The 230,686-nt window shown below is 43.8% G+C and carries 221 protein-coding genes and 7 tRNA genes (2 of these 228 cut by a window edge); 127 read left to right on the top strand and 101 right to left on the bottom strand.

Annotation, left to right across the window (positions count from 1 at the left end; genetic code table 11):
- Positions 1-3,054 carry the 3' portion of a DNA polymerase III subunit alpha gene (gene dnaE, locus ACXAGR_RS12360; RefSeq protein ID WP_474850658.1) on the top strand. 684 nt of this gene lie to the left of the window's left edge, so only the last 3,054 of its 3,738 coding nucleotides appear in the window; its start codon lies beyond the left edge, outside the window; it ends in the stop codon at positions 3,052-3,054.
- A 17-nt stretch (positions 3,055-3,071) separates the two neighbouring features.
- Here dnaE and ACXAGR_RS12355 read toward each other — a convergent pair whose 3' ends face one another.
- The 5 genes from ACXAGR_RS12355 to ACXAGR_RS12335 all read right to left on the bottom strand — a co-directional run bounded on the left by ACXAGR_RS12355 (position 3,072) and on the right by ACXAGR_RS12335 (position 8,548).
- Entirely contained in the window at positions 3,072-3,719 is a 648-nt protein-coding gene (locus tag ACXAGR_RS12355) for a hypothetical protein (protein WP_474850656.1), read from the bottom strand.
- Between the two features lie 106 nt (positions 3,720-3,825).
- On the bottom strand, positions 3,826-4,968 hold the full coding sequence (locus ACXAGR_RS12350) for a PD-(D/E)XK nuclease family protein (protein ID WP_474850654.1): 1,143 nt from the start codon (positions 4,966-4,968) through the stop codon (positions 3,826-3,828).
- A 548-nt stretch (positions 4,969-5,516) separates the two neighbouring features.
- Positions 5,517-7,739: a helicase-related protein gene (locus ACXAGR_RS12345; RefSeq protein ID WP_474850652.1), complete on the bottom strand. Its 2,223-nt coding sequence runs from the start codon at positions 7,737-7,739 to the stop codon at positions 5,517-5,519.
- Between the two features lie 21 nt (positions 7,740-7,760).
- On the bottom strand, positions 7,761-8,099 hold the full coding sequence (locus ACXAGR_RS12340; RefSeq protein ID WP_474850650.1) for a hypothetical protein: 339 nt from the start codon (positions 8,097-8,099) through the stop codon (positions 7,761-7,763).
- Positions 8,084-8,548, bottom strand: a complete 465-nt coding sequence (locus ACXAGR_RS12335) for a hypothetical protein (RefSeq protein ID WP_474850648.1) — start codon at positions 8,546-8,548, stop codon at positions 8,084-8,086. Before ACXAGR_RS12335 ends, ACXAGR_RS12340 begins: the two co-directional genes overlap by 16 nt.
- 86 nt (positions 8,549-8,634) lie before the next feature.
- Between ACXAGR_RS12335 and ACXAGR_RS12330 the strand changes: the two genes are divergently transcribed.
- From ACXAGR_RS12330 to ACXAGR_RS12315, 4 genes are all read left to right on the top strand, one after another.
- Positions 8,635-9,183: a hypothetical protein gene (locus ACXAGR_RS12330; protein ID WP_474850646.1), complete on the top strand. Its 549-nt coding sequence runs from the start codon at positions 8,635-8,637 to the stop codon at positions 9,181-9,183.
- Positions 9,184-9,191: 8 nt separating this feature from the next.
- Positions 9,192-10,400 carry a hypothetical protein gene (locus tag ACXAGR_RS12325; protein ID WP_474850644.1) on the top strand — a complete coding sequence of 403 codons (1,209 nt, stop codon included), beginning with the start codon at positions 9,192-9,194 and terminating at the stop codon, positions 10,398-10,400.
- Complete coding sequence (locus ACXAGR_RS12320) at positions 10,375-11,427, top strand: hypothetical protein (protein ID WP_474850642.1); 1,053 nt, start codon at positions 10,375-10,377, stop codon at positions 11,425-11,427. Before ACXAGR_RS12325 ends, ACXAGR_RS12320 begins: the two co-directional genes overlap by 26 nt.
- Before the next feature lie 73 nt (positions 11,428-11,500).
- A complete protein-coding gene (locus ACXAGR_RS12315) occupies positions 11,501-12,850 on the top strand; it encodes a hypothetical protein (protein WP_474850640.1) in 1,350 nt (449 codons plus the stop codon).
- Between the two features lie 57 nt (positions 12,851-12,907).
- On the opposite strand, the gene ACXAGR_RS12310 is transcribed toward ACXAGR_RS12315, so the two are convergent.
- From ACXAGR_RS12310 to ACXAGR_RS12295, 4 genes are read right to left on the bottom strand one after another with little or no spacing between them, the layout of a single operon-like run.
- Entirely contained in the window at positions 12,908-13,663 is a 756-nt protein-coding gene (locus tag ACXAGR_RS12310) for a hypothetical protein (RefSeq protein ID WP_474850638.1), read from the bottom strand.
- Position 13,664: 1 nt separating this feature from the next.
- Entirely contained in the window at positions 13,665-15,527 is a 1,863-nt protein-coding gene (locus tag ACXAGR_RS12305; RefSeq protein ID WP_474850636.1) for an AAA family ATPase, read from the bottom strand.
- The gene (locus ACXAGR_RS12300) at positions 15,496-16,131 is read right to left on the bottom strand and encodes a hypothetical protein (protein WP_474850634.1); all 636 of its coding nucleotides are present in this window, start codon (positions 16,129-16,131) and stop codon (positions 15,496-15,498) included. Before ACXAGR_RS12300 ends, ACXAGR_RS12305 begins: the two co-directional genes overlap by 32 nt.
- Positions 16,079-18,196 (bottom strand): ATP-dependent helicase, encoded by a 2,118-nt coding sequence (locus ACXAGR_RS12295; RefSeq protein WP_474850633.1) that lies wholly within the window; start codon positions 18,194-18,196, stop codon positions 16,079-16,081. The genes ACXAGR_RS12300 and ACXAGR_RS12295 overlap by 53 nt, the downstream gene beginning before the upstream one ends.
- Positions 18,197-18,289: 93 nt before the next feature.
- Here ACXAGR_RS12295 and ACXAGR_RS12290 point away from each other — a divergent pair, with 93 nt between their 5' ends.
- The 4 genes from ACXAGR_RS12290 (at position 18,290) to ACXAGR_RS12275 (ending at position 23,023) form a co-directional block, all read left to right on the top strand.
- A complete protein-coding gene (locus ACXAGR_RS12290) occupies positions 18,290-18,745 on the top strand; it encodes a lytic transglycosylase domain-containing protein (RefSeq protein WP_474850631.1) in 456 nt (151 codons plus the stop codon).
- The gene (locus tag ACXAGR_RS12285; protein ID WP_474850629.1) at positions 18,742-21,333 is read left to right on the top strand and encodes a DNA topoisomerase; all 2,592 of its coding nucleotides are present in this window, start codon (positions 18,742-18,744) and stop codon (positions 21,331-21,333) included. Before ACXAGR_RS12290 ends, ACXAGR_RS12285 begins: the two co-directional genes overlap by 4 nt.
- 15 nt (positions 21,334-21,348) lie before the next feature.
- Positions 21,349-21,954, top strand: a complete 606-nt coding sequence (locus ACXAGR_RS12280) for a hypothetical protein (protein WP_474850627.1) — start codon at positions 21,349-21,351, stop codon at positions 21,952-21,954.
- Between the two features lie 523 nt (positions 21,955-22,477).
- The gene (locus ACXAGR_RS12275; RefSeq protein WP_474850625.1) at positions 22,478-23,023 is read left to right on the top strand and encodes a hypothetical protein; all 546 of its coding nucleotides are present in this window, start codon (positions 22,478-22,480) and stop codon (positions 23,021-23,023) included.
- A gap of 45 nt (positions 23,024-23,068) precedes the next feature.
- Here ACXAGR_RS12275 and ACXAGR_RS12270 read toward each other — a convergent pair whose 3' ends face one another.
- The 3 genes from ACXAGR_RS12270 to ACXAGR_RS12260 form a co-directional block, all read right to left on the bottom strand.
- Complete coding sequence (locus ACXAGR_RS12270) at positions 23,069-23,365, bottom strand: DUF1653 domain-containing protein (RefSeq protein WP_474850623.1); 297 nt, start codon at positions 23,363-23,365, stop codon at positions 23,069-23,071.
- Positions 23,355-24,383, bottom strand: a complete 1,029-nt coding sequence (locus ACXAGR_RS12265; RefSeq protein ID WP_474850621.1) for a hypothetical protein — start codon at positions 24,381-24,383, stop codon at positions 23,355-23,357. The genes ACXAGR_RS12270 and ACXAGR_RS12265 overlap by 11 nt, the downstream gene beginning before the upstream one ends.
- A gap of 74 nt (positions 24,384-24,457) precedes the next feature.
- Positions 24,458-24,991, bottom strand: a complete 534-nt coding sequence (locus tag ACXAGR_RS12260) for a hypothetical protein (RefSeq protein ID WP_474850619.1) — start codon at positions 24,989-24,991, stop codon at positions 24,458-24,460.
- Between the two features lie 175 nt (positions 24,992-25,166).
- Between ACXAGR_RS12260 and ACXAGR_RS12255 the strand changes: the two genes are divergently transcribed.
- Entirely contained in the window at positions 25,167-26,159 is a 993-nt protein-coding gene (locus ACXAGR_RS12255) for a DUF2333 family protein (RefSeq protein WP_474850617.1), read from the top strand.
- Between the two features lie 101 nt (positions 26,160-26,260).
- The gene (locus ACXAGR_RS12250) at positions 26,261-28,705 is read left to right on the top strand and encodes a DNA polymerase (RefSeq protein ID WP_474850615.1); all 2,445 of its coding nucleotides are present in this window, start codon (positions 26,261-26,263) and stop codon (positions 28,703-28,705) included.
- Between the two features lie 13 nt (positions 28,706-28,718).
- Here ACXAGR_RS12250 and ACXAGR_RS12245 read toward each other — a convergent pair whose 3' ends face one another.
- Complete coding sequence (locus ACXAGR_RS12245) at positions 28,719-29,393, bottom strand: hypothetical protein (RefSeq protein WP_474850613.1); 675 nt, start codon at positions 29,391-29,393, stop codon at positions 28,719-28,721.
- A gap of 168 nt (positions 29,394-29,561) precedes the next feature.
- On the opposite strand from ACXAGR_RS12245, the gene ACXAGR_RS12240 reads away from it, so the two are divergent.
- The 4 genes from ACXAGR_RS12240 to ACXAGR_RS12225 are packed head-to-tail and all read left to right on the top strand — an operon-like array spanning position 29,562 to position 32,253.
- Positions 29,562-30,197 (top strand): hypothetical protein, encoded by a 636-nt coding sequence (locus ACXAGR_RS12240; protein WP_474850612.1) that lies wholly within the window; start codon positions 29,562-29,564, stop codon positions 30,195-30,197.
- Positions 30,190-31,047 carry a hypothetical protein gene (locus ACXAGR_RS12235; RefSeq protein WP_474850610.1) on the top strand — a complete coding sequence of 286 codons (858 nt, stop codon included), beginning with the start codon at positions 30,190-30,192 and terminating at the stop codon, positions 31,045-31,047. The genes ACXAGR_RS12240 and ACXAGR_RS12235 overlap by 8 nt, the downstream gene beginning before the upstream one ends.
- A 10-nt stretch (positions 31,048-31,057) precedes the next feature.
- The gene (locus tag ACXAGR_RS12230) at positions 31,058-31,975 is read left to right on the top strand and encodes a recombination-associated protein RdgC (protein WP_474850608.1); all 918 of its coding nucleotides are present in this window, start codon (positions 31,058-31,060) and stop codon (positions 31,973-31,975) included.
- A gap of 2 nt (positions 31,976-31,977) precedes the next feature.
- Entirely contained in the window at positions 31,978-32,253 is a 276-nt protein-coding gene (locus tag ACXAGR_RS12225) for a hypothetical protein (protein ID WP_474850606.1), read from the top strand.
- Positions 32,254-32,287: 34 nt separating this feature from the next.
- Here ACXAGR_RS12225 and ACXAGR_RS12220 read toward each other — a convergent pair whose 3' ends face one another.
- Positions 32,288-32,932, bottom strand: coding sequence for a hypothetical protein (locus ACXAGR_RS12220; RefSeq protein WP_474850604.1), 645 nt, complete (start codon positions 32,930-32,932; stop codon positions 32,288-32,290).
- 146 nt (positions 32,933-33,078) lie between these two features.
- The gene (locus tag ACXAGR_RS12215) at positions 33,079-35,079 is read right to left on the bottom strand and encodes a RecQ family ATP-dependent DNA helicase (protein WP_474850603.1); all 2,001 of its coding nucleotides are present in this window, start codon (positions 35,077-35,079) and stop codon (positions 33,079-33,081) included.
- A 71-nt stretch (positions 35,080-35,150) separates the two neighbouring features.
- Between ACXAGR_RS12215 and ACXAGR_RS12210 the strand changes: the two genes are divergently transcribed.
- Positions 35,151-36,326: a hypothetical protein gene (locus tag ACXAGR_RS12210; RefSeq protein WP_474850601.1), complete on the top strand. Its 1,176-nt coding sequence runs from the start codon at positions 35,151-35,153 to the stop codon at positions 36,324-36,326.
- Positions 36,327-36,351: 25 nt separating this feature from the next.
- Here ACXAGR_RS12210 and ACXAGR_RS12205 read toward each other — a convergent pair whose 3' ends face one another.
- Positions 36,352-39,048: an ATP-dependent DNA helicase gene (locus tag ACXAGR_RS12205; protein ID WP_474850599.1), complete on the bottom strand. Its 2,697-nt coding sequence runs from the start codon at positions 39,046-39,048 to the stop codon at positions 36,352-36,354.
- Positions 39,049-39,139: 91 nt separating this feature from the next.
- On the opposite strand from ACXAGR_RS12205, the gene ACXAGR_RS12200 reads away from it, so the two are divergent.
- Genes ACXAGR_RS12200 through ACXAGR_RS12185 form a run of 4 tightly spaced genes read left to right on the top strand, consistent with a single transcriptional unit; the run spans position 39,140 to position 43,021 of the window.
- Positions 39,140-39,712, top strand: coding sequence for a hypothetical protein (locus ACXAGR_RS12200; RefSeq protein WP_474850597.1), 573 nt, complete (start codon positions 39,140-39,142; stop codon positions 39,710-39,712).
- Between the two features lie 38 nt (positions 39,713-39,750).
- Positions 39,751-41,643 (top strand): single-stranded-DNA-specific exonuclease RecJ, encoded by a 1,893-nt coding sequence (gene recJ / locus ACXAGR_RS12195; protein ID WP_474850595.1) that lies wholly within the window; start codon positions 39,751-39,753, stop codon positions 41,641-41,643.
- 23 nt (positions 41,644-41,666) lie between these two features.
- Entirely contained in the window at positions 41,667-42,230 is a 564-nt protein-coding gene (locus ACXAGR_RS12190) for a hypothetical protein (protein WP_474850593.1), read from the top strand.
- A 14-nt stretch (positions 42,231-42,244) separates the two neighbouring features.
- Positions 42,245-43,021: a tetratricopeptide repeat protein gene (locus tag ACXAGR_RS12185; RefSeq protein WP_474850591.1), complete on the top strand. Its 777-nt coding sequence runs from the start codon at positions 42,245-42,247 to the stop codon at positions 43,019-43,021.
- A gap of 79 nt (positions 43,022-43,100) precedes the next feature.
- Here ACXAGR_RS12185 and ACXAGR_RS12180 read toward each other — a convergent pair whose 3' ends face one another.
- Positions 43,101-44,705, bottom strand: a complete 1,605-nt coding sequence (locus ACXAGR_RS12180; RefSeq protein ID WP_474850589.1) for a hypothetical protein — start codon at positions 44,703-44,705, stop codon at positions 43,101-43,103.
- A gap of 89 nt (positions 44,706-44,794) precedes the next feature.
- On the opposite strand from ACXAGR_RS12180, the gene ACXAGR_RS12175 reads away from it, so the two are divergent.
- Positions 44,795-45,430 (top strand): hypothetical protein, encoded by a 636-nt coding sequence (locus ACXAGR_RS12175; protein ID WP_474850587.1) that lies wholly within the window; start codon positions 44,795-44,797, stop codon positions 45,428-45,430.
- A 58-nt stretch (positions 45,431-45,488) separates the two neighbouring features.
- Positions 45,489-46,070 (top strand): hypothetical protein, encoded by a 582-nt coding sequence (locus tag ACXAGR_RS12170; protein WP_474850585.1) that lies wholly within the window; start codon positions 45,489-45,491, stop codon positions 46,068-46,070.
- Here the strand turns inward: ACXAGR_RS12170 and ACXAGR_RS12165 are convergent.
- Positions 46,056-46,838 carry an ADP-ribosylglycohydrolase family protein gene (locus ACXAGR_RS12165; RefSeq protein WP_474850583.1) on the bottom strand — a complete coding sequence of 261 codons (783 nt, stop codon included), beginning with the start codon at positions 46,836-46,838 and terminating at the stop codon, positions 46,056-46,058. The two genes, ACXAGR_RS12170 and ACXAGR_RS12165, sit on opposite strands and share 15 nt — an antisense overlap.
- Before the next feature lie 167 nt (positions 46,839-47,005).
- Here ACXAGR_RS12165 and ACXAGR_RS12160 point away from each other — a divergent pair, with 167 nt between their 5' ends.
- On the top strand, positions 47,006-48,292 hold the full coding sequence (locus tag ACXAGR_RS12160; protein ID WP_474850581.1) for a hypothetical protein: 1,287 nt from the start codon (positions 47,006-47,008) through the stop codon (positions 48,290-48,292).
- A 37-nt stretch (positions 48,293-48,329) separates the two neighbouring features.
- On the opposite strand, the gene ACXAGR_RS12155 is transcribed toward ACXAGR_RS12160, so the two are convergent.
- On the bottom strand, positions 48,330-49,790 hold the full coding sequence (locus ACXAGR_RS12155) for an adenylate/guanylate cyclase domain-containing protein (RefSeq protein ID WP_474850579.1): 1,461 nt from the start codon (positions 49,788-49,790) through the stop codon (positions 48,330-48,332).
- A 79-nt stretch (positions 49,791-49,869) separates the two neighbouring features.
- On the bottom strand, positions 49,870-50,208 hold the full coding sequence (locus ACXAGR_RS12150; RefSeq protein WP_474850577.1) for a hypothetical protein: 339 nt from the start codon (positions 50,206-50,208) through the stop codon (positions 49,870-49,872).
- Positions 50,209-50,303: 95 nt separating this feature from the next.
- On the opposite strand from ACXAGR_RS12150, the gene ACXAGR_RS12145 reads away from it, so the two are divergent.
- The 4 genes from ACXAGR_RS12145 to ACXAGR_RS12130 all read left to right on the top strand — a co-directional run bounded on the left by ACXAGR_RS12145 (position 50,304) and on the right by ACXAGR_RS12130 (position 55,466).
- Positions 50,304-52,538, top strand: coding sequence for a preprotein translocase subunit SecA (locus ACXAGR_RS12145; protein WP_474850575.1), 2,235 nt, complete (start codon positions 50,304-50,306; stop codon positions 52,536-52,538).
- Between the two features lie 61 nt (positions 52,539-52,599).
- The gene (locus ACXAGR_RS12140; protein WP_474850573.1) at positions 52,600-53,292 is read left to right on the top strand and encodes a glucosaminidase domain-containing protein; all 693 of its coding nucleotides are present in this window, start codon (positions 52,600-52,602) and stop codon (positions 53,290-53,292) included.
- A 190-nt stretch (positions 53,293-53,482) separates the two neighbouring features.
- Positions 53,483-55,087 carry a GGDEF domain-containing protein gene (locus tag ACXAGR_RS12135; RefSeq protein ID WP_474850571.1) on the top strand — a complete coding sequence of 535 codons (1,605 nt, stop codon included), beginning with the start codon at positions 53,483-53,485 and terminating at the stop codon, positions 55,085-55,087.
- Positions 55,088-55,100: 13 nt separating this feature from the next.
- Complete coding sequence (locus ACXAGR_RS12130; RefSeq protein ID WP_474850569.1) at positions 55,101-55,466, top strand: hypothetical protein; 366 nt, start codon at positions 55,101-55,103, stop codon at positions 55,464-55,466.
- 2 nt (positions 55,467-55,468) lie between these two features.
- Here ACXAGR_RS12130 and ACXAGR_RS12125 read toward each other — a convergent pair whose 3' ends face one another.
- Complete coding sequence (locus ACXAGR_RS12125) at positions 55,469-56,047, bottom strand: hypothetical protein (RefSeq protein WP_474850567.1); 579 nt, start codon at positions 56,045-56,047, stop codon at positions 55,469-55,471.
- Between the two features lie 72 nt (positions 56,048-56,119).
- On the opposite strand from ACXAGR_RS12125, the gene ACXAGR_RS12120 reads away from it, so the two are divergent.
- The 3 genes from ACXAGR_RS12120 to ACXAGR_RS12110 all read left to right on the top strand — a co-directional run bounded on the left by ACXAGR_RS12120 (position 56,120) and on the right by ACXAGR_RS12110 (position 58,217).
- Positions 56,120-56,611 (top strand): hypothetical protein, encoded by a 492-nt coding sequence (locus tag ACXAGR_RS12120; protein ID WP_474850565.1) that lies wholly within the window; start codon positions 56,120-56,122, stop codon positions 56,609-56,611.
- Between the two features lie 23 nt (positions 56,612-56,634).
- Positions 56,635-57,183: a hypothetical protein gene (locus tag ACXAGR_RS12115; protein ID WP_474850563.1), complete on the top strand. Its 549-nt coding sequence runs from the start codon at positions 56,635-56,637 to the stop codon at positions 57,181-57,183.
- A gap of 290 nt (positions 57,184-57,473) precedes the next feature.
- Positions 57,474-58,217, top strand: a complete 744-nt coding sequence (locus tag ACXAGR_RS12110; protein ID WP_474850561.1) for a hypothetical protein — start codon at positions 57,474-57,476, stop codon at positions 58,215-58,217.
- 50 nt (positions 58,218-58,267) lie between these two features.
- On the opposite strand, the gene ACXAGR_RS12105 is transcribed toward ACXAGR_RS12110, so the two are convergent.
- Positions 58,268-58,921 (bottom strand): Crp/Fnr family transcriptional regulator, encoded by a 654-nt coding sequence (locus ACXAGR_RS12105; RefSeq protein WP_474850559.1) that lies wholly within the window; start codon positions 58,919-58,921, stop codon positions 58,268-58,270.
- A gap of 224 nt (positions 58,922-59,145) precedes the next feature.
- Between ACXAGR_RS12105 and mfd the strand changes: the two genes are divergently transcribed.
- The 4 genes from mfd to ACXAGR_RS12085 all read left to right on the top strand — a co-directional run bounded on the left by mfd (position 59,146) and on the right by ACXAGR_RS12085 (position 64,489).
- Positions 59,146-62,451, top strand: a complete 3,306-nt coding sequence (gene mfd / locus ACXAGR_RS12100) for a transcription-repair coupling factor (RefSeq protein ID WP_474850557.1) — start codon at positions 59,146-59,148, stop codon at positions 62,449-62,451.
- A 102-nt stretch (positions 62,452-62,553) separates the two neighbouring features.
- Complete coding sequence (locus tag ACXAGR_RS12095; protein ID WP_474850555.1) at positions 62,554-63,423, top strand: thioredoxin fold domain-containing protein; 870 nt, start codon at positions 62,554-62,556, stop codon at positions 63,421-63,423.
- 94 nt (positions 63,424-63,517) lie between these two features.
- Positions 63,518-63,871: a DUF3592 domain-containing protein gene (locus ACXAGR_RS12090; protein WP_474850553.1), complete on the top strand. Its 354-nt coding sequence runs from the start codon at positions 63,518-63,520 to the stop codon at positions 63,869-63,871.
- Between the two features lie 96 nt (positions 63,872-63,967).
- Complete coding sequence (locus ACXAGR_RS12085; RefSeq protein WP_474850551.1) at positions 63,968-64,489, top strand: hypothetical protein; 522 nt, start codon at positions 63,968-63,970, stop codon at positions 64,487-64,489.
- Between the two features lie 544 nt (positions 64,490-65,033).
- Here the strand turns inward: ACXAGR_RS12085 and parC are convergent.
- From parC to ACXAGR_RS12070, 3 genes are all read right to left on the bottom strand, one after another.
- Entirely contained in the window at positions 65,034-67,274 is a 2,241-nt protein-coding gene (gene parC, locus ACXAGR_RS12080; protein WP_474850549.1) for a DNA topoisomerase IV subunit A, read from the bottom strand.
- Complete coding sequence (gene parE, locus ACXAGR_RS12075) at positions 67,267-69,162, bottom strand: DNA topoisomerase IV subunit B (protein ID WP_474850547.1); 1,896 nt, start codon at positions 69,160-69,162, stop codon at positions 67,267-67,269. The genes parC and parE overlap by 8 nt, the downstream gene beginning before the upstream one ends.
- A 74-nt stretch (positions 69,163-69,236) precedes the next feature.
- Positions 69,237-70,031 carry a fibrinogen-like YCDxxxxGGGW domain-containing protein gene (locus ACXAGR_RS12070; protein ID WP_474850837.1) on the bottom strand — a complete coding sequence of 265 codons (795 nt, stop codon included), beginning with the start codon at positions 70,029-70,031 and terminating at the stop codon, positions 69,237-69,239.
- A 126-nt stretch (positions 70,032-70,157) separates the two neighbouring features.
- Between ACXAGR_RS12070 and ACXAGR_RS12065 the strand changes: the two genes are divergently transcribed.
- A complete protein-coding gene (locus ACXAGR_RS12065) occupies positions 70,158-70,577 on the top strand; it encodes a hypothetical protein (protein WP_474850545.1) in 420 nt (139 codons plus the stop codon).
- A complete protein-coding gene (locus tag ACXAGR_RS12060) occupies positions 70,574-71,377 on the top strand; it encodes a hypothetical protein (protein ID WP_474850543.1) in 804 nt (267 codons plus the stop codon). The genes ACXAGR_RS12065 and ACXAGR_RS12060 overlap by 4 nt, the downstream gene beginning before the upstream one ends.
- On the opposite strand, the gene ACXAGR_RS12055 is transcribed toward ACXAGR_RS12060, so the two are convergent.
- A complete protein-coding gene (locus ACXAGR_RS12055) occupies positions 71,374-74,301 on the bottom strand; it encodes a DEAD/DEAH box helicase (RefSeq protein WP_474850541.1) in 2,928 nt (975 codons plus the stop codon). The two genes, ACXAGR_RS12060 and ACXAGR_RS12055, sit on opposite strands and share 4 nt — an antisense overlap.
- Before the next feature lie 165 nt (positions 74,302-74,466).
- On the opposite strand from ACXAGR_RS12055, the gene ACXAGR_RS12050 reads away from it, so the two are divergent.
- On the top strand, positions 74,467-74,862 hold the full coding sequence (locus tag ACXAGR_RS12050) for a TraR/DksA C4-type zinc finger protein (RefSeq protein ID WP_474850539.1): 396 nt from the start codon (positions 74,467-74,469) through the stop codon (positions 74,860-74,862).
- Between the two features lie 7 nt (positions 74,863-74,869).
- Entirely contained in the window at positions 74,870-75,811 is a 942-nt protein-coding gene (locus tag ACXAGR_RS12045) for a hypothetical protein (RefSeq protein ID WP_474850537.1), read from the top strand.
- On the opposite strand, the gene ACXAGR_RS12040 is transcribed toward ACXAGR_RS12045, so the two are convergent.
- Together ACXAGR_RS12040 and ACXAGR_RS12035 are read right to left on the bottom strand one after the other, a co-directional pair.
- Positions 75,804-76,172: a hypothetical protein gene (locus ACXAGR_RS12040; protein WP_474850535.1), complete on the bottom strand. Its 369-nt coding sequence runs from the start codon at positions 76,170-76,172 to the stop codon at positions 75,804-75,806. The two genes, ACXAGR_RS12045 and ACXAGR_RS12040, sit on opposite strands and share 8 nt — an antisense overlap.
- Positions 76,173-76,280: 108 nt before the next feature.
- Positions 76,281-76,658 (bottom strand): hypothetical protein, encoded by a 378-nt coding sequence (locus ACXAGR_RS12035; RefSeq protein ID WP_474850533.1) that lies wholly within the window; start codon positions 76,656-76,658, stop codon positions 76,281-76,283.
- 151 nt (positions 76,659-76,809) lie between these two features.
- On the opposite strand from ACXAGR_RS12035, the gene ACXAGR_RS12030 reads away from it, so the two are divergent.
- From ACXAGR_RS12030 to ACXAGR_RS12010, 5 genes are all read left to right on the top strand, one after another.
- Positions 76,810-77,451, top strand: a complete 642-nt coding sequence (locus tag ACXAGR_RS12030) for a hypothetical protein (protein ID WP_474850531.1) — start codon at positions 76,810-76,812, stop codon at positions 77,449-77,451.
- A gap of 4 nt (positions 77,452-77,455) precedes the next feature.
- Positions 77,456-79,738 (top strand): ATP-dependent helicase, encoded by a 2,283-nt coding sequence (locus ACXAGR_RS12025; RefSeq protein ID WP_474850529.1) that lies wholly within the window; start codon positions 77,456-77,458, stop codon positions 79,736-79,738.
- Between the two features lie 111 nt (positions 79,739-79,849).
- Positions 79,850-80,701: a hypothetical protein gene (locus tag ACXAGR_RS12020; RefSeq protein WP_474850527.1), complete on the top strand. Its 852-nt coding sequence runs from the start codon at positions 79,850-79,852 to the stop codon at positions 80,699-80,701.
- 9 nt (positions 80,702-80,710) lie between these two features.
- Entirely contained in the window at positions 80,711-81,676 is a 966-nt protein-coding gene (locus tag ACXAGR_RS12015; protein WP_474850525.1) for a hypothetical protein, read from the top strand.
- Between the two features lie 15 nt (positions 81,677-81,691).
- Positions 81,692-82,690: a hypothetical protein gene (locus ACXAGR_RS12010; RefSeq protein WP_474850523.1), complete on the top strand. Its 999-nt coding sequence runs from the start codon at positions 81,692-81,694 to the stop codon at positions 82,688-82,690.
- Here ACXAGR_RS12010 and ACXAGR_RS12005 read toward each other — a convergent pair.
- Positions 82,683-83,186 (bottom strand): DUF1064 domain-containing protein, encoded by a 504-nt coding sequence (locus ACXAGR_RS12005; RefSeq protein WP_474850521.1) that lies wholly within the window; start codon positions 83,184-83,186, stop codon positions 82,683-82,685. The two genes, ACXAGR_RS12010 and ACXAGR_RS12005, sit on opposite strands and share 8 nt — an antisense overlap.
- Before the next feature lie 152 nt (positions 83,187-83,338).
- On the opposite strand from ACXAGR_RS12005, the gene ACXAGR_RS12000 reads away from it, so the two are divergent.
- A complete protein-coding gene (locus ACXAGR_RS12000) occupies positions 83,339-84,127 on the top strand; it encodes a hypothetical protein (protein WP_474850519.1) in 789 nt (262 codons plus the stop codon).
- Here the strand turns inward: ACXAGR_RS12000 and ACXAGR_RS11995 are convergent.
- Positions 84,113-85,069 carry a hypothetical protein gene (locus ACXAGR_RS11995; protein WP_474850517.1) on the bottom strand — a complete coding sequence of 319 codons (957 nt, stop codon included), beginning with the start codon at positions 85,067-85,069 and terminating at the stop codon, positions 84,113-84,115. The two genes, ACXAGR_RS12000 and ACXAGR_RS11995, sit on opposite strands and share 15 nt — an antisense overlap.
- A gap of 327 nt (positions 85,070-85,396) precedes the next feature.
- Between ACXAGR_RS11995 and ACXAGR_RS11990 the strand changes: the two genes are divergently transcribed.
- A complete protein-coding gene (locus tag ACXAGR_RS11990; protein ID WP_474850515.1) occupies positions 85,397-86,620 on the top strand; it encodes a tyrosine-type recombinase/integrase in 1,224 nt (407 codons plus the stop codon).
- Positions 86,621-86,669: 49 nt separating this feature from the next.
- Here ACXAGR_RS11990 and ACXAGR_RS11985 read toward each other — a convergent pair whose 3' ends face one another.
- The 5 genes from ACXAGR_RS11985 to ACXAGR_RS11965 form a co-directional block, all read right to left on the bottom strand.
- Positions 86,670-87,188: a hypothetical protein gene (locus ACXAGR_RS11985; protein WP_474850513.1), complete on the bottom strand. Its 519-nt coding sequence runs from the start codon at positions 87,186-87,188 to the stop codon at positions 86,670-86,672.
- 203 nt (positions 87,189-87,391) lie between these two features.
- On the bottom strand, positions 87,392-87,949 hold the full coding sequence (locus tag ACXAGR_RS11980) for a hypothetical protein (protein WP_474850511.1): 558 nt from the start codon (positions 87,947-87,949) through the stop codon (positions 87,392-87,394).
- Positions 87,946-89,007, bottom strand: coding sequence for a hypothetical protein (locus tag ACXAGR_RS11975; protein WP_474850509.1), 1,062 nt, complete (start codon positions 89,005-89,007; stop codon positions 87,946-87,948). Before ACXAGR_RS11975 ends, ACXAGR_RS11980 begins: the two co-directional genes overlap by 4 nt.
- A gap of 65 nt (positions 89,008-89,072) precedes the next feature.
- Entirely contained in the window at positions 89,073-89,564 is a 492-nt protein-coding gene (locus ACXAGR_RS11970; protein ID WP_474850507.1) for a helix-turn-helix domain-containing protein, read from the bottom strand.
- An 81-nt stretch (positions 89,565-89,645) separates the two neighbouring features.
- Positions 89,646-90,149 (bottom strand): restriction endonuclease, encoded by a 504-nt coding sequence (locus ACXAGR_RS11965; protein WP_474850505.1) that lies wholly within the window; start codon positions 90,147-90,149, stop codon positions 89,646-89,648.
- 38 nt (positions 90,150-90,187) lie between these two features.
- On the opposite strand from ACXAGR_RS11965, the gene ACXAGR_RS11960 reads away from it, so the two are divergent.
- Positions 90,188-90,610, top strand: a complete 423-nt coding sequence (locus ACXAGR_RS11960; RefSeq protein WP_474850503.1) for a hypothetical protein — start codon at positions 90,188-90,190, stop codon at positions 90,608-90,610.
- On the top strand, positions 90,607-91,182 hold the full coding sequence (locus ACXAGR_RS11955; protein WP_474850501.1) for a ProQ/FINO family protein: 576 nt from the start codon (positions 90,607-90,609) through the stop codon (positions 91,180-91,182). The genes ACXAGR_RS11960 and ACXAGR_RS11955 overlap by 4 nt, the downstream gene beginning before the upstream one ends.
- A 134-nt stretch (positions 91,183-91,316) precedes the next feature.
- Here the strand turns inward: ACXAGR_RS11955 and ACXAGR_RS11950 are convergent, their stop codons facing one another.
- Together ACXAGR_RS11950 and ACXAGR_RS11945 are read right to left on the bottom strand one after the other, a co-directional pair.
- A complete protein-coding gene (locus tag ACXAGR_RS11950) occupies positions 91,317-91,985 on the bottom strand; it encodes a thioredoxin domain-containing protein (RefSeq protein ID WP_474850499.1) in 669 nt (222 codons plus the stop codon).
- A 1-nt stretch (position 91,986) separates the two neighbouring features.
- Positions 91,987-92,445 (bottom strand): hypothetical protein, encoded by a 459-nt coding sequence (locus tag ACXAGR_RS11945; RefSeq protein ID WP_474850497.1) that lies wholly within the window; start codon positions 92,443-92,445, stop codon positions 91,987-91,989.
- 118 nt (positions 92,446-92,563) lie between these two features.
- Between ACXAGR_RS11945 and ACXAGR_RS11940 the strand changes: the two genes are divergently transcribed.
- The 6 genes from ACXAGR_RS11940 to ACXAGR_RS11915 all read left to right on the top strand — a co-directional run bounded on the left by ACXAGR_RS11940 (position 92,564) and on the right by ACXAGR_RS11915 (position 98,407).
- Complete coding sequence (locus ACXAGR_RS11940; RefSeq protein ID WP_474850495.1) at positions 92,564-92,824, top strand: hypothetical protein; 261 nt, start codon at positions 92,564-92,566, stop codon at positions 92,822-92,824.
- Entirely contained in the window at positions 92,821-93,795 is a 975-nt protein-coding gene (locus tag ACXAGR_RS11935) for a Dam family site-specific DNA-(adenine-N6)-methyltransferase (RefSeq protein ID WP_474850493.1), read from the top strand. The genes ACXAGR_RS11940 and ACXAGR_RS11935 overlap by 4 nt, the downstream gene beginning before the upstream one ends.
- A gap of 12 nt (positions 93,796-93,807) precedes the next feature.
- The gene (locus ACXAGR_RS11930) at positions 93,808-94,113 is read left to right on the top strand and encodes a 2Fe-2S iron-sulfur cluster-binding protein (RefSeq protein WP_474850491.1); all 306 of its coding nucleotides are present in this window, start codon (positions 93,808-93,810) and stop codon (positions 94,111-94,113) included.
- Positions 94,114-94,250: 137 nt separating this feature from the next.
- Entirely contained in the window at positions 94,251-96,755 is a 2,505-nt protein-coding gene (locus ACXAGR_RS11925; protein ID WP_474850490.1) for a putative bifunctional diguanylate cyclase/phosphodiesterase, read from the top strand.
- Positions 96,756-96,878: 123 nt separating this feature from the next.
- A complete protein-coding gene (locus ACXAGR_RS11920; RefSeq protein ID WP_474850488.1) occupies positions 96,879-97,196 on the top strand; it encodes a hypothetical protein in 318 nt (105 codons plus the stop codon).
- 80 nt (positions 97,197-97,276) lie between these two features.
- Positions 97,277-98,407 carry a PRTRC system protein D gene (locus tag ACXAGR_RS11915; protein WP_474850486.1) on the top strand — a complete coding sequence of 377 codons (1,131 nt, stop codon included), beginning with the start codon at positions 97,277-97,279 and terminating at the stop codon, positions 98,405-98,407.
- 48 nt (positions 98,408-98,455) lie between these two features.
- On the opposite strand, the gene ACXAGR_RS11910 is transcribed toward ACXAGR_RS11915, so the two are convergent.
- Entirely contained in the window at positions 98,456-98,974 is a 519-nt protein-coding gene (locus tag ACXAGR_RS11910) for a hypothetical protein (protein ID WP_474850484.1), read from the bottom strand.
- 125 nt (positions 98,975-99,099) lie between these two features.
- Here ACXAGR_RS11910 and ACXAGR_RS11905 point away from each other — a divergent pair, with 125 nt between their 5' ends.
- On the top strand, positions 99,100-99,846 hold the full coding sequence (locus tag ACXAGR_RS11905) for an MBL fold metallo-hydrolase (RefSeq protein WP_474850482.1): 747 nt from the start codon (positions 99,100-99,102) through the stop codon (positions 99,844-99,846).
- A 39-nt stretch (positions 99,847-99,885) separates the two neighbouring features.
- On the opposite strand, the gene ACXAGR_RS11900 is transcribed toward ACXAGR_RS11905, so the two are convergent.
- The 3 genes from ACXAGR_RS11900 to ACXAGR_RS11890 all read right to left on the bottom strand — a co-directional run bounded on the left by ACXAGR_RS11900 (position 99,886) and on the right by ACXAGR_RS11890 (position 104,255).
- The gene (locus tag ACXAGR_RS11900; protein WP_474850480.1) at positions 99,886-101,001 is read right to left on the bottom strand and encodes a zincin-like metallopeptidase domain-containing protein; all 1,116 of its coding nucleotides are present in this window, start codon (positions 100,999-101,001) and stop codon (positions 99,886-99,888) included.
- Positions 101,002-101,202: 201 nt separating this feature from the next.
- Positions 101,203-101,838, bottom strand: a complete 636-nt coding sequence (locus ACXAGR_RS11895; RefSeq protein WP_474850478.1) for a hypothetical protein — start codon at positions 101,836-101,838, stop codon at positions 101,203-101,205.
- Between the two features lie 2 nt (positions 101,839-101,840).
- A complete protein-coding gene (locus tag ACXAGR_RS11890) occupies positions 101,841-104,255 on the bottom strand; it encodes a PilZ domain-containing protein (protein ID WP_474850476.1) in 2,415 nt (804 codons plus the stop codon).
- A gap of 203 nt (positions 104,256-104,458) precedes the next feature.
- Here ACXAGR_RS11890 and ACXAGR_RS11885 point away from each other — a divergent pair, with 203 nt between their 5' ends.
- A complete protein-coding gene (locus ACXAGR_RS11885; RefSeq protein ID WP_474850474.1) occupies positions 104,459-105,487 on the top strand; it encodes a hypothetical protein in 1,029 nt (342 codons plus the stop codon).
- A 27-nt stretch (positions 105,488-105,514) separates the two neighbouring features.
- On the opposite strand, the gene ACXAGR_RS11880 is transcribed toward ACXAGR_RS11885, so the two are convergent.
- Positions 105,515-105,781, bottom strand: a complete 267-nt coding sequence (locus ACXAGR_RS11880) for an HU family DNA-binding protein (RefSeq protein WP_474850472.1) — start codon at positions 105,779-105,781, stop codon at positions 105,515-105,517.
- Positions 105,782-105,881: 100 nt separating this feature from the next.
- On the bottom strand, positions 105,882-106,427 hold the full coding sequence (locus ACXAGR_RS11875) for a hypothetical protein (RefSeq protein ID WP_474850470.1): 546 nt from the start codon (positions 106,425-106,427) through the stop codon (positions 105,882-105,884).
- A gap of 654 nt (positions 106,428-107,081) precedes the next feature.
- Here ACXAGR_RS11875 and ACXAGR_RS11870 point away from each other — a divergent pair.
- The 8 genes from ACXAGR_RS11870 to ACXAGR_RS11835 all read left to right on the top strand — a co-directional run bounded on the left by ACXAGR_RS11870 (position 107,082) and on the right by ACXAGR_RS11835 (position 107,913).
- Positions 107,082-107,157 (top strand) — tRNA-Met (locus ACXAGR_RS11870).
- A gap of 20 nt (positions 107,158-107,177) precedes the next feature.
- Positions 107,178-107,252, top strand: a tRNA-Gln gene (locus ACXAGR_RS11865).
- A 5-nt stretch (positions 107,253-107,257) separates the two neighbouring features.
- Positions 107,258-107,331: transfer RNA gene (locus ACXAGR_RS11860), tRNA-Cys, on the top strand.
- Positions 107,332-107,337: 6 nt separating this feature from the next.
- Positions 107,338-107,414: transfer RNA gene (locus ACXAGR_RS11855), tRNA-Trp, on the top strand.
- Between the two features lie 5 nt (positions 107,415-107,419).
- A tRNA-Pro gene (locus ACXAGR_RS11850) sits at positions 107,420-107,496 on the top strand.
- 92 nt (positions 107,497-107,588) lie between these two features.
- Positions 107,589-107,744 carry a hypothetical protein gene (locus tag ACXAGR_RS11845; protein ID WP_474850468.1) on the top strand — a complete coding sequence of 52 codons (156 nt, stop codon included), beginning with the start codon at positions 107,589-107,591 and terminating at the stop codon, positions 107,742-107,744.
- Positions 107,745-107,747: 3 nt separating this feature from the next.
- A tRNA-Phe gene (locus ACXAGR_RS11840) sits at positions 107,748-107,822 on the top strand.
- A 14-nt stretch (positions 107,823-107,836) separates the two neighbouring features.
- Positions 107,837-107,913, top strand: a tRNA-Asp gene (locus ACXAGR_RS11835).
- Between the two features lie 15 nt (positions 107,914-107,928).
- Here ACXAGR_RS11835 and ACXAGR_RS11830 read toward each other — a convergent pair.
- Entirely contained in the window at positions 107,929-108,357 is a 429-nt protein-coding gene (locus tag ACXAGR_RS11830) for a hypothetical protein (RefSeq protein ID WP_474850466.1), read from the bottom strand.
- Between the two features lie 104 nt (positions 108,358-108,461).
- Between ACXAGR_RS11830 and ACXAGR_RS11825 the strand changes: the two genes are divergently transcribed.
- Positions 108,462-110,288, top strand: a complete 1,827-nt coding sequence (locus ACXAGR_RS11825; RefSeq protein ID WP_474850464.1) for a 1-acyl-sn-glycerol-3-phosphate acyltransferase — start codon at positions 108,462-108,464, stop codon at positions 110,286-110,288.
- Positions 110,289-110,364: 76 nt separating this feature from the next.
- Here ACXAGR_RS11825 and ACXAGR_RS11820 read toward each other — a convergent pair whose 3' ends face one another.
- From ACXAGR_RS11820 to ACXAGR_RS11795, 6 genes are all read right to left on the bottom strand, one after another.
- Positions 110,365-111,642 (bottom strand): DUF6638 family protein, encoded by a 1,278-nt coding sequence (locus tag ACXAGR_RS11820; protein WP_474850462.1) that lies wholly within the window; start codon positions 111,640-111,642, stop codon positions 110,365-110,367.
- A complete protein-coding gene (locus ACXAGR_RS11815; protein WP_474850460.1) occupies positions 111,635-113,533 on the bottom strand; it encodes an ATP-binding protein in 1,899 nt (632 codons plus the stop codon). Before ACXAGR_RS11815 ends, ACXAGR_RS11820 begins: the two co-directional genes overlap by 8 nt.
- A 31-nt stretch (positions 113,534-113,564) precedes the next feature.
- Positions 113,565-114,653: a hypothetical protein gene (locus ACXAGR_RS11810; protein WP_474850458.1), complete on the bottom strand. Its 1,089-nt coding sequence runs from the start codon at positions 114,651-114,653 to the stop codon at positions 113,565-113,567.
- Positions 114,654-114,726: 73 nt separating this feature from the next.
- On the bottom strand, positions 114,727-115,830 hold the full coding sequence (locus ACXAGR_RS11805; RefSeq protein ID WP_474850456.1) for a hypothetical protein: 1,104 nt from the start codon (positions 115,828-115,830) through the stop codon (positions 114,727-114,729).
- A gap of 86 nt (positions 115,831-115,916) precedes the next feature.
- Positions 115,917-117,191 carry a cation:proton antiporter domain-containing protein gene (locus tag ACXAGR_RS11800; protein ID WP_474850454.1) on the bottom strand — a complete coding sequence of 425 codons (1,275 nt, stop codon included), beginning with the start codon at positions 117,189-117,191 and terminating at the stop codon, positions 115,917-115,919.
- A 73-nt stretch (positions 117,192-117,264) separates the two neighbouring features.
- Positions 117,265-117,570 carry a hypothetical protein gene (locus tag ACXAGR_RS11795; RefSeq protein WP_474850452.1) on the bottom strand — a complete coding sequence of 102 codons (306 nt, stop codon included), beginning with the start codon at positions 117,568-117,570 and terminating at the stop codon, positions 117,265-117,267.
- A gap of 147 nt (positions 117,571-117,717) precedes the next feature.
- On the opposite strand from ACXAGR_RS11795, the gene ACXAGR_RS11790 reads away from it, so the two are divergent.
- The 9 genes from ACXAGR_RS11790 (at position 117,718) to ACXAGR_RS11750 (ending at position 125,106) form a co-directional block, all read left to right on the top strand.
- A complete protein-coding gene (locus tag ACXAGR_RS11790) occupies positions 117,718-118,164 on the top strand; it encodes a PilZ domain-containing protein (RefSeq protein WP_474850450.1) in 447 nt (148 codons plus the stop codon).
- Positions 118,158-118,949, top strand: coding sequence for a hypothetical protein (locus ACXAGR_RS11785; protein WP_474850448.1), 792 nt, complete (start codon positions 118,158-118,160; stop codon positions 118,947-118,949). Before ACXAGR_RS11790 ends, ACXAGR_RS11785 begins: the two co-directional genes overlap by 7 nt.
- 96 nt (positions 118,950-119,045) lie before the next feature.
- Entirely contained in the window at positions 119,046-119,681 is a 636-nt protein-coding gene (locus tag ACXAGR_RS11780; protein ID WP_474850446.1) for a hypothetical protein, read from the top strand.
- Entirely contained in the window at positions 119,678-120,349 is a 672-nt protein-coding gene (locus ACXAGR_RS11775) for a hypothetical protein (RefSeq protein WP_474850444.1), read from the top strand. The genes ACXAGR_RS11780 and ACXAGR_RS11775 overlap by 4 nt, the downstream gene beginning before the upstream one ends.
- Positions 120,342-121,511: a hypothetical protein gene (locus ACXAGR_RS11770; RefSeq protein WP_474850442.1), complete on the top strand. Its 1,170-nt coding sequence runs from the start codon at positions 120,342-120,344 to the stop codon at positions 121,509-121,511. Before ACXAGR_RS11775 ends, ACXAGR_RS11770 begins: the two co-directional genes overlap by 8 nt.
- Before the next feature lie 158 nt (positions 121,512-121,669).
- Positions 121,670-122,446: a hypothetical protein gene (locus ACXAGR_RS11765; RefSeq protein ID WP_474850440.1), complete on the top strand. Its 777-nt coding sequence runs from the start codon at positions 121,670-121,672 to the stop codon at positions 122,444-122,446.
- A 214-nt stretch (positions 122,447-122,660) separates the two neighbouring features.
- On the top strand, positions 122,661-124,133 hold the full coding sequence (locus ACXAGR_RS11760) for a hypothetical protein (protein ID WP_474850438.1): 1,473 nt from the start codon (positions 122,661-122,663) through the stop codon (positions 124,131-124,133).
- Between the two features lie 99 nt (positions 124,134-124,232).
- The gene (locus ACXAGR_RS11755) at positions 124,233-124,868 is read left to right on the top strand and encodes a transglycosylase SLT domain-containing protein (RefSeq protein ID WP_474850436.1); all 636 of its coding nucleotides are present in this window, start codon (positions 124,233-124,235) and stop codon (positions 124,866-124,868) included.
- A 13-nt stretch (positions 124,869-124,881) separates the two neighbouring features.
- The gene (locus tag ACXAGR_RS11750; RefSeq protein ID WP_474850434.1) at positions 124,882-125,106 is read left to right on the top strand and encodes a hypothetical protein; all 225 of its coding nucleotides are present in this window, start codon (positions 124,882-124,884) and stop codon (positions 125,104-125,106) included.
- Here ACXAGR_RS11750 and ACXAGR_RS11745 read toward each other — a convergent pair.
- Positions 125,103-125,747 (bottom strand): hypothetical protein, encoded by a 645-nt coding sequence (locus ACXAGR_RS11745; protein ID WP_474850432.1) that lies wholly within the window; start codon positions 125,745-125,747, stop codon positions 125,103-125,105. The two genes, ACXAGR_RS11750 and ACXAGR_RS11745, sit on opposite strands and share 4 nt — an antisense overlap.
- Before the next feature lie 196 nt (positions 125,748-125,943).
- Between ACXAGR_RS11745 and ACXAGR_RS11740 the strand changes: the two genes are divergently transcribed.
- The 3 genes from ACXAGR_RS11740 to ACXAGR_RS11730 are packed head-to-tail and all read left to right on the top strand — an operon-like array spanning position 125,944 to position 128,606.
- Positions 125,944-127,233 carry an EAL and HDOD domain-containing protein gene (locus tag ACXAGR_RS11740; protein WP_474850430.1) on the top strand — a complete coding sequence of 430 codons (1,290 nt, stop codon included), beginning with the start codon at positions 125,944-125,946 and terminating at the stop codon, positions 127,231-127,233.
- Between the two features lie 45 nt (positions 127,234-127,278).
- A complete protein-coding gene (locus ACXAGR_RS11735; protein ID WP_474850428.1) occupies positions 127,279-128,052 on the top strand; it encodes an outer membrane protein in 774 nt (257 codons plus the stop codon).
- A 53-nt stretch (positions 128,053-128,105) separates the two neighbouring features.
- Positions 128,106-128,606, top strand: a complete 501-nt coding sequence (locus ACXAGR_RS11730) for a hypothetical protein (RefSeq protein WP_474850426.1) — start codon at positions 128,106-128,108, stop codon at positions 128,604-128,606.
- A 2-nt stretch (positions 128,607-128,608) separates the two neighbouring features.
- Here ACXAGR_RS11730 and ACXAGR_RS11725 read toward each other — a convergent pair whose 3' ends face one another.
- Positions 128,609-131,086: a hypothetical protein gene (locus ACXAGR_RS11725; RefSeq protein ID WP_474850424.1), complete on the bottom strand. Its 2,478-nt coding sequence runs from the start codon at positions 131,084-131,086 to the stop codon at positions 128,609-128,611.
- 348 nt (positions 131,087-131,434) lie between these two features.
- Between ACXAGR_RS11725 and ACXAGR_RS11720 the strand changes: the two genes are divergently transcribed.
- Both ACXAGR_RS11720 and ACXAGR_RS11715 read left to right on the top strand, forming a co-directional pair.
- On the top strand, positions 131,435-132,001 hold the full coding sequence (locus tag ACXAGR_RS11720; RefSeq protein ID WP_474850422.1) for a hypothetical protein: 567 nt from the start codon (positions 131,435-131,437) through the stop codon (positions 131,999-132,001).
- Positions 131,998-132,270 (top strand): hypothetical protein, encoded by a 273-nt coding sequence (locus ACXAGR_RS11715; protein WP_474850420.1) that lies wholly within the window; start codon positions 131,998-132,000, stop codon positions 132,268-132,270. The genes ACXAGR_RS11720 and ACXAGR_RS11715 overlap by 4 nt, the downstream gene beginning before the upstream one ends.
- Here ACXAGR_RS11715 and ACXAGR_RS11710 read toward each other — a convergent pair.
- The 13 genes from ACXAGR_RS11710 to ACXAGR_RS11650 form a co-directional block, all read right to left on the bottom strand.
- Positions 132,246-132,989: a DNA replication terminus site-binding protein gene (locus tag ACXAGR_RS11710; RefSeq protein ID WP_474850418.1), complete on the bottom strand. Its 744-nt coding sequence runs from the start codon at positions 132,987-132,989 to the stop codon at positions 132,246-132,248. The genes ACXAGR_RS11715 and ACXAGR_RS11710 overlap by 25 nt on opposite strands.
- Before the next feature lie 261 nt (positions 132,990-133,250).
- Positions 133,251-133,400 carry a hypothetical protein gene (locus ACXAGR_RS11705; RefSeq protein WP_474850416.1) on the bottom strand — a complete coding sequence of 50 codons (150 nt, stop codon included), beginning with the start codon at positions 133,398-133,400 and terminating at the stop codon, positions 133,251-133,253.
- A 14-nt stretch (positions 133,401-133,414) separates the two neighbouring features.
- Positions 133,415-133,591, bottom strand: coding sequence for a hypothetical protein (locus ACXAGR_RS11700; protein ID WP_474850414.1), 177 nt, complete (start codon positions 133,589-133,591; stop codon positions 133,415-133,417).
- A gap of 100 nt (positions 133,592-133,691) precedes the next feature.
- Positions 133,692-134,384 (bottom strand): hypothetical protein, encoded by a 693-nt coding sequence (locus ACXAGR_RS11695; RefSeq protein ID WP_474850413.1) that lies wholly within the window; start codon positions 134,382-134,384, stop codon positions 133,692-133,694.
- Between the two features lie 277 nt (positions 134,385-134,661).
- Positions 134,662-134,925, bottom strand: coding sequence for a hypothetical protein (locus tag ACXAGR_RS11690; RefSeq protein WP_474850411.1), 264 nt, complete (start codon positions 134,923-134,925; stop codon positions 134,662-134,664).
- Positions 134,918-135,562: a hypothetical protein gene (locus ACXAGR_RS11685; RefSeq protein WP_474850409.1), complete on the bottom strand. Its 645-nt coding sequence runs from the start codon at positions 135,560-135,562 to the stop codon at positions 134,918-134,920. Before ACXAGR_RS11685 ends, ACXAGR_RS11690 begins: the two co-directional genes overlap by 8 nt.
- Complete coding sequence (locus ACXAGR_RS11680) at positions 135,562-136,128, bottom strand: hypothetical protein (RefSeq protein WP_474850407.1); 567 nt, start codon at positions 136,126-136,128, stop codon at positions 135,562-135,564. Before ACXAGR_RS11680 ends, ACXAGR_RS11685 begins: the two co-directional genes overlap by 1 nt.
- A gap of 126 nt (positions 136,129-136,254) precedes the next feature.
- On the bottom strand, positions 136,255-136,764 hold the full coding sequence (locus ACXAGR_RS11675) for a hypothetical protein (protein WP_474850405.1): 510 nt from the start codon (positions 136,762-136,764) through the stop codon (positions 136,255-136,257).
- 55 nt (positions 136,765-136,819) lie between these two features.
- A complete protein-coding gene (locus ACXAGR_RS11670; protein WP_474850403.1) occupies positions 136,820-137,437 on the bottom strand; it encodes a hypothetical protein in 618 nt (205 codons plus the stop codon).
- An 8-nt stretch (positions 137,438-137,445) separates the two neighbouring features.
- Positions 137,446-138,087 carry a hypothetical protein gene (locus ACXAGR_RS11665; protein WP_474850401.1) on the bottom strand — a complete coding sequence of 214 codons (642 nt, stop codon included), beginning with the start codon at positions 138,085-138,087 and terminating at the stop codon, positions 137,446-137,448.
- A 128-nt stretch (positions 138,088-138,215) separates the two neighbouring features.
- Positions 138,216-138,704, bottom strand: coding sequence for a hypothetical protein (locus tag ACXAGR_RS11660; protein ID WP_474850399.1), 489 nt, complete (start codon positions 138,702-138,704; stop codon positions 138,216-138,218).
- Positions 138,705-138,776: 72 nt separating this feature from the next.
- Entirely contained in the window at positions 138,777-139,775 is a 999-nt protein-coding gene (locus tag ACXAGR_RS11655; protein ID WP_474850397.1) for a hypothetical protein, read from the bottom strand.
- Positions 139,776-139,806: 31 nt separating this feature from the next.
- Complete coding sequence (locus ACXAGR_RS11650; RefSeq protein WP_474850395.1) at positions 139,807-140,130, bottom strand: hypothetical protein; 324 nt, start codon at positions 140,128-140,130, stop codon at positions 139,807-139,809.
- A gap of 172 nt (positions 140,131-140,302) precedes the next feature.
- Here ACXAGR_RS11650 and ACXAGR_RS11645 point away from each other — a divergent pair, with 172 nt between their 5' ends.
- From ACXAGR_RS11645 to ACXAGR_RS11615, 7 genes are all read left to right on the top strand, one after another.
- Positions 140,303-141,349: a hypothetical protein gene (locus tag ACXAGR_RS11645; RefSeq protein ID WP_474850394.1), complete on the top strand. Its 1,047-nt coding sequence runs from the start codon at positions 140,303-140,305 to the stop codon at positions 141,347-141,349.
- Between the two features lies 1 nt (position 141,350).
- Positions 141,351-142,145: a hypothetical protein gene (locus ACXAGR_RS11640; RefSeq protein WP_474850392.1), complete on the top strand. Its 795-nt coding sequence runs from the start codon at positions 141,351-141,353 to the stop codon at positions 142,143-142,145.
- A gap of 67 nt (positions 142,146-142,212) precedes the next feature.
- Positions 142,213-142,461, top strand: coding sequence for a hypothetical protein (locus ACXAGR_RS11635; RefSeq protein ID WP_474850390.1), 249 nt, complete (start codon positions 142,213-142,215; stop codon positions 142,459-142,461).
- A 117-nt stretch (positions 142,462-142,578) separates the two neighbouring features.
- Complete coding sequence (locus ACXAGR_RS11630; protein ID WP_474850388.1) at positions 142,579-142,818, top strand: hypothetical protein; 240 nt, start codon at positions 142,579-142,581, stop codon at positions 142,816-142,818.
- Between the two features lie 37 nt (positions 142,819-142,855).
- A complete protein-coding gene (locus ACXAGR_RS11625; RefSeq protein ID WP_474850386.1) occupies positions 142,856-143,764 on the top strand; it encodes a hypothetical protein in 909 nt (302 codons plus the stop codon).
- Positions 143,764-144,633 (top strand): hypothetical protein, encoded by an 870-nt coding sequence (locus ACXAGR_RS11620; protein WP_474850384.1) that lies wholly within the window; start codon positions 143,764-143,766, stop codon positions 144,631-144,633. Before ACXAGR_RS11625 ends, ACXAGR_RS11620 begins: the two co-directional genes overlap by 1 nt.
- A gap of 1 nt (position 144,634) precedes the next feature.
- Positions 144,635-144,916, top strand: coding sequence for a hypothetical protein (locus ACXAGR_RS11615; protein WP_474850382.1), 282 nt, complete (start codon positions 144,635-144,637; stop codon positions 144,914-144,916).
- Between the two features lie 157 nt (positions 144,917-145,073).
- Here the strand turns inward: ACXAGR_RS11615 and ACXAGR_RS11610 are convergent, their stop codons facing one another.
- Entirely contained in the window at positions 145,074-145,379 is a 306-nt protein-coding gene (locus ACXAGR_RS11610) for a hypothetical protein (protein ID WP_474850380.1), read from the bottom strand.
- Positions 145,380-145,718: 339 nt separating this feature from the next.
- Positions 145,719-145,910, bottom strand: a complete 192-nt coding sequence (locus ACXAGR_RS11605) for a hypothetical protein (protein WP_474850378.1) — start codon at positions 145,908-145,910, stop codon at positions 145,719-145,721.
- Positions 145,911-146,721: 811 nt separating this feature from the next.
- Between ACXAGR_RS11605 and ACXAGR_RS11600 the strand changes: the two genes are divergently transcribed.
- From ACXAGR_RS11600 to ACXAGR_RS11535, 14 genes are all read left to right on the top strand, one after another.
- Positions 146,722-147,360: a hypothetical protein gene (locus ACXAGR_RS11600; protein ID WP_474850376.1), complete on the top strand. Its 639-nt coding sequence runs from the start codon at positions 146,722-146,724 to the stop codon at positions 147,358-147,360.
- A gap of 15 nt (positions 147,361-147,375) precedes the next feature.
- Positions 147,376-147,993, top strand: coding sequence for a hypothetical protein (locus tag ACXAGR_RS11595; protein ID WP_474850374.1), 618 nt, complete (start codon positions 147,376-147,378; stop codon positions 147,991-147,993).
- Positions 147,990-148,475 (top strand): hypothetical protein, encoded by a 486-nt coding sequence (locus ACXAGR_RS11590; protein WP_474850372.1) that lies wholly within the window; start codon positions 147,990-147,992, stop codon positions 148,473-148,475. Before ACXAGR_RS11595 ends, ACXAGR_RS11590 begins: the two co-directional genes overlap by 4 nt.
- Positions 148,472-148,768, top strand: coding sequence for a hypothetical protein (locus ACXAGR_RS11585; RefSeq protein WP_474850370.1), 297 nt, complete (start codon positions 148,472-148,474; stop codon positions 148,766-148,768). The genes ACXAGR_RS11590 and ACXAGR_RS11585 overlap by 4 nt, the downstream gene beginning before the upstream one ends.
- 74 nt (positions 148,769-148,842) lie before the next feature.
- A complete protein-coding gene (locus tag ACXAGR_RS11580; RefSeq protein WP_474850368.1) occupies positions 148,843-149,433 on the top strand; it encodes a hypothetical protein in 591 nt (196 codons plus the stop codon).
- A complete protein-coding gene (locus ACXAGR_RS11575; protein WP_474850366.1) occupies positions 149,430-149,999 on the top strand; it encodes a hypothetical protein in 570 nt (189 codons plus the stop codon). The genes ACXAGR_RS11580 and ACXAGR_RS11575 overlap by 4 nt, the downstream gene beginning before the upstream one ends.
- A 318-nt stretch (positions 150,000-150,317) precedes the next feature.
- Positions 150,318-150,893 carry a hypothetical protein gene (locus ACXAGR_RS11570; protein ID WP_474850364.1) on the top strand — a complete coding sequence of 192 codons (576 nt, stop codon included), beginning with the start codon at positions 150,318-150,320 and terminating at the stop codon, positions 150,891-150,893.
- Entirely contained in the window at positions 150,890-151,447 is a 558-nt protein-coding gene (locus ACXAGR_RS11565; protein ID WP_474850362.1) for a hypothetical protein, read from the top strand. Before ACXAGR_RS11570 ends, ACXAGR_RS11565 begins: the two co-directional genes overlap by 4 nt.
- A 78-nt stretch (positions 151,448-151,525) precedes the next feature.
- On the top strand, positions 151,526-151,870 hold the full coding sequence (locus ACXAGR_RS11560) for a hypothetical protein (RefSeq protein ID WP_474850360.1): 345 nt from the start codon (positions 151,526-151,528) through the stop codon (positions 151,868-151,870).
- Positions 151,871-151,872: 2 nt separating this feature from the next.
- The gene (locus ACXAGR_RS11555) at positions 151,873-152,670 is read left to right on the top strand and encodes a hypothetical protein (RefSeq protein WP_474850358.1); all 798 of its coding nucleotides are present in this window, start codon (positions 151,873-151,875) and stop codon (positions 152,668-152,670) included.
- A 95-nt stretch (positions 152,671-152,765) separates the two neighbouring features.
- Positions 152,766-153,386: a hypothetical protein gene (locus tag ACXAGR_RS11550; protein WP_474850356.1), complete on the top strand. Its 621-nt coding sequence runs from the start codon at positions 152,766-152,768 to the stop codon at positions 153,384-153,386.
- A complete protein-coding gene (locus tag ACXAGR_RS11545; RefSeq protein WP_474850354.1) occupies positions 153,373-153,975 on the top strand; it encodes a hypothetical protein in 603 nt (200 codons plus the stop codon). The genes ACXAGR_RS11550 and ACXAGR_RS11545 overlap by 14 nt, the downstream gene beginning before the upstream one ends.
- A 29-nt stretch (positions 153,976-154,004) precedes the next feature.
- A complete protein-coding gene (locus ACXAGR_RS11540; RefSeq protein ID WP_474850352.1) occupies positions 154,005-155,744 on the top strand; it encodes a hypothetical protein in 1,740 nt (579 codons plus the stop codon).
- Positions 155,745-155,771: 27 nt separating this feature from the next.
- The gene (locus ACXAGR_RS11535; protein WP_474850350.1) at positions 155,772-157,433 is read left to right on the top strand and encodes a hypothetical protein; all 1,662 of its coding nucleotides are present in this window, start codon (positions 155,772-155,774) and stop codon (positions 157,431-157,433) included.
- A 39-nt stretch (positions 157,434-157,472) separates the two neighbouring features.
- Here ACXAGR_RS11535 and ACXAGR_RS11530 read toward each other — a convergent pair whose 3' ends face one another.
- From ACXAGR_RS11530 to ACXAGR_RS11485, 10 genes are all read right to left on the bottom strand, one after another.
- On the bottom strand, positions 157,473-159,161 hold the full coding sequence (locus tag ACXAGR_RS11530; RefSeq protein WP_474850348.1) for a hypothetical protein: 1,689 nt from the start codon (positions 159,159-159,161) through the stop codon (positions 157,473-157,475).
- A gap of 154 nt (positions 159,162-159,315) precedes the next feature.
- A complete protein-coding gene (locus tag ACXAGR_RS11525) occupies positions 159,316-160,182 on the bottom strand; it encodes a hypothetical protein (protein WP_474850346.1) in 867 nt (288 codons plus the stop codon).
- A 113-nt stretch (positions 160,183-160,295) separates the two neighbouring features.
- The gene (locus tag ACXAGR_RS11520) at positions 160,296-162,065 is read right to left on the bottom strand and encodes a zinc metalloprotease (RefSeq protein ID WP_474850344.1); all 1,770 of its coding nucleotides are present in this window, start codon (positions 162,063-162,065) and stop codon (positions 160,296-160,298) included.
- A gap of 184 nt (positions 162,066-162,249) precedes the next feature.
- Positions 162,250-162,888, bottom strand: a complete 639-nt coding sequence (locus ACXAGR_RS11515; RefSeq protein WP_474850342.1) for a hypothetical protein — start codon at positions 162,886-162,888, stop codon at positions 162,250-162,252.
- Between the two features lie 27 nt (positions 162,889-162,915).
- A complete protein-coding gene (locus ACXAGR_RS11510) occupies positions 162,916-163,764 on the bottom strand; it encodes a hypothetical protein (RefSeq protein WP_474850340.1) in 849 nt (282 codons plus the stop codon).
- The gene (locus ACXAGR_RS11505) at positions 163,761-164,816 is read right to left on the bottom strand and encodes a hypothetical protein (RefSeq protein WP_474850338.1); all 1,056 of its coding nucleotides are present in this window, start codon (positions 164,814-164,816) and stop codon (positions 163,761-163,763) included. Before ACXAGR_RS11505 ends, ACXAGR_RS11510 begins: the two co-directional genes overlap by 4 nt.
- Before the next feature lie 75 nt (positions 164,817-164,891).
- Complete coding sequence (locus ACXAGR_RS11500; RefSeq protein WP_474850336.1) at positions 164,892-165,701, bottom strand: hypothetical protein; 810 nt, start codon at positions 165,699-165,701, stop codon at positions 164,892-164,894.
- Between the two features lie 116 nt (positions 165,702-165,817).
- Complete coding sequence (locus ACXAGR_RS11495; RefSeq protein ID WP_474850334.1) at positions 165,818-166,693, bottom strand: hypothetical protein; 876 nt, start codon at positions 166,691-166,693, stop codon at positions 165,818-165,820.
- Positions 166,686-167,840: a hypothetical protein gene (locus ACXAGR_RS11490; RefSeq protein WP_474850332.1), complete on the bottom strand. Its 1,155-nt coding sequence runs from the start codon at positions 167,838-167,840 to the stop codon at positions 166,686-166,688. The genes ACXAGR_RS11495 and ACXAGR_RS11490 overlap by 8 nt, the downstream gene beginning before the upstream one ends.
- A gap of 65 nt (positions 167,841-167,905) precedes the next feature.
- The gene (locus ACXAGR_RS11485) at positions 167,906-168,235 is read right to left on the bottom strand and encodes a hypothetical protein (RefSeq protein ID WP_474850330.1); all 330 of its coding nucleotides are present in this window, start codon (positions 168,233-168,235) and stop codon (positions 167,906-167,908) included.
- A gap of 135 nt (positions 168,236-168,370) precedes the next feature.
- Between ACXAGR_RS11485 and ACXAGR_RS11480 the strand changes: the two genes are divergently transcribed.
- A complete protein-coding gene (locus tag ACXAGR_RS11480) occupies positions 168,371-168,745 on the top strand; it encodes a TraR/DksA family transcriptional regulator (protein WP_474850328.1) in 375 nt (124 codons plus the stop codon).
- Positions 168,746-169,389: 644 nt separating this feature from the next.
- Positions 169,390-170,010 (top strand): hypothetical protein, encoded by a 621-nt coding sequence (locus tag ACXAGR_RS11475; RefSeq protein ID WP_474850326.1) that lies wholly within the window; start codon positions 169,390-169,392, stop codon positions 170,008-170,010.
- Between the two features lie 498 nt (positions 170,011-170,508).
- On the opposite strand, the gene ACXAGR_RS11470 is transcribed toward ACXAGR_RS11475, so the two are convergent.
- From ACXAGR_RS11470 to ACXAGR_RS11460, 3 genes are all read right to left on the bottom strand, one after another.
- Entirely contained in the window at positions 170,509-171,861 is a 1,353-nt protein-coding gene (locus tag ACXAGR_RS11470) for a hypothetical protein (protein ID WP_474850324.1), read from the bottom strand.
- Positions 171,862-172,510: 649 nt separating this feature from the next.
- A complete protein-coding gene (locus tag ACXAGR_RS11465; RefSeq protein WP_474850322.1) occupies positions 172,511-174,439 on the bottom strand; it encodes a S41 family peptidase in 1,929 nt (642 codons plus the stop codon).
- Positions 174,439-174,993, bottom strand: a complete 555-nt coding sequence (locus ACXAGR_RS11460) for a hypothetical protein (protein ID WP_474850320.1) — start codon at positions 174,991-174,993, stop codon at positions 174,439-174,441. The genes ACXAGR_RS11465 and ACXAGR_RS11460 overlap by 1 nt, the downstream gene beginning before the upstream one ends.
- A 280-nt stretch (positions 174,994-175,273) precedes the next feature.
- Between ACXAGR_RS11460 and ACXAGR_RS11455 the strand changes: the two genes are divergently transcribed.
- The 3 genes from ACXAGR_RS11455 to ACXAGR_RS11445 all read left to right on the top strand — a co-directional run bounded on the left by ACXAGR_RS11455 (position 175,274) and on the right by ACXAGR_RS11445 (position 178,362).
- The gene (locus ACXAGR_RS11455) at positions 175,274-176,629 is read left to right on the top strand and encodes a hypothetical protein (RefSeq protein WP_474850318.1); all 1,356 of its coding nucleotides are present in this window, start codon (positions 175,274-175,276) and stop codon (positions 176,627-176,629) included.
- Positions 176,630-176,702: 73 nt separating this feature from the next.
- On the top strand, positions 176,703-177,458 hold the full coding sequence (locus tag ACXAGR_RS11450; RefSeq protein WP_474850316.1) for a DNA/RNA non-specific endonuclease: 756 nt from the start codon (positions 176,703-176,705) through the stop codon (positions 177,456-177,458).
- Positions 177,459-177,552: 94 nt separating this feature from the next.
- Positions 177,553-178,362: a hypothetical protein gene (locus ACXAGR_RS11445; RefSeq protein ID WP_474850314.1), complete on the top strand. Its 810-nt coding sequence runs from the start codon at positions 177,553-177,555 to the stop codon at positions 178,360-178,362.
- A 33-nt stretch (positions 178,363-178,395) separates the two neighbouring features.
- Here ACXAGR_RS11445 and ACXAGR_RS11440 read toward each other — a convergent pair whose 3' ends face one another.
- Positions 178,396-179,103 carry a hypothetical protein gene (locus ACXAGR_RS11440; RefSeq protein WP_474850312.1) on the bottom strand — a complete coding sequence of 236 codons (708 nt, stop codon included), beginning with the start codon at positions 179,101-179,103 and terminating at the stop codon, positions 178,396-178,398.
- Positions 179,104-179,299: 196 nt separating this feature from the next.
- On the opposite strand from ACXAGR_RS11440, the gene ACXAGR_RS11435 reads away from it, so the two are divergent.
- Positions 179,300-180,307: a hypothetical protein gene (locus ACXAGR_RS11435; protein WP_474850310.1), complete on the top strand. Its 1,008-nt coding sequence runs from the start codon at positions 179,300-179,302 to the stop codon at positions 180,305-180,307.
- A gap of 109 nt (positions 180,308-180,416) precedes the next feature.
- Here the strand turns inward: ACXAGR_RS11435 and ACXAGR_RS11430 are convergent, their stop codons facing one another.
- A complete protein-coding gene (locus tag ACXAGR_RS11430) occupies positions 180,417-181,172 on the bottom strand; it encodes a hypothetical protein (protein WP_474850308.1) in 756 nt (251 codons plus the stop codon).
- Complete coding sequence (locus ACXAGR_RS11425; protein ID WP_474850306.1) at positions 181,169-181,321, bottom strand: hypothetical protein; 153 nt, start codon at positions 181,319-181,321, stop codon at positions 181,169-181,171. Before ACXAGR_RS11425 ends, ACXAGR_RS11430 begins: the two co-directional genes overlap by 4 nt.
- A 123-nt stretch (positions 181,322-181,444) precedes the next feature.
- Between ACXAGR_RS11425 and ACXAGR_RS11420 the strand changes: the two genes are divergently transcribed.
- On the top strand, positions 181,445-182,251 hold the full coding sequence (locus ACXAGR_RS11420; RefSeq protein WP_474850304.1) for a hypothetical protein: 807 nt from the start codon (positions 181,445-181,447) through the stop codon (positions 182,249-182,251).
- 33 nt (positions 182,252-182,284) lie between these two features.
- Here the strand turns inward: ACXAGR_RS11420 and ACXAGR_RS11415 are convergent, their stop codons facing one another.
- From ACXAGR_RS11415 to ACXAGR_RS11400, 4 genes are all read right to left on the bottom strand, one after another.
- Positions 182,285-183,169 (bottom strand): hypothetical protein, encoded by an 885-nt coding sequence (locus ACXAGR_RS11415; protein WP_474850302.1) that lies wholly within the window; start codon positions 183,167-183,169, stop codon positions 182,285-182,287.
- Between the two features lie 91 nt (positions 183,170-183,260).
- Positions 183,261-183,617, bottom strand: a complete 357-nt coding sequence (locus tag ACXAGR_RS11410) for a hypothetical protein (protein WP_474850300.1) — start codon at positions 183,615-183,617, stop codon at positions 183,261-183,263.
- A 15-nt stretch (positions 183,618-183,632) separates the two neighbouring features.
- Positions 183,633-186,287 (bottom strand): DNA polymerase I, encoded by a 2,655-nt coding sequence (gene polA, locus ACXAGR_RS11405; protein ID WP_474850298.1) that lies wholly within the window; start codon positions 186,285-186,287, stop codon positions 183,633-183,635.
- 58 nt (positions 186,288-186,345) lie between these two features.
- A complete protein-coding gene (locus ACXAGR_RS11400) occupies positions 186,346-187,059 on the bottom strand; it encodes a hypothetical protein (RefSeq protein ID WP_474850296.1) in 714 nt (237 codons plus the stop codon).
- Between the two features lie 136 nt (positions 187,060-187,195).
- Between ACXAGR_RS11400 and ACXAGR_RS11395 the strand changes: the two genes are divergently transcribed.
- Positions 187,196-188,455 carry a hypothetical protein gene (locus ACXAGR_RS11395; protein ID WP_474850294.1) on the top strand — a complete coding sequence of 420 codons (1,260 nt, stop codon included), beginning with the start codon at positions 187,196-187,198 and terminating at the stop codon, positions 188,453-188,455.
- 12 nt (positions 188,456-188,467) lie between these two features.
- Here ACXAGR_RS11395 and ACXAGR_RS11390 read toward each other — a convergent pair whose 3' ends face one another.
- The 3 genes from ACXAGR_RS11390 to ACXAGR_RS11380 all read right to left on the bottom strand — a co-directional run bounded on the left by ACXAGR_RS11390 (position 188,468) and on the right by ACXAGR_RS11380 (position 192,410).
- Entirely contained in the window at positions 188,468-188,842 is a 375-nt protein-coding gene (locus tag ACXAGR_RS11390) for a hypothetical protein (RefSeq protein ID WP_474850292.1), read from the bottom strand.
- Between the two features lie 83 nt (positions 188,843-188,925).
- Positions 188,926-190,269 carry a methyl-accepting chemotaxis protein gene (locus ACXAGR_RS11385; protein ID WP_474850290.1) on the bottom strand — a complete coding sequence of 448 codons (1,344 nt, stop codon included), beginning with the start codon at positions 190,267-190,269 and terminating at the stop codon, positions 188,926-188,928.
- A 152-nt stretch (positions 190,270-190,421) separates the two neighbouring features.
- Positions 190,422-192,410, bottom strand: a complete 1,989-nt coding sequence (locus ACXAGR_RS11380; protein ID WP_474850288.1) for an RNB domain-containing ribonuclease — start codon at positions 192,408-192,410, stop codon at positions 190,422-190,424.
- Between the two features lie 192 nt (positions 192,411-192,602).
- On the opposite strand from ACXAGR_RS11380, the gene ACXAGR_RS11375 reads away from it, so the two are divergent.
- From ACXAGR_RS11375 to ACXAGR_RS11365, 3 genes are all read left to right on the top strand, one after another.
- On the top strand, positions 192,603-192,869 hold the full coding sequence (locus tag ACXAGR_RS11375) for a hypothetical protein (protein ID WP_474850286.1): 267 nt from the start codon (positions 192,603-192,605) through the stop codon (positions 192,867-192,869).
- Positions 192,870-193,015: 146 nt separating this feature from the next.
- Positions 193,016-194,428: a PhoH family protein gene (locus ACXAGR_RS11370; protein ID WP_474850284.1), complete on the top strand. Its 1,413-nt coding sequence runs from the start codon at positions 193,016-193,018 to the stop codon at positions 194,426-194,428.
- Positions 194,429-194,521: 93 nt separating this feature from the next.
- The gene (locus tag ACXAGR_RS11365) at positions 194,522-194,842 is read left to right on the top strand and encodes a hypothetical protein (protein WP_474850282.1); all 321 of its coding nucleotides are present in this window, start codon (positions 194,522-194,524) and stop codon (positions 194,840-194,842) included.
- Here ACXAGR_RS11365 and ACXAGR_RS11360 read toward each other — a convergent pair whose 3' ends face one another.
- The 4 genes from ACXAGR_RS11360 to ACXAGR_RS11345 all read right to left on the bottom strand — a co-directional run bounded on the left by ACXAGR_RS11360 (position 194,843) and on the right by ACXAGR_RS11345 (position 199,806).
- On the bottom strand, positions 194,843-195,400 hold the full coding sequence (locus ACXAGR_RS11360) for a hypothetical protein (RefSeq protein WP_474850280.1): 558 nt from the start codon (positions 195,398-195,400) through the stop codon (positions 194,843-194,845).
- An 89-nt stretch (positions 195,401-195,489) separates the two neighbouring features.
- Complete coding sequence (locus ACXAGR_RS11355; protein ID WP_474850278.1) at positions 195,490-198,603, bottom strand: hypothetical protein; 3,114 nt, start codon at positions 198,601-198,603, stop codon at positions 195,490-195,492.
- Between the two features lie 244 nt (positions 198,604-198,847).
- Positions 198,848-199,651 (bottom strand): hypothetical protein, encoded by an 804-nt coding sequence (locus tag ACXAGR_RS11350; RefSeq protein ID WP_474850276.1) that lies wholly within the window; start codon positions 199,649-199,651, stop codon positions 198,848-198,850.
- Positions 199,651-199,806 carry a hypothetical protein gene (locus tag ACXAGR_RS11345; protein WP_474850274.1) on the bottom strand — a complete coding sequence of 52 codons (156 nt, stop codon included), beginning with the start codon at positions 199,804-199,806 and terminating at the stop codon, positions 199,651-199,653. The genes ACXAGR_RS11350 and ACXAGR_RS11345 overlap by 1 nt, the downstream gene beginning before the upstream one ends.
- A 157-nt stretch (positions 199,807-199,963) precedes the next feature.
- Between ACXAGR_RS11345 and ACXAGR_RS11340 the strand changes: the two genes are divergently transcribed.
- The 8 genes from ACXAGR_RS11340 to ACXAGR_RS11305 all read left to right on the top strand — a co-directional run bounded on the left by ACXAGR_RS11340 (position 199,964) and on the right by ACXAGR_RS11305 (position 207,948).
- Positions 199,964-200,983, top strand: a complete 1,020-nt coding sequence (locus ACXAGR_RS11340; protein ID WP_474850272.1) for a hypothetical protein — start codon at positions 199,964-199,966, stop codon at positions 200,981-200,983.
- An 86-nt stretch (positions 200,984-201,069) separates the two neighbouring features.
- Complete coding sequence (locus ACXAGR_RS11335) at positions 201,070-202,035, top strand: hypothetical protein (RefSeq protein WP_474850270.1); 966 nt, start codon at positions 201,070-201,072, stop codon at positions 202,033-202,035.
- Positions 202,036-202,651: 616 nt separating this feature from the next.
- The gene (locus ACXAGR_RS11330) at positions 202,652-202,834 is read left to right on the top strand and encodes a hypothetical protein (protein WP_474850268.1); all 183 of its coding nucleotides are present in this window, start codon (positions 202,652-202,654) and stop codon (positions 202,832-202,834) included.
- On the top strand, positions 202,834-203,670 hold the full coding sequence (locus ACXAGR_RS11325; RefSeq protein WP_474850266.1) for a hypothetical protein: 837 nt from the start codon (positions 202,834-202,836) through the stop codon (positions 203,668-203,670). The genes ACXAGR_RS11330 and ACXAGR_RS11325 overlap by 1 nt, the downstream gene beginning before the upstream one ends.
- Before the next feature lie 88 nt (positions 203,671-203,758).
- Entirely contained in the window at positions 203,759-205,777 is a 2,019-nt protein-coding gene (locus tag ACXAGR_RS11320) for a helix-hairpin-helix domain-containing protein (protein ID WP_474850264.1), read from the top strand.
- Positions 205,778-205,963: 186 nt separating this feature from the next.
- Positions 205,964-207,271, top strand: coding sequence for a mechanosensitive ion channel family protein (locus ACXAGR_RS11315; RefSeq protein WP_474850262.1), 1,308 nt, complete (start codon positions 205,964-205,966; stop codon positions 207,269-207,271).
- An 11-nt stretch (positions 207,272-207,282) separates the two neighbouring features.
- On the top strand, positions 207,283-207,660 hold the full coding sequence (locus ACXAGR_RS11310) for a hypothetical protein (protein WP_474850260.1): 378 nt from the start codon (positions 207,283-207,285) through the stop codon (positions 207,658-207,660).
- Positions 207,661-207,705: 45 nt separating this feature from the next.
- Positions 207,706-207,948: a hypothetical protein gene (locus tag ACXAGR_RS11305; RefSeq protein ID WP_474850258.1), complete on the top strand. Its 243-nt coding sequence runs from the start codon at positions 207,706-207,708 to the stop codon at positions 207,946-207,948.
- Positions 207,949-208,005: 57 nt separating this feature from the next.
- Here the strand turns inward: ACXAGR_RS11305 and ACXAGR_RS11300 are convergent, their stop codons facing one another.
- The 6 genes from ACXAGR_RS11300 to ACXAGR_RS11275 form a co-directional block, all read right to left on the bottom strand.
- Positions 208,006-210,678 carry a hypothetical protein gene (locus tag ACXAGR_RS11300; RefSeq protein ID WP_474850256.1) on the bottom strand — a complete coding sequence of 891 codons (2,673 nt, stop codon included), beginning with the start codon at positions 210,676-210,678 and terminating at the stop codon, positions 208,006-208,008.
- 199 nt (positions 210,679-210,877) lie between these two features.
- Complete coding sequence (locus ACXAGR_RS11295) at positions 210,878-213,991, bottom strand: RHS repeat domain-containing protein (protein WP_474850254.1); 3,114 nt, start codon at positions 213,989-213,991, stop codon at positions 210,878-210,880.
- A gap of 262 nt (positions 213,992-214,253) precedes the next feature.
- Entirely contained in the window at positions 214,254-215,339 is a 1,086-nt protein-coding gene (locus ACXAGR_RS11290; protein WP_474850252.1) for a hypothetical protein, read from the bottom strand.
- 144 nt (positions 215,340-215,483) lie between these two features.
- On the bottom strand, positions 215,484-216,761 hold the full coding sequence (locus ACXAGR_RS11285) for a hypothetical protein (RefSeq protein WP_474850250.1): 1,278 nt from the start codon (positions 216,759-216,761) through the stop codon (positions 215,484-215,486).
- 61 nt (positions 216,762-216,822) lie between these two features.
- A complete protein-coding gene (locus ACXAGR_RS11280; protein ID WP_474850248.1) occupies positions 216,823-217,881 on the bottom strand; it encodes a hypothetical protein in 1,059 nt (352 codons plus the stop codon).
- A 126-nt stretch (positions 217,882-218,007) separates the two neighbouring features.
- Positions 218,008-218,286: a hypothetical protein gene (locus tag ACXAGR_RS11275; RefSeq protein ID WP_474850246.1), complete on the bottom strand. Its 279-nt coding sequence runs from the start codon at positions 218,284-218,286 to the stop codon at positions 218,008-218,010.
- 144 nt (positions 218,287-218,430) lie between these two features.
- Here ACXAGR_RS11275 and ACXAGR_RS11270 point away from each other — a divergent pair, with 144 nt between their 5' ends.
- From ACXAGR_RS11270 to ACXAGR_RS11235, 8 genes are all read left to right on the top strand, one after another.
- Complete coding sequence (locus ACXAGR_RS11270; protein WP_474850244.1) at positions 218,431-219,168, top strand: hypothetical protein; 738 nt, start codon at positions 218,431-218,433, stop codon at positions 219,166-219,168.
- 2 nt (positions 219,169-219,170) lie between these two features.
- A complete protein-coding gene (locus tag ACXAGR_RS11265) occupies positions 219,171-220,433 on the top strand; it encodes a hypothetical protein (RefSeq protein ID WP_474850242.1) in 1,263 nt (420 codons plus the stop codon).
- 55 nt (positions 220,434-220,488) lie between these two features.
- The gene (locus ACXAGR_RS11260; RefSeq protein ID WP_474850240.1) at positions 220,489-220,866 is read left to right on the top strand and encodes a hypothetical protein; all 378 of its coding nucleotides are present in this window, start codon (positions 220,489-220,491) and stop codon (positions 220,864-220,866) included.
- A 3-nt stretch (positions 220,867-220,869) separates the two neighbouring features.
- Positions 220,870-223,104: a hypothetical protein gene (locus ACXAGR_RS11255; protein ID WP_474850238.1), complete on the top strand. Its 2,235-nt coding sequence runs from the start codon at positions 220,870-220,872 to the stop codon at positions 223,102-223,104.
- A gap of 128 nt (positions 223,105-223,232) precedes the next feature.
- The gene (locus ACXAGR_RS11250) at positions 223,233-224,264 is read left to right on the top strand and encodes a hypothetical protein (RefSeq protein ID WP_474850237.1); all 1,032 of its coding nucleotides are present in this window, start codon (positions 223,233-223,235) and stop codon (positions 224,262-224,264) included.
- A gap of 9 nt (positions 224,265-224,273) precedes the next feature.
- The gene (locus tag ACXAGR_RS11245; protein ID WP_474850235.1) at positions 224,274-225,896 is read left to right on the top strand and encodes a S8 family serine peptidase; all 1,623 of its coding nucleotides are present in this window, start codon (positions 224,274-224,276) and stop codon (positions 225,894-225,896) included.
- A 138-nt stretch (positions 225,897-226,034) separates the two neighbouring features.
- Positions 226,035-226,619, top strand: a complete 585-nt coding sequence (locus ACXAGR_RS11240; RefSeq protein WP_474850233.1) for a hypothetical protein — start codon at positions 226,035-226,037, stop codon at positions 226,617-226,619.
- A gap of 149 nt (positions 226,620-226,768) precedes the next feature.
- A complete protein-coding gene (locus ACXAGR_RS11235; protein ID WP_474850231.1) occupies positions 226,769-228,064 on the top strand; it encodes a hypothetical protein in 1,296 nt (431 codons plus the stop codon).
- A gap of 54 nt (positions 228,065-228,118) precedes the next feature.
- Here ACXAGR_RS11235 and ACXAGR_RS11230 read toward each other — a convergent pair whose 3' ends face one another.
- Entirely contained in the window at positions 228,119-229,480 is a 1,362-nt protein-coding gene (locus tag ACXAGR_RS11230) for a fused MFS/spermidine synthase (RefSeq protein ID WP_474850229.1), read from the bottom strand.
- A gap of 615 nt (positions 229,481-230,095) precedes the next feature.
- Here ACXAGR_RS11230 and ACXAGR_RS11225 point away from each other — a divergent pair.
- On the top strand, positions 230,096-230,686 hold the 5' end (the start) of the coding sequence (locus ACXAGR_RS11225) for a DUF2201 family putative metallopeptidase (RefSeq protein ID WP_474850227.1). Its footprint extends 975 nt past the window's final position; the window shows 591 of its 1,566 coding nt (coding positions 1-591); its start codon is at positions 230,096-230,098; the stop codon falls past the right edge of the window.

Here is a 230,686-nt window from a genome sequence, read left to right as displayed (position 1 = left end):
GAAGATTATGAATCGCACGAAATACGCACTGCTATCATGTTAAAGCAAACCCTTAGAAGCTTGCGCCAGTCTCCTGCGATGTACTCACCAGAACAATACATGAAAACACCCGCTGAGATGGAAGAGCTTTTTGCTGATATTCCCAGCGCCATTGCCAATTCGGAAATTATTGCCAAACGATGCAACATGGAAATTGGCCTCTATAATATCGACCTCCCCCCATTCCCCGTGGAAGAAGGCCACGATGAAAAGTCTTATCTCGTCAAAATGGCAAAACAGGGGTTCGAAGAGAGACTGGTTCAACTCTTCCCAGAGAAATCAGTCCGCGATTCAAAAAGGGGGGAGTATGAGGATAGACTCAATGTAGAGCTGGAAGTCATAAACAATATGGGGTTTGCGGGTTATTTTCTTATCGTTATGGAGTTTATCCAGTGGAGTAAAGCCAATAACATTCCAGTAGGGCCGGGACGTGGTTCTGGCGCAGGCTCTTTAGTAGCTTATGCGCTTAAGATTACGGATCTTGACCCGTTAGAGTATGACCTCCTATTTGAGCGATTCTTAAATCCTGAGCGAGTCTCTATGCCCGACTTCGATATCGATTTTTGCCAAACTAATCGCGACAAAGTAATTGCACACGTAGCAGAGCTATACGGCAAAGAGGCTGTGTCTCAAATCATTACATTCGGGACTATGGCAGCAAAATCTGCCGTAAAGGACGTGTGTCGCGTTATGGGGCATTCTTTTCATCTCGGACAGAGAATCACCAAACTTATTCCTGAAACCCCCGGAATTAAGCTCAGGGACGCGATTCAGCAGGTTCCTGCACTAGAGATATTAATGCAGGAGGATAAAGACATTCGTGAAATCATGAATCACGCGATGAAGTTAGAAGGGGTGACAAAGCAAGTAGGAAAACATGCTGGCGGCGTACTCATATCACCTACCAAAATAAGTAACTACGCTGGAATTTACAAAGAACATAAAGACGCTCCGCCTGTTGCAGGGCATGACAAAGACGATATTGAAAAAGCTGGTCTGGTAAAATTTGACTTTCTTGGACTTCAAACACTCTCAGTCGTGCAAATGGCTGTAGACCTTTGGAACGAAAGAAATCCCGACAAGATGATTAAAGCAGAAGATTTTCCGCTCAATGATCCAGAGACATATAAGACCATTGCTAAAGGTAATACAACCGGTGTCTTTCAGCTTGAATCTTCGGGCATGAAGAACCTATGTCAGCGCCTGAATCCGGAACACTTCGAAGAGATTGTTGCACTAGTTGCACTTTTCCGGCCCGGCCCCCTGCAAGCCGGAATGGTAGACACTTTTATTAACTGCAAGAAAGGTATCGAAAAAATTGTCTACCCGCACCCAAGCTTGGAGCAGATCCTTGATGTCACTAACGGGGTGTTTGTGTATCAGGAGCAAGTTATGCAGGGAGCGCAAATCATGGCCGGATATAGCCTCGGACAGGCCGACTTACTGCGAAGAGCAATGGGCAAAAAGAAAATAGAAGAGATGATCAAGCAGCGCGATATGTTTACTGAAGGGGCAGTTAAAAACGGCGTATCAGAGCATGATGCTAAAGTTGTTTTCGATCAGATGGAGACATTTGCTGGCTATGGATTCAACAAATCTCACAGCGCAGCATATGCAGTCGAAACTGTTCACACTGCTTATCTAAAAAGTCACTTTAAGCCCGAATTCTACGCATCGATTATGTCATTTGATAAAGACGACCTCGACAAAATAGTAAAATATATGCATGACGCCAAAGAAAACGGTGTCGTGATTTTACCCCCGAGTATTAATAGAAGTAGAACGAACTACAGCGTGACTAACGAAGGTGAAGTCCTCTATGGCTTAGAAGGTATTAAATCAGTTGGCGAGGGAATCGTTAAAAAAATAATCGAAGACCGTGAGGCAAATGGGCCATACAAAAATATGATGGACGTCATGATAAGAACACGGCCATCAATTACTGTACTCAAAGCTTTGATTTACTCCGGTGCATTGGACGAGCTAGGGGATTCAAGGAACGAGATGCACACTTACTACCTGCATGCCCATAAGGCTTTTGGCAAGTATAAGGACAGAATAAAGGCGATAGAAAAGAAAGAATCAGAAGCTCTTCAAGCCAACCAGACTGGCGACCTTCTTCAGGGTAATGACAAGCAGGATGCATACTTGGAAGCAATGAGTGAATTTGAGGCTATCAGAGCAAATCCTGATATTGATAACGCAAGCACCGACATGGAGCTACTTAAGCTTGAAAGACAATATCTTGGTACATACATGTCAGGTCACCCTAATCAGTACTATCAGCCAGAGATCAAGTCAACCAAATCGATATCAATCTCTGAACTGACGGATATCAGCGGAGAAGATATTCTTGCTAATGAGCGTGAAGACAACGGGAAAAATGCTACTACCGTTACGGGGGCCGTTATCGACAAGTTTGTTAAAAATAATAAAAAAGGACAAACCGCAGAGGTCACTATAGACGATGGCACTGGTCAGGTTAAATTCAGGCTTAACAATAAGCTCTACAATGAAATATACCACTTAGTTGAAAAAGACGAAGTGTTGAGCATTACCAGCATCTCATCTTTCAACCCACAAAGCGGCAGAGTATGGAGAAAAGCTATCGGGGTCAAAGATATTGAGATGGTAAGGCAACAAAACATGCACTCTCTTATTATCAATATAGACCTGAGCAATGAAGTAAAGAAAAATGCCATGCGGGAGCTTTTAAGCACAACGCAAAAAGGCACTTATAAAATAGGTATCCGCGACACATCGAAACCGGATGGTGAAATTTTGCCTGTAGGGCAGGGGAGAAATATTAATGATGCTTTTATGAAGAAAGTATCGCTTATCTCTGATATTAATGAGCCATACGAGATGGTCTTCAAGGATAATTCCGACAGCAAGAAAATGGGCGGTGGAGCAATAAAGTTCGACAAAGCAGACGAAGAACTGGTCTCAATGGAACTAAAAAGAGCAATCACTGCAATCAGGGAAGCTCAGGAAACTCTCGGACTTACACTATAGAGTGGGCAAAGCCCACTCTATTGAAAATACTTCATTTTTAAGTCGTCTAATAAATCCAGTACTTTTGTCTTCAGTGATAGTTTGGGGGGTGTATTGTCATGCACCTTTGCGTAATAAATATCAAACTGACGTATCGCCTTCTTAACCGCCCAGCGATGAATGACCTCTTCGTTAATAGGCTTTCTTTTGTGAATAGGAATGTGTGCAATATGAACAGTGATATTGGCAAGGTCGATGTCCACATTTGACGGTAACGCAGTGTCAATAAAATCAATCTCATCCTTATTGAGATAGGCCGATCCAATAGAGAGCTTTATAAATAGTGCAGGGTATCTGTATCCATCTTCCATTTGCTGATAGTGAACACCCACTACTGGCATGGAGTCTACTATAGAAGCCTTCATCGACTCATAGGAGATACCTTCTTTGTTTCTTATGAATCGACTTCTTTCGGACTCTTTTAAAAGTCCTCTTGCCAGATCTTCATATTTGTCTTTCCCTCTAAAACGCTTGCTCTTTTGGTCATCAAGGAAAACCTTCAGAAGCCTTTCGTTGTAGTCGAGCTTAAATGGACTGAGATAGGAATTTTCATCCTTATGCAGGCAGTAAAAATCAAACAAGTTTTTCCACTTTCCGCGCAGCAATTTGTACTGCATGTAATTCATATATAGATACTCCGTAATTAGATAGCTATGATACTACCGAGCAAAAAAAGAGCAAGAAAAAAGGGGGCCAAGCCCCCTTTCGATTTTCAGTTCAAAGCTTTCTCAATCAGTACACTGGGAATTCCATATCATCCATGATATCCACTGTAGAAGACTGCTCAGCTTGCGTGTCAACTTCTTTAGCATTAGTTTCTGACAGAACCTCATCAACTGATTTGTCAACAGTCACGGTGGCAGCCTCAAGCATAGGAACGACACGACTCATAAGTTGCTTGTCAGAGATATTACCATCTTCACGAGACTTCATAGCACGCTCTAGTTTCTCAAGACGCTTATTAACGTCCTTTAAGAGCTTCTTATCACCATTTGCCTTTGCATAACGACGTTCGCGTTCAAGAACACGCTTGTGACGCATCCCAAACTCTAAAGGCGACAGCTCAGATTCAATCTTAGCGATAGCATCAACAATTCCTGCAATCTGATCACGCTTCTCTTGTAAGCGAACAGCTTTCGGGCGCTTACGCTTGCCTCGACCTTTCTGAACAACATTATCAGGCTCATTTTCGATATCTTCGATCATCGCAAGAGTGCTGCGTTTTTTGCGCTCTAGCTCTTCGATTTCTGCCACTGGGCCATCCAATGACTTACGTCCCGCGTTTACAACTAGCTCTTTCTCTTCCGCGAGGATAGAATCAATTGTCGAAAGTTTTGCTCCACTTTGCGAAAATTCAGCCTCTTTACGCTCTTCCGCATTAACAATTGCGATTTGCATATTAAGCTCTGAGCGGTTTTGAGCATAACGCTCTTCAGCGGTGATTTTCGGGTGACCAACACCTTTTTGTTTAAATTCAGCTGGCAGCGCTTCCCATCCTGCAAAAGATTCACCTAAGTCAGGCAGGTCGTTAAGTTCAGTGATAAGAGCACTGATCTTAACCTTACTGGACTTAAAGGACTTAACCTGCGAAGGGGTGGCAGAACCACTATCAATCAGCGTACTGAGTGAACGTCGAGTTGTTTTTTCCTGAACCAACTGAGCAGCCAATTCATAGCGCTTCTCAGTTACTTCGTGAATTCTTTCAAGATCAGGGTCATCTCTGAATAACTCTGGAGTAATATCAGACCATTCTGCCGGTGCATACGGATAATCCAAATATGTGGAGAGTTCCGCAGCAATAGCATCACGTTGATGCGCAAGTCGGATAACTTGACGTTTTGCCTTTACTAATTTCGAGTCTGCTCTGCGGGTCATAACGGCCTCCTTCGGCCTATTTAAATACATACTAAAAATACAATTAATAGTTTATGCAATAGAGTAAAAGTACATCCGCTGTGTGATGTTCTGTTGTGTATGTAGCTATAATAATACTTCACAAAAAAAAATCAAATAAATGGCCAATTTTATCCAATTTATACCTAAGTCAGAAAATGTGTTTTTAATCATAGGCTTGGGCCTGCTTTTCTTTGCTAGCATCCTAAATGCAGCCCAAATATAAGCATAAAGTATAAATAAAAAACGCCTAACGATAAAAATATGACCCGAATTTTGCTCAAAAGTGTCCTGTTAATTGTAATTATGCACTAAAAAGAGGAAGTAAAAAGCAGGGATCTCCATTTATAGGTATAAATAGGTATACAATACCATGAAGGTAGATTGAGAAACCTTCTGAAAATCATAGAGAAAGGACGATCAACTTGCCCCTTACGGTTAATTGATCGTCTATGTAGAGAACTAATGTAGATCGTTTTTTAATTAGAATTTATAAGAAGTATTCTAAAGTACTGATATCTCGCTACAAACTAGCCGAGTTTTTCTTTTATGAAGCCAAAGATGTCTTCTGGAAGGAGTTTGATTCCTTTAAATAGTGACTTAAGATGCCCAGATTGAGATACACCAACGTTTGAAACATCTCCAAAGCCTCTGATTAGCATATCCTGTTCGGCCAACTCACTTCCCTTTTTAAACTTTTCAATGGCACGCAGTCGAATAATGGCATCCTCATCGACTTCATGTCTCAAAGCCTTAAGGAGCATAACAAACTTACCATATCCCCCAAGACGTGCCAGACGACCTCTTATCTGATGCAGAGTTGAAATTCCCATATTCTCAGGATCAACTACAACCAACAGCGTGAGATTCGGTATTGTTATGCCAACCTCAATGATCGAAGACGCTATAATAATGGACTTGTCGCTTGACTTTGCAGCTCTGATAGCAGACACCTTATCATCATTCGAAAGACCACCATGCAGCATTACCACCTTATCCGGATAAATCTTTGACCATTCATCAAAAGCTGTAGATACATCAGAAGCCGTGTCTTTTACATAATTCTGCACATTCATATTAGCCAGAAAGTTACGGAGAGAGTCAATGGCCTGTTGGTCTCGCTTGATGACAATCGTTTCTATAGGAATCGGGTTGAAAGAGTCAGAATCCTTAGAAATACGGGCTATAGTTGCGAACTCTCGCTTTGTTTCATATACAAACTCTACCTTCTTAATCTGATTTCGTAAGTTAAATTTTGAGAGAGAGTGCCAACAGAAACCTATACTCTGAATCTTGATAGTAACCTCATTAGCCTGTTCTCTGAGTGGATAAAGGAAGCATACTTTATTGCCTTTCTTTACCTCTTCTTTGACGTCATTAAAAATCTGACGTCGAGAATCTGCAAAGGAAACTACAGACTCGATGTCTTTTTCAACAGGAGGATTTTCAATTTTTGAAACACTTTTCTTGCCGAGCATTGCTAACATAAGTGTTCTGGGAAGAGCTGTGGCAGTAGCTTCTATAATATTCAAGCTATCATGCAACACTAAGTCTTTCTGAGAAGTTCCCGTTTTTTGCTGCTCATCTATGATAAAAAGATCTGGCTGATAACCCTTATTCTTCTTTATCCAGTTTAGAAGAGCCGATGTTCCTATCAGAATAGGGTTCCGCTTATTTACGTCAAATGCTAAGTCCGAACCCTTTTCAACGAACTCAACATCTGCATTATCAAAAGTTCCTGATATCTCATCCTTTACCTGAGTAGCCAGAGGGAGATTCGGTATCATAATAGCCACATTTTTCCCCACCATCTGAGATGCAACAGCTATGACCGCATAAACTATTGTCTTACCACACCCCACATCACCAGAAAGGAGGTGATCACAAGGGTAGGGAGAGGCCAACTTCTCCATTATTTGCCAAATAGCCCTCTTCTGTTCAATATTAAGGCTAAATGGAGGCTTCTTAACCAGACCTGCGACAACATCAACAGGTATATTGATAACACTCTGCTCTGACGGATAAAGAGCACGACTTTCAGACGCATCAGAAATAACCTTGAGCGCGTGAATTGCAGTTATGGCCTTGGTAGCCTTCGAGACCTCTTCATTATTCTTTGGAAAATGCAGATATCTAAAAAACTCCTTCAGAGAAGGTATATCTACACCAGTTTTTTCGATGATATCTGATTCAAGAAGGCCAACGTAATTACAAAGCTCCATGCACGCCTTGGTCAGGGATGACGTAAAAAAAGCACCTATGTAATAATGAATCTGGTCTGACGATAAATCATACTGTTTTCCACCTACTTTAACCTTTTTAATTCGGTACTGTGGAACAATGCCGTTAGTTTTGTGAGAGGGTACATATTTTGCTGACTTCACAGTCACCCTACCCTCCCATAAAGATACCTTCCCCATCGCAAAGATATCTTTACCAACTTCAAGATCCTTCCAGTCCCAGATGTCACCAAATACATTGATAGTAAAGTCTTCATAACCATCATTCGCATACACACAAACACTGGCTACGCGGTTCTGTTGGCTGCGCGGCTTCACTTTGGAAGGTCGGGTTATTCTGGCGCGAAAAAACACGGCATCATCAACATCCAACCCATCGCGAGTACGCGAGACTGTTTTGGTGAAGTCAAAATACCGAATAGGAAGGTAAAACAAAAGCTCGTGAAGCTCGGAAAGGCCGAGTTGCTTAAGCTCTTCTTTTACTTTTAGTATATCTAAATTATCCGTAGTCATTAGGTTATTATAGCGCCGCACTCAGGACATGCAATATTCTATCGACTTTTTTGCAAATCTATTTATTTTCATGTGCTTATAAACTTCTTTGCGAGACTTTGCCGACACACTTTGAGACTGAGTGTCTTTATACATGATATAATTAAACATAGCATAAACAGCTGTTCTCTCATCATCTGTCGATTTCTTTAAACACGCCAGTATTATCTCATCATCCTGATACTCATTCAGGCCAGACTTTACAAAGGCCACAACCTTACTCTCTGCGATACCGGACTCTTTTGCAAGACCATCCATACTTGAAGCACACGCGACCGACAGCGGCAAGATTAATGATATAAAGATCAGTAGTCTTCCCATACCAATTTCCTCTCAGGCCTGATATCAAGAGTAAATGCATCGTCTCTTGAACGAAGGCTAAAATCATTATCACCAAGCATTTTGACAATATGTACCCGATTAAATTTTTCGAGAAGCTTTACCCTTTCTTTCCTAACGTAGATGCGAAAGGCTAGGGGATGCGCAGTATGAATGTCATCTCCCATATCAACAACAATAAAAAGTGCTGAGTGATTCTTGATGTAAGTTATGCCAAAAAAGCGAATCTCACGCATTAGATTAAACAACACCGGATGAAACCCAAGGCAGATCTTGTCACCAAAAACTTCCATACCTACCGTAGCACTAAAATATGGCTCCAGTAGATACGTGTACTTAAGCTTGCCTCGACCAAGCCCTACAATATATGGCGATAGCTCATGCATGAGAGCAACTACATATTTGTCTTTAGATGCAACAACTTGCTTCATAGTGTATATACCTCTTAGAATGGCGTTTATTTTAGATGTATTTTGATTTAAAATAAAGCAACTATTATATAGACAGGTATTTATCGATGAACAATGAGATTCAAGAGGCTCAGGACAGCTTTCAGCAGTCCATGAAATGCCTCGGACTTGATAAGCTCAAAATAATGGATGATGGTCAGGTAATCGAAGGCGTGAACGCACTCGCCATGGCTTTACCAGACATGTGGCTCCCAAGACTGATGATGCGGGCAGATAATGTGTCACGTCTTCTTGATGGAAAAAGGATGTATACCTGTGGTTTTGCTGTAGATGAAAAGACTTTGACTGGCGTTAAAGCTGCCAATATGACACCTGAACAAATGAAAGAATACGGCTACCCTGAAATAGAAGTTCTCAAGGGAAGCTTGGCCAAGCAGATCTATCAGTATGTAACCAGCACCAGCATACTGAACAAGAACGGATTCGCTCAACTAAGGCAATTTAATGAATTCAGTCTTACCGAACCAGAGGACGAGTTTGTCAGATGGATGCCAAATGAACTTCTTGTAGCATCAGCACTAAAAGACTTCTCTGAAAGTGCAGGCATAACACTTGATCGCATTCTTGAGCATAATCAGCAGCTCGAAATAAACTGAGTCAAAATATGGGAACAGATGTAGAGTTGGACTTAGAAGAGGAGTTTGATTGGGTCGATACAGATATTATCGACTCATTGAATGAAAGTGATGCTAAGAATCCAAGCAGCCAGAAGCCAGAAGAGGAAAGGCAAAGCGATATACAGCTATATCGTTTCATCGCCTCTTTGCAGCAAATAGAGCACTCTTTTTACATAAAGGGGATGACACCTTCTGATCTTCCTTTTGTATCAGAGCGACTGACTGACAACCTTTCACTGACAAGAAAGCTGGCAACAAAACTTGACTACAATCTCAAAAACCTGACTCACCTGTATTACTTTAATGTTATGCTGAGACAGGTCTCAATTATTGCAACAGCATCACATAATTATGGAAAGCCAATTCATGACATTAACGATGACCCTGAGCTTTTTGAAAATTTGCTTGAAACTAATCTTGATGGCGTTGTGGTTTTAGAGGATGAATTTTCATCCCCAGAAGTCGCCATGCATATCAAGAGCGTACTATTTCCTTACACTCTGTACTTTAACCACACAATAAGTGCTGAATTTAACGGTATTTCTGTAGAAAGCTATCTCAGCATAGTGATAGAGATGACAAAAACACTAGCCACACGTTGGAACAAGTCCATCAACATAAACAAGAGACATGTGTTGTTTACAAGCGCCCTCGATACTGTTGCCCGATTTGTAATGCACAATTTGTTTGAATACACCCAAAAAAACTTAGATAGCAAAATGAGAGATCTCAACCTGTCCAGTGGCACCATTTGGGACAGAATGGAGAAATATGATCTGGGCTTCAATGATTACCCAAGAAAAAAAGATAGTCTTCTTGAAAAAATAGAGTCACTAATCAGTGCGGAAATTGACGCGATCTTTAAAAAGAACAGGACGTTGCGAGTGCTAATCTCAGCAGAGAGGGCAAGACTCTTTATCATGGAGAGACTAGGCAGAACATGGCTTGAGTTTCATGACACCGTTGTTGCCGAATATAAAGCAATGGATGAGGAAAAAAAAGCATTCTACCTAAAAACAAATAGTAATTTACCTGATACTAGGTTGCTCTTCGAGATGCTGCCTGATGCAGTAGAAAAGGCTTTTAATGAAGTTTCTACCATCACATTTGATCAGGCTGAATTCACGAAGAACTGTAAAATCAACATGAGCATTCTCTGGGGCGTTTCTGATGCAGTATGCAAAACAAAGATTTAAGCTAAAACTAGGCGTAGTGGCCTTTAGCTTATTAGCTTCTATGCCTTCACAAGCGTGGTACACCTACTTCATGGTAGACCCTTTAAACTTAACTGAAAATCTGGCAGGTGACTATGCAGATATTCAGAATAGAATCACGGAAGAATTGAGGAACGAGGCATTAAGAATGCTTAAAAAGGAACTGCAAGAGGCAACCGGTGTTGCAAAAATGGCAGAAAGTGCCAGTAAACAAATAAGCAACGAGAGACTGGAAAAGTCTATTCGGGATCATGAAGTGGCCGAGCAAAACTCACCACTCCCATCTATTTGCCAAAGCGCCACCGTTCTACAGGCAGACGGCACGCAAAAAACTTACCCAAGTAAGAATTCAGTGCTTTCTTTTTCGATTAATCATCGCAATCTCTGCGACATAACTGAAGCGATTACTCGCGCCACCGGCGAAGATGCCCTACAAGCATCCATGACATCCACTACTTCACGAAAGGAGGATAATTACATTACGCTTATCGAGAGGGAGACCGATGAAGCTAATGGCATTACATTCTCTGACTTCTCCCCTGTAGAGAGGATACTAGTCGGAAACAAGGGTACGTCTGGCTTGTCAGAAGAAGAGTATAATCAGACCCTGACAGATCTGTCTGTAATATTTCCATACGACGGGATGGAGGACAGAAAAGATTACAACCCAGACTCTCTTATCAATGACCCAAAGGTCATCTCAAAGACTATGCACTCAAGCATTCCCTATCAAGCAATGGCAAATCAGCTTTCTTATAAGCTCAAAGCTGAAGATACGGCCTACTCAGAACTCGAAAACATGGAGCTGGTTTCCGATGATTTTTACAACGAAGACAATATCCAGAGATATGCACACAAAAATATGTTGACACCCTCACAAATAACTCGGGAAAAAGCTCTGATGAAAGCGTTCCTCGTCCATCAAGCTGTTGAAAAATTTAAAACCAGCCTTCATCAGGAGACGGTTCTAGCTTCAAGATTACAAAACAAGATAGAAAACAAACATTAGATGCTGCCACACCTCAAATAATATGTGGTATAATTAATTATTAATTATATGTTGTATTTATTTGGGGTGTATTATGTCTGCTAAAAATGAAACTCAAGCTGTTGATGCAATGTCAATTGAAGCGCAAGGAATCGTTGTAAGCACAATTGAGCGTTTTGTTCCGCAAGAAACCAAAATGTCTGCTACTGAAATCATGACCTACATGGTAAATGAGCTGGATAAGCATGCAGACGAAAATCCTGTCTTATTATACCTTGCTGCTAACCAAGAAAAGTCTTTTGATGCCAATGACATGAAAAAGATAGCGGCTAACCATGGTGTTCAAGAGTTAGAAGCTTTCAAAGAGGTCAAAAATGAGGCAGATCAAGAAAAGAGTGCAAAACCAGAAGTTACGGCAACGGAGACTGTCAGTAAACCTGCGGAAGGAACAAAATCCACAGAGCAAAATATGGACACACCCGCTAAAGAAGGAGGTGGCTCAGTCGAATTAAGCCCAGAGGAAAAGGCTGTTCTGGCATCCTTAAGCGACGATGAAGTCAGAATGCTTAACGACCTGAAAAAGCAGTTTTCTACGCAGAACCAAAAAGAACTCAAAAATATTGACCCCAATCAACGCGAGGTGCTTGCAACCAAGGCAGCCCTAATGTCTATGCAGATTGCCAAGCAGAAGCAGGTTGAAAAGGCTGCTGAAAATCTCAACCAGAAGGGCGGCACGGTTCGCCGAGGCGCTTTTGAAACTCTCGCAAAAGGCGCGTCTGACGTGATGGGCGGAATTGGCAGGCAGGTAGCTAAGGTTACTTCCGATTCTCTGGGAGGCGCTAAATTAGCCGGAGGCTCAGCGGTTACCGGACTTGGCATGGCTGCGAAAGGCCTCGGCAAAGCAAGCAAAACAATAGGGCTGGCAGGCAAGAATCTTAAAAATGCTGCAAAATCTGCAACAGAGTCGAATTATCAGACAAAGATTTTAAATAGTAGCGCTGCTCGACTCGACGCAGAAACAGCTCAGCTTGCCAAAGATATTAAGACTTTCAACTATAAGCGCGAGACCAATTCTCATGCGGGCTACGATTCAATGGAGGCTATGGAGAAGGCGAGCCTTGAGGGTATAGCTAAGCGGACAAAGAGTGTCCAAGAGTTGGCCAATACCGTGAAAAATGATTCACGTCGAGAGGGCGTACAGGAAAAGGCTAAGTTTAAAGCTATAGAGTCCCTTGAGAGGACAAAAGCGGTAGCTGGGAGGGTCTCAGACAGCTTGGATGCTGAAGGCTCTGAGCATGAAAAGAGAGCGAAAGAGATGGCTGATGCACTTGTGAACAGTATCAAGCGAATCCTGACAATGCTTAAAAATTTGTTCGGGAAGAAAAAAGAAAAGGAAGGCCCGAAAAAGCCAGAGCCACAAGACGAACCAACATTGGGGATGTAACCATGAAAAAAAATGGATTTACAGGCGCATAAATAAGGGGGGCTAAGCCCCCCTTATTTAAATACTCAAGTCTGATTTTAAATAAAGTTCATGCACAAATCCTGACACCCTGTCATCAAGGTTTTTTTCCCGACAGGCTTCCGACAGAACTCCCTCAAGACCACTTTCCTCATTGTCTTTAGATGAAAATTCCACCATTCTTTCCACAAACTCACTTGATTCAAAATCAGCAACATAAGCATCCGCTACGAAGACACCTTCATCTTCCAGTACGAATCTTACCTCATTAATATCACTGTTAGAAACTGATACAAAACCCACAGGGCAAGCATCCTCAGACTTATTTTCCCTGTAAATCCTGCCAAGTTTAAATTCAATAACACCCCTTGCTGACGCTGATGCATATACACCTGCTTGCTTCCTGTTACACAGTACGCTGCATGAATAATCACTATCTGAAGCGACTGATTGGTCTGCTCTAATGTGTATCAGCTTTTGAGTCTGATTAAACTCATCAGCGGAAAGCGTTCTTGCGGAACAAAGTTTAGACAGAAGGCGTACCCTAAAGTCGTCCCCAACAAACAGCGATTTAGAGGCAATATGATGACTGAATACCTCATCGTACACTGCGTTAAGCATGGACATATTAGAAGCATTTGTAAAAACACCATCCAAGAATACCGGTACAAGATGATTTTTAGCGCAGTAATCAAAGAAAAAATTTACCTTTCTGGCAATGACCTTGAAGGCATCATCCATACGAGCATTATTTGACTTCTGACTGAACCCTATAGAGCCAATTATCGCGTACATGCTATAGAAATCCTCTTTTACACGTCGGACAGCTGCCGATCTCGTTTTTTAAAAAATTAGACATATCCGCCACAACTGAGTTTGCCTGCGCCTCTAGGCTTTCAGCTTCAGTTTGTAGCTGAATTTCTTTCTCAGAAGATTGCTGGAGGGAAGTTGATAAATGACATAACTGTGCTAAATCAAATGTATTAATTCCTTCCGATAATGCTCCGTGAATGGCATTAAGCTGCTCCTTTACTCTATCTAGCTTTAAGGACGTATTGATAAATGAACTTAATGTTTCAAGCGTAGCGAGATCTACACTCCCGTATTCATCCGGCAATACCTCTACCATCTGTAGGGCATTAATTTCGCGATCAATACCTTCCAGCGACTGGGATTTTGACAGTAAGGCACCAAAAGACTTCAATAATCGAGAAGGAAAAGTAATTTTCTCATGACTATCGACCAGAGACATGACATCTGCAATCTTACCCTCCAGACGTTCTGACTGACGAAATTGCTGCATAATATCAGCAGCGATTTGCTCATTAGCAATCACCTTTGAAGTTAATGCTGTCAAAGAAGAAACATCATCAGCCAGATTGATATATGGTAATAATGACTTAACCTTTTCACTGATTTCTTCAACGTCTGCCTTTCTTGATCTGATTACGCCCTGATAGTGCTTAACCTGCTTCGTGTGATTTGCCACCATCATTGCAAGTACACGTAAATCCTTACTGAAGGCCATTACCTCCGCTCTCTTCTGACCAGAAACATCGTCACCAATTAGAAAGTGAGATTTAAACTGCTGCGAAACATGAATATTCACACCAGCCACAGGCTTCATAAACAAAAAGTCATGCCACCAGTCTGGCATCCCTCTCCCTTGATGCTCACTAATGACGTCTCCAGCACTGTCCGCAACAACATACTGGTAGCCACCTTTAACATCCTTATCATTAACCCACTCAAAGGAAAAGCCACTGCTATCCTTGACCTCAACAGACTGCATTCTCATATCATCACGTAGAGTGGAAGCGATTGTTTTACCTTCCATCAAAGCCATGACAGCCTCTACAATCGTACTTTTGCCGATATCGTGCTCTCCGGTAACAACATTCATATAGGGACAAAGATGCATAATACTGTCTTTATGCGTCCTGAAATTCCTAATCCTCAAAGAAGTAAAAAATTCTTTAGGCGTAGATGAATAAGCAAAATCACTTTTCAGATTAGGAGAAGCAACATTCCCATCACCCATCTTCAATTCAAAGACACGAGAAGCCCCCTCAAAGCAAGAGGCGGAGTGATGACTGATATACAGAACTTGAATAGAGAGGGCTTGCGCCAGCTCATTCAAAAGCCGAACAAATTTCGAGACATATTCTGTCTTTACAGCATGATCAGATTCATCAAACACCACGAATCGGCGATTTTTTGAACGCGACAGTGTAATCAATCTGAGACCAGCGGAAATGATATTCTGAATACTGCCACCCTTATCAAGGAAGACATTTCTGTCTTTGCCGTCTTCCGAGATGAGAAAAATATCCAGCGATAATCTGTTGTTCTCTGCCTTTGTTTTTACCTTAACTTTGTCTTTGTTGTTCGGTATTACATCATTAACAAGGGATGTTAGCACCAGCTCTATGGCTTCGATATCACTTTTCTGAACCCGCGCCTGAGCTAAGTGGATTGTCTCAAGAATAATATCTTTGGATTCCAGATAAGCATTTGCCTCTGCGATCTCGGAAACAAAATTGATTTTCTGAGAAATTAAAGCTTCATATGCGCCAGTAGACTCTGCTACCAGCCGCTCAACTTTTCTAAGGGCAGAATGAAAGTCGTTACTCAGTGATGGCAGTGTTTCTTTTAACATAGTTCAGTTTTCTCTCTGCATAACCAATGTCCATATTCATCTTCTTTATCATGTCAGCGTAGGCATCTCTCGCCTCTTCGATATTAGCAACGCCTAGACGGGATGAAATACCTTCTTGAATACTTCGCTTTTGCTCTTGCAAGGCGGAGTACGTACCCTGTAAGTGAGAAAGATACTGCTTCAGGTTGCCGACAAACTGATCGAGATCTCTTCCATATGCGACAAGAGAGTTGTTGTCAAAACCCTCTATATTGCAGTAAAAGAAATCTCTACGAGGGAGATCACGAAAAACCGTGGACTGAGATAGTGCATCGAGAACAGGATAAATCTGCTCACGACATTTATTTATATGCCCTATTAAATTTACGCGCTCTTGATTAACTCTTTGAGAAAGCTCTGATGCATTGCTAATCCCCCAGCTTTGAAGGGTATTCACCAGCTCTTGCTTTTGCTCTTTTAAAGCCGTTAACCGAATCTTGGCATTTTCAGCCTCAACCCGCTTCGCCTTAGCGTCACGCTGCAATTCAGCGTAACGACGCTTCAAAGCTGCCTTATCTTGAGTATGCTGGTGACTGATAGTCTCGTTTGAAGTTTGATTTGACATGTATTTCCTGCATTATCGAAGTTCTGTCTCGAATCTCCTGAATAAACGGAGATACCTCGGTGACTATAGGCTGGCCAAATTGCAGTCTCTGCTCTGCGTAAGACATTACCAAGTTCTTCTTACAACGGGTGATACCTGTATATACAAGTCGGCGAGACTCTTCAATTTCATCACGGTCAAGTTCAGAAAAGTCTTTTCCCGGCAGGGTTTGTTTATCCATACCTACCAGATAGACATTTTCGAACTCAAGACCTTTACTGGCGTGAATGGTAAGCAGCTGAACTTTTGCAGAACGTTCTTTGTCCATCTCCGGATTTGCTTCGACACGCAGTATGATGTCATCTAATACCTTATCTATATCACCACTTTCTTGATAGCTTTCTGCGAACTGCTCAAAAATCTGGCTAACATTCTCTATCTTACCATCGAGATTAGCCGCTGCATCTTTTTTGGCACTTTTTTTCGCAACACCCTGCATTTTAGGCTTCAAAAACGTGTCCCACGTCATTCCCAGCAGCTCTTTTATAGAAGAAGGGTTGGCTCCAATCTCCTGCGCCCTCTTGACACTATCAATAACCCGTAAAAATGCCGTGCATTTCTTCGCCACTGCATTTGGCGCTCCCGAGGACAGCTTGGACTCTGCTTTTTTACAGAGAAAGCGATATACGGGCATTTTATCAGACTTCATAGCATCGCGAGCCGCCTTGGAAGATACGCCAAAATTCGTACTATTCAAAACACGCAATCCTGCCATTGAATCCCAAGGACGAAATATAAAGCGAAGCATCGCCACTGCATCACGAATCTCCGCCCTCTGGTAAAACGAGGTATCACCGACAAGGGTATACGGAACCTGAGCTTTAACAAGATTCTTTTCAATCTCCGCATTAAGTGCGCGGTTTCGATAAATTACGGCAATCTCCTTGCCCGGAACGCCGTTACGCAGGTCGCGCATGATAGACTTCACAATATTATATGCTTCAGTCTTATCATCCTCAAAAGTAATCATTTTTACCGGCGAGTTCTCCAGCTTTGCTGACGCCACCAGCTGACCATCTGTAAGCCTTTGACCCATTGCATCAGCAACAGCATTACCCACTGTGATGACATTCTCACAGGAGCGATAATTCTGCGCCATATTGATTTTTTTGACGTTCGGATACCGGCGCTCCATGCCGAGTATTACATTGATATCTGACCCCCTGAAGCCATAGATTGACTGCTTTTCATCTCCTACGGTACAGATGTTTTTGTGAATCATTGCCAAGGCATCCGTCGCAGACATTTGAACAGGGTTAGTATCCTGATATTCGTCAATCATCAGGTATTTAAACTTTGAAGCCAACTCAATGGCTATTTTTTTATCAGATTGAAGCAATTTTTTAGTATGCAGCAACATGTCATCGAAATCCATGCCATTCAGATCTGCACTCATTTCCTGATAGCTTTTCCAGAGAAGTGTCGCGCCCTGCTTCATCTGAAAGCCTTTATCCTTTGGCGCTATAGTTCTCATGTAGTCATTAAGATCAAGGCCTTTAGCCTTAGCTGCCGAAATCTCAGACGTCATTGAGGCAACATTAAAAGTACCCCCATCAACGAGGTCTCGGATACTAAGAGGTAGAGTTTCATAGGCGTCTTTATAAATCCTTTCACTATCTTTGTCATCGAAGATAACAAAGCTATCCATATCGAGACCTTGTTCGGCAAAATACGAATGATCCTTGTATTTCAGCAAAATATGTTCTTTAAACACACTGTGAAATGTCCCTACCGTGATGTAGTCCGCTCTCTCACCAACACTCACGCGAAGACGATCTTTAATCTCAGTCGCACTCTTATTGGTGAAGGTAATCAACATAATAGAAGATGGGGAAATCCCCATCTCAAGCATATTGGCTGTTCTGTTAATAAGAACCGTCGTCTTCCCCGAACCAGCGCCAGCAATAATCATAACTGGGCCTTCTACGGTAGATATACCTTGCTGTTGGGCGGGGTTTTTACCCTCAAGAAGCTCTGCAAGCTTCTGCTCATAACCTTCTGGCAACTCTTTCTTAGACGATTCCATTAATACACCTTATTTAAAAAACCGCATCAGCGCTTGGCTAATTAATACTTTAAGTTTATTATATCATGGTAATTTACGGAGTATATAAAAAGCGTGATTGATTTACCCCCAGACTTTCCCGACAGCTATCCAGTGGATACCATTGTTGAAGAGCGTTGCATTGCCTTTAATGCTGCGCATTTTGGCCTACCCAAGATAGCCCTTCAGGCTATTCGAAGGGTTGAAGACGGTAATGCTTGTACAGTTTCTCTTAACACCAATGACACAGCTGACTTGGGGCCAATGCAGATAAACACAATTCACTTGGAAGATATCCAAAGAGAATATCCTGACATTACTTTTGAAGATGTGGCATGCAAGCCGTGCCTGAACATCACAATCTCTGCATGGATTCTTAGCAAGCGTATCAACGAGGTGGATGGAAATGTTTGGTTGGGAGTCGGAAACTACCACTCCAAAACACCCGAAGTTAGACAGGTTTATCTCGAAAAGATAGAAAACGCGCTGTCCAATATTAATAACGAGAAAAGAAAAGGTGCCTCTAAATGAAGTTTTATTATGCTGTCACCGAAAAAGGCGACCAAATGCGTAAAGCCGCTGAGTATTACAGCCTGAAAAAGGTTGGTGCTGGCTTCGAGGGTAGTTATAAGGATGGAAGAATAAGAATAGATTGTGCTTCCGGTCACCTGCTTAAGCTTAAAACACCTGATCAAATTAATACTGACCTTGCTTGGAGCGATCCTCCAACCTCCTACATGCCAATTCCGCGAGATTATGAACTTATCACCGGAGATGAAGGCGACGGGCGAGTCAACGGCATGCTGGGAACTATCCAGCGGTATATCCATAAGGCTGATTGCTTTATCATCGCAACTGACTCAGACAGGGAAGGGGAGGCAATTGGCCACAACATAATTCAGCACTTCAATTACCGTGGTGAGGTAAAACGAGCTTGGCTTGCAGCTGGGCTGGATAGAAAAAGTCTCACCGATGCATTCAACAACCTCCGTGATGCCAACGAAACGAAAGCATACTGGCGCTCCTCTGAGGCCAGATCTGTTACTGACAGACTGTATACATTCTTAACGCGATCATACACATTTTATGCAAAATACGGAAAGTTCGGCAATACGCTAGGCCAAGGAAAGGGTAAGGCCGGAACCATGTCGGTAGGTCGTCTGCAAACAGTGATTGTGGCGATGATTGTGGACAGAGAAGAAGAAATAAAAAACTTCGTTGCCAAGGACTATTTTACAATACGAGCTGACTTCGAGTTTAAAGGTGTGACAATCGAAGGTGAGTACTCGCCTGTGGTCACAGAGGACATTATTGCCAGCAGACCAGACGGTGTGGAATGGGAGCCTCAAAAACCTAAGGGCGACAATATTCCTTTAGACAAACCACTTTTCGTTGATAAAAAGAATGTCAATCAATTCATACAACTTTTGCGTGATAATGCTGACAGTGCATTTATTAAAAACGCTGCTACAACCACTGAAAAGCAATCGCCGCCAAAAACCTTCGAGCTTACCGAGGCACAGGTTGTCATTGGTAAACAAATAGGTATCGGAAGTGATTTGGTACAAACAATACTTGAAGATCTGTATGAACAGGGTTATCTGAGTTATGCACGTACAAGCAAGGCGGAGTTACCCCGAAATCTGTATGCTGATAGCGAAAGAAATGCCATGTTCAACTCAATTTCGCAACTACACCAGCTGCAAAGCGAAGCATTGTGGGCGCAAAACATACATAACGGAAAAGATAGTAAGTACTCACAATTTATGCCATCAGTATTCTCTGATAAGGATATGGAACACTATGGCATCGTACCCACCCATCAGGTGATGACTCCTTCTGCATTTGCAGGCATCCAGCCTAAAAAGAGAGAGAATGGTAAAATTCTTCATACTGCCGACCAGATGCGTGAAGCCTACCTAATTGTATGCAAGCAGTTCATCACTACTATGATGCCTCCTGCGACTTACAACGTTCAGCGATTGAGCATGGCTGTTCCTGCTACAGACTTATTAGGTCATTCTGAGGCTGTGTTTAATGCAACTGCTAAGCAAATCACAGACGAAGGTTGGAAAGCCATATTCAACAACAATAAATCTACTGGAGAAAAGGAGTTTCCCGAGCTTGCTGTTAGTGATAAAGGTAAGTTTATTGACGGAAAGACGAAGCAGCAGCGCACTAAACCACCGGTAAGATACACTTACACAAAAATGCCGAAAGATCTTGCAAATATTGCTAAGGAAATTCGAGATCCAGCTCTAAGAAAACGCATGGCACAGTCTGAAGGCATCGGTCGTCCGGCAACCCGCAAATCGGCCCTGCAAACCATTCTGGCAAGGAACTATATTGAGAAAAAGGGTGATGTGCTTTACCCAATGGCCAAAGGCATTGAACTTGTAAAATATGTTCCAAAGTGGCTGAAGTCACCGGTTACCAGCGCACAGTTGGAAGATTACCTGACCAAAATTGCAGCCTCAAAGGATGACGCCAAATCTTGCGAAATGCGCGATTACTTTATCGAACTTCAGACCGAAAAAATTGAAAAGCTGATTCAGCATATGATTGACAGATTTCAGCAAGATCTTGGAGAAAGAGTTAAGCAAGCTCCTAAAGAAGTATCCATTAAGATGAAAAAGCTCATTAAGTCAATTGCCGCAAAGAAAGGCATAGAGATTCCAAGAGGCACGCTTAGTGATCCATTAAAAGCGAGTGCATTTATCTCTGACAACTTTGAGAAACGCAAAGAGGGCGAGACATACCCGCCATCAGACGCACAGGTAGCGCTAATGAAGGGCATTGTAGGGAACATGCCAAGTGACATCACGTATAGTGATGAGATATTTAAAGACGGACAAAAAGCCAAAGTGTTTATTGATAAACACATTAAGTATGCACCACCATCACCTAAGCAATTGAGTTTGGTACGAAGCCTGTTGGCTAAACTTCCCGCAGGAGAAAGCCCACCGGCAGATGTTGAATTGTACCGCGAAGCAGCCAGTAACTTCATCGAAGCACAATTCAGTAAAGGCGGCAGAGGCAATGCTAATGGCGGTAAGTCCAAGGGGTCTTCAACACGTAGGCGCTCAGGAACTCGCAAGCCAGCACAACAGGCAAACTAAGAGGTTAAAGTAAAGATGAACAATATAGAAGCACAAGAATTTGGGAAAAAGGCCGTTCAGGTGCTCCTAAATACCCTTAAAGGAGAAAAACCTTCGGGTTCGGAGTACAGCGTTTTTTCCCCAGATAGCAAGTCTGAGATTCAAATCAAATATGCCGACAAGCCTGCGGAAAAATTCGTTGCCGATATGCACCTCGGAGTCGCTGAACTAATATCAAATTTCGCAAACGAAAATGCAGACACACTAGAGTTACTTGTCAGCCAAAATAAAGTTGGTGAAATTTTGCGCATGGCCAAAAGCGACTTACTTCCCAATATCTCTGGGTTTTTGGAGTCAAGCACCTATAGCATGCCTACCGAACTATTTACAAACCCGAACAGAAGAGTAAAAGGATTTCAGCAGAGTGTGTTTGATGATGTTTCAGGAGAGCTTACAGAGGCATCCCCCAGCGCAAACATCCTCAAAGGAGGGATTAACAAAGTTGCATCAGAAAAACTAAGCGAGCCGCAACACTCTGCAATGGAAACTTTCGCCCCTGAATCTCGACTTGAAAATGTGTTTGAAGTTACACCTGAATTGGAGAAAGAGATGATGCAAGAAGTTAGCTACTGGGAGTTATAAGATGTTATCTGGCACAAGCACTAAGCGAATTATAGTTTCCACGGCACTGTTTATTGGAGGCCTGTTACTTTTATTTATACCTGCCACTTACGGTGGGTTTTTAAACTACCTGATTGAAAACTCGATCATATCTCTCAATACAGGCAGAGATATGCTTGAAATACAGCGGGCGTCTATACAAATCTACCAAGGGGCATCGATAGATTTTGTCAGCTTGCCAACAAGAATAGGACTCGGGGTTGCAGGCATAGTGTCCATTTATCTCTCCGTAAGTGTGCTAATTTACGGGAAGGCACTATTTACAAAGAAATACTGGACAACATTCAAGCTTAAGCCATCACCGCATAAAGCATAAGAGGGCACCGAAAGGTGCTCTTTTTACCTCCTCAAGCAGCAAGTTATATATACATGCTATTAAAAAGAGTGAAAAGGGTTTCATTTGATTAATAGGTGGTATAAACTGAAACCATGAAGTATTTCACACTTTATTTGGTATTTATTCGGTATTTATTTGGAGGTTCCTGTGTTTAGTTTAATTATTAGCATTATTGCTGTGGCGCTTGGGGCGGTACTACTTTTGACCAGTGCTTTCTACGGCGGTGATGCAATGAGTGAGGGTACTGTTAAGGCTAAAGTAGCTCAGTACAAGAATGAAGCTCATCAAATTTCAAGCGCCCTAGCTTTGTATAAGGTGGAGCAAGGTGGTTTTGTTACTGATGATGGCTCAGAGTTTAGCTGGGATGATTTGGTTGACAAAAAGTATCTCAAGAAGCTGCCGCAGTCAGTTGAATCTGAAGGTACAATGTTATTTTCTTGGGGAATTCGCGACAATCTGATTTATCTTCCCAACGTGAGCGACAACGAATGTTTGGAAGCAAACCGTATGGACGGTTTTCAGGTTAATTTCTCTTCTGCGCCCACTACGACCACAGTCTTTGGCCCTAACGGCGAGCAGTCGCCAGCAGGTTGGCAAGCTGTCCCTGAGGTAGAGGAAGATGGCTATATTCCGGTATGTGATGACGGTCTGAGTGATCGTGTTCCATGCTGCTACGATGGTACTGCGGCTTAACTAGGCGTATCAAAAAGGCCTCGATATGTGAGGCCTTTTTAGTTCCTAGCTCTGATTGACTCTTCTATATACAAGATAATCGTCAACAACCTTCACACTAATCAGCGGAAAGTCTGACCTTGTAGATTTTTCATTTACAATGAATTCTGAAGGCAAGTTAAGTTCGCCAGTCTCATGAAGAAACTCCATGACAAAATCACTTTTCGGCCTAGCCCAAAATATCTTACTGCTTTCTTCTCGGTAAACTATCAGCGGCGGGGCGCTGCCCCGTGCATCTATCGCCACGCCCACAACAATATAACAATTTCCACTATGATGCTTGTAAAGGCCGTTACCTGCCATTGTCGAAGCCCCTCTCCCGCGCAGGTTCCCTTTTTTTACCTAGAGACTGGATATAAGTTTTTCCGTCATTGACGCTGTACATCTCTGAGTGGCTCCACTGGTTATCGACCTCACCCAGTGATTTTTGAATAGAATCAAGCTTAGCTTGTAGCCGTCCTGCGAGGCCATGAGAAAGTGTTGAAGCCGATTGACTTTGAACACGATCAACCATGGAGCGATTATTTAACGCATCAAGAAGATCTTTTGTCTCCCTGCTTTCCTGATACAGCGTGTAAGCCTGATAAGCTAATTTTGGCGATCTTACTCGCATAGTGACTACATTAGCATTGTTATTAACAGGGTACATTTCAGCAGTTGTCACCAACTCACCATTAACAAATTCCTTAAACTCACCTAGCCTTGCACTGCGAGCACCAGACTTTGCAGGAATGAAGTAGCCAAAGGTAGGAGTGCCTGAAGAAAGATCCTTGCCTTCAAACGTGTTAAAAACCCCTCTTAAAGCGTATTTAAGGCCTACCTTTTTGGCTTCCTCCTCAGGAATTCTGTCCAGTACTTTGAAATTGATTTTCATCATTACAGGCAAGACTTTTATAGACGAATCACCAAGTTTCAGGTTCCCGAATTCATCAAGTTCCACAAGATTTCCCTTGCTTACATCACCTAATTTGAGCTTTGTCTGAAATTTGTTGTTAGCATCAAAAATACTGAATTCTGTTTTCTCTTTGTTGTTAGGCTTGGCAGTAAAACGACTATCCAAACCCAATCCCACAGGCACAGTATATTCTCCGACAGACAGGTTTCCATTGGAGTCTACCGCCACCTTCCCAACTGAAGGCATCGTATCACCAATACTGAGATTCAGAAAACTGTTATCCGGTTTTCTGATAACGTAACTACCGTCTGGCAATGGGGTTGCCTCATAGCTCATAATAGGTTTGGAACCTATCCCATAATTGTAAGAGGTAATAGATGCCTTAGAACGCTTTTTAGGCGCTTCAGAAGTGTTGTTCTCAGTCACAATAAAAGTCCACTTATTAAATACGTTGTCTATTTTAACACTGAAAGCTTGTTCTACAAAGTTTAAAGCAAAAATTATAAATTGTAATCGCTGGAGAGATCTATCTCTCGCGCCGGTTTCGGGAGCTTAACTCTGATCTGCATGTCCATCAGCTTCGATACGTCTGAAACAAACATTCTCTCAAAGGCGGCTTGATCGAAATGACGAAATAACCCAGTATCAGTCCTCACAACAACGGAACCAGCTGGAACTGTCTTTTTTTGACCAGAATTACTGTAAGAACAGGGAATATCGACGCGCAATGTACGGACTGGCTTTGGGATCTTACCGTAAACTCCGCTTCCATCAAATTGCCCACCCAGCGGCATGAAGTGCTTCTGAAAGTCATCCCCAGCAAGAGGAATTGGGACTATCGCCTTTAAATCAACACTAACCTCCTGATTTAAAGATGCCGTATTAGCCCACTGTAGCTTATTCACAACCGGATATAATAAACACTGCTCATCTCTTCGTTTAACATAGACAGGCATTGGCAGTGGGAACGCGGTTTTGACACCCTCAAGATTGTCAAAATCTACCGAATCAAGACTTATAGAAACTAATCTCATACCACCACCTAATAAATACCATTGGAAAAACATTATACCACGGTTTGCCTGCACCAGAATAGCTTATACAAAGACTTAATAGATAAAAATGTCAATAACCTTGATTTTTTATAGTTGATATATATAATTGCAGCCGACATTTCAACAACATCATACCCTCTTACGGAGTATTTATATGAATTTTTCCATGAACAAGCCACGTCTTATCGTCGCGTCAATCAGCATTCTTTGTGCTGCAACACTGGGGTGGGGCGTGTACTCAAACATTGAACCAGAAGCCATCGATCCTATCGCAGTAACCAAAGAGCGGATAGGCGATGATCAGAAAATGCTTGTTGGCTCAGTTTACACCTCTACCGTTTTGGAATTAGGCGAAACACTGCTGACCAAAAAGGGCGGGTATATGTCTAATGACATCTCTGTAAAGTTAGGCATCTATGACAACATGCCGAACTGGGAACTTGGTGTTGTATATATGCTTCGGGATGCTGCCGAATTGCTCCGAACCAACTTCTCCCGCTCGCAATCACAGTCACTTGAAGATCCTGCATTAAAAGAACACGTACCGATGCTAAGTTTCGAGCACAATTCCTTTATCATGCCATCAACAGAATCACGCTATAAAGAAGGACTTGAAGGAATTGATGATTATTTGAAGCGAATGACCGATCCAGCACGTCCCAGCGCCCAATTTTACGCACGCGCCGACAACCTGAGAGAGTATTTGAAAAAAGTAAGTAACAGAATGGGTAGCTTGTCACAGAATCTTGTCGCAAGTGTTGGACAGAAGCGTGTAAATACTGACTTGGCAGGCGACGCTTCCGCCAGAGAGTCAACATACACACCATCACAGTTCCATGCCAAAACACCATGGCTTGAAATTGATGATCGATTCTGGGAAGCTCGCGGAAGCTTGTTTGCTCTGACCGCAATGTTTAAGGCAATTCGAATTGACTTTGAAGATGTTCTTCGTGACAAAAATGCTCTGGCTTCCATCGACCAGATCATTGTTGAAATGGAAGCCACACAACAAACTCTCTGGAGTCCGATGGTGATGAACGGCGGTGGTTTTGGAATCATGGCAAACCACTCACTCGCAATGGCTTCATACATAGGTCGAGCGAATGCCGCTATCCTCGATCTACAGGAGTTGCTTGATAAGGGCTAAGAGTCAATCGAACAAGCGAGCGCCTTTATGGCGCTTTTTTGTTATCCGGCGCTAATAAGTATGGTAAAATAGACAGAGTATTAATTGGTTTAAGAGATTATATGATGCAAGTAGTTGATATATCGAGCCTGATGCACTCAGGCTTAAATGCAGAAGATATTTTAAAATCTGCTTATATCATTCAGGAGTCCCGACGCTTGGATCACTCCCTCTTTTTCATTGACCAGTCCAAGTTGTCTGAGCACGATTTCCAGATCGCTATCAAGACACTGGAAGAAAATGGCATTACACCATTTGTTGCAAATAAGCCGCTTTACCATTTTATTGATGCTATTCAGAAGGATGCTACCGATAACGACTTCGGGCCTGTTGAATTTGTTTCTCAAGATCTCATCGCTATATCAAGACTTAATAAGAGCACAAGCATATGGGACATCACATCTAACAAAAGGTATTCAACCGAACAATTTTCAGAAGAATTGCTTGAGTTTCCTCACAATCGGCTAGGACTTTATGCGTTAATTACGCAGGACAACTACCACAACATCCATACTGGTGTTGAGGTAGGGCCAAGTCAGGCCGTGAAACTTATCAAAGGACATGCTTCATTAAAAGAACTAATCCAGAGTCAGTCAATCCCGAGCAATCTTGCAGCGATTGTAGACGGCATCAAAAGAGCTGGGAAAAGCATCGCCGGACAGATGCGGCTTGAGTATGATGAAATACCTTTGGAACGTTACGCTCGTCCCTTTTCTGTGACCAATGCAATACTTCAAGAGGCGAAAGGTCAACGGGTAGAAGCCGACTCTCGCCCTGCAAATTTTGTCCCTGTGCATACGCCTCTGGCGATCATTGAAGCCATTAAAGAAATTGAAGAAGCAAATGCAACACTCTATCTGGACATCCAGCCAACATTGGTTGCATTGCGCTGCAACCAAAAAAACTACATCATTTCACAAAACGACGGAATGCCATTTGACACTATTCTAAATACATGCAAGAGCTTGTTTGAAAATAACCAAATCTCTAAATGCGCCTTTTCTGCCAAATCCGTGCATAGAGCCGCACTAGAGTCCGGCATCAGCCTTGTAGCACTTAAAGATGATGTGGAAATGGCGGAGTACACGCTTAACAACTTATCTGGTCAAAAGCCGCTTGAGGAACTAACAGAAAAGTACTTTTTCGAATCACCACACCCTATGCCACCCCTAGACAGAGTTGCTGCCAGCCTAGAGTCAGTGGAAAGACTACACCTAAAACAGATCAGTCAAATGGATGAAACAGAGATTAAATTTTACCGATCTGTCGAAATGCCTATGACAAAAATATTGGCATCTATGGAGCACAAGGGTGCCTATGTTAACAGCGGAAAACTAAAGATTCTTGAAAACCAAATCAAGTCAGAGATTGCCGAGCAGGTTAGTATCGTGAGGCAGTACTCGCCTACGCCAATTAATATCAATTCTAGCTCGGAAGTGTCGAAGCTAATTTATCAGCACCTTAAGCTTGAAGGGAAAGGCAAATCAACAGCAAAGGAAGTACTTGAAGCTCTATTGGAAAAAACAGGTCACCCTGTTATACCTGCAATCCTTAAATACAGAGAGCTTGAAAAGATAAACTCAAGCTACATCACGAGCCTCCCGAAGTTAATAAACCCGAAAACGAATCGGATTCATGCCACATATAATCAAAACAAGGTGGTAACAGGCAGGTTGTCATGTCAAAACCCTGGCCTGCAAAATATTCCCGCTAAAACGAAAGTAGGAAAAAAAGTCAAACAAGCATTTGAAGGCGAAGGTTCGCGCAAATTGGTGGCGGGCGATTATTCTCAGATCGAATTAAAAGTGCTGGCTCATCTTTCACAGGAGCCAGCACTTATAGATGCGTTTAAAAACGGACTGGACATTCATAAAAACACAGCTGCAAAAGTTTTTGACGTCCCATACGAAGAGGTCTCTGGAGAGCAGCGGGCGTGGGCTAAGCAAATAAATTTCGGCCTTATCTATGGAATGACGAAATATGGCTTAGCAAGCAAGCTTAAAGTACATCCTAATGAAGCACAGGGCTTCATAGATTTGTACTTTCAGAAGCTGCCAAAAGTTCGCGAATATACAGACAGACTAAAAGAATCTGCCCTTAAATACGGTTACGTGAAAACACTAACTGGACGCAAAGTATATATCGATAAAATTCACTCCAGCAACCCTCGCGAGGTGGAGGCTGCCCTGCGTGCTGCTACCAACGCTCCTATGCAAGGTTCTGCATCAGATATTATTAAAATAGCGACAATCAAGCTGTTCCATGAAATGCAGTCCCAAGAGATTGACGGCTTTATCTTTATGCAAGTACATGATGAACTGATTGCGGAGTGTTCTCCGGAGAGTGCTGACAAGCTGGCCAAACTAATGGAAGACACAATGAAGAACGCAGTAAAACTCAGAGTATCACTGGAAACAGAAGTTGCAATCGGAGACAATTGGGAGAACGCACACCCAATCGAAAAGCCGCAACCTAAAATGAAAGAAGAAACATCACTCGAACCGTAATGATTTCTGCCTTTTATTTCTGGTAATAGCGAAGATACCTTGCAAGTCCTTTAGGTGCCTCTTCAGGAGAGTCGATAGAGGCGGGAGTCATTATTTCTGCAACAAGCCTGTGTTTGCATACGAGACCGGACTCTGTGGACAGGAACACTAACGACAGGGATAGCGGCATTTCAGTGAAAATCACTTCAGATGGAATTATAAGTGCTGAAGTTGCAACTGCGTGAAGATAGGAGTTTGGCAGAGAGTGTATTTGAGATTTCTCAGTTAACTCAAACACACTACCATCAATATCGACAATAACCCCCTGACCGGATCGGGACGCCGGTAAAAGCTTATCGCAAAACACAACCAGTTCTTGGTGCTTAGAGGATGGAAATTCAGAGGAAATCTTTGTTTTTACAACAACAAGATCTTGGTTTTTAAAGTAACTCTGACACAATAGAATCTTGTAGGATGGGTCGTAAAATACAGTTGCAGATGACTCTGAGACTAAGACAAGTAACCTTATATCATTCACAGAGTTACCATTTAAATTTTTATCTGCGCTGGCGTTACGAACTTTCTCAAGCTGATTTTCATCCAGAGAGATCGAGACTACCTCATCGCCACCCAAATAAACACCGCTTACCTGACAATCATCATGAATCTCGCGGGGCAAAAATACCTTACTACCGTTAAACTGATACACTAGAAACTCCAAATATTAATACGATGATTATATACACGAAGTGCAAAATTATCATGTATAATTTGATTAATTAGTCGGGCTATTATATTATCGCGGAACAGCAACTGGGGAATCTATTTGTACAGCCTCGAACCTAAAAAGCTATTAAAAGCGCTATCAGGGTGCCATATGAAAATGGCATACGTGAGGTGGTGCTTGGACTTCCTTTACATTAAAGGCAAGCATACGATTGAACTTAAGGAGGTGCAAAAAGCTTGGCCATTTGAGACTTCAATAGATGACGCCAAAATTTGGGAAGCGCCCCAGTATCTGACCATTAAACAAGTCGGGAATAATACCGAGGTGTACTCACGTATTTTAAAACGCCATATTGAACAGCAGAGGATACTTGACGCATTGGGGCAGCAGGTTGATATAGATACCGTCTCAGTGATGGACAAAGTAAAGAAAAGCCACCTGAATGAAGGCGCAGAGGTATTCTGCGATAGAGAAGGAAAGGCGGCAAAGGGGTACTTCGGCCTAATTCCGACAAGGGGATACGACAACTCTAAGGAAGTATTTCAGGTACAGCCTAGCTTCTATAGAGCATTATGTGATAAGTACCCTGATAAGAATATAAATGAAGAATTAGAAAAGATTTATACCTTCTTTATGTCAAACCCAAACTCGCGACGTTCGCCACACAGGCTGAAAAAGTACATCGAGTGTTGGATTGGCGATGAACTGGTAGCACTAAATCGACTTAAGAAGAAAAGGGAGCAAGTGTCCTTTGACGATTTTTACAGGAATTTTCTGAATGACTGAGGTTAAGCAAGCTGTTGCATCAATGAGTATGGACTTTGAGGTTCGCTACGGCCAGAGATGGGTCTACAGCAATGATATCGATGATCGTGAAGCACTTCAGGAAAAACTCTACAAATGGGTAGATGAGCTTGTTAAAGAAAATCTTAGTGCAGTAGTAATTACCAGAGCTACAGCAGCAATTATGGCGAGTACTGAGTTCGCAGAAAGACCTCCGGTATTAAATAAGTTTATTCAGATTTGTAAAGAACTAACGCGAATTGCTACTACGGGAAAGGACGGTAAACTTTACCTTGCAATCAAGAAAATGGATGAACAATTTCAGTTTATCTACGGACGCCTATGGTTGGAGTCGGACAAAGATAGAGCCAGACGCAAAATTGAGATGTGGCAAACCGAGATCGGCGAGAGCGGTATATCCGAAAAAACAATAATTACAGCTGTAAAAGTTATTGGGAAGTCAGGTGCGTACCATACCTACCCACCCAACCTGAATCAATTTATTATGGAGTGCCTGTTTATTGAGATGGGCGAGCGCTATGTAGATCCTGACATAGCCTTTTTGACAGCATCTCAGCAAACGCATGATGAAACAATTCATGCCGTCTTAGAGAGCACCATCGGAATTATTGGAAGCTTCCGCCTGAAGTCTGCGACAGACCGATCAATTAAACAGCTATTTGAAAAAGTCTATGCTCAAGAGTGCTTATCTTATTGTGAAGATAAAGAGGCATACATAGCAAAGGTACAATCAGGCAAATCAGATGGAATTGAGGCTCAGTTCAGTGATGAAGAAGTAGCCTCAAACAATGTTGAATTTTTACAGAGTTTAATGAAGAAAGACCACCCTTAAGGAGTATTTTATGTTGTTTAAAAAAGCTAAATTCACCCATGTTGAAGAATTCACTGTTAGCAGTGATGATCTGCAAGAGCGGGTCAAGGCAATGGAATTTAAAGAGTGTGCCCCGACACAGGAAAAGTCAGTCGGATGGGTTTCACCTTTTGGTGAAGAAAGCGAAGTGATGTCTTTGTCACAGGGTAACGCACACCTTCTGGCACTGATGGTGCAGGTCAAATCTGTCGATAGCAACGACCTGAAAAACGCAATCAACGAAAAAATTGCTGAACGTAAGCAAATAAACCCAGAGTACAAAATCTCCAAACCGGAGAAGGAACAGCTTACGCAAGATATGAAGTTCAAGCTTCTTCCGGAAGCAAAGTCGAAATTCACCAAGGTGCTCGCGTATATTGATAACGACAAGAAGTTGATGGTAGCAAACAATACGAGCGACGCATTCTGGGAGGTCGTTGTAGGCTTTGTTAAACAGACCTTTGGCGACAAGATCAAGCTAAAAGCTGTTGAAACAGAAATGACCCCCAAAGCAGCAATGACAAAGTGGGTTAGGGATTGGGACACTCCGCCAAACTTTACCATCGGCGACTCGTGCAAAATGGAATCGAGCAACGAAATGAAAACAAAGATGACCATCAAAAATGGTGACCTTGAAGATGATAAAGTTCAAGAATACCTGAACACAATGGAAATCATCGAACTGACAATGGAATGGACTGAAGATATTGGCTTTACAGTCAACCATGCTCTGAGCCTGACTGGCATTAAGTATCGTGACATGTACAAAGAAAAACGCAAAGAAGACATGTCTGGCGATGTTGACGCTTCTGCTCGCGATGCAATGGAACTCGATGTTGATTTTGCCATTACCCGCGATGCTTTAGGCCGCATGATCCCACATGTACTGGAATCAATGAAGGATTATTAATAATGAACCATGCTTACTCTTATGAGCCAACTGAAGCTACCATCCCTTACAAAAAAGGGGATGTGCTAATTCAGGTTCTTTGCAAGAAATCAGTAGCCATGTGGTACGTTTCTGACGTGGAGAATGAGAGTAAGCTGGTTCTTCAGCTCATCGACGATGAAGGCAAGTTCACTACGCGAACTAAAGTAGTTTCAGGAAATGCTGCACTTTCAAATTTTGTGAAAGACGGCTTGGCAACTCGACTGCTTAATCTTCATAAATCGAAACGAGAGCGCTAGAGACCGACTATTACTCTGCGCTCTGATATTGTTATTAAACTAACGCCCTTCTTCGGCGCAAAATAAGAGGAAGGGCTGATAGCAACACAAGACCAAAACTCATTGGCTCTGATACAGACACAGCAGGGTCTGTAGGCAAAGAGGCAGCTGTCGGCGTAACCCTAAAGGCCAAATCTAGTTGCTCAAGATCTGAATAGGGCCACGGAGACGTGAGATGAACCTCACCATCAGCATAAGCGTTAACCGAGCTTTTATAACCAGCGATACCATATGCTGTAAACTGGCTGCTATAGACTTGAATTGCAGCAGTATAAACACTTCCCACGTCAAGGTTGACAGCAGAAAGGTCAAAAGCCTTCCACAGGTCAGCGCTCCAACTCCCATTGTCGGTTAAGCCATCCAGATCAAAATCGGTAGTATACAAACTAACGCCACCGAATCCATTTCCTTCATATAGAGTAAAGTTTAGAAGAGGGGTAGGGAACCCTGAGTGCATTTCGACAAAACCATACTCGAAGATTACCGAACTATCTTCAGCAGTAAAACTTTGCCCAATCGGATCGTAAAAATTCACAGAAAGATGAACATTCACATCAGTCTGCTCAATTATTGACGCTGAGGCAATGCCAGCAAAGAATAGTGAAGCGAGAACAAGCGCGTTTTTTATATTATTAATCATAAACAACAAACATCCTTTTTATGTCGGCGCAATTCATTAAGCATTTATTGGGCCAATATGCATATCAATGATATTTAGAGTTTTTTTATTTTATTAAGATAACTAAAGTAAAGAAATCTGACAGTTTTTATTAATATGTGGTATATTTAATTTGCCAGTTCCTGATTCATTCTCTTTTCAATTTCACAGGCAATAGAGTTATCTACGATACGTGCCATTTCAGATGCTGTAAATGAAGGCAATGTAGCAATCCTACGTAGCTGTAATTCATTAAAAACGGCATTTGGAGATACTTGCAATTCTAAGCAAATATCATCCCTGATTGACTTCAGCTTTTGGTAAAACTCTTTATCTGAGGACTCCAAGACCAACTTTTCTCCCACAGATACAAGAACAATAAAACTCTCTTTTGTCTTCAAAAAAGCCTTCATTACATCAGCATTTGAAACAAGCTTATCACTGACAGAAGCAAGAAATCCTTCCTCTAAAAATCTTGATAAGATTTTGTCTAATTCTCTTAGTGAGAACAACCTAAGAAAGCCAAAAGATGAGCGGGATTTATCTGATATTAACCTCTGCCCAATCCAATGAAATTTAATCTCATCCGACTCGAAAACCTCTAAAGAAATAAGGTCATTCAAAATAACCCTCATCTCCTTTGCATCAAGCACTTGGCGATTCAGATCACGCCTTTTGTGCTGCTCACAACAATTATCGCAATGCCCGCATCCTACATAAGGCAATTTCTTCCGCGAAAAATAATCTTGTATAAGGAAAGTTCGACACAATGTAGAATCAGCCAGACTGAATAACTCATCGAAACTCTCGATTGCTAAGTCACGCGCAGCATTTAAACCTTCTTTGTCTAAAGGAGCATTTATGTTTTTCAGCTCAATTTGCAAATAGTCACCATGAGGCTCACTGAAGTTCTGTATCATCCCTTTGGCCTCTAGGTAACGTAAAATGCTATGAAGCTCATGCGACCCTAATGCGACAGGAGAAAGCAGAACAAGATTACTCTCTTTTATATCAACCAACCCATCTTCTGACACTGCCTTCAGCGTTTCAACAACTGACCACACATTCTCATATTTAGGGAAGCTAAGCTGCATGAGAAATCGATTACTTGATTTATCTCTGTCGTTATATAACAAGACAGCTTTAGATGGATTGCCATCCCGACCCGCTCTACCCACTTGCTGATAATACATCTCAAGAGACTCAGGAATTTGGTAGTGAATGACCTGCCTTATATCCGGTTTATTTACGCCCATCCCGAAAGCACTAGTGGCCAGCACTAACTTGACTTTCCCACTCAAAAACATCCCAGCTGCATTATTTTTCAGCTCTTGCGGGAGCTTACCATGGAAAACAGCGTGCTCAACACCTTCACTTCGCAGATAATCTGAAATACGACTCAAGTCTTTTATAGACGAAAAATAGACAATAACACACTCATCTTGTGACAATTGAAGATTACGCAGCAACGCCTTGCGCTTCGAATCCACCTTCTCGCAGGCGAGATATATGTTCTTGCGAATAACATCACCACGATAAAAGTATATTGATTTGGGAGACAGGTGAAGGCTTTTAACAATATCAACCACAACCTTATAATTTGCAGTCGCAGTGAATGCGCTAACCGGAAGTCTTGCTCTGCACAATTCTGAGAGACGAAGTAAATTTTCACCAATCATCTTGTATTCAGGCCGGAAACCACTACCCCAAGTAGATATGCAGTGAGCCTCATCAATGACTACGCGCTCAATCCTGCGCAAAGAGATATACTCCAAGAATTCCCGTTGAGAGAATCTTTCTGGAGAAAGGTAAATTAACTTTGTACTGGAAGAACTTAATTTAGATCTGATGAGTTCTACATTAGACTCACTATGGAGAGCCACCGCACCCACACCGATACTTTTTAGATAGGCCACTTGCTCATTCATCAATGCTATCAATGGACATATGACTATCGTTACGCCTTTGGCCATCATGGCGGGAAGCTGAAAGCACAACGACTTACCACCACTTGTGGGTAAAAAGCAAACCACATCCTTGTCTTGCATGACAGCATCAATAGTCTCCTTTTGACCCTCGCGGAATGCGCGGACGCCAAACTTATCGAGAGCCTCTGTAAAGCAATTCATTGAGTTTCCAATGCAATAAAATAGGTGGTATATTAATCGGGTGTATCTATTATTTACAGTGGTATATTAACATGAATGCAGAAAAAAATCAATTTACCCTATTGTCTCCGGTGGTCTCTTTAGGCCGGAAGCGTACAGCCGGAGAATACGAAAAGTTTGCCAATATTTATCGAAATGCAGATTGGAGCAACAAAGTATTGGCCGTATCAAACTATCTGGCTTTGCCCGTATCCGCATGCTTGCTGGAGCCGGAACTTCGCCTTCTTGATGGAACCAACGGCGCTGAGCTGGGTTTTTCCACGCTGAGCGAGTTTGTCACATCTAAAGACAACGGGATTGACGAGACATGGGATAATTGGAAAGCATCAGTCCAAAGCATGCTTCACAAACTGGAGTTTGGCATCAACTCAAACTCTCGCGAAGACGTTGCTTTACAGATACAAGATGTAACCACCCATCTTGGTCGCAGACCCGTATCCAAATTTGAATTTAATCTAGCCAAAGATCAAATTATAAAACAGCAATTCGAGGATATCGAAGCTCATCATCATTCTGTACAAGCTGAAATGAGCGAAAAAATCAGCAAACTACTCAAAACACTGGATACAAAGCAGAAGGAAAATGAAACCGCACTGTCAAACCTTGAGGATGCCTTGCTTAAGGTTAAAGAACTTCAAGAATCCGCAGGGAAATATGAGCAACAAAGCGTTGATTACAGCAAATACATTGAGCTAGAAATCCATAACCGACTGGTTTCGCAGATTGAATCTCTCCGAGAAGAGCAAGTAGATCTTGTAGAGGCATATGCACAAAAGGCAGAAAAATTATCTTTTGCAAACGAAGAGCTTCGGACAACAGTTTCTAAGCTCAAGGGGGTTATCAAAATCAGAAACAGCGAGATAGCAAAGCTCTCTGCTCACTCTGGCTTTGGCAATGCTGAGAAAGTATCTGAACTTAATGGCAAAATTTTGGAGCTAAGGAAAAAGCTTGTGAAGGCTCTGGAGGGAAGCGTTCACCAACAGAAGAAGATAAATTCTTACGCCAGAATCAACACAAAACATAAGGCGGTTCAGGCAATGCTAAAGAAGCGTGCCGCAGATGCCATTGCGAAACAAGCTCAACCCGCTATTGAACCTAAGACTCATCAAGCAAAAAAAATAGCCAGACTATCAAGTCTTACGAAAGGAATTTTATTGGGAATAATGACGTTTGTGCTAGCTGGTGGAGGCATCCTCTGCATTTTATAGAAAGGGGGCAAACAGCCCCTTTCTATTACATGTTAAAATCCCAATCGAAATCCTCTTCCATCTCCCTCTTGATTACCTGCTTTGGCTGAACTTGGTCAACTTTAGATGAATCTTGAATGCTCTCTTTACAGACTTCTTCAGTGGTACTTGTGTCAATAGTTGGCTTTGAAGAAGACAACTGATTAAAGTCGTAATCACCCATATCATGGTATGAGTCATCCTCTTGTTCGTTACCCATCATGTCTGACAGATCGGGTGGCATGCCAGAATTTGTGTCAATAGCCGGTGGCTCGAAGTCAGGTTCTCGTTTATCATCACCGTCAGCCTTCAACTGAGTTGAGGACTTGACAGAAGAAAGATCCGAATGGTTCGATACCTTTGGCGCTTTCTGCCTTGACTCATCCTGTTTAGGTGACACAGTTGCTTCAGGCAGACCATTCATCTTTCTTTCCCTGTTCATTTTCTCACCGATAAGCTTACTTCTAAGATAAGTATTTCGATGATTCGCCATTGTATTTTTCAGAGCAGTATTTATAACCTCTTCATCACCTACAAAAATAAAGTGCTTCTTTGCTCGTGTAATAGCGGTATAGAGCATCTCAGGGTTTAGCATAAAGGCATGCCTTTTCGAAAGCGGCATAATCACCAAGTCATACTCAGACCCCTGAGTCTTATGGACGCTTAGCCCATACGCCAAATCCAAAAACCTTTGCTGATCTTCATCAATCACATGCTCTTTTCCTGCGACATCAATTATGCACTTCCCTTCTTCTAAAGACTTCACCGTTCCAACATCGCCGTTGTAGAGTTTCAGTTGATAATTATTTCTCGTAAAAATAACTTTATCTGACACACATATCTCTTCCCTGCCTTTGAAGTTAGGGTTAAGAAGAGACTGCAAGCTTCTGTTGACACCAGTAATTCCGACCTCACCCTTAGGCTGACGCATTGGCGACAGCACCTGAACGCGGTCAGGGCTTATGCCATAAACAGTGATAAGATCCTCTGTCAGAATTCTCTCTATCTCCCGCATTGTCTCGGCGTCACTTTTAGTCGGTACAAACAAAAAGTCATCCATATCTCCAGTCAAAACAGGCTTAACGCCTTTAATCACGCGGTTCGCATTCATATAAATGTTGGATTTTGCGCCAGTTCTCTGAGGTTGCGATAATGTGACACACGGCAATAGCTCGGAGAGCAATAGGTCTTTGAAAGGCTGGCCGGGCTGAACAGGCACCAGTTGTTGAATATCCCCAGTCAGGATAATACGAACATCAGGAGGGCATGCTATCAAGATTTTGTAGAACAGAGCACTGTCAATCATGCTGGATTCATCTATGATAATTGCTGAAACGTCATCAGGTATCTGAGCCTCCATAAAGCCCTTATCCGGATTGTATTTCAGTAAACTATGAATCGTTACAGCCTCAATTCCAGTCTGCTCCGTCATTCTTTGAGCAGCTCTGCCCGTGGGCGCAGCCAGTAAGACCTGAGAGTCTCGACCATATATCCGACTAAGGTTTGTCAGGATACCCTTAACTGTGGTTGTTTTACCTGTTCCGGCACCACCTGTTACCAGAGCAAGAGGACGCTCTACCGCTATCTTTATCGCCTGCCTCTGCTCATCAGTGTAATAATCTTCGAAGAGCAAAGAAGACGCCATGACAGGCTTGTACGGCACATCCAAGCGTTTAACTATCTCATCGTAAATTAGATCTTCGACACCATAATTTCTGGCATGCGAGATGAAATACCCATCACGCCCCGCATCGATTGATTTAAATAAACCATCTTCGATTTTTTTCTTTACGACGCTCTCAGCTTCAGAGTAATCAAGGCCATTATTAATATCAGCATAGCGGCTAACTACATCTGCCAATTTAAAAGCAGTATGACCTCTTGAATTCATCTCACTGCAAATCATGCTCAGGATGTAATAGCTTCTTGACGATGCCATTCTTTCATTTGAAAACTCCCCCCCCCACTGACGCACAAGGTCTTGGTGACGGGAATGAGAAGCCAGTCTGTCTACGAGTCCAACGTTACGAATATCGTCATCAATTTTATGAAATGTACCCGATTTAAATGCCCCCGCGAGCAGGGCGTAAGGCTCTATAGCGGCAATCACACCCAAGTTAAGACCATAATGCATACCTGCATCCTTTACTTGCTTCTCATTCCACCCTGCCTTTTTCATGAGTCCTTTTGCTTCAATCGAAAGATTTATCTTCTTTGCGTTTGAGGTAAGAGCAAAAACAGAAGGTAAAGAGTAGCCGAATGCTCTGGCGTTCATCACAAGATCACCCTTGTTATTTGTCGCCATATCAAATATTTTGTCTCCGTATGCGGAGAAAAGGGTATATTTATCTGAATTGGATATACCCTTGACCCTAAGTGGTTTCCAATTTTCTCTCGCCACTTCTATATGCGGGATTCTTGTCTTTTTAAGCCTGTCTACCTCAATAACCTCAAGCTGCTTTCGACGAGCATCATTAAATTTAGACACCAACTCAACAGGTTTGCTGGATGTGCTCCCCATAGCGTTTGAGTATTCTAGGGTAAGAGTTTCTCCACTCAGGCGATTTCCGATTTTTTCTGACTTTGATTTCGCCACCTCGAAAAGACACCAGAGATCCTGCTCAGTATCTTTTGCAAGATAAACCTCATTATCCTTGAATCGCTTCAAGCGAGAACACACCAACACATTTTTTGTGTAAGCCATCACCTAACCTCACTAAATAATTTCTTAACACAAGAGGAATGCCTGTGTAATATATACAACCTATTATAACAAAAGTCAGAGTTGATCGTCTATGAAACTTAAAATAGTTGTAGCACTGTTACTCAGTGTATCTGTTTTGGCAGCAAGCCCCGCAAACGCCATTGGCTCCATTGCTCTCAAAGAAAAGAAGTACGACTTTATAGGTACTAAGCTCTTTGGAGCCAAGGTATCTGTTCTTGCTGTAGAGAAGTCATACTCAGCAATTGTGAAGGCAGAGAATGGAATGGCGTTGGCGGAAGCACTTGAGAGTAATAATATAAAAGGGAAAAACTGGGGTGCAAAATCTAACGGAAAAAACAAAACCGTCCTCGCAAGAGTGATACTCGGGGGGGTTGCAGAATCGTCGGACAAGAACTTAGTTAAAGAATTGATCGAAGGAAAAAGCTTCGATTTAGAATGTATGACTTTTATTGATAACAGCTATTCCGGCAAACTACCTGTGTGCCAACTAAAAAATTACGGGAACGATATATTCATTCTGAATGCAAGCAATGAGAAATATCAACAGAGGCTGTTTTTGTCAACAAGAATGCTAAATCCGGAACAGACTGTCCACTCAGAATACGAAAAAGCGATTGGAAATTTGATTATGCAGAAATTTTAAGGTGTAATAGCATAACGAATTAATAGGTACTCTAATACATGCAGCAGATTAAAGTAAAAAAATTTACTCAACCAGAGCGGGCGATAAACATCCCCGCCGTTCATTCTGACCCAATGATGGATACCATATACAAAAACAGGGGAATCTGCCGTGCTGAAGAACTTGATCATGAATTGAGAGGGATACTCTCGCCGTGGACAATGAAAGATATCCATAAAGCTGCTTCCATTATCATTAAACACATCATGAAAGGTTCTACGATCCTAATCGTAGGAGACTATGATGCTGACGGAGCCACATCAACCACAATCGCGGTTGATGGACTCTATATGCTCGGCGCTAGAAGAGTGGAGTACATCGTCCCAGACCGGAGCAAGCATGGCTATGGGCTGTCTATCCCGCTGGTTAACGAAATTATGTCAAGAGATTATGGCTGTGACCTAATCGTAACAGTGGACAACGGGATCACCGCGTTCTCAGGAATCGCTGAAGCCAGAAAACAAATGCCCAATACAGAGATTGTCGTCACCGATCACCATCTGCCAGATGAGAAGGGTGGACTACCTGACTGTCACGCCATCGTAAACCCAAATCAAATCGGCTGTGAATTTGAATCCAAGAATCTCGCTGGCTGCGGCGTCATGTTCTACACCATAATGGCAACCAGAGCCATTATGGAAGAACAGGGGGTGTTTCAGCAGTTAAATATACTCAAGCCGGATATTCGGTTGCTACTCGACGTCCTTGCCTTAGGAACTATTGCTGACGTCGTTACATTGGATAGAAACAATCGGATACTTGTTACGGCAGGTATTAATAGAATGAATGCCAATAAGATGCGCCATGGGATCAGGGAACTCCTTAGAGTAGGAGGAGCGACAGTAGGGGAAATAGTAGCCAGCGACATGGGATTTAAGATTGGCCCCAGAATCAACGCCGCAGGCAGGCTGTCAAACATGGAAATAGGAATTGAATGCCTATTGTCAAAAACAGCCCAAGAAGCTGCTGAAATAGCCGGTCAGCTTGATTATTTGAATAAGCAGCGACGTGAAGTCGAAAAAGATATGGTAGATGAAGCCAATGAATATGCAGCCGAATTTATTGAACTGGAGAAGTCAGGCATGGTTGTCTACGGCGAAGGCTGGCACGAAGGTGTTATAGGCATTGTCGCATCGAGATTGAAAGAGAAAGCAAACCGTCCGGTAATTGTATTCGGCGATACCGAAGATAAGAACGGCGTTGCCTATATCAAGGGTTCAGCCAGATCAGTTGCAGGTATACACCTTAAACATGTACTGAAAGAAATATCTTCAAAGCACCCTGAAGTTTTAGTTGACGGTGAGTTTGGCGGCCATGCTATGGCTGCGGGCCTTTCACTGAAAAAATCGGCATTAAATGTCTTTTCCGAATTGTTTGATGCACATTGTGAAGAGCATTTGACACAAGACATTAAAGACGGGCTAATGGAAGTTGACTTTGAAGAGTTTCCTGAAGAATTTTTAGATCTTCATCGGGCACACATGATTAATCAGGGCGGGCCATGGGGGCAAAATTTTGTTGCACCTCTTTTTTGCGGCATCTTTGATGTGGTAGAAGCAAAGCCTATCGGCGCAGACGGAACTCACTTAAAAATGACTCTGCAAAAAGGTGGCAAAAGAGTGGACGCCATCCAGTTCGGATGCATCCCAGAAGGCAACTATGAACCGCTCCCTAACCGCGTCAAAATCGTCTTTACTATGGACATAAACAAGTGGCGAGGAAACGAAACGCTACAACTCATGGTAAAAAAGCTGGAACGACTGGAGAACACAAGGATTGATGCAGACTGCGGACACCAAGTAAATATCCCTTCACTTGCAAAGCGTAAAAGAGATATGGATAGCATTGGATTAAATAGCCAAAATGGTAATATAATAGGTCGTATATTGTAGGTATTTTATTTTGGTAGGTATATATGAAATTTGCGACCCACACTGAGAGAGCTGTATTGCGTAACCTAAAGGATGGTAGCTTTACCAGAGCCGTTGAGTTGTTGCAGTCCGATTTTGTGGATAAAGCATCTAACTCGCAATTCCACTGGGTTGGGGAGTTCCTGCGTGCCAAAGCACCAGACAAAGCTATTCGCAGTATGTTCGATACCCACCCAGATATCATTCACCAAGTTGATAAAGACGGCTATTGCTCACTTTTTTATGCATCAAGGCTGCACAATAAATTGGTGCTGAAAGAATGCATTGAAAGCAACTTTGATATCAATAAGGATATTGCTATATCAGGTAAGCCGATTATAGCGGCCACTCAAAAGAATGGCGTTGATTTCCTCCGTTTTATGGTGAGATTGGGAGCCGATCCCTTTGCCACCAACAAACAAGGTCTCAATGCAATCGCGCAGGCCCGTAGATGGGCAAGCTATGAGAACATTTCTTTTCTTGAAGCATTAGAGGAAAACCCAGACTTAGTAACCACAATCCGCAAGCAACCCGCATCGGATTTGGTAACCTTGGAAACTTCATTTTAACAGGTATTTATTTCATGAAACTTAGAACACTTTTTGCTGCAACCCTTCTTTTCACCGGTCTTGTTTCCACCAGCGTAATGGCGGATGATGTTGAGCCTTACTATTTTGACTTGATCACTCTGAATCAGAATACCAATATTGCATCCAACTTTATTAACGCCGAAATCCAGAAGCTCGGGGGGATGAATCGTGTAAAAGATCTCCAGAAGGCAGGTGATGATAAGGCCAGCATGATCCTTGGATACCTCTATCTGGAAGGGCATGTTTTTCAGCGCGACATAAAGCGAGGCGTTGAAATCTTAAAAGCGGCAAGAAACACAGATGGATACAGCGCATTTATTCTCGGCAAACACTACCTTGATCTGGAAAATGAATTTCATTATAGCGACAAAATGAAAAAAGAAGGCGCTGAACTTGTCTCATTTGCTGCATTACACGGCGTTACTGAGGCTGAGTATCTGGCGGGTGTACTCTACATTTCCGGTGAACATATCAGTGAAGACCGTGATTTGGGTATGATGCATATCCGCTCAGCATCGTTAAAGGGGCATACCCCAAGCCGCACATTCTTCAGTGGGGTAGAGAAGCTCTATAGTGCAGATCGAATCGACTTCGATAAAGTTCAAAAACAAGCAATGGAAGGGAGCATTGATGCCCTTGTCGAACTGGCGAAGCTCTACAAAGACGGGTGGAAAGTATCAAGAGATCTGGAAAAGGCAAAGCGACTGCTTGAATTAGCGCATGCCAAGGGGTCTAAAGAAGCGGGACAGCTACTACTTACAATGGAATAGCACCAAGCAGGATCAATGTTTTTATAATTAAAAAGAAAAGCCGCCTTATATAATTATAAAGCGGTTTTTTAATATTCCGTTATTTAGGATTGTATCCTTCCGAGTCACTTCTTCTACTGAATCTTCGACGATAGGCCTGCTTATTCTCCTGCTGTTTCAATTGAAGCAAAGGCAGAATTGCTGTTACCTCAGCAAGTTGCTCGTAAATCGCCTCCTGATCTCCATTGAGCGCCTGAATTGCAGCATTCCCACTCTTGGCGATATAACCCGAAAGACTATTGCACAATCCAAGGTAGTTGCTTTGAGGATTCGGGCCTAAGTTATGCTCTTCTAGCTGATTCAAGAAAAACATACCCATTGACTGAATATCGAATCTCGTATTTCCAACCATCTCACGATAAACGACGGGCGTTACGATCTTCTCATTGAAAGCTGTAAGCATTGCCTTTCTGACATCACCAGCAGAAGCATTACCCTGCACCACAATGTCCTGACTCTCCTTCACATAAGCATCAATTTCCCTAAAATAGCGGGATTTAAAGCTCCCTAGCGAGTTACCTAATGCTTCAGGCTCAAAGTTATAACTTTTAAAAGACCACTTACCAGTCTTCTCTGCCTTAAGAGAAGACTCGATCCCCTTTTTCATTAACTCAGTAGCCCTTTCAGTGAAGGCAGGATCAGTCATGTATTTCTGATCTATCATCAGGTTCATAGCAGAGCTAATCATCTCATTTAGCTCAGAACCCGTGTTCCCTGTCGACAGCGGCTTTGAAGAATTCTCCAAAGTGGCCTTATAGATAAACTCAATCATCAGATCGAGCCTCACCTTTTCCTTGAAGATACCAATCTCAGAGTTAAGGACTTCCATAGCAAAATTATGGCGATTCCCTTTGCCTCCATCAAAATTGTTTTCAACTTTTGCCTTATGCCGTCTCAGGAACGCTTCATAACTCAGGGAGTCACCCGAGTAACCCGACTCCTTCGCTTCACCACTAGGATGCAATTTAGTCGCAACAGTGACATTCCCCTTGGCCTCTATCTTCTTGAGCGCATCTGACGCCCGCGTGTCCATAAACTGCTCGCCAAGCTCCATAGCTGCATCTACAGAGATTGTCCGACCTGCTTGATGGGCAAACTTACCTCTTTCCATCACCGCCGTATTAACAGAGGGTGAGTAATAACCCCGCGAGGTGTTTTTACATGCGTAATCCCCTTCGATGCCTGCCATCAAGTGAACAAAGGTTCTCTCCCACTGCTCAACAGGAACAGGGTTTTCGAAAGGCAGAATCATCCGAAATTTATATGGAGTCTCAGGACTATAAGAGAAGGTTGAATAGATCAGGTACTCAAAGTCCTTAAACTTCTTTCTAGCCTGTTGAACAGCACCATCAGCATCCAAGTCAATGACAGCCATCGATACATGCGTGATGTTGTTTGAGTTCCGGAATGACTTCTTCTTATTACCATCCATTAAATTGGAGTCACCCTCTACCCACTCGGCTTTCGGCTTAAACTGCACTGGCAAGAACATCTGAACATCTTTTTTCTCAGTCCGGATGAATTGGGACATCTGTTCTTTAAATTCGTCCCAAGTAACATTCTGAATACCGCGTTCAATATCCGTATCGCTCACACCATCTACAAATACGATAGGATACTTCTTTTGCTTAAACTGACTAAACATACGAGACCTTATTTAAATTTTACACACTCATTATAGCAAATAGATAAATGTGATAAAATAGGTTGTGTATATTCTTTGGGGAGGTAAGTATGACACAAATACGATATGCTGGAATTGGCTCACGGCGAACACCAGAGCCTATACAGGAGGTAATGTTTGATCTCGGGTACGCATTAGCAAAAGCAGGAAGGCTACTTCATAGCGGAGGGGCTGAGAATGCCGACAGGCCATTTCAAGAAGGCTGCGAAGCCTATTGCAGAGATGCAGGCATTGCAGCAAAAGAGAGACAATTAATTATTATCCCAAAACCAAACTTCAGAGGCCTGAGGCCGAACCCACAAAGAGGGATTGTCGATTTCAACACACTACCCAATAAAGACGCAGCACTCCAGTTAGCTAAGGAATATTACAGGTGGAAAGACCCAGCCAAACGCGAACAGGAGTTTAGGAAATGGCCTGAATGGCTCAAGCAACTAATGGGGAGAAACGGAAATCAGGTACTTGATCTGGAACTCAACAATCCCGTTAACTACGTCCTCTGCTGGACGCCTGACGGAAGTTTGGATGGAGCCTTAGCCTCCTCGGGTGGAACAGGACAAGCCTTGCGGATAGCAAAGGCATACAATATTCCTGTATTTAATTTAAAAAGAGAGCGTCACTTTGAATTCGTCCACCAGCACATCTTGAAAAGAGAACTAGTCCCTTCACTTAACTATTCACCATAAGTATTAATAGGTGGTATAATTAAAACCGGTATTTTATTGTTTTGAGGTATGTATGAGCATGAGAGTTAAACATGGCACTGTGACGCCTATACCGATGTGGGATGATCCTGATGAAATTGCGCGTTGCATGCGCTACGACAACCTCAGCTCTTCGCACGAAAATGCGAAATCCGCAGCGGTATACCACTCCACCAACGAGCTGGTAAGCCTATTCTTCGCTAATGAAAAATTTGAAGACATTTCAACGCAATTAATGACCGTTGTTGAGTCAGAATTCGAGCCTAAAAAAGCCTTTGAAATGGACTCAACGCCTATAGATGGTATTGACTACAAGGGAAGTCACTATGACTGGCCTGAAGACAGGAGTGCATTTTATGATGCATTAAAAGCAGATGGATATGATTCAGTTATCATACACGGCGGATACATGGTTAATGGCGAGCCAGCGCCAGACATCGCAGTGCTTGATGAGTCCATTTGTCAGCCTGTAGGCGCAAAGCTCCGCATAGCGCAAGAATGGACTCCCTTAATGAGAAAGGATGAGCTGGAGATATGTCTTGTAAATATATCGAATCAATCACTCGATGGAAGCTTCGAAAACGATTATTTTACAGATGACATTTCGTTAAGAATTACCTAACTCTCTCGCCTTCTCTAATACGTTCGCCAACTCCGTGTCTGACAGCTTGGCTTTGGCGAACATCGCCTCCACTAAGCCCTCTGGAACATCTTTTGGATTGCCTGCGTATTTGATTGCTGCCGCCATCGACAAGATTGAATCAACATCTCCGCCTATATGCAAACCCAGTCGCAAGCAATGCTCCATGGAGCGGCTTTTTAGAGCAATAAATATTGCAATAGGCACGGTTACGCTGGCTTGCGTTGTAAATTCATGTTCCTTATGCAAATCCTCTGCTGAAAGATTTAAATCATATTGAAATGCAGAGGTGATCGCCTGTTTAATTTCGTCTGCCGAGTGACCCTTTCGCGCAAGGAACACGCACGCAGCTATCGCCTGAGCGCCCTTTACAGCCTCATTGCCGGTGTGTGTCATTAATGCATTCTCTTTTGCAGCATCCATGATCGATTTCAAATCATTATGGAAATACGCCAATGGAGATACCCGAATTGCTGCACCATTACCATCAGACTCGTAGTAGCTAATATCTTCACCATCAACAAACGCTTTAAGCGTTTCGCTAAACCCTAATTCAATTCTTGGCTCACACCATTCTCGAAGTGTCTCTTCTGGGTGAGATGAGTTTAACTTTGTCATAAGCGTGGCGGCGCTCATGATACTGTCATCAGTGAAGAAACTCATATTTGAGGTTAGCGGCAAGTTAAAGCCTTTCAGATCGACATGTTCGTAGCAAGATCCTACGAAATCACCAATAAAAGCACCTAGCATTTTTGATTCCAAAAAGTGTTGTAAAACTAATTTGGTAGGATAGTAACGTAAAATTTTAAAATTGTCCAGTTTGGTGGCAGGTTTCTCATTGTATTAAAAAGCATCAAAAATTGACATTTGACAATTTGGTGTTATAATTTATGCATTATTTTTAAGTGGAATTTAGCATGAGCAAGATTGAATACACAGGGATGGTCATTTTCCCTGTACAGTACATTGAGGATGATAATTATCTGAAGGCATACATTGTTGCTCGGGATCTTTCCGGTGCGCTGGTGGCGATGTACATACATCCTAATGAAAAAGATGTTCAGAGGTCTAAATCTGATCCTTCAGCCACCTTCCCCTCCATTGAAGTATTTGGCGACACTGACCTGCGTTATGCGAAGAATCCTTGCTTCTGCTCAGAGGATAACTCTAAACACAACCCTAATGGCATACTGCTATGCGAGCAGGTGGAAAAGGGGAAGATGAAGAACATCCAACACAATGGCCAAAACATTGAAGTTCAGGCATACCGGTGCAAGTGGGCATCCGTACTTCGCTCCGACAGCAATGAACCGACGCCAGCAATAGGGCTTGGGTACATGGAGGTAGGATTTAAATACGCCAGAGACCCAGTTGATCCACGCTCATTCCCTTCTATTCAGAATAAGATAAAGGAATGGAATGAAATAAATGGGAACCAGACCATCAACCCTCTGGACAAATCCAGTATTCTTCAACGTAAATTCGAAGAAATTAATAGCCAAAGGGATATGATTTTTGCCTCTGTTATCCTCAAGCACCGACAAATCATCGAAGATTTTGTGCCACAAGATGGCAATCACCTGCGATACATTCTGGAGCAGCTAACTGGGCCACTGTGTACTGATTCCCGATACGGCATTGTTCTTATCAGGGTAAGAGAAGGGAATGTTATACTGACTAAACATTGCAGTAAGTATGAGACCGGATACAACTACAGTCAGGGGCGGTTCGCAACACCAGACGAAAACTGGCAAGGATTCATGAAGTACAAGATGAAGTACCTGAGGAACTTTATCAATAACCCGAAATATTCAATCGATCTGATTCCGGCTCAGCGTATCAACTGCTCTAAGCACGGACACTCGATGTGGAAAGGCAAGTTTTTCCCAACATCGAAAGGGGAGACGTTATTGCCAGCATCAAAAGAGATGAAGTTATTTATTGATAAGCGATTCCACTTCGACCCGAATGTAATTTACGAACACAAAAATGCTTATCTAGCATCTTGGTTAGGCGTTCGTGTTGCCAAGATAAGAAAGGGTAGCAGCAAAGGCAATGAAATAACCTCAACTGCACATGCGTTTTCTGGCGTCTTCGGGAACGTGCTTCAGGTGACACCAGATTTGTCACATAAGTACCAGCTCGACTACTTACCCCGCGACAAGAGTAATTCAAACGATTACCAACAGGCAGGTAATCAATAGCAAGAAGAGATGAGGCAGGAAACTGCCTCATTTGCGATTATAACTTTATCTCTTTGGCAGAAATACCAGCCCTGCGCAGCTTCAGTAAAACATCTGTCTTTTCGGCATGACTAGCTTCTATAATCAACCTGACAGGCTTGCTCTCAGGCTCTGAGCTTGACTCAAGCGTGTAAGCCTCAACAGGATAATCAATACCCTTAAGCTCCAGCTTTCCTACAGATGTAAAATCAAAGACATCTGAAACCCGCTCTACAATATTTTTTGAGACCAGAATACCGTTAGGCTGACAACTCTGCTCCAATCTCGCCGCGATATTAACGGCGGTGCCGATCACAGTATAGTTAACCTGATTTTCAGCTCCAAAATTGCCTACAGTAGCCCATCCTTGATTAATACCCATGCGAACCCTGAAGCTATGGGTAATCCCCTTAGAGCGCCATGACTCATTAAGGACTGACATTTTTCGGCGCATTTCTTCAGCCATTCTTAAACAGCGTATCGCATCCTCCTTCGGCCCAAGTGAACTTGGTGCGCCAAAGAAAATCATTATGGCATCGCCAATAAACTTATCAATCGTCGCGCCATGCCTATGCGCAATCGCACTCATCTCCGCCAAATACTCGTTAAGAATATATGACATATCCTCCGGAGACATCTCTTCAGACATCGAAGTAAAGCTACAGAGATCAGAGAAGAACACCACTACCTCTTTTCTTTGATGAACCTCGATAGGATTTTCCTCAGTTGCAAGCATTTCAACAAGGTTTGGAGATATGTATCGAGATATGTTTTTAAGTAAAATACGATTCTTTTCGAACTCCTTAGTAAGTTCCTTTTTTGACTTAAGCAACAACTCTCTGGATTCTGCTCTATAGGCCGCTGAAACGACAATAAAGCAACAACATGCGACAATGGCGGGTATCACTATCTCCTTGTTCGGTTCAAAAACAAAGGAATGAGGAAACACCACTCCAATGAGGAAGCTGATAGCGCACATAGAAGGAAACAAAGCCAACCAGACCTTCACCCCAGAGTATGAAATCAGGGTGTAGGTATACATCACCAGCACCATTGCACCCAATGTAGGATCATAGCTCACTACGTAAAGATAAATACTATATAGAATGCCATAGATAACAGACCCCGTTAGAAAATAACTTTGCCGAGACACTTCACGCAATCTTATACTTAACATCTCGTAGAGAAATGGCACCAGCGTGGCAGCAGCGACAAGCCAGATAGCCTTATCGGGGAGTACTCCAAGCACAATAGAACTGAAAATACTTATTGCAATGAAGGCGCAGGCTATGACATTCTGAAAGTAGAAGCTTTTTAATTCATCAACTATATTTTTCTTGATTACCATAATGAAAAACTCTAATAAAATTTTTACGCGAACCATCCATATTAAGGACGCCACATCTGCGTATAACAAAACAAATCGAAAAGCATTACCTGAGTACGCAAAACCCTTTGAACTGGCAATGGTCACCGCCATGGTAAGGCGTGTGAACAGTGAGGGCAGCAAGCACCTTGTTGAGCTTACAGAAGAGCAGTATCAGAGCTACATCGCAATATTAAACAATTGATGTAATAAAATAGGACAAATATTTAATTGCCAACAACAAACTATTTCCTATTCCCGAAAACTCACATACGCACAAAACAACAGTCCAGATGCCGAGAAACAAGAAAAAATTTACCACGTAAGAAGGCACTCCCCCCTCACCAAGCAGCTGGGACAAAATCATGCGATCTGCTGCTGCAACGATAGTTGTAACGACCAACAACATCACCGGCGCAACAGAAACCCAACTCGAAGAGCCAATCCTACCCAACTCAAAAAGTTGGTACAAAAGCAAAAATAGCAAAGAAATAATTATGCCCGTCAAGTATGTTAATGCTGCCCTTAACATTTAAATAGTACTCCGTAAGTTGTGCCCGCCATTATGCTTTACTTAATTTAGTTAATCAATTAATATGACGCCACAATTTACGAGGCATTTATTCTATGTATTTACCAAACTTTCTTCCTTCTTCAATCCAGAAGAAGCTTTCTTCGTTTCAAATCAACCGAAAACTAAATAAGTTCAATCGTAAGCCATTGACTCCCCTTGGGTTGGCTGATGAAGAGATTGCAGAGGCATTTGAAAAAGCATCAAAACTATCGAACAACGAGGCATTCCTTGTTGCTGAAGAAGCGCTGAAGAAAGCTGGACTGGCAGAGGTTTTTTTCGCCGAACAAAAACTTTCAGCAGAGCTACTGGAAAAAGGGGCGATGCTTGAAATGAAGACTGGGGAAGGAAAAACACTCGCTTTCGCACTGGCAGCATCATTGATCGCCAAAAAACAAGGCTTCAAAGTCACAGTAGTTACTGCCAACGACTATCTTTCTATGCGTGACTACAACACACTGAAAGGCTTCTATGCTTTGCTAGGGGTCAGTGCTGGTTACGTCTCCGGAAGCAGCACAAAAGCAGAAAGACAGGCTGCTTACCAAAAGGATGTTGTCTATACGACAATTCGCGAAAGTGCCTATGATTACCTGAGAGACAACGCCGCATCGACCAAGGACGACTTAATGTTGCCAATCAGAGATTTTCTTCTCGTGGATGAGGCAGATGACATTCTTGTAGATAATGCCTCACAGCCATATGTGATCTCAAGCAATATCGATATTGATGAGAAAGAAATTATTGCCATCAAGGACTTTGCAATACAGGCATCGCTAGCCGACAGTGATGAGGACGGTGAAGACGCCCACTACCTGAAAAAGGACAGCAAGGTTGAGCTTACAGATAAAGGCTACGAAGCACTTGAAGGGTTTTTAAGGAAACACAACATCCTGAAAAATGACAGCTCTGTGTATAATATCGAAAACCTTCCCACAATAAGACTCGCCGAAAATGCAGGGACTGTTATAAAAACATATATTGAAGGACGGCACTACAGTATCGTTGACAACAAAATTGTTGTAATGGATGCCACCGGTAGAGGCTTGCGAGGCGTATCGTTCTCTGGAGGCCTACAGCAGATACTTGAGGCAAAACACAACCTTCCTTTTACAGAAGAAAAGATCTCTACCGATAGCATCCTGACGGATAGCCTCATTAAAAAATTTGGAGAGAACGTCGCCAAAGGTGGATTTGCAGGAATGTCAGGTACGCTTACACAAGAGGCTGATGAACTCATGAGCAGCTATGGGAAGCAGGTTTTTGCAATTCCAACCCGCAAGCCATGCGCCCGAATTGACCACGCTGATGTGTTCTTTACCACGATGAGAGAAAAAACACGGTTTGCGCTTGAGCGCACAGTGGAGGCTTACAAAAAAGGACAGCCTGTCCTTTTTTGTGCTACCAGCGATAACGAAGCTGAGCGTGTCTCCAAGGCTCTATTAGCATCCAACGTGAAGAACAGGCTGATTACCTCGCTAACACATGCAGAAGAGGCAAGCGCTATTGCACTGGCAGGCGTTCCACATTCCGTCACAGTAACAACAGCAATGACTGGCCGAGGAACAGACATTGTTCTGGGTGGAAATCTAGCGCACTTTTACCCAAACGATGATGCTCCAAATGAGGCTGTTATCGAGCAGCTTGATTATGAGAAAAAAGCAAAGAATGCTGGTGGATTGCTGGTCATCGGGTTCGGACGACAATCCATGAAAAAGTTGGATGACCAGCTACGCGGACGTGCTGGCCGACAAGGTGACATCGGAGAATCAATATTCGTCAACTCGCTGGAAGATAATATACTCACCAGCGAGGCCAAAACCCTTGGCCGTGTATGCTCAATGATGAATGTCGGGGAGAAAGATATGCTGTCTCACTCTGTCATCACTAAAGCACTGGATCGCGCACAGAAAAATACCAGAGGTGAAATCCTCAAAGCGAAGAAAGCTCACGCGCAGCACGCCAGAGTCATAGAAAATGCACAAAATGCACTTAACGACATCCGAAGAGAGCTACTGCTGGCAAATGAGAAAAATTACCCAGCCTTAGTGAGAGAGTTTTTCGACATTAGCCCAGATACCACAGTGTCGAAAGCCGAATTACTTCAGCACTTTGATGACGCAAGGTATAGTTTCTATGTTGCTGTAAATGATCACCTTAAAAACGTAGTTTGGACATCACTTGCAAACAAAAGGCCTGAACTGGAGATTATCCGACTAATCCACGGTGAGTACGTTAATGCTCTGGAGGCCGTAAGCAATGCGATGTCACCAGAAATCGGAAATAACAATTGAATGGACATTACGTAGTAAGCTATTTAAGATAAGTAATTATAAATTTACGGAGTATTAAATCATGAAGCTGCTGAAATCAGCCCTAATGGCTATAACCATGTTATCTACCGTTATAGGTAGCACATCCTCCTTTGCGGAAGAAACCTCCAAAAAGCAGCAGATGATTATGAAATTAGATACAGCGGCAACCAAGATTAATCGCTATATCGAAATCAGAAGGGAAAAGCTTGAGAAGGCAAAGGCAAAACTGGAGTCAGGACGTATGCTTGACGGCAACCAGACGCTTTTTGTTAATAACTTAAGTTCAAAATTAGGCGTTGCTCCCAGTGAAATAGAAACCATGCTGGAATTGACGGATGTAATACCAAACTCTTTATTCATCTCTATAGCAGCGGTCAACTCAAACTGGGGCAACGAAAATCTATTTAAAAGAACAAACAATCCTTTCGGATTGCGCTGCTACAGCAGTGAATGCGGTGTTGCCGACCAAAAGGCTGATAAACAACCGCAATCTTCAGAATTAAGGGTTTTTAGAGATCTTGAGGAAGCGACCTTCGCATTCGCACTCGAATTAAATACTGCGGATAAATATAGGCCTTTCAGAGATAAACGAAGCGAACTACGCAAAAAAGGAGAATACATCACAGCAATGCCTTTAGCCGAAAGCATTTCAGCAGTATCGGATAAGACAAATTTTGCCAGTGACATCAGACGCTTGATTCACACAGAGAAGCTGTACTATCTTGATGAGTAAGCTCCAATGTAATTTAAAAAAGCGCGTGCAAGGCTTTCAGTAAAACTCTCTACACCTTTATACTAAAGGCGTAGAGAGCAGAAATAAGGGGATTTTCTTTACCGCGCTGCGCTCGAATGCTATTATTAGTTTGACTAAATAACTCTAACCAACAACAAACTTACTAATTTAAGACATACCGTAGGTAGGAATGAATCCAATGCAAACGCCCGTGCAAATGCAACAACTCAATAGATCTGTGATAGAGCTAAAAAACTCTCTTCGCACCATTATTGAATGCAACAAGGGCGACTCCAGCGATCTCGATGAACTCCTACACTCAATGATTGCACTGCTCGACACGGACGAATATACGTTTTCCCTGTCCACATTAATGGAACGGTTTAAAAAGCAACGTAACTATCTGCAAATGGAACAGCTTGAGCAGTACCGTAGCGCAAAAATAGAAACTGCACAGGCGATAGGCAGCTGCCTCAAGAAAAACCTGTCTACTGTTCAGGTAGACCTACTTGGCAATCTTCTCTCATCATTTAGAAGCGATAACATTAGCAACGAAGAGCTGATGGAGAAGTTCGCAAACACACTAAATATGATGGCCGAAGAGATAGAAATGTCTCGGGAAAAAGCAGTTAAGATTGTAGACGACAATCATCGGCACATAAAGCAAAATGAGGCTGATATCATAGCGGCAGATATTCAAACCGCAAGTCGCAGACTGACACGCGAAATATCAACATTATCCTCTAAGTTATGCGCTGCTTATCCTGATGATCTGAAGTTAAAAGCCATTAAAGAGAACTCGGATACCGCAAGAGACAGGCCTGACAAGTTTTTCTTCGCCCTTGATAAATTACAAGAGCTTAATCGCTATATTTCCAATCTTATTCAAAAAGAGAGGATGCTGGCCCAACAGGCTATGGTTGAGGTTCAGGCGAAGATAATCAGCATTTACAGTCACGTTAAAGATATGGATACCGCAGGCGATGAGGCAGACAAAGACGCCGAAGATGTTGCCAGCGAAGTTGAGCGCAAGCTGATGATGCTGCAACGACAAGCTTGCAATTCCGAGAGCATGGAGGATATGCAGGCGCTCATTTCTGAAAGCATTGCCACTATAACAGGCACAATGGAGAGCTATGTTAATAAGCAAAAAAAGCTTAACCTCTCAAACAAAAATAGAATTGGAGCGCTCAGCCGTGATGCGAAAGCCGCAACGGAGCAGCTGAAAATTGTTAAGCGTAAATTAGATACCGTACAAGAAGATGCCTATACCGATGAATTATGTAAGATACCGAACCGGAAAGGCTATATGCGAGAAATACAAAAATCCCATCAAATGTGGAAGCTTGGAAAGCAAAAGTTGAGCTTGGTAGTTGTTGATGTTGACCATTTTAAAAATATCAACGATACACACGGGCATAATATCGGCGACCAAGTGCTGAAGCGCGTCGCGAGCATAATAGAAGAAAATATAAGAGAAACAGACAGAGTTTGCCGTTACGGCGGGGAAGAGTTTGTAGTGATCTGCAATGACACAGACACAAGCAGTGCAGTCACATTAGCGCATAAGCTGCGGAAGCAGATTGAAAAAAGAAACTTTAAAAAGCGAGGTTCCGACACGGAAACAATCAGAATAACTGCATCGTTCGGAGTGAGCGAGTTTACCGACAAGCGAGCAGAGATTGTCCCTGTATTTAATGCTGCCGATAAAGCCCTTTATTACTCAAAGGAAAAGGGACGCAACCGCGTAACATACGTGGACGGTAAATCACTAGTAGAAGCTACTATAAATTAGAGGTATTTATATAATGAGTTCAGTTGGAAGGTTAGTTACAACAGCATTGCTAATTGCTTGCTCTTTTCTGTCTCACGCCAGTGAGTATGATTCTTCAATTAGTCCGAGCGAGGCATCGCAGAAGCTCTTTCAGATTAAGGAGCAAAACCCCAATGCAAGAGGGTTGATGGAGCTTACCAATTTTGTACATCAAAAGAGAATGCAGTTTGACATATATAGCATGACTGCCGAAGAAGGACGCGAGTATGTACCACAGGACGAGATCTCGATCATAGCTTACAATGCATATATCAAAAAAGGGTTTCACCCTCTGGTGGCCATACAAGAGACTATTCGAATTATAGTTGAGTCAACACAAATAGCTTCTCCGGCAAGCTGAACTTATTTGGGTGAGATTGCCAGCTCGCCCACCTCTGTGAGCCTCAAGACATAGGCAGGCCGCTCCTCCAGTTTACGCATATCGTCTGCCATTACAGATAGCTTAGAGTTACGTAAAGCCGCATGAAGATGCGGTAGTACGAATTCGTAAAGTAATAAATCATCCAAGCCGGATCGTATTGCAAAACGATTATATGACTGAGCATTCTTTACAAGAAAGTTTGAGAACCCGACCTTTGCATTTAAAAAGTCCACTTCGAGTTCGTTAAAATCTACAGATACCTTAAAATACCCAGCATAGAGAAGCTCAGGACTTTCTGAGCGCAGCTCCAAGATTAACTCCCCCGTAAGAGATTCTGCTGCACCATTATTATGGAACGTTATTTCTGACACCCCAAAGTCAAACTCAACGACACCGTAATCCGGCACATGCCCCTTAAACCGGTTTTCAAAAGAGATTTCTTGAGTAATGAGGCTTTTAAACCCCTCCTGAGGAATTGAAAATGCCTCCAAGACCTTGGCGCTGGTGGAAAGTGACAGCGTAGCCAAAATCACCAAAGTTGACATTTTTAGAAGACTCATAAAATTATCCTTTTAATACATCGAATAAATTAATAGAATATCTCTTACAGGGTATATAGTCGAGTATAAATTGTGGAAACAGCGAAGCTGCAATACATCAGTCAGGTCATAAGCCCTGATAAAACATGCAGAAGCTTATTGCGAACAGGCAGCGCTTGGGTTGCTTGTGCTGATTTCTTACTTAGGGTAAGAGAACTTCAACTATCTGGCCACGAAATTAATGTCATACCAGTGTTAAAAGCGAGCGCAAAGTATCACCAGATATTATTTGTATACGCATTTGCAACAAGGCCGGATGGTGTAGCCTGCCGACTCTCAGTAGAGACCAAGGCTGTAGCTGAGGTTGACAATAAATACATCAGATCTAAGACACATCATATTTACCTTACTGAGGCGTACATCAAGCCATTGCAAAGGTTTGCAGGGTTTTTAGCAAAGTATAAGGCTGAAGATACAAGAGGCCTGCAACAACTCCTCAATTTCGCAGTGAGGTTTGAAAAACACCCCATGTGGATCGAATACATGAGACCAGAAAGTCCGGGCGGCAGAGACTTTAAGAAATAAGTCAACAAAAGAGGATATGTAGCGTGAGTATTGGCAACGTTTTTTCAATCATATGTGTGATTAATTTTTTCATACTTGAAAGCATTTTTAAAATAACAGACAGTCTTGAAACGATTGGAATTATTGCTTTCGGAGGTTTTTTTCTGCTCCTCCCTTTGCTGATAATTTTCATATCGATGAACAATGTAAAAAAAACATACGACTCAAAGAATTGGCCTCACGTAATGGGCAAGATAGAAAAAACAGAGAGAAGGTTGCCTGTTATTCCTTTTCTGCAATCCAAAAAGTTTGAACTGACTTTCGCCTATAGTATTGACGACAAGGTTTATTGTGGCGAAATGTTCTCACCAGAAAGAAGAGCGATTACAGCTTCTGATTTACTCTATGTGATTCAGCTTCGGAGGAAGAAAATTAGTGAACTTGCCGGATCAGTAGTAAGGGTTTTCTATAACCCCAAAAATCCATGGGAGTCTTTTCTTTGCAGAGAAGTTTACTGGGATTTTCATAGAGTATTGCTTCCAGCGACAAATGCACTTATTATTAGTATGTATTTATTTTATTGTATTTATTAAGACGTGAAAATGATTGTATCCCTGTCGCAAGACAAGACCGCTATGATAGGCTTAGAGAACGGCATTCTGGAGCAGAATACTGCAAAGTGCCGTGTTTCTGGTAATCGCATATTTCTATCCGATAAAGCTAACAAGCTGGTCTTTGAGGTTGATGACAGAACTCTCAATGCAATCAGGAATAAAGGTTTTTTGATGTATTGCACATCTAATCCAACTTTCGACTTTTTCAAGATAAAGGTTACATCATCGTGAGTGAGAAATATCATCTGAGGTACTTCAGCAATAGAACAATGATTGCACTCTTAACTAACTCCGATTCGGAGTCTTTTGTTTCTAAAGCGCCCTTTGACACCTTTACAAAAGACAACGGCTATCACAACAAAGTTAATGAAATGCCTTTTATCACAAAGCTTCTGCCTAAAGCCGACATTCAAAAAGAGATTTTGGGTAGAATGTTCTTTGAGACGCTCGAAGAGATGAACGATATTTTTGTCAAAATTAATAACGGCAGTATTGACGTTAGGGATGATGATCACTTTAAAGAGTTAATGCTGGAAAAAGTCAAAAACAACCTTTTTTTGCTAGATGGCGAAGGGAGAGTTAGTCTCATCCAATGGTTGAACATTGCATTTTTGTTCATCGATTACGAGCCAGATGAATTATCCGAAATCTGTGAAGTAATTGAAGAGTCAGGAAGGGGCGCAAAATTTGTAAGCAAGCTTTATCATAATGTCGTTTTCAAAGACAAGGCAGAATTGGCGAACAATCTTATTGATATATATCTCCCTGTTTTTGAAAGTTCAGGGCAGTGGTTTGCTCTAAAGAAAGCAACATTTGTAATGCATTTTTTGGCAAAGCAATATGCTAAAGACAGAGTATCAGAAGCTGCTGAAGCATATAACAATTCTATTGAAGAGTTCGAAAAAGCAACTGGAAGAGACGCCAACTGGAAACCTTACCAAAGGCATACTGACAGATTCTCAAAAAACCAGTATTACAGAGACAAGCAAAGAAAAATGGCAGATAAAAAGTAAAGGGTGAGTACACCCTTTACTTTAATAATATGACAAATATATACTAACTATTACTTGGGCAATAAAATATTAAGCTTCATACCCTTCATAGTAATTTTCCCCTCAGATTCAAGTTCTTTAAGGATCTTACCTGCCAGTTCTCGTGAACAGCCAACCCGCTGAGAAATTGATTTCCTCGATATTTTTACAAAAACTCCTTTCCTTCCTTCAACCTTGAAAGAGTCATCAGACAAGGCCAGCTCCTCGATCAGAAATTGAATCCTTTCCTTGGTGCTTCTGGTGGCTAATTGCCCTGCGTGCTTCGTTGTCACAGACAGGCGTTCTGCCATTTTTTTTGCAATATAAAAAAGAAAAGCAGGGTCTCTTGCCGAGATCTTTTCGAAGTCTTCATAAGTAATAATCAACGCCTCGACCTCTGCGAATGCTATTACTGAAGAAGTTCTATGTTGAGCGGTAAACATCCCCATCTCACCAATAATGGAGCCTTGACTAAATTGACCAACTACAAATTGCTCTGACCCCATTTTGTCGATCACTTGCACCGAGCCAGTTAAAACGACAGCAAAAGAATCGGCCAAACTACCTTCTGAAAAAATGCACTCTTTTCGCTGAAAAGTCATGCGCTTAGAAGAGTTATTTGGGGTGTCAGCTATAATTGACATCATCGACAAAAATTGACACTTTGAAATCTTGTTAATAATCATAAATACACCTTAAAATTGATGACTTATTATCCACTTTTAGGGTATGTTAGTCCAGTTAAGCTTGTTGAATACAAGAGAGAGCAAGGAAATATTTAAACCAAAATCCATATCAAAAAAAATGGCAAAAAATTTTACAACATCAGCAGCCACAGTATACTAACATTACAACAGCTTGAGCCTTTATATATATGCGAAAAATTTATTCCCATTTCTGCGACAGCTCAGTGATTGAGTTCGCGGATGAGCATTTCAGCAGTAGTGAACATCCCTTAGTGATTGTGTGTTCGAATAACGAACATGCAGAGAGAATTGGAGAAACAATTGCAATAAAACACGAAAATGCCAAGCCTTTTATCATTCCCGAAGTTGAAACACTTCCTTATGATGAGGAATTTACTCAGCCATCCATCGTAAGCGCCCGCTTCCAGAACATTTACAGGCTTCTTCATAGCAAGAGCAAATGGGATGTGTTTCTTGTGCCAATTCGCTCTTTAATTGAAAAGAACCCCGATGTTGATTTTTATCAGGCTGTAGCTTGTACACATGACTTATACGATCCGACATGCGGAACATCAGGGATGCTGGATGTACTAAAGGCAAATGGGTATAAAGAAACAGGTTCCGTTGAAGAACTAGGACAATTTAGTGTTACAGAAAACGTCATAGATGTTTTCGGATACGGCAATGAGAAGCCGTCGAGAACTTTCATCAATGAGAAGAAAACTTTTTACTTCAACACTGAATCACAATTGAACGGCGATTCGATTGAAAATTACTACATCTTCAGCACTCATGAGTTCCCTTACGATGAGGCTTCACTAAGTCGTTTTAGATTTCAATACAGAAATCTCTTTAAAACCAGAGACACGGACGTATTTAAAAGTGTTCATAACGGCCAGCTACCTCGCGGTATCGACTACTACAAACCGTTGTTTGTAAAAGACATGATAATGAAGCCACTACTGGCGGTCATCCCAACAACAAGCGCGGTTTTATTTTGCATCGATGCAGAAAAATCTATTCAAAGTATCCACAACAACTTTGAAAACAGATACAAAGAAATCATAGAGTCAAGACCAGTACTTGAGCCAAAGTATCTTCTGGGTAACAAAAAAGAGATTGATACGCTCTTAATGAGCAGGCCCAATAAGGTAATGGACATTGCCTCTAAAGATGAACTCGGCATCTTCGTGAATAGTGTACGAAAGCAGGAGAAGATGCATGAAACCTTCAAGAAGATTACCGCTGCACACAATGAGACCGGCAAGACTCTGATCACCATCAACTCGCAAACGCGAAGCAAACAGCTGGAGATGATGTTCCGAATGAAAGGAATCAACTTCGGAATCGTAGATAGCTGGAAAGAATTCGAGTCCAAAGAAGACGGCTACTGGGTACTTGTAGCGGATATGGATCTTGGCTTTATAAACAAAAGAAAGGGTTATACCCTAATCACTGAATTCGAGATCTTCGACAGTAAAACAATGGAAGAAATTGTTTACGATAGAAGCGAAAAAGCGACTCACATAACAGAGCTTAGAGTTGGCGATCCACTTGTACACGCAAAACATGGTGTTGGACGATTTGTCGGGTTCAAAAACTATTCTGACTCCAATAGCTCAAAAGAGTACGTTGTGCTTGAATACGCAGAAAGCAGTAGTATTTTTGTCTCTATTGACGATCTCTATCTGCTTAGCGAATACAAAGGGATTAATCCTGAAACAACGCCTCTTGATAATGCAGCATCCAAGCACTGGGAGCGCAATCTTCAAAGTGCAATTAAAGATGTAAAAGCGGTTTCAAAAGAATTACTTGCAATCAAGGCTAAGAGATTAGCCAAGAAGCGTCCGTCTTTCACCATACCAACATTTGAGTATCGCAAGTTCGCAAACGAATTCCGATTTATTCCCACCAAAGACCAAAGTATGGCCATACAAGACATACTTAATGATTTGGAAGGAGACATAGCAATGGACAGGCTTGTAGTCGGCGATGTCGGCTACGGGAAAACAGAAGTAGCAATGAGAGCGGCAATGGTAGTAGCACACAATAAAAAACAGTGCTGCATCATTGCACCCACTACGCTTTTGGCTGAACAGCATTATCACTCGTTCAAAGAACGCTTCGACTCTTTTAACTTCAACATACAATTGCTTACTCGGGGAAGCAAAACCGAGGAAAGAGAATGCCTTAAAGGTCTTAAGAACGGATCGATAGATATCGTCATTGGTACTCACAGATTGATACAACGTGACGTGGAATTCGCCAATCTTGGCATATTCGTGATAGATGAAGAGCACCGGTTCGGAGTGAAGCAAAAGGAAGAATTTAACAAGCACCGTGGATCAGTGGACATTCTATCACTTACAGCCACACCTATTCCGAGAACACTCACGATGACTATGCACGGCATTCGTGATATTTCAACAATAACTACAGCACCTGCAAAGCGACTGGCAGTAAGAACGGTAGCCTATGACTTTGACTATCGACGTATTCATGAAGCGATAGCGCGAGAATTAAGCCGTAATGGGCAAATTTACTATGTGCATAATGACATCTCAACAATTTCAGAGGCGGCAAGCAAGATAGAGGAAATGTTCCCTGAAGCAAGGGTTTGCTACGCTCACGGCAAGATGAAAGAAGCTGAAATGCAGTCAGTAATGAACGCATTTCATGCTTACGAGTACGATATCCTAGTAGCAACAACCATCATTGAAATAGGTTTAGACATTCCCAACGCAAACACCATCATTATCACTAATTGTGACAAGCTGGGACTAGCTCAAATGCATCAGCTGAGGGGCAGGGTGGGCCGCTCATCCAAACAGGCTTACTGCTACTTGTTGCGACCAGAGAATCGAAGAACATCTGAGATTGCAGAAAAGAGATTGCAAGCAATGATGAGCAACACAAACCTCGGGGGTGGCTTCAAGATCTCTAACGCGGACTTGGAAATAAGAGGAGCTGGAGAAATCCTTGGAGAAGATCAAAGTGGCCACATTCAAGACATTGGATTCCAGATGTACTTTCATCTGCTTGAAAAAGCGATTAGCCTGCTTGAGCAAGGAAAGTCACTCAGTGAATTGGATGATGAAAACAGAGAGACTATTGTTTTTTATATTCCTGACTCTCACAACATCCCAATGAACTACATACCCAATAGCGGTATGAGAGCCAGCATCTATAAGCGATTATCCGAATGCAAAAGCATTGAAGAATTCGAGCCAATACTGTCTGAAATGACTGATCGCTACGGGGAAATCCCTGAACCTACCCGACGACTAATCGAACTACTGTCTGGCAGACTGGAGGCGCTTAAAATTGGCATTCGGGGAACCCGAATATCGAATGAGATCCTGACCATCGCGATGGATGAAGAGAAAAATGCAGAACAACTTATTTCAAAGTTCTCAGAAGAGGGAATTATTCCCGTTCCCCTTACGGACGTTGCTATCACAGTTCCCTTCAAACACTTCAACAGAGATGGTGTAATAGATTACCCAAGGATTGCTTCCCTCTACCATTAAATAAACGCCCCCGCATATAGCTTTATATCGGGGGCTTTACTTAATCGTTGAATTACCCGCCAAACTCCCTATAATAAACAGTCAATTATACGGAGTATTTTTATGAAAACTTATTTCAAATTGGCGAAAGCATTTAGCCTTTCCGCGATTATGGCGCTGTCGTGCTCATCCATTTCTCATGCCCAAGTTACCCCTGACTTTCAGGGAAAAATCGAAGCCATGGCGGCTAAAAACAATTTAACCGTCTACAGTATTTCTGAGTCTGCAATCCCTAATTATTTAGAGATCGATCTGAGCAACGGGAAAACCATTCTGGTAAGCGAGAACCTTGATTATGGCGTAGCTTATAACCCTGATCACGGGATCAGCGTGCTGGACTTTGTATCCGGAGCGGACTTTACCAGCCAGAGAAAATACGAAGCGCTTATAGGTTACGTAGAAACCGCACCGCTTGTAGCCGTGTATGAAGCAAAATCAGAAAAAGCCGCAATCACCGTATTTACTGATCCTCAATGCCACTACTGCCAAAAATTACACAAAGAGGTGCCCAAGCTCAATAATAGTGGGGTAACAGTACGGTACATAGCCACACCTAATTACGAGGGGAGCAAACTAATGCTCTCCGCAGTCGCTTGTAGCAAAAAACCTCAGGCAACAATGGACAGCTATATCGAATCACTCTCAAAGGCAGCAGAGGAGGGCAGAATTGCAGCAAGTCGCGAGAACACGGTTGATATGCGCCAATCTGTTTACCAGCATGCGGTTGCCAAGGGGAAACAGGCTATTTTGTCCAACGCAGAGCAAGAGCTTTCTGAAAATCCTATGTGCGGGTTTGATATAGAAGAGGTTAAACGCAATACGAGTGGGCTGGGCATTTCAGGAACCCCTTTGATTGTCTACCCTAACGGCAAATTGCAAAAGGGGGCGGATAGCTCTGATGCTATCCTCGCTAATCTCGGATTAGGAGAATAAAATGCTCCTTCACATACTTTTTACTGCTTCTCTCGTAGGCACAATCATATTCGGCTTTCTCGGTATAAACAGATTTTTTAAAACGATACCGTTAATGAGCGCAAAAGTAGCAAAGGGAATTGTGAAGGATGCCAGATTTACTAATGCGAATATTTTAGGGGAAAGCTTTCAAGAGGCGAAAAGTTACCTTTACTACCAATACAAGGTAGACGGAATTACCTATGGAAACAGCGATTATTCAGTCGTGAAAAACGGCTTGAGTAAGTCAAAAATCGAAGGGTTAGCCAGAAGGTTTGAAGAGGAGGGTCAGTTTGAGATACCTGTCTATTACCAGAAGAAAGATCCTCGCAGGGCTTATCTTGTAAGCGCATCACGCACGCCAAATCCAAGTTTGATGATATCTGGAGTACTTTTCTTAATATCACTATTGTCATTTTTTGTAAAATAGGTTGGGAAGAAAATGCACGCATTCTTATTTAACTATGAATCACACCTGTATATCTTGGGGTGCATCACCCTTTTGGCATTCGTAAGTTACATTTCGATGCAGGCTGTTGCTATATTTAACAGCGAACAGCAATTAATTGAACTTTCGAAAGAGGATATTTGGGAGAAAATTCCTGTAAAGGTAGCAAAAAGAGGATATAACATACACTATCCTTATTTGAACCGATACTCAAAAGAATACCCTGATAACATGTCTCAGGAGGCTATAAGAAAAGCGTCCTCTTACGAATTTGAGCACTTTAAAAAGCGAGTAAAGTTAGCTGAGGAGGAAACCAGCAGGGGCGGGGTAACGATTTTCTATATGGATGAAAGTGGAATCAAGCATGACAGGATAAGCATCTCCAACTCTCCTGATTATAACTTCGAAACACTTAAAGCCTCTGACAAGCAACAACATGCTTTTCGCTTAAAGAGCGATCATAGCGTGGTTGTTTTTGCCAAACCAACAAAGCGTGAGGCAAAACTTTCCGTAAGGAATAAGTTTAAAGCCATCACTAAGACAGCAACGGTCATGGGCCTTATCTCAATTTCCATATTTGTTGCATGTTTGTTTGTTTGACGAAGCCTTACGAGGTTTCATAAATAAGGAACAACTGTTTCTGGTGGCGTCAAACACGAGCACTGCCCTAAAATGACAAGCTAGGCTGGAATAAGTAATACTCTGCATCAGCCTAGCCATGTCATGTCCTTCAGAAGAAAACTCACCCACTACGGCGGATAGTTCTGAATTAAATACAAACGACCCATATGACAATGACTTCTTGAGTCTTTCTGACAACCCGTTCTTACCCGCCTTAAAGGTCTTTGATACGAAGACATTTTTTCCGCCTCGGGATGAGTCATAAATAATTGTGATACAGTAGCTGTCAAACTTTTGCTTTAGTATGCTTTTTATATTCGATAATGCAAACTCCACATCTACCTGCCTTGCAGTATGCAACAGCCCGATAGAGTGAATTAACTCAGGATACGGGGTGAACTTTTTATACCCGAATTTTGCAGCCTTATCTTCCTCAATCATCATAGATACCTCATAAAAAAGGTGCAGTACCAGAATTGAAGTGACCGCACCTATCTTAATACATTGTTTATATTTTAAACCATCAGGTATTATTTTCAATTTCTAATTTGATGTCACCTTTCTTTTCGCTATCAATAAATCGACCTCTGGAAGGGCGTTTACCTCGATATATCTCAAAGTTTGATTTGTCTATGCGATGGACTTTTCTACCTGCCCTTACTTTTACAACCGTGTCATCAGCCAAAGAAATTATAGAGTTCAGTCCATCACCCAGCTTGGCTACTTCGCCAGCATTCAGGTTAATAAGCTTTACTCCTCGCCCTTTAGACAGGGTATTGATTTCTGATTTTTGGATAATCAACGCTCGCCCCAGACTGGTTACAACAAGAACTTCATCTGATGCTGTGATATCCACAGGAGGAAGGGACGACTCGCCGTCTTTCAGTGTAATCACATCCTTCCCAGTCTTGTTCTTCGTAAACAGGTCAGAAGCATTACAAACAAACCCATAACCGCTATCTGAGTGCATTAGCCAAGCCTTTTCCGGATCGTAGATTAATATTTGTTTAATGAGGTCGCCTTGTTTTAGGGAGATTTTACTTGTTAACGGCTCCCCCGTGCCCTTAGCATTCGGGAAGTCTGCAACAGGCACGATGTGAGCACGACCCATTTCGGTGAGAATAAGCAAGCTCTCATTGCTCTTCATCTCAATATGCTGGGAGTATTTGTCACCTGTTCTGTAGTTGAGCTTACTAATATCAAAATCATGACCCTTAGCTGATCGAACCCATCCCTTAGCACTTATAATGACAGTTACAGGCACGGCAGGCACAAGTGTATCTTCTGAGATCTCTTTTGCTTCTTTTCTTTCTTCACATAAGGTTCTTCGAGGCTCTTTGACTCTTTCAGTAACTTCAAGCAGTTCTTTTATAACGGCGTTTTTAATCTTACGATCAGAGGCAAGCAAGGTCTCCAGAGCAATTTTTTCCTTATCGAGTTCATCTTGTTCTGATGTTAGTTTGTATTCTTCCAACTTAGCCAAGTGGCGCAGTTTCATGTCCAAAATAGCATCTGCCTGAATTTCAGAAAGCGCAAATCTCAACATTAATTCAGCACGGGGATCTTCTGCTGTCCGGATAATTTCAATAACCTCGTCAAGGATATTGTACGCAATTATCAAACCTTCGACGATATGAAGTCTCGCATCAACTTGCGCCAAACGATGACGTTTCTTTCGCTCGAAAACATTTTGCCTGCATTGCGTCCACTGCCTCACAACTTCCATAAAAGACATCGGCTGGGGCTTGCCTTCTGTATTAATAGCAATGAAGCTTTGCGTATGGCTCTTCTGAAGATCGGTCTTCACGAAAAGGTGACTCATAACCTCCTCAGGATTCACCCGATTTGAGCGCATCGTTAATACTATTCTGACAGGATTGTTGGCGTCACTTTCATCATCGATACTTTGAATGAGAGAAAACTTCTTCTCTTCCACGAGATGAGCAATCTGCTCAAGGATCTTAGGTGCGCTAGCCTGATACGGAATTGAGTCGATAATAATCTCATCACCTTCAACATGATAAGATGCGCGAATTGTGACTTTTCCCTTGCCTTCTTTGTACATTTTTACAATGGACTCGCGGGAGTTGGTAATCACCCCACCGAGGGGTAAATCTGGGCCTTGCACATGCGAAAGCAGATCATCCTCAGAAATTTTTGAGTTCTGCAAAAAGGCAACACAGGCGGCGACTACCTCTTCAGCATTATGCGAAAGAATCATTGAACGCATGCCCACCGCAATCCCTTCTGTACCGTTAATCAAGATATTGGGCAGCTGAGCGGGTAGGGTAACAGGCTCCGTCAGGGTGCCATCAAAATTGGGCGCAAAATCGACAGTGCCAAGCTTTATTTCGGAAAGTAATGTCTCAGCAAACTTAGTGAGCTTGCTTTCTGTGTATCGCATGGCGGCAAAAGACTTCGGCTCATCAATAGAACCAAAATTACCCTGTCCATCCACAAGCGGATGCAGCGTACTGAAAGGCTGAGCCATTAAAACCATTGCCTCATAACACGCGGAATCGCCATGAGGATGGTACTTACCAAGTACATCACCCACGGTTCTGGCGGATTTTTTATATTTGGCCGAAGAAACCAACCCCAGTTCTCTCATCGCATAAATGATTCGACGATGAACTGGCTTTAAGCCATCTGCAACGTTCGGCAATGCACGGTCATTCAGAGTGTACATCGCATAATCGAGGTAAGAATTTTTGGCAAACGAGACCAGATTTACTGAATCAGATACGTTAAATGTTTCACTCATGATTTTCCCCTAATTCTGGATTGACGCCATCTCTAATTATCCATTCGCGACGCGCCTCAACTGTTTTTTTGGCGAGTAAGATATTCAGCTCTTCAAGCACTTCGGTAGCATCTTCAATATCTAATCTGATCAATCTTCTTGAGGCAGGATCTAATGTCGTCTCCCTCAATTGCTCTGGGTTCATTTCACCAAGCCCTTTAAAGCGCTGTATAGAAATCTCGCCGCGCAATTTCTCGCGCTTTACTCTTTGAAGTATTTCTTCTCTTTCGTTCTCATCCAATGCATAGAAAACCGCTTTCCCGACGTCTATCCGATAGAGCGGTGGCATGGCAACATATAAGTGACCAGCTTCAACCACAGGGCGCATGTGTCGCACGAAGAGAGCCAGTAAAAGCACAGCAATATGGAGACCATCTGAGTCAGCATCAGCAAGGATGCAGATCTTGTGATACCGCAGGCCAGAAAGGTCTGTTGAGTTAGAATCAACACCTATTGCTGAGCATATATTCTTTACTTCTTCTGATTTGTTTATGTCACTAGCACTTGCTTCCCAAGAGTTCAGGATCTTTCCTCGTAGCGGCAGTATGGCTTGGGTCTCCTTGTCGCGAGCACCTTTTGCAGATCCACCAGCTGAATCACCCTCTACGAGAAATAACTCACATTGTGAAGGCGATTTGCTCTTGCAGTCAGTAAGCTTGCCGGGAAGTGCGATACTTTTTCCGATCTTCTTACGCTCTATCTTTATTTCCTCTTTAGAGCGCTGTGAAGCGTTTTTCAGCACATTTTCAAGCAATGCCTCTGCCTGTACCTTGTTGTGACTGAGATAAACGCTCAGTGCGTCCCTGACGGTATTTTGAATAACCGCGATACATTCTCGGGACTTAAGCTTGGTTTTTGTCTGACCATCAAAGATAGGTTCTTTCATTTGATAAGACAGTACGTAGTTTACGTCCTTTGTCACGTCATCTTCGGTGATATCAATTTTTTTAGGCAGCGCGTTATTAAAACTGACGTATTCCTTGATTGCTTCAGTCAGGCCTCGCCCCAACCCCTTCACATGCGTACCGCCATCACGAGTATTTATCAGGTTAACGAAAGACTCAGAAAGGATGTTTCTTCCCTCGGCCCAAAAACAGCCCCATTGTACACGGCTGCTTTCAAGATCAAACTCACCATAAAAGGCAAAACCACCGATAGCATCCTCTTCTACATCCACATTCATCTCAACAAAATCTTTAACACCTTCTTCAAAGAAAAACTCAACGGTGTCTTCGGATATCTCGTTAACGAAAATTACCTTTAACCCCTTGCAAAGCATTGCCTTTGCACGAAGAAGATTGCTGAGAGCATTAGAACTAATTTTGGGAGTATCAAAGTACTGCGGATCAGGCTTAAACCATACAATGGTTCCGTGCTTGTTTTTTGCGGCTTTGCCGACAACTTTTAGCGGTGATTGCTTAAAGCCGTCGTTATAGGTTATTTCATGCTCTTTTCCATCACGGTAAACAGTTACCTTCATTTCCTGACTCAGCGCATTTACTACCGAGATACCGACACCGTGCAGTCCGCCAGAAAAGTTGTAGTTACTGTCGCCAAATTTACCACCAGAGTGAAGGTTGTCGATAATCATCTCTACGCCAGAGATATTCTCTTCTTTATTTATATCAACAGGCATACCCCTGCCATCATCACAGACTTCGACAGAGTAATCTTTTTTTAAAGTAACCTTGATTTCTGTGGCATGACCAGCCAGAGCCTCATCCACACTATTGTCAATAATCTCTTGTGCGAGGTGTAGCGGATTCTCCACATCCGTGTACATGCCGGGTCTGCGCTTAACCGGCTCCAGACCCTTTAAATGGGTAATGTCGTCTGAAGTATAAGACATAATAAAAACTTCCTCTTAAAATATGTGCATAGAATAACGAGCAGGGGGCATCCCGACAAGAAAATCGCTGTTTTTTATCGAATGAAGATATAGATCGAGTTTAGGGCAATGTTTTCGTCACCTGTTCCCTGATCGTTCATAACTCTGACTTCGAGCGAAGTCTTCATAGCAGTTGGAAGTACCCGAGAAAATTCAATACCACCGAATAACTCCGTTTGATAAAAACCATAAATATCTGCTCCACCAGTATTTCCTGTCTCACAAGCATAATAGCCTGCAACAAAACTTGGAGGTGCATCACCGCCATTAGAAGGACATGCCTGCCTGTTACTTGTGGATGACTGACCAATGGCATAGGTGAAGAGGTGACCTCGACTACCTTCATCATCATAAGTAAATGAAACGCCATCTACATAGTTTGCATCAATAGATGAGGTTGAATTATAACGACGAAATCCGTCATTGCTTCCGCTTTGGAAAACCGCAACCCCACCTCTTACCTCCTGAAACTTCAACCCTAACGTGTTAGCGCTGAACGAAATAGCATTTGAGGATTTAACACAATAGCCAGACGAATTCAGAGACATGGAGCCTGCGCAGTTTTGTTTGTTTACCCCTACATACAGGATTCTTGTCCACCCCCCGCCATCGGTTTTTTGGTCGCAAAAAACTTCCTGCGATGACCCGTTAAGCCCCATCGGGAAAATAGTCTCCCATCCGGATTGCGCATCAGGGTTCTTCGCCAGCAAATCCGCGCAACTCTTTGGCATCTTACTTTCATATATATCTTTCGGCAGCTTGTACCGAAATACATTTCCTGCATGAGAAAAAGGTGAGGTAATTATCGCCATTAACACAAGCGCTGACACAAGCTTCAAAATAAATACTCCGAAAATTTACATTACAGATTTGATTGCTATAATCTAATTATTACATCATCTAAATAACAGTTTGTCACGCGATAGTGTAGGCTGTCGACACAACAGGATACCCGAATGTATAAAACCTTAGGAGCAACAGCAATCATATTTCTATCACTATATAGTAGCGAGAAGGCTCCAGCTGCTGATGTTAAGGTGACCGAAAGTATGCGAATCGAGGATAATAGTGCCGATGCCGAAATAACTGTAGTTTTAAACTTCGCTCCCGACCAAGTGACACTAACACCTGCCCAGCAAGATGAGCTAAACAGCAAGCTAAAAGGAAGTCATCCACTAGAAATTACGCTCAAAGCTATCAGCCTTGAAAGCATTGAAGGAGTAGGTGTTCAGCAACATCGCTTCCGCAACATAGTCAACCAAATGGGATGGAGCGGCCTGCCACTGGAGTATCAAACAACATTCTCCAGCAGTGATGCAGAGCTGTGCATTAACAAAGCCAGCTGTGTGCCACGTATTGAAATTGTGGTCAAATGAATATGCTGGAGAAGCATATCAGGGAAGCCTGCCTTGAATATCTGAACGCATCGAATTTGACCCACCTCGACTCCCGTGCGGTCATCACCAAGCTTGAGTCACACATTCCCAGAGATATACTAAATGTCTTGCTTGAAATCGTAGTTATTTATCACACCCGAACCCACGACACTGTGTCCTTTGTGCTAAAGAATCGGCACAACCTGTTCCCAGATACATTATCCGATATTATAGAGTCGGAACATGATGTTCTGGAATATATTCTGGGCACTGACAAAGCAGATTTGAGCGGCCTCCAAGGGGAAATCCGGCACTTCCTTGCTAGTGTAAAAAAAAGCACTGAGGTTAATTATGAAGAGTCCAGTCAGCAGGAATTCAACGAGAAGTACGGGTCACTAACTGTAAAATCAGAAAATGAACTAAATATTGTTGAGCAGAGCATAAGACTCCCTCTTTGCAGAAAGCTCAACAACTCAACAAATTTATTCAAGCTATATGGCACAACTTTAGGCAGACTTCCCGTCCTGCTTTACCTCTGCGCTAACCGCATAGGAAATAATCCCATTCACAACAAAACTCTACTTAAACTCAACAAGAAGAATTTAGCCCGTGACATAAACCTGACTGGCATGAATAAAATGGCTATAAGACCATGGGTAAGCTTTATAGCTAAAGCTAGTGAAAGCCCCAGACTGATTGCAGAATTTGACAAAACCCCATACACATTGTCGCTGCAAAAAAAGCTACTTTTCACACTTATAGCAATTCACTCGCTTGCCTCTAATCGTATGCTAAGTTAGTGAGCGTGCTTCATGAGAGTTTCAATGTGACCACTCTGCTGTTCCAGAAATGTTCTGTCGCCTACAATGAAAAGTCTGTTTTTGGAGCGGGACACAGCGACATTCAGGAGGTTGGGAGCGCCACTTATAAATTGAACGTGATAGGTGCTGTTGTACACAACCATACTTAAAATAATAATATCAAACTCTGCCCCTTGGAATGCGTGGACTGTACCTATTTTCTTATGGTAAACATCATGTCCCAAACGCTTTCTAAATCGGCTTTGAATTAATGTACTCTGATTCTGGAATGGCGTAATGATCCCAACCTGACTTTTTAAATCTATTCCCTTAGCCTCAAAATCATCCAGCAGAGCTTCTATTGCATCCACCTCTTCAAAGTTAACGTTCCGCTTGCCCTTATTGGCACCCTTAACATCTACCATCGTGATAGGATGCGCGGACAGTGAAGCATAAAGCTCCAAGTCTTCATCTTCCAGTACTGGCGTCAGATTGGTGATATTAGTGTATCCGCCAATCTCAATAAAGCAGTCGGAAATATCAGACTGACATCGCCTATGCTCATTTAAGATCACTGACTCACCAATATCAGCATAGTTGCTTTTTTGTGCAAAAGCGCAGCGCTGGAACGCAGAACTCAGCATAGGATTATAAATACTATCACCAGAAGAAAGGCCAGCTTTGCTGGCAAACTCTGCCAGACGGGTTTTATCAATAGATATTATTGGCAACAATTGCTTCTGATCTCCGATAACCAAGCCTTGCTTGCTCCTTATCAGAATACTTGGCATGCAAAATATAGGAACAACACCGGCTTCATCACAAACAGAAAGCTCAAAAGGCTTGGTATTTACATAGGTGCTTTCAGGATGATCGAAAACACTACCCAAGGAGGATAATGTGCAGGTAGTCACAGGGAAGGCCATACTTACCCTGTTAATAAAGTCGCTAAAGTTATCATGGTAAAGGCGACTTTCCGTGCCCTTTCCTGCTAAAACATCACGCCACGCTGACAGCGCCTCAATGACTGCAAATTTATTCTTTACCATAGTCTCGTATAAGAGATGAAGACTTGCGAGGAAGATGGCCTTATTGTCCTGCACATGGTTAAGACGTATCTTATCGATAGAAGTATGCACCTCTGATGAAGAGGTTATCTTACCTAACACAGAGCGAATTATCTGTTTGTTTTTTAGTCGCCTTTCTATTGAAGACACACGGGCGTCAACCTTTGCGATCTGACTCACGTAAACAGGGTAGGGTAAAAGTGACTTACTCTCAATTTTTCGGTTAAACCGACGCTTTTCTTCTGCAATATCGGCAGCAGGGTTCTTGGCTGCACTAATACCCATCCAAGCCAGCACTCTGGTTAGCAATCCATTTTGCTGCTGCGATGCTTCCGACCTGATAGCCTCATCTGAGTCATGCTTTGATGAAAAAATATAATCCTGAGGAAGCAAGGGAAATTGCTCAGCCAAAGACTTATAGATGGCAATCTTTCTACCGATGATAACCTTTTTTACCTGCAAGTCATCAACAGTTTGCTTGTCTGTTTTGATGCTATAGGCCAGAGATGATATTGCTGCTGAAATACTCCGTTTCTTTGATTTCAAAATCTTAAAGAGAAATTCAGTCAAACTCTTTGAGTCCATTTCTCCTGTATAGCCGAGACTTCTTAATGTAGAAATTTCAACCGGAGAATAATCTACGGAGGATTCATTCTTTTGCAATGCCGCAGTTTCAATTACCTTTTCTGCCTTGACAAGAAAGCCTTTGAGCTTTTCGAACTTAGCCCTGTCGAAAGAGGCTTCATCAATTCGTTTGATAAGTGCGTCGATCCTTTCAACAGCCAGCTCCCGTTTCTCTCGATTACCTAGTTGCAAACAAAGCCACTCTGGAAACATGTCGCCAAATTCACGCTCCAAGATATTAGCAACATTCTCTACAGCCTTGTTATTGAAGCTAGTCACAAGGATCAAGCCGGATTTCTGATCTTCACCTTTTGAAAGAGCGATAGCTTTACGGGCCAACTTTGCGGCGATAACAGAAAGGATGAGTGTTGTCTTGCCGGTTCCCGGCCCACCCTGTACGCTAATCAACTCTCTATTGCTATACATAACCTCAGATAATGCGGCTGCCTGACCTTCACTCATAGGGGAGTCAAAGAAACCACCAATAAAGGGATTGGAAGTAAACTCTACACCTGCGCTTCTCTTATTGATGTAGTTGTCCACCATTGTCGAGTTAAGCAGGGACGGGTTTTCCTTGATATATAGGAGATCCTTTTTAAAAATCAGTGTTGCTTCACTAAAGTCCGAGTACTTTATCAGACCTTTAGACTCCACTTCTGTGACTTTTGCATAACTACCGGTTGAAGATTTGGCATCCTCTTTGATGAAGTCCAGCAATTCTGTCAGCGCCATTTGAAAGTTAAGCGTAAAACTACCAGTTATTTTTTCAATAAAGCTGATAACAGACTCATTGAGGTCGATGTTCTCTTCATCATAACCAAGCTTGGCAAATGTGTCTGATACGACGCCAATTTTGGTATCGACAGACCATGGGTTGATATCAAATGACAAATCCCCCGTGCCGGACATTATCTGACTTTCAAGATCTGCGAGATCTACAAAAAATAGAGGATGAGACTGCCCATTTACAGTAATCAAAGGAAAGAAAAATACTGGCCGAGAATCCTTGTTGTTACGATAAAGTTGTCGAGTGCGCTCCTTCTTTAATACGTCGCGAAGTTCTGTGCTGAACTTGATTTTCACACTATCTCGCTGGTTAGATAATATCGCAGACTCGTCATCCAAAGAAACAAACTGGTGACGACTAACATTTCCAGTCAGGCTTGTCTTTTGAATATCTTGCTCTCTAACACAGGAAAGCCAATAATCAATAACGCTCGTTTTGTCTGCCACGTATATACACCTCATATAACTCTGAGGATAAAATATACAGCATATTAATTCATGTTTAAAGGAAAAATAAGTGGTGCGAAACCGTTAATAGGGGTGTAAAATATATAGCCTATTAAATCCGCTTCGGGTTTAATTTTTTTCGGTATTTATGAGACGGTATTTATTATGAGCAGTAAATCAGTTAATGATCACTATTTGAGTGATAATCAAATCGAAGGTTTTAAGGAAACCTTGCGTGAAGAACTATTAAGCCACAGAGCATGGATTGATAGCAAAAGAGAGGAGTTGAACCAGACTAAAACGGTCTATGTCGATCCTGTTGACCAAGCTTCCGAACAGGAAGACTTTGATGCTATGAAACGTGAGCTTGACAGACGGAAGAAGCGAGCTGAGGAAATCTCATCAGTGCTTCGGCACTTCGACAAAGAGGAGTTCGGCTACTGCCAGTCTTGCGGCATTGAAATTGGGCGTGAGCGTTTGGCAATCAATCCAGCGTTTAAGAACTGCACAGAGTGTGCAAATGTGCTGGAGATTAAGGCAAAGCAATTCATTAAACAGTAGGTAGGTTATGAAAAAAGAGGCAAAAAACATCTTAATTCTTGGTGGCTCAGGGGCTTTAGGGCAGGCTCTCTTTACTCACCTTAAAAAAAGTGGGTATGCAGTGACGTTAACCTACTACAAAAACAAACCAACGTGGGCGAATGTGAATGAGAGTATCTATTTTAATGCAAACAGCAAAGAACAGGATGCCGAGCTTACTGAAAAACTGAGAGCAGTCAGTTGGGTATTAAACCTGCTTCCAATAAGTGTGTATGTACGAGATGAACATTGTACGCTTGAAGGCATTTTGCCAATAATCAAGATGGCCAGTTCTGGTGAGTTCCGGTATGCGAATGTATTGCCAGCATCTGTCAGGGATCAATCTGCACTTAAAGGCAAGTCTACACTTGAGGATAAGGTAGATTTCGCGAAGCTGGAGTTAGTAAGTGATTTAACAGCAAGGGCGGCATTAGCTGGTGGACTCACAGTATTTCATTCTCCGGTGCTTTCTTCATCTTCCAACCTGTTCAAGCAGTTAGGAGTGCTTACTAGGCTCAAAATAACGCCTATTATCGGTTCAGGGCTGAGTAAGATAACTCCAATACATACTTTCGACTTCTGCTGTGCGATCAGTGATATGATTGCAGCAAACTTGGAGTATACCAAACCGTTAATCCTGAAGGGCGGTGAGCCTCACACTGTAAGGTATCTTCTCATTCTTGCTTCTAAGGGAGGCGAGCTGGGTGCCCCGTGGTTTCTTCAGTTGTCAAAGAACTTTTTCATGAAGCACAAAAAGCACATTGATAAAGTTACCGGAAAGGCATTTGCGCCAGAGATCCTAATCTATCTGGCAACCGACTGGAACGAAGTATTAAAGGGCAAATCCCTGACATCTCTGACAAAAACTGAGGTACTTTCATTGGATGCAAGACTAAAAAGAGAAAAAACTGAAAAATCGGGAACTAAGTAAGAGAGGTGGAAAACATGTCTGGTTCAACGTCAGATATGTTAGCTTCCTTGTTTTGATTGGCCCAAGCGTCAATGCTTCTTGACGCGGCTTCAAAATCGCATTGTAAATCCGGAAAATTCAATGCCGAAAGTGAGAAGGCATCTTTAAGCATGGTTGAGTCACGTTCAACATCGTAGATATAATCCTGAAAAAAGATCCTTTTTTCTTTCCCACCATCTATTACGATTGCCTTCATGCTTACAACAATGCGCTGCAAATCCTGAATCTGAGTGTCGTAAACCACCATTGCCCAGCACAGACCTACAAGCCTTTCCTCCTTAAGGAGTTTTCTTATATTACTAAAAGCTTCCAAACGTTTCATGTGGAGGGTTCCTACTGCATCGACCGCATACTAACGTAAATTTTATGCAAGTCAAAGGCAGAGGGGGCATACTAACGTATATAATTACATGTTTTACTGTCTGATTGGTCAATAATCACCCTCTGGAGATTGAATTTCGCTCATTCCGTCAGTTAAGGACTTTATTCTACGCAACGCCTCTTGAGTGCCGGATGGTTTTCGGGGGATGCCCATCGCTTCTAAATATGCGCTGTCATGACCGTTCTTTTGCGCATCAATAATAATTAACTCTAAGAAGTCATCAATTGTCGATGTTTCATTAATATACCTCATCATTGTAAATTTAGATGAATTCGACTTTTCTTCATTTGCACAGTACCCATGAAACTCCTGCGGTGCTGTTTGAACTGTTGCAAAAAAAGGAATTCCGAAACTGCTGGCCGCCTCCTGAGCAACTTTTAAATGAGGTTCAATCGTCCTCAAAAACTCTTTTTTCAACCGACTCATAAATTTATCGCCACATCAGCTATATTAAGCTGATATAATAGAGGCTGTTTGGCATTTAGTCAAAATAGACAGGTTATAAGAATTAAAGCCTCATGTTGACAAAATTCTGAATTATGGTATTATATAGGCTCGTTGAGCGAAGGTATTTATTATGATTTTTCTGAATCAAGTGGATAGACTGGTATCTGCGTTTAATGATAACAACGGCTGCAATAAGCTCAAATCGCTCTTTAATGACATCAGTCAGGATGGCGACGGCCCGTCACTTGGTCAATCCATCAGTGAGAATATGGTTTACGACTCACTCATCAACTCTGATGAAAACGCCATCGTAAAACTTGAATTTGATTTTAACCGCTTCAGGGGTGATTCATCTAAGGTCATCGTAGCAGCGTTACTCGCTGAGGTTAGTCAAAGAATTTCCTCTAAATACGTTAAGTGTGAGCTGTTAAGTAGCTATTCAGCTCCCAAAATAGTGGAAAGCGCCTTTTCCAATCTTGCTTGCCGCTATGGCCAAAGCAAGGCAATGAAGCTATGCTCTGAAATTAAGCTACCGGACGGCCAAAAATTTAAATGGAGAGCCGCTAAATTAAAGGGATTCCATTTTACAGCGGAGTTAGAGAGACCACTATATAATTCTGCGGCTAAAAATATTGACAAGCAACTTCACCAGATGAACGAAGACCTGCGAAAAAACATTGCCTATCATATCGACTCGGCAATCAGAGAAACGCTCCGGTTTGGCAAGTTAGGACAACGTTTCGCGGCAGAACATGAATACAGTATCAGGTAGCTAATTGAAAACACTAACATACAACCAGAATGCCCTTGCTAATCACAGGGAAGCACACGCGATTGTGCAAGCAGTTGCAGGCAGTGGGAAAACATCAACAATAACAGAGCTGGTAATCCGGTTAATTGAAACAGATAAAATACCTGCCGAGGAAATCATGCTGGTGGTATTTGGGAGAGAGGCGCGGAAAGATATCTACCGGAAGCTATCTGATAAAGGCATATCCCCGCTACCAAAAATATACACATTCCACTCACTCGCGTTGCGGCTCTATAATTTTCTGGGGTCGAAGGGTTTTCTTAACGCGCTGCCGCTTGTTACATCAGAAAAGCGCATAAGCGGCATGGCATCGAAGGTTCTTAATGCGACATTAAGTCAGTCTACTAAAAAGCCTGCATATGCAACTAAAGCAGAAAACAAGGAGTTTCTGAGCTTTATTGACGTAGTTAAGTCTGCATCATTATCGGCGTCTGACTGTTTTGACTCTTTAGGATTTAAGCATGAGTACCGACACTTTGTAAAAGCATTTGAGCGATTTGAGGAAGAACGACTCAACAAGCGGTTTGTCACATACTCAGATCTCATGCGAGAAGTGGTAAACACCTGTAATGCATACCCCGAAGCAGCAACTTCCATAGCAAACAGATTACAATACCTTATTCTCGATGAAGTTCAGGATATCAACGATATCTCCGTAAGATTAGTCAGCATCACAGCAGGACATCGAGCGAAGTGGGTCATGGTCGGAGACACAAATCAAACCATCTTCGAATGGAGGGGTTCTGATCCAGACTTTCTCTCCTACAAATTAAAGGAAGAATTACAAAATCCATCAAGACCTGATGTTCCTATTATTCACTACTCTCTTCCTGAGACATTTCGTTACGGGCATTCTATCGCTCTTGTATCCAACCATGTGATTTCCAATAATATCCGTAAAGGTAAAGATCTCTGCATCTCATCACCCCATGCTCCATCCAGTGATGTGAAAGTTAATTTTTATGATGACACCGAGCGCTTTGGGCCTGCTGTTGTAACAGCAATAAAAAAAGAAGCAGAGCAGGGCAGATCGTTTAGGGATATCGCAATATTGGTGCGTCTCCACAGCTTTACTTCTGAAGTCGAGCTGGAGCTATTGAAACAAGGAATACCTTATAAACTGGAAAGCAGCCGCTCTATTTTGGAGCAAAAGGAGGCTGTTGGATTACTAACCGTCCTTGAACTCCATCAGGGTGCTTTTTTTACGAGAGGAGACAAAGATGCTGCTGACAGGTTAAATCAGCTATTTCAACTCTGCTTTTTTGGCATAAAGATGGAGACTAATGCAAGTAACATTGAATTCTTCCGCCATAATAGAGGCGAGTTATCCCGATTCATCCTTAGCTATGACAGCCCACAGCTTTCCAAATATAAACGCGGTAAACTTCAGGATTTCGCATCAGCACTCAGGGTTGCTGATGCAGAAAAGAAAACAGCACTCAAGCCCGCCGACATTCTCAACACCTTTGTTAAAGGTATTGAGTTGGAAAAAACCATAGAACTGTTTGCCGTAAGAGAAGAAGACGCAATTAATCAGATGTATATCATCAATGCCTTAATCTCTTTTGTTAGCAAGCTTGCCAAAGATACACACACTGCACTTGCTGAATTTGCCAAGTATGCCGGAAATAAGCAAGATGAGGTATCCGGTGTGGTTATAGCGACATCCCATGGCTCCAAAGGGAGAGAGTGGCCCGTTGTTATCATACCGGGACTTGAGGAAGGGCTGTTTCCTTATACACACCACGATGGAAGGACGGACATCGAGTCAGAACGCCGACTCTTTTATGTAACATCTACAAGGGCGCAGAACAAGCTGATCTATATCGCATTGTCAGACGCAGAACTTGAAGCTCAATTAAGTCATAAGTCAGAACATACCCCAGCTGACCCCAAAGCAAGCCGCTTTCTCTTTGAGGCAAAAATACGATCATCGACTTCAGCTGCGAAATCGATTGAAGCAAATGAAAACATTACCAACAGCAATACAGCTTCAAGAATTTCGAAGGAATACTGCAAGAGACTGATTGAAATCAGAGAAAGAAATAATTCCAATATTTCTGGCGAAAGGACAACTTCTCCTGTCTCGGCTAAATATGAAGATATTAATATAGACAGCAGAATTAAACATGCGATTTTCGGGGTTGGGATAGTACTAGCCTGCGAAAGCAACAGGTTAACCGTAGACTTTGATGACCACGGCGTTAAGACTTTAAATCCCGAAGCGGAAGTTGTTGAAATTATTTAAATTATGAAACTATTCACAGTTTAATTTTTATGCAATTTTGCCACAAAATGCTTGCTAATATGTCCACTAGTTGATAACTTATTCTCATGTTATTAATAGGTGGTATATATTATGAATTCGCTATCCAAAGCATCATTTTTGGTCATCGCAATTTCTGCATCAATTCCAAGTGTAGCGCAGGTGCTGAGCGACCCCAATCTACAGAACTACAGTACCGCAAAGGCTCGTTACGACGCCTATCAATCCAGTGGGAGTAATGATCCATTCGAAGACTTGAGTGAAGGTTACTCACAAAGTTATGTTTCAGAATTGCAGTACGAGATCGCTCCATCTGAGGACTCTTATCGAAAGTCAGCCACTACCGAATTGTCTGCAACAAACACTAGTCGGGTAGCTAATTATTCTTCAGACAAGCAGGCGACATTGGCATCCATATACAATGCCTCCATTGGTACTGACGGCACTTTCGACGCTGAAAGCTACATGGAAATGCTCGATGACTATAGAGAGTCAAAATCGATTAAACAAGATAATCATCGTACCGACTCCCGCACTCAAATTCTCGCGATTATGAGCGATAAAAACAGTTCTTTCAGGGCTGCGAGTGACGACGTGAATGCTGATGTTGGAACAGCTACTGTAAACTTGATTAATAGCATGTCTCTTGGTTTAAAGCAGGACAGAAGCGATGGTATCAGTGCATATAATGCTGCGCTTTCACGCTTTTCCACTCAGGCGAGTGAGGCAAACGCAACGTTAATTCTTGCCTCAACCTTCGCTGGCTGTGGTTCAGCTTGCGAGATCCATGAACCGACTCCAGCTACTCCGATTATAGTTAACGATGAAGTATCAGAGCCTGTCACTACACCGGTCACTTATACACCTATCGGAAGTTGTTTTGCGGATGGCGGGTCAAATCTGGTGGAAGAGAATGGCAGTTATTACTACAGAAAATGTCCGTAAGGAGTATGTATGAATAAGTTTACAAAAATTGCTTTAGCTACCGCAGTAATGACTACTGGGTCATGGAATGTAGTCGCTCAGGAAAACCTGCACGCCATGGGCAATGCAGAGAGTTACTTTCAGAAGTATAACTCCGGACAGGTGAGTGTAGACCCGTTTAAAGCCGTTGTAGACAACTATAAAGACCGTCATGCTGACGAGTTCGCAGATGTCATTTCCCCAGCATTTAAAGAAGTTGGAGAAATGTACAGGGGCGACAACGGCGGTAACGGCATTCTGTACATAAAGGGAGAAAGAGCTGACAAAGCGGAAGCTATTTCAGACTTATACTCTACGTATGACTTTGAAAGCGATGCGGATGCTGCGAGCTTTTCATCGCATTATGAAGCTATAGTTGAGGCCAATAAAGATGATGTGCAGGACACGATGGCCGCAAGACGGGGGTATATGAAAAACGCGCTATATCAGAATGCAGATTACGTCGGGTCTTACACAGATAGTCTTAATTCTGACTTGAATCAGGCAGCGAGCAACATGGTTATATTAGCCAAGTCCGAATTTGATGCAAGAAGAAGTGAGATTCAGGCTCTTCGTGCAGAAAAATATGCACAACTGGACGGCGGATACTCGGATGAAGCCACTAATCTTGCGGGCAGCTATGCAGGGTGTGGTGAGTCATGCGATCTGCCAGTTGTTCCTCCGCCAGAGACAGGTGATGACGATACTGACTCCGGATGCCTATATGACAGTGAAAATTTTATCCGAAATATTTTTGCTAAAGCAGATACAGGAGCGGGCTATGCGGAATGGGGAAGGTACGAACAATGGTATGTCAATAATGTAAAAATTTACGAAGCAGAAGGGGAAAGGGCATTCGTTACATACAACGGCACGACATATACCAAAGGGAGCTGGCAAGAAAACAAGACACACTCTGCCAAAAACGCCCCTTACTGGGAAATCTGTGAAGAATAAACGGAGAATATCAACATGAAACTAAAATTATTAGCACTCTGTATTCTTTCCAGCACGGCATTATCAGTCACTGCTGATCAGAATCAGACCTCCCTTCACATTGAGTCAAAAGCTGAAGGGGCTTACTCCGCTTTCAAAAGCGGGGCGGTAGACCCATTTGAAACACTCCGACAAGGGTATTCGTCAGACCTTGATGATACCCTAGAAGGAACAGTTCGCCGCCAAAAAGACAGCGAACTGAGTTCAGAAAATAAGTCTAGCGCCAGTCAAATCGAAGCTTTGAAGAAATCAATGGAAGAAACAAAGCTCAGAGAAAAGCAACAGGCATATAACTCTTCAGTCACCAAAGATGGTTTTGACTATCAATCCTTTGAAACCAATTATGGTGCTATTCTGGATGATAAAAAATCGACCTTATCAGACGCCAACCATGGACGCAGCTCCAATATCGAAAGCATGATAGGCTCTCTGAACGCCACCACGGCCCGTGAAGCTGACTATACTGCCGCGAATGCCAAAACAGCGGCTGAAAATTTGATTACAATACTGAATACTGAAAAAGCAGAGGGTCATAGTTCATTAGCCTCGAAGATGGAAGACGCAAAAGCACGAAGAGATGCGAAAATCAGCACTTCAGAAAATGCGGACTATCTTGCCGGAATCTGGGATGATGAATGCGGGTCAGCTTGCGACATGCCTGATATAGAGCCACCGGTAACTGAAGAAGATAATTGCTTATATGACAATGACAACTACATTGAAATATACAGACATGATCACAGCGAGTATGGCATGTGGGAAACCAATTCGGAGACGGAAGAGTGGTACTATCAAGGAACAAGAATTTATTCCTACAATTATTCTTATTCAAATCGAAGCAATCCAGCGGATGAGCAAGAAAGTGAGTCTGGCTCAAAAACGGGATTCTCTGAAGGCGCTAATATGCTGGACAATACAAGTGCTGGCTCAACCACATCAAGTGAACACCTAAAATGGGAAATTTGCACTAACTAGGCAGTTCCGACAGAGATGTTCGAACGGACTCGAATATCTCTATATCATGAAAGGCCAGCATCATTTTTTTTGTTCTGCGGTACTCTTTAGTTTTATATCCCTTGAAGTCCTCAACCACTCTTTTTCCTGTCGATGTCAGAGTATAAACAAAGTCGGCTTTATAAGATCCAATTAATACTCCGTTTAACTCGAACTGAAATTTTTTTTGAAGTTCCAGACCAGATATATTTCCCTTTCTTAGCATATCTTTAAGGAATAAATATCTCTGTGACTCGCCCACGCTATCAAATTCAATACCGTTAATAGAAACGCGCTTTGCGTTCATCTTACCTGAGCGAGTAGCTTGCTTTCCTTCTTCTTTGAATTTCTTTACTGCGGACGATTCAGCCGGAAGCTTCATTCTTCGAGTACCTGACTTACTTTTTCCACGGGTCAGACTGGCTTCACCCCTCTCCAGCATACTCCTAAAGTCTTTTAAACTAATAGATTCAGACATAATAATACCAAAAAGTAACTTTTTATAGTTCGGGTATTTTATCAGCCGGAGATGCGGCGGGCAAAAAATAACAAATATTTGTTTGAGTCTTATGCCCTTATGACTTACCTTATTAAAGGAAATAGCGCTAAAATAAATAAACAGAACAAACCATGACCATACTTATTCAGAATAATAAATGTCGGACATTCTCAAAAGAGTCTGTGTATGATGTCCTCACAACAGCCACAAGTGACAGTACAACGCTCTCCGCTGGGCGGCTAATACTTCTCTCCGGTGGCAACAACAAACTAATTCATGTGCCTTTTCTATGCTCAATGGTGTCGGAAAATACATTCCACACGTTCAATGAAGTCGCAGAAATATTCGTCAGAAAATTAAGCTTAAATAACATAGAGACAATACTGGCACATATCAGGCCGGATATAAAAAGCAGAATCGACAAAGAGTTTGCAGCAGACCCTTCTTATATAGAGGAGAGAGATTACAGTCTGGTAAACTTTATAGATAACAACTTCGACATTGAACACCCAAGGGATAAGATAGCCTATCTCTACTACATAGCTCAAAAAGGCGGGATTTTTACTCAGCTGGCAGGTGGTTGTCGAATGGTGGCCATGGATGACGACCCTGAATTTCTTTTCGACATGCCTTATATGGCTCTTCAGATCTTACGACAGGGACTGCATAAATTAAATGATCAAGGGGTTCAGACTACATCTAAAAACGACATCATGACAAAGATGCCATCTCTGATTCTGGAAGCATACATTAAGTTCATCCATACATCTCTGCTGTGCGGCGGTACGATAGGAGAGGTGGCCAGCGAAATAAGCTGGATAGTGGAGAATTATCAACAAAGTCCAAAATGGCACCGACTAATCGAGCACCATGCGGTTCTTCAAAAAATTTTCTGTGAGTCGGCTTCAGACGATTTTTAAATTACCACCGAGGCGAGACTTAGTTCTACTTTCAGTATCCATTACACAAGAGCGCACAGCGTAATCAGCAAACACACGAAGACCTGCATCAATTAGATTACGCTGCTCCACATCAGATACAACTCCCATATCAATACAGGCCACATCCTCACCAAAAGCCCTGAAAACAACAACCACAGTCCGCTCTTCCGGATTGTATATAAGCTTAATAAGGTCTGCGATTTTTATGGAATTAAGAGCATCAGCACTCGACTGGGACTCCACTCTGGCCCTGACATCACGAAACAACGTTTCTGAGTACTCCTGTGACATTGCCCTTGGCTTTAAGACCTGAACTGAAACACCGCAACAACGCGATACAAGTTCTTGATAGAATGTAATGGCTTCTGACCACTGAGAGGAGCTTATTCCGGACAGACCATACTTTTCTCTTCCAACAAGATAAAATACCAATTGCCCCTCAGAGTCCGCTGCCAACATTTTTTCATCTAACAGTCCGCTCTCAACCGACGACGGGAACGCATGTCGAGAGACATCAAACGCTGTAAAGACATTTCCACCAAAGAGTGTTGGTTTGGGAAGAACTACAGGAGCAATCTCAAATGCATCGGGAATAACTGCAAATTTAGTAAGTTGCTGAACCAGAGCCGCAGGATCTAGGTTTTCAACAACGGGGTAATAATCCACAGATTGAATATCACTAAGAATTATCGGTATGCAGAAATAGCCATATACGTCGCCTCTTTCATCCTGACCAAAATCTAAAGAACCAATCTGGCAGCGACGCAAGATATCAAAATCTTCAGATGAAAAAGAACGCGCCTGCTGGCCTAAAAAGCATGAGCGATAGCTAGCCATCATGGCACCCAAAGAAAGGTACATATCAAGCGCGGTCTCGTCACAGGCTTGATCTGCTATCTGTTTGATTAATTCTGGTGTCATATATAAATAATCCTTAACTTCAAGACTATTCTACCGTTATCTCATTTTCACGCAAGCCCTATGCAATATTTTACCTAAACAAAACAAATCATAAGTATGATGTGAGACGTTTAATAAAATATATAAATTGACACAAGTAACTGTTTTATCAGCATATAATAACTTATTAAAATGTATATTTTAATAAGTTATATGCGAACTTAATCTTTTTGATTAATAGTTCGTCTATATATCGCAAGCACTGTGCCTGCTTCTTATCCGACCATATCGGCTTTACTTTAGAAATTATTTTACCGATACTTGTTGCGAACTTTGAAGGAGAAAGTGATGACGCAGGCTTCAAATTTATACCTCTCCACTCTGCCATCCGAGAAAGATAAAGAAGATTCCCTAACCAGATTAAATCGCATTGCCTGCATTTTATCCGGAGGCACGCTACAGAGGCACACAGAGTACCTGTGGGCGAACATCAATTATGATGCAGTATCACTAGTTATAAAGACACTGAAAGCATCTGGCGAGACACCTGAAAGCGTAGAATCACATCTTAAAGACATTGATAAGGTTATGCGATTTCAGTACGCACTAGGTCAGATAAGGCTGCCTGACTACAATGAAGCATACAGCAGTATGAAGAACGAACTAGCACTCTCTGAAAACTGCCCATCGTCAGCCTATGTCAAATCCCTGAAGAGTTCCGGCAGCAGACAATCGATGACATCGATATTAAATCAATCTGTAGGAATACTAAGCGATGGCAAAATTAATGACCACGACAAATACGACTGGGGTCATTTGAGCTTCAGCGACATTCATCACATTCAGAATATTTTGACAGAAAAGTCCATGAGTCCCAAAACACTCAACACTTACCTATCTGCACTCAAAGGTGTTGCAAAATACGCATACAAGCTAGGCTCACTTAACAGCAAAGAGTTTGAAAATATTAAAGAGATCAAGGGCGCTACAGGCAGTCACCACAAAAAAGGAAGAGCGCTATCACTACAAGAGCTTAATCGGTTGATTGATCACTGCTTATTTAAAGATGACCCCAAATCTTTGCGAGATGCCGTAATTATCGGAGTAACATACGGGCTAGGTTTGAGAAGGTCTGAGACAGCGACGCTGAAATTGTCGGACTACGACTCAAAGTCAGGCACCATGAGCATACTAGGAAAGCGCAACAAGGTAAGGGTGCAATCACTCAACGCACGGACAGTGGATATGTTAGAAACATGGCTCGATCTAAGAGGAAGACACTATGAAGGAACAATCTTCACGCGCATCCTCAAGGGAGGAAAAGTCACCCAAAGTCCCGTCACTGCTCAAGCTATTTACGATGTAGTTGTTTCACGGTACAAAGAAGCAGGCCTTACCCGACTCTCTCCGCATGATCTTCGCCACACCTTCGCTACCACTCTACTCAAAAACAAAGAAGACATGAGAACAGTTCAGGAACTGATGGGGCATGAAAATTTAAGCTCAACGGCTGTTTATACACACGTTAGTGAAGAGGATAAGCGGAAAGCCTCGACCAGACTACCAATGTAAAAAATGCAAAAGCGACCGCTCAGGTCGCTTTTTAGCTTAAACCCAAGGTTTAATCCCAAACCATATCACCCATAGATGAGAGTTCAGCGATATAACTGGTTATCTTAGAGTCGAGTTCATAAAACCCCGATGACGCAACTTCATTAGCCTCTGACGCTGACTTCTGCATAAGATAGACATGCCCAAGCTGAATCTTATGCAATGAAATAAAGACATTTTCCAGATCCATCATAGCCACATCAAAGGCTTCTTTTAAAACAGCGGCGTGAGCGTGGTCACCTTTTACCAACATGAAGTTTGACAATGCGGACGCTTGAGACATCGCCATTTCAACCACAATAGGCATTTTACGCTTCTGAGAGTCCAGCAAGCTGCACATCTCATCATCATGTGAATTTAGAACCGTGAGTGTATTGTACTCTCTACTCGAAAAATACAAGTTACAGCAGTCACTCAATTGACTTAATAGCACAGACACACGCTTTACGCTTTCTTTTCTGCCCGCATAACAATCCTTATCGACAAACGATTCAAAAGAATCTTCACGACAAACAACAGAACTGTTCATTCTCTACTCCGTTGAATGTGAGCCAGTGGCTCTACCTCAGAAATCCAACAATGGATCACTTAACCTCAAAGCTATTATATTGCCTGTAAAGGATACGTCAAATTACATTCAGTTTTTTTTAAAGTTTTTCTTGAGAAAAACAAAAAGCCGTTATAATTCAGTACATAACGGCTGTTTAATATTTTTCTGCTGTAGGACATGTCTTACATCTTACTCAGACTCTTTTTACCAACAATTAAAATGCCAGAATACTTCTCCTGTAAAGGCAGCTCTGACTTGCCAAATGCATGTATCACAGTAAATAAACCCAGCAAAAACACATTAATCATCTGGATAGAGCAAAAAATAAACACATCCCCCATTCTGCTTAAAAAGCCGATAAATTTAACCTTCACACCTGCGCTCTCTTTAACCTCATCGGATTTCGGGACTACTTCGCTGTTTTCTTTGCCTTTTTTAGCAACGGCTGGCTTTCTTGCAAAGCTCAAATGCGTAAGAAACATGCCAAATGTATTTTTCTTTAACAATAGATGAACAAAATAATAAAATCCGATAAAGAATAGATACGTTATCGATTTTACAACACTATCATCGTATGCCTGACTACGCATTACCTCCACAGCCTTAATATCTAACTTAAGGGTATCGATTACGATAATGAGAAACAGCGTTATAAAGAAGGATAATGCGATCATATCAAACAGAAATGCTGAAAACCGAAGACCTAGTATCTTCATAGCAGGGAAGATTTTTTTAATCATTTGATGTCATCCATAAATGGCGGGAGTCCGGTAGGATCAAATCGCGTAAACCGCTGGCGTTCTTCATCAAGGTGCCCCGTAAAACCGAAGACCAATGTGTGTTCTATCCCAGCATATTTCCAATAGCTAATCTCTCCCACCTTTTCCAGACCTCGATTGGCATACTTACCATTAAAGTCGGTAACATAACCCTCATCAGTATTGTACACATTAATAGAATGAGCAGATTCAGGTAGGCCGAAGGACAGTAGCACTTCATCCTTACTCATACCGAATGCAAGGTGACCGGAAGCAACAGTGTTCATATACTCAGGACGCACGGACAAAAGAGGATTTCCGTTGGTAACAAACCGGTAGTCGCCGTTAATATACCCCTCTTCACCCTGATATGAGACACGAATCTTATAATTGCTTAGAAAGTTACCGAACAGAACCAGAGGTTTCATTTCAGCATCTAATACTTTCACAGATTCATAACGGGAAAGGCGGGTAGCATCCGTACCCAACTCATTAATAAAAACAACCTCTCCATTTCCTTCCGGAAGGACAGTCAGCGTATCAACCCTTTGTCTTTGCAAATCACCGAAGTTATCAAGTAAGGTGATACCCGCCCATCGCTCTTGCTGAAGAAAGTCGAATACCATGGGGGAAAACTCCCTGTCAGCAGAAAAATACTCAGGGAAATCAGACTCATCGACCCTTAGGTAAACCTGCTTACAATTGTCCGCAATCGCAGAATAATACCGAACATTCGTCGAGTTGAACTTATCTGAAAGGGTATTTTCCGTTGAGATCTTTACTGGCTTACTGGTCTGCAACTTACCCTGCCTTCCAAAATACTCAACCGAAGAAATCTGGCTATTACCATTAAGTTCATTAAACCAATTTGGATAAAGGTGCTTCGGCATCTTTACCATTACATCAGCCCTTACCGTTACTGGCGAAGGGCTGGCAAACTCAAAAAGCTCGCCTTTTACATTTTCAAAATTACAGCGTTCTGGAGAAGCGGTAGCTAATCCACTCAAACTCAACAATAAACCAGCTAAAACTACCTTCACTTAAAATACCTCTTAAATATAATCGTTAAGGAATTGTACTTAATGAAAAGAGATTCGTCACCCTTCTACATCACTTTTTTAGTCTTTCGTAAAATTAACGCCAAGTCCGTATTCTGCTTTTCCAGTGTCGACGCAAGCAGTCCAATCATTTGTTTCGCCTTGCGCAGTTCTGAGGAAGCATATGCGAGATTTTCAAAATCAAGTTTTACAGAAACAGAAAGTTCCGCGCACAGATCAGAAGAATGACATTCAAAAAGCTTACAGAAAAGCTCGATAGCAGATGCTCCAATCACCCTCCTTCCAGACAAGTACAGGTTCAGCATCGCCTGAGATATCCCCATAATTTGGGCCGCGCCAGAACACCCTCCCCACTTATCTTCACCACGCATAAATAAACTTCTAACCCGATGCGTCAGTTCAACCTCGGCATCAGAAAAGCCCTCAAAGGGACGAATCTTACCTTTAACCTCTGGAAGCTTAGGGGGAATTTTAGCGCAATCCTTATAAGGTAAAGAATCATCTTTCCCTCCACTAATCAAACGGAGATGACATGCCATAATGCTCTTCTCATGCTGTTGTAACAAATAGATAATACGTAATGATATAATACTACGTTAATTTTTTCTTCAGGGCAATTTTCATTTTTTAAGTAGCTGCGCCCCATTTATTAATGTTACGGAGTGTCTGGAGGCCAATTCCATAGCCTGTTTAGTAAATCTGGCGCTTGTCACAATATGAACCTCATTGAACTGCCCTCTGTTATCCATCAGCACTCCCAACATCTCCCTGACAATCTTGACGCCAACAGGCTTAGAGTAATGCTTAACTTGAACTAAAGCAGATACACTCCCCTTTTTTGCAATCAAGTCAATTCCTCCATCAGCTTGGGCACCACCCTGCCTTTTTACACGATACCCCTTCTCTTTATAATATTCTTTTGCAAGTACCTCTAGTTGACTCCAGTTTATATTCTTAAACCCTCCATCCCTTCTCACGGCACTGAGTACTTTTTTTCGGCCAAACGCAAGATAGAGAATTACAGGGACGGCAAAAAAATACAGCAGACAGTAATAATCTTTGCTACACAATCCACAATACTGCATCTTCGCTATAGACAGAGAAATCCAGTCAGAAATTACCATAAAATAAGTAGCTCTCTTTATATTTATGAAGTATTATAATGGCAATGAATACGACAGCAAACCCTTTTTCCATCAAAATGAATTCAGGCTGGGGCGGCACAGAGTTTGTCGTGATGGATGCCAATAACGTGGCATTATTTAGAGCTGGCACCATAGAGTTGGCCAGACTTGCACTTGCCTTAATGCAGGAGCCGGACATGCCGTTCGCCGTTATTGATAACAGGATTCGATTAAAGCCGATCCAATATTCCATCATCAATTCTTTAGTAACTAAATACAGAGCAAGTAAGCCACTTAGAAGAGAAGAGCTTGGTGGCTCCGAAATTCAACTCGGCGAATCCATTGCGCTATCGTTCTCCTCCGGAGTTGCGGATATCAACGGAAAGATTACGCCATTGAGAAATTTTAGAACGTTAGAAGAGATTTTTATGCAAGCTACAAACCCAGAGAACCTCTCATGAAAACAATAACACTTAAATCTATTCGCAAGAGAAGCCCCGTAGAGCACTCAGTCAAAGACGTCGGTGACATAGGTAAATCACTCAGAAAGAGAAAGCTAAAGATCGTCGTAAATAAAGCGAAAAGAGAAGACTCGGAAAGGCCACCCTCAGGTGGAATTGCCGAAAGATTCTGTCAGGATGCTAAAAAACATGCAAACGCGAATAAAAATAGGCACGATGCGAGACAGAGATTTAGTATTGACTCAACAAACAAACACAAACTTGCGCTGAGAGAGCTGGAAAAGCACTTTCCTAAGCTCTTTAATCTAAGCAACCCGAAGCCACTGGCAATTGGAATTCGAGAGCAAATGCTGGCCATTGCAGATCTGCCCGTCTCAAAGAAGAAAGTAAGGCTTGGTCTGTACTTTTACTGCAACTCACATCAGTATCTGTCTTGCATTTGCGAAGGAAAGAAGCGGTATAACGCGGCGAACAAGAGTGACGGCAGAGTTACGAAAGAACAGCAGGAAATTGCTATTAAGCAAATCAAGCAGTTGTTCTCAAAAATTCGAAACAGTCAAAAGAAAAAATAGAGTACGCACCTTAATTTATCCACAGGAAGCCCACAGTTTCTGTGGATAACCAGCTCTATAGGTTATTAAAAAAGCGGCTACCCATAAAGGTTACCGCTTATTTTTCGTCACCATGCCACTTGCTGATAAATCTCTTACTCAGCTTTTTTCATACTCAGTAGGTGATCCACCACCTTGGGGAAGTCTGCCGTGGGATTCACGAGATACCTGCCTCCTACAATGATCGCAGGAACTCCGCTGACCTCACCACTTGCAGTAAACTTAGACACAAATGCAAAGATATTTTTGGCTTCATCACTATCCTTCAGCTTATCTAGCGTTTCAATAGAAACCCCCTTTGACTCCAGAAACTTGGCAGCATTTTTTCTGTCCAAGCCATCTTCATGCAACGCCTGCATGTACTCCCTGCCAACGGTCTCATCCAACCCCATTTGTCGCAGCGACACCCATATATTGAAATCAAATCCAATAAATCCATCTTTCGAGGGAACATGAAATTTGTTAATTTGCCAGTTTTTCTGCGATAAATCAGTTTTTTCCGATGCCATAAATTGTTCAAGACTGTAGCAGTGAGGGCATCCATACCAAAAAAGCTCAACTACCGAGTCAGCAGGCACGCCCCTAACCTTCTCTATGACCATATAGTCCCTACCCTCAGTAATTGTAGTCAATTCAGTATTAGCAACAGGCTCAGTGGTGGACGAAACTGATGGGGATGACATCAACCAACCTGCTGTGCCTGCCGCACCAGCGGCAGCGAGTAGTGCAATACCTGCAATAGTGGAAAGATTTTTTTTAGCCATTTTAGTTATCCTCTGAACGTGGGGCCGATACTTGAATTACAAAAACCTTACAGTCATCCGAATCATTGATTGTGCAAGGGAGAACCCCCTTTCGGAAGGAAACTGCCATATCCAGCTGCTTCATTGCCTTATAAGAATCCATACTCACTACAGAACTCTCTTTATCGGCATAAAAAGTGGCTTCAAGCCCCTTTAGCTCAACTTTCATATCGCCTATGAGATCTGCAAGACGCTTATCTACAATCGTCGCATGTTTGTTGCCAAAAGAAATTGAGGCTGAAGAAAGGCCATACTTATCAACCTTTGCACCAGCCCTTTCCATTCTTGATAAAGTATCAAACACTCGACCTATCTGATACGTATGCTGCGCCGAAACCAAGCTTTCTTCTTTTGCCGAAACATCTGCCAGCAAGCCGAGCGTCAGCACTGCGATGGCGGCTGTATATCTCTTTATAACCATAAAATACTCCTGAAATATCGAACCATTTTAATTATATGAAGTATTAAATCAAGATAAAGTTTGTTGCTACCCCCCTATGTAGTGGTATCATAGTGTTTCCATTAAGAGGTATTTATCTATGTTTAAAAAATCCACGCAGTCAAACCATGCGGAAAATGGTCAGCTTAAAGCCATTAATTTCATTGACAAGATTCTTGCTACTGCAAGCGTTATTTACGGCATACTCGGAGTTACTGGGGTATTGCAGATTCAGGAGAGCTGGTGGAATAATCCATTGTGGTTTCTTATCGGCGGCACCGCTAGTCTTGTTATTTCAATTTTTGATCTACCCCAATTGTTCCTCAATAAAATGCGCAGAAAAATGGTGGTCTCACGATGACCATCGCTATCAAAACATGTAAAGAGGATGCCGGATATTTCCGGCCTGTTCACAAGATTCAGGGAGCTAAGTTTGACCTACTTCCACGCATAGCTAAGTCCGTACTTAAAGCTGGCCTTAGTGAGGATTCAATATGGGTGGAGCCTTTCATGGGAACTGGCGTTGTAGGCTTTAACTTAGCGCCAAAAAGAGCATTCTTCTATGATATCAACCCCCATGTAATTAACTTATATCGCGGCATGAAGGACGGCAGCATTACGCTCAATTCACTTGCATTAGCCTTAAATTATCATAAAGCACAATTCGCAAAGTTTGGTAATGAGCACTATCTAAAAATACGAAAGGAATTCAATGAGTCCGGCGATCCCATGCTCTTCTTACTGATAAACCGGACATCTTACAATGGGGTAGTCAGATTCAGTAAAAAATCAGGCTTCAATGTTCCCTATTGCAAAAACGACAAAAAACTAACTGACAGCCTTATCGACAGCCTGATGGAGTCATTTGCAAGAATTTCCAACCTTATCCGTCAAAATGACTGGCATTTTGAGGTCGCAGATTTCAATTCAGCCATAAAGAAACACGCTGACGACCCTCGCGCTCACTATTTCTGCGATCCACCCTATGTCGGGCGTAACACCCAGTACTACACTGGCTGGACGATGGCAGAGGAAGAGTCGCTATTTCAAGGTCTGGACAACTCGAAAGGCGCTTTTACCCTTACTACGTGGCACAGCGATTTTGTAATTCCTAAAATCACCATCCACGAGACAGTTGGTGAGAACACCATGAGCAAATGCCAGTATCTCAACAAGTCAGTCCGACGTGGCAAACCCACAAATGAAGCCTTTATTAAGTACTGGAGTCATTTTAGTAATGACACCTTTATTCATAAATACCTAGTAGGCGGTGGGTCGAAGCGGATTGGTATCTTTGAATCAATAGTTTACAGAAATAAATGTAATTTATAAGGGGTATTTATTATGTCTTTTGCAAGGATTATTCATAAAGTTAAGCTCTCGGGTATTGATACATCCAACGGCACCTCACTACTTGACATTGTTAACGATCATGTCGCTGGCCAGAAAGATGAACATGGCAATGAAATTAAAGCAATTGAATGCCAGTGCCGTGGTGGGTACTGCGGGATGTGCAAGGTAAAGGTGGTTGATGGCGAATTTGAAATGAACGAAGATGCATTTAAAGAGTTATGCATGGATGATAATGAAACTCTCGCGTGCTCAACTAAGATAAAATCGTCCACTATAGAAATTGAATACGGCTTCTAGTTGTTCATACTTTGTGCAAGCGCTTGTTTCTCCGCCAGTATTGGATAAAATAAACGCCCTATTTGTTGCCAACTATTACCATTGGCGATAAACTTAGGGCGTTTTATATTACAACAACAATATTTGAGGACACTCCTATGGCTCTTCGTAAGGTGCCAGTTTTCAAGAGATGGGTATCGGGTATTTTCTTTGCAGGGGCTACCCTGTTTATGCTTGCGTGCGCCTATCAGAGCATGGGGCAGTATGCAAACAAAGCGGTATCAGCAGAAAAGCTTTTAATTCAAGAGCTGAGTAAAAGCACCAAAATACTTGATCAAAAGTTAAATAAAGCCTCTTTTTTATTAACTGACTTTACACCTTCCGTTATAAGCGAGGTTTTCGCTTACAGTAAAGACTTAGGCATTGATATATTCGCCGTAGAATCAGAGAGCTTTTCCGGAGTGTCAATAAGGACTTCAGCGGCGATCTGGAATGCATTTGATGCCGCTGGTGAAAATACTGACATTCTTAACAGCTTAAACAAAATTTTACCAGAATCAGATATCTTACTGAAAGACGGTCACTACTATTCGATATCCTCTAGGGATATATTGTCTTCATCAGAAGAACTTATTGGTAAGATTTATTTCGGTAGTCGACTAGACAATGTTGTATATGAGGTGGAGCAAACAGGGGTTGAGTTAGTTTCCGCAGAGACCAGCAACTGGCTTGGACTTAAGAATAAAACTTCGAACAAGGTCTACAGCGGCGGACGCGCATCTCCACTATACACAGCCCCTTCAAGTATTTTTGCTGATCATGCTATAACAGCATCAGCGATGGATTTTGCACTTGCCATACTGATGAGCGGAGGAATTCTTGTTTTGTACAGAGTTTTTTCAGAGCAATCCATAAACTTGCCGCATAAAAACTTATTACGTGTACTTGATAAAAAAGAAACTTTAACCGAAATAGACTGCCCTGAGACATATGGGATATTCCGCAACCTTGTTGAGACAATCAATAAAAAGATAGCTTCAATAGAACATCACCTGACCATACATACTGATACTCTCAATGCACTTGAATCCCCATTCGTAGTGCTTGATGCTGACAACCGAATAATTCTTGAAAACCCCGCATTTCAAGATAACTTCCTGTCCGACGAGGCCAATCTCATTGGAAAAACAGTAAAAACAATCTGGAAACAGATCCCTAATGACGGTGACGTAATCGAAATACTGAATAAGAATAATGTACGTAAGGCATTCAAATGCACCAAGACAGATTTTTTGCTGAAAAACAATCCAGCAACTCTAATTTCATTTGCAGACGTGTCAGATTTAGTAGCACTTCAAGAAAAAGTAAGCTCCCGTTTTATCACTGACGAACTAACAAGCTTGTATACGAGAAATTACTTTACCGAGTTATCCGAAGCAAAGATAAAGGACTCCCCTGTAGGCGCTGATCATTATTTTGCTCTTATTGATATCAACAATTTCAAAATACTAAATGATTCCGCAGGGCATGATGTCGGAGACATGATCCTCATGGAGCTGGCGCATCTAATCAGTGGCCACCTTGATCAAGATGACATAGCTGGCAGAATGAGTGGTGATGAATTCGTCATTCTTTTTAGCAATAAAACAGAAGCCGAAGTAACCAGCTCGCTGACTTCAATTTACTCTGCCATTAAAGGCTATCGAATCACTCACTGCGACACAAAAATTGGTGTATCTGCAAGTATCGGTGCCAGCAAGTGTATCAGCAATGGAAAGAGCAAGGACGTTAGGGCGCTTTTACAACAGACAGACTTAGCTGCAATGACTGCTAAAAAGAACGGATCTGTTTTTAAGCTCTACGAATCCGATGATACAGATATCATGTTCTACAGAGAGGCACCCATCTGGATAAACAAAATAAAAAATGCAATAGCCAATGATCGCTTCGAGCTTTTTGTTCAGGAGATTCAACCTCTGAACAACAATCTACCTCTTCACACTGAAATTCTACTCAGAATGCAAGATGACAAGGGAGGGTTCTACCCCCCTAACAAGTTCTTCGAGGTAGCAGAAACCTTTGGATTGATGAAGGATATAGATGAATGGGTCGTTACCCACAGCTTTCAAAAGATTCTTGATGGCACATTATCTTCAAGAGTGTCTATCAACTTGAGCGCAGAAACACTCAAAGACAAAAGTCAGGTTGAAAAAATAATAGGTTACGCGGATTTCTACAAAATAGAGATGTCGGACATTGTTTTTGAAGTAACAGAGACGATGGCAATAAGCGACTTAAATACAGTAGTTTCGAACATTAATCTTCTGAGAATAAAGGGATTTAACATTGCTTTAGACGACTTTGGGAGCGGCTACTCAACCTTTAATTACATCCAAAGCATTCCCGCTGACTACCTCAAGATTGACGGAAGTTTTGTGAAGAACGCGGTTAGATCCGAAAAGGACAGAGAGATCATTAGTAACATGCTAACCTTGGCTCACCGTCTGGAAATGCATTGTGTTGCTGAGTTTGTAGAAGATGAAGAGACCAAAGCTATGCTTGAAACACTAGGAATTGATTATGTTCAAGGATACCACATCCATAAGCCAGAGAAGGCAAGTACATGGGGTGAATACCGCAGAGCATTGAAAGCCGCATCATAATATACCATTGTATGTTTTTAGATCCGTAAAAGTGATTGAATCAAAGCAAAAAATACGGCCAATTTTTTGATTATCCTATTTCAAAAAGGTACTCTTTAATCACAACAGCAACTGGAGTGGAAAATGAAGCCACTTAACAATGAATTTGAAACAGAGTTAGACGATCTGCTCAGCACCATGAAGACTTCACTGGAAGATGCGGAATTTTACGCAAAAACTATGGTGGAGCTGAAAATGGAAATAACCCCCCTCTCCCGAGAAGAAATGGCACTGGTGAACAGAAGCAATTCACCTGAAGAGCTTACGGCAGAAGAGAAGGAAAAAGTTAAAACCATTATCGCAAGATCTCAGTTCGAAGCGGAGATACAGGATGACAAGATTAAAGCTTATCTCTTTCAAGCAAACAGAACAGTCTCCACTCCAGAATTAATGATTCACTAGGCTCAATATCTGAGCCTTTCATTGACAAAAAAGCGTGTAAGTGATATTATAAGTGTAATTTATTTGTTTAAGGTTGTATTATGTTAACTCAGAAGCTAATTGAAAGTCGTTTTAGTAAAGATGTAGTGTCCGCGTTTCTCAACATGCCTGCCGATGCTGAACTCCCTGTTCTCAAACGAGAGCGTGTCGTCAGGGCGCTGGATATTGGATACGGTTTTACGAAGTATCAAAAGGGTTTTGACAAAAATGGCCTGCCTATTTGCGACCTTTTCCCTAGCCTGCCAGTTCAAAGCAAAACAAGTAACCTTTCTGGCGGATTTTTTCAAAACCGCGACACTAAATCTATCGAGTGGAGTGGCCTTAGCTGGGAAGTTGGCCCGTCCACCCCCGAAATTAAAGGGCCAAACGACGTTCGAGCTTTGCATAATAATTTCATTAAGACCGATAACTGGCGAGTTCTTTTCTACGGTGCGCTGCTTTACATGGAGACGCCCGTTATTGATGATCTTATTCTGGGTCTCCCTGTAACGGACATGACAGAAGAGAATATTAAATGGATCACCAAAATAACAGTCGGCGAGCACAAGATTGGTGAAACAGTAGTCACCATTAATAACGTTAAAGTCATTCCCCAGCCACTAGGCGGACTTTACGAATATGCAATCACTTCCGGTAAGTTTGATATATTCAACAGATCAAAAACGTTGATTGTCGATCCCGGATATTTGACCTACGATTTTCTTGTAACCAACGGATTCATCGTTATGGACAAGCGCAGTGGCGCTAGAGCTGGCGGTATGAGTTCAATCATACATACAATTATTCAGGGACTGAACAAAGCTCAAAATATCGACTTTGAAGAAGCTGACGATATCGATCATGCTCTAGCTATTCACAAGCCTCGGACAGATGGGACAGAGCGAAAAGTAGTAATGTACGGCAAAGAGTTCTCTCTGGAACCACATATCATGAATTGTAAACCCGTGCTTGAGGCGTCAATGAACTACATGCTTAACGCTATCGGAAATTCGAAAGATATTAGTCAGGTTGTATTGAGTGGTGGTTCAGGAAGACTGTTCCTCAATTCATTAAAGCAACAGTTTCCCAAGCACGATATCACCATTCTTGACAGTGGTATTTTTGCAAACCTCGTTGGATTTGCTTACTGGGGAATGCTGGATGCTTTACGCGAGGATTCTCAGTTAAAATAAAAATGCTTTGTTGAAAATTCGCGGGGGCTAAACACAGCCCCCGCTTTTTTATCTTAAATGCTTCTGAATTTCCGCTTCACTCTTACCTTTTACTAATCCATTCAGGTACTTTATTTCACGGCTTGGATGATACTCCTTAAGATCTTCATCTGTTGTTTCATATAGCTTCAGTAGCAGGGCAAGCTTTCGTTTACCTGTTAACTTCCCTGTTTCGGAGGATATATTAGACAAGCAAATTTGATCAGCGACCCTCCTGATCTCATCAGAGTTTAATGCTGATGTTAAAAATAGATCGATAAGAGTAATGTCATGAGTATCAATGGCGTAGTCAAGCGCGGACTGCTCCTTTAAAGAAAGGTAAGGCTTCGCACCCATCCTCAGCAAGGCTTTCGCAAGAACATACCTATGATAATAGCTTGCATCAAATAAAAGATCCTCCAACCCAGCATCGGGAAATCTAACCCTCACCTTTTCAATCTCACTGATCACGCTTTCATCCGCTTTACTTATCAAAAGAGAAATCCGATTGAGTGAGTCTTGCTGGGTAACACTTTCGACAGAAACCATAATCATTAACCGTGTAAGTCAGGAATACTGTTTCAAATTAATAGATAATCCTCCAATAAGCAAGAATAGTATTGTGCGCAAACAGCAATACTGTAGAATATACAGAGTATTAATAAGAGGTATCTATGAGTAAAAACTTAAAAGATAACAGTAAAAAAAGTATACAGTTACAGTTTTTAGGGACTGGCAATGCAGGCAGTACAGAGTTTGGTAACTCGTCAGCAGCGCTAACGCTACCTAGCGGCAAAATTATGGTACTTGATTACGGATTTACTGCCCATCAAGCGTTTTTATGTAGATACAAAAGAATGCCGGATGCTGTCTATATAACTCATCTTCACCTAGATCATGTAGGTGGCCTTCAATCCCTCTTTTACAGCAACTTTTTTTCCGGCAACCCCCCTATCAAGCTATTTGTGCATGCAGAACTAGTTCCCAAACTACAGAGCATTCACGCATGTTTTACCAACTTAATTGCTGAGGGTGCTGTGAATTTTTTTGACGCTTTTCAACTTATACCGGTAAACGAAGGATTTTGGTATGAAGGTCTATATTTTGATGTTTTTGAGGGTCGTCACCATGCACCTAAATTTTCATTCGGTATAGCACTAAGAGGTCGTTTTGTCTTCACTGGTGACACGAAGCCAATCCCAGAAGCATTAAACATGTATGGCGCTCAAGGCGAGGTAATATTTCACGACCTTTCGATTAGGAAACAACCTTCCCACACCTACCTTGATGAGCTGGATGCTTACGGAGATGAGCGGAGAGAGCAGATGGTATTTTATCATCTCCATAGTGAGTCTGATCGAGATTTACTGAGGCAGAGAAATATAAAATTTGCTTCGGAAGAGCAGATATACATACTATAGGGAGGGCTGTAATGCCCTCCATTTTTAGTATTAGGATACTTACAATTCTAAAGCACTTTCCTTTAGTTCTTTTGAAAACTCCATCTTTAAGGCCTTCTCAAGATAGCCCACTGCCTTTTCAGCTCTTGAGGCTGCTACACTGATTGCTTTTTTATTATCCTCAAGCAGAGAAATCCATGTATTAACCATACTGGAATGAAACTGAATGTTGGTAGCACTAAATGCATCCACACCTGATTTTAGGCACAGAAACACTGAGCCTAATTCTGCAACCAGTTCTTCTTCTGCAATCATTTTCATGTCATATTCACCATTCTTATTTTGAACAGGTCGATTGAGTCTACCCTCTCCGCCCGTCCAATGTACAAGTTGATGCATAAGAGCACGATAATAACCGGTATCAGAGACAAAGGCGTTAATCCTCGGCATGGTAATAACATCTTTCTCTCTGTCAAAATCTGGCTCATGGAGATGAGAATGCTCTATCTTTACAGGAGATTTTTTAATTATATTCTGCACAATATGCCTAAGCCTTTCATCTTGAGTTTTTCTCAGGACATCCTCATTTACTATTAATCCTGCGTTATTTCTTTTCTCCATCCACTTTTCTGGTACATGAGACATCTGCTCAACATTCCACACGCTGTATGTTTGTTCGTACCAACGCTCAGAAATACCTTCTTCTCTTATTTCTTTCTGCGTAGGTATTGTTCTGACTCTGCCATTCTCGACCTTTTGCCATTTCGCGCCCTGACGATCCTTATAAAATGGGGAATTATAAACGACAAACCCGCAAGATTTCTGTCCTTTCAAGGGATGGTTTACAGAAGATAGTGAAAATTCCTTGTTACTCTTATCTCTCACCTTTGCCATATCTTCATCGGAGATCCCTGCTACTTTACTTGCTTGTGCAAACGTTAAAAATGCGTTGCTTTCAAACTGATGCTTGTCTTTCATCATCATACCAAGCAATACATTCAGGCCCGTATATCCCTTGCCGGTGAACAGGTTGGTGGGGGATGCAAAATCCGAATTTTTATACTGTTGTACCCATGGTATGACACCACTCTTCAGATTATCAAGAATTGCGTCTGTTACTTTTTGCGATACATCAACTTTTACCGCTTTTTTCTTAAAGCTTTTTCTTGCTGGCATTAGAGTTCCTCCTGAGAGGGGAATTCGTCAAAGCAAAGATCAGGAAGAACCTCCTCCTTATCAATCGCATTTACTAATACAATATCAGAATCAAAAACGTCGTCATCAGACACAGAAATACTATTACACATATAAATACCTTATAGCGTCACATAAACCAAGGTTATTATACCATGTATTAATTATGGCGTGGTAGTGTGATTATTCTACAGTTAAATAGTAGGTGTATAATGCGACCTTAGGATTCTGAGCTTTAACTGATACGATAGGAGTAAGAGATTGATCAGAAGACTGCCGAGCACTTGTACAAACAAGTTGGTCTTGCATCACCCCCAATAATTTTCTTACAGAGCCGGTAAGTTCTCCTATTTTTTCTCGCCAAGCTATTTCACCGCCTGTAACAGCCCCTTTGGAAATGACTTCCCTAAGCCGTTGTTGAGTGAGATTTATCTGTTCTAAAAGTAGCGAGGGGGCTGCAATCGTGAATACAGAAGTTAATGACTGTGAATTTAATTGAAAATTAACCTGAGAGGCATTAAGTCCGTATTTTTTCAATGTAAGCAGGTCAGCCATATTAAGCACAGTCTTATCTGATAAAGATCGTGAAATTCTCTGCACCTGCGTTAATCTGACCAAGCATTCCTCTAAAAGAGGATCATCAGGCGTACCGTAGCAGTCCACCCCCCACTGATCGACCTGATAAGCAATGTTTGATGAGTCCGTACCAAAGGAAAACGACAATAATTCACCAGCCAGACTGAAATGTGCCTGAGCAAATATTTTCATCCCCTTGCCTACTAACCCAATGGGCTGGACTTGTTCCGATACTCCAGACATAATTATTGTTTACCAGAGCAGGTAAACATCTCATATAAATCTGTGATGTCTGTTAAATCAAGATAGCCTATAAGGGATGCAATCTGGTTATTTAGCCGCTGTGCTTTGAAGAGAGAGTAATCTTCAAGATAGCGCAATTCATCACGATAGTATTTACTAAACGTTCTTATTTTGCTCGCCACAGAAACGTTAAATACAGATACAGAACCTTCAGTTTGATCTGAGAATTTTTTTATCGCATCAAGCGGTATGTTTTCCTCTGACACAAAGACACCACTGACTTCATGACCTTTTGATACCACCGCCATGACAAAGCTGTGGTTCATGTCTTTGTCTTTCGAATGCAAAATCTTTGAAACCTGACTCAGTACAGACTTGCTAAAAAACACATCCCGAAAAGCTTTTGATGTCTCACCATGATGCTCCGAAAAGAAAGCTTTTGCATTACCACCCAAACAATCACTTAATGAAACTTTCCTGACTACAGGGTTGCCATCCTTTTTTGTAAAAAACGCAGGAATGGTCGGCTGGGCGTGGGCAGCTATATTCCTGAACATGCGTCTCATACCATAGTGTGGCTCAGCAGATCCAACGACCTTCAGGTTGTCGATATTTTCAGCGATAAATTTATCAAAGAAAGCAACACCCACAAATCCCTTATTATTAAGCGCCTCGGCTCTGATAACATTACCTTTGCACGATATAACTTTGTAAAAGACCTTTTTCAGATCAAAGTCCGCTTCTTTTACTGCCAGTTCAGGGAATGCACAAGCAAGGACATCACCTTTTCTTAATATCATTTCGTCATTCGCCTTGATAGCGATACCGTGGACGGAAACATCCAGCGTAACACCCTCAAACATTTTACCATTCACACTGACTACTATGGGCGTTGAGAGATGAAAACGATCTTCCTTTCTAAACTCACTGGACTCAATCTTTGAGGCATTCAAGCAAGAAAAGCGATCCCTTCTTAACGCATAAGAATTACAGGCCTGAACATTGGCCTTCGTTAACTGCGCGTCAGACAAAAGCACCTTCTCTTTGCGAAAAATACTGACAGGGGTAATAGAGAGCACATCACTAAACTTGGCCGCTTGCTTATGCAATTGAGGAGAGTAGCGATATACATCTTCACCGCCCAATTCTCTATGCACTTCTCGCGGGAGCGAAGAGGTAATGAATGCACTACGCTCGGATACTTGGCTTCTGGCTACTTTAAATATATATGCATCCTCTGAATTGCATGCAAAAACCGCGAATCGAGCAGATAGATCATCACTTATCAGGGTACTAAAGAATAAATGAGAGCCATCTGCGCTACGTCGACGAACCACAACCCACCAAGAGGATTTTCCAGTTTCGACATTATCAAAAAGACGATCCTTTAAAATAAGAGACGGCAACTGACTCTTGTCAAAGTGGCCAAACCACCCAAGTAAGATTGTCGATGCGTCTGAATACACGGCATGAGATACTTCCCCCTGCCCGTCATTAAGAACATACAAACTCTCATTTCGCGAAAGGTAAAGCTGTTCAAGTGCTTTACTCTCTACAGATCTTACGGTGTTATCAATACTTACTTTATATCGCCTTTTGTTTGCGAAGATTAAACGCTTAGAAAAAGCAACGAACTCAGAATGACAAGGCAAAGAAAGTTGAGAAAGTGCGGTATAAAAAAAGTCATTCTCGCTCAAGGAAGCAACAACTCTGTATGCAATATACTTCTGCTTAAAACAAAACTCTTTTTCAAAATCAGTAAATCTTACCAACACAATACTGCCTGTGGCGTAAGCCTTTTTAGACTTAAATTTTAGCCCTGACAAACTTATGTTTGAAGTCACGGCTTCAATGTAAGGCTTACCCTTTACAGGTAGCGTCGACACCTTATGGTTCAACAGCTCTGCATCTAAGTCTTTAAAATCATTCGAAACATCAACCACATGAATTCTAACACCAAGATTCATCCGCTCCTCTGAGCGGCTAAATACATTTTGAAGCGGAGAGATAGTTATGTTGGTATATGTATCCTGATTAGCCCTGATGGACTCCTTATTAAGCTTAAAATTGGAAATAACACCTTCATATACGCCGAAGGTATATTCACCATTATATGCGTCAAGAAGGCGGTGAAACTCTTGTTTACTTTCAGCATCAAGGATATGCTCCATTCCTTCATGTTCGAAGTGCTCAAACTCTACAACAGATGAAAACGGGCGCAGATCTATCAGTCTCGAACATGGCTTGGAAAGACGTCTGATCTGAGTTTCAACAAAAAAACAATTGGATGGCGAGGATATTGCTCCGAGACTTCTCTTAATTTTCCATCCAAGCCGTGAAGACCCATAATCATACTGATGAGCTGATACAACCTTCTGCAAGGTAGCCTTAAGTTCAGGTTTCGAGCCTACTAACATGAAAACTCCGATACTGCTGCTGTTTAAAATACTTCGTATATAAAGCCGATTATAGTGAGCAACAAGAAATATGCAACTTAATTCAATTTTTCCTCCATATGCCACTCATAAATTCGGGAAAAATGAACATTCATTCTCAAAAGGGGTTTGGCGCAATCCAGAGATAGTATATAATGGTGTTACTAATTAAGTGGTACTTTATTATGAGTGAGTTTATGAGCAATAGTGTTTCATCTTTAACCGATTCAAGTATCGTTTCTCTGCGCAAATACAATGAGAGTACATTAAGCCTTTGTCATGGCGCTCTGCGGCGCAATGCAAGCTCTCGAACTTTCATGCAAAACGGTATGGCAGACCCTGCAAGGAACCTTGTTGATCGTGTCATTGAGCAATTAGACAATTTATACAAGCTTACACCTAAGTCTGATGAGGAATCGTATGGCTATGTTGTGCCAAGACTCTTATTGCGAAGTGATGAAGAAAAGCGTTTCATATCAACTTTAAATCATTATATTTCTGCTATTCAGAATAAGAAAAATCCTTTTTACTGCACCTTGCTCGTGAAATATAACGACGGCTCTACAGGCAAGTGGGAAAGAGGGAAAGTCAATACAATAGGCGGCACACTTACCAGTGAAAACCCACTGAAGCTTCATGGGCTTTTGAGCATGATTTTAAAATCAAATAAGCAGGAGGGAAAGATATCAATCCCCTCTCCTCTGATATTGTCAAAGAAGTCCCTGAAAGCAGTCTCCAATGAAAATATTGCAATGAACTTCTCATCAACCTCTACTGACATGCTAAAATCAGTGACCACAACCGAGCAACTTAAAGAGTTTGCAACCAGCATCACCGGTTATGCAGAGGCTCTTAAAATTAAAGAAGAGTCCTTGAAGATCAGGCAGAGCACATTGCTATCGATTTATAAATCATCACCAAGTATTGAGGTTGAGGAGCTTATTGAAGATTGCAATGCAAAAGCACTTGCACTGGGAAAAGAAGAAGACGAACTCAAGTCGCTGCTAATAGAGCTGGAGGATTTTGCCTTCGAATGGTTTCATGACGCAAAGTTGATACGTGCAGATTTATCTGATGCTGAGGAAATTATCGACGAACTGGAGCTATTGGACGGAAAGGTAAATAACTTTATCATTGAATCAAAAAAAGTTTCACATATCAGTAAAAAAAGCATTACAGAACCGTCAGGCTACCAACACGGATTATCTAGGTAAAATTAATGAGGGCTAACCGCCCTCATTTTATTTAGTCAGCAGATTTTTTGCGCCTTTCCATGTAGGCACTTTCGCTGCGGCAATTGTCATCGGTTCGCCAGTTTGAGGATTCTTACCTTGCCTTTCCTTGCGCTCCTTTACGGAAAAAGTGCCAAAACCGATAAGCACCACTGACTCACCACTCGCCAATGCACTTTGAGTGGAAGACAAGATACTATCCAATGCGGATTTTGCTTCTTTCTTGCTAATGTCTGCACCTGAGCTTATCTTGTCAACTAACTGCGATTTATTCATCTTCGATATGTCCTTGTTTTATGATTTCCTTAGTCAAGCACATATAAAGCGACTTGTCACGAGTACAGGACGCTTTTAAAGGCAGTTCCAGACAGGGTGATTAATAGTTAAGCGGCACTCGGGATACCGTCTCCACAAAACCATGAATAACAGCCGTGTTCGGATCTTCTATTATGAGAATAGCGTGAGAGTCAGCAACGGATTCGTAAACCGTAACAACCATGAAAGGAGGAACACTATCTGCCCCCGAAAATGCCGATAATTCAGTAAGCAGCCTGCGATTCAAATCCTTAAATACACTGATGCCATCTATTGACTCCACGAAACCTGACTGCATATCCACAAGAAGCCGCTCCACCTGCCTGTAAGATTGCAGATTGTGCGAATGAAAATGCTTTTTGCTAAACCTTGCTGCATCAAACTCGTTTTCGAACAGATACTCACCATCAAACAAAAAAGGAAATCCGATGTACTGAGGATTAAGCGGGTACATCGCTGAAAGATACTCTGCACCTTTTGACTGCCGGAGTGTAATAACATGCTCATCCGCATATTCCTTGTCACTAATCACATCCACTGTCGTACAACCCGAAGCGCACAATACAACACATGCAGTCATTAAGGACATATTAATAAATCTTCTCATGCGACTGGTGCCTTAATTATCTGTTTTAGAGAATCTACGAAGCTTTTACCTGAAGACAGTGAAAAATAAAAGTAAAGCGGTACGGTAACAAACCATAGTGCAGATAGCACGGATGCAGTTCCTATAGAAACCTTCTTCCCGCTCGGCTTCGAGGCAGAGAATGCCTGAATACCAATGAATGTAATCATAAAGCAAATTGAAAACATGTGTGCCATGTAAAGTACTCCATATGATAGATTTTCCCATTATGCCAGATTAGTGGGCAGTAGAAAATAAAAACTCATTGACAAATAATTATTTAATGATATTATTGAAAGGTAAATTCATCATAGGAGTCGTCATGACTATTCTGTTAGGCCAAAACCAAAACCCCATCCAGCCATGCTTTATATGGCAGGATTGCTTTTGCATGCCTGAAAGTTAGTGACCTCTTCACCAAGAGACCTGCTTTCAGCTTAGGACAGGTCTCGCAGAAAAGCCCCTTGTGAGTACTGTTCTCATAAGGGGCTTTTTTATGCTTTTAATAAATGGCAGGGGATCTCTTGTGAGATTTATAAGTTATTGAAAAATAACAAAAAAACATGAATTTGCTGTTGACATGGCTAATTTGGTTGATATAATAGGTACTATGAACTCAAGGAGAGAGTTTAGAGTTTCTGGGAAGCATGGGTGGCATTATGCAAACGCCTCATAAGCGTCAGTTCGACGGGTTCGAGTCCCTCCCCAGAAACTGTAAACTTTCGAGTTTAATGGGGTATAGCCAAGCGGTAAGGCATCGGGTTTTGATCCCGACATGCGCTGGTTCGAATCCAGCTACCCCAGCCATATTTGCACGCATGGCCGAGAGGTTAGGCTGCGGATTGCAAATCCGCCTACGTCAGTTCGATTCTGGCTGCGTGCTCCAGTTTGTAAGGGTGTAGTTCCAATTGGTAGAACAGCGGTCTCCAAAACCGATGGTTGGGGGTTCAAGTCCCTCCACCCTTGCCAATTTCCGGTGTGTAGCGCAGTTTGGTAGCGCATCTGCTTTGGGAGCAGAGGGTCGCAGGTTCAAATCCTGTCTCACCGACCAATACAAGAAGGCGTCACCGCAGCAAGAGAAGTGCGCTCCGTTTCGACGGCGAAATTTATAAACAGGTATCAGTAACATGTAAGGAGAAAGCGATGAAACCATGTGTAGATAATAAGAGTGTCAGCGAAATAGTGGATAGTTTATTTATGAACGGGATGACACCCGCAAAATTCTACGGCATTGATACAAGCCTTATTGAAGCCGTAGAAATGAGTCATCCCGAGATTTCAAAACAATACCCACGTTAAATCGCCCTGTTAGCTCAGTTGGTAGAGCGGCGGACTGAAAATCCGTGGTCACAGTTTCGATTACTGTACAGGGCACCACTAGTGTTAAATGAGGAGCGGTAGTTCAGCCGGTTAGAATGCCTGCCTGTCACGCAGGAGGTCGCGGGTTCGAGTCCCGTCCGCTCCGCCATTTCGCATTTTAAACTTACACTCCTGAAGATGAGGCTTTGCTTGGAAAAGGAAAGGCTTTATTTGCAACTGATACAAAGTGACGAAGTGCAAGAGCACTTTGGCCTAACATCTCCGTATTCATCCCCTTGTCAGCAATGGAGTTTAGTTTCGATACAGCCATGGTTTCTGAATCTGAAAAGCGGTTCATTATCACATCCTTGAATGTTTCAAAGTTCTCATAATTTCCGTAGTATCCATTCCCATGGCCTTCGCCGAAGCGCTGGAAAACCATTCTCAGTAGATAGCAAACACCTAATTTGGTGGATGACTGCGATTTTTTCTGTTTTGAAATCAGCATCGATCTTAAATTCTGTTTGCCTCGGCCTGAAATCAGATTGTTAATCCATAATAGTTCTTCTTTAGGAATATTGCGCTCTTCGGAAGTTAGATTCGAATGACTCATAATAAATAATACCTCGTATATATATTTTGAGCATAGTATCATCCTAAAAATCATCCCTCAATGGATGTTTGAGTGTTTCGGGTGTTTTTTGATATGAGGTATCTATGAGTCAATTTTCTCTACTTAAAAAGAAAAGCTTTGCATCATTTTTTGTGACACAAATGTTTGGCGCAATGACAGACAATTTATTTAAGCAAACAGTAATCATGTTGATCACATTCCAGTTGGCGCTGGATAACGGCGCGATATGGGTAAATGCAGCTGCGGGAATTTTTATTCTACCCTTCTTTCTTTTTTCAGGATTAGGAGGTCAGTTATCAACTAAATATCCGAAAGCTACGGTGATAAAATTTCTTAAGATGGCAGAATTAGGGATCATGGCGATGGGAGTTGTAGGACTGCATTTCCAGAACCTTATGATTTTGTTAGTCACGCTATTCCTCATGGGACTACAGTCAGCGATATTCGGCCCAGCCAAATACAGCATCCTCCCCGAGCAGATAGAAGAAGGAGAACTGGTAGGAGGAAATGCGCTTGTGGAAACCGGAACATTTTTAGCAATTCTACTGGGAACCATTCTGGGATCATATCTTATTGTAATGGATGGCGGGGCGTTTTATGTATCGACAGCAATCCTATCCTTCTCAGCGATTGGTGTGTTGGCGAGCTGGGGAATTAAGAGCATTCCCCCGTCTTGCAGAGATCTTTCTATTAATTTAAACCCGATACTCTCGACCAAGAACTTATTTGACGCCTTGCGCAAAGAATCGAAATCAGTCTTTCATAGCATAATCGCAATAAGCTGGTTTTGGCTGGTGGGAGCAACAATCTTATCCCAACTCCCGACCCTAGCCGCCAGTATTGGGGGGGATGAAACAACAATAGCAGTGATGCTGACGATGTTCTCAATAGGTATAGCGGCAGGTTCTTTAACTTGTGAAAAAATTTCTTTTGGCAGGGTTGAGATTGGTCTTGTGCCAATTGGTTCATTCGGACTTAGTATTGGTGTTTTGCTTTTCGCAAACAGAGCAGAGACCTTGGTCGTCGTTGGCGGGGGCATTGATATACTTGCGGCTGCTATGCTGGTGGCAACCGGATTCTTTGGTGGGATCTTTACTGTTCCGCTCTACGCGCTACTCCAATCTCGTGTCAAATCAGAGAACTTGCCCTCTATCATTGCTGCCAACAATATGCTTAACGCAATGTTTATGGTCGCCAGTGCCATCGCTGCCGCCATACTTATAGCTGTTTTGCAATTCAGTCCGATGGAGATTCTATACACTGTCGCAATTTTCAACCTGATAGCAACGGTTATCATTTATAAGAAGGTGCCTGAATTCGCGATCAGATTGATCGCTTATCTATTAAGCAACACAATGTATCGCGTGAAAAAAAGCGGTTATTCTAACATCCCAGACACAGGAGCTTGTATCATAGCGCCAAACCATGTTTCTTTTGTTGATGCAATTTTGCTTTTTGGAACTCTGCACCGCCCACTCAAGTTTGTGATGTACGAACCAATCTACCGGATACCAGTACTCAATTGGTTCTTCCGTCAGATAGGCGCTATACCTATCGCATCTATCAAGGAAAACAGGAAGGTATTCAATACAGCATTCGCTAGCATTGATGCTGCACTCAAGCGGGGCGAAGTGGTTTGTATTTTTCCTGAAGGCAAGCTCACTGCGGACGGAGAAGTAGATGCCTTTAAATCAGGGATATTCCACATCGTGAAGAAAACCCCCTGCCCTGTAATTCCAACCTACATAGACGGACTTTGGGGGAGTATGTTCTCCCGAAAAAATAAAGTGAGACTTCCGCGTTTGAAATGGAGCAAAATAAAAATAAATTTTGGTGAGTCAGTTGTACTGGAAGACTTGGATAAACATTCTTTGAGAGAGAAAGTCATATCACTACGTGATAACTGTTGAGCGGATACAATTACTATTAGCGTAAATATAAAAGCGGATGCATTTTGCGTCCGCTTTTTGGGTTGCAAGAACAAGGTCAGATATTGCACGTTGTGTTGTACAGATCTTCTATAACCTCTTTTCCGTTCAGAATATAATTGCGAATATATTTATTCTTCTCTTCTGACCAGCTTTCAGACAATTTCTCGAAACGCTCTCTGTTAAAGACAAACAGCCTGAAATAGCTATAGGTGCTGAAGTTGCATAGCAAGTGACTTATTAAGCCCTTTAATGCATCAGGGAGTTCTGGATGAACCTGAGTAGTATACCACTTGAACTTAGGCTTCCTGATCTTCGATTCGCGTCCATTTGCCAAAGCGGTAACAAGCTCTGAAAGTAGCGCAAAATCTTCACCCAACGCACCATGATTGGCGTAAATAAAGTTTTTGATGTTAGGTACGTCTAATTCACTTGTAACCGCCACACCTTTTCTTCGGCGGTAAAATTCATCGAGTACAGAGTGATACTGTTTCAACTCAAATGACTCTATGCGAGACTCAAGGATTTTCATGTCGATATCTTGGAGCCAATGCCTTTCATTTAAAAAGGAGAATACAGCATCCTCATCCTGAATAAAAATAACGCTTGCGTCTTCAAGGCCTTGTTTTTTTATATCAAATTCAGGGTCGCAGACGATCACAGAGAGTTTATCTTTCTCTGAAAACACGTACATCCCCCCAAAATGTCGGGTGTAGTAACTATGTCTGCGATAGCTAAAATTCCTTGGAAGAATGGCATTCTTTAGAAGCGAACCACAGCGATGAGAGTGTTCGATAATTTGATCGAGCATATCGTCATCATCCCAGATGTCGTTTTCCAATACACATGCCACCTTAGACATGCATTCATCCGTTTCGCGCAAAAGGCCGTTAGCTGTATCCACTTTGATATGGATCGTATTGCTGCTGATAAGGTCGCCAGCAGAGATTGGCTTGAACTGCTTGTTATCCAGCTCACCAATCACAGCATCTTTAGCCGTAAGGCCGGAGAGAGACTTGAAGTTCTCAGAGTAAAACCCCTTCAAAGAATACATTGTGCTCGAAAAATGTGTCGACACAATATCAGCTTCAACCTGCTCCATAGTGATCAGAATAAATTTCTTATTCACGCCATGGGCATCAAGATAGTCAGGATCTTGAAGTTCCTCTGCAATTTCCGGACTAAACCCAGAACAGTCGACATGAAAGGATGTCAATGTTGTTTCTTTTCCTGTCAACTCTTTGAGTGCCGCGTTATAACGCGACACCAGCTTAGGAGAAACAATATGCGTCAGATTGCCGTACTCATAGAATACGTCATCAAAAATATTATTCACTATCACCTCCTTCTTCCGCCTCATTTGTATAACGTTTCAACGCCTCTTGACGAATAGAGATTGAACGCACCTCTGATTTAATTGCGGCTTCATCAGAATTCCCAGAGTAGCGGAACTCACTGTCAGCATATCGATGCAGTTCCTGAAGCAGCATTTCAGGGGTTACCTTTTTAAAGAAGCCGGAAATCATTTCTACCTTCTTATCATAAGGCTGGTGAAGAAATACTTCTGGATTTTCGAACCATTCATCAGGCAGGTCGAAATCTGCCGCCCTTGTTTTTGCCGCATCAGCAATGTTTTTCGCGGCACGTCCTGTGAAGCGCGGCTCAACCTTTTGAATCGCATCCATGTAAGCACCGAAGTCTTCGAAAGTGGTGATCTCACCGTTCTCTTTAATGAAACCCTCGTAAACCTTGCGAAGAGCTTCAGTTTGAGGTTCATTGTGTTGAGAGTACGTTTTTTGAATGGCACCTTCGATGGCTTGGGTTTCAAACAGAGTGGCTTTTCCATCGCCAATATCAGCGCGAGAAGAAAGAAGCAGTGACAACAGGTCAGCAAAATCCTCTTTAGTTTTCGGGCCATCAATCACATAACGGGCTGCTGCACGCTGACGAAGTGCGTCGTCCACATTCTCAGGGAAGTTAGAGAACATGCCGATGGTACAATTCCCACGCACGATGGTATTTGCACCTGCGAGAGATTCCATCAGAATTGCAGTAACTTCTTGTTGACCAGCTGAAGAACTTTTGTCGCCGCGCTTACCCGCAATCTGGTCGATATCATCAATGGTGCCGAAACAAATAGCGTCCGGATTCGTTACGTTACGGATAAAGTTCTTGGCATTCTGGCCAGACTTACCCTGATAGGAGTCAATCTGATCAGCAGAGAAGTTCTCATAATAGAATGGATAACCAGCAATCTGACAATAATCATTGAGTAACCCACAGAGCATCTGAATCAGTGTCGTCTTACCGGTGCCGGGGTTGCCATCACCCATAAAGGTAAAGATAAAGCCACCCATCTCAACAAACGGATTTTTCCGCGCATGAAAATCATAGCACATCATCATTTTTGCCAAGCGCTTCATTTGATACTTTGCAATTCGGTTACCGACCACTTCTTCTGGTTTTTTGAAAATCATAGGCAGCATCTGCTTTTTTGTGCCGCCAGTCAGGTCGAAGCCGGAGATCTCAAAGTCCCACATTTCAGTCCGGTATTGAACACCAGTAAAGGCTTCAGCGTAACGCAGTGATGACTCATGCAAGCGTAGTGCTTCGATATAAGAGAGTGCATAGGCTTTCACAAGCGGATGCAGTTCAGCATCTGAAGGATTTTTTTCAATAATCAGGTTGTTCAGACCGTATAAGAACGAATTGCATAGTTCAATCGGGTTGCCGAGTGAAACTTCGTGCTCACAAGCCAGTGGCGGAAGGCCTGCCGTGGAATCTTCTAACGTCGACTGCACATAGTTTGCAAAAGTAAATACACCGGCATAGGAGCTGGTGGCTCTCAGTTCTTTGTATTGAATCTTCGCATCGCCCTCAAGAACACGGTTCATATGCTCTTCTTTGAGACGCTCCAGCGGTGTGCTTCGCTCAAATGCCTTAAGAACAAAGGTGCAAAGCGCCAGACCTTGTTGCAAAGTATGCATCAGGCTGTGTTGAGCCTTTGAAAGCAGCTTGCTTTCATCACTTAGTGAATTCAAAGTCTCTTCAATACTGAACTTGGCGGATGGGCCAGATACTGAGCCACCGAAAGCCTGTGCTGTAGAAAATGAACGGCCTTCAGTCTTCTTTTGGGATGAAAATGTCGTACTGCGAAGCATCCCGTAGCAATCCGACAGATATTTCGTTAATTCTGAGTCTTTGATCTCAATGAGATTTCTTTCCATTTTAAATACACCTTAAATTAATTTGCGCCGCTTAAAAAACAATGACGTTGTTTTTCTCATCAACAACATACTTTTTATAGGAATCGAGTCGTGGCGTTTCTCCATCGACTTCTTGATATAGCTCATATGGCATAATGACACTTCTCTGAATCGAAGTTACACCCGCATCAAGGAACTCAGGGTTCGTATAGTCAACGTCAAAGCTGGCCTTCTTGATATTCCGGCTAAAGAGACCCGTTGATACGTCGCGATCACCCTTTGTCCTCAGGGTCTCTAGCGTCCACTGGAACATGAACTTCGACTCAGGTTTAACCGAGCACTCAAACATCGACTGGATGTGAGAAGGATTGTCGGTAAACTTATCCATATAAACCCCGCCCATAAAGATCCGCTCAAGCTTAACTGGCACAATTTCTTCGAACTTTTCGTCTATCTGACCTCCGATGACAAGTAATTTGTTTCGGCAGTCCATCAAGCCAGATAAAGCAGGAAGCACCTTTTCTACCTTTTCCATGTTCAATTCTTGCGCAGTGCTTCGAAAGTCCATGAGATAAAGCGCAGGATAACCAACTGTCGGATCTACACAGGTTCCTATAGCACGAAACAGCCCCTGCGCTTTGTCCATAGGGAAAACCTTGATTTGAGGCTTTTCCGGCCATGACTCTTCGGCCTTCAGGATTTCCGCATAGCGGGAAATGCCAATTTCAAACTGCGTTTTCCGGCACTTGCGACGTTCTTCCATAGCAATATTCAACAATCTCTTCTTCAGACCTTGTAAATCCGGTAAGGATGAAAGTTGATAGGTAGAAAAATTGTTGGCTAGTTCGATCTGCATTTCAGCAAACATCTTTGATGTTGGCCAGCCCGAGTCTTTCGGATAGTAGGTGAAATTAGTTGGCAGTTTATCTACGACACCTTGCATCGCAAATTTATACTTCAGGGCTGTCATGCTTGTATTAAGCATTTCCAGCGCAGCTTTTAAGAGTGCATCACCCAACTCATCGCCCGTCAACTGATTAACTTTACAATCAGTAACTGCAATCGCTTTATTGATCGCATTGCTTAAAACAGAAAGATAATCGTGAATGTCATCACGATGCGAGATGGTTTTATACTCCATCTTAATAATCCTTTTTGTTGCTGTAATTGGATCAGTAAAGGCACTGTCACCAGTGCCTTTCTAAATGCATAAATTACTGATAATTTGCGCTATCGTGATCTTTAGTCACTTGACCAAAACGACGATTGTACTCTTCATCATATACAGTTTTGCGACGCATCAGCTCATTGGCATCAGCCATCCGGCCCTTCTGGTTCTCCATCATATCCATCAGGGAGTTCTTGGCTGACGCCGCGATGGAAGTCTGAAGCTCAGCAGCAAATTTATCCAGTTCTTCACCGACCTGATTCAGCTTATGTGCCTCGCGCTGACTTTCAGCCGTTTTCATTGACGTTTCCAGCTGCTGATAGTTGTGATAGCGCTGCTCAGTATCGGTTTTCAGCTTGTTGATCATTGTTTTGTGCGCGGTGCGCTGATCTTCCAGTGCCGAAACCGAAGCACTATTAAGTGTGCGGAATCGTTCAAGCGTCTGACTTTGACTCAGCAGAACCGTTTCACGGTCTTGAAGATCTTTGTACTTGATGGACTGCTCTTGAATAACGATATCAAGCTTGGAACGTTCTTCAGCCGTTTCAACAGATTCTTTCTGCTCAGTAAGGCGAACCAGCTCCTGTGACACATCATCCAGTTCCGCAGATACCTTTGTCTTTTCCTCAAGGAGCTGACTTCGACGGTCAGTAATTTCAGTTAGGTTGCGACGCGCAGTATCCAGCTTTTCTTCAACATCCGCGAGTTCAGCTGACAAAATCGCGGTAATACCGTTGGATTTTTCCAGCAGATTGTTCAGGTTATCCATTACGGATGATTTTGAGATACGCTCTTGGCGCAACTCCTTGGCCTTAGATTCGCTGAAAAAGCCAACAATCTTTTCGCTCAATGTTGCACTTTGCATTGAAGAAAAATCGGTCAGGATGCCATTCGTGCTTTCATCAAGAAGATTGATCAATCGAACCAAGTTCTGTTCCATTGCTGCGTTGGCTTCTTTCATCTGAGAAAGGTTAGCAGTTTCCAGATCAACAGCGATTTTATCCTGATCTTCAATTCGGAAGCCTTCGTCAGAAAGCGACTTGTAGAGGGATTGCATTTTCTCAGCAGCTTCCTGACGCTGAGTCTCCGCCTTCTGCGTACTCTTCGTGGCCTGCTCCATTTCCTGCATTAAAACTTTATCATCAAACATGTTGTTGTTCCTTAAAAATACACCGTATAAAATAGGTCGTTAATATAAAACTTAATTCAGTTGATTGCAACTGATATCGGATTAAATCAGAGTTTCTTCCCAATAAGCTTTATCGTTAATGAAAGCATTAAGGGGAGCACCAGTGTTGAAATAACAATAACACCAGACATAATTACCTCAAATTGAATCTTATGCTCATAACTGTCTGGTAAAAAAATACTCATCATTGCTAGGGATAGCCCACCTCGGACGCCCGCAAATCCAAGCACGGGTATCCAAGACGCTTTCATGTTTTCAACTCGTGAAGACAGATTGGACAAGCCTACTGCTTTACTCATCATCACAAATCTGATCAGCGTAGTTGATAAGAATACGGCCAAGATGGGCTTCCAGTTATCGCGTAATGCATCCCAATCCAAAGTCGCTGCCATGGCGAGAAAGATCGCCGCAACCGCTAATAATCCAAAGGACTTCAAGTTAGCGAGTACCGCTTTATGGTTCTCTCTGCTTACAATTGTACTGATCTTGCCATGATATTTACCTGATGTATCCATAGCGTCTGTAATCTGCTCCTGTTCAGTATCCATAAACTTAAGTATGTAATGAACAGTAAGAACGACATCTACCACGACGGCGAGAATACCCGATGCATGAAAATAGTGCTCTGCTCCGTAAAATGCTGCATATGCAGACAAAACAATAAGTAAGAATTCTAGTAATGGATCTCTAGTCAGCTTTAACAAGCCTATGCACACAAAGCCAATAACCCCGCCCAAAACAAGAGGAGCAATAATGGTAGTCGCTAATTGCACCAGCATTTCACTGGTGGCATGAGAACCACTTACAGATAAAAAGCTAACACAAACCCCGTAACAAATCATGGCAACGAGATCATTCAGTAGACTTTCTGCCTCAGCAGTAACTTTAACCTCGTGAGGTATGTCTTTTCTGCCACCCATAACAGAACCAACCGCCACAGGATCGGTGGCTACAGCGGGAATATAAAGAAGTGCCAAGTCAAGATAGCTAAAGCTATAATCCGGAAGGATAAAGTGGTGAATAAGCACAGCAGATCCAACACTCAAAATTAGGCTTACACATGCCAGATAGAAGAAACGGAACCAATGACGCTTAAAATCTGCCCACTTGATACCCGATGCATCGCCAGCAATAAGTAACGGCAGAAGCGCAGTCAGAATTGCACTGAACGTCACATAATCCATAAAAGAAGAAAACAGACCAAGCTGCGATGCCGCCAAGGAGAAACCCATCAGAGAAACAGGAAGCGACACCTTGAAACGCTCCTGTATCAATAAGGATGCGCAAAGTATCGCTATTGCGGCAATAGCTAATTCAATCATAAATTTTACTCAGAAAATGTTGTTGTTAGCATTATAATACTTCAATTATATTTAATTTCAATCAAATCGCTCTTTATTTTCGCCATGACTTAAGTGATGGCGACAGATCTTCAGTCAGAACCTGAAATGCCGGAGGGAGTTTCTCATTTGTTCGCATTTGCTCTTCGAGCAATACCACAAGGATTTGCTTGTCCGTCTCCCACCGAGTGGCTAATTCTCTCAATTGCTGCTCTGACAGTTCTCCGATATCCATAATTTTTGCAATCTCAATACGGTTATCCAACATCATTGCGTGCAAACGGTAACTAGTGTCAAAATTCTTTGCTAAGACAGCCTGCGTATTACCACTGTCTGAGTAAAGCGCCGTGGTTATCGCCACTAAGCATAATGTGACCAAGGAACCAAGACAAAAAGGCAGTAGAGAATTACGCATAAGATTAACTCAAAAAATTGACAAAAAAATTGACGAGATTGCAGTCTGTTTTTATACTTCATTTATATATAAAACACAACAAATTTTGACGCTATGACAACAGCATCTTTAATAAGCACAGATAATAGACGGCGACATGACCGCAGAGTTGCGCATTGGGAAATTATAGTGAGAATGCCTAACGGCAAAGGGTTTGTGTCCCGAACTATTGATGTGAGCGCTGGTGGAACACTAATAATATCTCCGGTAAAAATACCGGAAGGACATGTGGTAACAATCCACATGAAAGCACTTATTTTCGGCCAAAACTACAATTTTCGTTTCACATGCGAGTGTAAGTTCGTCACATTAGCGGGTTCGTTTTACAAGTGCGGCATGCAACTTATCTCCCCTAATGCCAGAGACACCAAATTATTAAATGCTTATACCAGCAAGCAAACCTCGACACAATCACTGTCAAGCTTCTATGATCGCACAGACACCTCTCCCCTTCCCTCCTTAAACAAAGTCGAGACCATCCAGCAGGACATACTATGTTAAAATATAGCTGGTTCACCCTGATAGGTGCAATCCTGCTGATTATAGCAATAACCAGCTTACGCTTTTACGAACCTATCACAACATTACCACCCTCCTTAAACAACGCAGTTGTCAATAAGTGGCAAAACATGAACTGGAAAGGAGATAACAAGCACTTATGGGGAATCAAATGGGAAAAGCTATGGGGGATGAAAATACATGCCTCAACAATGGGTTATCAAAATAGCGAATTTCAAGAGATTTACTCGTTTAAAAATTCAAGAATCACCATACTAAGCTCACCGGAAATAGGTCTTAGTGTAAGCGGCACAGTAAAGCTACAGAAGAATAATGACAATGACGTAACAATTTCGCTGAAATTAAGAACAGAAAAAGGTATCCAGCTTTCAATGATCGCCAGCCTACAGCCTGAGAATGCTGTTATCAATGATATTGCTGTGAAGGTTCGATTGTTACGCCCACAAGATAACCTGAGTCTCATGTCGTCAGCAAGCTTGATGAGCATGCTAAAAGGTTTGGAGGAAAACACCCAGAAAGGTGCCATACCTGTTTCGCTTAAACAAACCATCAGGGACTCGCGGCAGGCTTTCGAAAACAATGCACCGATAGCAATCTATTTGACTCTAAAAAATCAGATTGAAGCAGATAAGTTCCCGTTATTAATAGCTAATATGAATAAAGACATTGTAAAAACCGTGATAGCCAATGATATCAAAGTTTCCTCTGTTAAGCGCGATACAGAGAAAAAAGACTTGGCAACAGAAATTAATACATGGTATAAATAAACAATTGAAGGCTTGGCCTCTTAGTCTTCAATGTGGTGATGCCCTCACCATAGCCTACGCTCTGCGTAGGCTAATCTTTTAAAGGTTCAAAAGTTTATGATAGAACAGTATTTGGCTATGACTGGACTATGCGAGTATCAGCATCTACCCCATGTCACAATTGATAGTTTATTGAAAATTCCGGCACTTAACCCAATGCACGACGCCGGTATTTCATTATCAAACAATGATTTACTTTTGATGCATGTCAGTATGCTGACACTGCTTTCAAATGCATTGAGGCAGTCTAGGGCATCGATATCCACTTCTGAACTATACAAACTCGATCATAAATATCCTGAACTTGATTCCTACTTCTCAGGTATCTATAGCGAAGACTCATTCTTCACTCACACCACCCCAACAGGTGGTCGTCGCGCAACTATCGTTGAATCAGTTGAGTGCGGGCGTGCAATTTTTCGGGCCTGTAAAATTTCGCCTTTTTCAATTATTGCCCTCAATTGTTTTTGCGTTGATGGAGAACAAACTAATTTACTGACTTCCTTAGTAAGAGGGAGCGATCCTGTTTTCAAACTATTATTTGCAAACCACTTCCCTACCGAAGAAGTTTTCCATGACCTGTACATGGGTTGCAGGCAACGCATTTTTTTAATGAGAGAACCTTCCGTGTCGTTCCAAGTCGGCAACGAGAGCCTTAAGATCGTTGAACTCCAAAAGGGGTTCCCTCAATGAGATGGTTGACTATTGGCTGCTCGATGGCACTAGAGGAAGAGCAGATTCTTTTACGATGTCACGAACTGTATAAAGTGGTGACCAACACAATCTGCCCAACAGCCAGTGAGCAGGCAGGATGGGCTTTAGTCATAGAAAAAACAGAGAAAAAGCGGTTTTCTCCATTGCTATCCGACAGTCTTGAATTTGCACCCAACTATTTACTGTTCACTCTGATTATCACCTTGCCTGACGATGCTGAGATAAACGAATACGATTGCGAAGGCGAAGAGTGTAGTGAAATACGTTTTTCCACTATGCGCTCTTTTGAAAGCTTTGAAGCCAGTATTGAGGGGCTTTCTGATGATGGAGTTATTCTGTCGCAAAATGAATGCTTCCATAACGGGAGAGCTGAAAGTGTGTTTACCATATTGGATAATAAGGGACGGCTTGCTACGTCACACATAACAGCGCAGACGGGGTGGGACATACTTGGGGGAAACCACATTAACCAAATGTTTGGAGAACCCCGTTTCTCAGAAATAACCTGCACCCCCCTTTTATCTTTCAGATCTCATATGACAGAGGCAGATTTCGCTGATAAATTTTTGTGGCTTGCCGTATCACCATCACAAACCAATTATAAATTTGCTGGCCTGATCCCATGGAGTATCACCGACAGTGCTTGATTTGGAGAGGGCTTTTTCTGAAGACAATCATCGCATTTTTTTTCGAACTGAAATAGAAATGCCATATGAGCTGCTGGAGGATGCTTATAAACTATTCTGGCAAAGCATAGAGGATAAAAAATATAACGTTGCAGTATTTCTTATGCGCAAACCCTATTTTGAACCCTTTATAAGATTAAAAAAACCAAAGAATTGGATTTCTCTCCTGTGCGCTAACTCAGAAATGATCAGCTTGGCATGTGAGTTTCATATTCACCCTGCAAAAATCCGTATACATGAGGCTATTAGCCTTCTGCATATTGCTACGAAAATGCATTTAGCAAGCAAAAAAGGAATAGACAATCTTATTGATCATTTTGATTACCAAGATTTTGATAGTCTTCTTCAAAGCAGAGTCTCCAGCCTTCTTAAAAGCCTGATGGGACAACAAGAGTGGTACTGGGTTGAAAAAATGACTGATTGGGGGGTGAAGTTCAAGAGCGACAGTATCGATCTATGGGCAAAAGAAGGACTGGGACTTAACACTAAAAATGTTAATTTCAAGAATTGGCCGACAGTAAGATTAAGACACCTCAGAAAGGACTTAACCCCCCTTTTGATCAACCCAACCGATGAGGTAATTTCTGCGATTGTTGCGAATAATCACATGAGAACGTTTGCAAGAATGACGAAGCTGCTACCATCAAAACAGCACAGAGGGCGACTGATTCGCAGGGTCATACAAGAGGCGTTGCTTCAGCCGTCATCAGAGTTCAGTACAGCCTTTTGCCAGTCTAACGGTAAGCTCGTGGCTGCCGTATTCAGGCCCAACGAAGAGTGGGCTAAGAAAATTTTCCAAAAGAAAAAATTATGGCCTATTGAGAAGTTTATTTTAGAAGAAAAAAGCACCGACTTGATTGAGTGGACAGCAAAAGAATCTCCTATCTCACTATCCTCTATTGAGAACGACTTAAAATCTATTAACAACCTGCCCAAATGGAAGCGGGCACTGTCGATCAGATATATGGCGAATGAATGTGGACTTGAAGCTGTAGTTCCTAAGATAACCCGCAAAAAGCAACTATTGGATTTAGTCTGCGATGAATACCCGCCATACGAGATTATGATACATTGCGACAATATGGACTACCGTGCCTCATTAATGGCACTTATCGGAAGTTAAAAATAAACGCTCTTTTTTTTGACAATTACGGCACCCGTGGTATTTTGGTAATTAATAAGTCAAATATTTACAACGCAATGATCAACATACTATTGTCTATACTAAAAAATATGCTGCTTCCCGAAGCAAATAATGAACCTTTTCCAGAGGATATATAGGTGTCAAAATGCCACGTCAGAGTTACAGAGCTGGAATTAATTAATATGCTTAAAGGTGACACTTTGGCTATTAATCCATCCTCTCTGCATGATGATGAACTTTGGCTTGTGAAGATAGTGACGGTATTACTTTTGCGAAAAGCAGAGATCAGCCAATGGAAATCCCTGTTTATTGAGCTTCAAAATAAAAACTTGTGTGGCGAATTAAACCGGCTATTTTATTTTAATGATCTTAAAGCCCTGTTAAGCAGTTACACAACACAAGAATTACCCATCTACCGCAATATTGACATAAAACGAGAGTTAAATGTTATTGATCTTATCGCACAGTCTGAAGTGCAAGATACACAAAGTATTTTCATTGCAATGCTGACGGTATTCAAAGGCAGCATTGTAAAGGACTGTTTGTCGAGCGCTGTCAGAGCGTCGAATATGGCACTTCTCAAGACAGTGATGGAAGCAAACCCTTTTGAATTTGAGCTTTTTAAAAACGAACTGCTATCCATTGCCCTCGACGCGGAAAACTGGACAGCATCTAAGTACATAAGATTGGCGGGTGGGTTCCGCATCAGATCGCTTTTTGATATGTTCCGAAATGACGCAACCAAGAACGATGCATACCTTATTTTGTCGAGCATGAGCTGCGAAGAAATAGGCTCTCATATAGATTCTGTCGATGATTTTCAAATTGCAATGAACATAAAGCAGGTAGAGTTTTGTGAGTTAATTTCCTGCATAGATGCCGAACTCCGGACAGACTTGATATCAAAACTCTGACTTAGCAAGGACGATATTTAATAGTATCACTGTAGTGACATTTAACAGTATTACTGTTAATCTGAGATCCTCAATAAGGATATATGATACTGTTCTACCACAACAACCATTACAACGTATACAGCAGAATTTAATTAACGAACCCATATCTATTGACAGTTGACGAGTTTTGGGTTATTATGATCTTACACAACGGGATTTAATACGGTATTTTATGAACAAGAACATTCATCCGATGGTTGCAGCCGCTGAAATTGGCAACCTTAAAGACATCGAAAAAGAATTAGCTTTCAAGGATTTCTCAGACCAAGACTACGTAGCCGCATTGAGTCGAGCTGGCGGTCACGGGCACCTTAACGCGCTGAAATTACTCGCGAGCAGTCCCTATAACCGGCCTGAACATAATGAAAAGGCATTAAAATGGGCTGCGCGGCATGGAAAGTTAAGCTGCGTTCGTTTTTACATCGAAGAGCTTAAGGTTCCCGCTACTGCATTTAACAGTGCAGGCCTTAGAATCGCAGCACAGCACGGCAAACTAAAAGTAGTTACTTATCTCGCAGAGAATGGTGGAGATATTACTGCACATGATAACGAAGCGATAAAATACGCTGTCAGATACCATCACGATGATGTCGGCGAGTTTCTTATTATGAATGGTGCCAACCCTGCTCTATCTCGTTCTGAGATCGAACGGACGGGCCGTGATGTGGTCTATCAGAGCAGCACCAGAACGGGCAACTTCGATATTGACCAGTGGGATTTGCTTTACCGGTGCGGTACTAAATATGCAGATTTGCCACGTACATTTGCTGCAATGTTGAAAAGAAAGGCTGAACTTGCAATTCCGCAGGTGGCATTGGATACAGCCCTTCAAAAGGTCGCCAGTTACGGACTCTTACAGCCGTATAAGGTACTGCGAGAGCACGGCGCTTGCGTGAACAGCAACAATGTAGCAGCACTAAGTGAGGCGGCTCGCTTTGGCCACGAGGAAATGGTCACCTACATTCTGCATAACGAAGAGTTTGACAGAGAGACTGGAATCCAGCGGGCGCTGAAGAAATCTATGGAAGTAAATTGTGATAAGATTAGCAGCATTCTCATGTTGCAAATTGAAAACGATGCGAGCATAGAGAATCCCGTCGTTCTGCTTGAAAGATTCCTGAGATACAAGCAGTTTGAGAGCGCAAAGGCTCTCGTACAGCGTAATGTATGGATGCTAAGCTTGGAGTCAACAAGCATGCAGATCATCCGCTATGGAAATACGGAACTGGTTAAGGAAGCAATCAGAAAAGGAATGCAGGTTCTGGGTACGGATGAGAATTATGTTGACGCTGCAATTGAACGCTTTAACTTCGATGTTGCTGAACTTCTCATTGAAGAAGGCCTGATGCCTAAGGACGTTCAAAACTGCTTGGTTCAGGTGGCGAAACATGGTCGTGATCACTTTATCAGTTACTTCCTTACGCTGGGTGCCCGAGCAGATGCTAATAACTCTGAGGCGTTAAGAAATGCTGCTCAGTATGACCATATCAACAGCGCTAAAATTCTTAGAGCACATGGAGCAAAAACAACCGAAGACATGCTTGAAAGTGCCTCTGAAGAAATGCGTGACGTCCTTACTATGAGTTATAACCGACTAGAAGGCATTGTTCAGGAGCTTCAAAACCAAAGAAAGCTTGCAGTTTAATTCCGGAATTTAGAAAACCCTCCCGCTGTGGAGGGTTTTTTGTTTACACGCAGCTACTTTTGTGATACTATTCTTGTGTTTTATATGCAGGTATTTATCATGTTTAGAAATCTCTTTTTGGCTGCGCTTGCGATAGCGGCAACCACTTCTGTATGGTTAGTAGGGGAAGTTGGCTTGAAAGCCAAATACAATACTGCCAAAGAACTCCGCATTGGTATACGCTATCCAGTGCCTATTCGGCATGACCGTATATCTCACAGTTTGACATGGGAGCAGGAACTTACATTTTTTTCCAAACAGTTGGAAAGAGGGTTTGGCATACCAGCAAACATTTCTGTAAAATACGCACCAGTTATAATGTCAGCATCTATCAACACCGGACTGTCTGAATACCAGATAGCTTCATGGATAATGACGGAATCAAGCTTTAGGTCAAAGGCAGTCTCCTCTGTTGGTGCATATGGGGCGACGCAAATCAGGCCGGAATTTTGGGAAGAATTCTGCGTTAACAAAGACCTTGATCTGTATACGCTTGAGGGAAATGTTTTATGCGGTGCTGAGATTCTTACTGAGTTGCGATTTAAATTCTGCAACGGTGATCTTGAATGCGGGTTATCGCACTACAATGTTGGCAGGACAAACTTACTCAGTAGCAATGAGTATAGGAAGGCTGGCATGAGATACAACACGAAAATCGAAGCTTATAGTAGAAAGTTAGCACTGATAAATTTGTAAAGGTTTCATAAGAATGAAAGCAAAACCCCAAACCATGGTTGATGAATATATTAATCTATCTGTTGCCGATAGACATCTTTTTCTGAGAGATATAGGGGCGCATAAAAATATGGCCAAGCTGGGTGAATTTTTTTCCCGAGAAGATGTTTCGGTAAGCAAAAGAACGCGAAGAGTGATGCAAGACGACGTAGCTGGGTTGATAAGCAGACGTTTGGTTGCTGTAATACCGCCTAACTAACGGCGGTATTGCTGTGTAATCTCGTTTCTAAGTTTCCACCCCTCACTACCTTTAATATAGTCCATCTTTAATAACTGATCTACTATAGCAAGCGGAGTCCGTTTTAGTACGACTGCGGTGGCGTCTACGGAAAATTTCTTCTGGACAAAATACTCTTTTAGAGTGGCATTGTCTTGCTCTGTCCAGAGTTTGTTGTTGTTATCCGGCAGGGATAAAATCGCATTATCAATCCCTATTCGCAAGCCTGCCTGCAAGTTGGCTACTTTAGCTTCCTCATCATTGAGTCCAATAGACCTGATAACTGGAACAAACTCTCCCTGCCAATGAAGCATAGGGCTAATCTTGAAATAGAGCGCGAGTTCGCCCTTTGGAATTTCTACGAATTGATCTTGAAAAAGAAGCTTAGTATAGCTGGAAAAGTGCCCTAATAAATCATCCTGATCTTTTGCCAGAATACGAAAAATTTGCTTGGCTTCAGGTTGCTCCTTTTGAAACTTCTGAATATCCAATGCTTCTACCATGACTACGCCTTTGTCATCAAAGGCGAGTTGCGTAACCATCGCCTTAACCCAGACGCCTTCTTTATAGACCCTGCGAAATTCCACGTTAACGTGGTCGATAAACTGATTAATGTGCGCCATAAGAAACTAAAGAATGTTGTTGTTATGCCGATAATACCATATAACGGGTTCACTGCAATTTTTCGGTCAAAAAATATTACAACTAAATAAGTAGCTAATATTAAAGTACTATAAATTGACTTGCGGTATTCCTTGTGATACATTCAAGATTAACAAGAGGGTAATACCCTCATTACAGCAGCAGAAAAGGTTTAAGATGATTCGCTTTACAGCCCGACAACCGGTATTTAATAGGCTCCAGAGAGTGGTGGCTTATGAGTTACTGCATCGCGAGTCGATGGAAAATCGTTTTCCGGAGCACATCAGTCCAATGGAAGCCACCAGCAAAGTTTTGGTAAATGCTTTCCTTGACACAAATATTGATGTAATAGGAAGAGGGAAATCTGTACTTATAAACTTTCCAGAAGAAGCTTTGGCTGAGAACTTCGCAGAGGTTGCACCAAACGATAAAATAGTTCTTGAGATCTTGGAAACAGTAAAGCCAACCCTTCGCATGCTCGAAATCTTTAAGAAGCTATCAGGTAAGGGCTATAGACTTGCCTTAGATGATTTTAATTACGCACCGGAATGGAAGCCTTTTTTAAAATACGTTAATTTTATTAAGTTCGACATTCAGGCCACTCCTCTTCCAACACTATCTCCTGTGCTGGCAATGCTGGAGAAAGAATTTCCAAAAGTGCGTCTACTGGCGGAAAAAGTAGAGACACACGAAGAGTTTCGTCTGGCAAAATCGATGGGCTTTCATTACTTTCAGGGGTACTTCTTCGCCAAACCTGAAGTTATTCACTCTGATATCATCGACATATCCAAATCCTCTCTGATGAATATTTATATGGAGGTTATGAAACCGGATTTCTGTGAAGCAAAGTTATCCATGCATTTTCAATGCGACCTCCCTCTTTGTGTAAAATTGCTAAAGTATGTGAACACTGCTCATGCACGCATGAACATCGGCAGCAAATCACGTCGCACTAAAGTTGAAATCAGCAGTATCCGACAAGCAATACTCTTTCTTGGACAGGATCTTATCCGCAGATTCGTATGTCTTCTTGTTACTTCAGAATTAAGCTCGAATAAGCCTGCCGAGCTGCTTTCTACGAGCATATATCGCGCCCGATTCTGCGAGAATATTGTGAAGCTTACCCCATTCAAAGACTATTCAGAGCGTGCTTTTATGACAGGCCTCTTCTCCACTCTCGATGCCATTTTAGACAGACCAATGGAAGCTATCATGAGTAAGCTCCCAATCGACAGGGATATCAAATTGGCGCTCGTGCAGAATGTCGGATTGCTTAGCGGAGTCATTAATATTGTTAAAGCTTATGAGCAAGGCAAGTGGCTTGCAGTAGACAGCCTGTGTGACAAGATCGATCTCGACAGAGCCAAAGTAGGCATATGCTATCAGAAGGCCATCGAATGGGAGCGAGACCAGATAAAATCATTGTCGCACAGTACAAATTCGGCTAAAGTGTCGGCTGTAGCATAATAAACAATCTATTTTAAATAGCTATTCCCTTAAGGATAATTTTATATGAACACCAATTTATTTACTGCGGGCTTAATTGCCTCTGCCATCAGTGCTTATACCTTTGCGTCAGAAGATGTGAAGCTTAAATTTATGGGCGGCGTTGCCGATAATGCGCAATTTGTCACAGCCACTACTTCATATGACTATGTAGTTACAGGCACTGATGGTTTAGTTACTGATTCTGCTTCAGACTCCTTTTCACAAAGCCAGAAAAGTGCTGATAATTTAGGCGTAGCCGCTGTGGGCCTTGAATACCAGTTTACTGATATGGTGGGCATGGAGGGCCGATACTACTTCGGCATCAATGAAAGTGAATACAAAATGGATATCTTTGAGTCAGTCAGTGAGTTCGACAGCTTCCTTGGCTCTTACACTGAATCAGGGAATAATTTTTCATACACCGCATCTGTTGAAAATGCAGCGGCACTGCTGGTCAACTTAGAGACACCAAAGTTTCACGGGCTATCTGTGTATGCTCAAGGTGGCTTTGGCGTCGTCACTAACGGCTTCGGAAACATTGATGTCAGCAAAACAAACTTTGTATACGGTGGCGGCGTTGAATACGCGGTAAGCGATCAGATTTCGTTCTTCGCCGATTATCTCGTTTTCCCTGAGACAGGGTTCTCAATTTCAGGGAATGATATATTCGGTGAAGAAGGATATTATTTTTATGAAGATACGGTAGGCGACGACACGCGGGAGTTTTTGGTAAACGCAAATGGTGAAGGGCGCATCAGCAATAACTTTCTTACCGCAGGCTTCATAATGAAGTTTTAAACCCACGGTTTGGGAAGGCGACATTTGTCGCCTTTTTTATTTGGTTAAACTATATGAAAGTTTATTTTATACCTGAGAAGCAATTGCGCGATGACCTTCTCGCACACTCTGACAGCATCAGAGAGCTTTTTCTTACTCACGAAGCCACCTATGGAAACTACAGTGTATTTGAAGAGGACAGGATTAACCCAGAATGGATGAAGCGGGTGTTGATAGACCTCTACATGAAGGACAACATCACCGCCCTACAGGCGAGCACCAACGCCTACATGGTGAATGTAAAAGAGGTAGTATCAGCCTACCGCAGAAGCAAACACAGTAATTATATTCACCATATACCATACCACCCAAAGGCACGTTTTATCCTTCCTGTGCTAAATGATGAATTCCCAGAGCAAGACATCGAGGCACTACTACAGGCACTGGCCAAGAAAATTGAATACAAAGAGATTGAAAAGCCTCCGGTCATCGAAATACAGAATCCTGAAATAAGGAAGCTGCCATTATTTCTTGAAAGAGGCTATTTTGCATTAAACAACATGTCGCTAGCCTGATGCTAGCGAATATTTTGGGTTGTTATAGAGGAGCAAGCCTCTCCTCTTATAACTGCACTGATCCCCTCATATAGCTCAGTGATATCAGTAACCATTGCAACACCCAACAACGAGTCTTCGAAGCCCTCCAGCTCCTCATGGAGAACAGGATCTATCTCCGCCAGATAAGTCATTTCATCGCGATAATACTTGTTAACTTTAGCAGTAGTTTTGTCAAACCGTACCCATATCATATGAGAGCGGGTGATGTTCTCCAGCAAGCCCGCTGTCAGCGAACCCTCTCCCGTCGCTGATAACACAGGGGTATTAACTCCTTCCCCGTCTCTACCTGCAAGAACATAAAGTGCGTTCTCGCCCTCGCCTGCATCTGACACACGGTTCATTGCAGGTACAACATCACCATATACTTTAGAGCGACGAAAAGCCTCGCAAAATGCAGTTACACCAGAGAGACCGCCAGCAACGAAATCATCAAAATGAGGATAACGACTGGTGCCCGCAGAGTGTAAAATACACTCACGGTTGTGCCATTTCACAAACAATGGCAAATGCATCATATTCTTAGCCACGATTGCACGCATTGCCTTGCCAAGGCCGGGGATCTCATGAGAGATAGGGGAACTTACATGCAGCGTATCTTTATAGCGGTAAATAAGCTGACGCAGATAGTTCGAAGCAACATGCCGACTTTCCAAGCCAGCAACAACCAGCCTCAGCACACCATTACCATCATTACTCAGAACCTGATAAGGTTGCCCGTTTAGCTGTTTACTGTCCCGCCCATGACTAATAGTCATATCGAACTTAAGAATATCGCCAACTTTTGTTTTTATCGGTGACTGAAGTCGCAAACAAAGCCCTCTGGCAGACACATTAAGAGTCCTGCCATAGATTGGAGATGACCTGTCCGGTGAGGCTGGCAAAATGCAGTCAAACTGCATCAGGTAACGATCTTCTGAGCGCAACTCTGTTGATTCGAGCATGACGACGTTTCGCACCAAAGCGCCCTTTGTTGTGCCAACGTAAAATGGTTTTATTGTTTTTGCATTCCGGCACTCAGACTTTACTACTAAAGACATAGTATGGCGCACTAAAGAGGTGACATCAGTCAGGGTGATCAGAGTATTCAGAGGTCGTAAGATTTCAGCCACCCGCCTTGAAAGTGGCTTATTAAACAACGCAATTTGCGGCGATACCCAATCGGGAACCGCAGCCTCATGACGGGCATCGCCTTGTGCATCAACAGGTATTGCTGAAACCTTCAGGCACCGCCAGTCCATTTTGCAAATAGCTTTCAACGCTACTACTGCGTCATTGTCTGACAACAGTTGCGTCAATGTCAGCGCATAGATCCTACCCTCAGATACCCCTGTGAAAACATACTCTTCAAATAATGCATCACCATCCGAAAGAAAGCTGACATTCAACGAAGGCAGATTAAGTAACTTGCATGCAAAATTTTTCGTACCACCAAAGTACTTGAAAAGGTTTTCATTGGCAGCTGAACGCTGAATGACTTTCACTTCTCTCTTACCACCAACACTGTCGTGTCCGCACAAAATAGACAAGCCCGCATAAACACTCTGCGCTTTGGACTCAAGCATTTTTGCCGTAATAGACTGAACAAGGGGTGTTCTGTGTTTCTGCACTGTCTCCTTCGCCACCCGCTCCATTCCTTGGCACACTGCACGTATTGACTCGACAGATGGGGAATTATTTTCTGATCTGAACACAACCTTATAAAAAGTATTCACCTTTGAGAAAGAATCTTTTATATGCGCTATTTTACCGCGCAATGAAAAGGAGGTGATATCACCCAGCGGTCTCGCCAGATTAAATACCCTGATAAAAATACTGCCTGTTGGTGATGATAATGAGCGAAACGGTGCCTTGATAACGATACCGGCTTCCGAAAAGTCAATAACCTCCCCCACTGTACCTAATGTACAACATTCTTCATCGGTGAGTTCTGCGTCAGGCCGAGACAAAACTGCCGCAGCTCCATACACACCGATTTTTTCATCGCGACAGAAAGTGTCAGAGGATAGTCGGTTTATTAAAATAGTAGAACGATCTACAACAACCACGTTTTTATTATATTCCTTTTTCTTCGCTTCCTGCTGCTCGGCGTAACGTGCTTTTGCATCATTTAAAATCAAGGAATATGCACCTCGGGTAAATATCCCTGAACTTGCCTTAATCAGCCGGAAAAAGGTACTTTTTGATACCGGATCAAGATAATGAATTATCTTATCATGCTCAACTTCGACACACGTATCAAAAAGCATCCTTAAGTCTAAAACCAAAGTACATGGTTTTGCGAGTCGGCGTATTTCCATTTTCAACAGAAAAAGCTTGTGAGCATTGCACTTCGGTGCCAGCTTTTTTAACAAAACATCTAACTTGGGATGCTGCGCATAGGGCACCAAGCCGTGAATAATTTCGGCGTACTCATTCAGGTCAGGGCTGATATTTTCCATACATTCTGCTGTTCGTGCTACTATAAATACATCATATATAATAGTTTCGGTGCAATAAATAATCAAATTTTAGAAGGTATATTTTCCAGCAACAGGTTTTCCCTGCCCCTAACTACACTGGCTTCATCATCTATTTTATTTTAGTAATGCAGCGTATGTAGTACGGTCGCAATACTATTTGTGTGCAATCAGAGAGAAAGACGAACTTATTTTGCATTCTGTTTTACGACCGCAGGCGGATAAGACTTTTGCAGACATGTGTACTCAGAAATTTTAAACACGACCACACCATTGACAAAAACACAATTTGTGTTATAGTTAAATCTAATACAGCAACAGGTTCGTGATATGTGCAACCAACAACGCATAGGAAAAGCAGTTGGGAAAGCATTAAATATGCTTCATAATTCCCAAGAAGCTTCCGACATTGTTAAAATGATTGACCGGCATACCGACCCAGAGTCCGGATGGGTTGATATTCGAGCCATCCTCGCTGACTGTAATGTGACGGTCAGGAGTGCAGATATGGCCGCGACTATGCTGGTGGCAAAGATGACGCTTTCTGAGGATGGGATGATAGAAATACTCACATCCCAAAAACATGAATTTCAGGAGCAGAATTGTGCAATTGCGTGGATAGTGGCAGATTATCTTATCAATCCCAGCCTCCTGAAAACACGCGACTTATCCTGCTCGGTATTTGAACTTCGTGACTTTCGGAGACAGAGGCACAGTCGCACAATGCTTTTGGCCACAAGGCTGATGATGACTGAGGACGCAATCAACAAAGTCAGCGAACTGGACAACATCGCAATTCAAAGGAAGCTAATTGCCTTTATGATCCCTGAGTTCGCAAACTCTGCTGTAAAAGGACATAGCGTGAGCTTTCTGTTAGATAACGGGATAATTCGATGAAGCCATCTGAGACAATATCATTGGCCGAACTGTTGGCACTGCCACCAGAGGCACTGCATGAGTGGATACACACCCACCATTCCGACTTCATTTTGGCACCAAGAAAAGCGCCACAAAGTCTTTGCGCCGCTGCAACCGCTATCAATGGCAAACCAGTGCAAATAAGTCAAAAGCGTGCTGAGGATGCCTTCAGGGAGCGATATGAACTGGCAATTAACACCTTAAGCTACTGGCAGACATTATATCACCGCCCCTTGGGCAGTAAGTAAATTCCGAAATCGTGCGCCTCGCCTATTGGGATCTTTTTATCTGAACGCGGTTTGCGCTTCGCTCCACTGGGCAGTGAGACCTTGACGATATCATCAGAAAAAACAAAAACAGGCAGGGATGCGGCAAGTTGATGCTGCTTCCCCTTGCTTGTAATGTTCAGCATGGTTCGCGGCGCTCCCTTTCTGGCCAGACGAATATCAAACTTACTTTCACTGACTTCTGCCAGCTTTCGCTTAAGATCTTGTAAGATAGGCATTTGGGCAGCAAAGTTTAAATCTTTTGCATAATATTGGATTTTATTCCCGACAAGTTCCTGAGCAGCCTCTTTAGTCAGTTTCTTTATAGAAGGTTTTGTCAGGTAGGACAGCCCGAGATACTCTATCTCACCTTCAAAAACGGAGATACTTCTCAGGATCTGAAGAATAGACGCCATGGGAACAACTTTCTGCCAAACTTGAGATGACTCCTTTCCCAGCTCTCTTTTCATCTCGGCATTCAACGATTTTAGCGCTGTTTTTTTCTCATTTATTTCAGCAACCAGCTCACGTATTTCAGAATGAAATTTAGGATGCACCTGTATAACCGCAGGTAGCCTCAGGGTTGAGCGAGACTCCTGATCTTCCGAATAACTGAAACGTTGAAATATAGACAGCTGCTTGTAAAAATCTTCAAAAGGCATAGGAATCCACGCTCCGTCATTCGAGCGCGTTATTGCCATAGATCGCCTTGCCAAGTCTGATATCAGCTGAAGACGGTGAACAAGCTGGCTTGTTGATTTCCTAAGCTCCCCTATATGCTTATGGATTACCTGACGTGTACCGATAACATAAGGTGTAGTGAGCTTCACGCTGAAAGCGGATGAAGATGCAAAATTGGTGTTGCATGAAGTGTTTAACATACTGATCAAACCGACAGGCTGTTGTTGTATACATAACTGTATATTTTTACAACAACATGTCAAGCCGATCAATAAGGTGATTTAATCCATTTCTATGTCTGCATCAGCGTGAATATGATATTCCTCACCACAGTCATCACAATTGTGGGTTTCACCCCTTGGATCACCAATAAACCCATGTTGCCTTACTTTGCAGTAAGGACACTCTACCGAGACCTTTGATGCAATCATAAATGTAGTTTCTTTCATTTTGTTTTTACCCCCTGCTCTATCACTCCGGACTGCCAGCCTTGATCCCACTGCCGGTAAGCCTCATTAAAGCCGTTCGTATTACGAAATGGATTATCATGACGGGAATGCCCCGACACCCTTGCCTTTTTTCCCTGATTAAAAGCGTCTTTTGCCAGCACCTGTATATTCATAAATCACCTAAGACATATTCTGAAGAGATTGAACCCAGCGCCGGACACCAGAGCTTGTTCGCAAAAAAACACAACACCGAGTGCTGACGCAATCCACATACTAATAACCTAACTCAGATTCATAGCTCATGACTCTTTTCCGGCTCATCGCCTCTTCAAACTCCATTAGCTTTCCGTCATCCACGCTGCGATAAACTTGTTTTGCTTCTTTTACAAACTGAGTTTCGTTTTCCAGTTTTTCAGATAAGGATTGAGCAAAATTGATGACGGTAGCGATATCGAGCCTGCCTACTGCAACCGCGAGACGCTTTGCGTCATGCTGAATCCTGTTCCAGACGGGCACATTCTCATGAGCAGCAGAATACTCAAGTAACTTTTCTTGAATAGTTTCAATGAAATCGTCAGGATCTTTCCCGTCGCACTCTGCATTACTACGCAAAGACATATCAAAATGACGGAGGAAGTGAGGATTTTCGACACTACGCCGGATTATTTCCATCTTTTCTCTGATGATCTCAGGATAGACCTCACCATATTTGATGTGATGCGTCAGGCGATGCGTCAAGTCTCCCGCATGCTCCATCAAGACATTCATATTACAACCACCCATCTCTTTCTGAATCTTGCGCATCAAGGCTTCAGGCTCTCCGAAACGTTGAGCATTACCGGTAGACTCAAAGGCTTTTATCACATCATCCGCAACGGGTGTATCACCCTCAACGGCCTCAATATGATAGTAAGACAACTTAATAGTCTGCCGCCCTTCTGGAGAAACAGAAGAATCATGAGGCATAACAACTCCTGACAATAAAATACCTGATGCTAATTATAACATGGTTTGAGACTCGGAAGCCAAATCCTGTTTAGCTTCACTCTTTCTATTTAAAGTGATGGTCAGGTATTTAGTTGTGATCATGAGCACGCATAAGACAACCATGACGTAACTAAGGTGTTTATTCCAAGCGTAATCCGCATTATTCCAATCCATCAAAAAGCACAGGAACAGTATAACAATCCAGCAACGCAATGTTCCTCTTAACTTACCAAGTGACACCGATAAATGTTCCGGCTCATACATCATCGCACTCCTCTTCATCATCAGGCTCTACAACAGAAAGTCTTGCAACAAACACTATCAGAAAAAGAGCCACAACAGGGGCAAACAGCTTCAGACCCAAATCCACAATATTGTGAAAGTCGACACTTAAACTGACCCCCTTTCCGGAAAGCATTTCACCGACAGACAGCCCCAGATACATTAGCAATGAGCACAGAGTATAGAAAAACGCGCCCGTAGCGAGCACTAAAAGCAAACGCTTGGTGGATTTATTCAACGGAGACCTCCTGCTCGGTTTTACGCCAGAAGAGAGATTCGCGGAAATGAAGCATGCGATAGTACATAGCAAAGCCGAGGCCTGACATCAGACAAATGACCGCGACAAAGTAATACGGAGACCATGGCACATTAAGTGTCAGGACTACCCAACCTGCCGACTGGAAAAAAGCGGTCAGCAATGCTCCAAATGCAAGGTAAAAACTGAATAAGGCTGAATGATAAAAGGTTCTGACATTTGTCATCATTGGCTTTAAGCGCCCGATAGGCGTACCAAAGGGCCGATATACGTCCAGACAGTTAAATAATATCAAGGATGAAAAGAACCAAATTTGCAGGGAACTCAATGGCAGCTTAAAAAGACCGTCATACAAAGGGGTACTCACGCAAAAGTAGAAACCAAGAAAGAAGCTAAGCCAGATCTTCTTCTTTTCACTGACACTTTCAGGTAAATACGTGGCCATAGATAATTGTACGCAGGCTGCGAGAAACCACCCACCGCCGATAACTACCGCAACCAAACCTAAAGCAAATACTGCTGGCAAAAAGGGCAGCGTGAACAAAGCCGCAATATGCAACGCAACAAACGCTAAACCATATACTGGAGCCATAAAAGGCCTTAACATAAAATTACCCATCAAATAAATACCTCAAACCGGCCAGTACGACGCGCATTCTCTACGTGCAGCAGGCCCGAAATTAAATCAATATATTGCAACCTGACCTTTTCATGACGATTAGCCAGAGACAATATCGCCTCTTTCTCTTCGGTGTCGTGTTCAAACCATGCCACATAAGCTTTTGCTGAAATCACTTCCAAGCTCACCTCGCGGTACTCACCCGCCTTCATGGCCGATAACAATTCGCGACAAAATCTCGCCACAGGAAACAGGCCAGAAAAAGCCAGTAAGAGCAGCAAAACTTCAGATGTTACAAAAAATAAATAAAACGACAACAAAGACAAGAACAGCACCAGCGAAAGCTTCAGAAAAGTTTGCTCGACAGCATTGACAGAAAACCCCTCATAACGGCAAGAGGCTTGCAGCAAATGTTGCGCAAATTCTTCAGAAAAACCAGATTCAAACTGGCGAACCAGTTCTTTGCGGTAGCTAACTGACTTGTCTACCACAACAAGTGAAACGCCCGTCATTATAATGATAACAGACATCACCCCAAGCATATTTGCATATAATATGGAATTCATAACTACTCTGCCGCTGACTCAGATAAATCTGTAATATAATACATCGTAAAAATAAATCTGAGGTGATTTTACCTCAGATTACATATTTTGCAAGCAAGTGAAATTGTCATTTCCTTTATCTTTAGTCTAAGGATTCAGTGAATCACCATCATTAAGCTCCGCAAAGTAAGCATGTAACCTCTTGGCGCACCACACCCTATGGAACTGTCTGGAAAAGAACGTAGCACTCAGTGCCATAGTGGTGAGTAATACCAGACAAACAAACCAAGGGTAGATCATATTTGCGCCCATCAAACACAGAGCATCACCTGACCAGACACCCAGAAGTACAAAAACAGAAACAAAAAGAAATCCATGATATGTCCACGATTTATTCTGTTTCTCTTTCCTGAATTTATTTTCGTAAAAAGCAATTGCCACCCAATCATCGCGTCCGCTTTTTGCAAACACCGGCGCATGCTTTTCTAACATACCCTCAAGAACCAGCGCCTTTGCACGCACTGAAAACCTCATGACGATCCCCGTCACCAACGGCAAAACCACATAAATGTAAATCACCATGAAGGACGCTAGGCATGCAGCACCCCACAAACATACCGCAGCAACGATTGAGTCATTTTCCAAAACACCGCTCATATATACCTCTTAACTTAAAATACTCAGATAAATAAATTTAACAAAACCGCCAATGCTATCGGGATACAATACGCAGTGATTTTTCAGACACAGAACGTTCCTCTTCCTGAAAATACCCATCCCTTCTCTGCCTTGCATAGAGCAAGTTATATACACAGGCACCTGTTGATACAGAGGCAAGTACATCTGAAGCTAACAGAAACTTTACTTCATCAGAATTAACACGGTATTCCAGCATACACAGCAAATGATGCACGGCGGATTGATGTGCCAGCAACATCGACGCCCCGATACCGGCAACCGAACTCAACACCAACGCTACAGTCGCGATCCCGAACGTCTCTTTTAAGTCCTCTGGCAAAGCCGCAGATATTGCCTGACCTGAAATCACGCACTCCAGCGCAACAGTACCCAGCGCCGCTCCGATAAAAAGAAATAGTAATGCCGTGCCTGCACCCGCACCCAGTATCATATGCTCCCTTGCCTTCTTAAGCGCCAGTGGCGTAGCCTCCCTGACAGTGCGGGCAGACATAAAATTCAGCGCACGGTGACAGTGCGTATGTATGAGAGGCAGTTGTGAAATATCCGGTTGCTTAAGTGATATCAAACCCAGTGTCCGGTAGCGAATAAGCATCCAGAAAGAAGCAAGTACTGAAAAAACAACAAAGAACATTTGATACCCTACCCAGCCTTATTCTGCTCGGCCTGAGCTAATATCACTTCCATGTGAGCAACTACTGATTTAACCGCCTCTCGTTTACGAAGTTCATAACTCAAGGAGAAAGCCACCATGCGACAGGCATTCAACAAGTCCAAACCGGTGTAGGTATCACGGCCCGATGTTCTGGCGATAAGCTCAAATGAACGCATAATTGCTTCACAGTGAGGTACGCTATCAGGGGAAATCTGACTTTCTATACTTTCCAGTGTCTGCTTGTAAACTACAGAGACAGCAAAAAGTCCGGCACCGATAACAATACTCACCGCCACCATTGCGTAGGCTGCCAATGACAGGTTATGTGTCAGCGGATCAGCATCTGCTGATGCCGCACCAGCAGTAAAAAAAAGTAATGACAACAGGAGAACTGACAAGACAACAATCACTGACCGTTCAGAAAACGCACGAGGGATCTGCAACCTTGACGAGACCTCCTCCTTGGACACAAACAGACTGTCTATGTGACCGAAAAAGTGCTGATTTATCTGTTCTTGCGTGCATAAGCTTTTGCTCATGTGCATTATAACCATAAATCTTACCGCCGCTGCTAATGCAACGGGGGTTAGGCAATACACTGCCCATAAAAAAATTGAATCGAATGACATATAAAGTACTCCTTAAGAGTCTGTATGATAAACGTTTAAGAAATTTAGGCAAAAGAAAAATGTTAAATACTTCATGAAAATAAAAAAGGGAGATGATTCTCCCTTTAATTTCAGCGCATATTTACTGATTAATCACAGCTGCCGCCTGAGTCGCCGCCACCTGAGTCACTACCACTTGAACCACTATCCCCTGATGACAAACTTCCGCTACCAGAAGAGCCACTTTCAAAACCACCACCCGTAGTCCGGACAGGAGAAGCACTCTCACAGCTTTCAGCTACGCCTGAAGGTGAGTAGCGATTGGAAGACTCCGCCAACGTATTCAACACTAGTACATCGGTAAGACGGGATTCATCATCGTAATGTTCATGGTCGTGATGGTGTTGATGGTGGTGATGGTGATGGTGATGACGCCCGCCACTAGCATTGCCTGAGCGAGCCTGACCCTGACGATAGACTGTACCACGCTCACCGCGATAGCGCGGGGGCGCACTGCCTTGCTTTTTCTTATCAGCAGGCTCGTGATACGTTTTGGTAACGCGCTGCCAGCGCAGAACTAACATAAAACAGAAAGCGGTGACTGCAACAAACGCAATCGTAAGAACTAAATCATTCATATTGTTATATACCTCTTAAAAAACTGTCAGCCCGAAAGCCGACAGTGAATTACTCAAAATCGAATTGTGCGCTTATTTGGCGATTTGCGTCTTTACGTCCACACTAAAGGTAGACAACACATATTCCGCGACCTCCGCAGGATCTTGAATAGCCAAAAGGGGCATAACAGTGGCCACATTAAGATTATGCAAAGACAGTGAATAGGAAATATCCTCCCCTTCTTTAAGTGCTTTGATAAGCACATCATCCGCCTGCTTAGCCCATGCTGCGATCTGAGGATGTGACGACCTGTAAGAGGCTGCGGCATCATGCAATTGCGACTCTATATAGGCCAGCACATCGCCCCGCGACTGATTGGAGTCTTTAACGCCTGCATCAAACAGTGCGGCCAGACCGTGGGTGGTAAAACTCATGCTCAGATCGGCAAGATTCAGCGAATACATTACCTGCATAGGCAAATTAGGGGAGTCACTCGGCTGCCCCTGCATCTTATCCACGATACCCGCAGCTTTGAAGGCAAAAGAAAGATCACCCACATTGGCAACATTGAACATCATATCACCTGACAGATCGGTGTTGTTGACTACTTCAGAGTGCATGTCGATATCAAAATCCAACGTTCCGTCATCACCTACAAGCGCACTGTACAGGGCCGGAGACTCTGCTTTTACGTCCTTCCAGCTGTCGCTGGTGGCATCAATATGCACACCACGCACACGGGCGAAAGAGGAGTCCGGAATAAAAATCACACCTTCATCAGGGAAGTGCGTAGAGGTAAAAGAATCGATGCGGACAGACAAAGTATTTTCCGGATCTTCTGACGTTATTACCATGTCCTTTACAACCAGTACATTTCTCATCGGATCGTAACGCAACAGACTGTAACTGACATCCATCGGGGTCTCCCCCTGACTCAACTGCGCAAGTTCGTCTTTAACCTGCCGCTCCACCCGCTCCCGCTCAGAGGACATCGCTGCCGCCTGCTCTTCAGTCAGCACCGTTGCGAACGGGGCAAAAGAAGCAAAAGCCACCATTGCACCTACCGCAGCTGCTACCATATTTTTCTTCATAAAGTACTCCGTATACAATAACAATGCCTGTTTAAAGGCTGTTTCGACTGGCGTAAGGCGTATCCGCACGACAAGCAATCTTGCGCACGCCCTCACCTCCTGTTGCTTCCACCTCACACGGTGACACAACACGGATTCCATATCCCTTTCCTGCCAGCGCGGTGCCGTTGAAGAACGTCTCATAACCCTCTTCATCCACACCCACAAAAATCATGGAATTCTGCGCATGGTGATTCCGAATATCTAAGATCTCGACGGTCTCAAATTGCGTCAGAAAGACATTTTCATCCACTGCCGCCGCTGTAAAAGAGAGTGCAGCAAGCGCTGCCACAAACACTGAATTCATCTGCTTCATAATAAATACCCTTTAAAAATACCGACGCCAGTATACCGCAACTGAACAAAAAGAGAATCCCTTGAATCGCAATTATAATAGGTTATAAATATTATTGCATTGGTGGAAAACTGCTGATAAAGTGCGCTGCACAACAACACCTCAACCCACTATTGAGGTTTACGGAGTATTTATGAAACAACCCATTCAGTTTATCATCCAGCGTTATCGCCTTGCTAAAGCGCATTTAAGCAAACAAAAGCACGACCTGCATGATAACAGCCTGCCGCTGCTGTCTGTCGCATTAATCGCTCTTGTGCTAATTGTGATTATGATATTCGGAAACTTTTACCGCACTCCAGACAACATGGTCGCCAACAGTCATATGATGGCACTGGCATTAGCCATACTGATCGTAGGAGGTATCATCGTGACAGGGACATCCGTTACACGCGGACTGGTTCTACTCTGTCAACTCCCCTGCGCAATGGTATCGCGCAAGCAATATAAAGTCCTGAGTTTGGTAAGCGCAGCAGCGATGATCATGTCACCCGCTACCGCGCTGGTGGGCTATCTTGCATTTATACTCAATCCGGTGCCCGACAGTACCTTGCAGCAGAATCTCGCAGGCTTCACGCTGGACACTCCCCTGACGGATATACAGCAAAAGCAAGCCGCATCAAGCCGACTACTCGATACCGACAGTAACGTTAGAGAGTACGAATTTGTAATAACAGACAAGCCGATGCAGACCACGCATGTAATGACCGTCAACGACCGCATTTCCCATGTTCGCATCGAAATCTTTACCGGTGGTGTGGATAGCGGTGTTATGGCGAGCAGCAAGCAAGCGGCGGAGGCGGATTTTACCGAAAGAAAACTGACACAGGCTTTGGCCCGAGCAAATAACCTTGATGAATTCACCTACTGGAGACCTGAAGCATGGAAAGCATTATCCGGAGAGCTTCGTAGCACACCAAGCGGAGTAGAAAGAAAAGGAGGACAGGTTAACACATGGTGTGATAATACCACCTGCATAACACTGACAAAGCAGGGCTTGCATGACCAACATCCGATAACAGGTGACATTCTCTCGCGGTACTATCGCACCACATTGACGCTGACCCTTGCCAGAGATCTTAAGATTCTGAAGCAGGCATCTGAATATGCGGAATATGTTTACGACACATCAGCTATCACAGAGCGGGCTGACGCCATTATTAATGCAAAAGGAATGTGAGATGAACCAGACAATCATATCCGCCACAGCGACACATGTCGCCTCTCTCATAACAGGTTCAGCCCTGCTGAGCGCCATGGCAACACTGATTTTAAGCTTGGATAGTGTTACCAACCCGCAAATTCTGCTGGTAGGTGCAACACTGAGTGTTGGACTCAGCTTTATCCTGAAAACGGCTGTCGACCTGCGCCGCTTCCCCCGAAGCCGCAAAAAACATGTGCAGCCTGCCTCTGCCGCAACTGCCCATTTGGCCGCTGCATCTGCGCTGTCCGTACTGCTTTTTATGCCTTTCGCCCTGAGCGAAGTAAAAGAAAACACCGATACGTTTAATTCCCGCTTTATTTCGCGCATCAATATTATTGATTACCCGCTGATTGCCGAATACCTGAAGGCCAGCTCGGTTTCTCATTTCGCTGCTCACTCAGGCATTGAACAGATTGGCAGCCTGACGCGCCACACACCATGGCCACACAACGATTATTATTTTGAAGACAAAGAGAACATGGCAGACATCTCTGTGTCCGCAGACAATAACGGACATATTAGCGCAACGCACATTTCAATGCGTTTTGAAGACAAAACAGAAATGCTCCACCACCGGTCAAGAATACTGAATCTTCTCCGCAACCGCTATGCTTCACCGGTTTTTACGCCGGAAAATAAAGCCACTGCGAAAAGCGGCGTCTCGGTGTACTCAGGAGACAGCCGTACTTTGATAATCAGGTTTATGACAGAAGAAGCCGTGCAAATAGCAAAAGATCACAACCTGCCAGTACAGCAACTGGCCAGCCTGTGAAACAGTTAATTACCGGTATTAATAAAGCACATTTCCAAAGTGTCTCTGGCCAAGGTTAAAAATTAAGATGAAACTTGAACTGACTCCTGAAGCAGGTATCGCCCGCCACCACAACTTACCCGCTTATCTGCTAAAAGACAGGCTGGAAGCATTTGCTGACGGCTACCATGCCGGATCTAAGGCTTTTTCCGAACAAGCCGCACCTGAACTCTTGGACGATATCGATATGACACTGACACCCGATGTTCAGCGTTATCGGGCAGGCTATAATCAGGCGCTGTTCGATCATGCAATGCACAACGCGGATGATAATTAATTTCCGACAAAACCAGTTAATTAGTTGCACTATTTTATTTGAAGCCTTAATATTGTCTGCATGGGGCTGGCACTACCAGCCTTATTTTATTACAACAACTTGCGGTGTATTATATCTATGAATCTTCTGTACTTTATCGGCTCATACCGGATGTTCGGTGTACTGGCTATGCTCGGTGTGTTATTTGCCATCTCGGCAGTTTGTTATCTCCCTTTTCATCCTGACAGTATCAGCATTTTTGTTGATCTTCTCTTCGGATTTATGGGCTGCATCATGACATCACTGACAGTAGGCACCCTTACAGCAAACCGGCATATACCGCCTATCTGCCATGTCTCTCATAAACATCGGGGCTAAACACATGAAGAAAATAACAATCAGACAAGGATATTTCATGAGCATGGCTATCGCTATCGTGATAGCAGGCATTAACGCCTATCTTGGTTATCAGCTATATGCTGTCGTCTCAGACAGTATCCAAGATCTTTTCAGCTACAACGTACTGGCATGCTTCCTAGTAGTAGCAATGGTTTTAACTGTGTTCTGCGTGGGGATAGCAGTCGAAACGAAGAAGAAGGACGAGAATGATTCAGCGATCTTCAATTTTAAGGAGTCCGCTGCACTATCATCAACCAGCGGCATCGTTGCATTTGCCATCTTTGCTTTCTTCTACTTTACACTGCCCTTTACCAGTACACCGATCCAGCCTTGGTACGGGATCACAGCCGGAGAAACATTACCCGATAAGCTGACCCCTGATAGTACCGGATCATTGTTAACCGATAGCCTGCTAATCAACGGCGTAACCTACCAGCCAGTGGTAGACCTCGCAGGTTTGAGGGAAACCTTCGGAGAGAATTCGATTGAAGCCACGGGGCCATGCAAGAAAAGCCCAGAAGCCTGCATGCATTACATGGCCGATAATCCACCTGAAGGTATGCCCGAGCAACTCAGCCTGTGGTTTCCTCGCCAATCACGGGTTATCACAGGACTTCGTGCCGTGTTCGTAGCAGAAAACGAAGCCGACAACGAGTTCGTGCATGAAACCATGCTGAATTCACTTCAGGCCGCATACCCAAAACCCACATCCCCTCTCTATGATGACGGCGAGTGGATTGATAAGGATATTACGAGCCTTAAGTTAGGAAAGCGTAAGACTGAAATCTCACTGACAGTGGCAGTCAGTGAATCCCGCAGTGAAACACTTATCGCATCAAGCATCCAATCCCGCCTCAAAACGACAGGTGTAGCGGCCATAAGAGCTGGCAGAGAGGGGATGGCAACAACAAAGGACAATAAATAATGAATAACCCCGATCTGTTCACTGCAATAACGCGGATCACCAACAAAGAACGAGTCCTGCTAATGTTGGCGACGATGCTGCTTCTTATACAATTTACAGAGCTTTTACGCATCGCAAGCTTTTGCGATGAAATGCTGGTAAGGATGATGCCGCCTACAGTGTTTTTATTTTTTATTCTTGCCCCCTTTATTTTTGCCGTAATATACTTTATTGCCAAGCTGCAACTTCTGCACAAAACAGCAGGTGATTTCAGCCCCAGCTCCGGCATATCACCATGGGGGGTTGCCATGCTCGCTGCCATTGCCATGTGGTTTACCTTCTCCAGCGCATTCAAACCGGTTACTGACAGGGAGATCCAGCCATGGTATGGGATCACTGTAGGGAAAGCCTTGCCTGCAAACATTCCTTTGCCGTTTGACACTAATTTCATGTTCGACAATATCAATATCAATGGACACAGCTACAGGACTGAGTGGTCGCATTCTAATGCTGCGACCCTCACCCTTAATGGACGTGTGCTAACGATGCCTGCCACGATTGATATTACCCTGAACAGTCAGACTAATGTAGTTACAGACATGATCGCGGCATTCGAACTGGAAGATAGGCAGCAAGCCTACAACTTGGAGAAAGCCTTAACCCGCGAGCTGCATACTCAATACAGCACGGAGGCAAAGTGGCCATGGCGCAGCAGCGTCTGGGCGGATACAGAGAATACAGGGCTTGAGGTGCGTCAGAAAGACAACCACGTCTACCTCACCCTTGCTGCCGGTCAGGCACCCAGAAAGTTTACTCCGCCACCGTCACCCGCACTCCCTGAGTCTATAGCGGCGGATATTATCAAAGATGGTTTTGGAGAGAAGCGGTAGCATGCCTGCTGAGTGCCAAACCAGTCCCGCGATACCCCATATACCCTCGGTACTGGGGTACTTTGCGATGTTTGTTTTACTGATTGTGCGCTACCGCCAGCCGGAGTTACTGGCCTTCGGCCTGATGCCCCACATAGTATGGCTGAGTATTGGACTCAATGTCGCAGGCGGCATGTTGCTTCACTACACTATGCATCACAGGTTGGGTATGCTGGTAGCGTGGAGCGGTGCCCTGCCATTTCTGGCACCCCTCATCTGGTCAGATTACATTTTACACCTCTGAACAGCCTGACACCCTGCCCTAAGCTTAGGTCATCATATTGCAGAGGATGTGTCGTTTTACATATTACAATGCAGTCTATTGAATTCTAAGCGTCAGAAGGCCAGCCTCACTGACACAAGGAAAGCCATCAGCCCGAAGACTGACGCCAAGCAGCCCTTTACTTGCTTCTCAGGTTGCTGAGCAACGTTTCCAGTTCAATCCTGACTGAAGTGTAATAAGACAACCACTCGGGCTTATGCTGCTCAAGGGTTGCCACAGCCACCTGATCGACAGAGACTGCCGCGATCAACAAAAAGAATATAAACATGAGCCGCACCCCTGCCGAATGCCCCATCCATTCGGGTGTCTTGCCTCGTACCATCATGGTTGCCAATGCACTTCCGCGCACCGTCCAGTGCCATGTCATATACCACAACATTCCACCGCAGATCTTCAGTCCCAGCGATTCCAGTATCATTTCCATTTCCATGTTTCCTTTTTTAAACTCACGGTACGCCCGTGCGCGTTCACAGATTCTGTCTGCTTAAATAATAAGGCAGATTGCATGCCATAATTTTTACGCAGGTCAGATAAAACGGGGCGTGCGGGAAAAATCCCTTATTTTTAAGAAGAATTTTATCGAAAAAATTTTCACCTTTTTAAGAGCAAAAAGAACCTTTACCAGAATGACTTCTTTCTCTGTCAAGCAAGCTTGTCACAAATAAAGAAAAGGGGAAAACCTGTCTCATTTTCCTGTCAAATTAGCAAACAGTGAGACAGAACATAAAGGCTGCTGTCAGCTTTTATTACAACAGCCTGTCGTTTACCGGTAGATCAGCCCGGTCTGACGGTACAGCACACGATGGTCGCAAAAGGCATGCTCCAGACTTCGCGCCGCCTCTTCCCCCATGACGTCATACACCAGATTCAGATAGTGCGTACAAAACGATGCATGATGCCTGACACCATCACCTACGGTACGCTCAGCGCAGGCATGCGCCAGCTCATGCAGCACGTAAGGCACGGTACGGGCGAAGCGAGGTAGCTCAATGCGCCGCTTCGCACCCTCATGATAACAGCCCCGACGCCGCCCCCGCCCTGCACCGAAGGGAATCCGCCTGTACCCCTGAATGAAGGGGTAGTACGAACCTGACTTTACCCTCTCAAACACAGCGACACATTCAGGCAATGAAAGCCCTCCACTTACAATGTCAGGAAATGCGGCTTTTTCCGCCCGATAGACGCGAGAGCGTTGGGTGTCCCGATTCTGCATAAATTATATTCTCCAATAACGATGTTTTAAAGGTTACTGGGCGCTCAGTAATTTTATTATACCATAATAGGCAGGTAGCTTCACCTAAGGCACTGTTTATGCTGTGTTTTGTATGTTTTCTGATAAGTTATAAGGCGTTTAAAAGAGGCTTTTAAGTCATAATTGGTATGATAAAAAAGACGTTGAGCTAGAATATCGGGGTAAACGTCTGTTTTGACAATTCTAAAAAATATTTAAATTTTTTTTGCCTCCAATTTTCACCGTAGCTTTGACACTCAAGAGCGCACAGGCGCACAGGATGATACTCACGCAGGACGGAAGAGCAGGCAATAATAACGGATGGCGACATTCATAGGGGCTTCAATCACACTACAAGGGTAAGCACCTACCGGCGAAAAAACTGGACAAGTGATGCCGACATGGTTACTATTCATTCACGCAACATGAATTTATTTGATCTATTATATTGAGCGTCCGCCTGACTTTCCTGTAGTAAGTGATATGGCACCGGTCAGCGTAATAACCCCCTTTATCCGTTAAGGTGTATTTTATTATGAGTCATTCCCAAGAGAGTCCGGCTGCTGTGCCTGAAACGCCGCAATGTGCGCGTTGTGAGAAACAAAACCATCAGCGACGCTGGCCCATGTCCTACCTCGTTTTTGGCTTGCTTTTTGTTTTCCTGACAGGTTACATGTACGCTGAGCATCAACCCAAAGTGGAGCCGCTTTTGTTAACAAGTGGTGTTGGCGGTCTCGTGCATACTGCTATCTGCAAATCCGGCCCATGCGAAAGGGGCCATGGGCGCTTCTATGATGCAGTGAGCACACTGAATACGTCTCTGACAATAGATTACAGCTCAATGCTGGATGAGGGGGAGACATACCTGACCAATATTACTCAGCTCAATGCTGCCGCGCCTGCCGGACAAACACAAACCATTATAGCATTTTACCAGCAGGCGGCTGCGACGGCGTTAAGTACCCTGCCGGAAGCAGTTGGCGACCAGAGTGAGGCTCTACAGATAGGCCGCCACGAGCAAGCAGCGCTACTTGAGGAGGCCATTCCAGCCTTTGTCAAGACAACACTGGAAACCACAGATCGCAGCCTGACAACGGCACTTGTCTACGCTTTCAAGTACGGCTCAATGTGGACGCTGATCGCATACATCATATCGCGCTTGCTACTGGACTAAAGGGATATTTGACTAATGTCTGATTGTACTCATCACACAAAATACAGCATCTCCCTGCGCCGGTTCTGTGCGCTGGTCATCCTCATCGTGGGCATGGCCACTGCCGCTGGCGAGGCGATGGAGCGAAAGGCTTCACGTCAGATTGACATTCCCGCTGCCTCCACCAGCATTGCGACACAGCTAAGCAGGCAGTTGTGCCTTCAGGCTGGTGGTTGTCAGGCAGACATTGAAATCAGGCTGACCACAGTACTTAAGGAAACGGCCTCGGCGGCACTGAATTCACATAAGCAAGCGAACAGCGGCTTCATCGGATGGGGAAGCAAACTGTCTCACAGACATGTGACACTGCTTCATCTTCTGCCGCCGCTACAAAACCGGATAGCCGGACTGGCGATGAACGAACCTGCCTTCACACTTACACACAATGCGCTTGAAGCACTGGTGGTCTCGGCAATTAACGAAACGACAGGGCAAAGCACCCCCCACCCTGATGCCTTCCGGACTGGCGTGCTCTACGTACTAGTGATGTTTGGTATCGTACTGACACTCACATTGTGCATCATGCCAGCGATGCTGACGGTATTACTGTGCAAGCGCGTGCCTGAATCACACGAAATTAAAAGGATTGCATGATGACCGCACTGACAATTACCAATCTTGAAATCGTGCGCGAACCGGCATTCCGTGAGCTGGTGGAAAATCATTGTCAGATACCACAGGGTGCGTGGTTTGAAAACACCGGCAATGCCAAAGCGCCTTTTCTGCGTGATGAGGGCATGCATGACAGCCAGCCCTTTAACAGCTATGCAGGTCACAGCTACGCTTTTTTTGGCAACAAAGACGGTATCCTGTGCGCCAATAATGAAGCCGTGTTTTATCTCAGCCCGCAGACTCTGACGTTTCTCGGACACAATCCGCTGATGGCGGCGGTAGCGATGGCGGCGGCAGATTTGAGCGATCCTTACCCTGTAGTCGACAATTATCCGGCGTTTTATGCCGGATATTGTGCGCTGTTTGGTGTACAGCGCGAAGCGGTAACGGACGAAGAGGTCAGTGACTTTTACGACCAGCTGGGCTTTGCCCCGCATCCGACAAAAACAACGGGGTTACTATGAAAACCATGACTTGCAATGCGGACGCGCTGACCGTTTTGACTTTACGCTTTTTCTTCGGGTTTCTGATAGTGGCTGGCGTCCCGATGACAGTGGCCGCTTTGGTGCCAAGAGAATCATACCTGCTACTCCCCACCAGCATTGGCAATACGTTTATCGCGCTACAAATACTGCTGTTCGGGTACGTGACAGGAGTAATCCTGCACCGCTGGGATTCTGGCAAATGGAGTCAAGTCTGCCTGTTCGCGTCACTGGCCTTTGCTCTTGCAGCACAGTACTTCTATCAATCTTTTTAGGTCGTCATACCTTATTTCCTGACTAGAAAAATATCTTACTTACTTTTACAACAACCTTACGGTGTACTTTAGTTATGTTAAAAACGTTATTATTCCGAATCCGACAACTGGCTAATGTCTATTCTGCAATGGCCATCATCATCTGGGCGCTGGCTTTTGCCCAGCAATTTATTGCGCACAAACACAAAATGGACTTTGACGTCCTTCAGGACAGAATTGCACTGGGCGTGGCCAAAGAAGTGTGCCAACCCTACATCACCTGTGATGACAATCTTTTTCAGAGTATCCAGCGGGCGCTGGCGCACAATATCGCTAACGATGAGTCTATGACGGTACGTCAGAAAGACAGTTTCGACAATAGCGACATCTACAAAACAGCGGTTTCCTATGACTATCAGATACGGGCCGTGTCACTGCTGAATGAATTTGCGACCCAGCCGCAGTTTAAGGATAAAGTGCAGATGCACAACCTGAAGGAAAAAATTGAGTACCGCATCGAGCATATTGTGGGACACACCATTGACGAGGCGATGACGCCGCTCTGGGAGCGCATTCTGATGGCATTTAGCTTTGCCACAATGATCACGTTTGTCATTGCTTCAATAGGCGTAGGCCTCCTCTTTGGCGGCAATGCATTGCAAAAACAAGAAGAGGTGCAGGCATGAGAATAAGATCAATCAGACTATCCGCCGTAGTTGTCACCGCACTCATCGTCGGACTGGCGTACTTCACGGTCTTTAATATGGAACGCAACCGCCTTGCTGAAACACCGAACTGGCAGCTGTCGTCAGCATATATGAATATGAACCTGCATCACCTTGCCTGTCAGGATAATGCGATATTCTGTGACAGTGATACGGGTGTGTTTGAGGCCTACTATGACCTGCTGGACGAAATTAACACACGCAATGCCTATCGGGCAGCGAACAAAGGCCTGTTATGGAGCGCAAATGACGAAGAACGCGAGTCCGTACTTGCGGTGCTGACAGAGGATGTAGTGCCACTCATTCACATCATGCGCCGTCATACAACACCGGTAACCCGAGCACAAGTTGAAGAGGCTGTAGCAAAAAGCGTGACATTCGACACGCTGGACGGCAGGCCTGATCATGCGCTGGTTCGTTCCGGTATCCTGATCTTCTTTGCGTTCATTTTTGTTGGGGTGGTGCTCATCGTATTATTCCCGAACATCGGCAAACTCTACATCAGGGACACCCCCAACCCTGCTTAGGTCATCATACCATTAACAGCCACGTTTCACCGGACTGGCCCTCACGGGCCGGTCTTGGTGACAAAAAAGTTTCCCCTTATCTACCTTAGCGACAAAAAAGTTTGCCCGTAAGCAAAAAAGTTTCCCCCTTATCCACCATTGCGACAAAAAAGTCTGCCCGTAAGCAAAAAAGTTTCCCCTTTATCTGTCATTGCGACAAAAAAGTTTGCCCGTAAGCGGAAGCTGACATTCATGCAATAATTTGCACACAAAGCCTCGCTATTTTATATAAACAATGTATGATAATAAGCAACAACAACCTTTTACGGTGTATTTATTATGCAAAATCCCCCTGATCCTGAGCCTGATCTGAATGCTCCTGACAACACAGCGACATCTGATGTGCCGGACAGAGATCCACTGCAAAAGCCTGTAGCGGCGAAGAGTGCTTTCGACATAAGCCTCCTGATCACTGTAGTACTGTTTATTACCTGCCTTTATCTGTCAGCAGATACCCTGCGGGACTTAAAGAGTCAGGCCAGACAAATTCCGGTTAAGATGACAGAACAAATTCTGCCGCCCCTTTGCAACGAGGTCTGCTCATCCCTGCAACAACCTTTTGTGGACAAAGCCATAAGTATCGCCAACAGCGTGGAGTTTAATTTTTTTGACGGGGATTCGATGCGGTCAGCGCGGGAAAGCATGACCACGCTGCTTATTGAAGCCAGTCAGCATGTTTCTCAGCTTTCGCCGGATAAAGCGCGGATCACGCCGTTACCGGAAACACTGATGGCAGCATTTGTGAACTTCCATATTCATCCGGCGCGGGCCGGTCAGCAGGTGCTCAATACCTACCTGTACCTGACGGCGACGGTATTGAGTTTTATTCTTTTCAACATCCGGATTCGACAATGAATAACAAAGCAAAAAAACACTCTATATCTCTCAAAGGCTGGTCTGTAATCGGACAGTTTAATCTGGTCGCCGTACTGCTTTTAGCGTTGTATGCTACAATATTTTTTCAGCTCAGTCCGTCAGGCGAGGTGATTGGCAAGAAACTGATGACCACGTTGCAGACAGAACTTTGCAGCACTGACTGTGACGATACCCAGCGCAATGCCATTGAGACTTACCAGACGTATATTACCCAGCTCCCTCTGCCGGATGATGCGCCGGACAGTATCGATAGTTACCGCCAGCAACTGCTGGATATCATGATTCGGGCTGAAGCTGTTATCATGAACAATGCGGTTTCCAGCGCCGGTGAGACAGTCAACGTCCCTCTGTGGGATGACACTGTTAGAGAAGCAACACGTACTGAAGCGTCATTTTCTGAAAAGATCGCTATGGTCATCCTTATGAGCATCTACCTGTTCCTTGCTGAAGCTGTCCTGTTGTTAGGGTATATGGTATTGGGAGCCACGATGCTTGAGCTTCTGCTCTTGCCGCTTGCTCTGCTGTTTTCATGAACATCTGAGGCATTACCGAAAGGCTGAGAAATACAGCGCCGCAAAGCCTGAAGTTATTTTTACGGAGTATTTATTAAGATGAAATCGTTTTTGATTGCAAGTGTGGCACTTCTGGGACTGACGGCCTGCGCCGATCCCTTTGAGGTGACAGACATCACCCCGACCACCACCGTGGGTATTATTCATGACAACACCCTGTATATCAGTGCGCTGTCATCGCTTCGCTATTACGAGCAAACTACCAAGACCGGCACTGCCACACTGGGAACGCTGGTGGAAGACGGCTTTTTATACCGTGAGCATGGTAACGCCATTCTCATGGATGTCGGGTGCGATGATCCGGATGCTGTGCTGTTCTCACAACAGGAAGGCATTTTACTGACCACGCTGACCGTCGCTGACTGTCATCCGGAAGGGGAGTAACCATGAGTCATTTAGCCCGCGAACTGGTTCGTCTCGAAATTGAAGCTATGACCCTAAACGCCCTGATGCACCAGCAGAAGTGGTTTCCTGATGAGGACGAAAACACAGCGCTGATGCGACGTGCATATCAACTGGGCATTCAACTTGAGCAATTTTCTCCCTATATAGAACAGGTCGTAAGGCTTGACGGAATTGAAATGAAGATCGTCGAGAGCATTCACACGCTTATCGCTGTCCATCCGGATTTGGAATTTGAATTCAATGAGGGCGTTGCCTTCAGCGAACATGACTCCGGGGAGTCGAAATCACAGATTGATGATGAGATCACCCCCCTGCGCCTTGAGATGCAGATCTGCGCCGTCGCGGCTCAGCATCAGATGTCAGACTACAAATTGAGCAAATTCACGGGGGTGCCGGAAAGCGAACTGACTGCATGGCCGGTATCCTTTCAGGTGTACGCCCTGCTCTTCTACACCCGTTTGGCCAAAATCAACGAATTGTCCGATGAGATGATTGAATATCGCACCAGCGGTATGCATCGCGATACAGCACAGCGACTGGCCGAACTGATTTCCGGTGACGCACCCACAAAGGGTGACTCCCTGAACCTTGAGTATCTGATGACGTATAACGCGCTGGAGTGGACAGTAGCCGACTTTTTCGCCTTCACGCAGTATCAGCCACCCGCAGTGAAAAGCGTTGCGGAGGCGGAGGCCTACTTCGCAGAATTGCACGCAGGTAAAGTCCTTGAGTCCAAGAATATTGATACCAAAGAGCATGCGCCTGAATCTCTCTGTTGAGGGTGGGTGTTTATGCCCTTTCCTGTCAGGTCGCGGGGTCGGGATCATTGGTATGATGACCTAAGTATGTACGATGTATTTTATCCGGAGTGTATATGAAATTCTTTATTGATACGGTGCCTCGGGCCATTACCCGTCTGCCTTTTAATGTCAGCGATAATCGCATTCTGTTTCTTTTGTGGCTGGGCGCAGAAGCCTGCGTGTTTGTCAGCGGCCTGACACTGGGTTTTCATCCGCTGATCATGGCCGTCCTGATGATTGGCCTTGCGCTGTACTATCCGTTCCTCATGGAAGCACTGACAAGAGACAGAACTGAACCCGACCTGTCTTCACTGAAGTTGTCAGATGACGCGAAGGTACTCATGGAAACCTTCACCATTATTGACGGCAATACCATCGTCTTTAATCTCTTTTTCTCTGCGAACCTGCTGACGCACCTGAATATCAGTATAACACCGGAACAAGCCCTGCCTCTGCTAAAGGAAATCGACAAGGCAATCCGGAAACAGCGCTTTCGGCGGGCGCTGGCATTGTACAACGGGGCCATTGATGAGGTTGCCGTCAGCAAAGATAACGGACTGGCCAATGTCATCCTCACCACCCTGTCACTGCCTGTGAGTCAGGACGATATCCATTTACTGACACGCGCTGGCGTTCCGCTGGATACCGGCAGACTCACCCTGACTGGGTATGATGACCTAAGTGTCAAAGATTAACCTTTTTAACCCTACTTTCCTTACGGAGTATTTTATGAATGTAAAACAAATCACCCTTCACGCCCTGCACACCCTGTTTGTTGAATGGCCACGCCGCCACAGTGGCCACCCGTGGTTTCCGCTGGCCGTGACAGGGTATTTCGTCATTGCCCTGCTGCTGGGCGTTTTTGCCCCCACACTGCTGCTCGGGAAAATCCTCTTCACACTGGGCGTGGTGTGGGTAGTAATAACATTACTGGGCAGCCTGATGAACCATCCCCGTTATCAGGCCAAGGTGGAGGACTTGGCTTTGTCCGAGGAGGCCGAGCGCTGGATGCAGGATGCAGTAGTGCCGCGAGCAGGAGGCTTTGAGCTAACACTGTTTGCCCCTGAAGCTCAGGACGTCGAGGTTCGTCTGCATGAGGATTTTACCCGTATGCTGACCGAGATCCGCGCTGCACTGAAAGCCAACTACTACAGTCTGACTATCTGCGTCAATCCGGAGCCGAATCGTGATATCTGTGAAGGGGAACACCTTGCTGCTATTGCCATCTGCGATACGTTTAACCCGCCCCTGACATGGAAAGAGGCGCAGGCAGTGCGCGGCTAATGCCGCGCCTTCCGGAAAAAGGAAAAACAATGTCATTAAGAGAACAACTATCCACCTTGTCACGCATTGAAAAAAAGGGTGATAAGGCATGCAATTTCATGCTTTGCATCACGTTCATTGCCCTTACCATTCTTTTTGCCTTCGTCAGGTATTACGGAATAGAACAGCCTGAACTGGACACTCCCGCGCCTGTTATGCCTTCGATATCCATCCTCACGCCTCTGGTGACAGCACTCGGCTGCATGTATCTGTTCACCCTGATCAGGTTGTGCCTGCGAAGCGGCTATCAGCACCCTGTGCTTGAAGCCCCTCTCGTGCGATTTTTTAATAACCGCACGCGGATATTGCCAGCATGGGTGTTTTACACTGCAAGCAGTCTTTCTCCAATCCTGTTTGTTTACATTCTGTACTATACCCTTTTTGCATTTCCGTTCATGCAGCTTAGCTTACAGGATATGAATCTTTTTACCCTGAAGCCACTCCCGCACGCGATGCGGGTGGGCGACATTTCTGTTATCCTGACGGGTGTCACACTGGGTCTGACTACGCTTATTTTAGCGGCGCGACCTGCGACCATTTCGCCGGTTTATTCCAAATCTTACAGCACTTTTCTGGTGCATCTGGCCGTCATTACCCCTTTGCTCATCCTTAGCCCGGCATCAGGCATGGATTACACCACTTTACTGGCCGCAGCCGGAGTTGCCGCTAATCCTTCGGAAAATGAAGAGATGCTGACATACCTGACTCTAGGCATAGTTATTGCCCTTACCCTCCTCACGATGGTTAAGATTATCAAGCGCCACTGGGGCACTCCAGCAGCAACACCCGGGATAATAAATGACTTCAGGCAGGTGTGCCAGCATGCAGTGGCGGCTGCGGGCGTGATTTATCTTGCCCATTTTGCCTCTTTGCATTCAATGGCAAAACCTGTGAGCAGTCTGCACGGAGAAATCAACGTCACCATTGAAGGTACGACACTGCGGATTAATCAGGATATGTTTTTGCCTCTCGACGGCATCACCGAAGCAGATCAGGTGACCGAAGAGCTGGTGGAAGCCGCACTGGGCATAAACCCCATAAACCAGAACACGTACCTTGGCGACATTCTTTCGGCGGACTATAGCGGCAATCAGGAGGAAGCCATCCGTCTGGCGGCACATATAGCCCTGATGCAGGGAAAAAACCTTGACCTGAGGAAGTCCGCGCTGACAGATGCACTAAAAAATAACAGACATTATCTTTCGACGTATTCAAGCCTGTCTTTAGCTGTGCTGTACGCAGACTGGTTTCCGCTTTCCCATCAGCAGCGTACCTTAGAGAGTATTGTAGCAGGACGCTATCAGGAAGCTGTCAATTACTATCTGAAAGATGCCCTGAACAATACGGACACGCGGTATACGACTATCCCGAGGCTTGATGATAACGGCAATTACTCGAAGGAAATGTACACCGGCTCTACAGGCGGCATAAAGCTGCCCGACATGATAGTGGCGTTAGTGCGAAACAATCTGGTAACGTTTGATGCCAATGCGATCAATGACAAAACAAGACGGGAACGGTTTAATGACAAACTGGAAAGTGATCGTTCCGGCGACCCCTTTACGGAAGCGCAAATTCAGCAATGGGTGACGCTCTTCAAACTTCCCCCTCTCCCTGACAAGGAGCCGCACCGCAATATCAGCGAAAAGGAACAGTGCGCTGCCGCCGCTATTTGTGATGCCTTTAACCCTACCATGACATGGAAGGATGCACAGGCAGTGCGCGGCTAACACCGCGCTTTTTAAGGAACAAGAAACATGACATCATTTTCCAATAAAACCACTTTATCGCGCTCTGTAAAACAAAGCGACACTATTCAGTATCTTTTTATCTGCATGACATTTTTCGCTACTGCCTTTTTGCTCGCAATAACGAACCATCTCTCGGGGTACAGCTTTGATATCGATGCGGCTGCTACAGTAGATCCATTGATGGTGGGTTTCACTCCTCTGGCAATGGCTGGTGGCTGTGTATATCTGTTAATTTTTATCAGGGCGTGCCTGCGAAGCCACCATCCACACCCTACACTGGCATCTGCCTTGTGTGATTTTTTTACCAACAAGGCACGGTTACTGCCCGCATGGGTGTTTTATGTTGCGTGCGGTCTTTTTGTTTTTACGCTGATCTACGCCATATACTACGTCATCTTTATGCTGCCAGTAGGCGTTCTGTATTTGCAGGATATGGATCTTGCAACACTGACCCCACTGCATGATGCATTTCGCCTGTACAACCTTTCTACCATCCTGTGTGTCGTAATGGCGATCCTGACAGCTCTTATTTTGATGGCACGACCCGCAACTATTTCTCCGAGATTTTATCAATCCCTCTTTATGCTGGCGGGGTGCCTAACGGTTGTTACCCCCTTCCTTATCCTCTGTCCGGTATCGGGTTTGGCAGCAGTCACTCTATTTAATCACGCTATGCTGGCTGCGACACCTACCGAGGTGACACAGGAGATAATAGGCTTTCTGATGGCAGTGCTTTTTCCTATCTACATAGGCTCTCTCCTCATTCTTTTCCGTCAATACAAGAAGACGGCGATCACAGCGAAGCGCGTCGCAAAAGATATCAGACATGTGTGTTACCACAGCGTCGCAGCGGCTGGATTCATCTTTATCACTTACTTTATCTTCCTGCACTCTATAGGGGAGGTTCATGCGAGTGGAAAAGAAGACGAAATCAGCGTCACCATTAAAGGGACAACACTACGCATCAATCAACATGCATTGTTATTTCAAGAAGGGAGTACGGAAGAAGAGAGAGCAACGGAAAAACTGGTAGAGGCAGCATTAGGCATACATCCACTGCCCCTGCTCCCACCTCAGGAGGGGATACTTTCGGCGAACTACACCGGCGATCAGGAGGAAGCCTTGCGGCTGGTGGCTCACATTACGCTGATGCAGGCAAAAAATCTTGAGCAAAGAAAGCCAAAGTTAATCGAGGCGCTGATGGATCACAGGCATTATGTAACAACGCAAATCAGCTTAACTCTCGCACTGAAGTACAGCGACTGGCACCCACTCTCCCACCAGCAGCGCACACTGGAGAATATCGTCGCCGGACGATATCAGGAAGCAGTCAACACCTATCTGGAAGACGCACTCAATAATTCAGAGGTACGGCACGCAAGTATCGCAACACGTAACGGAAATGTGCAGTCACTACCAACCCTGTACTCAGGTTATCTAGGCAGCAAGTTCCTCCCCAGTCTCATGCAGGCTTTAGTCCGCAATAAACTGGCGACGTTTGACTTCAGCGCCATCCATGACGAGACACGGCGAGAGCAGTTCAAGGACATACTGGAAAGCGAGGATATACTGGACAGCGATTATGTTGATGACCCCTTCACTGAAGCACAAGTACAGTATTGGGTAAAGCTTTTCAAACTCCCTCCCCTGTCCGAGATGAAAAAGTAATCTATAACGGGTCGCCGCCATGCGGTTGCGACCCGTTTTTTACTCCCCGATAGCAACGAGCAGCGCAGCACGGGCACTATCCGACAAACCACCCAGCTGCATCATGTCGAAGGGTGGACACATCCCCCAGAAGCTCAGATCAGATAGTACTTTCACCTGCTTGTCATCTTCCTCCATCAGGATGGTGGTGGCCTCATTGATAATGCGAACCCTGACTGCATCATCACAAAGCGCGAAACACATTACTGCAACAGCTGTGTCACGATCCGGAGCTTTCCCGTGAAGACTGCCAACAATATGTTCTGCATGCCATTTTGCTGGCTGCAAGTCACGCACCGACTGCAATATTTTCTCTGCCACTCCTCTTACCCGAAGATTGGCAAACAATGCCGGTATGTCACTTCGCTTTGTCTGCTCATGAAAGATTGTCACCAGCGCGGCTGCCAGTCGTTCGCCGTAGGCAGGGGGGTGATCTTTCCATAATTGCGGGGATGACATACACATGCAGAGAACGCCACCCACGACCTGCAAGGACTCATACTTACACAGGGCCGAAAACATAGAGTTTAACCCATAGACAGAACTACCCGTCACATACTTGGACTTTGATAACGTATGACGCAGGAGTGTCGGGGTATTATAAACCAGACCAAGGATCTCACTGAAACATTTGGCATATTGCTCTTCAATTACCACATCCTCTTCAATTTTCTCCAGTATCCGGTCAATCAAATAGAACAAATCCCCGCTGTCTACTACCAGCTCACGGTACAGACCCATTTCAAGACACCGCATCCATGAATACAGCTGCACACTGTCATAAAATTCAGGGCGCATATGCACCATTTTCGGTAAGGTATAGGTGATGAAGATATCAGCATTAAAATGATCAACCATCCGGCTGAAATGACCACGGGAAAAGCCCATGCCATACCCCTGCTGGCAGATCTCAAGGGTATCAACACCTGCGTCTGCCAGTGCCGATGCCATGGAGACACGCACACCTTTACTGGCGCATTCCCACGCCTCTTCGGCAAATCCCTCTTTGACGGCAAATTGCGCAAACCACTCCGTCAGATCAGGAGGCATAATGCGCCCCGTGCTATACAACTCTTTCACACTCTCAAAGGAAAACGATTGATGGTAGTAATCATCCGGATCTGTCGTCAGCAAGCGACGCTCAATCATAAACCTGACGGTTTCCACAGATGACTCACTAAGAGTTGTATACTTGTTGCCGGAATTTTCAACAATCAATGCCTTCGCTACATTGACAGGGTAACCTGTCATCGTTATACCTGCATTCATAATACAGGCCGCCAGCGCCACCTGTCCTGACTTCAGCACATCATGCATCCAGAACCCTGCGGCATCATTCAGCATCCCGCAGTCATATTTCAGCAGCAACGCAATGGCTGGCGCATTGCCATCTTTCAGTACTGCACTGATATCCTCTGCTACCGGCATGCGGTAGCCGCTTTGCAGCATAGTTTCCAGCATGGCGAGCTGCATTGCCCTTTCTTCGTCTGATTCTGGCAACCTGATTAGCTCACCCCACACCTCTGTGAACTGCACCTCCCTGTCAGGATCGTGCAAGACTATATCCTGCAATATGCGGCTTGCCTCTCTGACCTCACCGTGCTGAAGCAGGACGAGTAAAAACCCCTCATACAGGGAAGATGCGACAGCGGAACGGGAAGGTAACATGGCTGGTGAGTTCATTGTCATTTTGTCTTACTCATAAAAATTCGAAGTGGCAACGCCGTCGCACAACACAGAAAGGCGTACCCTAGTCAGACCTTTATAATACCACAACATTGCTGTTTTGTCAAATACGATGCAAAAAAGGTGGCTGATGCCACCTTTTTTATTAGTCTTTATTTCACGGGTTCATTACGCTGAAATCAGGCTCTTTGGCAAGTGCCTTCTTGCGCTCAACATCCCGAGCCACTTCCTGACGATGCTTGTAGTCCTGATAGTCCTTATGGCCGGGAAGCATCTTCGCGGTATGCTCAGAGCGCAGGGTTACACTGACATCCTCAAAATCAAATTCTTCACGCTTTTGCTTGATCATATCAACAACCTGATCTTCCACCTGAACCACATTGTCGGTATTGCACCATATTGTCAGGTGCATCTGCTGCTCATCGTTATGAGAATTCGGATAAACCAGCTCTGCGCGGAAATCAACCACATCGTCTAATTCAACCGCCTCTAACTTTGAGGTCATTGCCGACTTTACTGACGCAACATCCAGTCCTGCTTCTTTAAAGTCCGCATTAAAGTTGTCAAAAACAAAAGTCAGTTTCCGGTTCATCATGGTACATCCCAGTGCTTCCAGCGCCTGACCTGTCTGTTCGCGGTTGTAGTCCGCACCGATGACCGCATCCAGATAATCGAAGTTTGTTGCATTCTCCAGATCTAAGTATTTAGCTTCCGTATATTCGAATTCGTCAAACTTCTCCAGCTGTGCCACCAGCTCAACCTGACGGGCATCAATATACCCCTGAAAACCTTTTGTAAAATCGTAATGCTCAAACTGCGACGCCGGATGATCGATCATATGAAAATCTACGCCCTCGTACTCAACAGCCGGAATAGTCTTATCCTCAACATCATTCCAGAACATTAACGCAAAACGCATTTCACGCTTCGCTTCCGGCGTAACAGAACCATGCTTTTCATCTGACTTAAGGGCAATACCGGCAACAGTATCAATAATTTCGGTGCGACTGACAGGAAATTTCATACTTTTTATCCATTTTCAAATAAAATACCTAAGCAGAACCGCCACCACAGCTCTGCTGATTAGGCTTCATTATACTACATACTAATGGTACATAGAAATAACAGGCAGTATAATTATTGACTATGACGACCTAAGCGACGCCAGACGATCAGCGGCAGCACCAACAATGAAATGAATCCCGCAGCTCCACCCCCTTCCGTTGTCTGTGCGCTATCACCACCATCACCGGTGCCGCCCACCCCCTCGGCAGGCTCAGAGTCACCATTACCGGAACCAATCTCTTCTGCATCATCAGCATCACCGTCACCACCAATCTCTTCTGCATCATAGACAGCCTCCTCTATGCCTTCTCGGGTTAAAGCAAATTCCCAGCTGTCATCAAATACCAGCACCTCAACCGGCTCATACGCATCGGATGCCCAGTATGTATCGGTCATAGCAAGTTCGAAAGCCGCATACCCGACATCGGCAAGGCTTTCTCCCTCATACCGCACCGTCACTTCCGCCGCATCCTGCCCGTCCTCAAACACAACAGGATTGGTTTCAATAATGAGTCCGGCATCGCCGCTCACTGTCAGCTCAACAGAGAGTTCTCCGTCCGTCCCGCCCTCGCGTTCAAGCACATAAGTGCCGACACCTGAAGCAAAGAAATGCTCTGCCTCACCGGAAAACTTCACTGTGCCGCGTTCAGACAAGCCGCCAATTGCGCCTCCATCCACAAGCAGCATCTCATCGGGCACGCTTTCTATCAGGTAGCCCTGCTTTATCCCCAGATAGAACTGACCATCGCTGATATCACCCAGCAGAGGAACTTCTACCGTCTGCGTAAGACCGTCTCCGAGATAGCTCACGCGAACATAGGTTTCCGCATAATCCTCTCCGGCGAACATTGTGCCATCCTCAGTGTAAAGTTCAACGGATGACATCTCTGCCACACCTGAGCTGAAAATGACTTCAACGACCAGTGCCCTGCCGTCGTCACTGTATCCCACATCGCCAAACGAAACACTGCCTGACACCGGCATGGTGTATCCTTCAAACGCCTGCTCGGCCAACAGCTTCTGATACACTCCGGTGACATCAGTCACGCCTGCAACACCACAGGGAGTTTCATTTTCTGTATCCACATCTACGTAGATATAGGGTGAGGAGAAAAACGGCACATTGCGCGTACCGACATAGCTCATGATGGAGCCGAAGCCACGACAGGTGTCTCCGTAACCCGCCTCATTCAACGCTTCTACAGGATTCCCGTAGGAATCGAAGGAGTTGGCAAGATCATGTAAATTGCCATCATTATGGGAAAGCTCGTGAGCCAGTGTGGTCGATCCGGCAGTGGCACTATCCTGCGCCCCGAATACAACTTTACTCCCGCCCAGCCAGCCCGTGCCTATGACGCTCCCGTGGACATCAGCATCATACCCGAAGAGCAGTGCCGTATGCGCCTGCACGTAATTATTATCCCGATCATCATCCGCGAGATAAGCAGTAAAATCACTGAGCATCACTTCCGGCGACATCTGATCATCAAAATCAAGCGCCGGAAGAACAGCCATAACCTTACGCTGCAATGCCACACCACCATGGGCGAATGCCGCATTGTTTAAAGCTACAGAGTTCTCAATGTACGTATGCACGTTCTTCACGCTGCCGAGCAGATCTACAGCCGATTGCGTGTAGTAAAACAAAACAGGGGTGGTAGTCAGCGATTCCCCCGCATAGAGTTCTTCACTGAAATAAAACCGGTCAACGGCAGCCGAGGCCTGTGCTGACACAGCAATATCACGGGGATCAGGTGCATAGCTGGTGGATAAAGCAGTAAAAGACGTCAGTGTCATCAGACAGGCAGAGATAGATAAAGCAAGAGAGGTTTTGCGCATCATTAAATTCCTAATATATACCACGTATTAATTAGTCATTTTAATGAAAACGAATTAAAACACCAGTAAATTACGGCACTAAAAAGAAACACATCTAAAAACACACACGCCCCGTATAATTACGGGGCGTGACAGACGTTCCCAACCTCGGCTGTCAGGCAACGGAGCAACAACGCAAGGGATTGCGTCAGTTCAGAGCTTTAAGTATGCCAAATACCGCCATGCCAATAAGCTCAAGCACTATTTCGCCAAGTGGCAATGTATACAACGAACTGCGCTTGGTTAAGAAATTAAATACAACCATCACAGCCCAGACCACGGAGAGGACACCTACGGCCCACATCGCCAGTACCATCGGGTTACGGGTATCGTGCTTCTCCGCCTGCATCGACTTCGCGGTCTCTGAGAGAAACACCTCCGGCAACGCGGTTGGCTCTTCCAGTGATAATTGCTTATCCCATGTCTGGCTGAGTGATTTCAGGCCCGTCACAAATGCACGCACATCAGCCTCTACCTCTTCGTAGTCGCGGGAATACCAGTCCTCCGCTTTTCCTGAAAAGGCAATTTTATCTTCTGCCATAGCAATCACCGACTGGCGGATTTCTCCGCCCCGACCATCACATATTGCATGCCGGTTAGCACAATAAGCCCGCTGATAATTGTCTGCAACAGACTGCACAAACGTTGATTCAATCGCATCAGCCCCTGTGACTTCCGCCCGCACAAAGAAAACACCGTACAGCAGGCCAAATACAACCCAGAATGTCAGGCCAATATTCAGCAAACTGACTACCAATTTTTTAAATTTACTCTCTGATTTTTTCACTAGATTTATCCTTCAGGTCAAGTATTATTAAAGCGCGACATGATGTCCGCAAAGCCCGATAATTGTGTATGTGAATTCTGTTCTTTCCCTTCCTTTTTTTGGCTCCGTTACAGTACCGGACTGACGGGCTTCAATTCGCTCCAAAATCTCAGAATCAACCGGCTTTGGTATATTTTTGTCAATTAAAGCCGTGATCCGGAGTCGGGGCTTTCTCTTTGCAGTGGCTTCAGAAAGACGTTTTGCCTCCACTTCCGTCGCCGGGTCGAACTCCATCTTAGGAAAATCACTCAGATTATCCGCCTCCTTGGGGAGTCGCCAAAGTTCGGCAGGATCTGGTTTAGCCTGCCGCTTCCTGAAGTGCGTAACTACCCATGTGGTGAGACAGACAGAAACTCCAAACGTCACAATTACAATCAGGGCAATGGCACTGCCCGCATAGCGCCTGTCTGTAGCCTTTTCCAGTTCTGCCGTGCGGATGTACACATCCCCGTCCTCAGGAAATACCAGCCCTGCCAGCGCCTCCGGATGTGATAAAAAATACGGGATCTTCCGCGATGTCACCGGCATCTGATATATTACCTTTCGCCATGATTTTGTGATGACACGAATATTGTCGTACTTGTAGTCTTCCGGTGACGGCGATACCTCCCTGAACTCCTTGACAAACGCATCATAAATCAACGCTTTCTTTTCAGCCGTGAAGGACTCGTTTGCACGGTTCTTGCGAATAAATTTTGCCTCCCAGTCTGCAATGGTATTCGTGATCGCAGCACTGTACGCACGCGCCTCAGACTCATCTGCATACTCTAGTACAAACTTGACCGGAAAGACCGACGATATGAACCATAATGCAATAAAGAAAAGAAATGACTTCATGCCTGCTCTCCCTCCTGTGCCTTTTCCATAATCGCCGTAAACCTGTCTGTTTTCACCGGCTTTGCTGCTTGTGAGTCATTACCCTCTGATACCTTCGCGTTATCAGCAGTGTCTGAGGATAATATCCCGCCTGCAATACGCTCAATCAACGGACTTACCACCGGTTCGGAGGACAATACAGGCTTACCTGCGGCATCCGGCTCCAACCCGCTGTCACGCGCATCAATGACTTGCTTGGCCGCCTTTTTAGCCGCTTTTTTAGCGCGTTTTGTAATGTGTCTCAACTTCCCTTCCTGCTCTGTCACCGAAACGGCATCAACTTCATTCAACAACTTTTGCATTTCGCCCTCAAACTGCGCCATGGCACTGGCCACAACAGAATTCTTGAAAGCTTCTTTTTTTCTTTTAAGTTCATCCTCATCATCATAGATAAACTTCTCTTCAAGCCATTTCTCATCCTCCTGTGAAAGCGAAACAGGATTTTTCTCTGCACCAGCTGACTCCGGATGTTCATCTCCTCCTGACCGCACACTGCCACCGTCTATGACAGTATTATTATTTGCCATATGAAGACCCCAGTACAGCCATCGAAAGAAGAAGAAAAAGCCCAACACACCGATTACCAATAAACTAAAATAATAGGCAGGGACATTGACCTCTTTTAACACCTGATGACTTAAAGGAACCTGATCGAGGGACGGAAATACCAGCCCGTCAACAGACTCCTTGTAGTTGTATTTCAGTGTATCCTGATAATTTCTAATCAGGATCTGCCATTCGCCACTTAGTGCCTTCAAATTCCCGTAACCATGCAGTTTGATATGCTGATTCATCAACGATATCGTACTGGCTTTAAACAGCTTCGCACCTGTCCCTGCTTCATGCTTACTGCATTTAGCATTGGCGCGGCAATACACTGATGTCCACTGATTCACTACCTCCCTGCGGGCATCATCAATCTGAGATTCAGGGTGAGCAAGCCAGCCTGCGGACGAAAGAACAGTGATAACAATGATTAAAGAGAAAATATATTTGAAAAATTTAGTGAGCATGCCAGTAGACCGTTGTTGTAAAATACATCGTAAGTGGTGGCATATTATACCACCACATTTAATACTGCAATTAAATTAATCCGAGGATGGGTTTTTACTGACAAAGCGAGTCATGACATGCCTGAAACTTACCGCCTTGTCAGCAACCGTTGCCAGTTCAGGGCTGTCATTCCCGTCTATACGCTCAATTAAAGCACTGACCTTTGGCTTGGGTGAAGATGCACCGGCAGCGCTTTTGGTTGCAAAATCAGGATGCATAGTGCCATCGGAGCGTATATCGTTAATTGTTGCACCCTGAGACACCGGCCTTGACGGGTGTACCGAATCACGAGAGCCAGCCGACATCTGGCGATTTGCATCCAGAACCATCTCAGCAAGCAGTATTAATGCTGCGATAATAACAGCAAGAATCGTTGCAGTTTTGTCATGAGACTGTGCTTGCTTCAGACCATACAGATTCACGATGATGTCTGGTGGCTTAGGGTACTTAAAAGATTCTGCTTTTTGCGCCGCCTGCGACGTTAAACCTTTCACAGACAGACCTTGTTTTGCAGCGTTTTGCTGTAGAGAGGGCCACTTGCTATCCATGATTTTTGGGAAATCCACCGGTAACATCACCAGCGCCTCTCCCATTGCTACCGGTGATGAGTCCCGCATCTTTATCGACTCAACCTGTTTTGTATACTCAGCAATAATAATGTGAGTAAAAACATTCTGACATCCTGAATTACTATCACAAAACTGCTTATTCCATTGCGACATCGCATCTTCCGAGACCGCATCCTTTACGGACGGCAGATAATTAAGTTTTAATGCGACACACAGCAAAGCTGCCAGTAAATAAATAAAGCTTCGCCGCGAACCGAGAAACGGGGTGGTTGTCATATTTCACCTTATAATACATCGTAAACAGAACTAATTAACTTCAACCTGCTTGCAGATTGATAAACATAGCGCTGTATAGTAACTAACAAAAAGCAGATTGCCAATATATGATATCGTTACGGCACCACCTCACTCCGTATAGCATGAGCGACATTACAGACTTTCATCAGATCCGGACTCCTAACCGATGCATCAGCAACAAGTACTTCAGCCAGCGGCATGAAGATAGCCTGACAACTCTCGCTCATAAGCGACTCGCTGATATCCATCTTTCTCGCGGTTACTGCAACATGCCAGTGCTTAAAGATGCCCGCCATCTCGGCAACAGAGAGGTGGGCTGACAAGGTTTCTAACAAGATGAGTTCGGTTGTTGTAAATTTAGGGGGCGTTACTATCTTCCTTTGCCTGAGCAAAGCGCGGGACACGGAAATATCAATTATTTTGCAAAAGTAACTTTCTGCGCTTTTAGTAAAGACATCACGATAATTACTATTTAGAAGAAAGCTCATTAGCGGGTTACAGCGAACGGCATACTTAAAAATGTAGGGCCGGAAAACAGGGCCGGTTGGAACAAATAATTTCTCAGCCAGCGCCTCCAGCAGAGCAAGCAGCGTGTCAGGATCGCTGGATTGTGCAGGAATTTGACTGGCCATCTCAATGCGATCTACCAGCACATCCCTTAAGTCACATCCTGCGGCCTGCATCTCTCTCCAAAACGTTTTTTTATCTTCATTGGGCGATTGAGAAACTGTAATAATCGCCGCTTTCACAAATGTGTCTTTTTGCGCAAGTATAATGCTCTCAGGGCTGGTGCGGTATAAGGACTGCCATGCCGACAAGAAATCCTCAGGAGAAAGGGAGTGACGTGTCAGCAATCGCCGATATGCCCCTTTGTTTTTTTTCAGCAAGATCTTAAGTTCTGCATCGGTAAAGCTCGTTCCGCCACAATCAAATCGCCTGATCAGCGCAGGCACATCAACAGATTCAGTCATTTTTTACTCCAACAATCGTATTTAGCACTGTCTGCCTCACCTCTTCCGATTCAACCTGAGACATCACCACATAGGGCGAATCACCACTGGCAAGTAAGAATACATGCCACATATCAATATTTGTGCAGGACTGCATATCAGACAAGCCCCCTTCACTCCATCCACACGCAAGCGCAAAACCCTGCTGAGTATCTTCACCTGAAACATCCCACTCTTTCTTCGCCACAACACAGAGTCTCTCCAGTTCATCGCCCAAGCACGCACGTATTGCTGAGAGACCGCTGGAGGCATCATCATGATCTTCACCATCAATAAAGCAATCGCAAATAAAGTTTAGTAACGTCAGCGCTCCACCATAATTCCCGTAGGCCGCATGCGTCATTCCCTCTCGCACTTTATTTCTCAAAACAAGATTTTGGTAAGCCCCCTTCCGACCTTTCCTGAATTGCGTGGCGAAAAACGACACCACTTGCGTCAGGAAAACATGAGCCAGACCGTCTGATGATTCTGCCGGATAGCCCTTTTTTACCAGAACTTTTCCGAGCACCACTCCGCCATGCAGAGGTCGCTCGCGTGCAATTTGCCACAACACTTTCCGCACAGAAGCATTTGCTGGCAAAGCATCATTACCATGCAGCCAGCCAGTCAGCGCTTTCAGCGACTCTTTCGACTTACTTAATTCTTCCGCCTGTTCCGGCAGCGTGGCATCCGGACGGGCAATGATGTTGTACACAATTCTATCGAGAAAGACAGGCATCCCTGACTCATTACAGGTATCGACATCTATACCTGCACTCCGTAAAGCGGCGTACATGGTATGACTGAAAATCCTCGCTTCAACCAGCGACTCAACCACCGAAACACTGTTTTGCTGTAACTGGAGCATCATAGCGCCATCCATACTCGCCGTTTTTTGCAGCAGTGTTTGCATCAGTGTAACCTTGCCTCTTAAAATAGCATGGCGAAGCATCACTGGCACAACGTCTCTGTATCGTGTCAGAATAACTGAAAACGCCTGCGCTTCCGGCATGATATCTTCATTCCAATAAGCCGCAAGAGCGGCATTTTCCGCCTCTTTGCGCTCCTCACGCAGAACGGATTCCCGCAAATACGAATCGAGTTCACGATAGGATGTTGTTTTGAGCATAATATACTAATTTGTTGATATTCTATCCTTTATAATATCACAATATACGCAAACGTGTCAACTCGTCATGCAAGTGAGCGCATTTTCTTAGCATATTCTGTATACCTTTTATCCTTGCCCCTACAGTGTTCAGGGTTAATGGCTTTTTGCTTGAAAACAGTGTTGGAAGGCATCTCAAAGTCAAAACCCCGTTGTGCGTGCGCTCCCTTGACCTCAATAGCAACAATAGCCTCCTTTACTAAGAACAGTGCGCTTTTAAAGTCACTGGCAGACGGGTGCTCTTCTCCGCACCGGTCGATATGTGACTGGATCTCTTTTGCTTTCTTTTTAAGCTCATCGTAAGAGCGAGATTGACTTAACCATGCCATGGCCCGTTTGACATTACGTATCGACATACAATTAATACCCCGTAAAAAAGAGCTTTAATTATACATGATAAAAAACGACAATTAATACTTGCTTTTTATTATTTCAGCACTATACTCCTCACACGCTCAAAGAGCACAACAACAATACGGAGTATTTATACTATGTCTACTGAACAAACTTTTCTGGATTCACAGAAAGCCAAATTAGAAAAAAACATCACACAACTTGAGCAGCGCATTGCCCAGCACAATGAGACAATTGGTACGCCATGTCAGAGTCGGGAGCCTGAAGAAATTGCAGAATATCAGATTGAACAGGCCCGTACCCGAGGACTACTGGCCGCTGACACAGAGATGCTTAAACGAAGTCGGGTAGCAATTCGCCGCATCAACGAAGATGAGTATCAGGATTGCCGCTGCGGTGAAGAAATTGAAAAGAAACGACTGATTGCGTATCCGACAGCTTGCCTTTGCATGGAATGTGAAACCAAGGCCGATGTGGCTCGACGAAATTTTGTTAGCAGACAAGTAGCTTAACGCCCAAACCACCATAATTTCCTGAAAAGCCACTTCCGTGGCTTTTTTATTATGTCACCCGCCAGTGATTTACCCAGCAACCTGATAAATTCTCTTTCCTGAGCACCTGTAAATACTTAAAGGAGTCAGTAAGCAGTGAATATACCTTTATAACCTTGTATATTTATTAATACCCTGACAATATACTTATCACTCTGGCTCTGTAGTGGCTGGCCGTTCATTTTGAGTTTATGAACTATGGAAGACCAAAAGCTGGCCGCAAAGACAAGAGGCCACATATTTTCGCCTGTGATTATTAAAATCAATAACTTAGAAGCAGAAAGAGGGCTGTATTGCGGGCTGCGGCCAGCATCTGGTCGTTTTTTCGCCAGTAATGTATGCTCAGAAATAACAAAACTTACGACTTAAGTAGTAAAAAAAAGCTGCTTTATTTGACCACAGATCGCAATATTTGTATACTTATCACGTTTTCTGGGTTTATACACCCTTTTTTGTGGATTCACACCCGCAAAGAGTACGAAAAACACTAACAGAATTTTTTGAAAACGTTCGCTTTAATGCGCCGCATCAACTAATCTGAAAGAATGTTCAGGTACTCTCACAGTACGGATACTAACAACAACAATAAAATAAAGAACATAGCCATGTTGAAAATGCTATGCACCTCTAAGCTAAAGAAGGCTTACTACAAAATGGAAATTGACGAAAAGGTACAAAAGCTCGCGACTATCATTGAAAACCACTTTCACTGTCGCGACATGAATCACGACTTTCTGGTGGCCATTGCAGATATACTGGAAGATATTGCATACGATCAAGAAAGCCAAACTTGGATTGAATTCAATGTTATCAAGGAACTGAAGCACTGGATTGACATCTATGAGTACGACAGCCTGTCGCACTGGCACAGCTTCGCACCTCATGTTCCCATCATCACAATTGGAAGAACGGAAGCTGAAAGCTACAGCAGAATTGCGATAATTGAAGCAATTAAGAGCATGATGCTACTGGCAGCCAGCAAGATCCACCCTATTTTCCATCGTCTGATGATAAAGCAGGTTGACTCACTGATCCCGTCGCGTCTTGTCAATGCAACAAAGCTGGATAACCTTTATGAGTTTAGCGCTTTAATAGAGAATACCGTCAAAGTGCAAGCTGAGTCTGTACTTAAACAGAAAGGGTTCTCAAGCTGGGATGAATGGGAATCCTCTCTAAAACGCGAGCACAGCAAAGAAACCAAAACCCCGTTCCTTCGTGCCGTCTAAATACCTGACGGAATAAAGACAATAAGCCACCCTTAAGTTATCTGTAGTAACTTAAATGGTGGCTTTTTTGCGTCCTGACCCCTATCCTGTCAACCTAATACTCAAACTTTACGTTAAGCATACCCAATCTGCTGAACAAGGCTTTGCCGGTCTTTTCCTTTAAAGAAGAGCATAAAGCCAGCGTCATAGACCTACCGAATCGCGGCAATCTTCGGATGCTTACATTAAATCTCACACTCTCGCGGGCGGAATCAACCTGCCCCATATTACCACCTTAAAAAGCCCATCTAAGAAGGTAAAGTATTTCCAATATCGTTACTTAATGCCGGTGCGGGCCTTTCATTAAGTTACGTGACTGCTTAGGTGAAGTCGAAATTATATTGACTGTTGCCACACCATACTCCCCAGCAAACCTTGTCTTGATATAGATGACAGATTGATTGCCCCAGATAACAAAAAGGCTGCCCAACAGGCAGCCTTTTTTTGAAAACAGGAGCTTTATCCGCGAGGTGTCTGAATATGATAAAGCGTTGTTGGCAAAGAAGAGTTAAAAAGTGCATCCAGACAGCTAGGGATCTGTGCGTCAACATCATCAAAGCTTGCATCGTCTTCGTGAATATCATTTTTGACGATTTGCGTTTCTACTTCAAAGCCAATAATTTCCGGCTCATAAGTATCGAGTATGGTGTCCACTGTCAAACCACCATTTATTGAAAAGTGACGTACAGACAGGTTTTCGTCAGTATCAATCTCAGTCTCACCAGAAGCAGTCTTTTCATCAGCAAGAATAACGCTAATGCCGGAGAGTGCATAGTCATACGGATTATTTTTTGCATCATTACAGTATTCTTTAGGGGCTTCCAGCATCATTCTCACTGCATCCAGCACTGTATGCGACAACCTTGCAAAATCCTTATCAGACAGATTACGCAATGCATGCGTATTTGCAATTTCTGAAATTTTCAATGCCACACACCGTGCGGGATATTGATAATTAGCAAAAAAGTGCTTTTGAATGAGGCTCGGATCGAAATCCTGATACACAGAACTGTCAGCGGTAATTTCTGCATTTTTCTGCAACAGAGTCAGTGCATTTACCCACTCTTGCGAGTGCAGCATCGCATCCTGTTGCAAAACAGAAAGTGTAGGTTGTGGAGCACGTAAATCAAGCTTCGCAAACGGTGAGCAGCTCATCCATTCAGCATCAATATTCATTACCGACTTATTGTCGATAAAAAGTTGAATAGCAACATCACGAACATCGGTAATTTGTGTACGTCCCACGGGTGCGCCGTATTCAGTTGTCTTTGAGTTACTAAATGCAACCTGTTTTGGCACATACTTATGCATCAGTTGCACTTCAATACGGGCCTCGCCAATCTGAGCGTCATTAAGGATGTCTGTGAGATCAAAGTGCTCCGCCAGCTCGGAATAGACTAATGTTCGTGAGTCCATGTGCTCATCAAAGTCAGCCAGAAACTCATCTAACCCGACAAGATGAAGATTTGGTTCGAAATGCGTTCTGATATCTCGGCTCAGACCTATGTATTCTTCAAACAAGTCAACCAGCATCTCACCATCAGGATTTTTGCGCAAACTATGCTGAGGAGACACATCTCCACTCAACAATTCGTCCAGCTCCGATGATGAAAAATCTCCGGCAAAAACTTCAGAATTCACCTGACAAAATGCCTTTAGATTAGCCTTCTTATCAATGCCAATGGCAAAAGAGAATGCCTCTTTTATGTGATGATACTGTCCCGACAGGCTGGCAAGACTTTTTGAAGCCTGCTTCAGCGAACTTAACAGAAACTGACGCTCGATTATTGTATTTCGTAGTACGTGAGTCACTGACCAAACCTCCAAATTTTCCATCTTTATTGTAGTGCGGAAAGGACAATGACTCCTTCCATTCGATACCCTTATTATAAGGGCTTAATCGCGCATGTCCATTTATCGTCCGAGTTTTACATAAGGCAGTCGCTGTTAAGTTTTTAGTTAATGTATTTAGTAAAAAACTTAACCATAGATCGAAAATTAGACTAATTTATGTGTTTTTGAGCATCATTTGAGCATAACGCGCATTATTTGATCTATGTTATCTTCAGTAGCAGCTTAATAAAATAGCCAAGTTGTATCGAGACATATATTAGCGTATAAAAAATCATACACATAAAACACCTCAAATCAAGTGAAGAGGTCAAACATTCATCCTGACTGACTGCTAATAATACAGTAATAAAGATCAATATCAATTGCTAATTACCCAAACCGAGAACAGAATAAAAAGTTTAAGCTTATGTATTAATTGATAATTTATATATACGTAAGACGCTTTTTACTATTTTTGACAGGAGCGTCTATACCGGCAAATAGTCCGGAAAGTTAAGTATAACGGATCACTCCCTTGCAACGAATGGAAACGGAGCAGAATATGACAGCAAATCAGACCATGTTTACGCCATTTGCAAAAAAACTAATTATTAGTAGAGCGTTTATATTAGCGACCAAGATAACTGGCTAGTGACAGCAATGCTAAATCCATCTCAATATCAAAAGCTTGTTGCGCGTCCTCAAGGCTATCAACACCATTGACCGGTGTCTTATTTTGAATAGCTCTGATATGATTTGCCCATACTAACACCGCCTGCCTCTGCCTGCTCATAAAACGCCCCCAGTCTTCTAAGTCCATCATACTGTTAAAGCACTCTTTCTTTACTTTACTTAAATAAAAATTGTAAGTCGGATTGGTCTTTGCGTATCCATCGATAATGCCAACAAGCGGATTCTTCGTATGATCTTGAGCAAAGTAAGCTGATGAACCGGAGAACTGCAAGGCGTTAGCAAATTGCGCCTCGCGGGAGCCAAAATCTGCCGTCATGACGTCGGGTATCATACCTACCCCCTGTAGAGCACGCCCTTTGGCACTCAAGAACTCAGCAACTGTGACCTTCACGCCGCCAACGACATCAGCCAGCTCATCAGGCATTTTAAATTCTGGTTGAGACAAGTCTATATAACGCTGAACACTTCCTTTTCCATAGGTCTTTTCACCCATCACTACTGCACGCTGCCGGTCTTGAAAGGTCGCTGCAACAAGTTCGGCAGCTGATGCCGAAGAGGCACTGACCAATAAAATCAGCGGCATCGACAAGCTTTCAGGCATATTGTCAGGAAAACTCTCTTCCGTTTTCGATGTGCGCAATCTTAACACCTCTCCGCCATCAAGAAAGGTGCTCATAAAACTGATAGCTTCTCCCAGATTTCCGCCAGTATTATTTCTCAAATCAATAATCATTGCTTCAGCGCCGGTGAATTCCGGATCTTTAAGAAGCTTCTCTGTTAACCCCTGATAAAATGAATCAAACCGCAGCACAGGCAATGGTGTGTTTAAATCAGAATCAAACAAACTACGATAGTGACTAAGCGTATAACCGTCATCATTACTTTCAATGATTTGCTTCTGCAAGGGCACACTCCAACGACGCCCCTCTCTTTCGATCTCAAAGGTAATCACCCCTGACTCCAGAGCCAGTTGCGAAATCAGGGCAGAAAACTCGGACGATGCAACCCCGTCAAGATCTATCACAGCCTCACTTTCGTCGCGAACAGATAGAATGCGGTCACCAGCACTGAGGCCGCCAATTTGCGCGGGAGATGATGCAGCCACCTTCACAATAAACGGAAAAGTCCCGTCAAAATCAAGACTGATACCAAACCCGTACTCTAATCCAGCATCCCCTGCCATTGCTTGCTTAGCTTCATCAGCAGCAAAGTACCTAGAGTGAGGATCGTAAGACAGGAAAATCGTATCCAGCAACAGGGTTCGCAAATAGGATTCTGAAAGGGGGGTGTTTAAGTTCAGCAAATAATCTTTATACCATGTGCTCACCGCTTTTTGGCTTTCCTGAAATGCCAAACCATCTCTAACCATTCTTGCGCCAATCTGTGCCTTAACATAGTTATGTCGATAAACGTCCTCCGCTAACGACGATGCTCCCACGGGCATCGGTGGCATCCTGATTCGAAAAGGAGTTAAAAAATCATCAGCAATAATTGCCTCCGCCTGTTGCTCATATTCTTTAACTCCTTCTCCAACAGCATTTCTGACCGCATCAAAAACAGAAACCATAACTGAAAAATCACCAACCCTGACTGCTTCAGAAAGCTTAGAGGCATAAACCGCATCCAGCCTCTGGCGCTGACCGGAAGAAACAAATCGCTTCTCGCTATCTAAATACACGATAAGCTCTTGAATATACTGTTCAGCATGAGCTTCAGTAAAATCAGACCGAGAGTAATGCCCCAATGCGAGAATCCGAGCAGACAACTCCATCAATTTGTTTTCAAGCTGATATTCAGGGGCAGACAGCACTGAGGGTGAAAATAACGCACCGACCAGTGCCAAAGTCGTCAAAAGTTTAAGCATTATTTACTGCTCTGCACTTCCTCTGCTTGCTCAATCAACACCTGATTGTCATCGGCACTCTTAAGCGCAGCACTGCGAGCAAAATCATCACGGGCCTTACGCTTCTCTGCTGGCTCTACCGCCTCTGCGTAGTGAGGATCTGCTAATTTTGATGCTAAAAATGCCTCATTAACAATTTTATATTGAATTGAATTTTTAGAGCCTGACTTGAGGTATTCAAGCAAAATGACATCATCTGTCACCGCGACACTGCGGATAAAATCCCCAACCGCAAGACAGTCTTTTTCATGCCTGTTCCTGAAAATCCGGGCAACGTTAAGGTTTGCCATCCAAAGCAAAAACAAACCAAACCCACCCAGAAACACACACACCGGATACCCTGCAACCTGAGGCATGGGAATTGTTGACAGAGAATGACCAGCAGCCACAAAACCCACTAAAATCAATGATGAAACGACCACTGATTGCAATGCCGCAAAAAACAGCGCCATAACTGAAAGACGTGCAGAACTTACCGTCAAACGTAATGACGGCATAGACGATTTTTTAAACATAATATATACTCCTTATAAGTGGATAAAAGATAATGAATTACCTGAGGAATGTCAACGCAACAGTTATTTCATAAAGTATTAAAAGTTGATCGCTCAACAGCAAAAGGAAATTCTAAAAAAAAGCGTTTTAATTTTGATGTAAATTTTCCGTCGAGTATAATCACACTATTCGTTACAACTGCGATTCACAACAATAAGTATAAAAGCGAGTGCATGGCACGTTTCATGAATACAGCATACCCACAACAGAATTAGACGATGCCAGAGCGAGAATAGAAATATGAGTAGTATGCCAACACACATTGCAGATAAGGATATCGCAACAATGTCATCACTAGCGAATCTCTGGCTATCCGACGCCAGACAAACATACACTTCTATGGTGGATAATTTCTTTGCTCACAACGAACTTTGCTCTTCGGAGCCGTTTACCTGTCTCTTTACGCCAACAATTGATGATCCAGATGTACGCATCAAAATAGAAATCTGTCAGCACACATCTCACTCTGAATGCCTTTTTGAAAGCACACTTGAAAGCAAAAACAGTGACGAAATAGAAAAAATCATAATCGAATTTGTTGATTATTTGACGCAATATGCAGAGGGTTCTGATCATGTGCAGCTAGCAATGGTACTCCCCGACCCTATCGCTGATAAAGAGCGTAATTTTACATCTGAACTACTCCGCACACTGCATTGGCAACGCATACTACTACGAAGCGCTGAACTTTTTAAGAAAATCAATATTCATAATACCCATAAGTTTGGAGGTATGATTGTACTGCTTCCGGAAGGTAAGGTGATTGAACTGTCACGCGCCATTGATCTGGTCAATAATCACACCACGCTACTGCTCTCTCGGTATTATGACACCTTTAAAAAGCGAAACCTCTCAGGCTTTTTGAAATCTTCAGAGAGATCACCTTCCGAAAAGGCACTTGCCCTGCGTTTTTTCGTGCATAGCAATGAATTTCTTGACTACCTTGAGGACAAAGAGAGAAATCAGGTTATCAGTCTACTTATGGACAACAACTTGCAAGCCCTGCTGAAAAATAAATACCGGTTATTCCAAAAAGTACTTACCAATCACAACCTGACAGCGATTTTTCCGAATTACGCTTCCGGCGATGCTGCCAAAATTGATCCCTTTAGTTTCGGCGACATTATGCTGGTGGCAGATAAGCATGTACTGCAATGGGCGGCTACTATAGAGACGACCGAAGAGCTGGTAGACAATACGCTGGAGCAAATTTCAGGCTTTAATCTGAATGATGAAACCATCAGGGTCTTGGCACAATTTTACCAGAATTCTGACAACACACTTAAGTCCATGATTAATCAGAAAGTCATCTCTCACTTCAGCAATGAAAGCCATGTGCCTGTATGGCAGAGTCTGACAGAGCAACCATTTCCTGCAATTGCACTAGACTGTGCATTAGCTGACTCATCGGGCATCCGCTCATTCGGAAGAGGCATTCTCTTTACGCAGTCACTCGATGATTGCGTGCCTTATATAACAAATAAAGATCACGTTGAAGTACTGTGCTTCCTAAAGCAAAGTACACCATTTGAAATCATGAGTCATGAAAATCTCTCAGAAGCAGGAAGAATAGCCACGATGGAATCAATCACATAAAACAGGGTTTTGCTTTACAAGGACAGAATCCGTGGATAAAATACCCACTTAATCTATAAGTAGGTATTTTTATATGCAGAATCTGTTCAAAACCGCTTTAATAGCAGCCTTTCTATCCCTGTCTGCACATGCTGGCGCGGAAAATTTCCCCATCCATTATAACGGCTTTGATGTCGTACTTGACTGTCAGGAAAAATTGCCTATTTATGCAGGTCATCATATTGGCAAGGACATGGGCAACTTCCCTCGGCGTGACAGCTTTAGCCTTGACAAAGACGTACCTAAAAGCTGCCAGCAAACCTCTGCCGACAGTTACAAAATGCCTTACAAGATTAACCATCAGACCAACAGAAAAATCAGCTTTGACCGAGGCCATCTCGTGGCTGCAAACCAGCTCGATAACAACGAAGAGTCTATTTATCAATCTAATTACATGACCAATATTGTCCCTATGACCAGCACGGTTAACCGGAAAGGCGGAGCGTGGTACGCAACTGAAAGCCTGACCGAGTGTACACGAGACAATAAGGACTTTACCGTCCACATGGGCATTATCATTGGAACAGACGCCAGCAATGATTACTTTGTCCGCTCTCATGGCGTAAAAACCCCTGACTACCTCTGGAAGGTGCTTTACGACGGAGCGAACGTGATCAGCTGGATTATTCCTAATACAGATTCTGCTTTTGATGACAATCTTGACGGTTATCGTGTCAGCGTGAGTGAGATCGAGAAAAGAGCAGGAATTACTTTACCACTCCCCGCACACATTAAACCCCTAGCCAAACAGTCCGAATGGCCAATGCCAGAATATTGTGATTTCAGATAGCAAAAAAGCCGCTTTAAGCGGCTTTTTTCATTGTTGCAAAACCCATAGAAAATGGTACTCTATCGCCTGTTTTATTTAATAGGCGGTATATATAATGGAGCAAGCTATTCGATGTACTGCTCTGAAAGCAATTCAAAGCGGGACACCGCTTGTTGACGTACTCAAGAGTATTTTTAAGGGTTATGTAAATACCAAGTTTGCCTTTAACCCCAGTCATGTTCTTCGCGATATTGCACCGCTTATTGAACTCAATCAGGCGCTTAACATTGCCTTTACCGGAGAAAAGGCCGTATCGGTTGAGCCTTTGGTACAAACCACGCTGCCTGCCTTCAAAACCCTCCCTATCGGCTACTACGATTTGTCAATTGAGAGTAATCACATCCTGTCCTTCCGCGAGTTCGGGCTAATGTGGCTACGCCTTAGCGCAAGCGGCACAAGTGATGTCACCGGACTGATTGAAACAAACACCCCCTTTTCAAGGTTTGTTAAGCATGTACTTATAAGTATGCTCATGCACAACAAGGAGTCACTATGGAGAAGCAATATTACCAATAGACTACAACACATCTGCGGCAGCGCTGACAGTGGATATTGCCCCGAGCAGATCAGTCTTTTGCGGCAGCATGCATCAATGAGCACTGATAATACACCTGACTGCCTGAAGCGGTGTTGGCATCTGGCATGCGCAAAAGTGGGAAGCGATGAAGCAATGCTCAAATTAATAGGTGATCTGGCTTATTGGGAAACCGCAGAATCACCACTCGATTTGATAATGAATTTTGAGAATGACGAAACTATCGGAACGTTTATGGCCGCCCGATTCTTAGTCTCACCTTATGATGACATCGTGCGATGTAGAAGCACAAGGATCAGAGGAATAATCCTCCAAGCTATCGCTTCTTAAAAAAGGCTCCTTCGTATAGGAGCCTTTTATCTTTTATCGACCTAAAACGTGGTCGTTTTCAATTTCCGGTTTGGGAAGCTTGGAAAGGCTCACAGGAACAGGCCCGGTTGAAGTGCTGATTTCGCTGAGAACACTCTCTGCAACACGGTTCTTATCCATGCTGGCCAGCATCCAATCAGCGTCCACCGCTTCATAATCTTTATACGAGCTATCAAGTGTCTGGGCTGGATCAGACAACATCTGATTGCGTAAAAAGCGCTCCAGATGTGGCATAGCTCGGCGATCTTCAAGTCCCAATTGTAAATGACCTAATCCAGTGTCAGGATCGGACACAAATTCAATATCCACAATTGTGACTGAGTTATTAACTCCGTTGGTGATAGTTAACTGCCCCTGCTCACCCTCCATATACAAATCCAAACTCACTCCTGCCTCCTGCATCATCGTCTGGTTGCGCAGCTGCACTGACCAATCATGAGGGCTGTGCATATCAATTTTAGGCGGCTCACTGAACTTACTCTCATAGTTCTTCACGGCATTATACATATCCGTAGCCTGTCGCATATGCGCAGCTTCAATTGCCATCGTACCCTGACTGTTGGCATGTGCAGCATAATCATCATACGCATCAAAGTTTGATGCACGCTCTACAAATCCGCGAACAACCTTACTTAATTTCGTCTCCATAGCCTTGAACGTTTCAAACTTCTTTTCACGATCTTCAACCAATGCATTACTCATAATAAAATACCTAATAAAATACCGATTCATGCCAATTATACCACCTTTTAATTCCAGCAAAAATCTTTTTCCCTTTTCAATGAAGTAATTATTAACACTTGATAACTTCAATACCGAGGATTAGTGACAGGGAGATACATTGAAAATAATATTGATCCGTATATGATGGGCCAACAACAATGCAGGAGACCAATATATGACGGAAACGTTTGAAACGATATCATCCATACAAGAGGGGATCGAGCTGGTAGGTTCCAACAACAAATATGTGCCTTACCAACTAAAAGTCTTTTTGAAGCACAAAGCAGATATGGATTTCAAACAGAAGAAACCTGTTTATGTTCCAACAGACAAGCACGGAAAAGAAAACCTTAATCTAGCCAAAAAAATTTATAATAAATTTTTACGAAAATGCTACCCCGACACTTGGCACTTGTTAGGTGTTAAACGGCTCGATAAATTTGCCAAAGGCGAGTCCTTTGAGAACTCACCAACAGGTTATCATTACGTAAACCACTCCCCCACCGTACTTAAGGACGACGGAAGCACAAAACGCCACCCTTATTTTGAAGCCAAAGTCTACAACCCAATTACCGCAGCAACCAGCTCCATCGGAAGAATTTACTATAACAAACCATATTGTGGTGAATCCATGGAAACCGCATTCTACAAAGCGTGCATCCTTGTCGACGGCTACTTTGGTAATCCGGAAAAATCTTTCTCTGAGTATCTTTCTTATCTTAAAAAGAACATAACAATAAAACCCAGTCCCGAGCAAGCTGAAGAAGAAAGAAAGCGCAGTTTGGAATATCGCGAACTATATTTGCATAGAAATACAGGAAGAGAGGAAAAGACAAAGGATATACTCTCAGCACGAGGAGTTAAAACAAGTAACGAGGGAAGACCAGCTGCACGAAAATCACTCTTTGATAAATTAAAAAAAGAGGATTACCAAGCCCTCCCCTGTGGATATCCGTACATTTATTCAGTATCAACCAATAGCAATGACCCTGATGATACTATCCGATTGATGGCGTCTCCAAAAAAAGGAAAGCCTTTATCGAGAAATGCTACACCGGACAATTATAAAATAGTGTGGTCTGAACTGGCCGCAGAAGTAGATAAAAAAATGGAAAGACCTATAAGAACGATTACTGAATATCAGAGCATGACGCCTAGTTTCGACAGCCTGAGAAAAAGATAAAAATCTTAAGAAAGTGCCTTCTACGGTATTTAATTACTCAGGATGTTTTGCCAGTCCAGAATAGGCTGGCAAAACATCGTGAATTCACCATTTAGCTATACATTCCTGATTAACGCAGGCTGAGATCTTGATCCGGCCCCTGCGGCTTAACAACGGGCTGTGTACCTTTGCACTCGGTAATTACCGATACAGGCAAGATACCGGTTTTCATCAGCAACCCCTTGTCCTCAAGATCCCGCGTAGTATATCCTGTTGAGCATACTAACCCCACTGCGTCCGACTTTACAAAGGCTGTCTCTTTCAGCAGCGCATTAAGCTGAGGAGCTGATCTTGCTGCCTTAGGCATGAGTCGCAAGTGAACGATTTCAACTTCAACCTTTCTACCTTCAGCATCTTCAGCCATCTCAGGGGAATAATTAACGGAGAACGCCAACTTTCGTGATTCAAAGAGCTTTACCGCACCAGCAGGCGCGATTTCAATATACCCATACTCTGTGTTTTGCATGTGCAATTCGACTGACAGACCATGATCTCTTTTAAACTGGTGCAGTGCGATGGATTCAAGCACTTCATCCTTTGAATTACCCTGAAGAATAACGTTTCTCGCCCCTGTTGCACTTAATGCAATCACTGCATCAACGATACGCATCAATTTATTTGCATCTCTCCCCTCGTACACCAGTCTTGAGGGATTCTCTGCCATCATCGAATCATAGACAGAGAACGTCGGGTACTTAGCCAAAAATTCGGATTGATAGCCCACAACATCTCGCTCTAACGAGGCCTCCAGTTTTCTTCTCGCTTCAAATCCCGCCAAGCGACTCTCTCCGCTTGCATATGAGGGCACCACGAATTTTATACTCATGACTGACGCCCCCGCTTATCGCCATTCTTAACTGCCTTTTTTGGGGCAGCATCGATTCCTTTTGCACTCAATTCGGAGGATTGATTACCAACAAATACTTTTTCGTCCGGAGCAGGCTGATACCACCCCTTGTCTTTTAACTTAGCCATAGAATACTCCTCATAATAGACCATCTAAATTCTACCATTTTCACCATTAAAGGCAAACCAATCCTCTATTGACAAATAGCCTTCTTTATGTTCTAATGAGAAAAAATTTATCAACAACAATTTATGTCATTAGAAGAGTTAAAAAAACTACCTGTAGCCAGCGACCTATGGTTAAGCGCACTCAAGAAAAATCTGTCCGAGGTAACGCAGGAAGATATTGAAGATCTCCCGAAGCAGATTGAAGGAATAATAAACACAAACACATTATCCAATAATGACACAGCTATTGTGTCTCACCTTGTTGCTGCGGCGGTTGCAGGTCATACCTCATCCTTTGAGACTATTCTGGAAAAGCATACACTTGACGACCCCAATGAGAGCAAGCGGGCCGTTAGTACAATAGGAAGACTAACCCGAAAGACGGGGGTTAGAGTTTCAGAACTCACCGCACAACTTGTAGACAAATATCCCGAGTCCCTGAAAACGTTCCTCGGGGAAGATGTCTTCTCCCTTGATTCGCTATTGCAGGCTGTCGCAACAGGGAAAGAGACCAGTAACAGGGAATTTCTGTATCTTAAAGATCTGGAAGTTTTAGCGGCAACCATTTCGGATGCGGCCTTTCCGCTCAAAGCAACACCCGTAAAAGACATCACAAAGGTATTTCATGACAACGACAGAAGTCAGATTAATTTCTTACTGGGACGACCTACTGACAGAATGTATGAGTTAGAGCTTCTCCTTTATTTGCTCTGCCTCAAAACACAATCAAGTCTAAGCTTGACTGATATAATGACTTTACTAACGGACACAGAGTTTGATCGCACCGAATATGCAAAAGCGATACTTGTTGCATATCAGACGACTCCCTACGAACTGATGACACATGTTGAGAACACCAGTCTCAGCGAGCAATTATTCAAATTAATCTAAAAAGGCCGGTTAAACCGGCCTTTGTATTCTTTGCTATCCTATAGCGAATTCCGTGTCTCTTTTGCTTCGCTCTGGCGTTGCGTCTTTCATTTCAAATTTCTGTGCAAACTGCTTTATGACACCCATGTACTCTTTTCTGATCTCAAGAGCCAAAGCAGCAATATGACCATAACCACTCTCTACAAGAGATGTAACGTACCCTTCACCATTAGGGTGCTGCTCCCAGTCATTGCAGATATAGTTACCCGACACCCTGACACGTTGAATTTCAGCATTTTCAAAAGGAAGCTGCTCTACGGCCTTTAACAGACTGGACGTAAAATCTGAATCAGTCATCGCAAACGGCAGGCCATCCTCATCACGAAAGTTCACCGCTCTGATGGCATACTCATCCACCTTGGTAAACTCTACACCTTTAGCATGCTCAGCAAACACACCCTGAATAATCACCAATGCCTCTGCATCCAGCACCTCATCAAACTCAATTTGAAGACCAAAGCTTAGCTTTGCATTCTCCGGAGTGTTAGGCTCAGCCTTCATGTACGGCACCGCATCCTGCTCGAATGCTAATCCCACTGCCATACAGTAAGCATCGACCGCTTTATTGTCCGCCCAGTTCTGTTCCGCAAAAGACCCCGCCATGGAAAAAATACTATTCGGACTGAGATTCCCCTCAAACGTCCCTGCTCCGATTTTCACCTTCTGTTCATAGTCAGGGTTGATAGCAAGAGCAATTCTGTCCAATCCGGACTCATCAGCCAGCAGAGCGCACGACTCAAGAGTAAACTGCAACTTAGTGGCATAATCTGCCTGATGAATATCAGGAAGTAATCCACCTGTCACGGATGGTACAGCCTCACACGTTGCCAGTTGCGGCTCTTGATTTGTATAGTCGGAAACCGATCTTACTTTTTTCATAATAAAATACACTTATCAATTAATACCTCGTATATTTTATCACAATTTTGCTGACATTAAAAAGGCCTCTTAATCTGAGACCTTTACATATTTACACAGAATACCGACTTTCCGGCCACGAAAGGTCTCGCACGATTAGCCTCCTGAAAGGAAACCCCACCAGCATAAAAAATGTTTTGTGAAACACATAATACTGCGTGTCAGGCGTGCGTATGGCCGCAACCCACATCATAACTGCCGAGACCCCTACCGGTAACGTCAGAGCTGCATAGGCTACTGAGATGAAATCATTAGGCGCAAAATAGTACGTAGTTGCCACTGCCAGCCAGACGAGACCATATACCCAGAAAATACGGGTAAATACGTGCTTATTTAAGTGAATCCACCGCCGAGTACCTAGCTCTGCATAACGCAGGTTCTGATCTTCATTCTGATAGTAAAACAACATACATCACCTTTATCGCTATTTTGCCTCTGCCCAGTTGCAACCATGCGCTACTGAAACCTTAAGAGGAACACGCAGAGATACCGCCGACTCCATCACCGCTTTGATTTTTGATGCGATAACATCCACCTGCTCCGTTTTTACATAAAAAACCAGTTCGTCGTGTACCTGCATAACCATTTGCGCATTATCACCCAGAATTCCGGCTTCCGGCGCAGCAAGACGTACCATCGCTTCATTAACGATATCCGCTGCCGTACCTTGCATAGGGGCGTTAATAGCAGCACGCTCTGCTCCCATACGCTGCATCGGATTGGAAGAAACAACATTCGGCGTAGGGATCAGCCTGCCTGTGGCGGTCTGCACATGACGATGCTCTTTCGCAAAGCGGATAACGCCATCCTGATACGGCTTAATTTCAGGGTTACCCTCAAAGAACTGAGCCAGATAACCTTCTGCCACTTTCTTACTAACCCCTAAATCTCTTGCCAGCCCTTTTGCGCTGATGCCGTAGATCAGACCGAAATTAATTGCCTTAGCGCTTCGACGCATATCCTCAGTTACTTCGTTCTGAGATACGCCAAATACTTCTGAAGCGGTAACGGCATGCAGATCCATATCCTGCTTATAAGCATCGATCATCATCTTGCTGCCTGTCAGATGAGCCAGAATGCGCAGCTCAATCTGCGAGTAATCAGCAGTAACGACACTGTAGCCTTCAGGCGGCTCAAATGCCGCCCTTACACGCCGCCCTTCCTCCGACCTGACAGGGACGGCCTGAAGATTCGGATCTTCAACACTAAGACGACCTGTTCCCGCCGCTCCCTGATTCAGTGTTGCGCGACAAACCCCATCCTCACCCGTAGCATTCAGCAAACCCACCACGCTGGTGGATTGCAGCTTCAGCAATTTACGGTGATTAAGGATATCCGCAACAATGGAATGTTCTTCCGCCAAAGCCATCAGCTCTTTTTCAGCAGTGCTGCGCTTTTTGCTCTTAGGCTCAATACCCATTACATCATAAAGCAGGTGAGCGACTTGCGCCGCGCTGTTGACGTTTAGACCATTAATTCCGCTATCAGCGGGCAACTTGGCCAGCATCGTTTTCTCGCTGGCATCAATCCTGTCATTCAGCTCTTCATTGAACCGTGACAGAAGCGAAGTATTAACCCGCATACCGATTGATTGCATGGTCGCCAGAACTACCATAAGAGCCAGCTGCTGATTGTATCCGCCATGTCCCTTTAATGTTTCACGATTCTCTGGCGTCAGGCGATTAATCACACTCAGTGCCAGCGACTTCTCTTCCGCCACCACCTGATGAATTTGCATTAACGAGAGCTTATTCCACTTTGCTTTCTTGTCTGACAATTTAAACTCTGCCCGCAACGGACTCAGCTCATAATTACCAAACTCCGCATTCATGGCCTCAATAGTCGCCCCCTTACTGGAGCCGCCAATGACGCTGTTGTACAACACAGAAAGGTCGTCACAGCGAAGTACTGGATATTGTGGCAGCGCCTGAGTACCAATCATCTTGGTCACTACCCCTTTTAACTTAGCACCAATCAATTTGGGGAAGTTATGCGCTTCATAACGATTACGCAGTACCTTTGCAATGTCAGACAGTGCAACAACCCAGCTTTTCTCTGTGTTATTGATACTGACAGCAATATACTCGGGATATTCCGGCACTTCCGAGACTATTAAGGTCTGCGCCGATATCTGAGACAACTTCTTTGCAAGGATGGTGACAGAAGAGGGAGTTTCACAAAAAACAACTTCTGTCTGAATAGAATCCGCATTGGGGTTCACCACCCCATTTGCCCGTTTAAAGGCCTCAAGGCCGTATTCAGAGGCAAGTGCAAATAATGCCGCCTCATCGCGGCATGCTGTGATATTGATGCAATCAAACTCAAAGTCGACATCGGTCTTTAAGGTAATCAGCTGCTGATTCATTGGCAGGAAGGATAATGCATCTCGCAGATACTCACCCCGTTTACCTTTGATGTTATCTGCATCATCAATCAGAGCAGCAAGTGAACCATACTGCGCCAGCCATTTGGCCGCTGTATCGTCACCAACTTTGTAAACACCCTGAATGCCATCAGCGGCATCGCCTTTCAGTGATAACCAGTCAACAATCTGTTCCGGCTGGACTTTGTATCTTTCAACCACCCCTTCTCTGCCAAAAGGCGTGCCCTTATCTGTCTCTTTTGTATTCAGGATGCGAATCGAGTCGTTGGCCAGCAGTTGCGCCATGTCTTTATCAGAAGTACACACAACAGCTTCATATCCGGCTTCGACAGCCTTGATTGCAAGCGTTCCCATTGTATCATCCGCCTCAACACCTGCTTCGCAGACAATAGGCAGACCCCAAGCAGTCAGGATATCTTTCAGCGGCTGAAACTGCTGAGCCAAATCTGGTGGCGTAGGTGGGCGATTGCTCTTGTAGTCTGGTGAAATTTCATGACGAAAATTTTTTCCTTTATGATCGAAGCAGACCACCAGCTTATCCGGTGAGAAGCGGCGGAAGATGTTCGACAACATACTCAACACACCAGAAATAGCACCAGTTGGATGACCATCGCGATTCGTTAATGGTGGTAGTCCGTGATATGCACGGTAAATAAAACTGTTGCCGTCAACAATATAAAAAGAGGGTTTGCTCATAAATAAAATTCACCTTATAAATTCATGAGCCAATAATAACACAAAAAAAGAACTGCGTCTACTTAACAACAACCTTTCTCGTTTTTACCTTCAGCTCACCCATGCCTTTTGAGTAAGTCTGAATAAAGGTCGCGCCTCTCACATCCCTGACACCATCACGGCCCACACCAAGTGAATCAGGTGAGATCTTTCGCCAGTGAGATGACACTTCCCACGTATTTTTCCAGTGAATAGTCCTGCCCTGCTTTGCCACCTGAGCCTCAGAGTAGGCACGATCCCTGACGTAGATCACATCGTTCGGTTTAAAGAACGCCTTCTGGCCACTACTGGTTTTAAACTTCGCCTTCCCTGCTGCATTAAATGTACCCAGATGGGATGATTGCAAGCGCCGCATATACTGGTAGGTCAAAGTGCGTAAAAAGTCATACATCTGTGCATCACGCCCTTGGTAAGACACCAGTTCATTACCTCGGTATACTGTTAATTCATTCTCGCTAACACGAAGTATATAGGGCTTACCCATCATCTCCTGCAAGGCCACGAATTCAAATTTATCGTAACTCAGTTCCCGACAGAAATAGCAGACAACATTCACCCCCATGGGAGAGGGGTCGTAAGTAATATATTTTCCGTCAACCTCAACACTAAATGCCTCAAAAGGACTTGCAGGCACCCCAGCATCATCAAAATTTACTTCAGAAATCGGTGCATCCAGAGGAGAAAACACATAAGGATGAAGATCCGAATAGTCATAATTATGTTGTCTCATCATCTCAAGAATCTTCACAGTCAAACCCTCATTGTTGTTATGAGCCAAGCTTAACCCAGACGCCGCGCAAAGTCAATTTAATTGACTTCAAAGCAAAAATGTGTTACTATAAGCAAATCAACTGAGAAGGATTATTGCCGTGAAAACCCTGCACATTCCCCATGCTAACATCAAGGAAGTAAAAAAAGTTATTTCCACCCTTATGAAACGGGCGGCTATCCTTGAAGTTACACCTCCTGAAATCCAGTTTACCGGTAGTGTCCGTTATGTGCAGGTATCGCCGCTTAAAATCCTGACTCTTCACGAATTAACTGTTGAAGGTGAAGCGCCAGTACTTGAGGATTGGAAGCTGGTCGCCAGAATAAACCATGCGAATGGTCTGGAGGATACGCCTAATCAAGTGCGTGTATTTGGCGAGGTAGCGAAAGCTCAGATTGAGGCGTTTAATGTTTTTGGTCGCAAAAGCCATTGCGATCACTGCGAAGCAAACAGAAAGCGTAAGACCACTTATGTATTGGAACATCGCGATATGGGCGAATGGGTGCAGGTGGGCAGCACCTGTATCAATGACTTCACACGTCAAAAGTCTCTGAAATACCTCGAAGCATTCGAACTTCTTATGGATAAGCTGGCCTATGCAGGTGGTGATACAGCCTATCAGGCCAGCCTTGAAAAGCCTGATTCATGTGCTATCGCGGTAAAGGACGTATTTACGGTCATTAGCGAATTACTCTCAAAGGGCCGGTTTATCAGTAAATCTCAGGCTTACTCCACCGGCGAGTGTGCTACTGCTGAAAAGGTAATGATGATCTTCAATGAAGAGGACGGACTTCCGGAGGCGCGTTATACAGCCCAGTCACTCCACCTGCCTCAATGTCGCCAACTTGTAACCAGCCCTGAAGCCGTCAAGAACGGTGAAGATCTGATGAAAAGATTTAAGGCGTTTTTCGATACTAAAGATACGCTCAGTGATTTTGATACAGGTATCGCCCGCATTCTCAGAAATGACTATATTAAATATGACAAATACATCTCAAGAGCAGGATACAGTGTAAGTATGCTCACTGCTGCGGTGGGGAAATTTGTCTTAGAAGAGGTTAGGGAGAATAGTGAACAGCTTCCTGCGTCAACATCCTACATTGGCCTCAAAGGTGACAGACTGGAGATGGAACTATCACTGATATCGGAGAAGTTTAGCTCTCACAACGAATTTGGGACAACCCAAATACTCACATTCCGCGACGCAGAAAACCGCGAAGCAGTGTGGTTTAACAGCGGCTCAGTTAAGACTGTCGATACTTACACGGCTTACAACGTTAAGGGCACTATCAAAAAACTGGATACATTTCGGGGCAACTGCCAGACTGTGTTATCCCGATGCATCATCAAGTCCACCTGATCAGGAGAATGCTTAACGCTTCACAGCGCGGGGCTTTCTTGCACTCAGGATCTTAGATACCTGCTCAGCCATCTCTCTTCCGTTACCATTCAGCTTAATGAATCGAGAACGGCCATCCTCCGGATTCTCCACGAATTCACAGAGATTCATTCCCCTATCAACACCCTGAGCATTCTGGTAAGCAGTTAGCAACAGGCAGTTCCTGCTTGCGGTACTTTGTGTCACTCCCACCCTTCTCTGGAGCGCTGAAATAGTGATACCCTGCGCTCCTGCCTCCCACACCTCCAGAAAGAAATTCACTGTCAGCAGCGTGCATTCCGGATGCACGGCACGAAAGACCTCACAAATCTTCCGGACAACAGAAATATGATACTTAGATACTGACATAACAAAACCCTGATAAAATACCGATACACAACCATCTTATCAGGGTTTTTCTGCAAAAGTGAAGCTTTTAATACCTCGTATATTTATGAGGCCTGCTTGAACTGCTGTTTCATCTGATTAATATCCTCGACAGCATCAACAACTGAATTGGCCGAGCATACCACGGTCTCAATTAAAGCTCTCGTATCAGCAGCAAGTGTGGATGTTCTTTCTATATGAGAAACCACATCGTTTATTGCCTCTTTCGCACCACTGGAAAGTGTCTGAACACGCTCAACCATGTCGCGTATCTCGCTGGTGGACTCAGACGTGCGCTGAGACAGTTTACGTACTTCATCAGCAACGACAGCAAACCCCCTCCCGTGATCCCCTGCTCTTGCTGCCTCAATTGCTGCATTAAGGGCCAGCAGATTAGTTTGTTCAGCAATACCATTGATAGCTTGCACAATGGCGGTTATCTTCTCGGAAAACTCATGCAGTTCGTTTGAATTGCTTTCAGCAGCATCCAGACTTGATGTCATCGCTTCCAGTTCCGTTATGGTTTCCTCAGTATTCTCAAGCCCCTTCTCGCATTCTCCACGGGTGCGGCTACTTTCCTCGTAAGCAAAACTTACCCGTTTGGACTCTTCCTCCTGCAACTTCACCTCGCGAGTAATGTCGGTTGCAATCTTTATTACACCCGTCACCACACCATCATCGTTAATAATGGGGTTGTATGAAGCCTGAAGCCAGACAACCTGACTCCCCCGTGTAATACGCTTAACACGATCAGAGTAAAACTGACCAGCGCGAAGCCCAGCCCACAGGGCACGGTAAGCTTCACTCTGAGAGATATCAAGCGGACACAGGTCTTTGTGATTCAGGTTCTTCAAAGCGCTGTCATCATACCCCATGACGGACTTGAAGTTGTCATTCGCACTGAGCACATTACCTTCCAGATCAAACTCAACCCGCGCCATAGATCTGTCCAATGCTTCAAGTACAGCCTTGTCTTTATCCTGCTGGGTTTTCGTTACCGTCATATCGATGGCAATCTTCACAAATCCGGCTACAACACCATCCTTTCTTACCTCCGCATAACTGACATGCAAATGCTTCGCTTCGCCATTTTTACCCACCCGCTTAACGTAACCGGTAAAGCTACCCCGTGCTTTTAAATTGCGCCAGAAATCATTGTATTCGGGTGACCGGACATACTGACTGTCGCAGATAACACCATGTTCACCTCCATGCGCCTGAAGATCATCAAAGTCTGAATAATTCAACATTGAAAGAAAAGAGTCTGAAGCAGAAAGAAACCGGCCATTCACATCAAATTCAGCAACGCCCACTGCACGGTGCATTGCGTCCTGATGAGCAGAAAGAGAGACATTATTAAGCGATAACGCAGACACCTGCGCTTGCAAAGACTTAGACTTGAAAAACATAGATTATCCTTATAGGGCGATATTGCTGTTGTGGGCAATTAAATTACTTCACCTATTATAAGAATGCGGGAGTTTTTGAAAATTAGACATTTGGCTAATTGAGGTATAGATCCCGACTTTTTCAATCCGAAACCTATACCTTTAAACCATCATTATTCGTCGGCAAGTATCTTTGATTCAACTATTGAAGCAGATATCGTCTGAGTATATACATCCAAATCCGTGATATTAACCCAGACACGCTGGCCAATAAGATACTCCTCCGAGCTGCCCACCCGCACCTTTTGATTAACAGTATCCACCTCTGCGTCTTTCGAAAGTGTTCGAAGCGGAATCGAAAATCCGATATCTGTCCCTTCAATAATCAGGCGCAATGCACGTTTTGTGATACCGGCAATAACCGCTTCACAGGTAGTGATATCAGTAAGGTAACGGACACCAAGCAGCTTGTTAAGCAGACGCTCGCCTTTTCGGGAGGAAGAAACCCGCTCCTGAATAATATCGAGGATATCGTCCATCTGGCCAAGATCTTCAGGAAATTGATGCTGCCCGTTGTCGATATGCTGCTTAATCATAAGATGATTAAACATATCTTGTGCCTTACGGATTGGGGATGTCCATGTTGCATAACTGGACAACCCCATCGGCGCATGTGCTTTTGGCTTCAGCGACAGTTTACCGCCCTCGTAAAAGGCCCGTAGCTCAGTAAAATGATAGTTTGCCAACGCAATTTCATACGCTGAGCTTGTATCCGTCAGTGACGCAATTTTTTCAGCAAAGAAGCGATGACTGCGTGTAAACAACTCACTCATTGACCAGTCATCCGACACCAGCAACCCTCTGGCAGTAACATATTCAATAATTTTCTCGCGTTTAGTCTCGTCGAAACCGGCATGAGTACTGTAAACGAGAGGCACATCATTGGCTTCTCCCCACCTTGCCAGTGCGATATTTGCTGCAATTGCGGCCTCTTCTACCATTGAGTGAGATCGCTTTCTGGTAACCTGACGCACGCCGACAGGCTCATTATTTTCCATGACAAAATTAAAGTCCGGCGAATTCACGCTGGGTAGATGATGCTCATGGCGATAAGCTCCCCTTTTAGCACTCATATCATCCAGCAAATTAAGTGATTCACACACCCCCGCATTGCTGTCAATTTCAGCCACAGGCGCATGCTCAAGATGACTCTGAACCTGCTCATAAGAGAGTTTTGCCCGTGAGCGTATCATAACACGGGAAAACACGATATCACCCAGAGCGCCTGTCTGCTTGCTGACAGGGATAATCCCACCAATAGCAGGTCGCGCCATAGGCAGTAATGAAAAGCAATGCTCAGAATAACTTGGCATCATGAGATGAATCACCTCGCCGTTGAGGTAATGAGTCACACCACGACTGATAAACAGATAGCGAAGCTCCGGCTGGCATTTGAATATCAACGTAGGATCGGCAATAGCAATATGAAGATACCAGTTATCGTCATCTTCAGAGACATACAGTGCGTCATCAAGATCTTTCGAAGACCATGCATCAATAGTAACAAAGGCTTTATCTGTCCAGTCAGTGTAATTGCTGACATCAGGAATGCTTTTAACTTCAATACCGGTAAGAGGGGCGTTGAGACTGAACTTTGATTTGGCAAACTCCCGCATAGTCTCCGGCTGTGACTCATGACCGATAACATCAATTACAGTACCTTTCAGATGGGGGATGCGGGCATCAAGCTCCTGCTTTACCTGTACATAGACAATATCGCCGTCATTCAGGTTTATATCCCCACTACGGCCAAGTCTGATAAGGGCGTCAAAATCACGATCCAGCGGAATGGCATTAGTAAACTCACTCCCGCCTTTTTTCACAAGTGATACGCGACAGTGGAATGTATCCCGACCACCCTCTGCTTTCTTAATCTCCTGAACTACCTGCCCCTTATCGTTTTCATCCACCAGTGCCGTGATCTTGCTGTCAGGCAGCATTCCTTTTAATAAAGGCTTAGGTATAAATATATCATCACCATCAGCATGATTTAAAAAACCAAACCCTCGGCTTGTGGTACGTAAATAACCCTCGATAACGGGTTTTTCAGCGTCAAACTGTGTCTTCAGTGCCATTAGCGCTTGGCTATCTTGGAAGCTCATAATCTACCTTATTGTTATATCCCTGTCAGGATTAAAATACACATTATATAAGGCAGCATTATATCGTCGGGATTTAAAAAAGGAAGTCTTTCATGCGCTTTTACACTTTGCCATAAGGCATGAAAAAATTGCCAAAAAAGCATTCTGGTGTTATAAAACCAACCCACCCTATGGGAAAATTAAGAGGTATATATGTTATTTTTTATCCTGTACATTATTTTCACACTTCTCGTTGTCGCTCATCTCACTCAGGTTCTTTTAAGCAAGCCGGATGAATGGATGTTGCTTCAATTATTTCCGGACATTTCACTGTACCATGCCCAACGCGGGGGAGTGCTGGCTGCATTAGGCTGCGCCTTGCCTGTGCTTTTTGGTGCATTCTTCTTCGGCCTGCTGCTGATAGCATTAATTTCAATATTCCACCTGAAAACCAAAAACCGCGTTCCTTTGGCACCATAACACTCAGATACTGCATTCCCAGCGCCGTCACCAGACGGCGTTTTTAATTTGCCCTGACTTTAAAAAAATACTTCTTTAACAGGATATAATAGTCTGTATAATTAATATCGACGCATTTGAACGTCATAACACGATAAGGTGTATTTATGAAGAAAGCTTTTGTACTGGATACCAACATCCTGATGCACGACCCGCAATCCATGTTTTCCTTTGAAGAGCACGATGTCATTATCCCCCTCACAGCCATCATGGAACTGGACAACAACAAGAAACGGAGCATTGAAGCTCGTATCGCCATCCGTAACCTTGAGAAAATCACCCAACATGAAGACTGCAATCCGGCTAACGGTAGTCAGATTTACAGTGAGACGGGCGATACATTAGGCCGCCTCCTCCTTCCAACAGAAAGCCATCTTGTCGAACACCCTGAGTTTATCAACCTTGGCAGTACCGCCGATAATAAGATTATCGCCACTGCCTTGCACTACCAAAACAACAAAACCTGTTATGACCAAGTGGTCTTTGTTACCAAAGACTTCGCCGCACGGGTTATCGCACGAGGCGTTGGTGTTAAATTTGTAGAAGATTACCAGACCGACTTTGCACTCACAGACGCCTCCATGCTCGACACCGGTTTTGTTAACTGGGAAAGTGAGATTCGATTCTCCGACAGCTTCACTTCTTGCTGCCAAGAAACGTTTAAATCGCGGGTATTTCTATCCTTCGAAACCGAAGAACTGAAAAAACATCCTCTGTTTGCCAGCCGCCTCTTTCCAAACATGTATATCATCGACAGGCATGATGATGTAGAAAACGAGTATTACTGCGTAAGAAGTGTCACCAAGGAAAGTGTTCAGATTGAGGCGCTTAGTGAAAGCAAACTCATGGGCCAGACAGCAATGGGTATTAAGCCCAAAGACGACCTTCAGGCGCTCGCCATGCACGGCCTGCTTGACCCTGATATCACTTTGGTTAGCATCGGCGGCGCTGCTGGCAGTGGCAAAACCCTCCTTTCGCTGGTTTGTGCATGCGAAGCAACCATGGAGAGGAGAGAATACGATGGTATTATATTCACCCGCAATACCGTTGATGCTGCCGAACCTATCGGATTCCTTCCGGGCACTGAGGACGAAAAGCTCTCCCCTTGGATGGGAGCACTCTGGGACTCTCTGGAGGCGATCACAAAAGATGACGAAAATCCGCAATCAAGTATTGAGGAGATTGTCAGGATGTCCGGCTTAAAAGTTACTTCACTGAACTATGTAAGAGGACGAACTGTCGCCCGCAAAGTGCTGATTTTTGATGAAGTTCAGAATGCTACACCAGCTCTGGTGCGTACCGTTGCATCTCGCATGGGAGAAGGCTCAAAACTAATTCTCCTCGGCAACATCAAGCAAATTGATACCGCACCAGCGGGGAATACACGGTATAACTCCACGCTCAACAACGGCATGGTGACAGCTATTGAGTCATACAAAGACTTTCAATTCGGCTCCCACATCATACTGAAAGATGTAATACGGAGCGCCTTGGCTGAATACACAGAAAATCTGACTTAAAGATCATTCCGCATTAAAAGCCAAGCTGTGCAGGCTTGGCTTTTTTGATATACGATAGAGCTTCCCATACCTTACTCTATCCCCTGCTCTGTTATGTATGAATTTCTGCTAAACCGTAACTACAAAAAGGTACATGTTTTTGAGGACAGTCTGAATGAATATGTCTCAATAAAGACTTCTGCTGATTCCGGTCAGTTCGACAACTTCCGCCTGGCAGGCAAGATATCAAAAGATGAAGCCATAGCATTACGCAATGAAGAAGCAGGCATCATCACAGAGTTCTGGGGAAGCCCCTGCTACAGAAAAAAGGGTGAAGAAAGGTACAACTATACCGAAAGCGGACGCCTTCAAGTATTACTCAAAGAGCGCCGTGCTTACATTATCTTTGATGACAATCAACCATGGCTTCAGTGATCAGTGGAGCCTGTCGGTAATAAGGTAATAATAATTTCGCTCGTCTTCAGGGTTGAATAAACTTATCAGTCCGCTCGCATTTGAAAACCTGAATAATAACGATACAAAACCTTCCAAGGAAAATGGTGTCAGAAGGGCATCATTTTTTACTTTAAGCTTAAGCTCGGTAGATTCAGGGTACAGCAATTCTTCATGACGCTGCCTGTCCACTTCCTCTTCGTTGAAATTGATCATGTAATGTCGCAATTCCGCCAGCCCCAAAAAGTCTAAAGACAATCGAAATGCCTGACTCTCTTTTCGCATATAAGCATGCAGGTCGGAAACAGCCTCGCCCCAGTAAAACATACCTTCTTTTTCCACGCCAAGCAAGATGCTTTGATGCATAATTGGCTTGCCATCATGTGTCTTAAGCTCTATTACACCAGCCTTGGAGACCGCTAAGTCATTCAGTGAAGATACATTGATTGAATTCAAGAACGCTTCCGTTACTCTTCCTGCTTCAGCAATTTCGTCATCAGCAGAGATAACACCACTATTGTTGTCCTGATAGAACTCCATAATATAATACCCCTTATATATTGGATTCACTCATCATAGCATGCCATCTTACCTTCGCAAATTAAATATGGGCCGCGCAGGCCCATATTTTAAAAATCAGACTCGCCCGGATTGGTGACACCACCACCAAAGATACTTTGCTCTTCCTGATACTCCCTCGGCTCAATATCTTCAAACCAATGGTAGTACAGGCCGCCTGTCCATCTACCCCCCTCCAGAACAGGCGGGGCTACATCTCTGTAAAAATGCGACCATTCAACACGCTGTGGCTGGTAACAGGTTCTGACGTTTACCATCCTGTTTGTTGCTGACGGAGCATAGTCACCGCAGGTTGGTGTGCCGTAATCCTCCGCTGGCTGCTCTCTTACATAAATAACTCGGTCAGAAGAATACCCTACAGGTATGAACTCCTCAAAGGTAACCTCAACATTCCGGTATTCATCCAGTACCGCATTATACTCCGCCGTCCACCGGTAGTTACCCAGAGGCTCAAAGTTCGTGGACGTCTGTACATAGTCCTCCTTCTGGTAGCTAGGCAGCGGATCTCGGTTTACGCCATTACTTGTCTGGTCAAGCACGCCGGTTGTTACGTAGAAATCGTTGGATTTTACGTAGCGTGAAGGCTCAAACCATGCATCAAGATATTCGTCAAAGTCCTGATGCGGGTCGTAGGCTGGCATACCGTCTTTGAAGTCATCCTGCATAGCATGGGTCACGCCACTGACAGTTTCCCATGTGCCTTGACTTACCAGTGTGCCCGTTGCTTCCTGAGTCTCTTCTGCCAGCCCACTGTCCTGAACAAGTTCCATGCCGTATTCTTCACCGGATTCCTGATCAGTAAACAGAAATCCATATTCGTTGACCACATCGCAGTCCCTTGTTTGCGTAAACACCTCACCCTCGGAGACGGTTGATGCTTCCGGCGACCAGTTGCCACACACTCGGGAGACCTCGTTCATACTTACAAGATATGCCTCAATTCCCCTCGAAACCGGCGTAATTATGCTCTCTGTCTCTACTCGCGAGTCCAGTTCTGCTCCTGTGTCCGCTTCTGTATAAGTGTACGTAGTATCCAAACTGTATATCTCAAGCGTTTTTTGCGAAAACACCTGCGGAAGACCGTTCTTCCATGTGTCAATCTCAATGGCGTCAGCAAAGCTGGGTTCCCATTCGCCCACATAAACATCTTCCTCTCCCTCAGATACTGACACCACGACATCCCGCACATTTGTACTCTCAACTGACACATACTCAGATCGCTGCAACAACAGGGAGCCTGTCTCCGCATCATTCTCAAAGTAATTCCACCGGATCTCCCTTTCAAATTCACAATCCTGAGTTTGCGAGAAATCTAACTCCTGCTCCGATATGGCAGGCGACCATGCTGACGTCCCAACACAGGTATCATCGTATTCGTGACTTTGTACCGCAATGTTTCTGGATTCGGTTGCCGACCCGCCCTGCTCTTGTGTTGTCGTCAGCAGCACTGTCATATCATCCAGATAATAAGTCAGTTCACGACTTTTAGTATCATCTGTTGTCCGAGTTTGCTCAAAATCTTCCACTTGCGCTGATATTGCAGGAGTCCATGTGCCTGCGCCTGTTCCGGTCAGCGCCCAATCTGACATACCCACGTTAATAGTGCGTGTCTGTGTGGCTGTTTGTGCGTCATTTTGCAGGTAGCTATCCACCTGCTGACCTTCCGCATTCTGCCACACAACCATCCTCTCCAAGTCTTCGTAGCTTTCGCGAGATTGCGTAAAAGCAACTTCCTGTCCGGCAATCGCAGGCGTCCAGCCGCTTGACGGCGTGCTCGATATAACAGACCATGAGTCTGCTGTTCCGTACACATAACGACTCTCAGCATTTCCATTGGCCGTTTCGTAACGGGTCTCCGTATATATTGCGCTCATATCATTCGGATAGTCGTACCAATGCACATAGTCCTGAGATGTAACCGAATCAAATGTGCGGGTTTGAAGTATCATAGCTTCATGCTCATCGAGAGGCATGATTAAGTCGCCGTTCCATTCAGAATATGAGTAAGATGCCTCAGACTCCCCCTCCGGAATAACCTCTATATTCCTGTGCTCAGCAACGGGTTCGCCTTCACGATATTCTATCCTGACAGACTGACTTTCGTTGCCATCGGCATCAAATACGGTTTGGACGCATTCTCTTCCCTCCTGATAGGTGACATCCTGTGATTGAGAGTACCCCGTCAGGTTCAACTGCGTTTCCGGCAAAGGAAGCCACTCTGCCTGAGAAATAATTGTAGACGTCGCCGACCACTCTCCACACGCCTCAGGATAAAGCTCTGTATTCGCGATCCGCTCGGCGTAATTACGCTCCCCTTCCTCAGTCTCTGTGCGGTTAATAGTAATATTGCCGGAAAACCAGTGATCGTAGTAGGTTAAGTGGCGCTCCTGCCCGACTGAGCATTCTCTGGCAGACTCGCTTTCAGATGAAACAACCCAGTCGGTACAGGCGGGTATGCCAACATCGGCCCATTCCGTCCACTCACCCGCCAGCGTCTCAACAATATAATCAGCACCACCAACAGCGGCTTGAGTATTGCTATAAGCGGCATATCGCAGCTCAGGCTCTACGGCAATCACCTCACCCTCGGCAGTGTAGATCCGATCCTGAGCTTGGGCCTGACTACAGGTCTGCGTCTGGGTAAAGCTCTCACCATAAGTTCTTGTGGAAGCCTCTGGCAGCCAAGCACCGCAGACTGGCGCATCCTCAGTATTCGCCCACCCCGACCATGATACGTAAACAGGTCTGGACTCAGTTCGGGTTACTTCTTGCTCGTGGCGTATAGGAAACCCTATATATGTGAACATACCTGTCTGGGAATTCCATTGTCGCTGCTGCTCATAGCGTTCCTGCAACTGTGTGTAATAGCGGTACTGGTAAAACGTGGCAATTTGATCTTTTGGAAGAGGCGACCAGTCAGTCCAGTCATACGGAGCACCAATATCCACCCAAGCGGTAAATAAAGAAGTTGTCGAGACCTGACAATCTGTCGGAGTGGTAGAGCAGCTCGTTACAAACCGCAGGCGATATGGAGTATCAAGGTAAGGCAGATTAATCATCCTGCTGCCAGTGGGTAATTTATACTTTGCCTTTTCATTTCCAAAAATATCACTGTCAGCTTGCGCCGCGCTCCCCGCCAGCATCATTACAGCTAATGCTGACAATTTAAAAATATCCCTTTTATAATGACAGACTCTCTGAGCGACACTCATGCTACACCTCGATAAAATACCACGTATAAAATTTTTGTGAAAACTTACTCATTTTCTCTTTTCTTATTGAATACTGCCTTATTCTTCGTCCAAATAATAGTCTTTTTGCTTACAAATAAGGCATTTTATTTACACAGGATATTAAAAAAGGATGCGTTCTTCAAAACTGCATCCTCCCAGAGATGGATATTGTTACTTATAAAGCCAGTGAATGTGTCAACGAAGGGGGTTTTGCATTAATTCTACGACCAGATGCTTTAATCTCACCTTCCTCACTGATCTCGCACAGCACCCGCCCCTGCATCTTAGGCTTACCATGATAGTGCCATTCTCCTGCATTAGTTGACTCGAAAAGCTCACCTTGCTTCAATGCATATAGGACAACCTGCTTAGGCAACCCATGAGCTATTGCCATCGTTACACCATGTTCAATAGCTTTTCGAAGAGACACCTCTCCCCAGTCACGGGGCGACTCTCCCTCTTCAATCTGCTCAATTTGGCGGCCAATTGATCTCGCGGTTGTGTTATATCCCGTATGTTTGTAGCAGTAGTCACCGTCCAGCAGATAGTCCATTTTTGCATCCTGCGCCCGCACAACATACATTAAACCATCATCACTCACCACAGGCCTTCCCTGCGGCTTTCTCTCAGCATCACGAGACAGTAAATGAGACCACTTCTCCTGCATATCAGGATCAGCAAAGACAGCATCTACCAGCTGAGCTTTTTTAACAATCAGCTCACTGTCAGCCAGCCCTGCCTCCCCCTGAATTAAATCCGCCTCACTAAATTCGTAAGTCAGCTTAACATCCTGCACTCTCTCTTCCGGCCCTGCGCCACTTTCATAATACTCAAGAAATGCTTCATCTGACCCCAAATATAAGCCTTTCTCAAATATCAGCTCAGAACGGTTATTTACATCGACTATATATTGAAACTGCTTCGTAACCACAGCCAGCTTTTCAAAATCGAAGTCTGCCATCCGATAACCCTTCGGCATTAAGCATTCTCCTTATTATCGTTCCACAGCTCCATGACCTGCTCAACAGTCATACCATAGCGCTCAGCCGCTTCGTGGTAGCTTGCGCCTGCACGCAGTAATGCAAGTGCGGAAAGCTGGCTATGACGCGGGATAGATGAATAATCGACAGACATAAATAAATACTCCTTAAAAATAACTTAATGCATTGTACCAAAGTCGAAAACTAAATACACAACATATTAATTGACAAATGAAATAGCAAATGTATAATACGTGCTATATAAGGTCGAATACACCTTACAACAACATACGGATAATTTGGAGTTCATCATGGCACGTACTAAGGTTGCCCCAGACTTACTGGCTTTACGCCGCATTGGTAAATGCTTCTATGTTGCAGAAGAGTTTCTGTCTATGCATCATGCCGAAAAACATACTCCTGCAATCAGTACGCAACGAAAAAGCGGTCGGGGCAAGCAGCCATTCAGCAACTACATTAAGCACCTACAGCAAAAAGTGGAAATGTCAGAGCATTTTATTGAACTACTGAAGTTCCGTGCTGAAGAACAGGGTTATGAAATGACTCAGGCTTTCAGTATCGAAAAAGATGACATGGAGCAGCCTTGGATAGCGTTGCGCGAAAGTTACCGCGATAGCAATGGAGAGGCGATGAGCAACCATGAAGCAGTCACATTAAAAGTGACGGTTATGGAAGGCTCTCAAGAAAGTTATATCGCCAGCTTCCCGCTCCTCAGCTGGACACAGTTCTGGCTGGAAAGCAAAATCAATGCTGCCGAAAGACATATTAACAACCTGCGTTACAGTTTTGATATGATGGGCATTACAGGCGGCATCACTCTCGACGAAGCATTGCAGACTGACGAAGCGAAAAAAGGCATGCTGACCTACAAGAACAAAAAAGGCGCAAATAAATCATGCTATCTCGTAGATGAAGACGCCAAACTGGTTCGCTACAAAGGCCGCCTGAAAAACGCACTGTCAGATTGTGGTATGACAGAATCTGCTCTACGTGAAATCATCGCCATGGGCAATGTTGCTGGCACCGAAATGAAACGAGCTGCTAAGCTCATCGCCAAGGTAGCAAAAATGGAAGCAGCGCTGATAAAACGGGTAGAGCAAGCATCAGAAAAAGATCGCGCTGAATATGAAATGGCGAAGATCCGGAAAGAAGTGATTGCATTCGGGAATCTTGCCAAAGAGCGACCTCTTAATGCCTTTGAAAAAGTACGTCAATCCACTGCGATTGCCAAGCTAGATGAAGCAAAGGCCAAGCTGAATGACATCAAAAACAGCAAGACAACTGATAGTGAAAATCGGAAAGTCGCTTAATTGATACCAACGAAAACTCCCCCAACATTGACATTGGGGGAGTTTTTTGTTATTATGCAACAAACAACTACTGCTCAAGAGTGATCATGACCTCATCAAAAGAAGCTTTTTTTCAATCTCAATTTCGCAATCCTGACGAAGTACTTAAGCACATCGAAAAAAACAATGTTCGCTTTGATAATGCCAACGAAATTGTAAGCATTCTGTCCTACGTATTGTCTCACGATCATCCTACAAAGAATTTTGAGACAACGCTTCATAGTCATATTAACTATAGTAGTGAAGAACATGCTGCAACATTTTATTTTCAGGCGCTGGCACGACAGTTTCATACTCTCGCCAATCTCATTCTTAAGGATTTTGATCTCAAGAATGCGTGGCATGAAGGGATCTCAACGGCAGCACAGACGCTGCATTACGGATCAAAAGAACTTTTAGAGACGATGAAGCAACAGAGCTACGACTTTGACGTAATTTTTAAAGAACAGGATCTCAATACTCTTAAGCAAGGCAGCCAACTAGATCCAATTACCATCGCGGCATCCGCTATCCATCCCACAGTACTACCGTGGTTGTTGGAAAACGGCTACGTCCTGTCAAGCACAGACGGCGACAAACATCCTGTCACCAGCTATCTGTTGAAGCATGATGACCCAAAAAGCATTCAGGCGTTATTCAAAAGTATTGATAAACCGGAGCTTATCACAGTCACAAGTCGCAACCTCTCGCTGCTAGAAGTAGCGGTACAAGCTCAGCATTATCAGGCTGCCAGCGTGATCTACCCTCACTACATCAGCAAGACGCCTATCGACACCAGCGAAGAGAGCATTCTCAAAGCTCTGGACGAGGATGATGACACACTGCACCACAGATTTGCCGTCTTCCTGCTTAAAAAGCTGTATGACTCACCAACGCCATTATTGACAAAACTTCACTCACCAGAGCAGGTCAAGATTGTGTGCCATGCTTTCAACACAACGCCTCTGGAATTAGACACAGAAGGACTGTCTGAAGAAACAACAATTATGATTAACACCGCCCTATTTATATAAACAAAGTATTTAAATAATGCTACAACTTTACAAAAACAGGTTGCAGTGAGAAAAATAAGTCCGTAATATACACCCCATAGAGACTCCTTTTAGCAAATCAGAAATCGCACTTCTTTTTGCAACCATCCCCTGAGTCTCTATCTATAAGTAGTATAGGGCTTACCAAAACCTATTGTTGTTGTTCGAGCCGAGGCATTGCCTCGGTTTTTTTGTGCCCGAGTTTAATTTGAAAAATTAAATATATAAGACATTAATGGTTGCAAAGTTAAATATACCATGTATTATATACTTGTCGGTTAGGAAATGGCTTTACTCAATTGAGTGAAATCACGCTATTCCAAGGTTTTGAACAATCCGCACCTTTGCGGAAGGCTCTGCATCCAAGCAGGCTCGTTTAAAAGCCTAAACCCGACCATGGACATAAGATACCCATGTAAAAAAATTATTCTGTTGTTGTTCTAACCGAGGCTCTGCCTCGGTGTTGTTTTGCCTTATTGACAAATGCCGCGATTCTGTGTTATTATGCATTAAGTTATTATATATGTTGTATTATAAAAACTTTGTGATATCCTCTCGATCTCAACCATACGTGTAACTTTATAGGTAAAATAAACGCATGAAATCTCTCAAAACCATCGCAAACAGATTTGGCTTTGACTTCGACAAATTACTGGCCCTTGCTGAAAGCATGCCGGTTATAAGCATTATTCAAAGCGGCCCTGTCCACTTTGTATCCGGTGAAGACGCCAACGAATTGATCGGCGCATATAAAGCCAAATACATGACAAATGTTGCGTAATGATGATCTTCGATACACACCCAGAAGTTCGCAAAGATAACGCCTTCGTTTTGGGCGAAGCAGCGTTATCGAATGGTGACTCTCAAGGTTTTTTGCAGAAACTACAGCACGCGACGGGATTCGCAAAAAAACAGAAGTATGTTTGCTTCGGGCCTGAGTCCGCGAACGATGGCATATTATTCTTAGGCAATGACATATCGGACAGTTGCAGAAAGACTATAGATTATGCAGAATTCCTGATCTCAAAAGGCCGTTCTGTGTACTATTTCACGGACTGTGAGGATACATATCGCTGTATGGCGGTACGCTTTGGCAGTGACATCAATTGTTTGTCTTTGGTGAACAACTGTATTCGCACACCAGCTGACAGTCCGTCTTTGAATCTAGCACTGATGAACATTAGATTGTCAGAAATTTTATCCAAGCAGGTGGGTACGTTCGTGGAGCAAATGTTGACAGACTTATCAACGTCCTCAAAGCTCTACGGAAATGAGAAGCCAGTTGTCTTTTTACATATTAAAAACCCGACTCTCCTGAGTGAATTCAATCGTCTTCCTGCCATCCTGAATACACTGAAGGATCAAGGAATTGGTGTGATTGTAAGCTCGACTTCTGCACTCGGTTTGCAGCCTCTTGTGCCGCTTATTTCGCACTTTGTGTTTCATAAATGCGAAGATCCGACTCCCCTTCAAAAGTTGGGGTTGCCGGAATGCATCGGTAATCGTGATTACCTGAGAGACTTAATGGCGCTCAATTCCAGCCAATGTCGTTATTTTTATCATTCGGGTGAAAGCTCCTTTTCTTCACCTGTACTAAATGACCCGAGCTATACGTAAAACCATTTTGTACAGAGCGAGAAGTAGCTGAAAATCATCAAACTACTTCTCGTGATATCCTTACAAACAACGACAACGAGAATTAATAATGATGAATATTACCACCCTGAACACTACACCCAATGCTGAAACCATTAATAACGAAGACTATAACGTTATAGGCGATTACGTCCTGACTCTCGATGGTGATGCACTCCATGCTTTTATTAACGAACTGACACTTGAGCAGCGCGTAAACCTTGCCACATTATTTAATATCCGCTACCGTAATTTACAGAATAATATTCCGTCCGATACTATCTACGACACCTATATCCTGACCAGCATTGCGGAACTTGATCCCAATCACCCATTTTTAAATAGTGTTGAGTCGGACGGTAATGATGCTGGAGGTGAGGAACTTGGAGTCGGCGGTAAAGTCCTTACACTCCCCCGACGCATGTTGTCCACTGATAAAGCCTACGGGTTTGATCCCGTCAACAACTGGCTTAAGCGACTTGAGAGAGCAGCAGCGGAAATTGGCCTGCCTGATTCTGAGATTACTCTTAGACTAACCCCTAAGCTGGATGGATTTGCTGCACAGGATGATGGCACAACCATGTACACCCGTGGTAATGGCGTGCGCGGCACAGACATCACCCGTGTCATTGAACGTGGCTTGCAACGCTTCAATGATGACTCCCGCGACCATGAAGTCGGTGAGATCGTCGTCGATGTCATGTATTTTGAAGAGTATCTGGCCGACGATTTCAGCAATACGCGAAATGTCATTGCAGCCGTACTCAAAGAGAGCGAGCCAGACGCCAGTATCAAACAAGCAATCGCTGACAAAGGTGTGGTATTTGCACCATTCAGCAAACTCAAGGCTGTCACAACCACGGTAGCCGAATTGCGTGATAACTTCGATACCCTGACCGAAGAGGCTCGCTCCGGCATGCCATTCGATCTGGACGGAGTAGTCATCGAAACAACCAATGACGCACTAAAACTGCACATGGGTGCAACACAGAAAGCACATCGGTGGATGGTGGCACTCAAGCAAAATGAAGCCCCTGTTTCTATTCCCGTACTTGCTGTGACGCCTCAAACCTCTCGGGCTGGCCGAGTAGTGCCTGTAGCTGAATTAACTCCCACTGAAGTCAGTGGTGTTATCGTCAGTCGGGCTACCTGTCACAATTACAAGTACGTCAATGACAAAGGGATTGGCAAAGGCGCTGTTATTGGTCTTGTACGCTCAGGGCTGGTTATCCCTAAAATTGTAGAAACCCAGACATCTGTGAGTGCGGTACTGCCGGAGCACTGCCCGTCCTGTGGCGAACCCCTGTCTTGGGAAGAAGTAGAGGAAGGCAAAGAGCCTAATGATCTTGTTTGTACAAACAAGGAAAGCTGTCCTGCGCAAGCCTCCAAACGCCTGCTGCATTTCTTTACGCAGATGCAGAACGTCGACGGGTTTGGCTTTAAAACCACTGAGCGTTTATCCAAACACGGCATCGCCTTTGTTGAAGATATTTACCGGCTACAGCACCATGAGCTGGTGGCTATGGGATTTGGCGACAAGCAAAGCCAGAACCTGATTGATGAACTGGAGCGCAGCCGTAATCAAGCCGTAGAGGATACGAGATTCTTATCGGCTTTTGGCATCAAAGGTGTTGGCGTTGGCGTCGCCGAAATTTTATTAAAGCAACACAAGCTGGATTTATTATTTTCCCTGACGCATAGCGATCTTGTCGCAATACCGAAAATCGGTGACAAAACAGCTGACGCCCTTATTCACGGTCTGAGTCATATCAAAAAGAGTTTTGATGAACTCTACGGTGAGATTGGATTTAATCTCATCCCTACCCCTCTTGCGTCTGAAACGCCTGATGTTGTCAGTCCCATTGCAGGTAAAGTCATTGTCTTCACCGGCACGATGGTGCAAGGTTCTCGGGATGATATGAAAAAGCAGGCGAAAGCATTGGGGGCAACGGTAGGCAGTGGCGTATCAGGCAAGACGGATTATCTTGTCACCGGAGAAAAAGTAGGTGCCAGAAAAACTGAAGCGGCTGAGAATCTTGGCGTTACGGTACTGACTGAAGCGCAATATCTGGAGATGCTGGCGGAGTAATCCGCCAACGGCAAAATCCTTGCAGGAGATGCGGCCATACGTGTGCCATACTTCCGCTCTTTAAACTGCGGCAAAAAAATACCACGCTCAACACTTATGACCAGTTGCGTAATTTATATAGAGTATTAAAATAGACTCAGTGTTGTAGTGCGCCCTTGTGGCGCTTTTTATTTTTAAGGTGTATCTATGTTGGATAAAATTAATGCTTTTCTCTTTACCCAAGGAGAGGCGTTACTCGGCTTAACAGACGGTTCGCTATGGTATCCGGTCTGTCGCGTTAGCATGCTGATTGTCGCTGTTTCTATTTTGCATATGACAATCACCCGACTTATTACCCCATTAATGAGAAAAGTACTTTTACGCTCTTCTATTCCTTTAATAGGGTATTTACTCAAACATAAATTGTTCTTAAACGTACTCCGTCTTTTTCCTCTTATCCTGCTTCGATACGGGTCGGGATTTATTGCTCACTCCACTATTGAAGCTGGATTGTTGAAGACCACCAATATCCTTATAGTCATCGCGTGCGCGAAGTTAGTGTACAGCATTATTAATGCTGTGTATGACCACTTAGAGCATCGCAAAATGACAAGAAACGCGCCGATAAAATCGATTAGTCAGATGCTGAAGGTGATAACAATCACTATATCTCTGATAATGGTGGTGTCACTCCTCATGAACAAAAGCCCTGCTTATCTGCTTAGCGGGTTAGGCGCACTCTCTGCGGTACTTTTACTGGTGTTCAAAGATCCGCTAATAAACCTTTTTGCCGGACTTCAGATAACCAGTCAGAAACTTATCCGCGTAGGCGATTGGGTACAAACAGACAAAGTGGACGGTGAAGTGGTCTCGATCAACATGGTGAACGCTACAATCAGAGGATGGGCTAATGAGATGCATACTGTCTCTTTATCAAACCTGCTTGATGGCGTGAACTGGCGAGAGATGTACGGTCTGGGAAGGCGAATCAAACGCTCTTATTTTATCGACATCGATACGGTAAAATTTTTGTCAGAGAAAGATATCAATCACTATTCCCAGTACCACCTTCTGCGAAACTATATTGATGGCAAGAAGCAAGAGCAGCCTCAGTGGGGAGCAGATGAGCTTTTCTGTGAAAATCAGCCTGTCCAGAATCGGGAAATGACAAATATCGGTATGTTTCGGATGTATATCAAGCACTATCTTATAAATCATCCAAAAGTAAACAATGAAGCTACTATTCTGATCCGTCACCTTAACTCTACTCCACAGGGCGTTCCTCTTGAATGCTACTTCTTTGTTAAGCCGGAGCACTCCGGATGGGTCGACACTGAAGAAATGGCTGCCGATCTTGGCGACTGGATCATGGCTATGGCTAAAAAGTTCGAACTGCGTATATTTCAGTCTCCCAGTCAGTTTGGTTTATCCAAAGCCCTTCAGCATGGTGATGCTCCGGCAGCAAGCGTTATTCCGTTCTCTCAGGTTTCAAACCTTAACGCTACAAACAGATAAGCGACAAATATATGACATTTAAAGAATTTAAATCGGGTTTAGCAACAGAAGCTAGTCACTTTTTCTGCGTTCTTATCTTTGCTCTTCTGGTTATCATAGAAATGAGCAAAAGTATTAAGCTGGGTTTGATCCTGTTTGTGGCCTCAATTGCCGGAGCATTATTAGGAAGTAAAGTCTTACGCGATGTAATCACAGTGTCAGCGATGTCTTTCATTCCCTTACTTACTATCCATGCAGGTCTGGATTTTATGATTGCTGCTGGTGGCTATAGCGCACTGTTAATTGTGCTTTATGCCCTCAGCAGATCTGAAAAGACAAAGTTCATGCTTAGCAAATCAGTGATGACATCATGTTTTGTCATTCTGCTTGTTTTAGGCCAAGCACTTTGATGTCAATTATTCTCATTACATCAGCTTGATAGGGTAAGGAAAGATATGCCTAAAGTCGTAATTGATGGCATAGAATATGTGCCGAAGACAGAAGTATTGCCGTTAAATGATAGCCGTTTGCAAGAGTGTCTGGAATGCCTCTCGGAGATGGTATATTTCAAGCAGAATCATAAAATGAATGGTTTAGCGCTTAATGCAATCAGAGCGCTGTCTCGTGATCTTTATGAATTAGCATGTCGGGATGAGAATGCGTTTTACGAGGCCATTAATGGTAGCGAAGAACTCTGACTTCAAGAGCATCAGGCAACAAAAAAGCCAGCTTCCGTGCTGGCTTTTTGCTTTATGCTACTGACACTTAGCGTATCGCACGTAGTACTCCTGATATTCTTCATACCAGCTGTATCTGTATGCCTCGATTTCCCCTTCTGTAGTACATGTGCCATCGAGGGTAACCGTGCTTCTGGGGATCTCTCTTGAATAGCCATCATAGGCGCTGAATGACTGCCAAGTCAGAGTCGGCTTATCCTTGTACTTATAGCCTGTCACGGTCTTAGTATGGGTGTATTGCGCCATCCTTGTTCCTGATACATAGTGACCGTATTTCGCTGTCTGGTTCTGACTACAAGCTGCCCTGAGCTGGGTACTACTACCATATTCCACATACGTCGAGCTGCAATTGTAAAGACTTCCTGAATTTGCCCAGCTCGTATCCTGAGCAACATCAACTGTTCTTGCTGAAGAGGTACGGCTTATGTCGTACTGATACAGATAGAACGTGTGTATGGTTGAGCCACTGGCTGTATGCGTTACTTTCTGACGTTGATCCTGCTTATAAGTCCGCGTCTGAGAATAATCAGCTGTTGATGATGACTTGCTTGCAAAGGTCGGAGTCCATGAACTGTAGCTGTCATCTGTTCCGCTTATCCATTCCCAACTTCCTTTAGCCACGGATACAGTTCTGGATTCACTGGTAACCAGAGCTGTTTTTTCGGAGTAGCTTCCGTTAACCTTTGACGTTGCGCCGGTTTTGTTGTCCGTTTTAATATTATAACAGTACGCTCTTCTCGGCTGGGATTTATTCCGGCTTTGTGAATAATTACTTTGCTGAGTGCCAGCTGCTGGCGACCATGTTGAGTAAGTTGCCGTGCCATAGGTCACTGTCGCGTCGCACGTTGACTGAGAGGCAACTACATAGCGGGTTTTGGTGCCATATTTGACCTGCGTTTCATTCTCTGAAATTGTCTGAGACTTAGCATTGGTATACACGGTAGAGCCATTTACCTTATGGGTATAGGTTCCCGTTTGTGCCTGCTTACATGATCGGGTCTGTGTTACCTGCTCATCATCCCAGTAACCCGCCAGATCAGGCGACCAGCTGCCACATGAATAATGACTTCCGGAGTCTGTCCATCCTGACCACGTTACGGCAACCGCCTGTGAGTTAGTTAATGTAGAAGTTTGTGTTTCTGAAGATGTACCAATAGAAACGCCATTAACTTTATACGTCCACAGTCTTGACCTGTCTGCTTTATAAGTCTGTGTTCTTGTGTAGGCAGAAGTCTGCGCCCCATAAGCCGGTGTAAAATCAGAGTAACTATACCCTGTCCCGTATGCACCGTAACTACCGACAGAGGCAACCACATTTCTCGACTCACTCTGATTCGTCAAGGATTGCGTCAGTGCTTTGGTGTAAATAGTCGCCCCATCAACTTTATGATACCGAGTTGCGGACTGGTTCTGTGTATACCCTCTCGTCTGCGTAAAATTTGCCTGCTGCTTCGCTAATGCAGGCGTCCAGCTGGTCTGCGACGATACCGTTGTGTTTGCCCAAGAGGATTGAGATACATCAACAGTACGGGACTCTGACGTATTCACATCGCGATATTCCTCTGTTGTTGCAACAGTGCGATATGAGCCATCACGCTGGTTCTTTTCGCGGGTATACTTGTCCCGCGTCTGCGGCTGGGTTTTGGTTCGGGACTGTACGTAATCAGACGACTGGGCGTTTGGTGCAGGTGCCCACGTTGTTGCGCTGTACTCACCGTCGTTTACCCATATGCTGAAATCGTCTGAGGCTGCCATCCATAACGTTTTTGTGCCTATAACAACCTGAGCATCTTCCCACTCACGGTTTTGGGTTTCACGCTCCGTGCGGTTCTCCGTGTCAGCTACACCGGATGCCCACTGATCCCAGTAAGTTACGTCACGTTGTTGCCCGATAACGCAGTCACGGTTTTGAGTAAGCTCTGTGTCTTCCCAGACCGTATCAGTGTCCGGTGACCACTCGCCACACGTTTCCTTACCAAAATCTGTCCACGCGGGGGGCGTTCCCATAATAGTCTGAGTAATATAATCGAGTGTCCCTACTGCTGGCTGACTTTCCTGATCGCCGACATTCTGAAGCTCGGTTTGCCGCCCAATCTCATCGCCGTATGCAGTATATACACGGTATTGAATTTGCGGTTCAAGACAACCTCGGAGTTGTGTAAAAGATTCGCCCCATTTAACCGTATCTGTCTCCGGTGACCAGTTGTCGCACGAATGGTTAGAGCCGTTATTCACCCAACCCGTGTAGCTCACTGAGACAGGACGTGTCTCATCTCGGGTTACAGTCTGTTCGTGAAGTAACGGACTGCCGTTATTAACAAATTCACCGGTTTCTTTGTGCCGATATCGCTGCTGCTCAAACTGGATCTGATCTTGTTGATAGTCGCGACTTTGCAGAAAGTCAGAAACCTGCGCAAGCGGCTCGGGAACCCAGCTTGTATAATCATAGGGCGACCCCGAGTCCATCCATGCCGTAAACAGAGACGTTGTATCTATCAGGCACGTTGACGGAGAATCGCTACAGTCTGTCATATAGCGCAGGCGATATGGCGTGGTAGCACTAGGAATGGTGATAAGACTGGAGCGGGACGGCAATTTATATCCCGTAGACTCCTGAGCTGAAACATTGACTGCGAAACTTACTGCTGCGACAGAAGCCAATAAGACCGCCTTATGGATTAAGCGATTCATATACATACACCTTAAATAAAGCCATAATAAAAATTCATAGGCTGCCAAAATGCATGACGCCTGATCGATTATAGCAACAATAACTTAAATATACGTAGTATTATTTTCATAGATACGGGAAATTTACATCATAAAAAATCAATGCATCAAAATAAAAAAGCCAGTCGTAAAGACTGACTTTTTAATCGTTTGTTTTATCTTATTGCTTTGTACACCTCGCGTACTTCACTGTCCATCCCTCTTCGCGACCATTCGATTCATACTGTGCATGATAGGCGTTGTAAAGTCCCTCTTGCGATTTCGTACACGTACTTCCTTTGGTTACGTATGTTTGAGGCTCTTCTCGCTCTCCATATGCTTCTGCGACATGCACCCATTTGTACGTTACAGAATCACGATATTGGTAAACAGTCTTATTCCTTGTGAACGTGAACGGGCCACCGTATTTAGTGGTGCCTACGTAATGCGTCAGCTTACGATATTGAGGCTGCTTACATGCGCGTCGATCTTGTGTTGAGCTATAGGTACTCCAGCTTCCGCAGCTATGAATACTGCCGTTATTTGTCCATCCAGTCGTCTGCTTCACCGTAACCGTTCTCGGAGAAGTTGTTCTGCTTACATCTCGTTTATAAACATAGAATGAGCGGATATTAGTCCCGCCAACTGAATGAGTATACTTCTGACGCTGGTCTTGCTTATAAGTCCGCGTTTGAGAATAGTTCGATGTAGTGCCTGATTTAGAACTTGAAGACGGAGACCAACTACTGTAACTATCCTGCGTACCATCTACCCACGCCCAGCTTCCTTTAGAAACAGTGACTGTGCGCTGAGGATATGAAACAACATCAGAATTGTATTTCCAGTAACCATTAACCTGCGATTTCGAACCCGTTTTGTTATCCGTCTTGACATTGTAGCACCATTGGCGGCGTTTCTGGGTCTTCTTCTGGCTCTGAGTATAGGAACTGGTTTGCGCATCAGCTACCGGACTCCAGCTTCCATAAGTAGTATCATACACCGTGCTGGCATCGCAGGTAGACTGAGAAGCTACAGTGTAGCGTGTCTTAGTGCCGTATTGCGTTCTTCTACTTTCTGTCGCAGCTACTTTCCGGTCTACTGAGCGGGTATGGACAGTGGTAGAGTTCACTTTATGGGTATAAGTACCAACCTGCTTTTGCTTACAAGAGCGGGTTTGAGAAACGAGTTCGTCGTTCCAATAGTTACTCAGGCTCGGCGACCATGTAGATGAACATTCGATAAGACCACCTGAATTTGACCATCCAGACCAAGATACCGATACGTTTTCAGTCTGTGTAAAGCTACCTGTATTCTTCTGGCTCCAAGTACCCAGTGTTGATCCGCCTGCTTTATACGTCCACGTTCTGTATCTGTCCTTCTTATAGGATCGGCTTCGAGTGTAATTACTCGTCTGGTTTCCATAACTGGTGTTCCAGCCGCCATATCCATAGGCGCTTCCATAACTTCCCCAATTTCCATATGTTGCTGTTACCGTCCGGCTTTCACTCTGATTGGCTAACGAACGGGTCAGCGCATTGGTGTGAACAGTTTTTCCGTCTACCTTATGATAACGGGTCGCTTTCTGGTTTTGTGTAAACCCTCGCGTTTGCGTAAAGTTCGCAGTCTGATTAGATACAGCAGGACTCCATGCAGTTTGAGAACTTGCTGTTGTATCAGTCCAACCTGAAAGGGTGACTACAACATTTTCGGTCTGCGTAAAGTTACCTGTGTTCTTCTGACTCCAAGTGCCAAGCGTCTCCCCGTCCGCTTTATACGTCCACGTTCTGTATTTGTCCTTTTTATAGGGGCGGTTTCGGGTATAGTTACTTGTCTGATTTCCGTAATTTACGCTCCAGTTGCCGTAATCGTAGGCGTTTCCGTAGTCGCCCCAGTTCCCATTGGCCGCTGTTACTGTCCGGCTTTCACTTTGGTTTGCCAGCGAGCGGGTCAGCTCTTTACTAAAGATAGTAGTGCCGTCCACCTTGTGGCTTCTGGTTGACTTCTGATTCTGTGTATATCCGCGAGACTGTGTGAAGTTGGCAGTCTGATTAGATACAGCAGGACTCCATGCAGTTTGTGAACTGACGCTGGTATTCGCCCACTCAGATTGACTTACTGCAACAGTTCTTTGCTCAGGAGTAACTACATTCCGCTCCTCGGCAGTAGTCTCTATGGTTCGGTACGTACCATCACGCTGATTTTTTTCGCGGGTATACTTATCACGGGTCTGAGGCTGGGTTTTTGTGCGTGACTGTGTATAGTTCGCAGTCTGACTGTTTGGAGACGGTGCCCATGTGGTCGCGCTGTAAGGGCCATCGTTAGTCCAGATACTGAAGTCGTCAGAGGTAGCCATCCATAGTGTCTTAGTACCGATAACGACTTGAGAATCTTCCCATTCACGAGTTTGTGTCTCACGCTCTGTGCGATTTTCCGTATCCTCAGCACCGGAAGCCCACTGATCCCAGTAAGTTACGTTACGTTCCTGCGCTATGTCGCAGTCACGATTCTGAGTGAATTCCGTATCTTCCCATACAGTGTCAGTGTCCGGCGTCCAAGTGGTACAGGTCTTGTCACCAAAGTCAGACCAGTCTTCCGGCGTACCCATAATTGTTTGGGTGATATAATCAAGTGTACCCAGTGCTAACTGATTCTCCTGATCCCCAACGTTCTGAAGCTCAGTTTCACGGGCAATTTCTGCTCCTTCCGCAGTGTATACCCGATACTGCATCTGTGGCTCAAGACAGCCGCGATACTGAGTAAATTCTTCACCCCACTTGACTGTATCTGTCTCCGGAGACCAGTCATCGCAGGAATGATTTGCGCCGTTATTTACCCAGCCGGTGTAGCTTACTGATACCGGACGATATTCTGTCCGCGTGATTGTTTGCTCATGCAAAACAGGATCGCCGTTATTGACCAGTTCACCTGTTTCTTTGTGACGGAAACGCTGCTGCTCAAACCGGATCTGATCCTGCTCATAATCACGGTTCTGCTGAAAGTCGGACGTCTGCAACTTCGCCTCAGGCAACCAAGTGGTGTAATCATACGGCACACCGGAGTCCATCCATGCTGTGAACAGCGAGGTTGTTTCAATGAGACATGTAGAGGGTGAAGTGTTACAGTCTGTCATGTAGCGCAGACGGTACGGAGTAGACGCATTTGGGATGGTGATCATCGAAGAACGCTCAGGCAGTTTAAAAGCCTGTTCGCTATCATCAGCATTCACACCGAAAGCCAGTGCCGCTGTTGTCACCATCAGTCCTACACTTCTGTGTAGTTTTGATAACCTGAACATAATAAATACACCTTATTTTACTTAAAACAAAAAACTTCAGCCGAAACACATAAAAATATCAAGCGACTGCTATCAAGCGACTGCTATCAAGCGACTGCAATTGATACATTGTATATATTACCATACTTTTGTCTAAGATGCCCAGCTTAACGCCGCCACAGGATGGTTTTTTAATCTTTTATTGCAAAAAAGAGGAGGCCTATTGAGAGCATGTTCGACTCAACAGGCAGAACAGGAAGAATAGGTAGAACAGGAAGCTGGTTTACAATGAAACTTCATGATCATTGCAGTTATTATGACCTTTTAGCTTGGCCATTCCGAACTGCGGCTTGTTTTTAATTGTTGTCGCGGTATGCGTGTCCACGACCATGCCATCTATGCTTGCTGTCATTTCAACGTTCTCAGGTAATTTCATATCCGGCGTCCAGTATACAGAGCCAGCCAAAAACTTATTCCTACTGTAATTACTCATGCGCAACGCAATATCAACGGATTTTTCAAAAGCATCCTCAAAAGAGTTAACGTGAGTTAGGCTCTCTGCATTTTCCTCAAAGTAACCAACCATGTCCCGCAGCACGTGAGGGTTGTAGTGACTGCCTATAGTAGGCTGCCCGTACCCACCGTATCCCGCCTCCTGTTCTCTGGCGCGATACACGTCTTTTGCCAGCGAAAGCGACTGCTCCGGCGTCAACTGGTGCGTTGATGACATCACAAGCACCGCGCCAACATCGCTCATCGTCTCCCGAATATTGCGAGGCAGGCTTCTATCATAGTTCAGCAGACTCATATGGAACAACTCATGAAGAAACATGTACTCATCAAAATCAGCAAGCACTCTATCTCTGTCACGGATGACGCTTTTGTACTTATCAGACCAGCCCTCATCGGTGAACTTCATGATTTGCGCCAGACGACCATCATTCAAAACAATTTTCTGAACATTGTAATCATCAAGCGTATCGAAGTTAGTGTCTTTTTCGTTAATCAAAGGGGCACGGAGAGAGTCGACAATTTTTTGCGCCCTTTCCTTATCCTGCGCGGCACCTATGATATCGCTATAAAACTGTTCAGGCTCTGGCCGCGAAAAAGAGATAGGCACACAGTCACCCTCAAAAGGATTTCCATACATCCCTGAGCGTCTCTCCTCTAGTACGTCTCGATAGTTATCAAAGGAGATTTTTTCACACTCACCAAAAAGGAATCCCTTAAAGTAGGCATCAAGCGGCTTCATTTTTGTGTTAGCTTCGGGATTGGAGATACCATTTTCTGGTTGCGTTGAGGCACACCCTGACATAATAGCAGGAGCCACCAGCGCAACTATCATCGCACCTTTCTTCAGTTTTTTCATAAAATACACTCATATAAAAATATACGTAACACCTTCATTATACATGAAGACTACTACTATTTACATGATGTATTAATTAAATATCAGAAGCGATACTTTTGTGAGTGGGCCGCGTGTTAATTATACGCGACTCTTGAGGCATGTTTATTTTTTCGAGAAAAGAGGAAGAATTTTGTCTTTTACAGAGTCAGGTAATGACGCAGCTTCCATGCCTACATATTCATCAACCTCCTTTTGGAGGCGGGAAAATTCTTGCTCACCAAAATTATGAGCTGTCTTTTTCACTGTACCGGACGTCAAATCAAGTGCTTTCCTTAATTGTCTGGTCAGTTCTATCATTTCCTTTCTTGATTTTATCGTCCGGCCTCCTGTCGCTGATACAAGCTCCATTCCAGCTTTTGCAATGCCAATCACATCACTGTAAATGGCATCTCCTATTGATTCCAGACGTTCTTTTTCAGTATTCTGCGCCGACTTCCTTTCGTCATCAATCTCAAGATCCTTTACCCTGTTGAGGGTGCAGGGTATCAATGTACTGTCAGCCCTGACAAAGCGTGAAAACTGCTCCGGAGTCACGGATACGGATATTGCTTCTATAAACTTCCCTTCAATATCGTAAGAATATCCCGTTGACATTTCGCCAGAGAAGGCGCTCTTTCTTTGTCCGTCACTACCTTGAAGAGTAATGGAAACACTATGATTAGAAAAACCGGCACCGTCAAAAAGAGGATGTGAAGAACTTCTGTTTGGGGATATCAAGATATTTGCTTCTGAAAGAAGAGAGTTCCAACCTTCCTCAGCGTCAGAAAACTCCGGTGAAGGTAAAGACTTAAGTATCTCTGTCCGGTAATAATTTCGAACAAGACCGTGAATTTCCGCTTTCGCCGACTCAGCGTTAATCTTTGCAGCAGCACTGAGTTTATTCATAGCAAACCGATAGTTCGAAACCGTATTTTCAGATATGACCCTGCACCCTGACATCCATTCCTCGCGGTCTTTTTTGGTCAATTTGCTGCCTGATTGCAGATTTGATGCTATCGCCTCAAGCGCTGAAACAGCCTGCATCAACTGATCATCATTACTCGCTGCGTCTTTCATAGCATAATACATACGCCGGTTGACAATCGTTTGCATGAAGGAATCTTTATCTACGCTAAAACCATGCACATACTCTAACGTGCAGTAGTTGCCAGTTTGATTACTCCTTGCTAAAGCCATTCCGAATTGAAAATCCGACATCCTCACCTTGGCCAGTAATTTTCCCTTCTGAAAGGGCAGGCCTTCAGATTTGCCCTTGATGGCTTTATATATGAAGATCTCGGTCAGCGTTTTAACTGGTCTGTCACTGCCAAATACGTTAACAGGCTCTTCACTTGTAAAGTGTTTTACCTCAAGCAGACCCGCATAATTAGGTAAAGACATAAAAAAATCCCGTGATTAATTGCACAAACTATATCACAGAATTTTATTTTTGTCAAGTTAGTTAAGGCCTGAGTGCATCCGCCATATCTTTTTCGAGATCTTGTTGTAAAAATTGAGACACAAGCCTTCTCTCCAGTTTAGCTACTTTGACGGCGCGTCTCATCATAGCATCATGTTGTGGCATTTTTCCTTCCTCACCATGGTGAAGAATAAACTCAGAGGCGCTACCTGTTAATTTTCCCTTGTACTCATCCATAAGGACTTTATGCTGCGGATAAGAACGACCCAGCGTTGATTCAATAATATCGTTCATCAGCGCCCCTTCCAGTCCTTTTAACTCCCACTCGTTAACATATTTACCTTCCAGCTTGATCCACTGTCTTGCCCGCGACAGATTCAGACCCGTTATCGGTCTTTCAAAATCACCATCTTCGGGATCGACCGCATCAGTTACCAAGTGCGACACCTGACCAAATTTCTTTCTATCGAATCCGTGAAATTCCTGAAAAGCAACAAATGCTTTTTGTACGGGATTGGACGCTCCTTTTTCCAGAAGCACTTTTGCGGTATACCCCTGATGAAACAGCTTTAACGCAACTCTTTTCACTTTATCAAACGTCTCTTCCGACATGTCAGCTGGAACGAAAACAGTAAACGATTTCCCCTTACGAAGGGACTTCAGGTCGATTGCATCAAACGCTCTGCGCATAGGAATTTTAGCGGCCAAATCCATTTTGTTATGAATCTTTTCAATTTCATTTGCCTGCTCATCAGGAACATGACTCTTTACCTTAAAAATGTCATAAGTCACACCAGCCTGCTTGGCAATATTTTGCAACTGAGTAATCAGATTGTTATAACGCTTGGCTGTCCCAACATAATACTTTTTGTCCGGATGCTCTTTTAAAGCAGTATCAGGATCGTTCGCAAAAACAATATTTTGAGAATCAGTAGCAAAAACAACGTGTTTAATGCCCGCACCATCTATGTTCATTTTTTTGATAATGTTCATAGCCTTCTTGATAGCAAGAAACTCGATGACTGTTGAATCTCCAGCATTGCTGATTAGTCCTGAAAATTCTAGCGGTTGACTTCCCTTAACGGCAATAGTACCAGCCACACCACCGACCTTGATATCCGGTAAGTGACTCCCATCTGTTACACAGTACGCTGTTGACATAGCAGGCCTCATATAAATACCTAATAGATTACCTATTATAACATTTATAAACTACTGCAACAAAAGTTAATTAATAATCTGCACCTCTTTGCCTGCTGCAAGTTTAAGCATACGCTCATGGCGGCGCATATCCTGAAGCCGGTTATACGCGGCGTATAACTGTAAAACCAAAGGAATTTCAATCACCACCAAGGCCATTGCCAGATACACCCCCTGCTCAATCTCCCCGAGACTGACGATGCCGCAAAGCGTCACAACAATCATTACCATCAGCCCCGCTGCCATTAATTTTGTCTGACTCTCAGAAGGCCCGACATATTCCTTGTCATCATTTTTTACGCACATAAAATACCCAATCAAATAATAGAAAATGTTAAACTATTCACATTAATGAGAGTATTGCATAGAAATCAGTACACTTACAACAACAACATTGACATTTTATTTTGTTGTGCTACTATACACAAACTTACAGCGGAGTATTTATCCTTGAAACAGTCAGCAGAAGATCTTGAATCGGAGTTCACACGACATCTTTTTAACAAGAAGGCGGGAAAAGCCATCTTATTGTTAGCAAAGCATCCAAAGCTAACCAAGTTCATGGGCGCAGCAGTCTGGGCGCGTGTCTTTTCTTACAACGAAAGGGTTAAAAATTGCCCAGACAGGAGCGCCGTTATTGATGCGCTCATAAAACATAAAGCGCAGATTAACACCCCACCAGCAAACAGCAAGCGTGTAACAGCGAGTTCTGAGTACACACTCATTCTGGCCATTAAAAACCAATCAAAAAGTACTATTGATTATATTTTAGGTAATCCTAAAATATCGCTCCTTCTGCTGAATCACGCACTCCTTTGTGTTTGTCTTGAAAAAGATTGGCCTGAGTCCGTATCCGTTGCCGACGCACTGCTCAAAAAAGGCGCTGAAATCGGTTTCAAGCAACATAGAGCTATGTATAATGCAGCAGAGTCGGATAATAAGCAGCTTGTCTCACTTCTTAAGAGCAAAGGCGGCCTGCTTAATTCGGCTACAGCAGTAACGTTATACTGCGAAGCAACGGACATCACGCCCTACGAGTATATGGTGTCCGGCCTTATGGATGACTTAGAGGCACAGCATGCGCTTCTCTCCTTAAGTAACGATTCAGAAAGAAGCAAGGTCGAGGAATTTTTGAATTTATCATTTTCGCAGGATGCGACAACACCAACAGGTTCGCAGTCTGAGTAAGTATGCCAAGATTTAAAAGTGCTGAATTTATAACCGCAGAGTTGAGGGCAAATAAGCTCTCTCTGCCCCATGTCATTGAAAACGTTAATACCTACCTTCGCACCCTCATTGAAGTGGGAGATCCAGACGGTGTTCAGTTGCTTATTGCCACCGCGTCTCAGGGTGACAGGCCAGCTCTTGATAATAATCACTTATTTGACGCCCTTACTTATCCGGACAGCGATACTGCAACCGCTTTGGTCTGTAAGCTGCTACCTACCTATAAAGAAGATTTTCCGCTCATCGAGATGGCGATAAGCAAAGCTTTTGAACAAGGCAGAATTAAGTTAATCGAAGTACTATTTCCGATTTTGCCCGACTCTAACAAGGCAAATTTCTTATCAAAGTTGATCCGACGCACGACCACACATGAGTCTGGCTTTGTTGAGCGTGCTCTTGCATACATGATTGCCAATGGTGGGAAATTAACTGACCATAATTCCAGATGCCCGCTTTTGGTGAGTGCGTATAACTATGAGGATACCGATATCATCCTCTTTCTCGCCAACCATTATCCTGAAGTGTTTGAACTTCAAAAAGAAGCGTTTGGCGAATATCTGACTAGTCGTTCTGTTGCAAACACCACGGTTGAGCAGCTATTAAGAAACCAAGTGGTTACAGCAGAATGGCTCAGTGAAGCCCAATGGGAAAAATTGCTAAACGAAAACCACTTATACCTCAACCCTGAGACTTCACTGCCTTTAGACTGTAATGCCTTCTATGCACTGCTTAATGCCGAGCAGCTTCATCATGCGCCAGCGACTCTGTTGATGGAATTTACAAATCAAAGACTACCCCTCCTGTTTGAGGACACCAGCGGAGAACCGTACTCTGAGAACAATACAATAATCAGACTCAGCGAGCTGGGACTGCTGGACAACGAGGGCATGCTAAACAGCCTTACAAAACGGCTGGGCATTGCTACAACAGAACCCTGTGTAGCACTCTGGCAAGCTTATACACACTTCACGAGAAATACCCTTGCCAAGTTTCTTGTTATCTCCATTGCCACCAATCAAGGCTACTTGCCTGATTTTGCCGAATATACAGACAGGATCGCCAGCAAGACAGACAGAACCAATGAGGACGTCAGAAACTACAAAATTTTTATGCAGTTCATTAAGATGCAGAAAAACAGCGGCATGATCACACCCTATGAATTACTGCCGTACATGCATAATGAAACAAGCGTATCAGACCTTATGGCCATCCTAAATAACAATTGACAATCTAGGCCGCCTGTGATACTTTAAAGGGGAAAGTCACATCAAGGATACAAGCATGCTGGCCACCTACCTGTCTAAAGAAGACTCTCTAACTCCGAAGCTCAATGCCGTCATCGAACAGGGTAAATGTGAGATCATCAGGTTGATTGACGAGCTGCCGGATCACCCACCATCCGCGCATCGTCGTGGCAAAGCTGTGGTGGTATCTTTCTCATCACTCAGTGCCGACAACTGTTTGTCAGCATCACACTATGATTTCTCAATAGCAAAAGCTCATTTGAAAGAGGTCGTTAGTAAAGCTACTTCAATCAGAGGCGCACTGGTTACGATGAAAGCTCTAATCAGCGCAAAAAAGTGCGTGACTAGTAACAAAGAGACTGTTAGGTTTCATGACCACTTTATTCAGGCATTTCACCGTACATTCAAGGATTAAGCTATGGAAAAAATGTACCCTACTTGCAGTCCCTTCGGTCACCCATTCACCACCAGCGAGCTGAGCCTTTTTGAGAACAAATCCATTACGGGCCGGTGGAAGAGTAAAAAAGAAATCAAGATGTTTATTCAGATGATCAGCAAAACTCGCGATGCAGACTGCCTCAAGAAGATTGGCTTTCCGGGCGACATGATGATCACAGGAAAACCAACCATCAGCGAACTCGTAATACTCAACCCTATGCTGCTCTCTTCTGTCAATGATATGTACAAATGGAGCTGGCCGGATAGATGCAACCCACCTATCCATGTACTAAATCAATATTTTCAAAAACATTACGGCTACCCCATAGCGTCTCTGGACGACACAGAAAGCTTTGAAAACAATTGTCGCTCATCAGACAAGGTGTCTGTGACGACAGACATCCCACTTATCAGTGCAGTGTTTAGTTATTTACGCGATCATGGCTCTAAAGGACTTGAGGTCGATGTCCCGACAGTGTTCAGTCTCGCTTTTCCAGAAATAATGAACACTATTAAAAACCACCGTCACGATAAAGAGGCGCACAAAGCCATATGGGCTTTGAGCATGATTTACGATACTTCCATACTTTATCAGGCGGTGTTGTTCATTTACCCAGAATGCGAAGAACACTATAGCTATTTGAGATGGACGACCATCGACAAGCAAGCATTCGAACAAGGAGAGGAAGGCGGCAGGCTCAATCTATCGGATAAATACCAAGCGATTGCTGATAAGAGATTGCGGTACACGCCAGAAATGAACTTCTTCAAGCTTTTTCCTCAAAGCATTCCTTGCATTCTCTTTAATACATCACTGAATTCTTTTCAGAAAACCTCATTGAAAACCATGCTACAGTCCGTCATGGGCACCTTCACAGAGTGGCACGCCAGTGAAAGCATTTCTGAGTACACTGAGGTTGTTAACGAGTCCTTAACTTTATCCAAACGTCTGATGCTGATCATTCTTGACTGCTACCCCGATCTTCTTCTCAACGATCTAATGACGGCCAAGGAAATTTGCAACACCGCCGCAACAGCAATGGAGAATCTAAGTCGAAAACTCAAGCTTGAACACAAGCAGCTGGAGCTTTCTTCTCTTGAGCACACCATTGAGTCGTGCCAGTCGCTCGTCGGTGAAGCCAAGAAGGTTAATGTAGATGGTTATGCGGCACAGGTAGCTTCCATGCTGATAACCACCGGAGAAAGAATTCAAGCAGCTAATACAGAGCTTTTCGAATTAGCCAACCAATGCACGGTCATTTCAGATGAATACGACAGCGGCATTGCAACCTACCAGCAACTCTCTGCCGACCCGCTCGAAAATCAGGAAAAACTGGCCAGTAGCCTGAAGATACTTCAGGATCTGAAAAGCAAAGCGGAATACAGAAGCAAAGAGGCTGACGAACTCGTTACATTATTTTCAACTGCAACGAGTAGCTACATAACCCAAATGCGTAACATCTGCGTATTTGCCAACAATTTTTCTACACAGGATATCGCTGACGGAATAATCAGCCCCGATTCATTTAAACAACCGAATACCGAAAATAGCGGTCTTGGTGAGACCATCCACCAGCTCTATGATAATGTTCGTAGCCTGACGGAAACCCGAGAAGAAAACGCCCTGCTCCATGAGGAGCTTGAGATGAAAACACAGGAATGTGAATCCATAAAAGCTGAGCTAAAGTTACTCAAGGGCATGATCCATGACACGGACAACGGTAATGAAAATGCCGTGTTCGCTGAGACAGATTACGATCCTTTGCCTGATCTATTGGCAGCGCGTCAGATAACCCTGCCTGACATCCTTACCGTCATAGAAAACAAATACCCTGACAATGTGGTTTTCCTCCCCGAGGCAAAAAAGAGCGCAGAGATTGCTGCCGAATTTCGCAACATAGGAAAGGTCTACGACTATCTCACCAAACTCATAACAGCCTACTTGCCAATGATAAATGGCGGCAGACCTGATTCTGAAGCACGTAATGTATTCCCCCCCAAAGCATACTCGGCGAATGAAAGTGAAACCGTATCTGGCAACAGCAGACTGATGAGCTACCGGACTTTTGAGTACAAGGGAAGTAAACTTGTCACGCCTCAGCATCTTATCGTTGGTGTCGCGAGAGGAGTGATCAATAGTCTTCGCATTCACTTTGCCATTGTTGAGGGTCGGGTTGTCATCACACACTGTGGCGAGCACCTTCCACTGAACTAGAAAGTTATCGTTTCATATAACATTGTATACATTTAATACCCGATAAAAATAACACAGCATTGACATCGTGCCAATGTTGTGTTATATTAATTGTGAACTCACAACATACAACAACGGGACAACAAGGAATGAATATAAAAGCCCTTTTGCTAGCGATTGCCTCGCTAACACTGACGGCCTGCGGCGGCGGTGGTAGCGAATCCACCAGCACTCCCCTCTCTCCTGCACCATCAAATAGTACAGTCGGCTCGGGTTCTAACGACTCCGGCGCAGATGCTGAAGGTTCTGATGACACGGACGACACCGACCAGCCTGATTCTGGCGGCCAGACGCAAACTGCGTCCCTTACTTTCTCTGCCAGCACCGCTGTGACTGTTGAAGAGCAGTCCCATGAAGATATCGAGGTCGATTTCGACTATAACGGAACAGAGGCGTTGTCTCTTAGCGTATCAGTGCCGCAGATTGATGGTGTTGACATCAGCTACACGCTCGCCGATTCAAGCATTATATTTACTGTAGATGTGCTGGATGTGGTTGATGAGGCGTTAAAAACGGTTAACCTCACAGCGGAGCTAACTGACGGTAACGTCACAGCAAGCCTTTCACAGACCGTCCGGATTATTAATACTTCGTTAAAATCCGACATAGCAGATCTTGAAAACGCAGTATCGTTACTTGATGAAATGACTGACACCTCTGAACTGTTTGTTCTGGCAACGTATCTTGCCGACAAGGCGTACCTCTACGGCATCATGTCTTCTTCCGACACAAAAACTTGGCTGAGCGAAGTAAAATCCGAAGTTAATGAAGTTACAGCAAACTTTACCGGAACTGCATCATCGCAAGCTGCATCTATCCTTGATAACAAAGATGTCATCACCGAAAGTGACTTTGCCGAACTAATAGTTGATTTCAATTCCACCTACTCTGGGCTAGCTGACTCCCTGAATTTCACCATAGAGGCATTCAATGCTCTGGAAATCCCTAATACACCAAAGTTTGCAACGCTGAAGCAGACCTACGTGGGCGGATACAGCCTGTTCTATGGCAATGAATCGTATGGTGACTATCTGGATGGAAGCTGGACTTTCAAAGAGCAATACACTTTGCTGGAAGACATCATCCCCACTGACACACAAGTCTGTCTGGCGAGCAACTAAGGAATGACCATGAAACTGAGTACGTATCTTATTCTTAGCGCCCTGATCATCAGCGCAAACGCAAATGCAACACAGCAGCTGGTGGTAACGGACGACGAGGGTCATCGCACCATAATAAAAACTGAGGCAACCAATCCCGAAGCTGAAGCCGCCCGCCTGTCTGCACTGACAGGACAGAGCGTAGACGTGGATATTGTTGTCACAACACCCGACAACAAACCTGAGTCGGTACAGACAGGCTATGTATACAAAACCAGCAGCATCTCTGTAAAGGAGCAGGGAAAAAGTGCTGAATACGAGCCAAACGATACTTATTACTCAGCGCAGTACTATTGGGGAAAGTATTCTGAGAGTACACCGCACTACAACAATATCCTGAACAGCGTTCGCCACCTCACCCCGCTACGCCAGCCCGTGATCGGTGTTGCTGACAGCGGATTCTGGGCGCATCCTGACATCCCCTATCTTGACGGGTATGGCTTTAATACCACCGCAGGTGAACGCGAAGAACGTTACTTTATCAACGAAGAGCAAGCTGACACCATTGAAGGGAGAGAAGCCTGCTCTGTCCATGGAACTGGCGTTGCTTCCGTAACCTCAGCTATCCGAGACAACAATTATGGCATTGCAGGCATTTCAGACAGTAATGTTCTTGCCTCAAAAACCATGAATTGTGGATCAGGCGTTTTATCAGATACCGCTGATAGCGTCACATGGATGGCGGGCGGTGATATTGATGGCATCAGAGCGCCAGTTCAAACTGCTGACGTAATCAACCTTTCTCTTGGCGGTCAGGCCAGTGAGTGCCCCAGCTTCTTTCAGGATGCGATTAATACTGCAAAGGCAGCCAGTGTCCCAGTCATTGTGGCAGTTGGAAATGCACAGGTAGATACGGCCAATTTCATCCCCGCAAACTGCAACAACGTCATCGTGGTCGCAGCGGCAAGCGAGAACGGCGGGCTGTATGATTCGAGCAACACCGGAACCGGTATTGATATTGCCGCCTCCGGCGATATGGTGGCGGGCCTTCTGGCTGATCCTGACGCTATCGGCTGGTACACAGAATCCAGTTTCGCAACGCCTGTCGTGACTGCCACAGTAGGCAATGCAATAGCGGAATTTGGCGCATTAAGTATTGCAGAGCTTGAGTTCTTTATGCAGGCAACGTCCAACGCCTTCACAGCTGATGAGTGTCAGGATGCGAACGTCTGCGGCATTGGTATTCTTGATGCAGATGCATTTCACGAGGCCGTCAGATCGTACCGAAGCAAAGAAGTTTTAGCGCTGACGCCAGCACTGAACAATACCGAGTTTTGCGACAAAACACTTTACGCAACGGATAACGACGAACTGGCCAGACTGTGCGCCATTACAGAGGTGACATTGCCAGTTATTGCTGAAAGTCAGGATGATGTGTATTTCGAAATTCTGTCCTTCCCAAAAGGCGACGCGATGCTGGTGAGTGGCGGCACTCCCGTCATGACAACATCTGAGAATAAAGGGTTAATTTCTGATGTCGATACTGACAGTTTTGATTACGGCGTGAGAGTATGTACATCTGAGCGATGCTTTGGTGATGAAGCTATTGCGCTTACAGATAATACGGCTGATGCACCTGAAGCTTGTCAATAACAATCCACCAGCTCACGATAGAGCGCCACAAGGCGCTCTTTTTGTATCGATTGATAAATACACGTATATCAAACCATACTGCACAGTTTATAGTTTGCAGTAATATTAATCACATCCACATCCCAAAACTGCTTTGTCATGAAAGACGCGCCTGAAAACCCGCTTGAAATTGCCAAACTGCCAGCCTCCAAGTTCATTGAGAGAATGGAGAGTGAGACACAGCGTGAACTCAGAACTTGGGTGCAAAATAACCACAACATGCTTAGCAATCTTGCCATCACTTTTGACAATGCATCACTGCTCTCTTATGTACTGACGTACTATCATGCTCCAGAAAGCGGGTATCTTATGACCGCTGTTTACGCGAAAGCAAAGTGCTGTTGTTGCTACTTGATTGACACTTTCCCCATTGAGCCTCCCTTCAGCGCGTCACTCATTCATGCGATCTTAAAAGATTCTGAAAAAGGAATTGTCAATGGGTTTGATACCGCCATCCCTTTTAATCAGTATCTGTATTTTCTTGCCGCATGCGAGCATGCTCCTGCTGTAGCTCATAGTCTTTTCAGACGACTTCCGTACTCAAGATACCGCAACCGCCCCGCCATTACCGGACTTTGCCTGTCGGCAATTTCTAAAGTAGAATGTCTTTCTCCATACGATTTCTTGTCCCAGAATCCCCAATACGAAAGTTGGTCAGCCGGACTAATATATTCAATTTATTAATTGACAATGGCATGCGCTTTGTGTTATTATTGGCGTATTGGAGAGGTGCGGTGATAATACTCTTACCTCCTAAAATGCACAACAAAACATATTGACATACATATCGTTCTGTGTTAATATGTACACACTGATGAAATGAAGGAATTACTATGTACGTTGACAGCTCAGCAATCTTAAACAAAATCCCGAAACTGGTAGCTGATGGTAGTGATCGCTACAGCGCCATTATCGTTCGAGGACGCCCCGGCATCGGCAAAACAGATCTGGCTCAGAGCATACTGCCGTTCGTGCCTCGTGAGCGCTTCGTGCGTATTCCTATGGCGTCACGCACCTATGAGGAATTCGGCAGCTTCAACTACCCTATGGAAGTAGAAGCAGAAGAGTATAAGCACGTAAACGGCCAGCGCGTCATGGACGAAAACGGCAATCCGGTTAAAGAAGTGCGCAAGACTATTCGCGTAGAGCAGGCGCTTTCAGAGGTTTCTATCGAACCACTTCTGGAGCGAAATATCGGGGATGACTACGGCATCCTGCTGTTTGACGATGTAACTCTGGGTGATGGCCGCCTCCAGAATGCGTTGCTTGAAATTGTTCAATTTGGTGTTATTGCAGGTCAGCGAATTGGACGCAATGTTGTTATCTTCCTGACAGGCAACAACACTGACGATGGCGCATACGCAATCGAATGGTCAGCGCCACTGCTGGGGCGCTCGGTGGTTATCGATCATGAGCCTGATTTCAACCACTGGCTGACTCGCCCTGAGAATCAGGATATTTGCCCTACTACTGTTGGATTCCTGAAGGATTTCCCTAAATTCTTCGCGCCTGAATCTGGTGATAAAGATACTACTGACGAATCTGGCAGATCCTGCGCCCCTCGGGACTGGACACGGGTAGGTCGGGGTATGTTCCAGCAGGGCGGTTATCGTAACTTTGAGCCTGACTTCATCTTCCGTACAGCAGGCACCTATGCCAAATCAATGGTAGGTAATAAAGCCGGTGCTGCTTATGAGTCATATGCCCGTAGCTTTGAGATCTATCCGACTGCGGAAGAGCTGATGGCAGATCGCTCCTGCTGGGATAAAGTACCTACAGAAAAACGTCACCTATTGGGCGGTACTATCGGGGTACTGTTTGGCCTGCGAAACTTCGCCATGACTAAAATCAAAGCGAATCTTGGCAAAGATGCCGTGATTAATGAATTACTGGACACCTTCTTTGACCGCGTACTGCTGGTGGCAGAAGATAACATGGAGCTAATGGGCTTCGTTATCGACTACCTTACCAACTGGGCGGGTGACAAGAACATTCCAAAAGAAGAGCAGAAACAACGCCAGCAAGTTCTCGCCATGGCAGGAAAGCTCATCATTGCAGACAAGTACAAGAATAACAAAGAGTTCGTGAACCTGCTTAATGCGATGTTTAAGACAAAGGTCAGGAAGTAACAGAAAGTATTCATCAGTGTAATCGGGGGCTGTCAACAGCCCCCTTTTTTTTGCCTAATGCATCACCCTGTCATCGACATTACGGTACACCGTATCACCTGTTGGCTTCTTGCAAATATAAGCAACATTACCGATCTCCTGCTTACCACGTAAAAGCGGCACAGCATAACAGTAATCAAACACAGTGTTTATCGTAGCATGCATTCTCTTACTTTCGCTGTCGTCAAAACCTACACGCTGAACGAGATTCAGCATGACGTAACCACCATCATTAAGCCTGTCTGCAACGGACTCAAGAAATTGAACAGTAGTCACATGCCATGGCATAGCTCTTGGGTTAGTGTAGAGATCGATAACAATAAGGTCATAGAAATCTTGTGATGTTGCAATATAGTGTCTTGCATCATCTGCTAAAAACCTTCCTTTTATACCTTGTTGAAGGAAGAACTTTTCAGCAATAGCCTTGATGGCAGGATCGATATCAATATAGGTGTAACGGTTCTTCGTATCGTCCAGATAGGAAAAGGTAAAACCTCCCGACCCCAAAACCAGTACATCATTATCAACAAAGCCCAGTTGTGTTTTCATGTAGTCTCGCATAAATGAGATATAACCCAACGTAGATTCATTCGCCAATACGCTCGCGGCAGTTTTGTTGAGTTCAAGGATCTTGGCCACATAACCTCTTTCATCAGCATCTTCACGAATACTATAATTGGCATATTCTGTTGCTTTGATGAAAGTAACTTTTTCCGCCTCTACGTTCAGCTTATAGGACAAAGCAGAAGCCACTACTACAGGGATTGCCAAGAAAAAGGAGAGGCGACTGTTTTTTGAGTAATATCCGGTTAAGCACCACAGCGCAACTAAGAGCAGAACATTTATAAATACTGACCACCCTATTCCAAAATAATGAAATAGCACAATAGGCGTCACTACTGCCCCGACTATTGAACCCACTGTGTTTCGACTTAGTGCCGTACCTGCTGAACCCGACACAGAACCAGAGTGAATCATGCCGGTCATAAGCGGTAATGTCTGCGCAAGCAAAATGACAGGAGGCATCATTACGACAACAAAGAACAAAGCAGCTTGCATCTCCAGTGTTCCTATTCCGGCCATCAGTAAAAATGCCTTTTCCGTGACAACATAAGAACAAGTCAGGCCAATATAAATTGCTGCCACTGCAAAATTCACAGCGAGACTATTCAGGCTGTTTACCCTGCTTCCTCCCAGCTTATACCCGACAGCCAGCGCCGCCAGAAAGCAGCCCACAAGCAGGCCATAAATAACTGCACCACCACCTACAAAAGGCTCTAACTGCCTAAAGAAGATAACCTGAAGAGACACCGACACAAAACCTTCGGCAAGAAGTACCAACCACGCAATCCAAACGGGTAACTGTTGTTGTTTCATAAAATACACCTGATAGTAAAGTGAACTTATTGTACCCTAAACAATTTACATAGTGTATTTAAAATCCCACTCATTCCTCTGTTGACTTTTTGAGCTTTTTTGTGTTATTATAACCAGCTCTGACAACAAGGTACTGAGGCATATATGCACTATTCCACATTCGCAATTTTGTCTGCTACTCAACGAATAATGTCGCACATGCCCCTGAATCAAGTTGCCCTGATAGAGAAACAACTGCATTACCTCCGTAAACGCATAGCGATTGTATTCAGAATAGGAATTCTCTTGTGCTGTGCGCTGGCAGTTATCGGTAGCGTACCACTCTCACGCGAGATTATCGCTGAACACAACCTCACTCCCCTTTTGGATTACGGGTTTGTCTCAGGATTATTGTTGCTCATAAGCCCAGCGCTCGCTATGCACCGGTTGCGCATACAAAGAAGTCGTTGCCGCAAGTTGCTCAATATGCCAGCATACGCACCTCAGGCCAAAAAACATATCCAGAAAAATTCCGAAAACGCACAAATTACCCAACACGCGAGTTGACTTTGGTATCAAAACGTGTTATTATAAATGCATAATCTGATGAACATACAAGCTACAAGCGGAAAAAGAATGCAAATGACTCGCGAAGAAATGCTTAGCAAACTTGAAAAAGAAACCGAAGCGGCGAAAAGTGCTGTAACAATCGCCCGATTCCGTATGCAAAGCACCACCCCATTTTTCGGCACTTTGGCAACTGGTCTTGTTCTTCAGCCAGCGCCTGCGGCATTTTTGCACCGGATCAAAACCGCTGCGGTTACCCCATCAGGTATCTGCATGTACAACCCTTTCTACGTCAATACTCTTTCGCATGAGTGTATTAAAGGCATGCTGGCTCACGAAGCTATGCACCCAGCACTGAATTTCTGGACGCGCTTTGATATACATTCAAAAGAAGCACTGAAGCTGTCAAACAAAGCTCATGACTATGCTATCAATCTGCCTATTAAGGACGACCCTGAGATGGAAGTGGGCAAAGGCTGGTTGTGTGATGAACGCTTCAGAAATCTTTCCGGTGAGCAAATTCGATTGATTCTGCTTCAAGAGGCAGAGGAAAAGAAAAAGCAACAGGAAGAAGATGGCGACTCTTCGGAAGGCGGCAACTCTTCGGAAGGCGGCAACTCTTCGGAAGGCGGCAACTCTTCTGAGGGCGGCAACTCTTCT

It is taken from the genome of Alteromonas sp. ABH4_457 (genome assembly GCF_056160625.1).
This window is presented reverse-complemented; position numbering and strand designations above follow the sequence as displayed.

Excerpts from the sequence above, each read along its gene's own strand:
- ACXAGR_RS12310 (WP_474850638.1), bottom strand. The coding sequence starts at position 13,663 with ATGTACGCGATAATTGGCTCTATAGGGTTCAGTCAGAAGTCAAATAAT.
- ACXAGR_RS11275 (WP_474850246.1), bottom strand. The coding sequence starts at position 218,286 with ATGTGCGTAAAAAATGATGACAAGGAATATGTCGGGCCTTCTGAGAGT.
- ACXAGR_RS11385 (WP_474850290.1), bottom strand. The coding sequence starts at position 190,269 with ATGTTTTTCAAGTCTAAGTCTTTGCAAGCGCAGGTGTCTGCGTTATCG.
- ACXAGR_RS11255 (WP_474850238.1), top strand. The coding sequence starts at position 220,870 with ATGGAAAAAATGTACCCTACTTGCAGTCCCTTCGGTCACCCATTCACC.
- ACXAGR_RS12330 (WP_474850646.1), top strand. The coding sequence starts at position 8,635 with ATGAACAATGAGATTCAAGAGGCTCAGGACAGCTTTCAGCAGTCCATG.
- ACXAGR_RS12180 (WP_474850589.1), bottom strand. The coding sequence starts at position 44,705 with ATGTTTAGTCAGTTTAAGCAAAAGAAGTATCCTATCGTATTTGTAGAT.
- ACXAGR_RS11370 (WP_474850284.1), top strand. The coding sequence starts at position 193,016 with ATGAAGAAAGCTTTTGTACTGGATACCAACATCCTGATGCACGACCCG.
- ACXAGR_RS11925 (WP_474850490.1), top strand. The coding sequence starts at position 94,251 with ATGGCTCTTCGTAAGGTGCCAGTTTTCAAGAGATGGGTATCGGGTATT.
- ACXAGR_RS11990 (WP_474850515.1), top strand. The coding sequence starts at position 85,397 with ATGACGCAGGCTTCAAATTTATACCTCTCCACTCTGCCATCCGAGAAA.
- ACXAGR_RS12350 (WP_474850654.1), bottom strand. The coding sequence starts at position 4,968 with ATGACCCGCAGAGCAGACTCGAAATTAGTAAAGGCAAAACGTCAAGTT.
- ACXAGR_RS11815 (WP_474850460.1), bottom strand. The coding sequence starts at position 113,533 with ATGGAAAGAAATCTCATTGAGATCAAAGACTCAGAATTAACGAAATAT.
- ACXAGR_RS11920 (WP_474850488.1), top strand. The coding sequence starts at position 96,879 with ATGAAGCCACTTAACAATGAATTTGAAACAGAGTTAGACGATCTGCTC.
- ACXAGR_RS12355 (WP_474850656.1), bottom strand. The coding sequence starts at position 3,719 with ATGAATTACATGCAGTACAAATTGCTGCGCGGAAAGTGGAAAAACTTG.
- ACXAGR_RS11320 (WP_474850264.1), top strand. The coding sequence starts at position 203,759 with ATGATGAATATTACCACCCTGAACACTACACCCAATGCTGAAACCATT.
- ACXAGR_RS12280 (WP_474850627.1), top strand. The coding sequence starts at position 21,349 with ATGAACAATATAGAAGCACAAGAATTTGGGAAAAAGGCCGTTCAGGTG.
- ACXAGR_RS12315 (WP_474850640.1), top strand. The coding sequence starts at position 11,501 with ATGTCTGCTAAAAATGAAACTCAAGCTGTTGATGCAATGTCAATTGAA.
- ACXAGR_RS12215 (WP_474850603.1), bottom strand. The coding sequence starts at position 35,079 with ATGAATTGCTTTACAGAGGCTCTCGATAAGTTTGGCGTCCGCGCATTC.
- ACXAGR_RS11330 (WP_474850268.1), top strand. The coding sequence starts at position 202,652 with ATGAAATCTCTCAAAACCATCGCAAACAGATTTGGCTTTGACTTCGAC.
- ACXAGR_RS11455 (WP_474850318.1), top strand. The coding sequence starts at position 175,274 with ATGAGTAGTATGCCAACACACATTGCAGATAAGGATATCGCAACAATG.
- ACXAGR_RS12255 (WP_474850617.1), top strand. The coding sequence starts at position 25,167 with ATGAATTTTTCCATGAACAAGCCACGTCTTATCGTCGCGTCAATCAGC.
- ACXAGR_RS12130 (WP_474850569.1), top strand. The coding sequence starts at position 55,101 with ATGAGTTCAGTTGGAAGGTTAGTTACAACAGCATTGCTAATTGCTTGC.
- ACXAGR_RS12250 (WP_474850615.1), top strand. The coding sequence starts at position 26,261 with ATGATGCAAGTAGTTGATATATCGAGCCTGATGCACTCAGGCTTAAAT.
- ACXAGR_RS11675 (WP_474850405.1), bottom strand. The coding sequence starts at position 136,764 with ATGAGCGGTGTTTTGGAAAATGACTCAATCGTTGCTGCGGTATGTTTG.
- ACXAGR_RS11440 (WP_474850312.1), bottom strand. The coding sequence starts at position 179,103 with ATGAGTAATGCATTGGTTGAAGATCGTGAAAAGAAGTTTGAAACGTTC.
- ACXAGR_RS11525 (WP_474850346.1), bottom strand. The coding sequence starts at position 160,182 with ATGAAATTTCCTGTCAGTCGCACCGAAATTATTGATACTGTTGCCGGT.
- ACXAGR_RS11365 (WP_474850282.1), top strand. The coding sequence starts at position 194,522 with ATGTATGAATTTCTGCTAAACCGTAACTACAAAAAGGTACATGTTTTT.
- ACXAGR_RS11230 (WP_474850229.1), bottom strand. The coding sequence starts at position 229,480 with ATGAAACAACAACAGTTACCCGTTTGGATTGCGTGGTTGGTACTTCTT.
- ACXAGR_RS11285 (WP_474850250.1), bottom strand. The coding sequence starts at position 216,761 with ATGTCTTTACCTAATTATGCGGGTCTGCTTGAGGTAAAACACTTTACA.
- ACXAGR_RS11475 (WP_474850326.1), top strand. The coding sequence starts at position 169,390 with ATGTTGAAAATGCTATGCACCTCTAAGCTAAAGAAGGCTTACTACAAA.
- ACXAGR_RS12140 (WP_474850573.1), top strand. The coding sequence starts at position 52,600 with ATGAAGCTGCTGAAATCAGCCCTAATGGCTATAACCATGTTATCTACC.
- ACXAGR_RS12270 (WP_474850623.1), bottom strand. The coding sequence starts at position 23,365 with ATGGCAGGTAACGGCCTTTACAAGCATCATAGTGGAAATTGTTATATT.
- ACXAGR_RS11480 (WP_474850328.1), top strand. The coding sequence starts at position 168,371 with ATGTCTACTGAACAAACTTTTCTGGATTCACAGAAAGCCAAATTAGAA.
- ACXAGR_RS12320 (WP_474850642.1), top strand. The coding sequence starts at position 10,375 with ATGCAGTATGCAAAACAAAGATTTAAGCTAAAACTAGGCGTAGTGGCC.
- ACXAGR_RS11730 (WP_474850426.1), top strand. The coding sequence starts at position 128,106 with ATGAAAGTTTATTTTATACCTGAGAAGCAATTGCGCGATGACCTTCTC.
- ACXAGR_RS11505 (WP_474850338.1), bottom strand. The coding sequence starts at position 164,816 with ATGCTCACTAAATTTTTCAAATATATTTTCTCTTTAATCATTGTTATC.
- ACXAGR_RS12110 (WP_474850561.1), top strand. The coding sequence starts at position 57,474 with ATGATTGCACTCTTAACTAACTCCGATTCGGAGTCTTTTGTTTCTAAA.
- ACXAGR_RS12145 (WP_474850575.1), top strand. The coding sequence starts at position 50,304 with ATGTATTTACCAAACTTTCTTCCTTCTTCAATCCAGAAGAAGCTTTCT.
- ACXAGR_RS12235 (WP_474850610.1), top strand. The coding sequence starts at position 30,190 with ATGACTGAGGTTAAGCAAGCTGTTGCATCAATGAGTATGGACTTTGAG.
- ACXAGR_RS12240 (WP_474850612.1), top strand. The coding sequence starts at position 29,562 with ATGAAAATGGCATACGTGAGGTGGTGCTTGGACTTCCTTTACATTAAA.
- ACXAGR_RS12345 (WP_474850652.1), bottom strand. The coding sequence starts at position 7,739 with ATGACTACGGATAATTTAGATATACTAAAAGTAAAAGAAGAGCTTAAG.
- ACXAGR_RS12300 (WP_474850634.1), bottom strand. The coding sequence starts at position 16,131 with ATGTCAAATCAAACTTCAAACGAGACTATCAGTCACCAGCATACTCAA.
- ACXAGR_RS11715 (WP_474850420.1), top strand. The coding sequence starts at position 131,998 with ATGAAGCCATCTGAGACAATATCATTGGCCGAACTGTTGGCACTGCCA.
- ACXAGR_RS11955 (WP_474850501.1), top strand. The coding sequence starts at position 90,607 with ATGAAAACAATAACACTTAAATCTATTCGCAAGAGAAGCCCCGTAGAG.
- ACXAGR_RS11745 (WP_474850432.1), bottom strand. The coding sequence starts at position 125,747 with ATGGCGCACATTAATCAGTTTATCGACCACGTTAACGTGGAATTTCGC.
- ACXAGR_RS11500 (WP_474850336.1), bottom strand. The coding sequence starts at position 165,701 with ATGACAACCACCCCGTTTCTCGGTTCGCGGCGAAGCTTTATTTATTTA.
- ACXAGR_RS12150 (WP_474850577.1), bottom strand. The coding sequence starts at position 50,208 with ATGTTAAGGGCAGCATTAACATACTTGACGGGCATAATTATTTCTTTG.
- ACXAGR_RS11685 (WP_474850409.1), bottom strand. The coding sequence starts at position 135,562 with ATGGGTAATTTTATGTTAAGGCCTTTTATGGCTCCAGTATATGGTTTA.
- ACXAGR_RS11375 (WP_474850286.1), top strand. The coding sequence starts at position 192,603 with ATGTTATTTTTTATCCTGTACATTATTTTCACACTTCTCGTTGTCGCT.
- ACXAGR_RS11645 (WP_474850394.1), top strand. The coding sequence starts at position 140,303 with ATGAAACAACCCATTCAGTTTATCATCCAGCGTTATCGCCTTGCTAAA.
- ACXAGR_RS11930 (WP_474850491.1), top strand. The coding sequence starts at position 93,808 with ATGTCTTTTGCAAGGATTATTCATAAAGTTAAGCTCTCGGGTATTGAT.
- ACXAGR_RS11445 (WP_474850314.1), top strand. The coding sequence starts at position 177,553 with ATGGAGCAAGCTATTCGATGTACTGCTCTGAAAGCAATTCAAAGCGGG.
- ACXAGR_RS11875 (WP_474850470.1), bottom strand. The coding sequence starts at position 106,427 with ATGAGAAGATTTATTAATATGTCCTTAATGACTGCATGTGTTGTATTG.
- parE (WP_474850547.1), bottom strand. The coding sequence starts at position 69,162 with ATGTCTTATACTTCAGACGACATTACCCATTTAAAGGGTCTGGAGCCG.
- ACXAGR_RS11740 (WP_474850430.1), top strand. The coding sequence starts at position 125,944 with ATGATTCGCTTTACAGCCCGACAACCGGTATTTAATAGGCTCCAGAGA.
- ACXAGR_RS11940 (WP_474850495.1), top strand. The coding sequence starts at position 92,564 with ATGTTTAAAAAATCCACGCAGTCAAACCATGCGGAAAATGGTCAGCTT.
- ACXAGR_RS11725 (WP_474850424.1), bottom strand. The coding sequence starts at position 131,086 with ATGGAAAATATCAGCCCTGACCTGAATGAGTACGCCGAAATTATTCAC.
- ACXAGR_RS12340 (WP_474850650.1), bottom strand. The coding sequence starts at position 8,099 with ATGGGAAGACTACTGATCTTTATATCATTAATCTTGCCGCTGTCGGTC.
- ACXAGR_RS11245 (WP_474850235.1), top strand. The coding sequence starts at position 224,274 with ATGAAACTGAGTACGTATCTTATTCTTAGCGCCCTGATCATCAGCGCA.
- ACXAGR_RS12155 (WP_474850579.1), bottom strand. The coding sequence starts at position 49,790 with ATGGCGGTGACCATTGCCAGTTCAAAGGGTTTTGCGTACTCAGGTAAT.
- polA (WP_474850298.1), bottom strand. The coding sequence starts at position 186,287 with ATGAGCAAACCCTCTTTTTATATTGTTGACGGCAACAGTTTTATTTAC.
- ACXAGR_RS11425 (WP_474850306.1), bottom strand. The coding sequence starts at position 181,321 with ATGGCTAAGTTAAAAGACAAGGGGTGGTATCAGCCTGCTCCGGACGAA.
- ACXAGR_RS11350 (WP_474850276.1), bottom strand. The coding sequence starts at position 199,651 with ATGCCGAAGGGTTATCGGATGGCAGACTTCGATTTTGAAAAGCTGGCT.
- ACXAGR_RS11900 (WP_474850480.1), bottom strand. The coding sequence starts at position 101,001 with ATGCCAGCAAGAAAAAGCTTTAAGAAAAAAGCGGTAAAAGTTGATGTA.
- ACXAGR_RS11720 (WP_474850422.1), top strand. The coding sequence starts at position 131,435 with ATGTGCAACCAACAACGCATAGGAAAAGCAGTTGGGAAAGCATTAAAT.
- ACXAGR_RS11650 (WP_474850395.1), bottom strand. The coding sequence starts at position 140,130 with ATGAAGCAGATGAATTCAGTGTTTGTGGCAGCGCTTGCTGCACTCTCT.
- ACXAGR_RS11695 (WP_474850413.1), bottom strand. The coding sequence starts at position 134,384 with ATGCCTCATGATTCTTCTGTTTCTCCAGAAGGGCGGCAGACTATTAAG.
- ACXAGR_RS11510 (WP_474850340.1), bottom strand. The coding sequence starts at position 163,764 with ATGAAGTCATTTCTTTTCTTTATTGCATTATGGTTCATATCGTCGGTC.
- ACXAGR_RS11710 (WP_474850418.1), bottom strand. The coding sequence starts at position 132,989 with ATGGCAATAACGCGCTCGAATGACGGAGCGTGGATTCCTATGCCTTTT.
- ACXAGR_RS12000 (WP_474850519.1), top strand. The coding sequence starts at position 83,339 with ATGACCATACTTATTCAGAATAATAAATGTCGGACATTCTCAAAAGAG.
- ACXAGR_RS11985 (WP_474850513.1), bottom strand. The coding sequence starts at position 87,188 with ATGAACAGTTCTGTTGTTTGTCGTGAAGATTCTTTTGAATCGTTTGTC.
- ACXAGR_RS12095 (WP_474850555.1), top strand. The coding sequence starts at position 62,554 with ATGAAAACTTATTTCAAATTGGCGAAAGCATTTAGCCTTTCCGCGATT.
- ACXAGR_RS11520 (WP_474850344.1), bottom strand. The coding sequence starts at position 162,065 with ATGATGCGCAAAACCTCTCTTGCTTTATCTATCTCTGCCTGTCTGATG.
- ACXAGR_RS12225 (WP_474850606.1), top strand. The coding sequence starts at position 31,978 with ATGAACCATGCTTACTCTTATGAGCCAACTGAAGCTACCATCCCTTAC.
- ACXAGR_RS11390 (WP_474850292.1), bottom strand. The coding sequence starts at position 188,842 with ATGTCAGTATCTAAGTATCATATTTCTGTTGTCCGGAAGATTTGTGAG.
- ACXAGR_RS11895 (WP_474850478.1), bottom strand. The coding sequence starts at position 101,838 with ATGTCTGGAGTATCGGAACAAGTCCAGCCCATTGGGTTAGTAGGCAAG.
- ACXAGR_RS12125 (WP_474850567.1), bottom strand. The coding sequence starts at position 56,047 with ATGAGTCTTCTAAAAATGTCAACTTTGGTGATTTTGGCTACGCTGTCA.
- ACXAGR_RS11530 (WP_474850348.1), bottom strand. The coding sequence starts at position 159,161 with ATGACAATGAACTCACCAGCCATGTTACCTTCCCGTTCCGCTGTCGCA.
- ACXAGR_RS12325 (WP_474850644.1), top strand. The coding sequence starts at position 9,192 with ATGGGAACAGATGTAGAGTTGGACTTAGAAGAGGAGTTTGATTGGGTC.
- ACXAGR_RS12170 (WP_474850585.1), top strand. The coding sequence starts at position 45,489 with ATGAGAGTTAAACATGGCACTGTGACGCCTATACCGATGTGGGATGAT.
- ACXAGR_RS12005 (WP_474850521.1), bottom strand. The coding sequence starts at position 83,186 with ATGTCTGAATCTATTAGTTTAAAAGACTTTAGGAGTATGCTGGAGAGG.
- ACXAGR_RS12335 (WP_474850648.1), bottom strand. The coding sequence starts at position 8,548 with ATGAAGCAAGTTGTTGCATCTAAAGACAAATATGTAGTTGCTCTCATG.
- ACXAGR_RS12135 (WP_474850571.1), top strand. The coding sequence starts at position 53,483 with ATGAATCCAATGCAAACGCCCGTGCAAATGCAACAACTCAATAGATCT.
- ACXAGR_RS11585 (WP_474850370.1), top strand. The coding sequence starts at position 148,472 with ATGAAAACCATGACTTGCAATGCGGACGCGCTGACCGTTTTGACTTTA.
- ACXAGR_RS11980 (WP_474850511.1), bottom strand. The coding sequence starts at position 87,949 with ATGATTAAAAAAATCTTCCCTGCTATGAAGATACTAGGTCTTCGGTTT.
- ACXAGR_RS11465 (WP_474850322.1), bottom strand. The coding sequence starts at position 174,439 with ATGCTTAAACTTTTGACGACTTTGGCACTGGTCGGTGCGTTATTTTCA.
- ACXAGR_RS11805 (WP_474850456.1), bottom strand. The coding sequence starts at position 115,830 with ATGTTTGATGATAAAGTTTTAATGCAGGAAATGGAGCAGGCCACGAAG.
- ACXAGR_RS11780 (WP_474850446.1), top strand. The coding sequence starts at position 119,046 with ATGATAGAACAGTATTTGGCTATGACTGGACTATGCGAGTATCAGCAT.
- ACXAGR_RS12210 (WP_474850601.1), top strand. The coding sequence starts at position 35,151 with ATGAATGCAGAAAAAAATCAATTTACCCTATTGTCTCCGGTGGTCTCT.
- ACXAGR_RS11430 (WP_474850308.1), bottom strand. The coding sequence starts at position 181,172 with ATGAGTATAAAATTCGTGGTGCCCTCATATGCAAGCGGAGAGAGTCGC.
- ACXAGR_RS11590 (WP_474850372.1), top strand. The coding sequence starts at position 147,990 with ATGATGACCGCACTGACAATTACCAATCTTGAAATCGTGCGCGAACCG.
- ACXAGR_RS11995 (WP_474850517.1), bottom strand. The coding sequence starts at position 85,069 with ATGACACCAGAATTAATCAAACAGATAGCAGATCAAGCCTGTGACGAG.
- ACXAGR_RS11915 (WP_474850486.1), top strand. The coding sequence starts at position 97,277 with ATGTTAACTCAGAAGCTAATTGAAAGTCGTTTTAGTAAAGATGTAGTG.
- ACXAGR_RS11705 (WP_474850416.1), bottom strand. The coding sequence starts at position 133,400 with ATGATTGCATCAAAGGTCTCGGTAGAGTGTCCTTACTGCAAAGTAAGG.
- ACXAGR_RS11775 (WP_474850444.1), top strand. The coding sequence starts at position 119,678 with ATGAGATGGTTGACTATTGGCTGCTCGATGGCACTAGAGGAAGAGCAG.
- ACXAGR_RS11630 (WP_474850388.1), top strand. The coding sequence starts at position 142,579 with ATGAATCTTCTGTACTTTATCGGCTCATACCGGATGTTCGGTGTACTG.
- ACXAGR_RS12205 (WP_474850599.1), bottom strand. The coding sequence starts at position 39,048 with ATGGCTTACACAAAAAATGTGTTGGTGTGTTCTCGCTTGAAGCGATTC.
- ACXAGR_RS12160 (WP_474850581.1), top strand. The coding sequence starts at position 47,006 with ATGAGCAAGATTGAATACACAGGGATGGTCATTTTCCCTGTACAGTAC.
- ACXAGR_RS12220 (WP_474850604.1), bottom strand. The coding sequence starts at position 32,932 with ATGATTAATAATATAAAAAACGCGCTTGTTCTCGCTTCACTATTCTTT.
- ACXAGR_RS11785 (WP_474850448.1), top strand. The coding sequence starts at position 118,158 with ATGTTAAAATATAGCTGGTTCACCCTGATAGGTGCAATCCTGCTGATT.
- ACXAGR_RS11305 (WP_474850258.1), top strand. The coding sequence starts at position 207,706 with ATGCCTAAAGTCGTAATTGATGGCATAGAATATGTGCCGAAGACAGAA.
- ACXAGR_RS11885 (WP_474850474.1), top strand. The coding sequence starts at position 104,459 with ATGAGTGAGTTTATGAGCAATAGTGTTTCATCTTTAACCGATTCAAGT.
- ACXAGR_RS12045 (WP_474850537.1), top strand. The coding sequence starts at position 74,870 with ATGAAAAAAGAGGCAAAAAACATCTTAATTCTTGGTGGCTCAGGGGCT.
- ACXAGR_RS12165 (WP_474850583.1), bottom strand. The coding sequence starts at position 46,838 with ATGCTAGGTGCTTTTATTGGTGATTTCGTAGGATCTTGCTACGAACAT.
- ACXAGR_RS11420 (WP_474850304.1), top strand. The coding sequence starts at position 181,445 with ATGTCATTAGAAGAGTTAAAAAAACTACCTGTAGCCAGCGACCTATGG.
- ACXAGR_RS12085 (WP_474850551.1), top strand. The coding sequence starts at position 63,968 with ATGCAGGCTGTTGCTATATTTAACAGCGAACAGCAATTAATTGAACTT.
- ACXAGR_RS11655 (WP_474850397.1), bottom strand. The coding sequence starts at position 139,775 with ATGAAGAAAAATATGGTAGCAGCTGCGGTAGGTGCAATGGTGGCTTTT.
- ACXAGR_RS11325 (WP_474850266.1), top strand. The coding sequence starts at position 202,834 with ATGATGATCTTCGATACACACCCAGAAGTTCGCAAAGATAACGCCTTC.
- ACXAGR_RS11335 (WP_474850270.1), top strand. The coding sequence starts at position 201,070 with ATGACCTCATCAAAAGAAGCTTTTTTTCAATCTCAATTTCGCAATCCT.
- ACXAGR_RS11535 (WP_474850350.1), top strand. The coding sequence starts at position 155,772 with ATGACATCATTTTCCAATAAAACCACTTTATCGCGCTCTGTAAAACAA.
- ACXAGR_RS11360 (WP_474850280.1), bottom strand. The coding sequence starts at position 195,400 with ATGGAGTTCTATCAGGACAACAATAGTGGTGTTATCTCTGCTGATGAC.
- ACXAGR_RS11670 (WP_474850403.1), bottom strand. The coding sequence starts at position 137,437 with ATGTTCTTTGTTGTTTTTTCAGTACTTGCTTCTTTCTGGATGCTTATT.
- ACXAGR_RS12260 (WP_474850619.1), bottom strand. The coding sequence starts at position 24,991 with ATGAGATTAGTTTCTATAAGTCTTGATTCGGTAGATTTTGACAATCTT.
- ACXAGR_RS11810 (WP_474850458.1), bottom strand. The coding sequence starts at position 114,653 with ATGGAGTATAAAACCATCTCGCATCGTGATGACATTCACGATTATCTT.
- ACXAGR_RS11410 (WP_474850300.1), bottom strand. The coding sequence starts at position 183,617 with ATGTTGTTTTACTATCAGAATGAAGATCAGAACCTGCGTTATGCAGAG.
- ACXAGR_RS11595 (WP_474850374.1), top strand. The coding sequence starts at position 147,376 with ATGTCTGATTGTACTCATCACACAAAATACAGCATCTCCCTGCGCCGG.
- ACXAGR_RS12090 (WP_474850553.1), top strand. The coding sequence starts at position 63,518 with ATGAGCGCAAAAGTAGCAAAGGGAATTGTGAAGGATGCCAGATTTACT.
- ACXAGR_RS11660 (WP_474850399.1), bottom strand. The coding sequence starts at position 138,704 with ATGAATGATTTAGTTCTTACGATTGCGTTTGTTGCAGTCACCGCTTTC.
- ACXAGR_RS12175 (WP_474850587.1), top strand. The coding sequence starts at position 44,795 with ATGACACAAATACGATATGCTGGAATTGGCTCACGGCGAACACCAGAG.
- ACXAGR_RS11300 (WP_474850256.1), bottom strand. The coding sequence starts at position 210,678 with ATGAATCGCTTAATCCATAAGGCGGTCTTATTGGCTTCTGTCGCAGCA.
- ACXAGR_RS12200 (WP_474850597.1), top strand. The coding sequence starts at position 39,140 with ATGAAACTTAAAATAGTTGTAGCACTGTTACTCAGTGTATCTGTTTTG.
- ACXAGR_RS11905 (WP_474850482.1), top strand. The coding sequence starts at position 99,100 with ATGAGTAAAAACTTAAAAGATAACAGTAAAAAAAGTATACAGTTACAG.
- ACXAGR_RS11970 (WP_474850507.1), bottom strand. The coding sequence starts at position 89,564 with ATGGCATGTCATCTCCGTTTGATTAGTGGAGGGAAAGATGATTCTTTA.
- ACXAGR_RS11680 (WP_474850407.1), bottom strand. The coding sequence starts at position 136,128 with ATGAATTCCATATTATATGCAAATATGCTTGGGGTGATGTCTGTTATC.
- ACXAGR_RS11290 (WP_474850252.1), bottom strand. The coding sequence starts at position 215,339 with ATGAAAAAACTGAAGAAAGGTGCGATGATAGTTGCGCTGGTGGCTCCT.
- ACXAGR_RS12050 (WP_474850539.1), top strand. The coding sequence starts at position 74,467 with ATGAGCAGTAAATCAGTTAATGATCACTATTTGAGTGATAATCAAATC.
- ACXAGR_RS11345 (WP_474850274.1), bottom strand. The coding sequence starts at position 199,806 with ATGTCTGTCGATTATTCATCTATCCCGCGTCATAGCCAGCTTTCCGCA.
- ACXAGR_RS11550 (WP_474850356.1), top strand. The coding sequence starts at position 152,766 with ATGAAATTCTTTATTGATACGGTGCCTCGGGCCATTACCCGTCTGCCT.
- ACXAGR_RS12010 (WP_474850523.1), top strand. The coding sequence starts at position 81,692 with ATGAAACTAAAATTATTAGCACTCTGTATTCTTTCCAGCACGGCATTA.
- ACXAGR_RS12185 (WP_474850591.1), top strand. The coding sequence starts at position 42,245 with ATGAAACTTAGAACACTTTTTGCTGCAACCCTTCTTTTCACCGGTCTT.
- ACXAGR_RS11945 (WP_474850497.1), bottom strand. The coding sequence starts at position 92,445 with ATGGTTATAAAGAGATATACAGCCGCCATCGCAGTGCTGACGCTCGGC.
- ACXAGR_RS12305 (WP_474850636.1), bottom strand. The coding sequence starts at position 15,527 with ATGTTAAAAGAAACACTGCCATCACTGAGTAACGACTTTCATTCTGCC.
- ACXAGR_RS11755 (WP_474850436.1), top strand. The coding sequence starts at position 124,233 with ATGTTTAGAAATCTCTTTTTGGCTGCGCTTGCGATAGCGGCAACCACT.
- ACXAGR_RS12295 (WP_474850633.1), bottom strand. The coding sequence starts at position 18,196 with ATGGAATCGTCTAAGAAAGAGTTGCCAGAAGGTTATGAGCAGAAGCTT.
- ACXAGR_RS11450 (WP_474850316.1), top strand. The coding sequence starts at position 176,703 with ATGCAGAATCTGTTCAAAACCGCTTTAATAGCAGCCTTTCTATCCCTG.
- ACXAGR_RS11415 (WP_474850302.1), bottom strand. The coding sequence starts at position 183,169 with ATGAAAAAAGTAAGATCGGTTTCCGACTATACAAATCAAGAGCCGCAA.
- ACXAGR_RS11555 (WP_474850358.1), top strand. The coding sequence starts at position 151,873 with ATGAGTCATTTAGCCCGCGAACTGGTTCGTCTCGAAATTGAAGCTATG.
- ACXAGR_RS11315 (WP_474850262.1), top strand. The coding sequence starts at position 205,964 with ATGTTGGATAAAATTAATGCTTTTCTCTTTACCCAAGGAGAGGCGTTA.
- ACXAGR_RS11880 (WP_474850472.1), bottom strand. The coding sequence starts at position 105,781 with ATGAATAAATCGCAGTTAGTTGACAAGATAAGCTCAGGTGCAGACATT.
- ACXAGR_RS12020 (WP_474850527.1), top strand. The coding sequence starts at position 79,850 with ATGAATTCGCTATCCAAAGCATCATTTTTGGTCATCGCAATTTCTGCA.
- ACXAGR_RS11460 (WP_474850320.1), bottom strand. The coding sequence starts at position 174,993 with ATGTTTAAAAAATCGTCTATGCCGTCATTACGTTTGACGGTAAGTTCT.
- ACXAGR_RS11265 (WP_474850242.1), top strand. The coding sequence starts at position 219,171 with ATGCCAAGATTTAAAAGTGCTGAATTTATAACCGCAGAGTTGAGGGCA.
- ACXAGR_RS11790 (WP_474850450.1), top strand. The coding sequence starts at position 117,718 with ATGACAACAGCATCTTTAATAAGCACAGATAATAGACGGCGACATGAC.
- ACXAGR_RS11570 (WP_474850364.1), top strand. The coding sequence starts at position 150,318 with ATGCAAAATCCCCCTGATCCTGAGCCTGATCTGAATGCTCCTGACAAC.
- ACXAGR_RS11565 (WP_474850362.1), top strand. The coding sequence starts at position 150,890 with ATGAATAACAAAGCAAAAAAACACTCTATATCTCTCAAAGGCTGGTCT.
- ACXAGR_RS11485 (WP_474850330.1), bottom strand. The coding sequence starts at position 168,235 with ATGTCGATACGTAATGTCAAACGGGCCATGGCATGGTTAAGTCAATCT.
- ACXAGR_RS11825 (WP_474850464.1), top strand. The coding sequence starts at position 108,462 with ATGAGTCAATTTTCTCTACTTAAAAAGAAAAGCTTTGCATCATTTTTT.
- ACXAGR_RS11615 (WP_474850382.1), top strand. The coding sequence starts at position 144,635 with ATGCCTGCTGAGTGCCAAACCAGTCCCGCGATACCCCATATACCCTCG.
- ACXAGR_RS11495 (WP_474850334.1), bottom strand. The coding sequence starts at position 166,693 with ATGACTGAATCTGTTGATGTGCCTGCGCTGATCAGGCGATTTGATTGT.
- ACXAGR_RS11340 (WP_474850272.1), top strand. The coding sequence starts at position 199,964 with ATGGCACGTACTAAGGTTGCCCCAGACTTACTGGCTTTACGCCGCATT.
- ACXAGR_RS11295 (WP_474850254.1), bottom strand. The coding sequence starts at position 213,991 with ATGTTCAGGTTATCAAAACTACACAGAAGTGTAGGACTGATGGTGACA.
- ACXAGR_RS11260 (WP_474850240.1), top strand. The coding sequence starts at position 220,489 with ATGCTGGCCACCTACCTGTCTAAAGAAGACTCTCTAACTCCGAAGCTC.
- ACXAGR_RS11490 (WP_474850332.1), bottom strand. The coding sequence starts at position 167,840 with ATGCTCAAAACAACATCCTATCGTGAACTCGATTCGTATTTGCGGGAA.
- ACXAGR_RS11830 (WP_474850466.1), bottom strand. The coding sequence starts at position 108,357 with ATGAGTCATTCGAATCTAACTTCCGAAGAGCGCAATATTCCTAAAGAA.
- ACXAGR_RS11235 (WP_474850231.1), top strand. The coding sequence starts at position 226,769 with ATGTACGTTGACAGCTCAGCAATCTTAAACAAAATCCCGAAACTGGTA.
- ACXAGR_RS11380 (WP_474850288.1), bottom strand. The coding sequence starts at position 192,410 with ATGAGCTTCCAAGATAGCCAAGCGCTAATGGCACTGAAGACACAGTTT.
- parC (WP_474850549.1), bottom strand. The coding sequence starts at position 67,274 with ATGAGTGAAACATTTAACGTATCTGATTCAGTAAATCTGGTCTCGTTT.
- ACXAGR_RS11435 (WP_474850310.1), top strand. The coding sequence starts at position 179,300 with ATGACGGAAACGTTTGAAACGATATCATCCATACAAGAGGGGATCGAG.
- ACXAGR_RS11540 (WP_474850352.1), top strand. The coding sequence starts at position 154,005 with ATGTCATTAAGAGAACAACTATCCACCTTGTCACGCATTGAAAAAAAG.
- ACXAGR_RS12190 (WP_474850593.1), top strand. The coding sequence starts at position 41,667 with ATGAAATTTGCGACCCACACTGAGAGAGCTGTATTGCGTAACCTAAAG.
- ACXAGR_RS11845 (WP_474850468.1), top strand. The coding sequence starts at position 107,589 with ATGAAACCATGTGTAGATAATAAGAGTGTCAGCGAAATAGTGGATAGT.
- ACXAGR_RS11640 (WP_474850392.1), top strand. The coding sequence starts at position 141,351 with ATGAACCAGACAATCATATCCGCCACAGCGACACATGTCGCCTCTCTC.
- ACXAGR_RS11910 (WP_474850484.1), bottom strand. The coding sequence starts at position 98,974 with ATGGTTTCTGTCGAAAGTGTTACCCAGCAAGACTCACTCAATCGGATT.
- ACXAGR_RS12285 (WP_474850629.1), top strand. The coding sequence starts at position 18,742 with ATGAAGTTTTATTATGCTGTCACCGAAAAAGGCGACCAAATGCGTAAA.
- ACXAGR_RS11560 (WP_474850360.1), top strand. The coding sequence starts at position 151,526 with ATGAAATCGTTTTTGATTGCAAGTGTGGCACTTCTGGGACTGACGGCC.
- ACXAGR_RS12230 (WP_474850608.1), top strand. The coding sequence starts at position 31,058 with ATGTTGTTTAAAAAAGCTAAATTCACCCATGTTGAAGAATTCACTGTT.
- ACXAGR_RS11575 (WP_474850366.1), top strand. The coding sequence starts at position 149,430 with ATGAGAATAAGATCAATCAGACTATCCGCCGTAGTTGTCACCGCACTC.
- ACXAGR_RS12015 (WP_474850525.1), top strand. The coding sequence starts at position 80,711 with ATGAATAAGTTTACAAAAATTGCTTTAGCTACCGCAGTAATGACTACT.
- ACXAGR_RS11950 (WP_474850499.1), bottom strand. The coding sequence starts at position 91,985 with ATGGCTAAAAAAAATCTTTCCACTATTGCAGGTATTGCACTACTCGCT.
- ACXAGR_RS11600 (WP_474850376.1), top strand. The coding sequence starts at position 146,722 with ATGAGTCATTCCCAAGAGAGTCCGGCTGCTGTGCCTGAAACGCCGCAA.
- ACXAGR_RS12030 (WP_474850531.1), top strand. The coding sequence starts at position 76,810 with ATGATTTTTCTGAATCAAGTGGATAGACTGGTATCTGCGTTTAATGAT.
- ACXAGR_RS11965 (WP_474850505.1), bottom strand. The coding sequence starts at position 90,149 with ATGGTAATTTCTGACTGGATTTCTCTGTCTATAGCGAAGATGCAGTAT.
- ACXAGR_RS11960 (WP_474850503.1), top strand. The coding sequence starts at position 90,188 with ATGGCAATGAATACGACAGCAAACCCTTTTTCCATCAAAATGAATTCA.
- ACXAGR_RS12040 (WP_474850535.1), bottom strand. The coding sequence starts at position 76,172 with ATGAAACGTTTGGAAGCTTTTAGTAATATAAGAAAACTCCTTAAGGAG.
- ACXAGR_RS11700 (WP_474850414.1), bottom strand. The coding sequence starts at position 133,591 with ATGAATATACAGGTGCTGGCAAAAGACGCTTTTAATCAGGGAAAAAAG.
- ACXAGR_RS11580 (WP_474850368.1), top strand. The coding sequence starts at position 148,843 with ATGTTAAAAACGTTATTATTCCGAATCCGACAACTGGCTAATGTCTAT.
- ACXAGR_RS11735 (WP_474850428.1), top strand. The coding sequence starts at position 127,279 with ATGAACACCAATTTATTTACTGCGGGCTTAATTGCCTCTGCCATCAGT.
- ACXAGR_RS11610 (WP_474850380.1), bottom strand. The coding sequence starts at position 145,379 with ATGGAAATGATACTGGAATCGCTGGGACTGAAGATCTGCGGTGGAATG.
- ACXAGR_RS11620 (WP_474850384.1), top strand. The coding sequence starts at position 143,764 with ATGAATAACCCCGATCTGTTCACTGCAATAACGCGGATCACCAACAAA.
- ACXAGR_RS12065 (WP_474850545.1), top strand. The coding sequence starts at position 70,158 with ATGTATAAAACCTTAGGAGCAACAGCAATCATATTTCTATCACTATAT.
- ACXAGR_RS12035 (WP_474850533.1), bottom strand. The coding sequence starts at position 76,658 with ATGAGTCGGTTGAAAAAAGAGTTTTTGAGGACGATTGAACCTCATTTA.
- ACXAGR_RS12060 (WP_474850543.1), top strand. The coding sequence starts at position 70,574 with ATGAATATGCTGGAGAAGCATATCAGGGAAGCCTGCCTTGAATATCTG.
- ACXAGR_RS11760 (WP_474850438.1), top strand. The coding sequence starts at position 122,661 with ATGAACAAGAACATTCATCCGATGGTTGCAGCCGCTGAAATTGGCAAC.
- ACXAGR_RS11665 (WP_474850401.1), bottom strand. The coding sequence starts at position 138,087 with ATGTCATTCGATTCAATTTTTTTATGGGCAGTGTATTGCCTAACCCCC.
- ACXAGR_RS11240 (WP_474850233.1), top strand. The coding sequence starts at position 226,035 with ATGAAAGACGCGCCTGAAAACCCGCTTGAAATTGCCAAACTGCCAGCC.
- ACXAGR_RS11400 (WP_474850296.1), bottom strand. The coding sequence starts at position 187,059 with ATGATGAGACAACATAATTATGACTATTCGGATCTTCATCCTTATGTG.
- ACXAGR_RS11800 (WP_474850454.1), bottom strand. The coding sequence starts at position 117,191 with ATGATTGAATTAGCTATTGCCGCAATAGCGATACTTTGCGCATCCTTA.
- ACXAGR_RS11625 (WP_474850386.1), top strand. The coding sequence starts at position 142,856 with ATGAGCATGGCTATCGCTATCGTGATAGCAGGCATTAACGCCTATCTT.
- ACXAGR_RS12105 (WP_474850559.1), bottom strand. The coding sequence starts at position 58,921 with ATGATTATTAACAAGATTTCAAAGTGTCAATTTTTGTCGATGATGTCA.
- ACXAGR_RS11935 (WP_474850493.1), top strand. The coding sequence starts at position 92,821 with ATGACCATCGCTATCAAAACATGTAAAGAGGATGCCGGATATTTCCGG.
- ACXAGR_RS11250 (WP_474850237.1), top strand. The coding sequence starts at position 223,233 with ATGAATATAAAAGCCCTTTTGCTAGCGATTGCCTCGCTAACACTGACG.
- ACXAGR_RS11890 (WP_474850476.1), bottom strand. The coding sequence starts at position 104,255 with ATGTTAGTAGGCTCGAAACCTGAACTTAAGGCTACCTTGCAGAAGGTT.
- recJ (WP_474850595.1), top strand. The coding sequence starts at position 39,751 with ATGCAGCAGATTAAAGTAAAAAAATTTACTCAACCAGAGCGGGCGATA.
- ACXAGR_RS11750 (WP_474850434.1), top strand. The coding sequence starts at position 124,882 with ATGAAAGCAAAACCCCAAACCATGGTTGATGAATATATTAATCTATCT.
- ACXAGR_RS11310 (WP_474850260.1), top strand. The coding sequence starts at position 207,283 with ATGACATTTAAAGAATTTAAATCGGGTTTAGCAACAGAAGCTAGTCAC.
- ACXAGR_RS11635 (WP_474850390.1), top strand. The coding sequence starts at position 142,213 with ATGAAACTTGAACTGACTCCTGAAGCAGGTATCGCCCGCCACCACAAC.